This is a genomic window from Leeuwenhoekiella sp. NPDC079379, assembly GCF_044542075.1.
GTDB lineage: Bacteria > Bacteroidota > Bacteroidia > Flavobacteriales > Flavobacteriaceae > Leeuwenhoekiella.
The window spans coordinates 1-230,686 of sequence record NZ_JBITTU010000003.1 but is presented as its reverse complement, the minus strand read 5'-3'; the positions used below and the strand labels follow the sequence as shown (position 1 = coordinate 230,686).

Annotated in this window: 192 protein-coding genes and 2 tRNA genes (1 of these 194 cut by a window edge); 79 read left to right on the top strand and 115 right to left on the bottom strand. The window is 36.3% G+C overall.

The annotated features are described in order from the left end of the window. Positions 1–930: the 5' portion of an anhydro-N-acetylmuramic acid kinase gene (locus tag ACIGAM_RS06925; RefSeq protein ID WP_396510739.1), read on the bottom strand. 147 nt of this gene lie to the left of the window's left edge; the window shows 930 of its 1,077 coding nt (coding positions 1–930); it begins with the start codon at positions 928–930; its stop codon lies beyond the left edge, outside the window. Between the two features lie 198 nt (positions 931–1,128). Between ACIGAM_RS06925 and ACIGAM_RS06920 the strand changes: the two genes are divergently transcribed. Further along, positions 1,129–2,271: an acyl-CoA dehydrogenase gene (locus ACIGAM_RS06920; RefSeq protein WP_396510738.1), complete on the top strand. Its 1,143-nt coding sequence runs from the start codon at positions 1,129–1,131 to the stop codon at positions 2,269–2,271. A gap of 66 nt (positions 2,272–2,337) precedes the next feature. Here ACIGAM_RS06920 and ACIGAM_RS06915 read toward each other — a convergent pair whose 3' ends face one another. Next, positions 2,338–2,919 carry a hypothetical protein gene (locus ACIGAM_RS06915; protein WP_396510737.1) on the bottom strand — a complete coding sequence of 194 codons (582 nt, stop codon included), beginning with the start codon at positions 2,917–2,919 and terminating at the stop codon, positions 2,338–2,340. 85 nt (positions 2,920–3,004) lie between these two features. Then, positions 3,005–4,654, bottom strand: a complete 1,650-nt coding sequence (locus ACIGAM_RS06910) for a solute:sodium symporter family transporter (RefSeq protein ID WP_396510736.1) — start codon at positions 4,652–4,654, stop codon at positions 3,005–3,007. Positions 4,655–4,977: 323 nt separating this feature from the next. Here ACIGAM_RS06910 and galK point away from each other — a divergent pair, with 323 nt between their 5' ends. From galK to ACIGAM_RS06895, 3 genes are read left to right on the top strand one after another with little or no spacing between them, the layout of a single operon-like run. After that, positions 4,978–6,144, top strand: coding sequence for a galactokinase (galK, locus tag ACIGAM_RS06905; protein ID WP_396510735.1), 1,167 nt, complete (start codon positions 4,978–4,980; stop codon positions 6,142–6,144). Between the two features lie 20 nt (positions 6,145–6,164). Further along, positions 6,165–7,202: a UDP-glucose--hexose-1-phosphate uridylyltransferase gene (locus tag ACIGAM_RS06900; protein WP_396510734.1), complete on the top strand. Its 1,038-nt coding sequence runs from the start codon at positions 6,165–6,167 to the stop codon at positions 7,200–7,202. Between the two features lie 2 nt (positions 7,203–7,204). Next, entirely contained in the window at positions 7,205–8,221 is a 1,017-nt protein-coding gene (locus tag ACIGAM_RS06895; RefSeq protein ID WP_396510733.1) for a LacI family DNA-binding transcriptional regulator, read from the top strand. A gap of 64 nt (positions 8,222–8,285) precedes the next feature. On the opposite strand, the gene galE is transcribed toward ACIGAM_RS06895, so the two are convergent. The 4 genes from galE to ACIGAM_RS06875 all read right to left on the bottom strand — a co-directional run bounded on the left by galE (position 8,286) and on the right by ACIGAM_RS06875 (position 14,365). Beyond that, a complete protein-coding gene (gene galE / locus ACIGAM_RS06890; protein ID WP_396510732.1) occupies positions 8,286–9,308 on the bottom strand; it encodes a UDP-glucose 4-epimerase GalE in 1,023 nt (340 codons plus the stop codon). Beyond that, the gene (locus ACIGAM_RS06885) at positions 9,305–10,111 is read right to left on the bottom strand and encodes an HAD-IIA family hydrolase (RefSeq protein WP_396510731.1); all 807 of its coding nucleotides are present in this window, start codon (positions 10,109–10,111) and stop codon (positions 9,305–9,307) included. The genes galE and ACIGAM_RS06885 overlap by 4 nt, the downstream gene beginning before the upstream one ends. Before the next feature lie 65 nt (positions 10,112–10,176). Next, on the bottom strand, positions 10,177–13,353 hold the full coding sequence (gene glpK, locus ACIGAM_RS06880; protein ID WP_396510730.1) for a glycerol kinase GlpK: 3,177 nt from the start codon (positions 13,351–13,353) through the stop codon (positions 10,177–10,179). Then, on the bottom strand, positions 13,346–14,365 hold the full coding sequence (locus ACIGAM_RS06875) for an aldose epimerase family protein (protein WP_396510729.1): 1,020 nt from the start codon (positions 14,363–14,365) through the stop codon (positions 13,346–13,348). Before ACIGAM_RS06875 ends, glpK begins: the two co-directional genes overlap by 8 nt. 136 nt (positions 14,366–14,501) lie before the next feature. On the opposite strand from ACIGAM_RS06875, the gene ACIGAM_RS06870 reads away from it, so the two are divergent. The 17 genes from ACIGAM_RS06870 to arsM all read left to right on the top strand — a co-directional run bounded on the left by ACIGAM_RS06870 (position 14,502) and on the right by arsM (position 31,803). Beyond that, positions 14,502–15,050, top strand: a complete 549-nt coding sequence (locus ACIGAM_RS06870; protein WP_396510728.1) for a rhodanese-like domain-containing protein — start codon at positions 14,502–14,504, stop codon at positions 15,048–15,050. A 29-nt stretch (positions 15,051–15,079) separates the two neighbouring features. Further along, entirely contained in the window at positions 15,080–15,760 is a 681-nt protein-coding gene (locus ACIGAM_RS06865) for a TIGR04282 family arsenosugar biosynthesis glycosyltransferase (RefSeq protein ID WP_396510727.1), read from the top strand. A gap of 8 nt (positions 15,761–15,768) precedes the next feature. Further along, positions 15,769–16,581 (top strand): purine-nucleoside phosphorylase, encoded by an 813-nt coding sequence (locus tag ACIGAM_RS06860; RefSeq protein ID WP_396510726.1) that lies wholly within the window; start codon positions 15,769–15,771, stop codon positions 16,579–16,581. 228 nt (positions 16,582–16,809) lie between these two features. Next, positions 16,810–17,406 (top strand): DUF2064 domain-containing protein, encoded by a 597-nt coding sequence (locus ACIGAM_RS06855; RefSeq protein WP_396510725.1) that lies wholly within the window; start codon positions 16,810–16,812, stop codon positions 17,404–17,406. Between the two features lie 174 nt (positions 17,407–17,580). After that, positions 17,581–20,832, top strand: coding sequence for a SusC/RagA family TonB-linked outer membrane protein (locus ACIGAM_RS06850; RefSeq protein WP_396510724.1), 3,252 nt, complete (start codon positions 17,581–17,583; stop codon positions 20,830–20,832). A gap of 10 nt (positions 20,833–20,842) precedes the next feature. After that, positions 20,843–22,291, top strand: coding sequence for a SusD/RagB family nutrient-binding outer membrane lipoprotein (locus ACIGAM_RS06845; protein ID WP_396510723.1), 1,449 nt, complete (start codon positions 20,843–20,845; stop codon positions 22,289–22,291). A gap of 50 nt (positions 22,292–22,341) precedes the next feature. Next, positions 22,342–23,565, top strand: a complete 1,224-nt coding sequence (locus ACIGAM_RS06840) for an ABC transporter substrate-binding protein (RefSeq protein WP_396510722.1) — start codon at positions 22,342–22,344, stop codon at positions 23,563–23,565. Continuing rightward, the gene (locus ACIGAM_RS06835; RefSeq protein ID WP_396510721.1) at positions 23,531–24,406 is read left to right on the top strand and encodes an ABC transporter permease; all 876 of its coding nucleotides are present in this window, start codon (positions 23,531–23,533) and stop codon (positions 24,404–24,406) included. The genes ACIGAM_RS06840 and ACIGAM_RS06835 overlap by 35 nt, the downstream gene beginning before the upstream one ends. Next, positions 24,399–25,172 (top strand): ABC transporter permease, encoded by a 774-nt coding sequence (locus ACIGAM_RS06830; protein ID WP_396510720.1) that lies wholly within the window; start codon positions 24,399–24,401, stop codon positions 25,170–25,172. Before ACIGAM_RS06835 ends, ACIGAM_RS06830 begins: the two co-directional genes overlap by 8 nt. Further along, the gene (locus ACIGAM_RS06825) at positions 25,172–25,921 is read left to right on the top strand and encodes an ABC transporter ATP-binding protein (protein ID WP_396510719.1); all 750 of its coding nucleotides are present in this window, start codon (positions 25,172–25,174) and stop codon (positions 25,919–25,921) included. Before ACIGAM_RS06830 ends, ACIGAM_RS06825 begins: the two co-directional genes overlap by 1 nt. 1 nt (position 25,922) lies before the next feature. Then, positions 25,923–26,849: a nucleoside hydrolase gene (locus tag ACIGAM_RS06820; protein WP_396510718.1), complete on the top strand. Its 927-nt coding sequence runs from the start codon at positions 25,923–25,925 to the stop codon at positions 26,847–26,849. A gap of 16 nt (positions 26,850–26,865) precedes the next feature. After that, positions 26,866–27,870, top strand: coding sequence for a phosphotransferase (locus tag ACIGAM_RS06815; protein ID WP_396510717.1), 1,005 nt, complete (start codon positions 26,866–26,868; stop codon positions 27,868–27,870). Positions 27,871–27,886: 16 nt separating this feature from the next. After that, complete coding sequence (locus tag ACIGAM_RS06810) at positions 27,887–28,852, top strand: radical SAM protein (RefSeq protein WP_396510716.1); 966 nt, start codon at positions 27,887–27,889, stop codon at positions 28,850–28,852. Positions 28,853–28,854: 2 nt separating this feature from the next. After that, positions 28,855–29,319, top strand: a complete 465-nt coding sequence (locus ACIGAM_RS06805; RefSeq protein ID WP_396510715.1) for a rhodanese-like domain-containing protein — start codon at positions 28,855–28,857, stop codon at positions 29,317–29,319. Positions 29,320–29,336: 17 nt separating this feature from the next. Continuing rightward, a complete protein-coding gene (locus ACIGAM_RS06800; RefSeq protein ID WP_396510714.1) occupies positions 29,337–29,675 on the top strand; it encodes an arsenosugar biosynthesis-associated peroxidase-like protein in 339 nt (112 codons plus the stop codon). 66 nt (positions 29,676–29,741) lie between these two features. Continuing rightward, a complete protein-coding gene (gene arsS, locus ACIGAM_RS06795) occupies positions 29,742–30,809 on the top strand; it encodes an arsenosugar biosynthesis radical SAM (seleno)protein ArsS (RefSeq protein WP_396510713.1) in 1,068 nt (355 codons plus the stop codon). A gap of 25 nt (positions 30,810–30,834) precedes the next feature. Next, positions 30,835–31,803: an arsenosugar biosynthesis arsenite methyltransferase ArsM gene (gene arsM / locus ACIGAM_RS06790; protein ID WP_396510712.1), complete on the top strand. Its 969-nt coding sequence runs from the start codon at positions 30,835–30,837 to the stop codon at positions 31,801–31,803. Positions 31,804–31,916: 113 nt separating this feature from the next. Here the strand turns inward: arsM and era are convergent, their stop codons facing one another. The 6 genes from era to ACIGAM_RS06760 all read right to left on the bottom strand — a co-directional run bounded on the left by era (position 31,917) and on the right by ACIGAM_RS06760 (position 37,841). After that, complete coding sequence (gene era / locus ACIGAM_RS06785; protein ID WP_396510711.1) at positions 31,917–32,849, bottom strand: GTPase Era; 933 nt, start codon at positions 32,847–32,849, stop codon at positions 31,917–31,919. Between the two features lie 113 nt (positions 32,850–32,962). Continuing rightward, positions 32,963–33,715 (bottom strand): head GIN domain-containing protein, encoded by a 753-nt coding sequence (locus tag ACIGAM_RS06780; RefSeq protein WP_396510710.1) that lies wholly within the window; start codon positions 33,713–33,715, stop codon positions 32,963–32,965. A 110-nt stretch (positions 33,716–33,825) separates the two neighbouring features. Beyond that, positions 33,826–35,043, bottom strand: coding sequence for a tetratricopeptide repeat protein (locus ACIGAM_RS06775; protein WP_396510709.1), 1,218 nt, complete (start codon positions 35,041–35,043; stop codon positions 33,826–33,828). A gap of 19 nt (positions 35,044–35,062) precedes the next feature. Further along, entirely contained in the window at positions 35,063–36,523 is a 1,461-nt protein-coding gene (locus tag ACIGAM_RS06770) for a M56 family metallopeptidase (protein WP_396510708.1), read from the bottom strand. A gap of 2 nt (positions 36,524–36,525) precedes the next feature. Next, on the bottom strand, positions 36,526–36,885 hold the full coding sequence (locus tag ACIGAM_RS06765; RefSeq protein WP_396510707.1) for a BlaI/MecI/CopY family transcriptional regulator: 360 nt from the start codon (positions 36,883–36,885) through the stop codon (positions 36,526–36,528). A gap of 158 nt (positions 36,886–37,043) precedes the next feature. After that, positions 37,044–37,841, bottom strand: coding sequence for a DUF2797 domain-containing protein (locus ACIGAM_RS06760; RefSeq protein ID WP_396510706.1), 798 nt, complete (start codon positions 37,839–37,841; stop codon positions 37,044–37,046). Positions 37,842–37,939: 98 nt separating this feature from the next. On the opposite strand from ACIGAM_RS06760, the gene ACIGAM_RS06755 reads away from it, so the two are divergent. Both ACIGAM_RS06755 and ACIGAM_RS06750 read left to right on the top strand, forming a co-directional pair. Further along, complete coding sequence (locus ACIGAM_RS06755; RefSeq protein WP_396510705.1) at positions 37,940–39,469, top strand: GH3 auxin-responsive promoter family protein; 1,530 nt, start codon at positions 37,940–37,942, stop codon at positions 39,467–39,469. 128 nt (positions 39,470–39,597) lie between these two features. Beyond that, complete coding sequence (locus tag ACIGAM_RS06750; protein ID WP_396510704.1) at positions 39,598–40,548, top strand: TolB family protein; 951 nt, start codon at positions 39,598–39,600, stop codon at positions 40,546–40,548. Positions 40,549–40,620: 72 nt separating this feature from the next. Here the strand turns inward: ACIGAM_RS06750 and clpX are convergent, their stop codons facing one another. The 8 genes from clpX to ACIGAM_RS06710 form a co-directional block, all read right to left on the bottom strand. After that, positions 40,621–41,853: an ATP-dependent Clp protease ATP-binding subunit ClpX gene (gene clpX / locus ACIGAM_RS06745; protein WP_396510703.1), complete on the bottom strand. Its 1,233-nt coding sequence runs from the start codon at positions 41,851–41,853 to the stop codon at positions 40,621–40,623. Positions 41,854–41,927: 74 nt separating this feature from the next. Then, positions 41,928–42,602 (bottom strand): ATP-dependent Clp endopeptidase proteolytic subunit ClpP, encoded by a 675-nt coding sequence (clpP, locus tag ACIGAM_RS06740; protein ID WP_028377489.1) that lies wholly within the window; start codon positions 42,600–42,602, stop codon positions 41,928–41,930. A gap of 151 nt (positions 42,603–42,753) precedes the next feature. After that, positions 42,754–44,076: a trigger factor gene (gene tig, locus ACIGAM_RS06735; protein WP_396510702.1), complete on the bottom strand. Its 1,323-nt coding sequence runs from the start codon at positions 44,074–44,076 to the stop codon at positions 42,754–42,756. 94 nt (positions 44,077–44,170) lie between these two features. Further along, complete coding sequence (locus tag ACIGAM_RS06730; RefSeq protein ID WP_396510701.1) at positions 44,171–44,512, bottom strand: phage holin family protein; 342 nt, start codon at positions 44,510–44,512, stop codon at positions 44,171–44,173. Between the two features lie 87 nt (positions 44,513–44,599). After that, a complete protein-coding gene (locus ACIGAM_RS06725) occupies positions 44,600–46,171 on the bottom strand; it encodes a G-D-S-L family lipolytic protein (protein WP_396511020.1) in 1,572 nt (523 codons plus the stop codon). Positions 46,172–46,183: 12 nt separating this feature from the next. Further along, positions 46,184–47,419, bottom strand: coding sequence for an OmpP1/FadL family transporter (locus ACIGAM_RS06720; RefSeq protein WP_396510700.1), 1,236 nt, complete (start codon positions 47,417–47,419; stop codon positions 46,184–46,186). 304 nt (positions 47,420–47,723) lie between these two features. Further along, positions 47,724–48,494 (bottom strand): alpha/beta fold hydrolase, encoded by a 771-nt coding sequence (locus tag ACIGAM_RS06715; protein ID WP_396510699.1) that lies wholly within the window; start codon positions 48,492–48,494, stop codon positions 47,724–47,726. Beyond that, positions 48,495–49,208 carry a pyridoxine 5'-phosphate synthase gene (locus tag ACIGAM_RS06710; protein WP_396510698.1) on the bottom strand — a complete coding sequence of 238 codons (714 nt, stop codon included), beginning with the start codon at positions 49,206–49,208 and terminating at the stop codon, positions 48,495–48,497. Between the two features lie 90 nt (positions 49,209–49,298). On the opposite strand from ACIGAM_RS06710, the gene ACIGAM_RS06705 reads away from it, so the two are divergent. The 8 genes from ACIGAM_RS06705 (at position 49,299) to murI (ending at position 57,428) form a co-directional block, all read left to right on the top strand. Then, complete coding sequence (locus ACIGAM_RS06705; protein ID WP_028377482.1) at positions 49,299–49,961, top strand: CBS domain-containing protein; 663 nt, start codon at positions 49,299–49,301, stop codon at positions 49,959–49,961. A gap of 17 nt (positions 49,962–49,978) precedes the next feature. Further along, on the top strand, positions 49,979–50,863 hold the full coding sequence (locus tag ACIGAM_RS06700; protein ID WP_396510697.1) for an NAD kinase: 885 nt from the start codon (positions 49,979–49,981) through the stop codon (positions 50,861–50,863). A gap of 97 nt (positions 50,864–50,960) precedes the next feature. Beyond that, entirely contained in the window at positions 50,961–51,650 is a 690-nt protein-coding gene (locus ACIGAM_RS06695; protein WP_396510696.1) for a DUF6089 family protein, read from the top strand. 9 nt (positions 51,651–51,659) lie between these two features. After that, complete coding sequence (locus tag ACIGAM_RS06690) at positions 51,660–52,400, top strand: isoprenyl transferase (protein ID WP_396510695.1); 741 nt, start codon at positions 51,660–51,662, stop codon at positions 52,398–52,400. A gap of 4 nt (positions 52,401–52,404) precedes the next feature. After that, positions 52,405–54,990, top strand: a complete 2,586-nt coding sequence (bamA, locus tag ACIGAM_RS06685) for an outer membrane protein assembly factor BamA (protein WP_396510694.1) — start codon at positions 52,405–52,407, stop codon at positions 54,988–54,990. A 33-nt stretch (positions 54,991–55,023) separates the two neighbouring features. Next, a complete protein-coding gene (locus ACIGAM_RS06680; RefSeq protein WP_396510693.1) occupies positions 55,024–55,974 on the top strand; it encodes an OmpH family outer membrane protein in 951 nt (316 codons plus the stop codon). Positions 55,975–56,047: 73 nt separating this feature from the next. Continuing rightward, positions 56,048–56,560: an OmpH family outer membrane protein gene (locus tag ACIGAM_RS06675; RefSeq protein ID WP_396510692.1), complete on the top strand. Its 513-nt coding sequence runs from the start codon at positions 56,048–56,050 to the stop codon at positions 56,558–56,560. A 73-nt stretch (positions 56,561–56,633) separates the two neighbouring features. Further along, complete coding sequence (gene murI / locus ACIGAM_RS06670) at positions 56,634–57,428, top strand: glutamate racemase (protein ID WP_396510691.1); 795 nt, start codon at positions 56,634–56,636, stop codon at positions 57,426–57,428. Here the strand turns inward: murI and ACIGAM_RS06665 are convergent. Beyond that, positions 57,425–58,417 carry a type IX secretion system membrane protein PorP/SprF gene (locus ACIGAM_RS06665; RefSeq protein WP_396510690.1) on the bottom strand — a complete coding sequence of 331 codons (993 nt, stop codon included), beginning with the start codon at positions 58,415–58,417 and terminating at the stop codon, positions 57,425–57,427. The two genes, murI and ACIGAM_RS06665, sit on opposite strands and share 4 nt — an antisense overlap. A gap of 142 nt (positions 58,418–58,559) precedes the next feature. On the opposite strand from ACIGAM_RS06665, the gene ACIGAM_RS06660 reads away from it, so the two are divergent. The 3 genes from ACIGAM_RS06660 (at position 58,560) to ACIGAM_RS06650 (ending at position 60,815) form a co-directional block, all read left to right on the top strand. Next, a complete protein-coding gene (locus tag ACIGAM_RS06660) occupies positions 58,560–59,465 on the top strand; it encodes a NifU family protein (RefSeq protein WP_396510689.1) in 906 nt (301 codons plus the stop codon). Positions 59,466–59,557: 92 nt separating this feature from the next. Continuing rightward, complete coding sequence (locus ACIGAM_RS06655) at positions 59,558–59,758, top strand: dodecin family protein (RefSeq protein WP_028377472.1); 201 nt, start codon at positions 59,558–59,560, stop codon at positions 59,756–59,758. A gap of 199 nt (positions 59,759–59,957) precedes the next feature. Beyond that, a complete protein-coding gene (locus tag ACIGAM_RS06650) occupies positions 59,958–60,815 on the top strand; it encodes a mechanosensitive ion channel family protein (RefSeq protein WP_396510687.1) in 858 nt (285 codons plus the stop codon). A 6-nt stretch (positions 60,816–60,821) separates the two neighbouring features. Here ACIGAM_RS06650 and tsaB read toward each other — a convergent pair whose 3' ends face one another. The 36 genes from tsaB to ACIGAM_RS06470 form a co-directional block, all read right to left on the bottom strand. Further along, positions 60,822–61,496, bottom strand: coding sequence for a tRNA (adenosine(37)-N6)-threonylcarbamoyltransferase complex dimerization subunit type 1 TsaB (gene tsaB, locus ACIGAM_RS06645; protein ID WP_396510686.1), 675 nt, complete (start codon positions 61,494–61,496; stop codon positions 60,822–60,824). 4 nt (positions 61,497–61,500) lie between these two features. Continuing rightward, the gene (locus ACIGAM_RS06640; protein ID WP_396510684.1) at positions 61,501–62,760 is read right to left on the bottom strand and encodes an efflux RND transporter periplasmic adaptor subunit; all 1,260 of its coding nucleotides are present in this window, start codon (positions 62,758–62,760) and stop codon (positions 61,501–61,503) included. Between the two features lie 47 nt (positions 62,761–62,807). After that, on the bottom strand, positions 62,808–64,133 hold the full coding sequence (locus tag ACIGAM_RS06635) for a TolC family protein (RefSeq protein ID WP_396510683.1): 1,326 nt from the start codon (positions 64,131–64,133) through the stop codon (positions 62,808–62,810). Positions 64,134–64,200: 67 nt separating this feature from the next. Further along, positions 64,201–65,352, bottom strand: a complete 1,152-nt coding sequence (locus ACIGAM_RS06630; protein WP_396510682.1) for an efflux RND transporter periplasmic adaptor subunit — start codon at positions 65,350–65,352, stop codon at positions 64,201–64,203. A gap of 27 nt (positions 65,353–65,379) precedes the next feature. Beyond that, positions 65,380–66,639: an ABC transporter permease gene (locus ACIGAM_RS06625; protein ID WP_396510681.1), complete on the bottom strand. Its 1,260-nt coding sequence runs from the start codon at positions 66,637–66,639 to the stop codon at positions 65,380–65,382. Between the two features lie 14 nt (positions 66,640–66,653). Beyond that, the gene (locus ACIGAM_RS06620) at positions 66,654–67,898 is read right to left on the bottom strand and encodes an ABC transporter permease (RefSeq protein ID WP_396510680.1); all 1,245 of its coding nucleotides are present in this window, start codon (positions 67,896–67,898) and stop codon (positions 66,654–66,656) included. Beyond that, a complete protein-coding gene (locus ACIGAM_RS06615) occupies positions 67,891–68,592 on the bottom strand; it encodes an ABC transporter ATP-binding protein (RefSeq protein WP_396510679.1) in 702 nt (233 codons plus the stop codon). Before ACIGAM_RS06615 ends, ACIGAM_RS06620 begins: the two co-directional genes overlap by 8 nt. Positions 68,593–68,712: 120 nt before the next feature. Further along, positions 68,713–68,928 carry a hypothetical protein gene (locus ACIGAM_RS06610; RefSeq protein ID WP_396510678.1) on the bottom strand — a complete coding sequence of 72 codons (216 nt, stop codon included), beginning with the start codon at positions 68,926–68,928 and terminating at the stop codon, positions 68,713–68,715. Between the two features lie 9 nt (positions 68,929–68,937). Beyond that, entirely contained in the window at positions 68,938–69,513 is a 576-nt protein-coding gene (locus ACIGAM_RS06605) for a DUF420 domain-containing protein (RefSeq protein WP_396510677.1), read from the bottom strand. A 3-nt stretch (positions 69,514–69,516) separates the two neighbouring features. After that, positions 69,517–70,275 (bottom strand): SCO family protein, encoded by a 759-nt coding sequence (locus tag ACIGAM_RS06600; RefSeq protein ID WP_396510676.1) that lies wholly within the window; start codon positions 70,273–70,275, stop codon positions 69,517–69,519. Between the two features lie 2 nt (positions 70,276–70,277). Next, complete coding sequence (locus ACIGAM_RS06595; protein WP_396510675.1) at positions 70,278–70,910, bottom strand: hypothetical protein; 633 nt, start codon at positions 70,908–70,910, stop codon at positions 70,278–70,280. Between the two features lie 127 nt (positions 70,911–71,037). Then, positions 71,038–71,397 carry a cytochrome C oxidase subunit IV family protein gene (locus ACIGAM_RS06590; RefSeq protein WP_028377459.1) on the bottom strand — a complete coding sequence of 120 codons (360 nt, stop codon included), beginning with the start codon at positions 71,395–71,397 and terminating at the stop codon, positions 71,038–71,040. A 45-nt stretch (positions 71,398–71,442) separates the two neighbouring features. Next, the gene (locus tag ACIGAM_RS06585; RefSeq protein ID WP_396510674.1) at positions 71,443–72,423 is read right to left on the bottom strand and encodes a cytochrome c oxidase subunit 3; all 981 of its coding nucleotides are present in this window, start codon (positions 72,421–72,423) and stop codon (positions 71,443–71,445) included. Positions 72,424–72,554: 131 nt separating this feature from the next. Continuing rightward, on the bottom strand, positions 72,555–73,148 hold the full coding sequence (locus tag ACIGAM_RS06580) for a heme-copper oxidase subunit III (protein ID WP_396510673.1): 594 nt from the start codon (positions 73,146–73,148) through the stop codon (positions 72,555–72,557). Beyond that, entirely contained in the window at positions 73,148–74,041 is an 894-nt protein-coding gene (gene cyoE / locus ACIGAM_RS06575; RefSeq protein ID WP_396510672.1) for a heme o synthase, read from the bottom strand. The genes ACIGAM_RS06580 and cyoE overlap by 1 nt, the downstream gene beginning before the upstream one ends. 450 nt (positions 74,042–74,491) lie before the next feature. Continuing rightward, positions 74,492–74,851: a Dabb family protein gene (locus ACIGAM_RS06570; protein ID WP_396510671.1), complete on the bottom strand. Its 360-nt coding sequence runs from the start codon at positions 74,849–74,851 to the stop codon at positions 74,492–74,494. 46 nt (positions 74,852–74,897) lie between these two features. After that, positions 74,898–77,021 carry a gliding motility protein RemB gene (locus tag ACIGAM_RS06565; RefSeq protein ID WP_396510670.1) on the bottom strand — a complete coding sequence of 708 codons (2,124 nt, stop codon included), beginning with the start codon at positions 77,019–77,021 and terminating at the stop codon, positions 74,898–74,900. A 146-nt stretch (positions 77,022–77,167) separates the two neighbouring features. Next, the gene (locus ACIGAM_RS06560) at positions 77,168–77,944 is read right to left on the bottom strand and encodes an energy transducer TonB (RefSeq protein WP_396510669.1); all 777 of its coding nucleotides are present in this window, start codon (positions 77,942–77,944) and stop codon (positions 77,168–77,170) included. 110 nt (positions 77,945–78,054) lie between these two features. After that, complete coding sequence (locus ACIGAM_RS06555) at positions 78,055–78,783, bottom strand: energy transducer TonB (protein ID WP_396510668.1); 729 nt, start codon at positions 78,781–78,783, stop codon at positions 78,055–78,057. A 55-nt stretch (positions 78,784–78,838) separates the two neighbouring features. Next, entirely contained in the window at positions 78,839–79,222 is a 384-nt protein-coding gene (locus ACIGAM_RS06550; RefSeq protein WP_396510667.1) for a VanZ family protein, read from the bottom strand. After that, positions 79,215–79,595: a glycine cleavage system protein GcvH gene (gcvH, locus tag ACIGAM_RS06545; RefSeq protein WP_396510666.1), complete on the bottom strand. Its 381-nt coding sequence runs from the start codon at positions 79,593–79,595 to the stop codon at positions 79,215–79,217. The genes ACIGAM_RS06550 and gcvH overlap by 8 nt, the downstream gene beginning before the upstream one ends. Before the next feature lie 13 nt (positions 79,596–79,608). Next, the gene (gene sprA / locus ACIGAM_RS06540) at positions 79,609–86,895 is read right to left on the bottom strand and encodes a cell surface protein SprA (protein WP_396510665.1); all 7,287 of its coding nucleotides are present in this window, start codon (positions 86,893–86,895) and stop codon (positions 79,609–79,611) included. Between the two features lie 39 nt (positions 86,896–86,934). Then, positions 86,935–87,516 (bottom strand): Holliday junction branch migration protein RuvA, encoded by a 582-nt coding sequence (gene ruvA / locus ACIGAM_RS06535; RefSeq protein ID WP_396510664.1) that lies wholly within the window; start codon positions 87,514–87,516, stop codon positions 86,935–86,937. A gap of 71 nt (positions 87,517–87,587) precedes the next feature. Next, entirely contained in the window at positions 87,588–89,894 is a 2,307-nt protein-coding gene (locus ACIGAM_RS06530) for an NADP-dependent malic enzyme (RefSeq protein ID WP_396510663.1), read from the bottom strand. Positions 89,895–90,206: 312 nt separating this feature from the next. Then, the gene (locus ACIGAM_RS06525; protein ID WP_396510662.1) at positions 90,207–91,556 is read right to left on the bottom strand and encodes an MFS transporter; all 1,350 of its coding nucleotides are present in this window, start codon (positions 91,554–91,556) and stop codon (positions 90,207–90,209) included. A 177-nt stretch (positions 91,557–91,733) separates the two neighbouring features. Then, a complete protein-coding gene (gene queG, locus ACIGAM_RS06520; protein ID WP_396510661.1) occupies positions 91,734–92,663 on the bottom strand; it encodes a tRNA epoxyqueuosine(34) reductase QueG in 930 nt (309 codons plus the stop codon). Next, the gene (locus ACIGAM_RS06515) at positions 92,660–93,988 is read right to left on the bottom strand and encodes a cytochrome P450 (protein WP_396510660.1); all 1,329 of its coding nucleotides are present in this window, start codon (positions 93,986–93,988) and stop codon (positions 92,660–92,662) included. Before ACIGAM_RS06515 ends, queG begins: the two co-directional genes overlap by 4 nt. Positions 93,989–94,000: 12 nt before the next feature. Then, complete coding sequence (ruvB, locus tag ACIGAM_RS06510) at positions 94,001–95,023, bottom strand: Holliday junction branch migration DNA helicase RuvB (RefSeq protein ID WP_396510659.1); 1,023 nt, start codon at positions 95,021–95,023, stop codon at positions 94,001–94,003. Between the two features lie 120 nt (positions 95,024–95,143). Beyond that, the gene (locus tag ACIGAM_RS06505; protein WP_396510658.1) at positions 95,144–96,973 is read right to left on the bottom strand and encodes a cbb3-type cytochrome c oxidase subunit I; all 1,830 of its coding nucleotides are present in this window, start codon (positions 96,971–96,973) and stop codon (positions 95,144–95,146) included. A 28-nt stretch (positions 96,974–97,001) separates the two neighbouring features. Next, positions 97,002–98,075, bottom strand: coding sequence for a cytochrome c oxidase subunit II (locus tag ACIGAM_RS06500; RefSeq protein ID WP_396510657.1), 1,074 nt, complete (start codon positions 98,073–98,075; stop codon positions 97,002–97,004). A gap of 26 nt (positions 98,076–98,101) precedes the next feature. Continuing rightward, positions 98,102–99,460 (bottom strand): quinol:cytochrome C oxidoreductase, encoded by a 1,359-nt coding sequence (locus ACIGAM_RS06495; RefSeq protein WP_396510656.1) that lies wholly within the window; start codon positions 99,458–99,460, stop codon positions 98,102–98,104. Positions 99,461–99,483: 23 nt separating this feature from the next. Continuing rightward, positions 99,484–100,167 carry a c-type cytochrome gene (locus ACIGAM_RS06490; RefSeq protein ID WP_396510655.1) on the bottom strand — a complete coding sequence of 228 codons (684 nt, stop codon included), beginning with the start codon at positions 100,165–100,167 and terminating at the stop codon, positions 99,484–99,486. Positions 100,168–100,170: 3 nt separating this feature from the next. Continuing rightward, positions 100,171–100,710, bottom strand: coding sequence for a DUF3341 domain-containing protein (locus ACIGAM_RS06485; protein WP_396510654.1), 540 nt, complete (start codon positions 100,708–100,710; stop codon positions 100,171–100,173). Positions 100,711–100,713: 3 nt separating this feature from the next. Then, positions 100,714–102,501: an NrfD/PsrC family molybdoenzyme membrane anchor subunit gene (nrfD, locus tag ACIGAM_RS06480; RefSeq protein WP_396510653.1), complete on the bottom strand. Its 1,788-nt coding sequence runs from the start codon at positions 102,499–102,501 to the stop codon at positions 100,714–100,716. Between the two features lie 31 nt (positions 102,502–102,532). Beyond that, a complete protein-coding gene (locus ACIGAM_RS06475; protein ID WP_396510652.1) occupies positions 102,533–105,625 on the bottom strand; it encodes a TAT-variant-translocated molybdopterin oxidoreductase in 3,093 nt (1,030 codons plus the stop codon). Between the two features lie 57 nt (positions 105,626–105,682). Continuing rightward, the gene (locus ACIGAM_RS06470) at positions 105,683–107,029 is read right to left on the bottom strand and encodes a c-type cytochrome (RefSeq protein ID WP_396510651.1); all 1,347 of its coding nucleotides are present in this window, start codon (positions 107,027–107,029) and stop codon (positions 105,683–105,685) included. Positions 107,030–107,249: 220 nt separating this feature from the next. Between ACIGAM_RS06470 and ACIGAM_RS06465 the strand changes: the two genes are divergently transcribed. Next, complete coding sequence (locus ACIGAM_RS06465) at positions 107,250–107,636, top strand: SPOR domain-containing protein (protein WP_396510650.1); 387 nt, start codon at positions 107,250–107,252, stop codon at positions 107,634–107,636. A gap of 81 nt (positions 107,637–107,717) precedes the next feature. Here the strand turns inward: ACIGAM_RS06465 and infB are convergent, their stop codons facing one another. From infB to rimP, 3 genes are read right to left on the bottom strand one after another with little or no spacing between them, the layout of a single operon-like run. Further along, on the bottom strand, positions 107,718–110,564 hold the full coding sequence (gene infB, locus ACIGAM_RS06460; RefSeq protein WP_396510649.1) for a translation initiation factor IF-2: 2,847 nt from the start codon (positions 110,562–110,564) through the stop codon (positions 107,718–107,720). A gap of 52 nt (positions 110,565–110,616) precedes the next feature. Next, the gene (gene nusA / locus ACIGAM_RS06455; RefSeq protein ID WP_028377431.1) at positions 110,617–111,849 is read right to left on the bottom strand and encodes a transcription termination factor NusA; all 1,233 of its coding nucleotides are present in this window, start codon (positions 111,847–111,849) and stop codon (positions 110,617–110,619) included. 9 nt (positions 111,850–111,858) lie between these two features. Further along, complete coding sequence (gene rimP, locus ACIGAM_RS06450) at positions 111,859–112,323, bottom strand: ribosome assembly cofactor RimP (protein ID WP_396510648.1); 465 nt, start codon at positions 112,321–112,323, stop codon at positions 111,859–111,861. Between the two features lie 286 nt (positions 112,324–112,609). On the opposite strand from rimP, the gene ACIGAM_RS06445 reads away from it, so the two are divergent. Beyond that, entirely contained in the window at positions 112,610–112,945 is a 336-nt protein-coding gene (locus ACIGAM_RS06445) for a hypothetical protein (protein ID WP_396510647.1), read from the top strand. Between the two features lie 56 nt (positions 112,946–113,001). Here the strand turns inward: ACIGAM_RS06445 and ACIGAM_RS06440 are convergent. Further along, positions 113,002–113,074 (bottom strand) — tRNA-Gln (locus ACIGAM_RS06440). Positions 113,075–113,275: 201 nt separating this feature from the next. Here ACIGAM_RS06440 and ACIGAM_RS06435 point away from each other — a divergent pair. Next, positions 113,276–116,557: a DUF2723 domain-containing protein gene (locus ACIGAM_RS06435; RefSeq protein ID WP_396510646.1), complete on the top strand. Its 3,282-nt coding sequence runs from the start codon at positions 113,276–113,278 to the stop codon at positions 116,555–116,557. Further along, positions 116,557–117,210 (top strand): polysaccharide deacetylase family protein, encoded by a 654-nt coding sequence (locus ACIGAM_RS06430; protein ID WP_396510645.1) that lies wholly within the window; start codon positions 116,557–116,559, stop codon positions 117,208–117,210. The genes ACIGAM_RS06435 and ACIGAM_RS06430 overlap by 1 nt, the downstream gene beginning before the upstream one ends. On the opposite strand, the gene ACIGAM_RS06425 is transcribed toward ACIGAM_RS06430, so the two are convergent. The 3 genes from ACIGAM_RS06425 to ACIGAM_RS06415 all read right to left on the bottom strand — a co-directional run bounded on the left by ACIGAM_RS06425 (position 117,207) and on the right by ACIGAM_RS06415 (position 120,327). Next, complete coding sequence (locus ACIGAM_RS06425; RefSeq protein WP_396510644.1) at positions 117,207–117,503, bottom strand: thioredoxin family protein; 297 nt, start codon at positions 117,501–117,503, stop codon at positions 117,207–117,209. The genes ACIGAM_RS06430 and ACIGAM_RS06425 overlap by 4 nt on opposite strands. 90 nt (positions 117,504–117,593) lie before the next feature. Continuing rightward, on the bottom strand, positions 117,594–119,003 hold the full coding sequence (locus ACIGAM_RS06420; RefSeq protein WP_396510643.1) for a hypothetical protein: 1,410 nt from the start codon (positions 119,001–119,003) through the stop codon (positions 117,594–117,596). Between the two features lie 112 nt (positions 119,004–119,115). Then, complete coding sequence (locus ACIGAM_RS06415; RefSeq protein ID WP_396510642.1) at positions 119,116–120,327, bottom strand: metallophosphoesterase; 1,212 nt, start codon at positions 120,325–120,327, stop codon at positions 119,116–119,118. 121 nt (positions 120,328–120,448) lie between these two features. On the opposite strand from ACIGAM_RS06415, the gene ACIGAM_RS06410 reads away from it, so the two are divergent. Continuing rightward, positions 120,449–121,447 carry an isoaspartyl peptidase/L-asparaginase family protein gene (locus tag ACIGAM_RS06410; RefSeq protein ID WP_396510640.1) on the top strand — a complete coding sequence of 333 codons (999 nt, stop codon included), beginning with the start codon at positions 120,449–120,451 and terminating at the stop codon, positions 121,445–121,447. A gap of 391 nt (positions 121,448–121,838) precedes the next feature. Here the strand turns inward: ACIGAM_RS06410 and ACIGAM_RS06405 are convergent, their stop codons facing one another. Further along, on the bottom strand, positions 121,839–122,276 hold the full coding sequence (locus ACIGAM_RS06405; protein WP_396510639.1) for a TIGR02281 family clan AA aspartic protease: 438 nt from the start codon (positions 122,274–122,276) through the stop codon (positions 121,839–121,841). 104 nt (positions 122,277–122,380) lie between these two features. Here ACIGAM_RS06405 and ACIGAM_RS06400 point away from each other — a divergent pair, with 104 nt between their 5' ends. The 9 genes from ACIGAM_RS06400 (at position 122,381) to ACIGAM_RS06360 (ending at position 128,853) form a co-directional block, all read left to right on the top strand. Further along, the gene (locus ACIGAM_RS06400) at positions 122,381–123,151 is read left to right on the top strand and encodes a TatD family hydrolase (protein WP_396510638.1); all 771 of its coding nucleotides are present in this window, start codon (positions 122,381–122,383) and stop codon (positions 123,149–123,151) included. A gap of 46 nt (positions 123,152–123,197) precedes the next feature. Beyond that, a complete protein-coding gene (locus ACIGAM_RS06395; protein ID WP_396510637.1) occupies positions 123,198–124,328 on the top strand; it encodes a 1-acyl-sn-glycerol-3-phosphate acyltransferase in 1,131 nt (376 codons plus the stop codon). Continuing rightward, positions 124,321–125,346: an asparaginase gene (locus tag ACIGAM_RS06390; RefSeq protein ID WP_396510636.1), complete on the top strand. Its 1,026-nt coding sequence runs from the start codon at positions 124,321–124,323 to the stop codon at positions 125,344–125,346. Before ACIGAM_RS06395 ends, ACIGAM_RS06390 begins: the two co-directional genes overlap by 8 nt. A gap of 96 nt (positions 125,347–125,442) precedes the next feature. After that, positions 125,443–125,530: transfer RNA gene (locus tag ACIGAM_RS06385), tRNA-Ser, on the top strand. Positions 125,531–125,603: 73 nt separating this feature from the next. Continuing rightward, positions 125,604–126,401, top strand: coding sequence for a MotA/TolQ/ExbB proton channel family protein (locus tag ACIGAM_RS06380; protein WP_396510635.1), 798 nt, complete (start codon positions 125,604–125,606; stop codon positions 126,399–126,401). A 27-nt stretch (positions 126,402–126,428) separates the two neighbouring features. Next, positions 126,429–126,869: a hypothetical protein gene (locus ACIGAM_RS06375; RefSeq protein WP_396510634.1), complete on the top strand. Its 441-nt coding sequence runs from the start codon at positions 126,429–126,431 to the stop codon at positions 126,867–126,869. Between the two features lie 10 nt (positions 126,870–126,879). Continuing rightward, positions 126,880–127,479 carry an ExbD/TolR family protein gene (locus ACIGAM_RS06370; RefSeq protein ID WP_396510633.1) on the top strand — a complete coding sequence of 200 codons (600 nt, stop codon included), beginning with the start codon at positions 126,880–126,882 and terminating at the stop codon, positions 127,477–127,479. Positions 127,480–127,507: 28 nt separating this feature from the next. After that, positions 127,508–127,987 carry an ExbD/TolR family protein gene (locus ACIGAM_RS06365; RefSeq protein ID WP_396510632.1) on the top strand — a complete coding sequence of 160 codons (480 nt, stop codon included), beginning with the start codon at positions 127,508–127,510 and terminating at the stop codon, positions 127,985–127,987. 140 nt (positions 127,988–128,127) lie between these two features. Beyond that, positions 128,128–128,853: a porin family protein gene (locus tag ACIGAM_RS06360; protein WP_396510631.1), complete on the top strand. Its 726-nt coding sequence runs from the start codon at positions 128,128–128,130 to the stop codon at positions 128,851–128,853. On the opposite strand, the gene ACIGAM_RS06355 is transcribed toward ACIGAM_RS06360, so the two are convergent. The 15 genes from ACIGAM_RS06355 to rplM form a co-directional block, all read right to left on the bottom strand. Beyond that, positions 128,841–129,449, bottom strand: a complete 609-nt coding sequence (locus ACIGAM_RS06355) for a hypothetical protein (RefSeq protein WP_396510630.1) — start codon at positions 129,447–129,449, stop codon at positions 128,841–128,843. The two genes, ACIGAM_RS06360 and ACIGAM_RS06355, sit on opposite strands and share 13 nt — an antisense overlap. Continuing rightward, positions 129,450–130,904, bottom strand: coding sequence for an RNA polymerase factor sigma-54 (gene rpoN, locus ACIGAM_RS06350; protein ID WP_396510629.1), 1,455 nt, complete (start codon positions 130,902–130,904; stop codon positions 129,450–129,452). Positions 130,905–131,014: 110 nt separating this feature from the next. Beyond that, complete coding sequence (locus ACIGAM_RS06345) at positions 131,015–131,650, bottom strand: response regulator (RefSeq protein ID WP_396510628.1); 636 nt, start codon at positions 131,648–131,650, stop codon at positions 131,015–131,017. A gap of 3 nt (positions 131,651–131,653) precedes the next feature. Beyond that, positions 131,654–132,412 (bottom strand): sensor histidine kinase, encoded by a 759-nt coding sequence (locus ACIGAM_RS06340; protein WP_396510627.1) that lies wholly within the window; start codon positions 132,410–132,412, stop codon positions 131,654–131,656. A gap of 4 nt (positions 132,413–132,416) precedes the next feature. Next, complete coding sequence (locus ACIGAM_RS06335) at positions 132,417–133,136, bottom strand: hypothetical protein (RefSeq protein ID WP_396510626.1); 720 nt, start codon at positions 133,134–133,136, stop codon at positions 132,417–132,419. Positions 133,137–133,150: 14 nt separating this feature from the next. Beyond that, the gene (locus ACIGAM_RS06330; protein ID WP_396510625.1) at positions 133,151–133,795 is read right to left on the bottom strand and encodes a hypothetical protein; all 645 of its coding nucleotides are present in this window, start codon (positions 133,793–133,795) and stop codon (positions 133,151–133,153) included. A gap of 166 nt (positions 133,796–133,961) precedes the next feature. Continuing rightward, on the bottom strand, positions 133,962–135,401 hold the full coding sequence (gene asnS / locus ACIGAM_RS06325) for an asparagine--tRNA ligase (RefSeq protein ID WP_396510624.1): 1,440 nt from the start codon (positions 135,399–135,401) through the stop codon (positions 133,962–133,964). 108 nt (positions 135,402–135,509) lie between these two features. Beyond that, the gene (locus ACIGAM_RS06320; protein ID WP_396510623.1) at positions 135,510–137,921 is read right to left on the bottom strand and encodes an RND family transporter; all 2,412 of its coding nucleotides are present in this window, start codon (positions 137,919–137,921) and stop codon (positions 135,510–135,512) included. Positions 137,922–137,986: 65 nt separating this feature from the next. Beyond that, on the bottom strand, positions 137,987–140,134 hold the full coding sequence (locus tag ACIGAM_RS06315) for a DUF5686 family protein (protein ID WP_396510622.1): 2,148 nt from the start codon (positions 140,132–140,134) through the stop codon (positions 137,987–137,989). Positions 140,135–140,252: 118 nt separating this feature from the next. Next, on the bottom strand, positions 140,253–140,816 hold the full coding sequence (frr, locus tag ACIGAM_RS06310) for a ribosome recycling factor (protein ID WP_396510621.1): 564 nt from the start codon (positions 140,814–140,816) through the stop codon (positions 140,253–140,255). Between the two features lie 47 nt (positions 140,817–140,863). Further along, positions 140,864–141,571 carry a UMP kinase gene (pyrH, locus tag ACIGAM_RS06305; RefSeq protein ID WP_396510620.1) on the bottom strand — a complete coding sequence of 236 codons (708 nt, stop codon included), beginning with the start codon at positions 141,569–141,571 and terminating at the stop codon, positions 140,864–140,866. A gap of 119 nt (positions 141,572–141,690) precedes the next feature. After that, positions 141,691–142,656: a translation elongation factor Ts gene (gene tsf, locus ACIGAM_RS06300; RefSeq protein ID WP_396510619.1), complete on the bottom strand. Its 966-nt coding sequence runs from the start codon at positions 142,654–142,656 to the stop codon at positions 141,691–141,693. A gap of 97 nt (positions 142,657–142,753) precedes the next feature. After that, positions 142,754–143,548, bottom strand: a complete 795-nt coding sequence (gene rpsB, locus ACIGAM_RS06295; RefSeq protein ID WP_028377403.1) for a 30S ribosomal protein S2 — start codon at positions 143,546–143,548, stop codon at positions 142,754–142,756. 203 nt (positions 143,549–143,751) lie between these two features. Next, entirely contained in the window at positions 143,752–144,138 is a 387-nt protein-coding gene (gene rpsI, locus ACIGAM_RS06290) for a 30S ribosomal protein S9 (protein ID WP_128756341.1), read from the bottom strand. Continuing rightward, on the bottom strand, positions 144,139–144,594 hold the full coding sequence (rplM, locus tag ACIGAM_RS06285) for a 50S ribosomal protein L13 (RefSeq protein WP_028377401.1): 456 nt from the start codon (positions 144,592–144,594) through the stop codon (positions 144,139–144,141). It lies immediately after the preceding gene. A gap of 661 nt (positions 144,595–145,255) precedes the next feature. Here rplM and ACIGAM_RS06280 point away from each other — a divergent pair. The 4 genes from ACIGAM_RS06280 to ACIGAM_RS06265 all read left to right on the top strand — a co-directional run bounded on the left by ACIGAM_RS06280 (position 145,256) and on the right by ACIGAM_RS06265 (position 153,884). Further along, positions 145,256–148,417, top strand: coding sequence for a SusC/RagA family TonB-linked outer membrane protein (locus ACIGAM_RS06280; protein ID WP_396510618.1), 3,162 nt, complete (start codon positions 145,256–145,258; stop codon positions 148,415–148,417). 9 nt (positions 148,418–148,426) lie between these two features. Continuing rightward, positions 148,427–149,911 carry a RagB/SusD family nutrient uptake outer membrane protein gene (locus ACIGAM_RS06275; protein ID WP_396510617.1) on the top strand — a complete coding sequence of 495 codons (1,485 nt, stop codon included), beginning with the start codon at positions 148,427–148,429 and terminating at the stop codon, positions 149,909–149,911. Between the two features lie 274 nt (positions 149,912–150,185). Further along, the gene (locus ACIGAM_RS06270; protein WP_396510616.1) at positions 150,186–152,819 is read left to right on the top strand and encodes a DUF5916 domain-containing protein; all 2,634 of its coding nucleotides are present in this window, start codon (positions 150,186–150,188) and stop codon (positions 152,817–152,819) included. A 261-nt stretch (positions 152,820–153,080) separates the two neighbouring features. After that, the gene (locus ACIGAM_RS06265) at positions 153,081–153,884 is read left to right on the top strand and encodes a hypothetical protein (protein ID WP_396510615.1); all 804 of its coding nucleotides are present in this window, start codon (positions 153,081–153,083) and stop codon (positions 153,882–153,884) included. 58 nt (positions 153,885–153,942) lie between these two features. Here ACIGAM_RS06265 and polA read toward each other — a convergent pair whose 3' ends face one another. Then, on the bottom strand, positions 153,943–156,795 hold the full coding sequence (gene polA / locus ACIGAM_RS06260) for a DNA polymerase I (protein WP_396510614.1): 2,853 nt from the start codon (positions 156,793–156,795) through the stop codon (positions 153,943–153,945). A 297-nt stretch (positions 156,796–157,092) separates the two neighbouring features. On the opposite strand from polA, the gene ACIGAM_RS06255 reads away from it, so the two are divergent. Further along, positions 157,093–157,398 carry a hypothetical protein gene (locus ACIGAM_RS06255; protein WP_396510613.1) on the top strand — a complete coding sequence of 102 codons (306 nt, stop codon included), beginning with the start codon at positions 157,093–157,095 and terminating at the stop codon, positions 157,396–157,398. Positions 157,399–157,463: 65 nt separating this feature from the next. Here the strand turns inward: ACIGAM_RS06255 and odhB are convergent, their stop codons facing one another. Next, the gene (gene odhB / locus ACIGAM_RS06250; RefSeq protein ID WP_396510612.1) at positions 157,464–158,759 is read right to left on the bottom strand and encodes a 2-oxoglutarate dehydrogenase complex dihydrolipoyllysine-residue succinyltransferase; all 1,296 of its coding nucleotides are present in this window, start codon (positions 158,757–158,759) and stop codon (positions 157,464–157,466) included. Positions 158,760–158,825: 66 nt separating this feature from the next. Beyond that, positions 158,826–161,600 (bottom strand): 2-oxoglutarate dehydrogenase E1 component, encoded by a 2,775-nt coding sequence (locus ACIGAM_RS06245; RefSeq protein ID WP_396510611.1) that lies wholly within the window; start codon positions 161,598–161,600, stop codon positions 158,826–158,828. A gap of 363 nt (positions 161,601–161,963) precedes the next feature. Between ACIGAM_RS06245 and ACIGAM_RS06240 the strand changes: the two genes are divergently transcribed. Beyond that, complete coding sequence (locus ACIGAM_RS06240) at positions 161,964–162,281, top strand: hypothetical protein (RefSeq protein ID WP_396510610.1); 318 nt, start codon at positions 161,964–161,966, stop codon at positions 162,279–162,281. Here the strand turns inward: ACIGAM_RS06240 and ACIGAM_RS06235 are convergent. Both ACIGAM_RS06235 and ACIGAM_RS06230 read right to left on the bottom strand, forming a co-directional pair. Next, positions 162,262–162,603 (bottom strand): hypothetical protein, encoded by a 342-nt coding sequence (locus tag ACIGAM_RS06235; RefSeq protein ID WP_396510609.1) that lies wholly within the window; start codon positions 162,601–162,603, stop codon positions 162,262–162,264. The two genes, ACIGAM_RS06240 and ACIGAM_RS06235, sit on opposite strands and share 20 nt — an antisense overlap. An 8-nt stretch (positions 162,604–162,611) precedes the next feature. Continuing rightward, positions 162,612–163,586 (bottom strand): polyprenyl synthetase family protein, encoded by a 975-nt coding sequence (locus ACIGAM_RS06230; protein ID WP_396510608.1) that lies wholly within the window; start codon positions 163,584–163,586, stop codon positions 162,612–162,614. Between the two features lie 161 nt (positions 163,587–163,747). On the opposite strand from ACIGAM_RS06230, the gene ACIGAM_RS06225 reads away from it, so the two are divergent. The 4 genes from ACIGAM_RS06225 to ACIGAM_RS06210 are packed head-to-tail and all read left to right on the top strand — an operon-like array spanning position 163,748 to position 170,428. Next, positions 163,748–164,353, top strand: a complete 606-nt coding sequence (locus ACIGAM_RS06225) for a TetR/AcrR family transcriptional regulator (RefSeq protein ID WP_396510607.1) — start codon at positions 163,748–163,750, stop codon at positions 164,351–164,353. After that, a complete protein-coding gene (locus tag ACIGAM_RS06220; protein ID WP_396510606.1) occupies positions 164,353–165,732 on the top strand; it encodes a TolC family protein in 1,380 nt (459 codons plus the stop codon). The genes ACIGAM_RS06225 and ACIGAM_RS06220 overlap by 1 nt, the downstream gene beginning before the upstream one ends. A gap of 18 nt (positions 165,733–165,750) precedes the next feature. Beyond that, positions 165,751–166,911 carry an efflux RND transporter periplasmic adaptor subunit gene (locus ACIGAM_RS06215; RefSeq protein WP_396510605.1) on the top strand — a complete coding sequence of 387 codons (1,161 nt, stop codon included), beginning with the start codon at positions 165,751–165,753 and terminating at the stop codon, positions 166,909–166,911. 4 nt (positions 166,912–166,915) lie between these two features. After that, entirely contained in the window at positions 166,916–170,428 is a 3,513-nt protein-coding gene (locus ACIGAM_RS06210; protein WP_396510604.1) for an efflux RND transporter permease subunit, read from the top strand. A 75-nt stretch (positions 170,429–170,503) separates the two neighbouring features. Here the strand turns inward: ACIGAM_RS06210 and ACIGAM_RS06205 are convergent, their stop codons facing one another. Together ACIGAM_RS06205 and ACIGAM_RS06200 are read right to left on the bottom strand one after the other, a co-directional pair. After that, positions 170,504–171,832 carry a RagB/SusD family nutrient uptake outer membrane protein gene (locus tag ACIGAM_RS06205; protein WP_396510603.1) on the bottom strand — a complete coding sequence of 443 codons (1,329 nt, stop codon included), beginning with the start codon at positions 171,830–171,832 and terminating at the stop codon, positions 170,504–170,506. 10 nt (positions 171,833–171,842) lie between these two features. Next, entirely contained in the window at positions 171,843–174,803 is a 2,961-nt protein-coding gene (locus ACIGAM_RS06200; RefSeq protein WP_396510602.1) for a SusC/RagA family TonB-linked outer membrane protein, read from the bottom strand. A gap of 169 nt (positions 174,804–174,972) precedes the next feature. Between ACIGAM_RS06200 and aspS the strand changes: the two genes are divergently transcribed. After that, a complete protein-coding gene (gene aspS, locus ACIGAM_RS06195; RefSeq protein WP_396510601.1) occupies positions 174,973–176,721 on the top strand; it encodes an aspartate--tRNA ligase in 1,749 nt (582 codons plus the stop codon). A gap of 133 nt (positions 176,722–176,854) precedes the next feature. Here aspS and ACIGAM_RS06190 read toward each other — a convergent pair whose 3' ends face one another. Beyond that, positions 176,855–178,024, bottom strand: coding sequence for a multidrug transporter (locus ACIGAM_RS06190; RefSeq protein ID WP_396510600.1), 1,170 nt, complete (start codon positions 178,022–178,024; stop codon positions 176,855–176,857). Between the two features lie 41 nt (positions 178,025–178,065). Further along, a complete protein-coding gene (locus ACIGAM_RS06185; RefSeq protein WP_396510599.1) occupies positions 178,066–180,849 on the bottom strand; it encodes a TonB-dependent receptor domain-containing protein in 2,784 nt (927 codons plus the stop codon). Between the two features lie 186 nt (positions 180,850–181,035). On the opposite strand from ACIGAM_RS06185, the gene dgt reads away from it, so the two are divergent. Next, positions 181,036–182,367, top strand: coding sequence for a dGTP triphosphohydrolase (dgt, locus tag ACIGAM_RS06180; protein WP_396510598.1), 1,332 nt, complete (start codon positions 181,036–181,038; stop codon positions 182,365–182,367). A 1-nt stretch (position 182,368) separates the two neighbouring features. On the opposite strand, the gene ACIGAM_RS06175 is transcribed toward dgt, so the two are convergent. After that, entirely contained in the window at positions 182,369–184,138 is a 1,770-nt protein-coding gene (locus ACIGAM_RS06175; RefSeq protein ID WP_396510597.1) for a 1-deoxy-D-xylulose-5-phosphate synthase, read from the bottom strand. Between the two features lie 173 nt (positions 184,139–184,311). On the opposite strand from ACIGAM_RS06175, the gene ACIGAM_RS06170 reads away from it, so the two are divergent. The 3 genes from ACIGAM_RS06170 to ACIGAM_RS06160 are packed head-to-tail and all read left to right on the top strand — an operon-like array spanning position 184,312 to position 187,357. Next, on the top strand, positions 184,312–184,767 hold the full coding sequence (locus tag ACIGAM_RS06170; protein WP_396510596.1) for a nucleoside deaminase: 456 nt from the start codon (positions 184,312–184,314) through the stop codon (positions 184,765–184,767). A 13-nt stretch (positions 184,768–184,780) separates the two neighbouring features. Further along, positions 184,781–186,691, top strand: a complete 1,911-nt coding sequence (locus tag ACIGAM_RS06165; RefSeq protein ID WP_396510595.1) for a DUF294 nucleotidyltransferase-like domain-containing protein — start codon at positions 184,781–184,783, stop codon at positions 186,689–186,691. A gap of 3 nt (positions 186,692–186,694) precedes the next feature. Next, positions 186,695–187,357: a PolC-type DNA polymerase III gene (locus tag ACIGAM_RS06160; protein WP_396510594.1), complete on the top strand. Its 663-nt coding sequence runs from the start codon at positions 186,695–186,697 to the stop codon at positions 187,355–187,357. Here ACIGAM_RS06160 and ACIGAM_RS06155 read toward each other — a convergent pair. Together ACIGAM_RS06155 and ACIGAM_RS06150 are read right to left on the bottom strand one after the other, a co-directional pair. Further along, a complete protein-coding gene (locus ACIGAM_RS06155) occupies positions 187,349–187,951 on the bottom strand; it encodes a hypothetical protein (protein ID WP_396510593.1) in 603 nt (200 codons plus the stop codon). The two genes, ACIGAM_RS06160 and ACIGAM_RS06155, sit on opposite strands and share 9 nt — an antisense overlap. After that, entirely contained in the window at positions 187,926–188,390 is a 465-nt protein-coding gene (locus tag ACIGAM_RS06150) for an ankyrin repeat domain-containing protein (RefSeq protein WP_396510592.1), read from the bottom strand. The genes ACIGAM_RS06155 and ACIGAM_RS06150 overlap by 26 nt, the downstream gene beginning before the upstream one ends. A gap of 400 nt (positions 188,391–188,790) precedes the next feature. Between ACIGAM_RS06150 and ACIGAM_RS06145 the strand changes: the two genes are divergently transcribed. Continuing rightward, complete coding sequence (locus ACIGAM_RS06145; protein WP_396510591.1) at positions 188,791–189,300, top strand: DUF1440 domain-containing protein; 510 nt, start codon at positions 188,791–188,793, stop codon at positions 189,298–189,300. A 51-nt stretch (positions 189,301–189,351) separates the two neighbouring features. Further along, the gene (locus tag ACIGAM_RS06140; protein ID WP_396510590.1) at positions 189,352–191,523 is read left to right on the top strand and encodes an FUSC family protein; all 2,172 of its coding nucleotides are present in this window, start codon (positions 189,352–189,354) and stop codon (positions 191,521–191,523) included. Positions 191,524–191,548: 25 nt separating this feature from the next. Here ACIGAM_RS06140 and ACIGAM_RS06135 read toward each other — a convergent pair whose 3' ends face one another. Next, positions 191,549–192,685, bottom strand: a complete 1,137-nt coding sequence (locus ACIGAM_RS06135) for a methionine aminotransferase (RefSeq protein ID WP_396510589.1) — start codon at positions 192,683–192,685, stop codon at positions 191,549–191,551. Further along, a complete protein-coding gene (locus tag ACIGAM_RS06130) occupies positions 192,685–193,257 on the bottom strand; it encodes a DUF3109 family protein (protein WP_396510588.1) in 573 nt (190 codons plus the stop codon). Before ACIGAM_RS06130 ends, ACIGAM_RS06135 begins: the two co-directional genes overlap by 1 nt. A 115-nt stretch (positions 193,258–193,372) precedes the next feature. Here ACIGAM_RS06130 and ACIGAM_RS06125 point away from each other — a divergent pair, with 115 nt between their 5' ends. Together ACIGAM_RS06125 and ACIGAM_RS06120 are read left to right on the top strand one after the other, a co-directional pair. After that, positions 193,373–193,945, top strand: coding sequence for a MarC family protein (locus ACIGAM_RS06125; RefSeq protein WP_396510587.1), 573 nt, complete (start codon positions 193,373–193,375; stop codon positions 193,943–193,945). A gap of 10 nt (positions 193,946–193,955) precedes the next feature. Beyond that, positions 193,956–194,159: a hypothetical protein gene (locus ACIGAM_RS06120; protein ID WP_396510586.1), complete on the top strand. Its 204-nt coding sequence runs from the start codon at positions 193,956–193,958 to the stop codon at positions 194,157–194,159. On the opposite strand, the gene ACIGAM_RS06115 is transcribed toward ACIGAM_RS06120, so the two are convergent. The 4 genes from ACIGAM_RS06115 to ACIGAM_RS06100 form a co-directional block, all read right to left on the bottom strand. Next, the gene (locus ACIGAM_RS06115) at positions 194,154–194,447 is read right to left on the bottom strand and encodes a hypothetical protein (RefSeq protein WP_396510585.1); all 294 of its coding nucleotides are present in this window, start codon (positions 194,445–194,447) and stop codon (positions 194,154–194,156) included. The two genes, ACIGAM_RS06120 and ACIGAM_RS06115, sit on opposite strands and share 6 nt — an antisense overlap. Beyond that, positions 194,447–196,036, bottom strand: coding sequence for a S41 family peptidase (locus tag ACIGAM_RS06110; protein ID WP_396510584.1), 1,590 nt, complete (start codon positions 196,034–196,036; stop codon positions 194,447–194,449). The genes ACIGAM_RS06115 and ACIGAM_RS06110 overlap by 1 nt, the downstream gene beginning before the upstream one ends. Beyond that, entirely contained in the window at positions 196,036–196,476 is a 441-nt protein-coding gene (locus ACIGAM_RS06105; protein ID WP_396510583.1) for a deoxycytidylate deaminase, read from the bottom strand. Before ACIGAM_RS06105 ends, ACIGAM_RS06110 begins: the two co-directional genes overlap by 1 nt. 86 nt (positions 196,477–196,562) lie before the next feature. Then, the gene (locus ACIGAM_RS06100; RefSeq protein WP_396510582.1) at positions 196,563–197,147 is read right to left on the bottom strand and encodes a HupE/UreJ family protein; all 585 of its coding nucleotides are present in this window, start codon (positions 197,145–197,147) and stop codon (positions 196,563–196,565) included. A 140-nt stretch (positions 197,148–197,287) separates the two neighbouring features. Between ACIGAM_RS06100 and ACIGAM_RS06095 the strand changes: the two genes are divergently transcribed. Then, the gene (locus ACIGAM_RS06095) at positions 197,288–197,743 is read left to right on the top strand and encodes a hypothetical protein (protein WP_396510581.1); all 456 of its coding nucleotides are present in this window, start codon (positions 197,288–197,290) and stop codon (positions 197,741–197,743) included. Continuing rightward, a complete protein-coding gene (locus tag ACIGAM_RS06090) occupies positions 197,730–198,746 on the top strand; it encodes a YihY/virulence factor BrkB family protein (protein ID WP_396510580.1) in 1,017 nt (338 codons plus the stop codon). Before ACIGAM_RS06095 ends, ACIGAM_RS06090 begins: the two co-directional genes overlap by 14 nt. Here ACIGAM_RS06090 and ACIGAM_RS06085 read toward each other — a convergent pair. Beyond that, on the bottom strand, positions 198,743–199,804 hold the full coding sequence (locus tag ACIGAM_RS06085) for an endonuclease/exonuclease/phosphatase family protein (RefSeq protein ID WP_396510579.1): 1,062 nt from the start codon (positions 199,802–199,804) through the stop codon (positions 198,743–198,745). The genes ACIGAM_RS06090 and ACIGAM_RS06085 overlap by 4 nt on opposite strands. Positions 199,805–199,890: 86 nt before the next feature. Between ACIGAM_RS06085 and ACIGAM_RS06080 the strand changes: the two genes are divergently transcribed. The 4 genes from ACIGAM_RS06080 to ACIGAM_RS06065 all read left to right on the top strand — a co-directional run bounded on the left by ACIGAM_RS06080 (position 199,891) and on the right by ACIGAM_RS06065 (position 205,258). Next, the gene (locus ACIGAM_RS06080) at positions 199,891–202,731 is read left to right on the top strand and encodes a carboxypeptidase-like regulatory domain-containing protein (protein WP_396510578.1); all 2,841 of its coding nucleotides are present in this window, start codon (positions 199,891–199,893) and stop codon (positions 202,729–202,731) included. Positions 202,732–202,770: 39 nt separating this feature from the next. Then, positions 202,771–204,177, top strand: coding sequence for a DUF5689 domain-containing protein (locus ACIGAM_RS06075; RefSeq protein WP_396510576.1), 1,407 nt, complete (start codon positions 202,771–202,773; stop codon positions 204,175–204,177). 103 nt (positions 204,178–204,280) lie between these two features. Then, entirely contained in the window at positions 204,281–204,949 is a 669-nt protein-coding gene (locus ACIGAM_RS06070; RefSeq protein WP_396510575.1) for a peptide deformylase, read from the top strand. 15 nt (positions 204,950–204,964) lie between these two features. Continuing rightward, positions 204,965–205,258 (top strand): DUF1456 family protein, encoded by a 294-nt coding sequence (locus tag ACIGAM_RS06065; protein WP_396510574.1) that lies wholly within the window; start codon positions 204,965–204,967, stop codon positions 205,256–205,258. On the opposite strand, the gene ACIGAM_RS06060 is transcribed toward ACIGAM_RS06065, so the two are convergent. Next, positions 205,255–206,205 (bottom strand): endonuclease, encoded by a 951-nt coding sequence (locus ACIGAM_RS06060; protein ID WP_396510573.1) that lies wholly within the window; start codon positions 206,203–206,205, stop codon positions 205,255–205,257. The genes ACIGAM_RS06065 and ACIGAM_RS06060 overlap by 4 nt on opposite strands. Positions 206,206–206,280: 75 nt before the next feature. Between ACIGAM_RS06060 and hflX the strand changes: the two genes are divergently transcribed. After that, the gene (gene hflX / locus ACIGAM_RS06055; RefSeq protein ID WP_396510572.1) at positions 206,281–207,513 is read left to right on the top strand and encodes a GTPase HflX; all 1,233 of its coding nucleotides are present in this window, start codon (positions 206,281–206,283) and stop codon (positions 207,511–207,513) included. 84 nt (positions 207,514–207,597) lie between these two features. Here hflX and ACIGAM_RS06050 read toward each other — a convergent pair whose 3' ends face one another. The 11 genes from ACIGAM_RS06050 to ACIGAM_RS06000 all read right to left on the bottom strand — a co-directional run bounded on the left by ACIGAM_RS06050 (position 207,598) and on the right by ACIGAM_RS06000 (position 216,763). Continuing rightward, positions 207,598–208,545: a DUF3078 domain-containing protein gene (locus ACIGAM_RS06050; protein ID WP_396510571.1), complete on the bottom strand. Its 948-nt coding sequence runs from the start codon at positions 208,543–208,545 to the stop codon at positions 207,598–207,600. Between the two features lie 96 nt (positions 208,546–208,641). Beyond that, a complete protein-coding gene (locus tag ACIGAM_RS06045; protein WP_396510570.1) occupies positions 208,642–209,145 on the bottom strand; it encodes a DUF2480 family protein in 504 nt (167 codons plus the stop codon). A gap of 15 nt (positions 209,146–209,160) precedes the next feature. Next, complete coding sequence (locus ACIGAM_RS06040; RefSeq protein ID WP_028377354.1) at positions 209,161–209,490, bottom strand: DUF59 domain-containing protein; 330 nt, start codon at positions 209,488–209,490, stop codon at positions 209,161–209,163. 6 nt (positions 209,491–209,496) lie between these two features. Beyond that, the gene (locus tag ACIGAM_RS06035; RefSeq protein ID WP_396510569.1) at positions 209,497–209,928 is read right to left on the bottom strand and encodes a SufE family protein; all 432 of its coding nucleotides are present in this window, start codon (positions 209,926–209,928) and stop codon (positions 209,497–209,499) included. Positions 209,929–209,933: 5 nt separating this feature from the next. Beyond that, entirely contained in the window at positions 209,934–210,335 is a 402-nt protein-coding gene (locus ACIGAM_RS06030; protein ID WP_396510568.1) for an META domain-containing protein, read from the bottom strand. 63 nt (positions 210,336–210,398) lie between these two features. Continuing rightward, positions 210,399–211,637 (bottom strand): aminotransferase class V-fold PLP-dependent enzyme, encoded by a 1,239-nt coding sequence (locus tag ACIGAM_RS06025; protein WP_396511019.1) that lies wholly within the window; start codon positions 211,635–211,637, stop codon positions 210,399–210,401. 123 nt (positions 211,638–211,760) lie between these two features. Then, positions 211,761–213,074 (bottom strand): Fe-S cluster assembly protein SufD, encoded by a 1,314-nt coding sequence (gene sufD / locus ACIGAM_RS06020; RefSeq protein ID WP_396510567.1) that lies wholly within the window; start codon positions 213,072–213,074, stop codon positions 211,761–211,763. A gap of 55 nt (positions 213,075–213,129) precedes the next feature. Next, entirely contained in the window at positions 213,130–213,885 is a 756-nt protein-coding gene (gene sufC, locus ACIGAM_RS06015; protein ID WP_396510566.1) for a Fe-S cluster assembly ATPase SufC, read from the bottom strand. Positions 213,886–214,022: 137 nt separating this feature from the next. After that, positions 214,023–214,904 (bottom strand): N-acyl homoserine lactonase family protein, encoded by an 882-nt coding sequence (locus tag ACIGAM_RS06010; RefSeq protein ID WP_396510565.1) that lies wholly within the window; start codon positions 214,902–214,904, stop codon positions 214,023–214,025. A 35-nt stretch (positions 214,905–214,939) separates the two neighbouring features. Beyond that, on the bottom strand, positions 214,940–216,385 hold the full coding sequence (gene sufB, locus ACIGAM_RS06005; protein ID WP_396510564.1) for a Fe-S cluster assembly protein SufB: 1,446 nt from the start codon (positions 216,383–216,385) through the stop codon (positions 214,940–214,942). A 48-nt stretch (positions 216,386–216,433) separates the two neighbouring features. Continuing rightward, complete coding sequence (locus tag ACIGAM_RS06000; RefSeq protein WP_396511018.1) at positions 216,434–216,763, bottom strand: HesB/IscA family protein; 330 nt, start codon at positions 216,761–216,763, stop codon at positions 216,434–216,436. A 332-nt stretch (positions 216,764–217,095) separates the two neighbouring features. On the opposite strand from ACIGAM_RS06000, the gene thiL reads away from it, so the two are divergent. Next, positions 217,096–218,154, top strand: coding sequence for a thiamine-phosphate kinase (gene thiL, locus ACIGAM_RS05995; protein ID WP_396510563.1), 1,059 nt, complete (start codon positions 217,096–217,098; stop codon positions 218,152–218,154). Between the two features lies 1 nt (position 218,155). Here the strand turns inward: thiL and ACIGAM_RS05990 are convergent, their stop codons facing one another. Further along, positions 218,156–218,398 carry a DUF1660 family phage protein gene (locus tag ACIGAM_RS05990; RefSeq protein WP_396510562.1) on the bottom strand — a complete coding sequence of 81 codons (243 nt, stop codon included), beginning with the start codon at positions 218,396–218,398 and terminating at the stop codon, positions 218,156–218,158. Positions 218,399–218,512: 114 nt separating this feature from the next. Continuing rightward, the gene (locus tag ACIGAM_RS05985) at positions 218,513–219,289 is read right to left on the bottom strand and encodes an alpha/beta fold hydrolase (protein ID WP_396510561.1); all 777 of its coding nucleotides are present in this window, start codon (positions 219,287–219,289) and stop codon (positions 218,513–218,515) included. A gap of 36 nt (positions 219,290–219,325) precedes the next feature. Here ACIGAM_RS05985 and brnQ point away from each other — a divergent pair, with 36 nt between their 5' ends. Genes brnQ through ACIGAM_RS05970 form a run of 3 tightly spaced genes read left to right on the top strand, consistent with a single transcriptional unit; the run spans position 219,326 to position 221,440 of the window. Next, complete coding sequence (brnQ, locus tag ACIGAM_RS05980; protein ID WP_396510560.1) at positions 219,326–220,618, top strand: branched-chain amino acid transport system II carrier protein; 1,293 nt, start codon at positions 219,326–219,328, stop codon at positions 220,616–220,618. After that, on the top strand, positions 220,618–220,779 hold the full coding sequence (locus ACIGAM_RS05975) for a hypothetical protein (protein ID WP_396510559.1): 162 nt from the start codon (positions 220,618–220,620) through the stop codon (positions 220,777–220,779). The genes brnQ and ACIGAM_RS05975 overlap by 1 nt, the downstream gene beginning before the upstream one ends. 52 nt (positions 220,780–220,831) lie before the next feature. Further along, positions 220,832–221,440: a DUF2652 domain-containing protein gene (locus ACIGAM_RS05970; RefSeq protein ID WP_396510558.1), complete on the top strand. Its 609-nt coding sequence runs from the start codon at positions 220,832–220,834 to the stop codon at positions 221,438–221,440. Here ACIGAM_RS05970 and ACIGAM_RS05965 read toward each other — a convergent pair. Continuing rightward, a complete protein-coding gene (locus ACIGAM_RS05965) occupies positions 221,433–221,933 on the bottom strand; it encodes a GreA/GreB family elongation factor (RefSeq protein ID WP_396510557.1) in 501 nt (166 codons plus the stop codon). The genes ACIGAM_RS05970 and ACIGAM_RS05965 overlap by 8 nt on opposite strands. A 432-nt stretch (positions 221,934–222,365) precedes the next feature. On the opposite strand from ACIGAM_RS05965, the gene ACIGAM_RS05960 reads away from it, so the two are divergent. Then, a partial coding sequence (locus tag ACIGAM_RS05960) for an Ig-like domain-containing protein (RefSeq protein ID WP_396510556.1) occupies positions 222,366–230,686 on the top strand: 8,321 nt, incomplete at its 3' end.

Genomic DNA, 230,686 nt, shown 5'->3' with positions numbered 1-230,686 from the left:
TTTGATTTTTAAACCCGATAATTCTTCGAGGCGCTTCATTAAATAGACATTATAAGCACCTCCACCAGTGACTAAAACTCCGTTTGAAGATGTTATTGACTTACAATTTCTGAGAACTTCGGCAAGTTGAACAGCCATGTGCTCTGTATAAGTTGCTATACGATCTTCAACACTTAGTCCTGATCGCTCCAAAATAGGAAAAACAACAGCTTTTACCCATTCTAAACCTAACGATTTTGGATAGGAATTTTTATAGAATGCCAGCGCATTCAATTCACTTAAAAGTGCTTGATGTATTGTTCCTGATGCGGCAATCTCACCATCCTTATCGTAGTCGTAACCAATCTTAGTTGTGAAACTATTTAGAACAATATTTGTTGCACAAATATCATATGCGATACGCGTATTATTTTCTGAAAAAGAAATATTAGCAAAGCCACCTATATTTAAACAAGCTCCGTACGCATTAAACAATAAGGAGTCTCCTATAGGAACTAACGGAGCTCCCTGACCGCCTAAAGCAACATCCTCAACTCTAAAATCGCAAATCACTAATTTCTCGCAAAGTTTAGCAAGCTCTGGCAAATTACCTATCTGATACGTATAGCCTTGATCTGGCTGATGTAAAATCGTATGACCATGCGAAGCAATAGCATCAAGATTTTTTAAAGGATGCCGTTTTCTAAAATCATTTATAAGCGTTGCGAGATATCTTGTATATACTACATCGAGCTCTTGCAATTCATTTTGAGATAGACTAACTGCCTCACGTAATCGCAACACCCAGAAAGGCTCGTAGGCGATTGTCTCACAATCTAGTAACTCATATTCCCAGTTATCCTTTTTTGTAAATCGTATGTACGCAAAGTCTACCCCGTCGAGAGAGGTACCACTCATAACTCCTAAAACTGTATAACTTGTGCTATTCAAGGCTCTTTAACTATAAGTATTCTTAATATATTAGATATTTTCTATTAAAATCGTAAATTTCACCATATTTAATTTTATTTATTGAATTTTCTACAATAAAATTGACTTATTTTGCAAAGTACTATGCAAGCATAGTAAATAAACTATTTTGCAGACTAAGGTATAAAGGAAATATTAGTTATTAATCAAAAATTGGTTATGGATTTTAGCTTGAGTGAAGAACACATAATGATACGAGATGCAGCTCGTGAATTTGCACAAAACGAATTGTTACCGGGCGTAATAGAGCGCGACGAAAAACAACATTTTCCAAAGGAGCTTATAAAAAAAATGGGCGAAATGGGATTTTTAGGTATGATGGCTCCTACAGAATTTGGCGGTGGCGGTATGGATACTATCTCCTATGTATTAGTTATGGAAGAGCTTTCTAAAATAGATGCCTCAGCATCTGTTATTGTCTCTGTCAACAATAGCCTCGTTAATTATGGGCTTTCTCAATATGGTTCTCAGGCTCAAAAAGAAAAGTACCTATCTCAACTTACCACCGGTGAAAAATTAGGCGCATTCTGTTTAAGTGAACCCGAAGCGGGTAGTGATGCTACTTCTCAGAAAACTACCGCAATCGATAAAGGAGATCATTATATTTTAAATGGTACTAAAAACTGGATTACAAATGGAAGCTCTGCAGATTACTATCTAGTAATAGCTCAAACCGATAAAGAAAAGAAACACAGAGGCATAAACGCTTTTATTGTTGAAAAAGGTTGGGAAGGTTTTGAAATAGGTCCTAAAGAGCAAAAACTAGGAATTAGAGGAAGTGACACGCACTCTCTAATTTTTAATGACGTAAAGGTGCCTAAAGAAAATAGAATAGGTGAAGATGGCTTTGGCTTTAAGTTTGCCATGAAAACACTTAGCGGCGGGCGTATAGGTATTGCCGCACAAGCTTTAGGTATTGCAGCCGGAGCCTTTGAGATGGCACGCGATTATTCTAAAGTACGTAAAGCCTTTGGTACCGAAATATGCAATCACCAGGCTATAGCATTTAAACTTGCAGATATGGATGTCTCTATTGAAGCTGCACGTCATCTGGTTATGAAAGCTGCGTGGGATAAAGATCAAGGCAACAATTATGATGTCTCTAGTGCACGAGCGAAGTTATATGCTTCTCAAGTTGCTATGGATGTTTCTGTAGAAGCTGTACAGGTTCACGGTGGTAATGGTTTTGTAAAAGAATACCACGTAGAACGTCTTATGCGTGACGCTAAAATCACACAGATTTACGAAGGAACTTCAGAGATTCAGAAAATTGTAATCTCTCGTGGATTACTTGATTCTTAATAGAATTACGCTCATTAAAAATTAGAAAAGACCCTTAACCGGGTCTTTTCTAATTCTTAAACATTTTTAAAACGTATAGCCCAAGCGCAGAAGTAAATTACCTACAATAAGATTTTCATTTTCAGAAAAACCCTCTTGCTTCCAAAACTCAACTCCATAACCCAAACCTAATCCCACTTCATAAGTAAAATGTTGCCAGAGCGTTCTCTTGATTCCCCATTGTGCGGTAATCGTAAGCGATTCTATAACAGTATTATTTGCTGAACTACTTATTAAAAACCAATCAGAATTATAGGCAGTTTTTAAACCGAAAAAATTAGCAGTATTCTTTTCTGTTACTTTTCCTTTAGCAGCTCGCTTTCTCATATTGTAATACCATCTAGGCTCAATATTTATGGTAGGAGCTAACACCCACTGAAAACCATCTTCTACAAAAGTACCTCCTGCAAAACCACCATTTAAACCTAATTCTGAGCGCAATGCAATAGTTTTTGAAAGTCTCGATTCATTATGCGCCCATAATCCTAAAAGACCGGTTTGAACGCCCCAAATAGATTTTTCTACGGTAACATTCTGGGTAGTTTGTGCGTTTATGGAAAAAGCCAACAAAGCTATTACCGCCTGAAGGACGAGTACTTTTCTAAACATGATAGTTCTGATTTTTTATTTATGAATAACTTAAACCTATAAAAAAAGCCCCAAAATGGGGCTTTTTTTATAGGTTTTTACTGATTTACTTTGCAAAGTATATATAAATACCTACTACAATTAAGCAAATAGCAATACCTACCTGTTTTACATATTTGTAGGGTTCTATAGAAACCTGCTTTGTGTATTCTAATATAAATGGTTCTTTACGTGGATATAGTTTCCCGATGATAAGCATAATAACAATATTTGCTACAAATAGTATAGCCATTATATGAAGATAATGTGGGTATGCTCCTACCTCAACCATACGTAAAGCTTCTGCATCTGATATACCACTAGCTTTAGCTGCTTCAACGGCATCATTTATAAGTTTAGGTTTTAAAACAAACTGACTGATTATATACATTAACGACCCGCTAATAATCCCAATTTTAGCCGCTATTGCAGGTACTCTCTTTGTTAAATATCCTACCACAATTATTGTGAATATAGGAATACTGTAAATACCGTTTATCTCCTGCAGATAGCTAAACAAACTTCCTGCATTTGCTATAAATGGTGCAATAAACATCGCCGCTAACGCAAGACATACTCCAAATATCTTTCCATATTTTACAACTGTCGCCTCTGGGGCATCCTGGTTGACGTGCTGCTTATAAATATCTATACCAAATAGAGTAACCGAACTGTTAAGCACACTATTGAATGAACTTAAAATTGCTCCAAAAAGTACTGCTGCAAAAAATCCTACTAATGGTTTTGGCAAAACTGCGCGCACTAATTCGGGATAAGCTAAATCACTACTAGAAAGGCCTCCTTCAAAATAATAATATGCTATCATACCTGGCAATACTAAGATGATAGGCCCTAATATTTTTAAAAATGCAGCTAACAGAAGTCCCTTTTGACCTTCTGCCAGGTTTTTTGCACCCAGACCCCGCTGAATAATCTGCTGGTTAGTTCCCCAGTAAAATAACTGCACAAGCATCATACCTGTAAAAATGGTAGAAAAAGGTACCTCCTGTCCCGGTTCACCGGTAGAATCAAATCGAGCAGGATCAGAATCTACTAATACTGTCAGACCATTCATAACGCTTCCGTCACCTATTGCCATCAAACCAAAGACCGGAATTAAAACTCCCCCAATAATTAAACCTACAGCATTAATACTATCAGAAACAGCTACTGCTTTTAAGCCTCCAAATACAGCATATATAGAACCTATGATTCCAATTCCCCAAATACATATAACTAAAGCCGTGGTATCAGAAACGCCTAAACGTTCTGGCACATTAAACATTCCACTTAAAGCCACAGATCCTGAGTATAAAATAACCGGAAGTAGCACTACAACGTAACCAGAAAGAAACAATACAGAAGTAATGGTCTTTGTAGACACGTCAAAACGTTGCGCTAAAAATTGTGGCACTGTAGTTAAACCTCCTTTTAAATACCTCGGAAGTAGAAAAATAGCAGTAACCACTATTGATATTGCAGCAAGCGTTTCCCACGCCATTACAGACAATCCATCTTTATAAGCACTACCGTTAAGACCTACGATTTGCTCTGTAGAAAGGTTTGTCAATAATAAGGATCCCGCGATAACACCGGCTGTTAAACTTCTGCCCCCTAAAAAATATCCGTCAGATGTACTCTCATCTTGCTTTCTTACAGCTAGCCAGGATACCAGAGCCACTAAAATTGTAAATGCTAAAAAAGAAATTATAGTCATGGTTAGAATTTGAAAAATCGTTTTCGCACATTTTTAGACAGTTATAAGAAAACGATGTAATTATTTTATCGAGGCGTAAAGTAACGCATTTTGAGCAATGCTACATGTATTTTTAGTGACAAATTGACCCAAAATATATAAAATCTACGTATTTTAAGTGTGGTTTTAAACACTTAAATAGGCCTCGTGAAATTATAAAGAACCAGTTTAAGTTGACTAAATAATAGTTTGTAAAAATTTGAAATAACTTTAAGCGTACAATATACGCTTAAAGTTATGTATCTTTGATTCCTAACTCTGTTTAACTTTAATAAAATAATATTTTGCAAAAACAATATTCCCTGGCGCATTCTCCAGAATTCCTTGCCCAGATAGTTCAATTTAAAGCAGATATTGTGATTAACTCTCCAGGCAGGGTAAATCTAATAGGCGAGCATACAGACTATAATAATGGTTTTGTAATGCCAACTGCAATAGACAAGACGATACAATTTCATTTAAAGAAAAATGGCTCAGAATCTTCTTGCTCTATTAGTAGTCTAAATTATGACACTACATACAATTTTGATTTAAATACTACTAATCTTAAGGATGCCGAGTGGACACATTACATAATAGGTGTAGTTGAAGAAATCAAAAATCTTGGAAAAACACTGGCAGGTTTTGATTGTTTAATGCTAAGCAACTTACCTATGGGAGCGGGCATAAGCTCTTCTGCAGCACTTGAGTGTGGTCTTGCTATGGGTATAAATGAACTTTTTAACCTAAAGCTTACCAAATTAGAAATCGTAAAACTTTCTCAATTAGCTGAACATAATTATGTAGGCACAAAATGTGGTATTATGGATCAGTTTGCATCTGTAATGAGTGAAGAAAATCATGTTATAAAGCTTGACTGTGAAAGCCTAGAATATGAGATGTTGCCTTTTGCAATTGAGCCTTATAAACTTCTCTTGTTAAATACAAATGTTTCTCACAGCTTGGCTACCAGTGAATATAATACCCGAAGAGAAGAGTGTGAAAAAGGAGTTGCTCTGCTTCAAAAATGGTTGCCCCAGATCAATTCGTTACGCAACGTTTCTTTAGAACAGCTTAAAAAATATAAGTCTGAATTTGACCCTACTATTTATGGACGTTGTGAGTATGTAGTTGAAGAAAATTTACGTGTAACTCAAGCTGCAACTGCATTAGAAAATAATGATTTAAATACTTTTGGAAAGCTCATGTATGCTTCGCACGAGGGGCTTAAAAATAAGTATGAGGTAAGTTGTAAAGAACTTGATTTTTTAACTGAATTTTCTAAAGACAATGAGTCAATACTAGGTTGCCGAATGATGGGTGGTGGCTTTGGTGGATGCACTATTAACCTTATTCATCAAGACGCCATTGACACATATATAGAGTCTGCAAAAAAAGCTTATTTCAAAAAATTCAATCTTAATTTAACCGCTTTCACAGCTATGCCATCAAATGGTGGAGAGCGTGTTTAAAACATAAAAGTATAAATCCAATGGTAGATTTTAATGATAATTCGCACAGAAGATATAATATACTTACGGGAGAGTGGGTACTGGTTTCTCCACATAGAACAAAACGTCCCTGGCAAGGAAAAGAAGAAGAAATAACCAGCGAGGTTCGACCCAGTTATGACCCCCAATGTTACTTATGCCCCGGTAATGAGCGTGCTGGAGGTCATAAAAATGAAAAGTATACAGAACCCTGGTCCTTTGTCAATGATTTTGGAGCATTAAAAAAAGATGTCCCTGCGGCGAAGTTTAAATCTGGTCTTTTAAAAGCTGAGTCTGAAAGCGGTATTTGTAAAGTGGTATGTTTCTCACCAGATCATTCACTTACCTTACCTGTTATGAAGGTAGAGGCTATTGATGATGTGATTGCATTATGGCAACGCGAGTTTAAACAACTTAGCGAGAAAACAGATATAAATCATGTTCAGATTTTTGAAAACAAGGGCGCTATAATGGGCTGTAGTAATCCACACCCGCACGGTCAAATCTGGGCACAACGCACAATACCGCAAGAGGTTGTCAAGAAAAACAAACAACAACGTGAGTACTGGCAAAATAATAACTCCAGTCTTTTAGGTGATTATATAAAAGAGGAGCTTGAGTTAAAAGAGCGCATAATTTTTGAAACCGAATATTTTATAGCGCTAGTTCCTTATTGGGCAGTTTGGCCCTACGAAGTTATGATTGCCCCCAAGAAGCAACATCGCAATATTTTGAGTCTTAATACAGAGGAGCGTCTAGATTACGCCAAGATAATTAAAGCGGTTACCATAAAATACGACAACCTTTTTAAGATATCATTTCCATACAGTTCAGGTATACATCAAGCACCTACAGATGGTCAGGATTGGGAATCCTGGCATTTTCATATGTCATTTTATCCACCTTTATTACGCTCAGCAACGGTTAAGAAATTTATGGTAGGTTATGAGATGTTTGCAACTCCTCAGAGAGATATAACTGCTGAGATGGCTGCAGAAACTTTACGTAAATTAGCAGACACGCATTATACTAACATATAACAATGGCAACAAAGACAACTTTAAAAGCAATCGCTGAACATTTAAATCTTTCTATTTCTACAGTATCAAAAGCACTGGCAGATAGTAAAGAAATTAGCGAGGCCACAAAAATTGTTGTCAAAAACGCTGCACGCGAGTTAAAGTACAGACCTAATGCGATGGCTAGGGGATTAAAGAATAGCCATACGATGACATTAGGCGTGGTTATTCCTAATATTCTGCATACATTTTTTGCAAAAGTACTTATGGGTATGGAGGAAGAAGCGCGAAAAAACGGTTATAATCTAGTTACGTGTATATCTAACGAATCGCTTGAAAAAGAAAAACAAAGCCTTAATATGCTTTGTGATGTTTCGGTAGATGCTATCATTATAAGTTTAACTTCAGAAACCCAGCAGACTGAAGAAATAGAACATCTTAACGACATTCTTTATTATGATATTCCGTTAGTGATGTTTGACCGTGTAAGTGCTCTCGTAGAATGCGATAGTGTAGTAATTAATGACTATAAAGGAGCTTTTGACGCTACTTCTTATTTATTAGAAATAGGCTGTAAAAATGTTGCTTTTTTATCAAGTCTTAGTAAAACCTCTGTAGGCAAAAAACGCCTTGCAGGTTATGAAGATGCAATTAAAATAAGCGGAAACAACACACCTAAAATAATCAATACCACACTTATTGATCTTGAAAAAAATCTCAGCTCTTTTATTAGCGCTAACGATATAGATGCCATTTTAACTACAGATGAGTCTAGTGCAATTTATACGATGAATACTTTGCGCACAAATGGATTAATGGTGCCTAATGATGTAAGTGTAATAGGCTTTACAGACGGTAATTTAGCGCGAAACTATTTCCCATCTGTAACCACAGTTAAGCAACAAGCTGAAATTATGGGTTCAAAAGCAATACAAATTGCAATAGAAAACATAAATAGAAAAGTAGCTAAAGCACCCTCACAAGAGATTATAGAAACCGAACTTGTAGTTAGAAATAGTACCCGAAGAATTACTGCTTAAAATTAAAATACAGTTACATTGAAAAAAAGAAAGCCTTACTGTTTTACAAGTAAGGCTTTTTTAGTTAGTTAATTCCTCTAACTTTTTTCTCCCAGTTCCAGGCAGATTTTAAAGCTTCGGCCAATGTGAGCTGCGATTTCCAACCCAAAACTTCGTTAGCTTTTACCGTATCTGCGTAAGCAGCTACAACATCGCCTTCTCTTCGGTCAACAATTTTATAAGACAAATCAACGCCAGAGACCTCTTCAAAAGTATGTATTACTTCAAGTACAGAACTACCGGTACCCGTACCCAGATTAAAAGTCTCATAATTCGTTTCGTTTTTATCTTCAACTAGTCGTGTTAACGCCATTACGTGTGCTTTTGCAAGATCTACTACGTGAATATAATCTCTAACACAAGTACCGTCGCTTGTAGGATAATCATCTCCAAAAACCGAAAGCTCCTGACGCAATCCCGCCGCTGTTTGCGTAATAAAGGGAACTAAGTTTTGTGGTACTCCTAAAGGCAACTCCCCTATTTCACAACTTTCATGCGCTCCTATAGGATTGAAATAGCGCAACGCAATTGCATTAAAATTATCGTAAATTTTAGCTGTATCTCTTATAATCTCTTCACCTATCTGCTTAGTATTTCCGTAAGGAGATTCTGCAGGTTTTACAGGAGCTTTCTCTGTAATAGGTAACTCATCTGCCTGCCCGTAAACGGTACATGAAGAACTAAATATAAAATTAGCTGCATCTTTCTTAGTAAGTTCTTGCAGTAAATATATTAAAGAACTAAGATTGTTTTCATAATACAGAAGCGGTTTGTTCACACTCTCTCCTACAGCTTTAGAAGCTGCGAAGTGAATCGCTCCAGAAATATCTGAATACTTTTTAAAGAATGCTGAAACGGCATCACGATCACGAAGATCTATTTTCTCAAAGTCTGGTTTTGTACCTGTAATCTTTTGTATTCCGTCAAGAACAGATTCTGATGCATTTGATAAGTCATCAATAATTACAACATCATAACCCGCATTCTGTAATTCTACAACAGTGTGCGAACCTATAAAACCAAGACCTCCTGTTACTAATATTTTCAAAATTCTGAAATGTTATTTTCAACGCTTAGCTTTTCTAAAGCCTCGTCGATATTAAAATCTTTTAATGAGTCTATAATCATATCTGGAGCGTAAGCATAATTATTTATATGCTTTGCTTTTGATACACCAGATAAAGTTAGAATCGTTTTATATCCCATTTGTATAGAGCCTAGAATATCTGTATCCATAGTATCTCCTATCACAATAGTTTGATCTGTGGTAAGGCCTAATTTCTTTCTAGCCGCACGCATCATCACAGGACTAGGCTTGCCCACAGAAAATGCTTTACGTCCCGTAGCTTCTTCTATCATTTTTACAATAGCCTTAATCCCCAAATTAGACCAACCTATTTTCATAGGTGAGGGATCTAAATTTGTTGCAATAAGTTTTGCACCCCCAAGAATCATATCTACGGCTTTATTTGCCATTTCTAATGTAAAGTTGCGCCCCTCACCAATTACCACATAATCGGGATCTTGTGTCACAAGTGAGTAACCGTTTTGATGTAAACTAGACAACAAACCACCTTCACCTAAGACATATGCAGTACCATTAGGTTTTGTAAAACCTAAAAACCAGGCCGTTGCCATAGCACTCGTATACACATTTTCTTCACTTATTTTAATCCCCATTGGGATTAATTTATTGACCACGTCTATTGGACTACGTTGACTATTATTAGTCATAAACAAAAACGGAATACCCCGATCCTGTAATGTTTTTATAAATGTATCTGCTCCCGGAATTAAGTCATTACCGCTGTAAATGACCCCATCCATATCAATTAAAAATCCTTTATCCATTAGTTGTAGATTTAAACGTAAAAATAACCTTTACTTGCAAAGTTAACAGTCATATACGCTAAAAATTAGTCTTTAAATTCTGTGTCGTAAAAGTGTGTTGCATCATATATTAACTCATTAAGTTTTGTGTTTTCGAGAACCACACGTGACTCGGTCCAATCTAAATAATTCACAAAATCTTCTACTGCAATCTGGCGATATTGAGAAACTGTATCAATATTAAAATAAAGCCTTCCTGTACGTCTTACGAAGAAATCTGCAAGACTATTAGTCATCTCATAATAGACACTATACCACAATTCTGCACGTAACAGACGATCGTTAGCATCCTGATTTCTAAAATAATTAATTTTATTTTTAATAAGTTCAGCTTGCTTTCCGTAGGTAGTGGTTAAATACCAGGCTTTATATTCAGCATCATTAACACCTAAAATTTCAAGTGCATTTGCTAGTTTATTCAGGTAGTTTGCCACCTCCTTAGAATTACGCATCGCATATGATGTAAGTGCTATATGCTCTGTTCTCGATTCTTCAAACTTTTCTGCGTAGTTCTCTTTAAGCTGTTTTAAAACGGTATCACTAACCCGTTTTGCCATTTTACGGTATCCGGTTAATTTTCCGCCGGCAATAGAAATCAAGCCACTTTTACTTACAAACGTCTCGTCTTTTCTTGATAGTTCTGAAGGATCTTTTTCATCTTCATGAATTAGTGGTCGTAATCCAGCCCAACTTGATTCTATGTCAGATTCTTCTAAATGTATTGCAGGAAATGTTTGATTAACTGCATTTAACAAATAACTAATGTCTGCTTTTGTAGCCACTACCCGATCTAGACTGCCTGAATAATTAGTATCTGTAGTTCCTACGTAAGTTGTTTTGCCTCGTGGGATTGCAAATATCATTCTACCATCTGGCACATCAAAATAAAGCGACTGGTGTACTGGCAGTTTTTCTTTTGCAAAAACAAGATGTACCCCTTTAGTGAGATGAAGGTGCTTATTATTCATTGACTCATCCTTTACCCTTAGCTTATCAACCCAGGGTCCTGCGGCAGAAACGAATGTTCTACCATCAATTTCATACAAATTTGAGGTGTTGTGATCTTTACATTTTACGCTGGTAATTTTGCCCTTGTGATTATACACAAAGTCTGTCATCTCTGTATAATTTAGACAAATGGCACCAAAATCTGCTGCTTTTTTAATGAGCTCTATTGTTAGACGGGCATCATCTGTTCTATACTCAGCATAATAACCACCTCCTAGCAACGTAGATTCGTCAAGCAAAGGCTCGCGTGAAATTGTCTCTTCTTTAGTGAGCATACGTCGCTTATCGTTTCCTTCTACATTTGCCAGTAAATCATAAACTTTTAACCCCAATGAAGTCAAAATCTTACCATACTGCCCACCTTCAATAAGTGGTAAGAGCATCTTTTCAGGGATTACAAGATGTGGCGCTAGTTTATGCACAATAGCGCGCTCTGTTCCCGATTCTTTTACGAGACCTATTTCCATCTGTTTCAGGTAGCGTAAACCACCATGCACCAGCTTAGTACTCTTATTACTGGTTCCTGAAGCGAAATCATTTTTTTCAATAAGACAAACACTCATTCCTCGTGTTGCTGCGTCTAGTGCGATACCTGCACCGGTAACACCGCCACCTATAATAACAACATCAAACTTCTTAGACTTCGCTTTTTTGATATAGCGCTTACGGTCCAAAATACTAAAACGCAAAGGAGCTTTCTCTTTCTCAATAGTTTCGGCGTAGCCAGAACGTGTGCGTGCTACAGCCAGATCCCATCCTTCTTTTTTATGGTTACGCGTACGTACATCCATATTTGGCTCGAAAATAGTATCTACATTACGAACCGAAGCAATGTCTTTTTTAGTCCAGATTCCGGCTTTAATTCCCGCCAGAAAAGCAGCTCCCATTGCGGTAACTTCTAACATTTGCGGCCGATCGACACTGGTATCTAAAATATCTGCCTGAAACTGCATCAAATAATTATTTACACAGGCACCACCGTCAACTCTTAATACTTTAAGCTGTTTGCCACTATCTTCAATCATAGCATTTAGAAGATCGCTTACCTGATAAGCCATCGCCTCAATTGTAGCTTTTATAAGCTCCTTCTTACCGGTATTAAATGTTAATCCTTGTATACTCCCTTTAGCATCACTATCCCAATAAGGCGCTCCCATCCCATTAAACGCAGGTACAAAAAATAAGTCTTTTAGTGGCGGGATACTTTCACAGATCGCTTCAGTTTCTAAGGCATTATCTATTAACCCAACACCATCACGCAACCATTGTACTGATGCTCCGCCTACGAAAACACTTCCTTCAAAAGCATATTTGTGCGGCTCGTTTTCTAGTGTACAACACAATGTTGTTATTAAGCCATTTTTTGAAAAAGAAGGTTTTTTACCGGTATTAAGTAACATAAAACAACCGGTACCATAGGTGCTTTTTGCCATACCAGACTTATACCCACCTTGCCCAAAAAGTGCTGCCTGTTGATCACCTGCTACTCCGTAAATAGGAAAAGAATGTTCCTTAAATTTTAACGTGCCAAAGTCTGAAGAGGAAGCCTGAACCTGTGGAAGCATACTGCGCGGTATATCTAAGGCCTCTAACAGCTCTTCATCCCAGTCGAGGTTTTTAATATTGAAAAGCATTGTTCGACTAGCATTAGTATGATCTGTAAGATGTTTTCCCGTAAATTTATAAATCAACCAACTATCAACAGTACCAAAAAGTAAATCACCAGCCTCGGCTCGTGCCCGCGCGCCTTCGACATTATCTAAAATCCATTTTATCTTGGTTGCTGAAAAATAACTATCTATAACCAGACCTGTATTTTTTAATATATATCGTGCAAGATCTTGCTCGCGCAGCATTTCGCAAATAGATTCGGTACGCTTATCGAGCCAGACGATGGCATTATATACGGGTTCTCCCGTATGTTTGTCCCAGACAACCGTTGTCTCTCTTTGATTAGTTATTCCTATTGCTTTTATTGCATCTAATGGTACATTTGCTTTAGAAAGAACCTCTTCAAAAGCAGCTTTCTGATCATTATATAGATCAAAAGGATCATGTTCCACCCAGCCCGATTGCGGATAATGCTGTTTAAGTTCCTTTTGAGAAATTGCAACTACACCACCCTCACGATCAAATAAAATTACCCGTGTGCTTGTAGTACCCTGGTCAAATGCTATTATATAAGAATCACTCATAGTAAAATTTATAAGTTATTTGATGCTCGTAAACGTCATTAGGTTTTAATACTGTAGTAGGAAAATTATCGTGGTTAGGCGTATCTGGAAAATGCTGAGGTTCTAAACACAACGCCACCGAAGGTCCTTTAAGAGAAACCCCCTTGCCTGTAAAATTTGCCATACCGTTTGCGCTGTAAAATTGCAAGCCGGGTTGAGTACAATCTAAATGCAATTGTAGCTTTTTGTCTGAACTCATTAAGATCGCTGCGGGTTGCTTACCTCGATTTTGATTTAAAATATAATTGTGATCATACCCCCCTTCAATCGCGGCAATCGCATCTTTTAAATAAGTCTCCTTTTGCAAATCAAATGCCGTGTTTACAACAGATCTTAATTCTCCTGATGGAACATTAACTTCTGTTTTTGGCAAATACTGTGACGCATTGATTTTTAGATGGTGGTTTTCTATCGAATCTGTATTTTCTGCTTCAAGATTAAAATACTCGTGCCGTGTTAAATTTACGACAGTCTCTTTATCCGTTTTTGCTTCAAAACGCATTACCAGTTCATTATCTTCCTGAAGCTTAACAAAAAACTCTGTTTTTAGATTTCCGGGAAACCCCTCCTCACCATCAATACTCGTATAACTAAAAACCACCTCATCGCCTAAATTCTCAACCTCCCAAAGCTTTTTTCCAAAAGATTCATAACCACCATGTAATTGGTTTGTGCCTTCATTAGCTGAAAGCTGTACTTTTTTACTATCTAAAGTAACCGTTGCCTGCGCTATACGATTTGCATTACGACCCACAAGTTGCCCTATAAATGCAGTGTCTTCCTCATATGACTTTAAGTCTTCAAAACCCAAAACAACATCTTTCAAAGAGCCATTATTTGTGGGAACAATTAGTTTTTGAAGTATAGCCCCATACGAGAGAAAGTGCGCTTCCATACCAGCTGTATTTTTTAACTGTATACTTAAGACCGTATGGCCATTTTGTGTTTTATCAAAAGGTTTTATTGTAATCAATGGAGAAAATTTTTTATAAGGATAAATATATAAAAATGAATTGCCACAATATGTCTTACGCAAAAGTTTAAATTGGTTCTTCACTCACTTATAAATAAGCTTTTGTAGTATACTTGCACCACCTTCAAACCATTCCATGTTTTTCTACGTAAGTTTTAAAAAAATAGTGTCTTACACATTACCTAAATTGAGAATGCCACAGTTGAAAATCAGCCTATTTCTGCTCTTATTTCCTATTTTGTCTTTCGGCCAAAATAAATCTATAGATAAGTTGTTGCAAACCTACAATTCACGCAGTGTGCCTTATATTTCAGTGCAAGAATTAAAAATGAAATCAGATACTTATATAATCATAGATACTCGTAAAAAGGAAGAATTTGAGGTAAGTCACATACCCAACTCAATCTGGGTGGGTGAAAAGCCTGAAAGAAATCTGCTTAAGTCCTATCTCAATTTAAAAAAGACAATAGTTGTTTATTGTACAGTAGGCATACGCAGTGAAGATTATGGTGAGAAATTAAATAAAGAGTTTCAAGGTCAAATCTACAATCTTTACGGTGGTATTTTTGCCTGGAAAGATGCTGGCTACGCGTTAAGAGATTCAAAAAACAAATCGACTATAAGGGTTCATACTTTTTCAAAAAATTGGGAAGATTATTTGAAAACAGGCATTGCTGTTCATTAATTTTGAAGACAATCAACTAACATATATGAATGGGACTACTTAGCAAAAAAGATACTGACGAAAATAAACAACTCGACGCAGAATTTCATTTTCCCACCTCAGACTGCGCCTTATTAATCTTTACCCGCAATCCAGAACTTGGCAAGGTAAAAACTCGCCTGGCTGCCGGTGTAGGTGATGAAGCTGCTCTAGAAATTTATACGTTTTTATTAAAACATACCGTTACTATAACTCAAAATTTAACCGCAGATAAACATGTTTTTTATTCTGAAAAAATACGTTCTGGCGATTTTTGGGATGATGATAAATTCACTAAAAAACTGCAACATGGTGAAGACTTAGGCGAGCGAATGAATAAGGCTTTCGACGAAGCTTTTAGAGCAGGGTATAAAAAAGCGATTATTATAGGCAGCGACATGCATGATCTTTCTCAACAAGATCTAGAAGAAGCATTTACTGTGCTTGATGATCACGACTTTGTAGTAGGCCCTGCAGAAGACGGCGGCTACTATTTACTAGGGATGACCTTCTTAAAACCTGAACTTTTTCACAATAAAGTTTGGGGTACCGAAACTGTTCTTCAAAACACGCTTGCAGATTTAAAAGGAGAATCTTTTAAATTGCTGCCTACTCGTAATGATGTAGATTATTACGAAGATATTGAAGGTATTGAAGCATTTTTCCCATTTTTACCACGACACTTGAAATAATATTTAAAATGAAAAAATTTATAGAAGAGTCTGCGCAATTTTTAAAAAGTCGCGGATTTGAAGCTCCAGAAATCGGTATAATTTTAGGTACAGGTTTAGGGCAATTTGTAGACAAAGTAGAAATAATTAGCTCAGTAAGTTATAATCACATACCTAATTTCCCTACAGCTACTGTAGAATTTCATACAGGCAAACTCATTTACGGTACACTAGGCGGTAAAAAAGTTATTGTTATGCAAGGCCGTTTTCATATCTACGAGGGTTATACACTAAGAGATGTGAGTTATCCTGTACGCGTGATGAAAGAACTGGGTATTCAAAAATTATTAATTAGCAATGCGGCAGGAGCCATAAACCTCAACTATAAAAAAGGAGAGATCATGCTAATTGAAGACCACATTAATCTGCAAGGAGGATCTCCTCTAGCTTTTAAAGGTGTAGAACAATTAGGATCTCGCTTTACCGATATGAGCGCTCCTTATGACACCTCAATGCGTAATATTTTAAAAGAAATTGCATCAGAAAAAGACATTACTTTACACGAAGGAGTTTATGTTGCAGTCGTTGGTCCACAATTAGAAACACGCGCAGAATATAGATACTTAAAAATTATTGGGGCAGATACAGTAGGTATGAGTACTGTTCCTGAAGTAATTGTCGCAAACCATTTAGATTTACCGGTCGCAGCTCTTAGTGTTGTCACAGACGAGTGTGACCCTGAAAATTTACAACCTGTAGCTATCGCAGATATTATGGCTGCAGCAGGAAAAGCAGAACCAGATATGGTTGTTCTTTTTAAAGAACTTATAGAAAGATTATAAAAGATGAATTTTAAAAAAACCAGATGGTTTATAATCTCGTAAATTTAGCGCAAGATTAGCAAGCCATCTGGTAGTTCATAATTTACTTAAATTCTATTAGTATAAAATAAAGACCTACTTTAGTTTAATAATTATTAATCCTATGAGGCCATAAAATCAAATACAGCCATATTAATTTTTGCCCGCTCTGCAAAAACAGATGCTAAAAACAAATCTATTAATAATGGTTTGGCTGTATTTAATGCGCTTAATAAACATACGATTCAAGTTGCTAAACAATCTGCAATACCCTACTTCGTATCTACAGAAGAAAATCAAATAGGTGATTCTTTTGGCTACAAATTTATTAATGAAATAAGTAAAATTTTTGCCAGGGGGTATGATAATATCATTACTATAGGTAATGATAGTCCGCATTTAAATGCGACACATATTAAAGAAGCACATCAGAAATTAAAGCAAACCCCACTCGTTTTAGGACCTTCAACAGATGGTGGTTTTTACTTGATGGGACTTAGAAAATCACATTTTAATGTAGATTCTTTTTTACGTCTTCCGTGGCAGACAGCTTCATTATCTGCAAGCATAATCAGACTTCTAACTACTAAAAAAATAGAAGTTGCTCTTCTTGAATCTCTAAATGATCTTGACTCAGAGAAAGATATTAAGGTATTACTTGATGACTCAAAATACCTTTCAAAAGAGCTTTTATTAGTACTTAGATCTGCACTAGTTACTTCAAAAAATATCCAAATAAAGCAACCGCTTTTTTTAGATCCGTTCCGCTATAGAACATACTTCAATAAAGCATATTTAGTACACTAACATGTCTACATTCCCTAGCTAAATCTTTAACTGCACTTATGTAGGTCACGGTTTAAGTTATGGAATTTATAGGCTAATTCTGTTTTAGAGCCAATGCTCAAACAGAAGATGTATTTTATTTTAAAGGCCAATATATGCTTGGCTCCCAATTTATTTAGTCATTAAAAACGAAAAATGAAAAACCTTTACTTAGGGTTATTACTCTTTTTTTGTGTTGCTGTCAATGCACAAACAAATGTGAGTGGTACCATTTATAATGCTTCAAACACCTCAACAATACCATTTGTCAATATTGTTGTTGTAAACACATCTGTAGGAACAACCTCAGATGAGAACGGAAATTTCACTATTACACTACCAGAGGGAAGCAGTCAATTACGCTTTATATCAATAGGTTTTACCACTGAAACAGTTACTATAAATTCTACTCAAAATAACTTAAGAGTTAATTTGCAGGAGTCTACTACAGATCTTGATGAGATTGTCATTACAGCCTTAGGAATCGAGAAAGAACGGCAAGCTCTAGTTTCTGCAGTTTCAACAGTAAGTGCAGATCAGCTAACAACCGTCTCTCAGACAAACCTGGTTAACAGTCTTGCAGGGCAAGTTGCGGGTGTACAAATAACAAATGGCTCTAGTGGTGTGGGTTCTTCTTCCCGTATAATTATACGTGGTGAAAATTCGTTAAGCGGAAGCAATCAACCTCTTTTTGTAGTTGATGGTGTTCCTATTAGTAACGAGCAAATCACTAGTGATTTAGTAAACAATGGCGCATTGCAAGAAGTTGATTTTGGTAATGGAAGTTCTGAACTAAGTTCAGATGATATTGCATCTATCTCTATTTTAAAAGGAGCAGGTTCTGCTGCACTTTATGGGGCGCGTGCTGCAAATGGCGTTGTTCTTATCACAACAAAACGAGGCGACAGAGCTAAAGGTTTTGGCGTAAGCATAAACAGTAATTTTACAATCGAAACCTTACTCACCCTTCCCGATTATCAAAATCAATATGGCGTAGGTTCTAACGGGCAATATGCTTTTGTAAACGGTGTAGGTGCGGGAATAAGTGACGGTGGTATAAGTAGCTATGGGCCAAGATTAGACGCAGGACTCTTAATACCACAGTTTGACAGCCCCTCAGTAGATATAAACGGTAATCCCGTACGCGGTGGCGATGTACTGGCTCGTACTTTTGCAGACGGAAGTTTTACAGACATCACTCCTACTCCGTGGGTTTCAAGACCAGATAATGTTAGAGATTTTTTTAGGACAGGAATGACCTATCAAAATAACATTGCAATAAGCAATACTGGTGACTCTGGCAGCGCTCGTTTATCGTACAGCAATTTGCGTAATGAAGGGATTCTGCCTAATACAGACTTAAAACGTGATGGCCTTGCTGTAAGTCTCGATCAAAAACTAACAGACAAACTTACTGTAAACACATTTGTAAATTACATAAACACACGTAGCGGAAACCGCCCCAATCTGGGTTATGGGTATGAGAATGTACTCTACGGATTTAACTGGACGGGACGCCAGACAGATATAGGCGCTTTAAAAAATTATTGGCAAGCGGGTCAGGTAGGACGTCAACATTTTGACATTAACTACTTGTGGTTAACAAACCCTTATCTAACGCTTAACGAGAATACAAACAGCTTTATCAAAAACAGATTGCTAGGTAATGTTTCTGCTACCTACGCTTTTTCAGATAAACTCAATTTAAAAGTACGTACGGGTATTGATAACTATAACGAAAACAGAGAGTTTAGAAGAGCTGTAAGTACTAATGCAAATCCTTTTGGATCTTATAGAGAAGATAATATTCGGTTTACAGAGATCAATACAGACTTTCTTCTTTCGTACAAAGATCAAATTACAGACAGCTGGAATTATAATGTTTCTGCAGGTGCAAACCGTTTTGATCAAAAAATTCATTACGCGTACGCGGAAGCTTCACAACTTGCATTGCCTTCTATTTATACTTTGGCTAACTCACGCGCCCCTCTTAAGGGAAACAGTGAAAATTTCAACAAGCGTATAAACAGTATTTATGGTTTTGCTAATGTTTCTTACGAAAATCAATTATATATAGATCTTACATACCGTAACGATTGGAGTAGCACTCTACCGGAGGAAAATAATTCTTTTGGATATTATTCTGCCGGTTTTAGCTATGTAGCTTCAAACAGTTTTGAATTGCCAGAAGCTATTTCTTTTTTAAAATTTAGATTTAGTGCAGCATCTGTAGGAAATGACACAGACCCATTTCAAAACGCACAAACGTTTCAGTTTAATGGCAACTACGGTTCAAACTTTAAGGTTACTAACGAGAACGTTCTTAAGAATACAAACTTAAAACCAGAACGTCTAGACGCATACGAAGCCGGTATGGAAGCCTGGTTTTTAAAAGGAAGAATTCAGTTTGACGCTTCGGTTTATCAAAACATTAGTAAAGATCAGATTATCTCAAGACCAGTTTCTAATTCTAGTGGTTTTGCCAGTTTTAATGAAAATGGCGGAAAAATAAGAACCCGAGGTCTGGAAATGATGCTTAGTGCATCTCCTATAAAAACCACAGATTTTCAATGGAATACTTCTGTAAATTTTAGCACTTTCAGAAGTGTTGTTACAGAACTTCCGCAGGGAGTAGATCAATTTGTAACTGCTACAGCAAGTGTTTTTAATGGTGGCGGAGGATCTAATACGGTTTTTTATATCGCTAAAGAAAATGGTCGCGTGGGAGATATGTACGGTACTGGTTTTGTACAGGTTGACGGTAAAAACTTATATGGTGCAAACGGACTTCCTATACAAGACGGAAATCTGCGCCTTTTAGGAAACTATAATCCCGATTTTACTCTGGGATTCAGTAATAATTTTAAATACAAAAATTTTGATTTTACTGTTTTATTCGACTGGCGTCAGGGTGGTACTATTGTATCCCGTACAAAGGCATTGGGTAGTACTTCAGGAGTTTTAAAAGAAACACTTTTAGGTCGAGAAGGAGGCTCAGCTACTACACAGTTTGTAGATGGCAATGGGGTTATAGGCGACGGTGTGGTAAATGTAGGCACAACAGAGAATCCTCAATATGTACCTAATACAACTGCTGTAGCTGCAAGTACATTTAATAATGCATTTTATGATCGTGGTAATGAGGCTAGTGCTTTATACGATGCTTCCTATTTAAAATTAAGACAGGTAAGTATTTATTATACTTTTTCTAAAACTACAGCAGAATCTATAGGCGTTGAGAATTTAAAAATAGGAGTAGTAGGTAGCAACTTATTACTATTTACCGAAAACCCACATTTTGACCCTGAATTGAATGCCTTTCAAGAACGCAATATCGTTTATGGCGTAGATGATTTCTCTTATCCTTCTACACGAAGCTTTGGTGTAAGCCTAAAAACAAATTTTTAAGAAACTCAAAATGAAAAATATAAAACTACTTATTGTCACCTTGTTCTCCCTTTATTTAACGGGCTGTACAAATGATTTTGACACTATAAATGATAACCCGAATTCACCTCAGGAAGTAAGTCCTGAATTTTTATTGACTAATGTAATCGCAACAGAAATTAATGAAAACACCTACAATCAAGGCTTACGACTTAACAATTACTTAGTACAGTTTAATGCAGATGTTGAGTTTGAACGCATAGACCGCTACGAACTAGGCGGTAATAGCGGATACTGGAATTTAATTTTCGGCTTACTTACAGACCTTGAGTCTATGAAAAGTTTACCTGGTTATAATGATGCTTATGATGGCGTAGCAGAAATTTTAAGCGGTTATTTGTATTCTCAGCTTACAGACCTTTGGGGCGATGTACCGTATACTCAAGCCTTACAGTTTGAATCACTAAACTTCACTCCTATTTACGATACTCAGGAAAGTATTTATACAGATCCACAAAACGGAATTTTAGTACGCTTAGAAGCTGCAGTTTTACAACTTCAAAACACAAGCGAAAGTATTAAAGGCGACATTATGTTTGGCAATGACCTCAACAAATGGATTCGTTTTGGAAACTCACTACAAGTACGCTATCAAATGCGTATAAGCAAAAGACTTACAGATTTTTCTAAACTTCAACAGCTTGCAAATAGCGGTATGCTTATGCAATCAAATACAGATAATGCAGTATTACCGTATCTAGGAACCGCACCTAATCAATTTCCGCTATTTAGCGCCTCTACAGGTATTTATCAAGGCTTAAAAATGAGTAAAACGGTTGAAGACGTGCTTAAGAGCTGGGATGATCCTAGAATTTCGGTTTTCTTTAATCCTACTCCAGAAAGTGTGACTGCGGGAACTCCACAATTTAAAGGATTACCTAACGGGTTGAGCACTCAAACTATTAGTGAACGTGGTATTGTACTTAATGACTTATCATTAATGTCAGATAGATTTAGAGCAGCTCCAGACGGAGTAGATGCTCAAATTATGTTGTATTCTGAAGTGCAATTTGCCTTAGCAGAAGCTGCAGAACGCGGTTACATAACAGGTACTTCTCAAACATTTTATCAAAATGCAATACGGGCTCATTTTGAATATTATAATGTCACCGTACCGGCAGATTATTTTTCGCGTAGCGCAATTGCTTTAAATGGTACAACAGATCAAAACCTAACTAAAATCTTAACTCAAAAATGGTTAAGCCTCTTTATGGTGGGTCACGAAGCGTGGTTTAATATACGCCGCACGGGAATCCCCGCATTAACTCCGGGCCCAGATAATTTTAATGATGATAATTATCCCGTACGATATTTGTATCCTGAATCTGAACAAGCAGCTAATAAAGAAAATTATGAAGCGGCAGCCGCTCGTATAGGTGGTGACAATATCAACAGTAAAAACTGGTGGGAAAAAGATTAAAGGCCGTGTTGTTGTAAACTGATGCACTATCTTAAAACTAATAATTTAAAATGTTTAGACTCATAAAATACAAGCTCATACTACTCCTTATTTTAATTGCTATAAGTTGTGGTTCTGAAAATAAAAAAAATGAACTCAATCTTAAATCCGCAGATTGGGAAACCATCACCGATTCTACAGCCGGAAAGACGGTTAATTTTATGATGTGGCAGGGCAGCCCTGTTATTAACGATTACATAAATAACTATGTTATTCCTACTGTTAAAGAACGTTATGGTATTACACTGCAAATAAGTGGTGGGCAGGGTCCTGAGATTGTACAACTTGTTATGGGTGAAAAACAAGCCGATATTAAAGATAGTCAGGTAGATATGGTCTGGATTAATGGAGAAACGTTTTTTCAGTTACGCAAGTTAGATGGGCTTTGGGGACCTTTTGTAGAAAAACTTCCGAATTCTAAATTTATAGATTTTGAAGATCCTTTTATAAGTACAGATTTTCAACAGCCTATAAATTATATGGAATGTCCCTGGAGCATCAGTCAGTTTGCGATGGTTACAGATACGGTACAGGTACCCAATCCTCCCAGAAACCTGCGTGATCTTGAAGTTTTTCTAAAAGAGAACAAGGAGAGTTTTACCATCTCAAATGATTTTACGGGGATGACTCTTTTGAAAGCTTTTATGGCAGAATTGGGAGGTGGCCCTTCTAGCCTTGATGGGCCCTTTGATCAAGAAAAATACGATACACTTTCAACACAACTTTGGGAATATATAAACCGTAATAAAAAGTACTTCTGGAAGAAAGGAGAAACCTTTCCGAAAGAACAAACTAAAATGAAACAGCTTTTTGCCAATGGTGAAATAAAAATCGCGTATGGTTATGGTGAAGGTGGTATTGAAGAAAATGTACGCACCGGTTTATTTCCTAAAAGTGTCAAAGGATACGCTTGGGATAATGGTACCATAAAAAACGCAAACTATCTGGGTATTTTACAAAATGCACCTCAAAAGGCAGCAGCTATGCAGGTGATAAACTTTCTAATTTCGCCAGAAGCTCAACTTAAAAAAGCAGACCCTGCAGGAATGAATTCAAATATGGTTCTTGAATTAGATCGATTACCCGAAGAATGGCTAGAAGTACATGCAAAAAATGGAAAGCGTAAATACGGCCCATCAATGCAAGAATTAGAAGATCACGCCATAGCAGAGCCTGCACCCGAATATATGATTAAACTTTATGAAGATTTTAGAACAGCCGTTATTGAAAAATAAAACCCGAGGTATAGGTCTTTTATTATTTATTGCCATTGGGGTCATCCCATTTGCGGCGGCATTTATATATGCGCTTCTCTATAGTTTTGGAATAGTAGGTGTAATGAGTACCGGTTTTACAACACGCTTCTGGAGTACTGTTTTTAAAACCGGAACTTTCTTTGAATCTTTAGGATATAGTACAGCTATTGCTGCAATAGCAGTTTTTTTATCTGTAGTTATTGCTTTATGGTTAACGCTAAAATTTAAGAACGCACTTAAAAACAAGTTTGTGTTGATGATGGTTTATATGCCACTTGCTATTCCGGGACTTGCAACTGCATTTTTTATAATACAATTGTTAGCTAAGGGAGGTTTTTTTGCTCGTATAAGTTTTGCTGCAGGGTGGATCGAGCAATCGAGTGATTTTCCTGATTTAGTAAATGACAACCTAGCATTTGGGATAATTCTGGCATTTTTAACGATGATTATTCCCTTTTTCACTTTGCTTTTTCTCAACGTATACAAAAATGAACGTGTTGAAGAACTATCGGTACTTGCTTTTTCAATGGGAGCCAGTATGCGCCAGGTACGCAACAGAGTTGTTCTCCCTATACTTTTAAAGAAAACGCGTATACTTATTACACTTTATTTTGTGTTTTTGTTAGGTTCTTACGAAGTGCCCTTAATTTTAGGACAAGAGTCGCCACAGATGCTTTCAGTTTTGGTTATACGAGAACTTAAACAATATGATCTCGATAAAATTCCCGAGGGCTACGTAGTTGCTGTGATGTATACTGTGATTGTTGCAATTGCAGCCGTTTTCTTGTTTCTACCCCGCAAAAAAGAACAGTATGTATAACACCTGGCGCGCTTTTGTATTACCCATACTCGTACTACTGGTACTATTTCCGTTTGTATATCTCATCCTACTAAGTCTTTCGGGTGATTGGTATTTTCCAGAAGTATTACCGCAATATTTCGGGTTGCGTAATTGGGAGACAATTATTAGTTCAGAAACTGGTTTACTGCAAAGTTTTCTGGTATCTACTGTGATTTCACTTGCAGTTGCTATAGTTTCTACCCTATCTGGTTTTTTTATAAGTAAAATTGTCTACTATCATCCTAAGAAACGCATTCTCAATCTCCTGGCTTACTTTCCTTACATTCTAGCTCCCGTAGTTTTTGCTGCTTGTCTAAGTTATTTCTTTTTAAAACTAGGCTTATTTGGCAATGTCACTGGTGTGATTGTCGCCCAATTCCTAATAAGCTTCCCGTACGCTATGATCTTTTTCAGTAGTTTCTGGAATGATCGTATTAAAAGTTTTGAAAACCTTGTGGCTACATTAGGCGGTAATACATTTAATGCATACACTAAAGTATTATTTCCGCTAGCAAAAGGACTTTTACTAGTCTGTTTTTTTCAGACTTTTTTAATATCGTGGTTTGAGTACGGCCTTACATCAATTATAGGAGTTGGTAAAGTGCAAACGCTTACTATTAAGGTATTTATGTTTATTAAAGAGGCTAATTATTTTTATGGGGCATTAAGTTGCTGCCTATTAATTTTTCCTCCTGTTTTACTCTTGTACATCAACAAGAAATATGTATTCAAAAAAGTTGCCTAATGTTTTTAGAAGTAAAAAATCTCAATAAAAAATTTAATAAAGAACATGTGGTTGAGGCCTTGTCTTTTGAACTTTCACGTCAAAAAACATTGAGTATTTTAGGGAAGTCTGGCTGCGGAAAAACTACTATGCTTAAAATGGTAAGTGGTTTGGTGAAACCAGATTCAGGCTCTGTTTTTCTTGACGGAAACGAGATTACAGATCTTAAGGCCGAAAAGCGGAATATGGTCTATCTCTATCAGGAAGATTTATTATTTCCTCATTTAACGATTTTTGAAAATATTGCCTTTGGTCTTCGGTTAAAGAAACACTTAGAAGCAGATATTCAAATGAAAGTGAAGCAAATGGCACAAAGTCTAGAGCTGCAAGACCAACTAAAAAAAATGCCCCATCAACTTTCTGGTGGTCAGCGACAACGGGTATCATTTGGTAGGGCAATTATTATTAACCCAAGTGTACTACTTCTTGATGAACCCTTTGGGAGTTTAGATAGTGGTACCCGCACACGTATGCAAGCCTTATTTAAAAACCTCACTGAAGAATACAACATAACCTCTTTATTTATAACTCACGACCTTAAAGAGGCGATTTTGATGGGTGATAAAATTGGCTTTATGCAAAATGGAAATCTAAATGTATATCCTTCAAAAAAGGCTTTTTTAAACGACCCTACCACAGGAGTACATAATGAAATAAACTTTTGGAACAGCTTGCAATTAGATGCTGTTTCTGAATTAAAAAATAATTAAGATGAGTAAGAAAAAAGTTTGGATAGACACCGATCTTTCGGTAGGAATGAAACGCTATCACCGTGAAGGATATAGTGATGTAGATGATGGATATGCTGTTTTACAACTTTTTAAAGCTGAAAATATTGAAGTAACAGGCATAAGTGCTGTTTTTGGCAATACAAAGATTGAAGATGCATACCGCCTTTCTCAAAAAATGGCTGCAGAATATGCACCTTATAAAATTGCTGTATTTAAGGGTGCTGCAGAACAAATTAATCTTGCAGAGGTAAAAACTAATGAAGCGGTAGCGGCTCTTGCTGAAGCACTAAAAAAAGAACCGCTGCATATTTTAGCAATCGGTCCGGCGACAAACATAGGTATTCTTGTATTGCTATATCCTGAATTGAAATCACAAATAAAAGAAGTAGTCCTTGTTGCCGGAAGGCGTGCTGCAGATGCATACTTTAAAATAGGGAAACCTACTTCGCATCACGCACCAGATCTCAATTTTGATTTAGACAATGATGCCTTCAGAATATTGTTTGAAAATAATATTAAGGTTGTTTTGTGCCCTTTTGAAATTTCAAATAAGGTATGGCTTACCGCTAAGGATCTTGAGACCTTAAAAACCGAAGATACAGGAAACATATGGCTTTCTGAACAATCGCAGCCGTGGTTACAACAATGGATTGCAGGAGGTGAAACAGGCTTTAATCCGTTTGATGTTTTAGCCAGCCATTATCTTCTAGCACCAGAAGATCTAGTTATGGAAGAGTTGAATGCGCACCTCGAGATACATACAAATGATATGCTTCTAGAAACGCCAGAACACAATTTTAAACAGTATTTAATCTGCAACACCCAACCTGGTTTTAAAGTTACTTATTGTTATGATGTAGTTTCAGACTATCATCAAAAACTGATGAATAGCTTGACGAAGCATTAATTGAAAATCTAATATTTTGAAAAACATAGCACGTTTAACCACAGAAAAAAGCGCTTTAGAAACTTATTTAAAAGGGCAGGGATGGTTGCTTTTAAACGAATCTTTAAATGCAGTTGAAATTCCCGGAGCAGGTAATATGAATCTCACGCTACGTATAAAAACGCGTGAACGCAGCTTTATCATTAAACAAAGTAGAGATTATGTAGAAAAGTACCCTCAGGTTCCTGCCCCAGAAAAACGGGCACTTCGAGAAGCAGAATTCTATGAACTTATTGCTTTAGAAGATAGTCTGAGTAGTATGATGCCAGTTCTAAATGGTGTAGATCGCATAAATAATGTGCTCAATCTAGAAGACTTGGGTGATAGTCGTGACTACAGTTTTTTATATGAAGAAGGCGTCTCACTTAGTCTTGAAGATCTTAAAGAAATTATTGCATTTATTTCACAATTGCACACCACCGTAAACACCGCTACAACTCAGGCAACACTTGCTAATGTAGAGATGAGAAAACTCAACCACGAGCATATTTACAACTATCCATATTTAGATGATAATGGCTTAAACCTCGATAGCGTTTTAATGGGACTTGCAGAAATCGCAGCACCGTATAAAAACGATGCTGTTTTAAAAGCAGAATTACAAAAATTAGGAAATCGCTATTTAGCAAATGGGACTACCCTGCTCCACGGAGATTATTTCCCGGGAAGCTGGTTAAAAACTAAAGCGGGTATAAAAATTATAGATCCTGAGTTTTGCTTCTTTGGTGATCCAGAATTTGAAATGGGCGTAACACTTGCCCATTTAAAGATGGCAGCACAACCTGAAGCTCTTATAGATAGCGCCATTGACTTATACACAGAAAAAGGCTCTTTAGATAGACAGCTATGTTTTAAATATATGGCTGCAGAAATTTTAAGACGCATATTAGGGTTAGCTCAATTACCACTTACACTAACCCTTGCTAAACGAAAGGAATTATTAGAAGAATCAAGATCTATTTTAGTACGCAGTAATCATTAAAAAATAGGACATGCAGATGCAAACAACTTTTGAAGACTACTACAACATTTACTGGGTGTTTACTCAATTGTGTAATGATAAGTGTGACCACTGCTATAATAATAGCGGCCCACAAGGCAAACGCATATCTGAAGAAGATTGTATGGCTATTATAGGCAATTTGCCTAATAATCTTCAACACCTCATCTTAAGTGGTGGCGAACCACTTGCAGATAAAAAACTACTCTATGCAATCCTCGACCGCCTCAAGACTAAATATGAAAATCAACTTCATATTACACTTCAATTTAACGGAGACTTACTAACGCCAGAAATTCTTGATTTATTAATTGAAAAAGGAGTTCAACAATTTTCTATCGCTAGTATAGATCGCTATCATAAAAAACAAGGAACTCGTAAGGAGGAGCTATCAACCTTATTTGAAAGTCGCGGAATTAACTTAATGGGTCGTGAAGAAAATCTGGATAAAGAAGGACGTGACCGTCTAAAAGAGAGCAATCTTATTTATGGCTTTTTTGGTGCTACTGAAGATATGTGGCTGGGTGGTAACTGGGCACGCGGCCGTGCACTTAAAAAAGACATTTGGCATAAAGATGGAGCCCATAATTTTTGCAATATTCATTCTGGCGGACGTGGTTTTTTGGGTCGCAATGGCGAAAACATCATACAGGAATTAAGCATTCAGCTTTGGGCAATTAATCCTTGTTGTCCCGGTACAGTTAGTGCTATGGGAGATGCACGCACAGAAAAAGTTACTGAGGTATTACAACGTATGTCTAAGCACGAGGTAATGCGCAAAATTAATATGGGTGATGCCTACGGGATGGGTGAAAGTCTGGGAATAGATGCTCAAGAGGGTTTAAAGCGAGCTATCGAGCTGGGTAATGTTTGCCTGTGGTGTGATGAGTTTTTTACTAAGCATTATGATATGAAAACTCAGCAACCTATCGTAAAACCTATAAACACCTTAGATAAATACTAGTTATGGCTTTATTTTTAAGTAAACTATTCAGAACATCTAAACTTCAGAAGTTGCTTAATGATAAGTTATCAAAAGATGTTACACTTATATCTGCACAAGAGTTACATATTAAACAATCTAATTATATTCTTTTAGATACACGCGCACGTACGGAGTTTGAAATATCCCATATTAAAAATGCGCATTGGGTAAGTGAAGAACCAAGTATTGAATTAATTAAAAAATTGATTCCCTTTTTTGAAACTCCTATTGTTGTGTATTGCAGTCTCGGGATACGAAGTAACAGTGTTGCGCAAACCTTGTTAGCCCATGGCTATACAAAAGTATATAATCTTTATGGAGGCATATTTGACTGGAAAGACAATGGTTTTAAGATCGTTAACCCAGTAGGAGAACCTACAGAAGAAGTTCATACTTTTTCAAAACAGTGGAGCGCATACCTAAAAACAGGAATTAAAATACACTAATACTAAATTTATAAATTATGGCAGCTAACACGTATTATGATCCCGCAGATCTTAGGAAATTTGGAAAAATCACCGAATGGAGTGAAGAATTAGGTACTAAATTCTTTGATTACTACGGGAAAGTTTTTGAAGAAGGTGCACTCACCGCCCGTGAGAAAGCATTAATTGCTCTTGCCGTTGCACACACAGAGCAATGCCCCTATTGTATAGATGCCTATACAAAAGACACCTTACAACGCGGGGTGACCAAAGAACAAATGATGGAAGCCATTCATGTTGGAGCGGCAATAAAAAGTGGTGCAACTCTGGTACACGGCACTATGATGATGAATAAAGTGAATAAGCTGGAAATGTAATGGTTAAATAAAAAATCTATTTACTTACGCTATCTTAGTCTTGCTAAAAAAGAAAAATTAAACCTTATGCCTGATACTAAAATTAAAAAATCGTTACATAAACGTCATGATGATTTGGCTCAAGCTAATAAGCAGCTTGAGATTTTATCAGGTGGTATTTTTGCAAATGGGGAGCTCCCTACTTTTCAAGAAAAAATAAAGGAAACTAATCAGTTTCCGCTTCGACCTAAAAAACTCGAGATCCTACAAATTAATGTAGGTTATATGTGCAATCAGGTGTGTGAGCACTGCCATGTAGATGCCGGTCCAGATCGTAAAGAAATAATGACCTGGAAAACCATGGAGCAGTGTCTTGAAGTGATAAAAAATACAGGAGCACACACCCTCGATCTAACCGGTGGCGCACCAGAGATGAATCCTAATTTTAGAAGATTTGTCGAAGAAGCCAGTAAAGCAGGAATCAAAGATTTTATTGTGCGTAGTAACTTAACGATTATTCGAGCCAATAAAAAATATTACGACTTACCTGATTTTTTTAAAAAACACAACGTACACGTGGTGAGTTCTATGCCTCACTGGACGCGTGGCAAGACTGATAAGCAACGTGGCGAAGGTGTTTTTGATCTTTCAATAAAAGCTTTGCAAGAATTAAACGCTGTGGGCTACGGAATGCCAGATAGCGAATTACGGTTAGATCTTGTATACAACCCTAATGGGGCTTACCTTCCTTCAGACCAAGCCGGAATGGAGAAAGATTTTAAAAAAGCCCTGTACGAAGATTTCAATATTCAGTTTCACAATTTGTTTGCGATTACTAATTTACCTATCGCGCGTTTCTTAGATTATTTGATAGCTTCAGAAAACTATGAAGATTATATGTATCAATTAGTTGAAGCGTATAATCCTGCAGCTGTAAACAATGTGATGTGCACCAATACGATTTCCATAAGCTGGGACGGTTGGCTATACGATTGCGACTTCAACCAAATGCTAGATTTGAAGGTAAACAGCAAAGTGAAGCACATCTCAGATTATAATGAAGATTTACTAAACGATCGCAATATCATTATTTCGCAACATTGTTATGGTTGTACTGCCGGTGCCGGAAGTAGTTGCCAGGGAACAGTTGCCTAATTGATTATTAATACAAATAAAAAATATGAGCTATTTAGAAACTACCAAAAATGTGTATCGTGATGCTGCACTTACGCCTGATGTAGGCTTGTGCTGTACCACAAACCCAATCTGGGAATTACCGGGTTTAAAAATCCCAAAGATTATGCAGGAGATGAATTACGGCTGTGGAAGCACGGTAAATGCTCGTGATCTCACTAACAATCCGCGCATTTTATATGTAGGTGCCGGCGGCGGAATGGAGCTGCTGCAGTTCGCCTATTTCTCGCGTCAAAAAAGCGGCGTCATCGGTGTAGATGTTGTAGATGAAATGCTAGAAGCTTCCCGCAAAAATTTTATCGAGGCAGAAGCAGTAAATCCCTGGTTTAAAAGTGAGTTTGTAGATCTTAAAAAAGGAGATGCCTTAAGCCTTCCAGTTGAAGATAACAGCATTGATGTAGCGGCTCAAAACTGCCTGTTCAATATTTTTAAAGCTGAAGATTTAAAGAAAGCTATTGCTGAAATGTACCGTGTTCTAAAACCACAAGGTAGATTGGTGATGAGTGATCCTACCTGTGAGCAAGAAATGAATGAAACGTTGCGCGAGGACGAGCGTTTAAGAGCACTTTGCCTTAGCGGAAGTTTACCTATTAAAGAATATGTAAAAGCTTTAACCGATGCCGGTTTTGGTACCATTGAAATTCGTGCTCGTAAGCCCTACCGTATTCTAGATCCCAAAAATTATTCTACAGACGAACTTATTTATATCGAGTCTATAGAGGTGGCTGCCATTAAAGACCCAATGCCCACAGATGGCCCTTGTATTTTCACCGGCAAAGCGGCAATTTTTTACGGTTCTGAAAATCATTTTGATGACAAAAAAGGACACGTGCTAGTTAAAAATCAGCCATTGGCGGTTTGTGATAAGACTGCTGGTGCACTGGCTTCTTTAGGTCGTGATGATATTTTTATTAGTGAAAGCACGTTTCATTATGATGGTGGTGGATGCTGCTAACTGCCGGCTAGCAGCCGGAGTCAAATAAAAAAAGCCTCGCATTGCGGGGCTTTTTAATTTAGCACGTCACTCAGTTGAGCTGCATTTTAATTTAATTGCGTGTGGCGCTGCCACTACTTCCCGTTATACCCGAAGCGTCTAAGTTCACGCTCGCTGCTTCTCCAGTTTTTGTTGACTTTTACATACAATTCCATATGTACTTTTTTTCCGAAGAAAACCTCCAGGTCTTTACGCGCTTCAATCCCTACACGCTTTAAGGCTGCACCTTTATGGCCTATAATAATACCTTTCTGGCTATCACGCTCTACCATAATAATGCTACGCATTCTAATGATGTTGTCTTCTTCAAAAAACTCTTCGGTATCTATTTCTACAGAATAAGGAATTTCCTTTTTGTAATGCATCAAGATTTTCTCTCGTATAATCTCATTTACGAAGAAGCGCTCTGGCTTGTCGGTTAAAGCATCTTTAGGATAGAAGGGCGGTGATACCGGCAAAGCTTCTAATATGCGATTAAAAACTTCAGCTACTCCAAAATTTTCTAATGCCGAAATCGCAAAAATCTCTGCATTAGGCACCTGCTCTTTCCAGTGGGTTCTGCTTTGCTCAAGCAATTCTTCATTTCCCTGATCAATCTTATTAATCAATAATAAAACAGGGATCTCTGTATTTCTTATTTTATTGAAAAAAGCTTCGTCTTTCAACTCTTTTTCACCCAACTCGACCATGTAAATTAATACATCTGCGTCTTCAAATGCCGACTTTACGAAAGCCATCATCGAAGCCTGCAGCTCATAAGCAGGCTTAATAATACCTGGTGTATCACTTAAAATCGCTTGAAAATCTTCCCCATTTACAATACCTAAAATACGGTGACGGGTAGTTTGTGCCTTTGAAGTAATAATAGAAAGACGCTCACCTACCAGGGCATTCATTAACGTAGACTTACCCACATTAGGATTACCTATTATATTTACAAAACCAGCCTTATGTGGTTTTGGCTCTTGTGATTCTTGTGCTAACGGGTTGTTATTTTGAGATTCCAAACGTATGGTATTTTGAAGTTTTAAGCTGCAAAGATACGTTTAAAAATTAGCGTTTGAGATTTACGCGTTTTTAGAAATTAGAACTACTTCTCTAAATGATTAGAGTGCTTGTGCTATTGAAAAATCAGGCGGCCGGTATAGGTTTCTTCAACCTCAACTATAGGTGGGCGATTCACTGAAATAAGATTGCCGGTACTCAATACTTTTCCGCGTAGCGATTGTATAGGATTTACGATAACTTTATTTGTGCCGCGGTGGTATATATTGAGGTTCTGTATTCTAAATTCTGGACCTTCAAAACGAATATCGCCTTCTAAAAATTCGATATTTGCAGTTTCGGCTGCGCCGGAAATATAAAAATTACTGAGTCCGTCTGCGGTGATATTTAATTCTCCTACATTAAGTTGTAATCTAAAATCCCCGTCTTTGTGATAAAAATCTTCTTCCTCCCCATCATTACTTATTAAGGTTAAAGAAGGATAAGCAAGTACACCATCACTCTGAACCTCATATCCTGAAGCATTGCGAACCTCTGTAATATTTGGAGATGTTACATATACCTGACTGATGTTAAAATCCCGAACTAGATTACAGCCATTATTATCTAAAACCGTTAAAACACCGTCTGTAACGCTTACTTCAATATCATTTAATAAATTTTCTCCTGTAGCTACCTCCACTTTTTGAACCGGCCCCTCTTTAAGAATAAGCTGTAAACGCTCTTCAACGATAATTGAAGTAAAGTCGTTAACTGTGAATTCCTTTTTAATGCGGTCTCCTTCTGCCTGAATGCAATTAAGACCTTTTTCAGAGTTACAAGAAAGCGTAAAAAGGCAAATGAGAGATAGGTATAGAACGTTTTTCAAAGCAAAAAATCATTTATAATAAGACGGCAAATTAAGCTTTAAAAAAATAGTAGTTTACGGTATTTAATCAAAATTCAATAAACACTAAGACATTTCTAATTACTATACAATTACTCCTCCTCACTGTCTTTTGCCATAAAAATCTCCCTGTTTAAGATGATAACACGTTCTTTAGCTAGTTTTAAAGTAGGATCGTATTTAGCATACTTTGTATTATCGTATTTCTTGACAAAATCTTCGTAGATTTTTAAAACTGCTCGTTTGTCTTCGTAATAATTATCGGCTACAATCGCTCTCGTATATTCTGCATTTTTATTATCTGGATTTTCTTTTAAAGAACGATCAACATACTTCATCGCATTTGGCCAGTCCTTTTTCATCTCGTACGTACGTGATAATGTATAATATTCTTCATCAAGTGGCTGATCTTTATATAAAATCGCAAAGAGCCCGTGCGTTTCTGCAGACTTTAAATCTTTTGTATAGTTATAGAGCTTCGCCAAAGTTGCGTGAAGATGTGCATCTTCAGGTGAAAACTTCAAGGCTTCGAGATAGTTTTTAATTGCCAGCTCATACATTCGGTCTTTATAATACGCATTACCTAATTTTTCACGAATGAACTGTGTATTTTGTCCCAGAGAAAGTAACTTTTCAAACCAGGTAATCGTCTCTTCATTCCAGCCTTTGTAGTAATAGCTTTGTGCGAGTGTGCCGATGATTTCTACATTAGTCGGGTAACTTTCTAGAGCTTTAAAAGCTAGTTTTTCTACCATTCTAAAATCTTTTTGCTTCAGATAAAAGGTAGCCAGTTCTGAAAGTGCTTTTTGATGGGTGCTGTCAAGTGCAACTGCTTTTTGGTAATCTTTCAGGTAAGGGAAAAGGGTCGTAGTCCTTTCTTCCGTAGAATCTGAAGCGTTAAACCTTATATCTCTGGGCTTGTTCTCGTTTGCACGCCCACGCTGATAATAAAATTCAGGATTGGTTTTATATACTGAAATCAATTTGGTAAATACACTATCTGCTTCTTTAAATTTACCTTTAGTAATGAGTAATTTACCATACTCATTCATTGCAATCACCTCACCGGTACCGGTTGCCGCTTTTGCATAATTTATCAATGCATCGTCTAAAGTACCTTTTGCCTGATGGGCGCGTGCCAGTTTTAAATAAATCGATTCTATTTTAGGCTGAATTACCTCATAGTGATCAATTGCTTCGCTATAATTCCCTACTGCATACAAACTATCTGCAACGGCCAAAGCCGAAACGTTTTGCGCTTCGGCCTGGCTGGCAATAATTAAAAAAATAAATAGATAAAATCTGCTCATTGATACTTATAAAGTTGAATTACTGCACCTGAAATACAATGGGTAGTGAATACAATACATTTACAGACTCACCACGTTGCTTGCCCGGAGTCATATGAGGTAAAAGATTTACTACACGTTTTGCTTCCTCCTCAAGTTTAATATGTGGGGCTCTGGACTGAACATCAATAACATTCCCCCGAGTGTCAATTTTAAACCGCACATAAATTCGAGTTACACCGGTAAGACCTAATTCTTTACCTAAAGCTGTATTAAAGTTTTTATTAACCATAGCAGATACATTTTGCGACATACATTTTTTACGCTGCTCATTACTTAAACCCTCACAACCGGGAAACGTAGGGACCTCATCAATAACTGCAAAAGGAATGTCGTTGATAACCTCTTGATTTTGAATTTCTAACACTTCAACACCTTCACCTACAGGAATTTCGTTTAGCGCTATTGCTTCCGTATAGTCTTCAACAACTTCAATTACTTCAATCTTTTCTTTGTATTGTGCTTCTAGTTCTTGTAAAGAATTCAATTCGTCCTGAGTGATATTTTCTTTAGTGGCAAGTGTGGCCTTTAAATCTGCAACCTGCTCTTCTAAAGTGATCAATTGCTTATTCTGGGAATCTGCGTTGTCATCTGTACAACCTACATAGGTTAAAATACCGGCGATAAGAGGAAGCACTAACAGATACTTCCATTTTGCATTGTTTCTTGATTTTTTTTGTAACATAACGATTCGTTTTTTGATTAATGAATGATTGAAAAATGTATTGATGAATGAAATATGTTGCGTACCAAAAGCGGTATTGAGCAACTGATTGTAATAAGATTTCTTTTCGGTTTTCTTAGTGGCGTGGGCATCGGCGATGAACTCGTGCAACTCGGCTACTTTATGTTGATAGATATATACCAGTGGATTAAACCAGAACACTACCCGCAAAATTTCAAATAAGAAGAGGTCTACCCCGTGTTTGTGCTTTAAATGCACTTCTTCATGTGCAAGAATGTGGGCTTTAGCTTCCGCAGCAATTTTATCGCCTAGAAATATAGTTCCCAGAAAGGTAAATGCCGCATCGCTATTAGGAATGGTGATCACATTACCATCAGATTCTCTTTTAAAGCGGAAATACCTCTTGATCTCCTGATATTTTCTGAACAAGATTCCTGCACTAAAAAGTGACCCGGCTGCGTAAATAAGGATACTTATAAACGCCCAATCTATTCCCGTTTCTACTGCATATGACTGATTATTTTGAATGGGTTGCCCACCAATAAACACTTCGGGGAGCATTTGCAGGTTTTCGCGTAGCGGAATTTGATTCTGAAATAACTCAAATTGCATGAATGGCAAAGCAAAAGCAACTAACGCTGTACTTATCAAATAGGCACGATTGACATTAAAAAACGTCTCTTTGCGTAACCAAAGTTGATACACTGCAATAAATAATGCCTGAAATATGATAACCTCAAGTATATATCGAATCATAACTAGTCGTCTTTATTAATTTCCTTTAAAATAGCTTCGAGTTCGCCAGCACTCATTTCTTTTTTCTTGACAAAGAAAGAAACCATGCTTTTAAAGCTTCCGTTAAAGTAATCGTTTACCATTTTTGACATCGAAGCACTACTGTAATCAGACTTGGCTACCAGCGGAAAGTAAATGTGCCCTCTACCCTTCTTTTTAAATCCTACAAACTCTTTAGTTTCCAGAATACGTACAATGGTAGAAACTGTATTATATGCCGGCTTAGGCTCTGGCATTTCCTCAATTATTGCTGCAACGTTACTTTCTTTAAGATCCCAAAGGATCTGCATTACTTCTTCTTCTGCTTTAGTCAATTGTTTCATAATAAGTATCTAATTAGGGATTAGTAGTTGTTGAACACTTCAAATATAACTAATTATTTAGTTAAACTAACAAATTAGTTATATAAATTTAAAAAAAGTTGTTCAGGTTGATAAAATGTAAACCATCAACACGCTAATAATTAATATGTTGGTGATATTTATGCTGAAACAGAAATGCTCACTACGTAACCTTCTGAATTGCGCACATTAAAAACAGTACCATCTTCAAATAGTAAGTATTGCCCTTTTATACCTTTGAGTTTCCCTTGATATTCTGAAGTTTTATCGAGGTTGAGACTTTTAAGTTTTGTAGGATACTGCAATACCGGAAATTCTATATGCGTTTCTTGATTGCTTTCTATATAATACTCTAGCGCTTCTGTAGGTATATATTGTTTTAAAATATTACGCTTAGCGACAAGATCTTCATCTTCAATCTCGTTCTTAAGCATCTTGCGCCAGTTTGTTTTATCTGCGATGTACTCTTTTAAAGCAACTTCAGTAATGCCGGCAAGATAACGATTAGGCACTTCTACAATTTCAATAGCTTCGTGTGCCCCTTGATCAATCCATCGGGTAGGCACCTGCGATTTACGAGTTACCCCTACTTTAATATTGCTTGAGTTTGCGAGGTAAACTATATGGGGTTGTAATTGCACTTTCTTCTCATAGTTAAGATCGCGATCTTCTACATCTAAGTGTGCTTTGCTCAATTCTGGACGCATAATCCAGTCTGCAGCTTGAGGTACTTTATAAAAATCATCGTAGCAATATCCCTGGCGGTATATTTTCTTGTTTTTCCCACAAGCTAGACACTGATACTTTAAAAATTCTATACGTATTTGTTTGTCTAATAGCTGATTTACGTGAATAAAATCATCTTCAAAAACTAAATAATATTGAATAGGATTATCAAGTTCGGTTTGCATTTTTGTGAGGACTCCTTGATATTGCATAAAAATAATCTTACTTGATTTGTTTGAGTTAAAAAAAACTTAATTTTAGTCGCGCTTTTCGCTAATTACAAAGAATGAGTGCTCAAATATACTAACAAATGCCCATACCTTTAGTCAATTCTATCGCCAGCTGGTTTCTCAAAAAACGCATCCACCAGATGGAATTGTTTCTCAAATATCCTCATGATGTTCAGCTTGAACTTTTACATAAATTAGTTCAAAAAGCTAAGAATACCGAAATAGGAAAACAATATGACTTTAAAGACATTCGCTCTTATGCAGATTTTGCAGCGCAGGTGCCTGTGCGTAATTATGAAGGTGTACAAGAGCTTATAGAACGAGGTCGCAAAGGAGAAAATAATATTTTCTGGCCCTCGCCTGTTAAGCTGTTTGCTCAAAGTAGTGGTACTACAAACGCAAAAAGTAAGTACATACCAGTAAGCCCCGAGTCTCTTGAAGATTGCCATTATGCTGCAAGTAAAGACCTTTTATGTGTGTATCTCAACAACAACCCCGATTCAAAATTATTTACAGGGAAAAGTTTACGATTAGGAGGTAGCAAACGCCTATATGAGAGCAACGGCACATCTTATGGCGACCTTTCTGCAATACTTATAGACAACATGCCCTTCTGGGCAGAATTTAGCAGTACGCCCGGCAACGAGGTTTCTTTAATGAGTGACTGGGAGGTAAAGATGCAAGCTATCGTACAGGAAACTATTGAAGAAAAAGTAACCAGCCTTGCCGGTGTACCCTCCTGGATGCTTGTTTTATTAAATAATATTCTTGAAACTACAGGAAAAAATCAGCTGATGGAAATCTGGCCTGATCTCGAAGTTTATTTTCACGGCGGGGTAAGTTTTGACCCCTACAGACAACAATATCATAAGCTCTTTCCCAATCCTAATTTCAAATATTACGAGATTTACAATGCTTCGGAAGGATTTTTTGCGCTTCAGGATCAAAACGATTCTAATGATTTACTGCTTATGCTTGACTACGGTATTTTCTACGAGTTTATACCTATGAATCAATATGGTCTGGCAGGTGAAAAAATCATACCGCTTTCTGAAGTTGAAGTGGGTAAAAACTATGCGATTATTATTACCACAAATTCGGGATTATGGCGTTATAAGGTGGGCGATACAATACGCTTTACTTCGGTTAACCCTTATAGAATTAGGGTAAGTGGGCGCACTAAACATCATATTAATGCGTTTGGAGAAGAGTTAATTATTGAAAATGCAGAAATGGCTTTAAAGAAAGCTACTGCATTAACCCAGTCTGAAATTGTAGATTATACAGCAGCTCCTATTTTTATGATTGATAAGGAAAAAGGAGCTCACGAGTGGTTTATAGAATTTAAAGTTGAACCAAAAGATAAGGAGCAATTTAACCGCATTTTTGACGTCGCTCTTCAGGAAATTAATAGTGATTATGAGGCAAAACGTAAAAACAATATGACTCTTAACCCGCCTACAATACACTACGCTCGTACTAACCTTTTTTACGATTGGCTTAAATCTAAGAACAAACTGGGAGGTCAACATAAAATACCACGTTTAAGCAACACCAGAGAATTTGTTGATGAACTGCTAGTACTTAATACTTCATCCTATCATCATTAATTAGCTAATCCTTTTAACGAATTTTAAAAACACTTAAACCAAAATATTATTTTACGCCCTAAACTTCTCCTAACTTGAACCTAACAAATCATAACTCACAATGCGCTTACTTTAAGAAGTTAGCAACTTTGACGCTAGCAGTAGCATTACACTCTATACTACTGCAGGGTCAAAGTAATTCTAAAAAAGGTGATCTCGCTTATACAGTTTTACCTAACTCATCTCCAGAATTAAACTATAACAACGAGGTTGACATTACTTTTAACACCGAAGAGCTCACGTTAAACACCGCTGCCTTTGAGTATGCTAGTTGTATTTTTCAGAATGAACTCATCGTGGTATCAAAACGTAAAATAGGCTCTTCTGGAAATAGGACAAATACTATTTTAGATCAAAGCGATTATAAATTAATAGGGTTTACAAAGAATAACAATAACTGGTCACAACCGCATATTATACAAGATGCGTTTATGGGAAGAGAAAATCACGGAGGAATCACTTTCTCAAAAGATGAAACCCGCGTCTTTTTCACAAAAACTTCACCCGGAAAACCACATATCTATCAGATTTACTCTGCAGAACGAAAAAGTAAATTTGCTAAAACCTGGCAAAATGAAAAAGTGCTTGCTCTTGCAGATAGCAAGTATTCGATTGAAAATCCCTGGTTAAGTGAAGACGGTAAAAAACTGTATTTCGCAAGCAATATGCCGGGTGGTCACGGTGGTTATGATATTTACGCTGTGACAGTTTATAAAAATGGGACAGTGGGCAAACCTGAAAATCTAGGAGCTTTTATTAATAGTCAAAATGACGAAAACTACCCTACCTTAAATGTTAACAACACGAAGCTTTATTTTGCCTCAAACCGAAAAGATAGTAGCTATGGTGGTTATGATTTATTTCAATCTTATGTAAGCTCAGGAGATTATAGCAGAGCAAAAAACCTTGGCTCTAGTATAAATAGCTCTTCTGATGAATTTAGATTTATCACCACCTCAGAAACTACAGGATATTTTAGCTCTAATAAAAATGCATTAAGCAAAAATCCTAATATTTACAGTTTTTCAGTAAAACCCTAATTTTAATACAGAGTAAGTAAAAAAGGGCTGTTACTTAAGTAACAGCCCTTTTTATGTATTGAAAATCTATAATTATGAAACTGCTTTCAGTTTTTTAATTGTAGATTTTTCTAATTTAAACTCTGCATATTCTTTATCTACTTTAAAAGAAGATATATCTGAACTTGGCAGATCAAACATGGCATCGGTAAATATAGCTTCACATAGTGAGCGTAATCCCCGAGCACCTAATTTATACTCAATTGCCTTCTCAACAATATAGTTAAGAGCATCTGTTGTAATTTCAAATTCAATATCATCCATATGAAATAACTTTTCATATTGTTTGATAATTGCGTTCTTAGGCTCCGTTAGAATTGCTCTTAATGTGGCAGCATCAAGAGGATCCATATGTGTTAATACAGGTAGCCTTCCTATAATTTCAGGAATTAAACCAAAGTCTTTAAGATCTTTAGGTATGATGTATTTAAGTAAGTTATCACGCTCTATAACATCATCACTTTTACTTGCACTAAAACCTACAGCCTGCATATTAAGACGCTTGCTAATCACACGGTCTATACCATCAAAAGCACCACCGGCAATAAATAAGATATGCTCTGTGTTTACCTCTATAAATTTCTGATCTGGATGCTTACGGCCACCTTTTGGTGGCACATTTACCACAGTACCTTCTAAAAGCTTAAGTAATGCTTGTTGCACACCCTCACCGCTCACATCTCGAGTTATTGAAGGATTATCACCCTTACGAGCAATTTTATCAATCTCATCTATAAATACAATACCGCGTTCTGCTTTCTCTAAGTTATAATCTGCTGCCTGTAATAGTCGTGTTAAAATACTTTCTACGTCCTCACCTACATAACCTGCTTCAGTTAATACTGTTGCATCAACAATAGCCAAAGGTACATTGAGCATTCTTGCAATGGTCTTAGCCATTAACGTCTTACCGGTACCGGTCTGCCCTACCATAACGATATTACTCTTTTGTATTTCAATATCGTCGTCAGATTCTGGTTGTAATAAACGTTTATAGTGGTTGTAAACAGCAACAGCCATAACTTTTTTAGTAAAGTCCTGACCTATGATATACTCATCAAGAAATTCTTTAATCTCCTTAGGTTTCTTTAACGTTAGATCGCTGTTTAATCCTTTCTTATTAGTGTCTTTCGCTTCTTCCAGAACGATTCCGTGAGCTTGTTCTATACATCTGTCGCAAATATGCGCATCAAGACCTGCAATAAGTAAGCTTGTTTCCGGCTTTTTCCTGCCGCAAAAGGAACATTCTAATTCTTCTTTCGCCATAATTCTTCAATTCGATTTTTAAATAAGTATTTAAAAACCAGTATTATTTCACTTCAACTAGTACTAAATTGATATTATTCTCTTGCAAGAATCTCATCAATCATACCGTACTCCAGCGCTTTATCTGCTTTCATCCAGTAGTCACGATCACTATCTTCATAAACCTTCTCGTAAGACTGTCCTGAGTGCTTAGCAATGATATTATATAACTCTTTTTTAAGTGTTAATATCTCCTTAGCCGTGATTTCAATATCGCTAGCCTGACCTTGCGCCCCGCCCATAGGCTGGTGAATCATAACTCGTGAATGGGTTAATCCACTACGCTTGCCTTTTGCCCCTGCACATAATAAAACGGCTCCCATAGAGGCTGCCATTCCTGTACAAATTGTAGCTACATCTGGTTTTATAAATTGCATAGTATCATAAATACCAAGACCTGCATAAACACTACCTCCTGGTGAGTTTATATAGATTTGTATATCTTTTGAAGCATCTGTACTTTCTAAGAATAATAACTGTGCCTGTACAATATTTGCCACTTGATCGTTAATTCCTGTACCTAAAAATATAATACGATCCATCATTAAACGTGAAAACACATCCATTGCAACCGCATTCATCTGGCGCTCTTCAATTATATTTGGGGTTAACCCTACAGGATACATGCTGCTCATGATTTTATCATAATACATGCTGTTTATACCCTGATCCTTAACTGCGTATTTCTTAAATTCTTCTGAGTAATTCATAGTTATTTTTTCAAAGTTCTAGGTTCACTAAAATCCTAAAATTAAATTTCATTAAAAAAGGTGTGAGTAACACCTTTATACACTTAGTAAAAAAAAGCGTCTTAACCTTACAGTTAAAACGCCTAAATATACTATTTATATCAGAGAATTACTAGTTGTAAACTTCTTTCACAAACGTATCAAAGGTCACTTCTTTCTCTTCTAACTTCACATTTTCTCTAAAGAAATCAAGTAATTTTTTATTCATAAGCTGCTCAGAAAGACGCTTAACTTCATCTTGATTACTTAAAATACGTGCTGCGATACCCTCTAACTCTTCATCTGCCGGATCATTCTGACCAAACTGAGCCATCTGGGCTTTGATCATTTCTTTAGCATACGCTTTGATCTCTTCGAAGGTAATTTGCAATTTGTTTTCTGAAATAACTTTGCCTTCTATAAGCTGGTAACGCAATCCTTTTTCAGATCGTGCATATTCTTCTTCAGCTTGCTCAGCAGTGAGTTCTTTCTCTCCACTGCGCTGAATCCATTTTTTTAGAAATTCTGCCGGGAGATCAAATTTTGTATTTTCAATTAAAGCTTCGGTAACATCATTAAGCAACTGCTGATCGCTCTGTTGTTTAAATTGACCTTCTCCTTCTTCTTTAATTTTATCTTTTAATTCGGTAACGCTGCTAATTACACCAGGACCGTATAATTTATCAAAAAGCTCCTGATCTAAGTCTGCAGCTTCTCTGTGATTGATTTCTTCAATCTTAAAAGAAACTTCAAGGTTTTTCTCTGTAGCCTCTTCTTCAGATAAACCTAAGAATGTTCTGTAATCACCCGCTTCTTTAAATAGACCCTTAGTAGAAACGGTAACGACATCATCTACTTTTGCTCCTACAAAAGCTGAAGTATTAGCTTTACCTTTTAGTTTTTCTACTTCAAAAGTGGTTTTTTTATCAAAACCTTCTTCTTCGTTTACAAAACTACCTGAAACCTCATCTGTAACAGCTACTTCCTGCTTACTGGTAAGTTTTCCGAATTGCTTCTGAATCGTTTTTATCTGATTATCAACCATTGCTTCATCAACAACAATTGTATAATTTTTAATAGCCTTTTTTGGCTTAAGATCAACTTCAAACTTAGGAGCTAAGCCCAACTCAAATTCAAATGAATAATCATCAGAATCCCAATTTAAATCTCCTTGATCTTTAGGTAATGGATTGCCCAAAACATCTAGCTTCTCCTCTGTAAGATATTTCTGTAAGCTGTCTTGTAAAAGCTTATTTACTTCATCAACTAAAATCGCCTTACCATATTGCTTTTGAACAAGCCCCATAGGTACGTGACCTTTTCTAAAACCAGGAATGTTTGCAGACTTACGATAATCTTTAAGTACTTTTTGTACTTTCTCGTTATAGTCTTCTTTAGCAATATCTATCTTCAATACTGCATTTAACTCATCAATATTCTCTCGTGTAATATTCATCTTCTAGTGGAATTTTCCTATAAAATTTGGAGTGCAAAAGTACATCTTTTTTGCATCCTTACAAAGTTTTAAGGCTTTGGCGTTCAGTTGACTTCTATTCTTCTTTAATTAACGCAAAAAGTAACGATTGAAAGAGCGACAAAAGAAGGCTGAAAATTAGCGCCCACCAAAATCCATCTACTGCAAAACCGCTCACAAAATAATCTGCAAGTAATATAATAACCGCATTGATAACCAGTAGAAAAATACCTAATGTCAACACCGTTATGGGCAATGTTAAAACCACGAGAATAGGTTTTACTGTAAGTCGTAAAAGCGCAATTACCACAGCCACAATAAGCGCAGTCATAAATGAAGTTACACTGGCTCCAGGAAGTAAATAACCTAAAAGAATTACTGCAAGAGCGGTTAGAATTAATTTTACAAGCGTTTTCATAATATCTTAATATTAAGTCCTAAAATAAAAAATCGCCGCTCATTAGAGCAGCGATTTCTTCAAAATTGCATTTTAAATAATTTCAGCTTAGTTACTTTGACTTACTGAAATTGTATTATAATCACCCACATTTACTGTAGGAATCGTTGAACCATAAGTTGTATTAATTGCCAGAATCGCCTGGTTAGCCAGATATGCATATCCTCTAGGTGTAGGATGTACACCATCTAGAGAGAAAGCACCACCTGTTGCAAATGTTGAAGTAAGTGTCCCTCCATCAAATGTAATACCTCCCGCTGCTAACTGACCTAAAATTGCCTTTGCATCAACAAAAGCCAAACCGTTTGCCTGAGCTAGACCAGCAATTGTAGTGTTATAAGATGCCTGAGCTGTTGCAATCGCTGTAAGCTCAGAAGAGTCTAGAGCATCTTTATCATCTATACCATTAACCGCTGCTAAAACTAAACCGGCTTCTTGCTGAGTAGGTGTGCCACCTTGCTGTAATTTGCCTAATACTTGCAAAACTGCAGGCGATAAAGCTACAGAACCGTAGCCCTGAGTACTTAAAGCTGCCTGATCTATAGTTAGTAACAGCAACTCTTCTTGTGTCATTTGGCGAAAGCCCAAAGGATTTGTTTGAGTAACAGGAACGTCAATTACGAAACGATTAGGACCAGCTGTAAATGGAATAGCATATTGCGCACCCAATGCCTGAGCCTGAGCTGCTGGAACACCCTGTTGAATAGCTCCTTGAATAAAAATACCTGCTACAGCCTGAAAGAAACCAGTTAAGCTTGCGGCTTGACTTGCATCAAGCACAAGTGCATTATTAGGTACTGTAGTAAAAAATGGTATTGTTGTAACATCAGGAATATTAAACACTACTCCTCCTGTTGCAGTTGCCATTAATGCGTCAAGTTCTTGAGAGTACACACCTGCAAATACGCGCGGGTCTGTAATATCATTTGCACCATACGTTGTAGGATCTAGGTCATTTGCACCTGTACCATCGTGCACAACTCCTATTCCACCACTAGTAGCATAACTAAGTATGTCGTTATTACCTATCCATAGCGAGAAGAAAGTAGGACTTTGAGCAGCAGCGTCAGCGATAATTGTTGCATTCGCACTTGAAGCAAACCGCACAAAATAAGGATTTGAAGCGTTCGTAGCAACACCGGCTATATTACCATAACCAGGTGATACTAAATGAAAACTCTTCGCTCCAGGAACACCCATATTATTAAACGGTCCTGTAAGTACGTTTGAGATATCTGTAGTTGGTGATCCGCTTAGGCGAACAGGACCAGGATTACCGCTGGCACCTACCGATAATACAAAACGATTTTCAGTAATTTGATTACCTCCCGCTAATAACCCGCCAAGATTGTCATTTACCAAGGGCTGCTTAAATTCACCACCTCCGGCTAATGCAAACTGACCTGCAAGAATATTAGGAAAACTATTTTGTTGTCCTGTAAGATATAATGCTCCATCAGCATACCCTGAAGTTAAAGAGTTACCTACAGAAACAAAATTTGAAAAGTCTGCAGAACCACTTGTGTAAACCCCACCATCTTCGATAGGATTGTCTAACTCTGCCTCACACGCTGTTAATAACACGGCAGACAGCGCCATATATTTTATATAATTTCTCATCATTTCTATTTTTTACATTTTATATGTTAAACCAATCCCAGGAACAAATGCACTTGATTTATAAGTACCTCCAAAAGAAGAACCATCACTTACATAATCATAGGATTCATCAATTTCTTTAAAACGCAGGTATAAGAAAGATGCATCTATTGCAAAGCTATTAGAAACCTGATAAGAAAGCCCGGCAGTAAAGCCGTTACCATCATTACGAGGAGTTTCTGGAGCAAAATAACCAGAACGTACTGGTGACTCATCAAAATAATAACCAGCTCTTAACGAGAATTTTTCGCTTGCTTCATACGCTACTCCAAATTTGTACAATGATGAATTTTTATAATTCCGTGGATTTATAGATTCACGACCATTACCAAAAACAATATCAAGATCTTCATAAACATCCCAATAGGTACGAGTATAATCTACGTTAAACGCCCATTTTTCGCGCTCGTAAGTTGCACCAACTGTTAACTCTGCAGGAAGTGGCAGCGAAGCTGTGAAACTTGTATCACCATTAGCAGGCACTAAAGGAGAATCTGGGAAGTTTGCAAATGTTGCAGTTCCTTCAGTAGATTCTAATATGATTTCAGAACGGTAATTTGCACCTAGCGTAAAGTTATCAGACACATTAAACATTGCTCCTACAGACCAGCCCCAGTTAGTAACACTAGAATCGTCAACGGTAATATTAGAGCGGTTTCCTTCTAAATCTGTTAACGTTCTATCTGCATTTCTATTGAAGTTAACGCTACCGGTAACAAAGATAGGACCACCGCCTACACTAAATTTATCACTAATTTTAAACGAAACTAAAGGCTGAATGTATATTGCAGCAAGATCAATATTATTAACTAAGTGTGATCCCGCCCAATCTGTAGGCCATTCTACCCCACTACCATAAGGTGTATAAATTGCAAGACCTAAACTGAGTCTTTCATTTAACGCATACGAACCATATAAGTAAAAAGGAGTCCCTGCCGGGCTATCTGTACTTGAAAATTGACCCGTGCTTGTGTTTTGCCAAGCTACATCAGAAAAAACGCCAAAACCACCGGCTGAAACATTTATCTTATTTTCTAAATATACTAAACCTGCTGGATTGAAAAATGCAATCTCAGCACTGTTTACATAAGCCACACCCGTGTGACCCATCGCAAGAGCTCTTTGCCCTTGAAGTCCTACTCTATAGCCTCCCGCAAACGTTATAGCGCAAGAGAACAAAAATAAAGACGTAAATAAAATTTTCTTCATGCTTTAAAGGGGTTTTAAAATTAAAATCTAAATTTTGAATGCTTAAAATTAGGAATCTTATAAATTTTAAGCAGGTTTATCACGATATTTATTATGTATGCATAATAAATATGAGAAAGCAATTTTATGAAAAATTCGGGAGTTGTAATAACTATTCTTAATAATTTATTAATCTTAACCGTATAAAATTTTTATTCTCAGTTAGAAATCACAAGACATAAATGAGAATATAACTAAAATTAATCCTAACTATTTTAATCTAAAATAAATCGCCGCTAAAGAAATCTTTAGATCTATTAAATTTTTAGCTCAAAAACTTTAAAACTGAATCATAAAAATCCTCAGGATTTTCTGCGTGCAACCAGTGCCCGGCATCTTTCACACCTATAATTTCAGCTTTTGGGAAATGTGCAAGAATTAGATTCTCATCACTTTCGGTGATATAATTTGATTTCATTCCTTTTAAAAAAAGTGTATCTCCTTCGTACATAGTTTGCGTAGGAAGTGCTTCACCTATTGCCTCTATTTCATTTACCAAAACCGGAAGATTTACACGTAAAGCAAGTGTTTTATCTTTTTGCCAGTATAAATTTTTCAATAAAAACTGGCGCGTACCCCAGTCCGAAATATAGGCCTCTAAAAATGTATCTGCATCACCACGTGAAGATCTAGCTTCAGAACTTGCTGACAATGCCTGTAAACCTTCGAGAATTTGTTGATGATGTTGTGGGTATTCTTTGGGACCTATATCGGCAATTATTAATTTATCTACAAGCTCTGGATAACGTATTGCAAATAACATAGCAGTTTTACCGCCCATAGAATGCCCAAGAAGAATAATTTTTGTCAATCCTTTCTCATCACAATATGCTTTTAAATCTTCCGCAAGCGCGTCATAATTAAAAACAGTACTGTGAAAGCTTCTGCCGTGATTACGCTGGTCTACTAAGTGCACCTGGCAACCAGTTTCTGCAAATTGACCAGCAAGTGTTTTCCAATTATCTCCCATACCCAAAAAGCCGTGTAGAATAACAAAAGCTTTTCCTTCTCCAGAAATATTACTGTGTAAAATCATCTATGACAATGCTTTTAAATAGGATTTAATAGTTTGTTCTAAACCATTATAAAGCGCTTCAGAAATTAGTGCATGCCCTATAGAAACCTCTAGTAAATCTGGTATACTATCTGCAAAAAACTGAATGTTATCTAGTGATAAATCGTGTCCCGCATTAAAACCTAAATTTAAATCCTGAGCAAGTAAAGCAGCCTCAACATAAGGCTTAACCGCGCTTAACTGTCCGTTTTTAAATTGAGTCGCAAAATCTTCAGTATATAATTCTATACGGTCTGTACCTGTAAGCTTTGCTCCTTCAATCATTTCTGGAATAGGATCTACAAATATCGACGTTCGTATTCCGTTACGCCTAAATTCGTCTATAACTTCCTTCAGAAAAATCTTATTTTTTACAGTATCCCAACCGGCATTTGAGGTAATTGCATCTACAGAATCTGGCACAAGTGTTACCTGATCTGGACGCACCTCTAACACGAGGTTAATAAACTTTTCTACCGGGTTTCCTTCAATATTAAGTTCTGTCGTAACCACATTTTTTAAATCACGAGCATCCTGATACCGTATGTGTCGCTCGTCTGGCCGCGGGTGAATCGTAATACCCTGTGCGCCGAAGCCTTCTATATCTTTGACGGTTTTAATAAGGTTAGGAACATCACCGCCTCTTGCGTTACGCAAAGTGGCTATCTTATTAACATTTACACTTAATTTTGTCATTTCAATAATTGTAACTTTGCTTGCAAAAATACGAAGTAGCACAGCCTAACACCTTACTTTTTTTTAATTAAATTGCATTTAGCCTAAGCTATGAAAATAACAGACTTCATAATAAAAGATATAGACCCTATAGATGAGCGCCTTCTTATGGGAGATGCGCAAGAACTCTTTAGCCAAACTACCTATTCACACGTACCTATTACTAGAGAAGGAGTTTACGTAGGATGCCTCAATGAAAATGATGTACATTGCCACGAGGCTGATGGGGTTATAGCAGACAATGCACATATGTATGAAATCTTTTTTGTGCGCACAGATACAAACTGGCTTAATGTTTTAGAAGCTTTTGCTCAAAATAACACGAATTTAATGCCTGTTCTTGATGAAACTACGAGAGCTTATCTGGGATATTATGAGCTGGCAGATGTGATGACCTATTTTAATAATACTCCGTTTCTTAATGAACCCGGGAGCATTCTTGTTATTGAACACGGTATTCACGATTATAGTTTTAGCGAAATAAGCCAAATTGTTGAAAGCAATGATGGTAAAGTATTAGGAGCTTTTATTTCAAAAATAAAAAACGAGGTTGCTCAAATATCAATCAAGATAGGAGGCAATACAAGTTTTAATACCATCCTTCAAGCATTTAGACGCTACGGGTATGTTGTGATTTCAGAACATCAGGAAGATGCCTTTATAAAAGATTTGAGAGAGCGCTCTCAATATCTTGAAAAATACCTAAACATATAAGTTTAAACTTGCCCAATATGAAAGTAGGTATCTACGGTCAATTTTACCACGAGAATTCAGGTCATTATGTACAACAGTTACTCGATCTGCTTGATCAAAAAGGAGTCGAAGTTATTATTGAAGAGAACTTTTTACGTCTTATTCACGAGAATGACGACATTAATAAAACATATTCACACTTTAGCACTTTTGAAGAATTAGACACAAGTTATGATCTATTTTTTAGCATAGGTGGCGATGGTACTATCTTGCAAACTGTGACTTATGTGCGTGATTTAAATATACCTATAGTAGGTATCAACACCGGTAGATTAGGATTTCTAGCTACTGTTCAAAAAGAAAGGCTTGTGAGCTCTGTAGAAGAAATACTAAAAAACAATTACAGTATTTCTGAACGCTCTCTTATAGCGATAAAAACCGCCAGCCCTAACGAAAACTTTGAAGAGCTAAACTTTGCCCTAAATGAAGTAACCGTAAGCCGAAAGAACTCAACATCTATGATTTCTGTAGACACTTATCTAAACGGAGAGAAATTAACAAATTACTGGGCAGACGGTTTAATTATTTCTACACCTACAGGTTCTACAGGTTATTCTTTAAGTTGCGGTGGGCCGGTAATTACCCCTATGACTTCTAGTTTTATCATTACCCCAATAGCGCCACACAACTTAAATGCCAGACCAATTGTTGTACCTGATGAGACCGAAATAAAATTAATCGTAAGTGGTAGAGAACACGAGCATCTTGTATCATTAGACTCGAGAATAGCCACATTACCCATTGAAACTGAAATCACACTTACAAAAGCACCATTCAAAATTAAACTGGTGCTATTAGAAGAAGACACCTTCTTAACCACCCTTAGAAAGAAGCTACTCTGGGGTGAAGACAAACGCAACTAGACAATAAAATCGCTCTTATTTTGTTTACAAAAAAGACTACAGAATCATTTTGAGTCTGCGTAAACAATATTGCTATATTTGCAAACTTTTAAAACCTATGCGGTATTTATCAATTTTACTAATTGCTTTGCTCTGTCACGTAGCTGTTGAAGCCCAGACCTATGAAATAGGTCTGTATGGCGGGGGTACTAATTTTATAGGTGATGTAGGAAAATCAAATTACATAGCTCCTAACGCTCCTTTCATAGGTGGTATTGCAAAATGGAATCGTAGTCCGCGTCACGCCTTTAGAGCCAGCGTGGTAGTTGCAAATTTAGAAGCTGCAGATAGCGATAGTGATGATGCAAGAAGGCAGCAGCGCGATTACGAATTCAATTCTACATTTATTGAGGCATCTTTAGGAATAGAATACACATTCTGGGAGTTTGATATGCATAAAAGTTTCAGTAAACCCGCTACACCTTATTTATACAGTGGTTTTACTTACTTTTACCACGACAATTTTGCATTAGATCAAGATCAAAATGCCTTAGTTAACATAGGTTCTGAAGGAAATATTGCAATCCCGATGGTTATTGGGTTTAAAGCCTTAATATCAACATCTATAGTAGTGGCTGCAGAAGTTGGAGCGCGTTATACATTTACAGATAATTTAGATGGAAGCTATCCCGGCGATGGTGATAACATTAATTATTTTGGCAACATAAATAATAAAGATTGGTATATGTTTACAGGATTTACAGTAACCTATACCTTTGGAAGGCAGCCGTGTTATTGCGGCTTTTAAGTATATATAATGGATTTTTTAGACGAAATAAATCACGATAAATTACCCCAACACATCGCTGTGATTATGGATGGTAACGGTCGTTGGGCTAAAAACCAGGGCTTATTACGAGTTAAAGGACACCAAAAAGGCACAAAAGCGGTTAAAGAGACCATTGAAGCTTGTGCAGAATTAGGTGTTCCCTGCGTAACACTCTATGCATTTTCAACAGAAAATTGGAATCGTCCAAAACTTGAAGTTGACACTTTGATGAAACTTTTAGTCTCTTCCTTAAAAAAAGAAATTAAAACACTTCAGGACAATAATATATCTCTTCACGCGATAGGAAATCTATCAAGTTTACCTGACAAAGCGCAACGAGAGTTGACCGAGGTTATAGAAAAAACTAAAAATAATTCTAGACTACGATTAACGCTTGCACTCAGCTATGGCTCTAGGGAAGAACTCGTAAAAACAGTGCAGGAAATAAGTCTTAAAGTTAAAAATAACCTAATTTCGCCACATTTAATAAATGAGGCAGTCATTAAGGAACATTTGTACACTCATGATTTGCCTGATGTTGATTTACTTATACGCACCAGCGGTGAACAACGCATAAGTAATTTTTTATTATGGCAGATAGCCTATGCCGAGCTCTATTTTACACCAGTGCTCTGGCCAGATTTCACAAGAAAACATCTGTACGAAGCAATTTATAATTATCAGAAAAGAGAACGACGATTTGGAAAGACGAGTGAGCAAATTAATTAAGCAGATGGCTAAACAGACAGGGTTAATTTTGGCCTTTTTATTAAGTTGTATAAGTTTTACAACAGCAACAGCACAAAACGATTTACCGGTTTCTAATGGTAAGCAATACGAGATAGGCGTTATCTCGGTTGTAGGTGCAAAACAGTATAACGAGCAAACAGTTATTGCCTTTACACGACTCAAAAGCGGAGACCTTGTATATCTTCCCGGAGATCGTATTAGTAATGTCATTAAAAAACTATGGGATTTAGATCTTTTTAGTGATATAAACCTTTATGCTACTATTAATGGTGATAAAGTAGATCTCAAATTTGAGATTGAAGAAGTTCCAGAACTTAATAAGGTTACAATAACCGGTATTAAAGAGAAGAAAACAAAAGACATTATAAAAGATAATGATCTTAATAAAGGAACAAAGGTTACTGAAAATTTAATAACTAAAACCAAGTATTATATTGAAAATAAATATAAAAAAGAGGGATATTTAAATTCTAAAGTAACCATATTAACAAGACCTACTAAAGATACTACAGAGTCTCAGCGCGTAGATATGTTAGTAAATGTAGAGCTTAGTGATCGTGTTAAAATCGAAGACATTGAATTTATAGGAAACGAGGAGCTTTCTGATGCTAAACTGCGCAAGCAGATGAAAAACACTAAGCAGAAAAACCTTATACGTTTCTGGAAACGTTCAAAATATATTTCTGAAAACTACGACGAGGATAAAGTTGCAATTGTTGATAAGTATAAAGAAAACGGCTTTAGAGATGCACGTATTGTTACAGATACTTTAATACATAGTGGTGATGATTTAATCACTTTAAAAATAAGTCTTGAAGAAGGTGACAAGTATTACATAGGAGACATTGATTTCTTAGGAAATACTGTGTATTCAGATCGTGAACTTGCCCGCCAATTAGGTCTTGAAAAAGGAGATGTTTACAATGGCGTTTTACTTAAGGAGCGTATCGCTAAAGATGGTGACCCTAATGCAGATGACCTTTCTAATCTATATAAGAATAGCGGTTATTTATTTTCTTCTATAAACCCGGTAGAAGTAAATGTAGAAAACGATACTATAGATTTTGAAATACGTATTACAGAAGGTAAGCTAGCCTACTTTGACCGTATTACAATTACAGGTAATGATAAGACTAAAGATCGTGTTATCTACCGTAATTTACGTACAAGACCGGGTCAACGTTACAGCCAGGCAGCTGTTTTACAAACAACTCGAGAATTAGGTCAGACCGGTTTCTTTGATCCTGAGCAATTAAATCCTCAGTTTTTAAATGCAAACCCATATGACGGTACTATTGACATTAACTACGCTTTGGTTGAGCAAGGCGCCAGCCAGATAGAACTACAAGGTGGTTATGGTGGTGGTGGTTTTGTAGGTACTTTAGGTCTTTCTTTTAATAACTTTTCTATTCAGAATTTATTTAATAAAGATGCCTACCAGCCTTTACCTATGGGTGATGGTCAGAAATTTAGTTTAAGAGCTCAAGCCAGTACTTTCTATCAAACATATAGCGCTTCACTTGTTGAACCGTGGCTAGGCGGTAAAAAACCTGTACAATTACAATTAAGTTTTTCACACAGTATACAGTATCGTTATAACTTTAATGGCGGTAATAATGCAAGACCAGACAAAGACAGTAGATTCTTAATTACCGGTGGTTCTATAGGTCTTGCTAAGCGTCTTGAGGTTCCTGACAACTACTTTACCCTTTCTCACGCTATAAGTTTTCAGCATTTTGATTTAAGAAACTATAATGTAGGTCTATTTACTTTTGGTAATGGTTCATCAGAAAATTTAGCATATACAATAGGTATTTCAAGAAATGAAGGTGACGTTAACCCTATTTTCCCACGTACCGGATCTAAATTTAACTTAACCGCAAAATTAACTCCTCCCTATTCTCTTTGGAATGGTACAGATTACAAAGAATTAGCCGACACGCGTGCATCATTAGATCCTGTTGCAGATCAAACTGAAATATCACAAATAGATCAAGAGCGTTTTAACTGGTTAGAATATTATAAAATTAAATTTGAAGGACAGTGGTTTACCTCTTTAGTAGGTAAGTTAGTGTTGAGCTCTAAAGTTGAATTTGGTTTCTTAGGAGCCTATAATAACGACAGAGGCATCCCTCCTTTTGACCGCTTTTTCTTAGGTGGTGATGGTCTAGGTGGTTTTGCTTTAGATGGTAGAGAAGTAATTAGATTACGAGGATATCCTAATCAATCTGTACTTCCTCAAGATCGTGTAGATAATTCTAGTTTAGATGCTAGTGACGGTGCAACAGTTTTTAATAAATTTGAATTTGAACTACGTTACCCAATAACTCTAAAACCTTCGGCATCTATTTATGCTTTAGTTTTTGGAGAAGCAGGGTCATCTTTTGATAATTTTAAAGATTATAATCCGTTCTTAATGAATAGATCTGCCGGTGCCGGTGTACGTATTTATATGCCAGCATTTGGTCTACTAGGAATTGATTTTGGTTATGGTTTTGATCCTATACCAGGAACAGTAGGTGGTCCTAACGGATGGGAAACTCACTTTATAATTGGTCAGCAATTTTAATTTGGCACGATATTTTCTAATACATTCTTAACTATGAGAAACAACGTTATTTTACTAAGCTTAACCGTATTATTCACGGGATTCTTGGCAGAAGCACAACGTAGTATTCGCATAGGTTATGTTGATATGAATTACATTCTTGAGAATGTTCCCGAATATCAAGAAGCGCAAAATCAATTAGATTCTAGAGTCGCAGGATGGAAAGATGAGATTGAAAAACGCAATAAGGAAATTGATTTAATGAAGACGGCTTTAGAAAATGAGCGTGTCCTATTAACACAAGAACTTATAAAAGAGCGCGAAGAAGAAATTCGTTTTCTTCAGAATGAAATTTTAGAATATCAGCAAAAGAGATTTGGGCCTCAGGGAGACTTAATGAAGCAACGTAGTGTTTTAATTGAGCCTATACAGGATCAGGTTTTTAATGCAGTGCAGGAGATATCGGCAAACAAACAATATGATTTTGTTTTTGATAAATCTGCAGATTTAGTAATGTTGTATGCAGATAAGCGCAACGATATTAGCGATCAGGTTTTATTAAGCATTAAACGCTCTTCAAGACGTAGCCAAATAAACTCTAAAGCAGATAAAGAACAACTAGAACGCGATGAATCTTTAGATTTAGAAGAAGTGAGAGAGCGAGAAGCACGAGAAGCAGAAGATGCTGCAAAGTTATCTGAACGTGAACGCATAATTGAAGAACGTAGAGCATTACGAGATTCTGTGCAGGCAGCAAAGCAAAAAGAATTTGATAATCGTCGCCAGCAATTGTTAGATGAGCGTCAACGTAAAAAAGATTCTATTAGAGATGCCAGAAACGGTACGAGAAATACTGGCAACCCTCCAGGTTTGCCTCCTAATGGAGTTAAAAGTACAGACGGCCTAACACCTGAGCAACGCCGCCAACAAATTTTAGAAGAAAGACAACGCAGAAAAGATTCGATATTAGAATCTAGAAGAAAGATAAAAGATTCAATTAATTAAAAATAATACCTTGCCATTAGGTTATTAATGGCCACTTAAAACTTAAATAATTAAACACTTAATATCACTTAAAATGAAACACGTTAAAACCCTAGTTGTAGCCATAGCTTTAATCTTAGGAACAACAGGATTTATGCAGGCTCAAGATCTTAAAGTTGCTCACATTGCTACTCAAGATTTATTAACTTCAATGCCACAGTATAAGCAAGCTCAAGCAGACTTAGAAAAATTACAAAGTTCGTATGATGCTGAAATGACAAATATGGCAAACGAACTTAAGAAAACAATGGAGCGTTACGGAAATGAGGCTACAACACAAACTGACGAAACTAATTTACAGCGCCAGTCTGAAGTAGAGCAAACTCGTAACAAGATAATGGAGTATCGTCAGAACGCTCTTAGAGATCTTCAAAAGAAAGAGTCTGAAGCATTACAGCCTATCGTTGAGAAAGCTCGTTTAGCTATTCAAAAAGTAGCACGTGCTAAAGGTTATAAATATGTTTTAGACAGCACAACCGGTACAGGTCTTATCTTAGCAGACGGTTATGATCTTATGGCAGATGTTAAAAAAGACTTAGGTATCTAAATACCTTTAAAATAATTACATTAAACTGCCCTATCGATTAATTTCGGTAGGGCAGTTTTTTTATTTTTGAAGTATGATAAACAAGGAGGCAATAGGCATATTTGATAGCGGTGTAGGTGGGACATCTATTTGGAAAGAAATTATTAGGATGCTTCCTAATGAGGATACCATATATCTAGCAGATATTGCCAATGCACCCTATGGCGAGAAATCCCCAGAACAAATCATTGATTTATCTATAAAAAACACTCAAAAGCTTATTTCTCTGAATTGCAAAATGATTGTTGTTGCCTGTAATACTGCTACTACAAATGCAATAGATCTTCTTCGAGAAAATTACAGCATCCCTTTTATAGGTATTGAGCCTGCTATAAAACCTGCAGCACTGTCCTCTAAAAGTAAATCAATAGGCATATTAGCTACAAAAGGTACGCTTAGCAGCTCCCTGTTTCATCGCACATCAGAGTTGTATGCAAGTGAACTAAATGTTATAGAAGTTATAGGAAAAGGTCTTGTAGAGCTAATTGAAGCAGATAAGATAGAATCTTTAGAAATGTACACCCTGCTAAAAGGATATCTTGAACCTATGATAAGTCAAAACATAGATTATCTGGTTTTAGGATGCAGTCACTACCCCTACTTAATACCTGTTTTACGTAAAATTTTACCTCAAGACGTAACCATTATAGATTCTGGGCAAGCTGTCGCCTTACAGACAAAAAATATTCTTATAAAAAACAATTTTTTAAATACGCGTGAAGTTTTAGGAAATCACACTTTATATAGCAATGCAGATACTAAAGTATTGCGAAAGCTTACAGTTACTGAAAAAGGAATAACAAAAGAAGTTGCTTATTTAAACTTTTAATTTATCGCAGGACAATTACACTCATATTGTTCGCGACGCTTTCCGAAGTCGTAACCCAGAGTAATCTGATGAAATCCGTTTGAAATTACGATGTCATTTTGCTGATAGGAATAGGTATAAGCTACTAAAAAATTTCCGTAGGTAACACCTAAAAATGGGGTTAAATATTGTGATTTTTGATTAGATACAGATCCATCTCCGTTAATGTATTGTGCCCCATCAAGATTTCTCCTATAAGACAAACCACCCCAAAGTTTTCCCCAGTCAAATTTGTGATATACTTTACCATTTATATCAAGGGTAACTTCTTTAGTCTCATCTGTAGCCTGTAACATTAAAGAAGGCTCATAACTCCAAGGACTATTAAATTTTCCAAAGACATATCCAGCAGATGCCAGATAGCGACGCTGGTTTCTAGACTCTAACTCTGGTGTAAAAATGGCTCTGTTTCTAGGGAGAATATTCTTAACTGTGGCGTGTGCGTAAAAATCAAGAAAATAATAAGACATCCCTAAATCTACATTAAAATAATTATCAGTTTGGCTACCACCAGTAATAACAGGATCAAAATCTGTTTGATCAAAAGAGCTCTCATCTAACGTATTTTGTAGCAATCCTACACTCAACCCAAAAGATAATTGATTGAGATCTATATAGTTCCTAGACAATAATAAATGATAGGCAAAAGTTGTATATACTCCACGCTGGGAATAATTTCCGTTCTCATCAGAGAATAAAATAGCTCCTAGTCCTACTTTATCTCCTACTCTACCATTAACGGCAGCTGTATATAAATTGGGAGCATCTTCTATATCAAACCATTGCTGGCGTGCAGTTAATCGTACTTGGTTAGAATTTGCAGCACCTGCCATTGAAGGATGTAATAAATACAAATTATCTGTCAAATAATCCCAATACACCGGGATACCTTCTTGCGCCTGACTAAATTGACCAATAATCAAAAACAATAATACTATATATCTCTTCAAAATAACAATATGGATTTTAGGTCATTAACACACAGGGCGCAAGATGTAAATCTAATTAATTTATTAGGTAGAAAACGTTTAAGACTTCTAAAAATAAATTATAAGAGTTCTAAATTAGCTAAATTTGCATCAAAATTATAATATGAGCACTTTTAGCATCTCTATAGAATCTACATCAAATCCTGCGATAAAAAAATTTCAGGCAAATTCATTTCTAGTTAATCACAACAGCTACGAATTTAAGAATATTGATGAGGCCAAAAATTCACCTTTGGCTCAGCAACTGTTTTACCTTCCATTTGTAAAAACGGTTTATATTTCGCAAAATTTCATCGCTATTGAAAAGTTTAGCATTGTTGACTGGATAGACGTTCAAAACGAACTATCTCAGCAAATCGAAGATTTTCTTAATGAAAACGGAATTGTTATAATTGAAGATGCTGCTTCTGCAAAAAAAATACCAGTTACAGTATACGCAGAAAGTACACCTAATCCTGCGGCATTAAAATTTGTGACTAATAAGAAGCTGGTTACAGAGACTCTTGAGTTCAAAAATATCGATGAAGCTAAGAACGCGCCCTTGGCAGTCGCGCTCTTTAGTTTTCCTTTTGTAAAGGAAGTGTTCATGGATTCTAACTATGTTAGTATACATAAATACGAAGTTGCCGACTGGGATAATGTTTTTCAGGAAGTAAGAGAGTTTATTAAAAACTATATTGAGGATGGAAAAGAGATCTTGTCAGAAAACTTTAAAAAGACGCCTCAAATTGTTGAACAGGAAAAAGAAGCCCAGTTTGAACATCTAGACGATATTTCTAAGGAGATCGCAAATATCATCGAAGAATATGTAAAACCTGCAGTAGCAAGCGATGGTGGAAACATACTATTTAAAAATTACGATCCAGAAACTAAAAATGTAAAAGTTGTTTTACAGGGAGCCTGCAGTGGCTGCCCGTCATCAACATTTACTTTAAAGAATGGTATTGAGAATATGTTGAAAGAAATGCTAAAGGGTAAAATTAATAGTGTTGAGGCCATAAACGGCTAAAGAATTAGCAGATTACCAAAAAAATATCCAGAAAATTGGACACATTATTGTAAATTCAACAGGAATCACAATAATTAACAAAACCAAAAATTATGGCAATTCTAAAAGTAATAGAGTTATTAGCAAGTTCTAATAAAAGCTGGGAACAAGCGACCGCAAATGCTGTTAAAGAAGCATCAAAAACTATTAAAAATATACGTTCGGTATATGTAAATGAACAAAGCGCAGTTGTTACCGGTGATACAGTTTCAGAATTTAGAGTAAACGTGAAGATTACATTTGAAGTAAAATAAAATTTACTTAAGATTTATAAAAGTCCTGTTATCATAATATGATAACAGGACTTTTTTATTTTCTATTATAAAATATGATAACTAGAGATATTTTGAAACTACAACGAGTTAGTGCTTTAACAATTAACGTTATTTAAACACTAGTATTTTTTTTATATCTACTCTAAACAAGACCTTTGCGTCAAACTAAAAAACACCTATGGAATTGGACACGCAGTATTACGAAGATTATATTAAAAAATTTGGAGATAAAATTATAGACTTCCTTCCGAGCCTTATTGCAGCTGTAATAATGCTTGTAGTAGGATTTTATATCATAAAATTTATAAACCGCCTTGTAAAGAAATTTTTTGCAAAAAAGGATTACGATTTAACATTAGAAAAATTTATTGCAGATCTTATAAACTGGACTCTTAAAATACTTTTATTTGTTTTAGTTGTTACACAATTAGGTGTAGAATCTGCATCACTTGTTGCTGTAATAGGTGCTGCCGGCTTAGCAATAGGCTTAGCCCTACAAGGATCTTTAGCTAATTTTGCAGGTGGAGTACTTATATTACTTTTAAGGCCATTTAAAGTAGGTGATTGGATATCTGCCCAAGGTGTTGATGGTACAGTAAAAGAAATATCTATTTTTAATACACGACTTATAACTTTCGGAAACCAAGAAGCCGTTATACCTAATGGTAAACTTTCTAACGACAATATCATTAACTTTTCTTCACAGGGAATTCGCCGTAATGCTCAAACCTGGGGGATTTCTTATGATAGTGATATTAAATTAGCTAAGGATATTCTGTTAAGCTTAGTAAATGAGCAAGATACAGTTCTACACGATCCACATCCTGAGCCAATGATTGTAGTTACTGAGTTAGCAGACAGCTCTGTAAATTTATCACTACGCTTCTGGGCAACTAATGAAGATTACTGGGCATTACATTGGTTTATATTAGAAGAAGGTAAAAGAAGATTAGAAGAACAAGGTATTGTTATACCATTCCCACAACGTGATGTACACGTATTTAATGAGAGTGGTGCCTCTTTTAGTGCAAAATAATAAAACCTATTTTTTAGGATTATTTATCTGAAAATCTTTAAGATAAAAAGGTTCAAAATAAGCGACATCTTCAATGTCGCTTATTTTGTTTTTAGCATCAGCTAAAAGTGCCATTTCCCGAGCAGATGGCAACGCCTCTGTATTAAAACAAGCATTGGGATGTTTAATAATGTCTTCCAGTTTTTTTGCGCCATCACCTATAAAAACTGTTTTTCCTGCATTAAGGTAATCAGCAAACGAATGCTCATCTATAATTTGTGCTTCTATACCACGCAATTCGTAAAAATCTGCATCATATATTGCGCTGTAAACCTCCATCCTACGCGCGTCTAAAAGAGGTATAACATATTTGACATCACTAGCACTTGACTGCATTGCAAGAGCTTTGAGCGTATTTGTAGAAATTAGAGGAATGCTAAGTGCAAAAGATAATCCTTTGGCGCTGCTCACTCCTATGCGAAGTCCTGTATAAGAACCAGGACCTTTACTTACCGCAATAGCTTCTAATGCATTTTTAGCTACGCCAGCCTCATCTAAAACTTCTTGAATGTAAATATGTAACCGCTCAGCATGGGAGTAATTTAGCCCCATGTCTTCTTTAAGTGCTATAACCTCACCGTTATTTGCTAATGCAACAGAGCAATTTGTCGTTGTAGTTTCTATACAAAGTATACGTGCCATAAATCTAGTCTTCTTTCGAAGCACCAAATTTAGCATCTTTTTTTACCTCAACGAGGTCTCCTTCCTTAAGTAATTTTGTAACCGTATTGTAAGGACCCACAATAACCTCATCACCCGGCTCTAATCCAGAAGTAACAACTATGTTAGAATCATCCTGAATGCCAGTTTTTATACGTTTAACGCTCGCTTTATCTCCGTTTTTCACAAACACTGCCTCGTATTGATTATCACCAAAAGTAGAAGAAGTTGTGTCGTTTTTAATTACAATAGCACTTATAGGTACTGCAATAGCATCTTTAATACTGTTTGTTATAATATCTACAGTAGCCGTCATACCTGGTCTAAATGGTGAGTATGCTTCCGTCTTACCCTCAATAAGATCTTTATAAGAAGATTCTAGAATACGTACTTTTACTTTAAAATTTGTTACTTGATCTGCTGTAAGATTACTTTCGGCAGAGTTTGCAATTTCAGTTACCTGCCCTTTAAAAGGTTTCTTCAAGTACGCATCAACCTCAACTCTGGTAGAGTCACCTATATTAATTTTAACAATATCATTTTCATTTACATCAACTTCAACCTCCATATTACCAAGATCTGCTACACGCATAATCTCTGTACCTGCCATTTGTTGTGTACCTACAACACGCTCTCCTAATTCTACATCAAGACTAGATATCGTACCACTTATAGGCGCATAAATTGTAGTTCTAGATAAGTTATCACGAGATTGATTAACGTTTGCTGCAGCACTTTGCACACTATAGTAAGAAGACTTTACATTAGCCTGAGCAACCTCATAATCAGAAATAGACTGATCCCATGCAGATTTTGAAATTACACCTTTATCAAACAATGATTTATTACGATCATAATTTGCTTTAGCATTTTTAAGTGTCGCTTCTGCCTGTGATAAACCAGCTTTGATATTTTGTAAAGAAGCTTGTGCCTGGGTTAATGCAGATTGAATTAAATCTGGATTAATACGTACAAGCAAATCACCTTTCATAACCTGTTGACCCTCTACAACTGGAAGTTCGATAATTTCTCCAGAAACTTCAGATGAAATTTTAACTTCTACTTCTGGCTGAATTTTTCCGGTGGCTGCTACAGTCTCAATCACATTCATGCGATCTATCTTTTGAGTTTCTACAGCCTTAAACTCACCGGTTTTACCAAACCATCCCGCTTTTTTACCTCCTAAAAGAGCTAGAATAAGTACTACAGCAACACCAAATATAATTAGGATCGTCTTTTTTTTCATCTTGCGTATTTATATAAATCTATTATTGAACCAGAACTTAAAATCAATTAAAATTTTAGTTGATCTGCAGGCACACCAAAGTACAATTCAAGTACTTTTATTTTAAATATGTAATCGTATTTAGCACGATTTAAATCTATTTGAGCATTGTCATAACGAAGTTTTGACTGGCTAAAATCAAATGCATTTATTAAACCTACATCATAACGATCTTTACCGTAAGAATAAGCAAGCTCTTGAGATTCTGCAGCTTTTTGTGCAGCTTCATAAGACTTCAAAGCTCCTTGAGCATCTAAATATGCCTGATATACATTAGACTCTAAATCAAGTTTTGTTTGCTCCAGATTTATCGCTGCTCGGTCTGCAGTTATCTTACTTCTTCTAACATTATTACGCGCCTGAAACCCGTTGAGAATAGGTACATTTAATTGAAGACCATAAGAGATACCGTCATTAATGTATAACTGTTCTTGAAAAGAATTAAATATATCTTGCTCAGAATATCGCGTACTATACCCAAAGAATGCTGATATTGTAGGAAGCTGAGCCCCTTTTGCTATTTGAACATCTTTCTCTGCAATCTCTAGATTAGTTTGCGCAATTCTAACTTCATTTCGCTCTTCTTTAGCAGCCTCTATTATTTTCTCTGGAGCTAATAAAAGCATTTCCTCTCCATAAATGGCATAATCACCCTCTGCGATGTCAAATGATTTATAATCACGTATTAAAAGCGTTTGAGCTAGACTTATAAGTGAAATTTGTACTGCATTTTCTGCTGCTACAATACTTTGAATTTCTGTAGCGTTTTGTGCCTGCACTTCTAATAAATCACCACGTGGTGAAACACCACCATCTACAAGATCTTGTGTTTGTTGAAGTTGTTGCTGGGTAACCTCGTTTTGGGATTTAAATACTTTTAAATTTTCTTTGTTTAAAATCACCTGTAAATAACCATTTGCAACAACGAGTGCGATGTCATCTTGTAATTTTTCAAGTCCGTATTGAGCAGATAATGCGGTTAATTTAGCCCGTTGTACTTGCTTAAAGTTACGCAAACCATCAAATAAAGTGTAACTGGTATTTATACCGCCACTCGCAGATAAAAACTGAGTTGTTGTTGCTAAGTTACTAGTAGGGTCAAAGTTTAAACCCGTATTTTTAGAAACACTCGCATTAGCATTTAAAGATGGTAAAAAGTTACCTATAGCATCTGACTTATCTATAGCGGCTGATTCTTTATCAAGCTCTGCCTGACGTATTTGTATATTTTCTTCTAATGCACGCTGTATGCATTCCTGCAGCGTCCATTTTTGTTGCGCCATCCCGGAAAACGCAGAAAAAACTATAAAAACAAAGAGTAATATATTTTTCATAATTGTAATTCTGTTTAATAAGTAGTCTTAATCATTGAAGTGTTACACCTAAGTTGTTTTTTTTAATCTAAAAACTTGCAGCAGGCTTAATAGCATTCCACACTTTAATCTTATCTGTCATTTGAATTCCAGATTTAATTTCGACATAGATACCATCGCTAACGCCCAGAGTTACCTCGCGACGTTCAAATTTCTGATCACCTACCTCAACTTCAACATAAGGCGCCTGTGTTTTAGAATCGTATTGTACAAGCGCTTCTTTTATGGCAAGTACTTCATCTGCCCGTTCTAAAATAATAGATGCGTTAGCACTTAATCCTGCACGTATAAATGTGGTATCTGTTTTAGTAAGTGTTCCTTTTATTTCAAATTGAATTGCTCCATTTTCTGCAACACCCTTTGGCGCGATATAATCTAGAGTAGCATCAAATTTTTTGTTCTCGATAGCACCTACCGTAATTTCTAACGGAAGGTTTTCAGTAATTTTACCTACTTCACTTTCATCAACTTTACCTTCAAAAATCATATTATTGACATCTGCGATTGATGCTATGGTAGTTCCGTCATTAAAATTATTTGCTTCAATAACCTGATTGCCCGCTTTAACAGGAACTTCTAAAACCATCCCCGTGATTGTTGCTTTAACAGATGTTGTCGCGTCACTACCTAATCCTGCAGTTGTACCGGTTCTAATAATGTCATAGTTCTGTCGTGCAGAATTTAAATTTACCTGCTGCTGTCTCCATTCCTGCACCGCCTGGTTGTATTCACGCTGACTAATATCAAAATCATTTGCCGAAATAACCCCACGATCAAAAAGAGATTTTTGTCTGCTATAGATGTTTTTCTGGTTTTCATAAGCCAGTTTTGAAGTCTCTAATTGGTTGCGCGCTCCCTGAATTGTATTCTTAGCCCCCACAAGTGACGATGCATTAGGCACCACATCTATCTTGGCTATAAGATCACCTTCTTTAACAATCTGACCGGCGACCACATAAATCTCACCTATGATTCCCGAAATGTTAGGCTTTATCAAAATCTCTTCTTTAGGCACGATACTTCCCGTGGCTACCGTTTTTTTAACAATGGTTTGTTTAGACGGCGACTCTGTCTCATAAACAACTGGATCCTCCTGATTCTTTTGGTAGAAATAGTATAAAGATCCTACAAAGACAATGGCTATCACCGAGAGGATTATAATAGTAACTGATTTTTTCATATGATTAACGTTCGTTTTTGATGATTTTTATTCGTTACGCAAAGCGTCAATAGGTTTTACTTTTATGGCATTTTGAGCCGGTATAAAGCCAGCCAATAACCCTGAAAATACAAGGATAAATAAGGCGATTATAACTGTCCCAAGATCTACACTGGGATTAGAAAACATTTCTACAGGGCCATTAGCATCTAGTACCTTGTTTACCAAATAAATCACGCCGGCTCCCAGAGAAATGCCTACCATACCAGAGATTATAGTAAGAAAAACAGATTCCATTAATATTTGACCCCGTATAGACCACGGGCTGGCTCCTAATGCTCTGCGTATTCCTATTTCTTTGGTTCGCTCTTTAACTACAATTAGCATAATGTTACTGATGCCTATAATTCCTGAGAGTAGTACCAAAATCCCTACGAAGTAGGCAACTATTTTTAAAGCAATAAAAAGACCATCTACTTTCTGATATTGCTCGTATAAATCAAAATTACCTATAGCTCTATCATCTTCAGGATGTATACTGTGTCTGTTTTTAATAATCTCAAATATTTCAGATTTCAACGCCGTGATAGAATAACCATCTTTAGCAGTTACAGCCATCCAACCTACGGTATCTCCCATATTAAATGCTTGAGAAAACGCGGTAAAAGGCACATAGATCTGCTTCTCATCTTCTTCTGCATCCCCGTTGCTAGATACCATTGAATAGGTTCCTACAACCATAAAGTTTACACCGTTTACCTTTATGTAGGTTCCTATAAAATCTTCATCTTTATCGTATAGCGCGTTACGTACTCCCTCTCCTATGACTGCTACCTTACGATTTGCTTTTATATCGCTGTAATTGACAAAGCGACCGGCAGTAATATTCATAGGCTGCTGCTCAATATATTCTGGGTAATCACCATATACATTAAAAGCACCGGTATTAATACCACGTGTAACATTGTTTGCTCCGCCAAAACCTCCCAATTGGTTACGAGGCGAGACAAAGCGTAACTGCGGTATGTTTTCTTTCATTGCAGTAACATCTCCCAGATTGTAATTAAATCTTCGGCCTTTAGGCAATCCTTTATAAGATTTTGAGATGGTTTGGGTCCACATAAACATACTGTTAGTTGCTATGCCCCCAAAATCTTTCTTTACTCCATTTTCAAGACCTTTACCGGCAGCCAGTAGAATTACCAGAATAAATATTCCCCAAAGAACTCCAAAAGCTGTCAAAGCAGTCCTAAACCAGTTACGGCTTAGTGCTTCAATAATTTCATCCCAACGATCTCTATTAAACATTTTTCAAACTGAATTTATTCTTCCCTAAGTGCTGCAATAGGTTTAATTCGTGAAGCGCGCCAAGCCGGTATAAATCCTGCCAGAGCACCTGCAATAACCAGTATAAATACCGTTGTAATTGCCACATTAAAATTAACCGAAGGATTCCGTATATAATCCATTTCTAAATTGGGTCCTACAATCTCTAGCAAACCCATACTTACAATAAGTCCGCTAAAACCGGCAATTGTTGTAACAAATATCGACTCATGTAAAATCATGCTTACGATAGAAAGTGGCTGAGCTCCCAGAGCTTTGCGAATGCCAATTTCTTTAGTACGTTCTTTTACGATGATAAGCATAATGTTACTTACTCCTACAATACCAGCTATTAGGGTACAGATACCCACAAACCAAAAGAACGTCTTTATCATCCAGATTAGATCATAAAAACGTTTAGCATTCTCGAGCGTATTATTCACATTTACCGCACTCGTATCATCTGGAGAAATTAAATGTCGTTCTTTTAGAAAAACCTCGATTTCTTCAGAAAACCGAAGGGATTGTGCTAAAGCATCTTGAAAAGTACCTTTAGGAGTTAAAGTAAACCCTAAATTATTTACTTTATCTGCACCGCCAAAAACACGTTGTGCTGTAGATAGAGGTAAGAAAACACGGGTCTCTTCACGTTCTCCTCCGGGGTCTGTATAAACACCTACTACTTTAAAATTGATGCCGTTTATTTGAACCTGCTCCCCTATAGGGCTTTTATCTTTAAAAAGATCTTGCTTTACCTTATTGCCAATTGCAATTACCTTGGCCTTAGAATCCTGGTCTGAATAATTAATGTATCGACCTTCAGTTAAACTTGCATTTTCCAGAAACTGATAATCAGGATATACACCTTCAACACGATAACTTCCTGATTCATTTTTAAAGCTTAAAATACCACTCCATATTCTATATACTGAAGATTTAAATTGAAGATCATCTTCATATTTAGTTATCAGGTAATCGTAATCCTCATTAGTCATCTCCACAAATCTTCCGGGATTTAGACCTTTATAACCTACGGAAGTAACACCCGTATATACAGAAATACGATTAGAGGCATCCTGCTCAAACTCTTTGCTAATTCCGTTTTGCATCCCCTGACCAAAACCAAGAAGTATTACTAAAATAAATATACCCGAAGCTACAGAAAGGCCTGTTAAAAATGTACGTAGCCTATTTTTTGAGATGGTCTCTAATATTTCTTGCCAGCGCTCTAAACTAAACATGAGATGAAGCTCTTACTTGATTAACCAGCGTATCATCTATAATTAACCCGTCTTTAAGGTTTACGATACGCTTAGTCATGTGGGCAATATCGTCTTCGTGAGTAACAATGAGAATTGTTTTGCCTTCATCATTAATGCCTTGTATAAGCTCCATCACCTCGTAACTTGTCTTTGTATCTAAGGCTCCGGTAGGCTCATCTGCAAGTAAAACTTTAGGATCACTTGCTAATGCCCGTGCAATTGCAACACGCTGCTTCTGACCTCCTGAAAGCTCATTAGGCATATGATGCGCCCAGTTTGCAAGACCTACTTTTTCAAGATAGCTCATGGCTTTTTCGGTGCGCTCTTTTCGCTTCATACCTTGATAATAAAGCGGCATACCCACATTATCTAAAGCACTTTTGTAATTGATAAGATTGAATGACTGAAAAATAAAACCCAAAAATCGATTGCGATATTGGGCTGCTATTTTTTCATTAAGATTTTTAATAGGGACATTGTCGAGCGTGTAAGAACCGTTATCTGCTTCATCAAGCATTCCCAGAATATTCAGCAATGTAGATTTGCCAGAACCTGATGACCCCATTATTGAAACGAGCTCTCCCTCTTTTACCGAAAAATTGATTCCTTTAAGTACATGCAATGAATTAGCTCCCATAGTGTAGGACTTATGCAAATCTTTAATAGCAATCATATAGTGATGGTTTAAAATAAAAATAGAATAGAGAAGTCTCAATCTATACTTTCATAATAGACCACAAAGTAGGGGGTTTGTTACAAAAAAACTTAAAAATTATTTGAAATCAACTGATAACTAGCGATCTGCTTTTTTTCTACTCCTGTAAATTAGATAGATGAGTCCCCCCATTAAGATATAAGGTATTGCGGCAAGATATACAATCCCGTTATTAACTCCTTCTGCCATACTATTGTCTGTCTCGCTTTCTAAAACAGCTCTACACATCGCACATTGAGCATTTATAGAAAATGTAACTAAAATGAAAATTAACGAAAGAAGAACTTTATTCATAACAAGGTTTTAAGCAGGGTAATACGGGAAAATCATAAAATAAACCACCACACCGGTTACTGCCACATATAACCATATAGGAAATGTAACACGCGCAATTTTGCGGTGTAATTGAAATTTACCCAGAGCTGCGCGAACGTAAGTCACCAGAACAAAGGGAATCACTCCTATTGAAAGCAAAATATGTGAAATTAAAATAAAGTAATATATATATTTAAACGAACCTATTGAAGCATTCTCTGCATCAGATAAAACACCATCAAGATTAGTATCGCCAAACATTGTCGAATCTGAAGTCGCGTGATAAACAACGTACAATACTAAAAAAACTACAGATAGACCTATACAGGTTTTCATAATTTTCTCGTGAGCAGCACGGTTTCCTTTTTTGATTTGCACCACTGCAAAAATTAGCAGAACGGCTGTTAAGCCATTTATTGCAGCATAAATAGGAGGTAAAAAACCTAAACGAGCTACTCCCGGAATACGCACTGTAAAAAGTAACGCTACCGCTACAGGTATTGCAATAGATAAAATTATAATCCATCTATTATATAATTTTTCTTTTTTCTCTATAGCTTCCATCTACTATTTCTTATTCTTATTCTTATTAAGTAATTTATGTATGTCTTCAATCAAAATATCTATTTGTGATGTCTCTTCGTCATCAGTCTCTGGTGTTCCCTGCGGAATAAAACCTCTGTAATAAATTAAAGGGTTTCCGAAATCATCTTTGCGAGATCGTATAAAACCGTTTTGATCTACTAGAGCAAAAAGACCTGAATGTTGAAAATTACCATCAATCTCCGGATTTTCCTGAGCTAATAAGTTGAAGCCTACATTTGCAAGTTCGTAGATTTTCTCACGTTCTCCCGTCATTAAATTCCAATCGGGATCAGTAACTCCATATTGATCTGCATATTCTTTAAGTATTTGTGGCTGATCATACTCTGGATCAATGCTAAAACTAGCAATTCCAAAATTTGCATCATCTTTAAACTCGTCCTGTATAAGTACGAGATTTTTATTCATAGGGATGCAAATAGTTGGACATCTTGTAAAGAAAAATTCTACTAAAAAAACTTTTCCTTTATAAGTATCTTCTGTTATTGTATCGCCATTTTGATTTACAAACTCAAAATGCGGGACTTTACGATCTTTGCCGTTTATATTTATATAAGATAGTTCTGCATTTGAATTATCTTCTGTATCGACCTCTGCAACATTGAGCCTATCATTTTTTACTACTTCTCCTTTCATAACTCGGTCTATAATTTTAGGAATAACAACTATACCAAATATTAGAACGATCACTGCGATACCTATGTAGGTCTTTTTTTTATTCATATTTAATTCTTTCTGTCTGCATTATTTTTCTTCAAAGCGAGGCGGTATTCTGCAAGTATGATTTTAACATCATCCTTCATCTTATTTGCCAGCTCTGCTATATCTGAACTATCGTAACCATAAAGCACCCCATAATCTTCATCATCATCACGGCCTCGCAAGCTTCTATCTTTGTCTATTATAAAAATATAAGGAGAACCACCATCCTGAGATAATGTATAGGAGGAGTTTAAGCTTTCAAATGTATTATTAATGTTCTCTTGTGTGGTTTTAATAAAATACCAATTAGACAGATCTGTAAGCAAACTCATCTCATCTAAAACACTTTTAAGTTCTGCATCATCTATACCTTCAGGAACCAAATAAACAAACTGAAAATCATTAAATTCTCTAAATGACTTAAATATTTTCTGGTTAAGATTAAAAAGATCTCCACCATCACGCTCTATAGTAGTTCCTAGAAAACCAAGAACCGTTATTTTATCCTGTAATTTTACTTCGTTAGTAAAGTTTAATTCAGGTATATCTTTTTCTATAATGGGAAGTTTTGCAAAGTTATGTATCCCGGATGCGAAAAAAAGATAGGCTACAATAGGCAATATAAATAAAACACCTAATACCAAAAATTTCTTCATAACACAGCTGCTTTAGTTAGCATTTATTAATGACTGTAAAGTTAAGCTACAGAACGTTCTCCTTAAAAATAAGGCATAAAAAAAGACGGTATATACCGTCTTTTTTTATGCCTTATTTTTGAAATTCTTAGAAATCCCAACTTTGATATTCGCTATTATACACGCCGTAGATATAATCACCTTCGGTAAGTAAAATAAAAACTAGATAACAAACAAGAAAAATACCCGTCCAAACTACAGCTCTTCTCAAACCTTTAGCTTCATGCTCCATGTGCATAAACGCCCAAGTGATTAAATAGGCTTTATATAGTGTTAATATTATAAATATCCAGTTCAATAAACGCATTCTTAGAAACATTGTTTCTATTAAGAATTCTGGTCGTATAATACCTAAAATTACTTCTGCAATTGTTACAACAGATAAAATCCCAAAAACTGACCAAATTCTTTTGGTAGCTGATTCATTATGTCCTGTATCGTGTGCCATTATATATATTTTATTTATTCCGCGGAAGCGAAACGCTTTTTATGATTAAACCAGATAGAAAAAGGTAAATACAAATACCCATACTAAATCAACAAAGTGCCAGTAAAGACCCACTTTCTCAACCATCTCATAACTACCTCTACGCTCGTAAGTGCCTAAAATAACATTTATGAAGATAATGATGTTTATAATAACCCCAGAGAGTACATGAAAACCGTGAAACCCTGTAATAAAGAAAAAGAAGTCTGCAAAAAGCGGAGGCCCGTATTCATTATGATACAAATTAGCACCTTGAACAACTCCTATCGCATCACGCTCTAAACGCTCTAAAGATTCTTCTCTAGATAAGATAGTCTTTTCGTTAGATTCGGTAAGAATTTCAGTACGTATTAGCAAATCTGGATTGGCTTTAAAACCTTCAACAATCTCTGCTAAGTCATATTCTGCCATAGTTCCTTCAGACTCATACCACAATGCATCACTTTTAGTTAGCATAGCACGATCTGTAGGTATGTCTGCCGCAAATGACTCTAATGCCACCTGCTCCCCTTCAGCGTTAACAAATTGTAAAATACGACCTGCTTTTGTTTCTACAGCACCGTACTCACCAGAAATAAAGTTTGCCCACTCCCAGGCTTGAGAGCCTACGAAGATCACACCTCCAATTATGGTAAAAAACATATACCATATTACACTATTCTTCTTCATGTGATGACCAGCATCAACGGCAAGAACCATAGTAACTGATGAGAAAATAAGAATAAACGTCATTAACGCCACGTAATACATAGGTGCATCAACACCATGTAAAAATGGAAAGTGAGTAAACACTTCGTCGGCTATAGGCCATTCGTCCATGTATTTAAATCTCGAAAATCCGTAAGCGGCAAGGAATGCGGAGAAAGTAAGTGCATCAGAAAGGATGAAAAACCACATCATCATTTTTCCGTAACTAGCTTTAAGAGGGTTAGTATCACCTCCCCAAGTTTTGCCTTCTGTGCCTGTTCTAACAGCAGTAGCGTCCATATTTTAATATCAATTTATAAGCGTTGCAAAAATAGGTATTTTAAAAATGCTTTTCAAAGCAATAATCGGTATTTATAACCATTCAAAAAAACGATTTTTTAAAGAATTCTTAGCATTTTAAAAGAACTCTTTTATTTTATAAGATCGTCTGCAAACAAAAAGAACAGAAACAAGTAAACCCAAAGTACATCTACAAAGTGCCAGAAAGTGGCACCCAGCTCAAAGCCAAGTGATTGCTCCTTAGAATATTTGCCTCGTAATTGCTGAATAACTACTACTAATAAAACTGCTATACCGGCCACTACGTGAACTATGTGTGTAATTACAAATGCATATATAAATGAAGTTGTAACTGTACTTTCACTACCGGTAAAAAAATATCCGCTTGCGATTATCTCATCAAAACCTTTAAACTGAAGCACCACAAAGGCAATACCAAGACCTAGTGTCGCTAACAAAGACAAAGTACCCAGTTGTTTTTTATTTTGAAATATCGCCCATTTTGCAACAAACATAGATAGGCTACTTAGTATAATAATACCCGTACTTAAATAAAATGCTTGTGGTAATTCAAAATTAGAAAGCCAGTCTCTGCGCTCACTACTTACGATGTAAGCACTAGTAAGACCTGCAAACATCATTGAAAGGCTAATGATACCAAACCACAGCATCATTTTTTTTGACCTCTTTAATTTAACCGCTTCTGATTGTGATGTATATTCCATTATCTCAAAAATTTATCAGCAACATATATAATCTGTATCAACGTTATATAGCTTACACTAGAAAGCATCAAACGCTTTGCAGTAACATTATTTTTAAACCTGTATAGCCGTATTGCATAATACAACAAGCCTAAACCGCAAATTCCTACTAGAACCGCAGAAACCGGCGTTAAATACAATCTCCCTGTAACTCCAAAAACAGGAATCAAAGAAACTAGAACTGTCCATATTGTGTATAAAATCACCTGTACTGCTGTGCCGCGATCACGCTCACCTGTTGGAAGCATAAAAAATCCTCCTTTTTTATAATCGTCATATAGAAACCAACCTATAGCCCAGAAATGAGGAAATTGCCAAAAAAACTGAACCATAAACAAGGTACCTGCCTCTATGCCAAAATTACCTGTAGCAGCAACCCAGCCCATCATAAATGGAATTGCACCGGGAAAAGCACCTACAAAAACAGACAAAGGAGTTTTAGTCTTTAAAGGCGTATAGACACATACATATAGAAAAATTGACACTCCGCCAAAAACCGCTGTAATAGGATTTATAATATATAAAGTAAGTAATCCTAAAATGGTAAATGTAGTTGCTATAATTAAAGCAGTACGTACAGTCATTCTTCCCGCAGGAATAGGTCTGTTTTTTGTACGATCCATCAAGGCATCGAGATCACGCTCTATAATTTGATTATAAGCATTTGAAGCACCTACCATTAAATACCCTCCAATTGCAAGAAGAACTATAGTTAACCAATCTAAGGTAAAGGCCCCTAACAGATAACCAGCCATACTAGAGAAAACCACACTAATAGCCAGACGCATCTTAGTGATTTCTTTAAAATCTATCCAGATAGATACAGGTGCAGTATGGGTTTTTGCGAGGCTCAAATGCGTGTTATTCAAGGGCTTTAAAAAGTCGTGCAAAGATACTGCACGCCCGCCTTCTATACAACCTATTCAAAGGTTAATACGCACTATAGATTTATGGGTATTTAAGTAATAGACAAATACTGAAATCAAATATCAAATAACATCTATTAGCACAAATCGTTCTACCACTAACTATCAGCAACTTAAAAACACAGAATGATTATTCTAAAGTAGAACTTAAGCTAAATCTGCTTTTGAGTTCAGTTTATATGTTAATTGGAGTTGGTAGAAATATCAGTATTTCTTCAGATCACGGATATTTTTTATGATAGCAGATGCAATTGCCCAATTCTCACAGGGAATAAAAGAACCATTAATTAAGTCAAAATTATTTTCATTAATGACACTTCAATTACAGGATTACGTATTCGCAACACCTTTTATGACACTTTGACGACTAAAATTGAACTACTCCAATTCTACAGAATCATAAACCTGTACACGCTCCCAAAGACTAGAAGATTCTTCAATAAACTTGAGATGCACGGGTTCATTCTGGTAGTTATTTTGAACCTCTTTAGACGGAAACGTTAGAATTATTGAATAGGTCCAGCTGTTATCAACCACATCACGGGGAGTTTTAGCAGGAACTCCTATAAATTTTGTCTTTGCGTATTCACTTGTAGCTAAGAATTTTTTTAATGATATTTCAAATGCTTTTCGATCTTCTACATTTTCAGGGTTTTTAAGCCAGAAATAAACCACGTGAGCAAAGTTAGAATCAAACTCCGCCCCTTTTAAAACTTCTTCTTTACATGAATTTGACATAAGTAATAGTAATGTTAATCCTAAAATAAAATGTGCTTTCATATTTCTAATAATCAAAGTACCAATTAAATAAATCTGTTCGAATTCCAAAATTAACCCAAAGTGTTTTTTCTGTAAAATTTACAGGGTCAGTCTGATCTATTTTGTGATCTCTAAACAGAACATTTGTGTAAATTTTTAAATTTGTAGATGGGTTAATTAAATAACCTAACTCAACATTTGCAAGAAGCGTTTGTGCTTTATTACCCTGACCTATCTCAATACCCAACTCACTAGGAACATTCTCATCATTACCATAAATACTACCACCATAATAGGTGGCATTAATATCACCCACTTCAAAGCCTCGCTCGCCGTAAATGAGTTTTGCAGTACCATACCATCTATCATTCTCATAGCGTGCGATACCTATAAGTTCTCTAAAGTTTGCACCCCATAAGTGCGCCATAGATTGATTGTTATGCCCATAATTGAGCACAATTTCATTATTTGAATATACATAAGGACGCACCTGATTAAACTCAAACTGAAGCTGAAGATTATCTATTTTAAAAGCATCATAATATTTAAAGCCTATCTGAACACCTTGTTTATTCTTAAAACTTTTTGTGTTATTAAAAACCGCTGATGTTGAAAATTCATCAATAACAACCTGCGCATAAGCGTTAAAGTTATCACTAAATTTATATTTTGCACTCAATCCTATTAAAGCATTTCCCCCTCTAGAACCAGTTGAAAACTCAATTGCCCTATAAAAAATAACCGGATTTAAATAGTTAAGATCAAAACCCCTGTCGTTATCATTGGTCCAAATTACGTTTTCAAATAACCCAATATTCAAACGTTTTGTAGCATTAAAACTTAAATAGTGATTTGCCATAAATTTGGTCTTAAATGATCCATCAGCAACAACTTCTGGTCGCACATCACGTAAAGACATCCAGGTGTTTGAATATTTAAATTTCCAAAATGTAGTATTTAGCTTAAAAAATGGATATGGACTCGCATTATCACTCTGTAAAAGCGAACGGTAACCATCACCTATAAAATTTTTACCGTGACCAAATTGAAAATTAAAATACTTATTTGGCGAATAAGACAAATAAGCTTCTGCTACCGGATAATCAAAATCATCTGTCCCAAAGTCTGCAGCTACACCTCTACCAGGAACAATCGCGGGATTACCCCCATCTGGCCTTAACGATCTTGCAAAGCGATTATAATAGCCAGCAAAGCTACCTTGACTCTCATAAAACACCGTATAAAAGTTGAGTTTACTTCCCAAACCTCCCTGAAAAACTAAAGCGCGTGTATTATTATACGTATAGCTTTGATTCTCTGAATCTGCAGTTTCAAAACCTAATTGCAAATCTGCTGCAGGATCTAAAGTAAACCAGTAACCTTCCCCCTGAAGGGTCACCATATGTTCATTCCATAATTTCCTACCGAACCATGAACTTTTTTCTTTATATAAATTTTCTTGCTTTTCCTTAAAATCATAATACGTATTTACACTAGCATATGTAAATGGCTTACTTGCCGTATGGCTATTTGTACCCACACGATTCATCTCTTGATCAAACCTGCTATAGGTTTGATGAGAAAAGGGAATATAAAGCTGTGAATCATACTCTCGGTTTTCAAAAGAATATGTTTTGATAGTATCGTATTCTGAGGTGCCTTGATCTTCAAAAGAAAGTTGCCTAACCGGTCTTGATTTAATTAAAGAAGCTTTATCAAATGGTTTTGCATTCTGATTTTTACTAAATGGAATAGGTATAGGCATACTAAACTGCATATAGGTAGGCCTGCCATTATAAGTTGCAGGTTTAACCTCTGGCAACGTTAGAAAAACACGCTCAAGTTCTTCCTTTAACTCTGTATAAACAGCCGTTACATTCAAAAGTTCAAACTTACCTTCTTTTGTCACTTCAAAGAGTACTATAAGTTCTCCAGCATAATTTTCATCTAAAACACGTTCGGGCATATTAAATTCTGAACTTACTTTAGCGATTAACGTTTCATTAAAACAGCTCTTTAAGTCTACTACCGAAAATGAATCACATTCCTTAAAAACAGGGTATTTCTCAAAGTCTCCTTTAACTAACTGTGAATAAGAAAAATTAATACTGAAAAATAAAAAGCAAAATGCTAAAAATTTAGATAGCATAGGTTGAAAAAATTTAGGATAGCGAAAGATAGTATTTTTTAGAAATCTTTAAGATAATACGTAATCTGCAAAACGCAATAATTCATAAACAAAAAAAGCCTGCACATTTTAGCACAGGCTTTCAAATAAATAAGTATTTTTCTCAATTAATTCTGCACTTTAAATTTTATGGGTTGATAATAAATAACCCGTACCTTTTTTCCCTGTTGTGTTCCCGGTTTCATTTTGGGTAATTTTTTCATAACGCGTTTAGCTTCGACTTCTAGAGCTTCATGCGGGGCGCGAGTTTGCAGATTTACAATATTACCAAATTCGTCAATAGTAAATTGTACATCTACTTTATTCATTCCGGTAAGGCCATATTGCTCTCCCAATGAAGTGTCAAAGTTCTTGCCTATAAAAGAATTTAATTTTTCCTGCAGACAAGCTTTACGCGCTGCATTAGAATCAAGCCCTTCACAACCGGGATAAATGGGAACCACTTCTACCCCCATCACATTAAATGTTTCTATTTCATTTTCAATCTCTGGTCGTAAATCATTAGGGTTTATAGACTCCTTTGAGGGATCTACAGTTTTAAGATCAGCTATCAAAAGCACTTCTGTGGTATTATCATCAACTACTTCTGGCGGTAAAAGTTTAGATACTTCAGGTAATTTCGGCAAAGGCTTCTGCTGAGATTCTTTTATAAAAGACTCATTCCAGTCTTCTATTGAAACTGTAGCTAGCTCCTTAAGAGGTTCTTTTGAGTAGCTTACAGCAGGTGACCTAATTTCAAGAACTAAAATAGCCAGAATTAAGGTAACGATAAGCCCAATCTGAAAATAGACAACACTGTTTTTTCGTAGATTTACATCGTGCTTGCTTGTTGCGTGATTTCCACTTTGCCGAGTGTAAACTTCGCGTTTTTGTGATTCTTTCATGATAAAAGTTTTAAAGATTACTATATCTTAAAACTTTAACAATAAGCTTGCCACAAAAAAAATCCCGTCTCGCTTACGCGGACGGGATTTTTGATTCTATAAGATTCAGATTAATCCTGAACCTGGAACACTATAGGGAGTGAATAAAGTACCCCTACAGCCTTACCTCGTTGTTTACCTGGAGTCATTTGCGGCAATAATTTAATTACACGCTCTGCCTCAGATTCTAATCTTGGGTGAGGACCTCGAGAACCTATATCAACTATATTTCCTTTTTGATCAATTTTAAAACGTACATAAATACGATTAACACCAGACAATCCTAATTCACTACCAAGTTCAGTATTGAATTTTCTGTTTACAAACTGGCTAATCTTTTCAGACATACATTTTTTCTTTGCATCGTTACCTTTCTCATCTTCGCAACCAGGGTAAACTGGCACGTTCTCGATAACAGCAAATGGTACATCTTCGATTACTTCTTCTTCTGCAAAAGAAACCTCTTCAACTTTTACAATCTTCTCTTCCTGATTTGTTTCAGTAGATTCGATTACAGTCTCTTCAATTTCCTTATCATCCTCAACAACCTCGATAATTTCCGGTGCTGGTGGTGGTGGCGGAGGTGGTGGTGGAGGTGGAGGTGTGTTCAATTCAGTAATCGGCACATCTTCTTCTAGAACATCGTCCATGTTTAATTGACCGATGTCTATGGCCTCTTTCTCATACGATTTCCACTCAATGGCCACATAACTCAGCCCGAGTATCAAAATAAGACCTAACTGAAAGAAGAGTACACTTCTTTTACTTAGATCTGCTTTGGGATTTTTCTTAGGTTCCATGAATCTTTAGTTATTAAGGATTGCTAATTTAAATAAAAATAGCTTCAACTCGAAATTAAAATTTTGATTTTAATTGTAAAAACTGCGATTTCATTGCAAATATCAGAATCACTCCTGTTAAAATACCAATTGAATTCGCTATTAAATCTTTAAAATCTGCTGATCTCGAGACTGTTGCTACTCCCTGAACTATCTCAATAAGCATACCATAAACAAGGGATAAACCCACGCATTTAATTAATGATTGCTTAAAATTTTTAGTTTTTGCTCCTAAAAAGAAGTATAAAAACCAAATAATCGTAAAAATAAAATACCCCAAAAGATGAATGAGTTTGTCACTATCTTTTGGTGTATTAGAAACATGCGGCATAGGCATTAAACAAATTACTGCTATAAATAGCGTGTAAATATATGCAACAGGTTTAAGAAATTTACGCACCTATTAATTCTTGATAAGCACCTGCTTCTAAGAGAGAATCTAACTCACTAGAATCTGTAAATTTTATTTTTATCATCCACCCTTTTCCGTAAGGATCTTCATTTACTGCTTCAGGCTCAGATTCTAATGCAGTATTAAATTCAACAATCTCACCGGTTAATGGCAAGAATAAATCTGAAACTGTTTTAACAGCTTCTACAGTACCAAAAACTTCTTCGCGATCAAGTGTCTCCCCTTCGGTCTCTACTTCAACATAAACGACATCACCCAGCTCTCCCTGAGCAAAATCTGTAATGCCTACGGTTGCAATATCACCTTCGATGCGTACCCACTCGTGATCTTTTGTATATTTTAAATCTGATGGTAAACTCATAACTTATATTTAATTAATTTCCGAAATTATATCTCAATGTTAAACCTGAACGTATTGTTGTTTGCGGATATGCAGTTGATATTGCATAAGTCGCAAATGAGTGATCGTAATAAAAAATCGCAGTTAGATTTTTACTCAATGCATAATCTGCTGTAAAGGTAAGACCATAAATGTCCTGTCCTGCGGTAATCTGACTATTTTCTACATCTAAATAGCGCACTACGGTCTCATTTTGTCTAAGTGATAAATCTGCCTTAAAATTTAAATCACTTTTTAAAATTGTACGCTTACCTCCCACTCGTGTGGCAAATCTAATATCTTTTAAGCGATATCCTAAACCTATTATATATTCGTTTCCGTGAATTTCTGTAAGTAAATTATTATCAAAACTTAATGATAGCGTGCGGTCTTTGCGCAATTCTGCTAGGATTTTTACTGAATTTTTCATCTCAAAATCAAGCCGTATAAGTGGCGAAAACAATTCAGTAAGGTTGATATTGGAATATAAGACCGGGTTTAGAAAATCTCCTGCCTGGTTCACCTGTGCGTCTGAAGCATCATTGTTTAATCCTCTGTCGTAGTTTAAGTTTGTTCTAAACTGATTTATAGTATAACCTGCCTGATAACCGTGATTCACTGAAAATCGCTTAAATCGTTTTTTAAACCAGTCTATCTTCATCAAACCGGTATATTTTAGATTCCAGTTTGGTAATGGAAAGCTTCTAAATGCACCCAAGGAAACATTCTCTGCAGTTCCCGGGGTGTATGCAGATAAAAACGCAGGTAACAATACTGCTTGGCTAGTTCTACTAAAACCTACCGGGTAACCGCTTGCATCTCTGGGATATTGATCATTACCATAGAACTCTTCAGCAAGTCGCTCTGCAATCACTAATCTATTAGTTCTAAACTGGTTAAAGTTAGCTGATGATTCTAGTGAACTTGAGTTGAATGCAGTTCCTATCATTAAAGTAGAAATACTATAGTTACCCAGCGTATTCCCGGTAAGACTTGTGTAATCAAGACTTGTTGGGTCTACTCTATAATTTTCATTATAAGTTTCTTGATAGATACGATTCATATTCACATCTATAGTAAGATCTTCTAAAAAACTAGTTTGTGCCTGTATATCTAACTTTCGACTTTCAACTTCACTATATTGCTCATTATATTCCTGATAAAGTGTTAACCAACCTTGTCTGGCTGCATAGTCGCGTATCTCTGCCTGACTACCAAATACAAATCCTGTAGATGGTCTTACGGTTCCTAAAAAACCGACTCCAGGAAGATAACCCGGTAAGAACGTACCATTGTTTTGCTCATAATTAACTTGAATACGCTTTATACCTGTAGCCAAATTAACAAGCGAGTTTTTAGCTTTATCACCAGCACTTAATCCGTCATCTTCAGGCTTACCAGGAGCAGCCTTGGGATTTCCTAAAGTAGGCACAGCCTGACTTCTTGCAGATCGAGTAGTTGCGCCTGTTTGCTTTTTAACTAACCCCAGAGCGTCATACAATGATTTCATATCTAATGAAGTCTGCAATGAATGCGTATTTGCATTTTGAACCGAATTTCCTAAATCTGGTATTCCTTCTAATGACTGAAGCTGGTATGAACCTCTTGTCCATTGAAAATCTGTACTATAAGAATACGTAGACTTCACAAAGTCTAAATACGGAAGCTTATCTAATGGCAAGTCATAATTAATCTGCATAGTCTGATTGTGCCTGTCTGGTGTTCCCACATCAAAAAAGCTTGTATACACCCCACCTGCATTAGGATCTAACGTGTTGTCCGGATTCAAATAATTACGAACAATTCGATTTTGATACTGCTCCAGATTTACTCTAAAGGATTTTGTAATAGGATAATTAATTGCAAAATTTCGGTCAAACTGGTAATTACGCTGTAAATATTCTGGAATAGGAAGCGAGCCTTCCGTAGCTAAAAGATCTCTAAAACGCTGCTGGCTGTATTGGCGTGTAATATTTGAAGTAACATTTACACTCGCCGGTAAATAGTTAATATTAAAATCTTTAAGAAGTTTCCAATACTTACTTACAAATAAAGAATCGTTCTTCTTAAATGGCTCGTATGCTTTTGGCTTAAAAGCAAAACCATAGGTTGCTCCTGCTCTTACATTTTTACTAACAGCCTCTTCAATCTCAAAATCTTTATGGTCTTCCTGATTGTGACTGTAGGCTAATGTAAAATTCTCTATATCCCAAGGCATTGGTTTTTTATCTCCCGTACGCTCTTTTCTAACGCCTATAAAATTTATGCTTTGTCGCTTTGTACGCTCAATGGCGATTTCTTTAATTCGGTCGCGTTCTGCTTCACTAGCGGCAGAAGCAATGCGTTGATCTAATTTAATATCTGTAAATAGCGGATCATATTGCGGTGTAATTGTTTCACCTCCGCTCGCATAATTAAAAGGAAGTTTAATGCCCCAATTTTTAGGAAGTAGCTGACCCAGGTTAACATTAGTAACCACATCATATGACTTCACATCTTCACGGCTACGTTGATTAGGACCTGCATCTATATTACCAAAACCTACTGTAGATTGTCTCGCGGTACCAGACACGGTAGCAAAATCTGCAAGGTTAGCATCTAGATTCACTACACCAGCCCAACCGCCTTGATTTTGTAATCCTGACAAACGCAATTCATTAAACCAGGCTTCTGCACATACCGTATTTTGGCCTTCGTCATTTCCGTTTTTAACACCTAGCATTAAAAGTCTCACATCTCCAAAACTAGGATTACCTTTTATACCTACTCTAACTCTTCCGGTTTCATAAGGCGTTCCTGCAGGATCAGCAATAAGATTTGCCTCATCATCAAAATAGGTGATTTCATCAACAAGCGTATTAAATTCACCCCCAAAAAACAGGGCTTTAACGCGTTGTAAAACATCTAATGATAGCTTTAAACGGTTAGCTTCAGGCCAAATTAATTCAGGGCTGGTTGTACCAAAAGCTGTAACGCTCAACGGCAACTCAATCTGGTAGAAATTTTGAGTCAAATCTGTTCCCATACGCACTATGGCAACTACTTCATTGTCCTGAACCGCAGTTTCATTTAATAAAGACTCTAAGTGTATAAACATTTCCAGATTTTCATACTGACGCATATCTAATCTAAAATTCTTATATACCGCACGGCTATCCTGAGTTTCTAAATCACAGACTTCAAGAGATAACGATTGCTCATTCTGGCGAATGTTGTTATTATTATTTATAAGCTCTTCTCTAAAAACTCCCGGTGGCAATACATATGGAATAGGATTACGGTCGTTATTTTCTTCAATATTTACTGAAGTCACCTCAAACCGAGTATTTTCTGTTGCAGGGTCTGACTCATCAGGATCTAATGTGTATAAATACCTGCGGTAATCACCACGTACTAAATCTAGCGAACCTAAACGTAAAACTGTGGGCTGCTGCCAACCACTCATAAACATTCGCATAAAACGAATAGATCTGAAGTCATTTATTCCTCCCTGCTTATTAGTTGAAGCACTTATAGGCACCTTAAACTGATACCATGTTACCGGTAACGTATTCCCATTTTGCAGGGTCACCTCAATATCACGTTGATCTACTATAAACTCGTTCTCAACATTAAGAGTAGCACGTGTAATATCTAGTTGATACTCATAATAACTATCAACCGTGTTCATTGTAAAATCACGGTTGATATCTTCGGTATCGGGTATGGTTGTAGAACCTCTATTAGTTTGAGTAACATCTACAGGTGAGTTTCCTTCCTGACCGTTATACTGTTTATAGCGATCTAAAACCGAACCCTGAGCAGCAACAAAATATTGATAATTATCTCCGGCAGGATCTTCTAAACCAGCAAAGGCTGGAAAATTTGAAGCTTCCTGATCATCATTCAAACCGTCATAACCTACATCTTGATTTGTACGCTGAGCACCTTCAGTATCAAAAGCATAAATCAAAGCTTGATTAGTAGGTACTTTCCCCCATACGGTAGGTGTTGTATTAGTCACACCACCATCCTGAGGCAATCCGTTCTCATACTGCTTACGCCCATCTTTTAATATATCTTCTGAAATATTTCCGAGATTTAACGTAAGTCTTCCTCCGGTATTTGTTGCGTTTTCAGCATAAATAAACGGATCCATTAGCCAGAATTCAATAAACTCTACGTTTGCCTGTTCAAAGTCTGTTGAAGCAAACTGTCTCATTATGCCTCCAAAATTTTGTTCGGGGTTTTCAAGAATTCCATCTTGTGCATCCAGACTATAGTTATAAGGCCCGCGCTCTTCTGGATAATAAGCCATATCTAACGTAAACAGCGCTTGTGTTGTACCCGCTACAATGTCTTGTTCAGGAAAAATCTCATCTCTAAAAACTCTACGCGTTGCATAAGTAGAAACATCTGCATCTGTAATACCATCTGGGCGCTGGTTTGTATAAAAAATAGGATCTATACTGTACCACGCAAATTTTGCTCTGCGATAACCGGTTCTTAAATCACCATTAGCAAACTCACCCCCAAAATCAACCGGTGCCGATGCCAGACTCCATTGTAACGGAGAGCTAATATCTAGTGAGGTTTGTGCTCCCTCAAAATCATCTATATAGGAGGCAGCCTGCCCTCCAAATTCTGTAGCTTTAGGCTGACCAGGCATTAAATAAGCTACTTCTCCTCTAAAAGAAACATTAGAAGGAACATCTGTATCTATATTAGGAAGTTTATTAACTAGACGTGTTAGAAAAGGAACTTCAGTCGAAAAATTAGCGTTAAAACCTAAAATGGTATTATTTATAGGCTCAAAGCTATAGGTCGCTTTCTGAGTAAGTGGGCGCTCATTAAGATTGATTAACGTACCACCCACCATAAAGTTCTCGTTAAACTGATGCTCTACATTAAGGCCCGTGAAGCGTTTAGTCTGCTGCCCAAATAATGTGTTATTTTCTGTAGAGACCTGTATAGGAATTCCTGAACCTTTAAGCGCCTGATCAAGAATTATTACTCTGCCGCGTTGATAATCTACTGAGTAGTCTAAACCTTCCTGTAAAACTCTACCGCCGGCTGTTACTGTCACAGAACCCTGCGGAACATTGAAACCTCCTATTGGAATACCTTCTTCCTGAGTTGATTTAAAAGTACCCTGTAATTGAAAAAGGTTTTTATCTGCGTTATCCTGTGCTATTGTTTTAGTAGAATTATAAAGCGAGTTATACACGTATTTACGCTGGTTAGCATTATAACTATCTGCGTTATCATAATTCTCTGTGCCGGCGTTGCGCAGCTTATTAAATAAATATTCTCCAAAAGGCTCTACCGAGGTAAAAATGATGCTACCATTACTTTGATTAACAGTTAAACCATTTACAAAATCAAAAAAACCGTCACCCCCATTTTGAGGATCACCAAAGTTGGTTAGATTATCTAAATTAAATACATTAAGTAAAGGTGTATTTTGCACATCTTCAGGAAGCGCAGGACCACCATCTGCTGCAGTAATATAATTTATAGGTGATGGTGATGTGTAAACAATATTCATTCTAAAGCCATCTGGTTGCAACTGCCCCACTCCAAGGCCGTAGATGTTTTTCATCATCAAATCCCAAATGGGCTCATTAACATCTGTAATATTACTTTTAAGCAGTTTTACGATCAAGGCTTGAGATGTTCCTCCCTGCCCCGGGGTAATTAAACTATCTAAAATCCCATCATTATTTATATCTGCACCACGTATTTGCCCATTAACATTGGCGTCAGCTCCATCGGCAATTTGATCTCCGTCAACATCCTGCCCGTTCTCATTAACCCCATCTCCATCTACATCTACATCAACAAGATCTGGAATACCATCGCCGTCTGTATCAGGATATGCACCACTTGTAGCGTCAACACCATCATTAGCAAATTCTCCAACTTGATATACCTGCCCGTTTACTGTATATTGAAAAGCAATTGCTAAAACCTCATCATTACTCAAACGTTGATTAAGCGATATATAGCCCAGCTGCGTATTTAATGTATATTCTGATGGTGTAAGTTGGCGTGCATTTTCTAAAGATGCATAGTCAGAACCATCTGAAACCTGAACCCCGCCAAAACCCTGACCTACAGTTGAAGCATCTCTAATCGCAGGCGTTAAAACAGTCTGCCCATTGCCAGAAAGACCAAAAGGGTTAAAATCGTTACTTGAGTTTCTAGGAAAACTCCCTGCCGGCAGATTAATAAAACCCGTAGGTATATTGGGCAATCCTATCTGTGTGGGAGTAGATTCTCCTATATCTTGTATCGCAACAATATTACGGGTATTTTCAAAACGCTGTGTACGGTTTGTAACCCAAACTTCAACCCGTGTAATTTGAACATTAGAATTTATAAACGGGTAGTTAGCCAGTGCTCTATTATAGTTATCTCTAAAGTATTGAGCTAAGAAATAATGCCTGTTTTCATCATATTCTAAAGCTTGTATTTCAAAATTCTGTATGGTGCCATCGCCCTGTGCCAACACCTGTTGGGTTTGACTTTGTTGTTCTGAAAAAACTCCGGTAATTGTTGTTTTTCCAAATTGAAGCTGCGTTTTAACCCCAAAAAGGCTCTGAGAACCTTGTATTAATGCACTATTAAGGGGCATACTTACATTACCTACTTCAATCTTTTGTATAATATCGTCTTCGTTAGGCGTGTACTCTAACTTTATCTGATTTTGAAAACTGAAACTTGCTTCGGTATCATAAACTGCATTTACCTGAAGCCGCGTTCCTACTTTCCCTAGCAGGCTTAAACTGATACGCTGATCAAAATCAAAACTAAAATTTGTTCGGTTTCTAGGCGAAAAACTTGGATTATCCTGCTTTGTAAACAGCCCACCAATGTCCATCTCAACACTACCGGTAGGTATAAACTCGATACTGTTTCCTCCAAAAATAGATTCAAACAAACCTGAGTTTACATAAAAATTAGGAAGTAAACTTTTTTGATCCTCTATACCTTCTTCAGTTTTACCATCTACAGCGGCAATTTTCTGCTGAAAATAGTTGCGCATTTGTTCTTTCTGAACGAGATCTTTAAACTCTTTTGGAGTCAAAATACGCGGATAATTAATGTTGTATTCGCCTACACTCTCTGTATAAATATATTTATCTGTAAGCGGGTCGTAGGTGTATTTTGAAATTATAGAATTAGGATTCTTAAGGCTAAGCTTACCAAGAGAAAAACCTGTTTTTGTAGAATCTTTAACTTCTTCTTCCTGGGCAAACAAAGACATCGAGCACAAAAAAGTGCCTGAAACTAATAGCATTTTTAAAGAAAACCAGCGTAGTTTTGTAACCAAAGTCTATTAGAGTTTTTTAAGGGCCAATTTTATAATAGTTTCAACAGTAGCATCAGGATTTTCACGTACGATTACATCGCAAACTTTTTCAGCTTGTTTACGTACAAAGCCAAGAGTCTCTAAAGCTGATAACGCTTCATCCTTATTGGTATTGCCTGTTCCCGCTGAAATTTCATCAACATCGTAAACTTTGAGAATTTTATCTTTTAAATCAAGAATTACACGCTGAGCTGTTTTAGCTCCTATTCCTTTTACACCCTGTATTGTTCTTACATCTCCCGTTGCAATTGCTTGCTTTACCTGCGTAGGATCTAATGATGACAACATCGTACGCGCAATACTTGTACCCACGCCGCTCACTGAGATTAATAATTTAAATATCTCCCTTTCTGATTTTTGAGAAAAACCATAGAGTGTATGAGCATCTTCTTTTATATGAAGATATGTGTAGAGCATAATACTCTCTCCTTCTGGCAAAAGTGAAAAGGTATGTAGTGAAATATTTACAAAATACCCAACACCCTGACAATCTATAACGACATCGGTATGGTTTTTTTCGACCAACTTGCCTTTCAAAAAAGTAATCATCCAGCTAAAAAAGTTAAGGCTTCAAATGTACTAAAATTAATTAGCACAATTGAAGCCTGTTAGATGAGGTATTAGACTTTAGAATCGCCTAAAAGTTCCTCTTGTAATTTTTTACCCTTTTGTTGAGCATCTATAACTGCAACCGCTGCCATATTAACAATCTCGTCTACACTAGCTCCTAACTGAAGTACGTGAACAGGCTTGTTCATTCCCATCATTATAGGCCCTATGTTATCTGCATTATTAAGTTCTTTAATCATTTTGTACATGATATTTGCAGAGTCTATGTTTGAGAAAACCAATGTATTAACTTTTCTACCTGCTAATTTAGAAAATGGAAATTTACTTTTTAGCAACTCTGCATTCAACGCAAAATCTGCCTGCACCTCACCATCAACAGCTAAATCTGGATAATATTTATGCAAATAAGCCACCGCTTCTCTAACTTTATCTGCCTGTGGATTTTTTGAAGAACCAAAGTTAGAGTACGAGATCATTGCAATAACCGGCTCCATACCAAATAACCTTACCGTACGCGCGGTCATCAAAGCGATTTTAGCTAGTTCTTTTGCAGTAGGCTCAATATTTATAGAAGTATCTGCTAAAAACAAAGGACCTCTGCTCGTGTTCATAAGGTTTGCCGCAGCAACTTTCTGAACGTTGGCTGCTGCTCCTATCACTTCTAAAACCGGCTTAACTGCAGAAGGATAGCTACTACTATAACCAGTAATCATTGCATCTGCATCACCTTCATTAACCATCATCGCTGCATAATAGTTACGCTGTCTTAATAGTTTTTGAGCATCAAAAAGGGTTACACCTTTACGTTTGCGACCCTGCCAATATAAATTAGCATATTTATTTAAGTTTACTTTTTCTTCTGGAGTTTTAGGATCTATAATCTCAATGTCTGCTTCAAAATCAAGCTCTTCCATAAGCTCAATAATGGTCTCTCTATTTCCTAGCAATACGGGAGTGCCTATACCCTCATCATAAATTATTTGAGCAGCTTTCATCACATCGAGTTGATCTGCTTCAGCAAAAACCACACGCTTAGGATCTGTTTTTGCACGGTTAAGTATAAGACGCACTATCTTATTATCAGACCCCATTCGATCTAATAATTCATCTTCATATTTTTGCCAATCTGTGATAGGCTCACGAGCCACACCACTTTCCATAGCAGCCTTAGCCACTGCAGGAGGAACTTTAGTAATTAATCGCGGATCAAAAGGTTTTGGGATAATATAATCTGTACCAAAGTTTAAACGGGTTTCCCCGTAGGCGATATTTACCTGCTCAGGAACTGACTCCTTTGCTAACTCAGCAAGTGCTTGCACTGCTGCCATCTTCATCTCTTCGTTAATCTTAGTAGCACGAACATCTAATGCACCTCTGAAAATAAACGGAAAACCAAGAACATTATTTACCTGATTAGGATGGTCTGAGCGACCAGTTGCCATTATAATATCTTTGCGCGTACTTGTTGCCAACTCATAATCTATCTCAGGATTAGGGTTTGCCATTGCAAATACAATAGGGTTAGGTGCCATAGACAAAAGCATATCTGGCGTAACAATGTCGGCTATAGAAAGGCCTATAAAAACATCTGCATCAACCATCGCCTCATCTAAGGTGTCTATTTTACGATCTGAAGCAAATTCTGCCTTTTCTTCTGATAAGGTATCCCGGTCACTACGTATAACACCCTTGCTATCTAACATAACAATATTCTTAGGTGATGCCCCAAATGCTTTGTATAAACGAGTACATGAAACAGCTGCTGCCCCTGCACCGCTAATTACGATGCGCACATCTTCTAGTTTCTTTCCGGTAAGCTCTACCGCATTTAGCAAAGCAGCGGCAGATATAATAGCTGTACCATGCTGGTCATCATGCATAACCGGTATATCTAACTCTGCTTTTAAACGGCGCTCAATCTCAAATGCTTCAGGAGCTTTAATATCTTCAAGATTAATCCCTCCAAATGTTGGAGCGATATTTTTAACCGTTGCAATAAATTCTTCTACATCTTTTGTACCTACTTCAATGTCAAAAACATCAATGCCGGCAAATATTTTAAAGAGTAATCCTTTACCTTCCATAACCGGCTTAGATGCCTCAGGCCCTATATCTCCTAGACCCAAAACTGCGGTTCCGTTAGAAATTACCGCTACTAAATTTCCTTTTGCGGTGTATTTATATGCATTTTCAATATCTTTTTGAATCTCCAAGCAGGGCTCTGCAACACCAGGAGAATAGGCTAACGACAGATCGCGTTGTGATGAATATTTCTTGGTTGGTACTACCGCAATTTTTCCCGGAGTAGGTTTTGCGTGATAAACTAAAGCTTCTCTTCGCTTACTTTCTTTACTCATAATTTAATGGTTTGCTCGTACTACAAAAGTAAACCTATTATTGAATCACCCTAAGAAATGACCTCTTTTCCTTTAGCTAATTTTAGCCAAAACATCTACATCTTTGCGAATAGCACCTAGATATTGAAGTTTTAAAGTCACCTACGTTGCACCGTAGATCAACCGGATTAATAAAAGAGTAAGGAGGCATTTAAATTAGTATTTAAAAAATTGACCGTTGATAGAAAACAGCTATAAAGCATAAAACAGTAGGTTTAACTACTGCTTTACAAACCCGTGATTCAAAAAATAATTTTATTATTTAGTAATACACTATTCTGCTGTTTCTTCATATACTTTATCTGCATGTTTCGGTTTTAGTCGTAATGCCAGAATTGCTGCGATCATAAAGAATACACCTCCAAAAAGTATTGCATTTACGGCATTACCACCTAATAGATATTTATAAATAGGACCAAAAGAGACTGTTTGAATACCCATCGGGATTACAATCATCATATTTAAAATACCCATATAAATACCTCTTTTTTTCTGAGGAACAATTTTAGAAACCATTGTATATGGGATACCCATCATTGCTGCCCATCCTATTCCAAATAAAATCATCGGGAATAACACTAAAATAGGATCAGTTATATAGGGTATCGTAAGTAATGCAATTGCAGAACCAAAAAGACTTAAAGAATACACCTTACGTCCTCCAAATTTTAAAGTCAAAGGCACTAATGCTAATGCAACTACAATAGTGGTAATATTATAAGTCGTACTCATCTTAGCTGCCTGTGCGGCCGCTTGTGATGTATTAAAGCCCATTGTTGTTTTAAATAAAGGCACCGTAAACTGCCAGTAAATAAATAATGCATACCACTGAAATAAATAAACTCCTGCAACCCGCCACATAAATCGAGGCATCTCCTTAATGGTACTTGCAATCTCAATAAAAGGTATTTTTAGACGTTGTGAAAACGGTAGTGCTCTATGCTGGTTAATTTCGTCAAGTTCCTCTTCTGTAGGGGGGATTTCAGGAGTTTTTAGAACAGACCACAAAATTGTCCCTACTGAAAGTACAGCCCCTATAAAGAACGAATAGTACAACCATTTTGGGATAGAACCTTCAGCGTCAGCTACATCGCCTCCACCAAACCAATCTTGAAATAGGAAGATTGAAGCGTTTGCAAGTACTATACCTGCACCCACAAAAAGACTTTGCATCTGATATCCTAAACTCAATTGCTTAGCAGGTAATTTATCACCAACAAAAGCACGGTAAGGCTCCATTGCCATATTATTACCCACATCAAGAATCCAGAGTAAACCTACAGCAAACCAAAGCGCAGGGCTATACGGAAAAGCAAATAAACACAAACTTCCTATTAAGGCTCCTACAAGAAAGAAGGGTTTTCTTCTCCCTCCCCATTTTGGCAACCAGGTCTTATCAGAAATCGCACCAATTATTGGCTGAATCACAAGTCCCGTAATGGGTCCTGCAATATTTAAGATAGGTAACATATCTTCTGAAGCTCCTAAAAATAGAAATATAGGGTTTATGGCAGTCTGCTGAAGTCCAAAACTGAACTGAATACCTAGGAAACCAACATTCATATTGAAAATCTGCCAGAATGAAAGTTTAGGTTTATTAATCGCACTCAATATCTTATTCATAAGAGAATACTAATAGATTATAATTAAATGTAGCAATTGAAACTTGTTTTAAAATAGCAATACAGGAAACGCAAACGCTTTCGAAAATAAGATCGCTAAAAACAGTCGTCAATATACAAGAATACACTATTATATTAACAGGAAATTATAATTTATTACCTTAAGATACTATGTTACCTAATGTGGCTTTATAAACTTTATATTCCGCATTAAACCAGCATATTTAGTACGTTTTACCGGAGATTTTTTGAAGATATCAGAAAACAATTCTTGCGTAAGTTCTTCCCATTCATTTTTAGAATAGTCTAAAATAGCTTGGTTAGGATTAAATAGGGGCTGATTATGTGGTTTAGAAAACCGATTCCACGGGCAAACATCCTGGCAAATATCACATCCAAACATCCATTCATCCATTTTATCCTGAGCATAAGATGGTATTTCGTTTTTGAGTTCTATAGTAAAATAACTAATACATTTACTGCCGTCAACTACGTGAGCATCTACTATTGCTTGAGTAGGACACGCATCTATACACGCCGTACAGGAACCACAGTGATCTGTTACCGTAGTATCGTATTCAAGATCGAGATCTATAATTAATTCTGCAATAAAATAAAAAGAACCCACTTGCTTAGTGAGCAAATTGCTGTGTTTACCTATCCAGCCTAGTCCGCTTTTTGCAGCCCATGCTTTATCTAACACAGGCGCAGAATCTACAAATGCCCTCCCATCTACTTCTCCTATCTTCTCTTTTATATAATTTAAAAGCTCTTTGAGTTTATCTTTAATTACAAAATGATAATCTGTACCATAAGCGTATTTAGAAATTTTATAAGAGTCTTCACGCTGTTGTTCTTCAGGATAATAATTTAAAAGCAATGAGACCACACTTTTTGCGCCGGGGACCAAAATTGTAGGGTCAAGTCTTTTGTCAAAATGATTTTCCATATAGGTCATTTCTCCGTGCATATTATTTTTTAGCCAACGTTCTAGTCTGGGAGCTTCTTGTTCTAAAAATTCTGCTTTTGAAATGCCACACGACATAAAGCCAAGACGTTGCGCCTCAGCTTTAATGAGTTGGCTATATTTTGACCTGTTATCTATCAATTTTTACGCTTTGTAAACTGAAGTATTGCGTTGTTTGGTTTGAGTGTTATTAAGGGATTAATTTCAATAGGAGTATTCTTAAACTCAATTTTAAAACGCTTCACTAGTTCGGCGACTGCCAAAATCATCTCATACATAGCAAAGTTATTGCCTATACACATACGTGGTCCTGCTCCAAAAGGGTAGTAATACGGTGAATATTTTATGCTCGTGTCATCATTAAAACGATCAGGATTAAAAACATCAGGATCTTTCCAGAAATTTGCATCTCTGTGTATTTCATAAATAGAAAAAAGTACGCTTGTATTAGGAGCAATCTCATAACCTGCAAAAGAATCTGCTTCTATGCTTACCCGATCTATAAAATATGCAGGAGGATACAAGCGCATAGACTCATTTACGACCTGCTCTATATACTGTAAATTTTTGATTTTTAGTAAGAGGGTATTTTCATTATCTAGTTCGTTTACTTCAGTATAAATCTTTTCTTGAACTTCAGGATTTCTGGCAAGTAATTCTGTGGTAAAAGTTAATGCATTAGACGTAGTTTCATGACCAGCTGTAAATAATATTAAAATTTCATCTATAAGCTGCTCTTCTGCCATCGCAGATCCATCATCATATCGCGCATCAAGAAGCATATCTAATAAATCATCCTGTCGCTCATTACTCTTCTGACGGTCTTTGACTAAATCTCTGAGAATTTGCCGTGCTTCCTGAGTGAGTTTGAGTGTGTTGCTTAACTGTCCCGATAATTTAAACCACCATATTAAATACGGTTGTCTAAGCTCTCTAACCATCATTTCCTGAGCAGTTTCGGTAATATACTGTAGTCTATTTATTGACGTCTGATCAACCGCACTACTAAATAGCGCCTTTACAACAGTCTGAAATGCGAGATCGTTAAAAATGGGAAAAATATCGAAAGGCTTGTCTACTTCAATTTTATCAATTTCAGAAATTACTGCTTGCTCAATTTTTTCAATTAAAGTTGCTAATTGCTTTTTATGAAAGGCAGGCTGAATAAGCTTACGCTGCTTTGCCCAATGTGCACCATTTGAAGTTAATAATCCTTGACCTAGATATTTGGCAAGATCTTTAGTTTGGATAGGAGACTTCTTATAATTTTTTTGATTTTTTTGAAGTGCATATTGTGCAAATAAAGGATCTTTAGAAAACACCACACTCTCAGAAATACCCAATTTTAAACGAAATGTATTTCCTTTAAGTTTAAAATTCTCTTTATGAAATGGCAGTGGATTTTTTAGAATAGCCCTTGCAGACTTAATAAACATAATGCGCGAAACCTGCGGTATCTTTTGCATACTATCATTCAATTAGAACAAGCCACCCTGTACAGGTCCTTTTACTCTGTCAAGGTGTTTATAGGCTGCCTCAGTAACTTCTCTCCCTCTTGGCGTACGCATTATAAAACCTTGTTGAATTAAAAAAGGTTCGTACACTTCCTCAATAGTTTCGGCACTTTCAGATACAGCTGTTGCCAGGGTAGTTATACCTACGGGGCCTCCCTTAAACTTATCAATTATAGTCGCAAGTATTTTATTATCCATCTCATCAAGACCGTGAGCATCTACATTGAGCGCTTTTAATCCAAAACGTGCAATCGCTATATCAATCTTACCATTCCCCTTAATCTGAGCAAAATCACGAACTCTACGCAATAAGGCATTTGCAATACGTGGCGTCCCCCTACTTCTACCAGCAATCTCAATAGCCGCTTCCATCCCTATAGGCACCTGTAATATTTCGGCGCTACGCTGTACAATAGTTGTAAGCAATTCTGTATCGTAATATTGTAGACGTGATGATATACCAAAACGCGCACGCATTGGAGCTGTAAGAAGTCCAGAACGTGTGGTGGCACCTATAAGCGTAAAAGGATTAAGATTAATCTGAACCGTACGGGCATTTGGTCCACTTTCGATCATAATATCTATCTTATAATCTTCCATTGCTGAGTACAAATATTCTTCAACAATAGGGCTTAAACGATGTATCTCATCTATGAAAAGAACATCACGCTCTTCAAGGTTTGTCAAAAGACCGGCAAGATCTCCAGGCTTGTCAAGTACAGGACCAGATGTTACTTTTATACTAACACCGAGCTCATTTGCTAAGATATTAGCCAGAGTTGTTTTTCCCAAACCAGGAGGGCCGTGAAATAATGTATGATCTAATGCCTCTCCTCTCCCATTAGCTGCCTGTACAAATATTTGAAGATTCTCTATAACTTGTTCCTGCCCCGTAAAATCATCAAAACTCAAAGGTCTCAAGGCACGCTCTATGTCATGCTCTTCTCTACTGAAGCCATCACTACTGGCATCTAAATTTTCATTCATAACGTAAATATACTAATTCCACATTGAGCCAAAATACATTCAAAGTACAACCTTAAATTAATCAATAACAATAAAAAAACCCGCTATATAGCGGGCTTTTAAATATATTCTAATTGAATCTTAATGATTCATTTCTTCTTCGTTCGGTTGAAGTGGCACCGTCTGTGGAACATAATCCTGACCAGCGATCACATAATCACTCTCATCCTCATTAAGTTTGCTATAGTCATATGGCCAGCGGTATACGCTTGGTATAGCTCCAACCCAGTTCCCATGAATATGTTCATGACCTGTAGTCCATTCTAACGTATTTGATTTCCAAGGGTTTAATTCACCTTTTTTACCGTAGAAGATAGAAGCTATAAAATTGTATAAGAATACTAACTGAGCAGCTGCTGTAACAATTGCTGCAATAGTAATTAAAACATTTACATCTGCTAAATCATCAAAGTATGGGAATGCAGTATTAGAATAATATCTACGTGGTAAACCAGCCATACCTATGAAATGCATTGGGAAAAAGACAGCGTAAGAACCTATGGCAGTTACCCAAAAATGGACGTAACCAAGGTTTTTGTTCATCATCTTACCTTCAAACATTTTAGGGAACCAGTGATATACACCTGCAAATAAACCATATAATGCAGATATACCCATCACAAGGTGGAAGTGAGCTACTACAAAATACGTATCGTGAACGTTAATATCTAGCGTACTATCTCCTAATATAATACCTGTTAAACCACCTGTAATAAAAGTAGAAACAAGACCTATAGAAAACAACATCGCAGGATTAAACTGTAAGTTACCTTTCCATAAAGTGGTAATATAGTTAAATGCTTTTACCGCTGAAGGTATTGCAATTAACAACGTTGTAAAGGTAAATACAGAACCTAAGAATGGATTCATACCTGAAATAAACATATGGTGACCCCAAACTATTGTAGATAAAAACGCGATTGCTAAAATCGAGGCAATCATCGCTCTGTAACCAAAAATAGGCTTACGTGCATTAGTTGCAATAACTTCTGAAGATATCCCTAATGCAGGTAATAATACAATATATACTTCAGGGTGACCTAAGAACCAGAATAAGTGTTCAAAAAGCACCGGAGAACCACCACTATTGTGTAGTACCTCACCACCAATATATATATCTGACAAGAAGAAAGAAGTTCCAAAACTTCTATCCATTATAAGTAATAAAGCAGCAGACAATAATACTGGGAATGAAACGATACCAATAATTGCAGTCACAAAAAATGCCCAGATTGTAAGTGGAAGTCTCGTCATAGACATTCCCTTTGTACGCAAGTTAATAACAGTTACAACATAGTTAAGAGATCCTAATAGCGATGATGCGATGAAAATAGCCATAGAAACTAACCATAATGTCATACCTGTACCCGCAGCAGAAATTGAATTAGGTAATGCACTTAAAGGAGGATAAATAGTCCATCCAGCAGCGGCAGGTCCTGATTCAACAAATAGAGAACAACACATAATTACTGCAGACAAGAAAAATAGCCAGTAAGAGACCATATTCAAGAATCCTGAAGCCATATCACGTGCCCCGATTTGTAGCGGAATAAGGAGGTTACTAAAAGTACCACTCAGACCAGCTGTTAGTACAAAGAATACCATTATCGTACCGTGTATCGTCACTAGCGATAGGTAGATACTAGGATCCATAACACCTTCTGGTGCCCATTTACCTAGAAATATTTCAAAAACTGTAAAACTTTTATCTGGCCATGCTAATTGTAATCTAAATAAGATAGACATAGCAATACCAATAATTCCCATTATCAGACCAGTAATTAAATACTGTTTAGAGATCATTTTATGATCTGTACTAAAAATGTATTTACTTATAAAAGTCTGGTGGTGATCATGATGTGAATCGTGATCATCGTGAGCATGGTCCAGTGCATTTGAATGTGCTGACATAATCTAATTTCTTTTTAGTAATTTTTTTTTATTCTTGACCTGCGATACTAGTCTTAAACGTTTCTTGTTGTTCAATCCAAGCGTCGTAATCCTCTTGACTCTCTACTATTATTTTCATTTGCATATTGTAGTGACTCTTACCACAAATTTTATTACATAGCAAATAATAATCAAACTCATCATAATTGTCTAGAGCCGGTTCACCAGCTGCCGCAAGTACCTTATTCTTATCATTACGTATTTTTTGAATTGTACGCATTTTATCTTTCATGTAATCTGTAGTACGTATCTCTTCAGTAGTTACTGTAGGTGTAAATGAAAACTGTGTAATCATACCTGGTACAACATTCATCTGCGCTCTAAAGTGAGGCATATAAGCTGAGTGTAATACATCTTGAGAACGTAACTTAAAGATTACTTGTCTACCTACCGGTAAGTGTAGTTCTTGAGTCACAATATCATCTTGGCCGTCTGCATCACTAGGATCTATACCTAATTGATTAATTCCCTCTATAAATCGAACGTTAGCATTACCTAAGGTATTATCATCTCCTGAATATCTAGCTTTCCAGTTAAAACGCTGTGCATATAATTCTATAACTAACGCATCTTCATCCTCCTCAAAGTTCATTATATCTGACCAGGTAAATAAACCATAGATAATTAATCCTGCAAGAACAATTACAGGTATAATTGTCCAAATAAACTCGAGCTTATCGTTATCTGCATAAAATAATGCCCTTTTTCCTTTTTCACCCTTATACTTATAAGAGAAAAAGTGAAGCAAGAATTGCGTTATAATCTGAACAAACATGATCAATGCAATAGAGATAAACATAAGATTATCATACTTGCTACCATGCTCAGATGAAGCTTCTGGCAAATAAAATTTAGAATAATGCCAAAAACAATAGAACATTAAGAAATAAAGAAAAACAGTAAACATCACCATCAATTTTGCATTGACGCTGTTGTCTTTATCATTTGCCACCTCGCCAGACTCATCTTTCGACTTGCCTTTAGAAAGTGCATATATCTTACTCATTTGCCATAATGTTACAGCAAAAAGTATAATTACAATAAGTACTAAAAAAACGGTCATTGTTGTGTTTTTTCTGTTCGTTGATATTAATAATGAAAATGCTCGCTTTCTACTAAGAACGGATTATTCTTAGGTCTTAATGACACTCTAGATAAGCCCAGGCCTACCATTAGAATAAACAATCCTAGGAAAAATAATATAGCTGCGAATTCTGTAATTCCGAAAGACCAATATGGCCCCACTGTAGATGGCATCACAAGTAAGAATATATCTATGTAATGACCTACAAGTATAATAGTACCAGCTATAACTACGAACCAAGAAACTCGTTTGAAATCACTGTTCATTAAAATAATAATAGGAAATACAAAGTTTAATATCAACATTCCGAAGAAAATAGGATTGTACTCCTGAATTCTTAAGATGAAATATGTTACTTCTTCCGGTATATTTGCGTACCAAATCAACATAAATTGACCAAACCATAAATATGTCCAGAATATGCTGAAACCGAACATAAACTTAGCTAGATCGTGAAGGTGACTATCATTTACAAACTCTAATTTCCCAATAGCTTTAAGTGAAACTGTTACCATAGCTATTACCGTTACCGCAGATACCATCATACCTGCTAAAATATACCAAGCGTACAATGTGCTATACCAGTGTGGAGTCATAGACATAAACCAATCCCAAGCCATAGTCGATTCTGTACATAGGAAAAATGCTAAAAAGAATATTGAAAATTTAAACAAATTCTTGTATGGCCTATCATCTTCTGCTGTATCCATTGCTAGACTATTTTTTCTAGCAAAAAATCTATATAAGTTCCAACCGGCTACATAAATTATTGAGCGTATTAACCAGAAAGGAAAATTTAAATATCCTGCTTTATCTTGCAAAATTTGATCTTCAGCAACTAATTCATGGTTTTGCCAAGGATAAAAGTGCTCTCCCGCAAAAACTACAATAAGAAGAACTATGATTGAACCAGGAAGTAAGTAATGCGTAATACCCTCCATTACTCTAAATAGAACTGGTGACCATCCTGCCTGAGCTGCAGTTTGAATAGCATAAAACACTAAAGCTCCCAAAGCGATCATCATAAAAAAGAATGCAGCTATGAATGCAGCAGACCAAGGTTTACTTTGCATTTGATGCAAAACGTGTTCCATATGCTCTTCGTCTTCATGAGCATTATGACCCATATCCTTATCTTTAGCCATAGCAGCTTCAGAATAGCCATGCTCTTGACGAGCTTCATCTATAAAACTGGCTTCTTCGTGATTTTCAGTAGTCTCGTGGTGGGCATCGTGAGAAGCTAAAACTGCGCTCGCTTCTTCTACCGTAGACGGGACAGAGAGAAAGCCATAGACCAAGCCAACTAACCCAAGTACCATACTAATTATGGCGAAAAGTCTTAATTTACTAGAAAATGTATACATAATTTTGAAATATCCTGGCTTTATTATTCTTCGATTTGAGCTTCTTCAGAAGGAGTTGTAGTCATTACATTACCATCATCAGTTGCTTCTTCTTCAGTTAAAACAGCTTCATCATCAACACTTGCATCAGAATCAAAGGCTCTTTTAGGTTTACCATCTAATTCATATTTTAGATCTATAACATAGTGATTTATTAGCCATAATTCACGCTCTGTAGTTTGACTGGCATAAGATCCCATTGTATTAATACCATAATAAGTGACATGGTAAATACTACCTTCTGTTATAGCTCTACCTTGATCATTATATGCTGGTATACCTAATATCTTTTCACGCTTAGCTAAAGTACCTTGACCATCACCTTTATCACCGTGACAAATTGCACAGTAAATAGTATATAGCTCCTTACCTTCATTTAAATTATCTTCAGTATATGGAACAGGATTTGCAAGTGTGCCCTTAGCAGCTTCATAACCCTCTGTACTGTTCTCGTATTCATAAGGCATCCATCCGCGAGAAACAGAACCTTCAGCAGGTATCATTGCTTCCATCCCATTAGGAAATACCTCATAATTACCGTAAGCTTCATAACTCACTTCCTGATACATGTTAGGCATATATTGATAGTTACGATAATCCTTATTCTGACAAGAAGCCAAAATAACAACTAACATTAAAGAGCCTAATATTTGAATATTATTTCTCATTTGTTAAGCGTGTTCTTCATTGTGAATTAAACTTATTTCTGAAGCTCCTGTATCATATAGAAACTTAGAAAGCTCATCTAGATCGTGATTTGCAGCATCTACTTCAATCAAAAAGTGATCATCTGTAGTTCTAACATCTGGATTTGAAGCCTTCTGGAACGGCCAAATTTTACTTCTTAAGTAAAATGTAATTACCATTAAGTGAGCCGCAAAAAAGACGGTTAACTCAAACATAATAGGCACAAAAGCAGGCATATTTTGTAAGTATGAAAAACTAGGTTTACCACCTATATTTCTAGGCCAATCTTCAATCATGATAAAGTTCATCATCAAGGTAGCCACACTTAACCCCACAAGACCATACATAAAAGAAGTAATAGCTAGACGCGTAGGAGCAAGCCCCATTGCTTTGTCTAAACCGTGTACCGGAAAAGGAGTATACACCTCAATTATTCTATACTTTTTAGCACGTAACTCCTTCACAGCTTTCATGAGAATATCATCATCATTGTAAAGCGCATGTAAAACGTTTGCTGATGCCATATTTTATTGTTTAAGTTTTTGTGCCTGACCTGCCCAATCATCACGTTCAGCTCTTCCTGGAAAAGCATCTATGATCTCGTCTAACAAGTCATATTCTGTTTTTGTCATTTTACTTACCTGATCGTAGGTATAAATACCCAGCTGATGCAATTTCTGTTCAAGTACAGGACCTACACCACTTATCAGTTTCAAATCATTTGTAGTTTGAGTTGCCGGGTCATAAATACCTATTCTTGACAACATCAAATCAACCTGTGTTTTCTTAGCTTCAGTATCTAACATCACGTCTGCATTAACTGTTGCTTGATGATATGTTTTATCATTATTTGAAGCAGAAGCTAAAGTTGTACGCTCAGCATAATTAGATGTACGGCTATCTGCAGCAGTACCTGCAAGATCTTCTCCAGACTCTCTAATTCGCTTGTAACGAGCACCAGATGATTTAAGAATACTCTTAACTTCAGCCTGAGCAATTACAGGAAATGTACGAGCGTATAATAAGAATAATACAAAGAAGAAACCAATAGTCCCAACAAATACTCCAATATCTACAAAAGTAGGAGAGAACATTGACCAGGAAGACGTTAATCTGTCTTTACTTAAACAAAGAACAATAATATCAAAACGCTCAAACCACATACCTATGTTAATAACAAGAGCAACAAAAAAGGTCCAAACTATATTTCTTCTCCAAGCCTTGACCCATAGCGTAAGTGGCACAATAAGGTTACATATAATTAATGCCCAGAAGGCCCACCAGTAAGGTCCAGTAGCAGCACCAAAAGACAAATAGGTATAATTCTCATAAGGTACACCAGAATACCAACCAATAAAATACTCGGTTAAGTAGGCAACAGTTACAATACCACCAGTTAGTAGTATTACCTTATTCATAAATTCAATATGAACAATTGTTATGTAATTTTCAAGATTTACAACTTTACGCATTACAAGAAGTAATGTTTGTACCATAGCAAATCCTGAAAATATTGCACCAGCAACAAAGTAAGGAGGGAAAATCGTACTGTGCCATCCCGGAACAACTGAAGTAGCAAAGTCAAATGATACAATAGTATGTACAGAAAGTACTAACGGTGTTGCTAAACCCGCAAGCACTAAAGATACTTCCTCAAAACGTTGCCAGTCTTTTGCACGACCGCTCCATCCAAAACTTAATATACCGTAAATCTTTTGTTGAAAAGGACTTTTGGTACGATCTCTAATCATTGCAAAATCTGGAAGTAAACCTGTCCACCAGAAAACAAGCGAAACAGATAAATATGTTGATATTGCAAATACGTCCCAAAGTAGAGGTGAATTAAAGTTTACCCACAACGAACCAAACTGGTTAGGAATAGGTAATACCCAATACGCCAACCAAGGGCGACCCATGTGAATTATAGGAAATAAACCAGCTTGAACAACAGCAAAAATTGTCATCGCTTCTGCAGACCTGTTAATTGCCATACGCCATTTTTGACGGAACAATAAAAGTACTGCGGAGATCAAGGTACCGGCGTGACCAATACCTACCCACCAAACAAAGTTGGTAATATCCCAGGCCCAGCCAATTGTTTTGTTAAGACCCCAAACCCCAATTCCTGTAGTTACTGTATAAACAATACAGCCTAAACCCCACAAAAATGCGATAAGCGCTATAGAAAAAACAATCCACCAAGATTTATTGGCCTTTCCTAATATAGGAGCTCCTACATCTACACTGATATCGTGGTAAGATTTCTCTCCAAGAATCAAAGGCTCTCTTATGGGTGCTTCGTAGTGTGACGACATATTAATATATTGATATTTATTTTAAAAAATTTTAAGCTTCAGCAGTATTTTTAACTTTTACCTGATAGAATACATTAGGTTTAACTCCTATATCTTCAAGTAAGTAATACTTGCGTTTATCATTTTTCAATTCTACGATTTCTGAATCTGGAATATTTACATCCCCAAACTTAATAGCACCATTATCACAAGCATTGCTACAAGCTGTTGCAAACTCACCATCTTTAATTACTCTACCTTCACGTTTAGCATCTAAAATGGTCTTCTGAGTCATTTGAATACAGAAAGAACATTTCTCCATAACCCCTCTAGAACGCACAGTAACATCTGGATTAAGAACCATACGACCTAAATCATTGTTCATATTGTAATCAAACTCATCGTTTTCACTATATAAGAACCAGTTAAAACGACGTACTTTATACGGACAGTTGTTTGCACAATAACGTGTACCTACACAACGGTTATATGTCATTTGGTTTTGACCCTGTCTACCGTGACCTATTGCAGCAACAGGACACACAGTTTCACAAGGAGCGTGGTTACAGTGCTGACACATCACAGGTTGAAAAGCTACCTCAGGATTATCATAAGACTGAACTTCTACTACAGAATACGAGTCAAAAGCCGGAAGCTCTTCAAGCGTTTTAGTTTCTTCAGCAAAGGTATCTTCAGAAGAATAGTAACGGTCAATACGCAACCAATGCATATCTCTAAAGTTTCTAACTTCTTGCTTCCCTACCACAGGAACATTATTCTCAGCGTGACACGCAATAACACAAGCACCACAACCGGTACATGCATTTAAATCTATAGAAAGATTAAAATGTGGCCCTACAGTATCATCAAAAGATTCCCAAATGTCTGCATTCTTATCTCTAACCTCAATCTCAGAGTGGTTATAATCAACCTCTCCTACAGGGTTCCAAGCATGAACATCTTTAGAATTAAAAATCTCTAATGTAGTCTCACGGATAATATCATCTGCACGACCAGCCATTGTATTCTGCATCTGAACGCAGGCAAACTCATGCCATCCACTAGTTTTAGTAATTTCAACTTTTTGAGTTGCACTAAAATCTTTATATAACGGGTAGGCGTTAACACCTACTTTCATTTCATCCTGTACAGCAGCAGTTTTACCATAACCCAAAGCAAGTCCTACAGACCCTGGAGCCTGACCTGGCTGAATATATACTGGTACATTTTCAAGTTTAACACCATCTAATGTTATGGTTACATAGCTACCGTTAAGCTCTCCCTTTGAAGTAATCTCATTCTCAACACCTAACTTATCTGCGTCAACTTTTGACATAGTAAGAAAGTTATCCCAAGAAGTTCTTGTAATAGGATCAGGAAATTCTTGCAACCAGGGGTTATTAGCTTGCTGACCATCACCCATACCCGTACTAGAATACAGCGTTAAATCAAAACCATTTCCAGAAGTTTCACCGTCCTGAGCTAATGCAGATAATGCACTCGCTAGTGTTAAAGATCCATTTTCAGAAACTGAATTTATTTCTTCAGTAACAGCGGTTGCTTCTGTATTTATAGTGCCAGACACGATACCATCGTGCAAAGCTTGATTAAAGCTAGTTGAAGAATTACTCCAATTTGCTTTTAAATAATCATAATACGTTTGTGTACTACCGGTCCAGGTCAATAAAGAATCCTGGAATTGTCTAGTACTAAATAATGGTCTTATAGTAGGCTGCGTCAAACAAATTTGACCCTTTTTAATCTCTACATCACCCCAAGATTCTAAATAATGTGGAGTTGGCGCAAGATAATTACACAACAAAGCGGTTTCATCTTCTTTCATATTGAAAGAAACACGAACATCAACCTTCTCTAAACCAACTTTAAACTCATCTACATTAGGCATACTGTAAGCCGGGTTAACACCCATTACTAATAAAGCACCTACCGAACCTGAGTTCATGTCAGCTACTAATTGCTTAACAGCCTTGGCATCACCCTGACGAGTCATTTTAGGATATTGTGTATCTATAACAACACTACCAAGAGATTCATTTATAGATAATGCAACTAGCTGAGCATTTGCATCCTGAATACCCGTAACAAAAACACCTTTGCTACCAGCATTACTTAATTGTGTTGCAGCAGCTTTAACAGCTTTATCAAGTTCTGGAGAAAGACCTGTGTTAGACCCACCGCCAGAAATTAAATCTTGCAATGCAGTTATTGCTTTTTTCTGCTCACTTGGTGTCATTAACACACGCTTATCTGCATTAGCTCCAGACAAGGTCATATTTGCCTCAAACTGAATGTGACGAGACATTTTTCCGTTTTGAGGAACTCTACTTTTTGAGTAGCTCGGTCCAAAACCACCACCTTGCCAATCTCCTAAGAAATCTGCTCCAAAAGAAACAATAACTTCTGCCTTAGAAAAATCGTAATCAGGTAATGCACGCATTCCATATTTACTTTCAAAAGCATCTAATGCTGCACTCTCACTTATAGTGTCATAAGTCACATGCTTAACATTAGGATATGCTGCAGAAAATTCTGCAATTAATTTTGACGTTGATGGACTCGCAAAAGTTTGTGTCAACAACACAATACTTTTTCCACCTAGAGATTTAAGTTTAGAACCTAAATTTTCATCAAGCTCATCCCACGAAACATCCTCTCCATTTATCTTTGGCCCTTGCAATCTTTTTGTATCGTACATAGACAATACAGAAGCGTGCACACGAGCATTATTACCCCCTAAAGCAGAGGCCATTTTATTATTCTCAATTTTAATAGGTCTTCCCTCACGAGTTTTAACCAATACACTAGCGAAGTCAAAACCATCTGCCATTGTAGACGCATAATACTCTGCTTTACCTACAGTAATACGCTCTGGAGCTACTACGTAAGGTATTGATTTCACAACAGGACCTTCACAGGCAGCTAATGTAGCAGCAGCTGTAGAAAAACCTACATATTTTAAGAAATCACGACGCGTAGTAGAAGAAGCATCTAACGAATTCTTGTCGCCCAGAAACTCATCTGTAGGAATCTCCTGCGCAAACTCATTCTGTTTAAGCGCCTCAACAATAGAGCTATTTTCATTTAGCTCTTCAACACTTTTCCAGTATTTCTTGTTTGATGACATAAAATCTATTGTTATTTATTTTGGAACGCGAGATAAAACAACACGTATTCTATTTTATTAATAATGGCACTTACCACATTCAAGACCTCCCATTTGCGCAGCCGTTAATTGCTCAACACCATATTTCTTAGAAAGCTCCTCATGAATTTTCTCATAATATGGGTTACCATCTATCTTAACGTTTGTCTCTCTATGGCAGTTTATACACCACCCCATAGTTAAAGGAGCAAATTGATACATAATCTCCATCTCCTCAACAGGACCGTGACACGTTTGACACTGCACCCCAGCAACACTAACGTGCTGCGAGTGGTTGAAATATGCAAAATCTGGTAGGTTATGAATACGTACCCATTCTACAGCCTGAGTCTCCCCAGTGTATGATTGCGTAGCAGGATCCCAACCCGCTGCTTTATATAATTTCTGAATTTCTTTATCGTAAAACTCTTTTGAATAGTCCTCAGTAACTGATGAGAATTCTGAAGTATTATCAGCAACCTCGCCTATACTCTTATGACAATTCATACATACATTCAAAGAAGGTATCCCAGAATGCTTACTTGTTCTTGCTGAAGAGTGACAGTATTTACATTCTATTTGGTTCTCACCAGCATGAATTCTATGTGAATAATGTATTGGCTGAATTGGCTCGTAACCTTGATCAACTCCTACCTGCATCATCCACCCGTAGGCAAAGTAAGCACCTCCTAAAAGCAATACTATAACAGAAACCAATACTAAAAATTGATTTTCAACAAATGCTTTATAAATAGGCTTACGGGTTTCCTTAACCGGAAGCTCTACACCTTGTGCAACTGCAAATTTTCTCAAAGTGCTGTTTACAAGAAAAAGAACCGCAACCAGCATCACCAGGATTACAGCAAGAATTCCCAATATTATAGTGGTCGATACTCCACCTCCACCACCTTGAGCAGAATCACCTGCAACTGCAGCAGGAGCTGTAGCCTCAGGCTTAGGAGTATTCGTATACGCAAGAATATCATCAATGTCTGCATTAGTTAACTGCGGAAACAAGTTCATTGCAGTTTGATTGTACTCATTGTACACTTCTAATGCCTCCGGATCTCCCGCATCAATTAATGCACGGTTATTTTTAATCCACTGATACAACCATTCTCTGTCTCGTCTTTCTGTAACTTCAAATAAAGCCGGACCAGTAGCACGATTGTACAATTTGTGACAAGCTGCGCAATTTGCGTTAAATAAAGCTTTTCCGGCAGCCGCATCACCACCCTGCACAGCTGGCGAGGTTTCTGATTGAGCAGCACCATCAGCAGGCTGTTCCGCTTCTTGAGCATATACAAAAGAAGAAAAGGAAAGCAATAAAGCTAAAGTGATTAAAGAAAATCGAAAAGCTGAATTAAGGTTTTTACCCTGTTTCATAGTGTGATAGAATTGTCATCTTAGCGCGGCATCGATCTTAGGATTTCCAAGGGTCTCAAGGCTAAAAAGAATGCCGACAAATTTGATGGCAAAAGTAAGACTTAGAAGTGGATTTTTGAAGTGTTAGCAAAGCGTTAAAAGGTAATTTATACGAGTTCTAAATAATAAAATATGTCCATTTTGAGTTATAACAATTACTTTTGCCTAAACATTTTTTCTTATGAAAAGAACCCTTTTAAAACCGCTTACATTCATTTTTTTTGGCGGATTATTCATTACAAATACATACGCTCAAAGTGGCAAATCTAATATTATTCAAGATAGTAGAATACCTGAATTACTGTCACTTAAATCAAAAATGACTAATAACGATGAGTTAGTTGACCGATATAAAATTCAGCTTTATTACGGCACTGTAACAGGCGCAAATAGCGTTCACAGTAAATATAAGTCTCGCTATGATGAATGGGAGCCCAAAATTGTTTACGAAAGTCCCAATTACAAGGTTTGGGTTGGTAATTTTAGAAATCGATTAGAAGCTGATCGTGCATTATTACAGGTACAAAAATTATTTCCTAACGCTTTTGTTATGAAACCGGAGCGTTAATAAACTAACGCTTATGTAAAATTTAAAAAGCCCCTGAAGAATATTTCTTCAGGGGCTTTTTAATTTATTTGTTAAACCGAATTACTTAAGTTTCTTCTTAACAGCTACCTGGTGATACGATTCAATAATATCTCCTTCTCGTATATCATTGTAGTTCTTAACCTGCATACCACAATCATATCCTTTAGCAACTTCACGTACATCGTCTTTGAAACGCTTTAGTGATGCTAATTCACCGGTATAGACCACTACACCATCACGAATTAATCGAATACCATTATTACGGAAGATCTTACCGGAAGTTACCATACAACCTGCGATAGTACCTATTTTAGAAATCTTAAATGTCTCTCTAATTTCAGCATTACCTGTAATCTCTTCTTTCATTACTGGAGAAAGCATACCTTCCATCGCATCTTTCAGATCGTTGATAGCATCGTATATTATAGAATATGTACGGATATCAATTTCTTCTTTATCTGCAACTTGACGTGCATTACCAGCTGGCCTAACATTAAATCCAATTATAATTGCATCTGATGCAGAAGCTAACAGTACATCACTTTCGGTAATAGCACCAACTCCTTTGTGGATAATATTTACGACAATCTCTTCAGTAGATAGCTTTGCAAAACTATCAGTCAACGCTTCTACAGAACCATCAACATCTCCTTTAAGAATAATATTTAATTCTTTAAAGTCTCCTAAAGCAATACGTCTTCCTATTTCATCAAGTGTAATATGTTTCTGAGTTCGCACAGATTGCTCTCTTTGCAATTGAGTACGCTTAGAAGCTATATCTTTCGCTTCACGCTCATCTTCCATCACATTAAACTTGTCACCCGCTTGTGGCGCACCATCTAAACCTAATATAGATACAGGAGTTGACGGCCCAGCCTCTTTAACTTCTTTACCTCGCTCATCCTGCATAGCTTTTATCTTACCGCTATGAGTTCCTGCAAGTACATAATCTCCAATTCTTAATGTCCCACCTTCTACTAGAATGGTAGAAACGTAACCACGTCCTTTATCTAAGAAAGCTTCAACCACAGTACCATTTGCACGTTTATCTGGGTTTGCTTTAAGCTCAAGAATCTCAGCTTCTAATAAAACTTTCTCCAAAAGCTCTGCTACTCCTAAGCCGGTTTTTGCAGATATATCGTGTGACTGTATTTTACCACCCCAATCTTCTACAAGTAAATTCATTTGAGCTAATTGCTCTTTAATCTTCTCTGGATTTGAAGTAGGCTTATCAATTTTATTTATCGCAAACACTATAGGAACACCAGCAGCTTGAGCGTGAGATATAGCTTCTTTTGTTTGAGGCATCACATCATCATCTGCTGCCACTACAATAATTGCAATATCAGTAACCTGAGCACCACGCGCACGCATAGCCGTAAAAGCTTCGTGACCCGGTGTATCTAAGAAAGCGATTTTTTGACCATCTTTTAAAGTAACACCATATGCACCTATATGTTGCGTGATACCACCACTTTCACCTGCAATTACATTCTCTTCTCGAATATAATCCAGAAGTGAAGTTTTACCGTGATCTACGTGACCCATAACAGTTACTATTGGAGCTCTAGATTTTAGATCTTCAGGAGCATCTACCTGTACAGCAACAGATTCTTTAATATCTGCATTGACAAAATCAACCTCATAACCAAATTCATCTGCTACAATAGATAATGTCTCAGCATCTAGACGCTGATTCATAGTTACCATCATCCCTAAAGACATACAAGCAGATATAACTTTAGTAACCTGAACATCCATCATGGTAGCAACTTCACTAACAGTAACAAATTCTGTTACTTTTAGAACCTTGTTTTCCGCTTCTTGTTGAGCTTGCTCGTCTTCGTTCTTTTGACGGTGTTGATCTCTCTTGTCTCTACGGTATTTTGCGCCTTTACCTTTACTGGATTTACCCTGAAGTTTTTCTAGGGTTTCACGTACTTGTTTTTGCACTTCTTCTTCAGTAGGCTCTTCCTTAACAACTGGAGTAGCACCTCTTCTGTTTCCGCCACCAGATGTGTTTCGGGTATTCTTTCCGCGTGTATTAGGGTTAGAACCCCCTGTATTTGTCCCAGCAGCACCCGGAGCTTTACTTATACGTTTACGCTTTCGCTTTTTATCGTCATTAGCAACGGGCTTCTTCTTCTTTTCTGGCTTTTTAAACTGAGATAAATCAATTTTTTGACCGGTAAAGTTAGGACCGTCTAATTTCTTATAATCTGTCTTTAAAACGTCATCCCCAAGCTTAGGCTCTTCTTTCTTAGGTTCTGCCTTTTGATCCTGAGGTTTAGCATCCACTTTAACAGAAGCCTCTTTCTTAACTTCAACAGGAGCAACCTTAGGAGCTTCTTCAGCTTTGAGCTCTGTTTTAGCAACTTCTTCAGCCTTTGGCTTAGGTGTTTCATCAACAGGCTTAATCTCTTCCTTAATTTCAGACGGAGCCTCTTCCTTAGCAACAACCTCTTTATTAGGTTCTGAAACTTCCTCTTTTACAGGAGCAGGCTCTTCAGCCTTAACCGCCTCAGCAGGAGTTTCTTTAGGTTTAACAGGCTTATCAAGGTCTATTTTACCAACTTGCTTTGGCCCTTGAAGATTTGTTTTAGCACGAATAACCTCAGACTGAATTTCGCGAGTCTGGCGTTTTTCTTCGATTTCTTCTTCACGAGCTATACGCAACGCCTCCTTCTCTTTTTGCTTCTCTTGAGCTACCTCTTTTGACGCTACTTTTTTATTGGCATCTGTCTGAAATTGATCAGAAAGAACCTCGTAGATTTCGGCAGAGATTTTTGTGGTAGGACGTGCTTCAATTTCGTGACCTTTTTCCTTTAGGAAATCTACTGCACGATCAAGTGAAATATTAAGTTCACGTAATACCTTATTTAACCTCATGTTTCTTACTTCTGCCATAAAATGCTATAATTCGCTATAAAATTAACCTAAAAAACCTGTACACTCCTAGTTATTGTTCAAACTCTTCACGAAGAATACGCATTACATCCAACACGGTTTCTTCTTCAAGGTCTGTTCTGCGTACAAGATCTTCTACGTCTTGTTCTAAAATACTTTTTGCGGTATCTAAACCTATTTTTGAAAACTCAGCTATTACCCAAGCTTCAACTTCATCAGAAAATTCAGAAAGCTCAACATCCTCTTCCACTCCTTCTCTGTACACATCAATCTCATAACCCGTTAGCTGACCAGCTAAACGTATATTATGACCACCTCTACCTATTGCTTTAGAAACCTCCTCAGGCTTAAGCATAACCTCTGCCGTTTTATTCTCTTCATTAATTTTAATTGAAGTGATTTTAGCAGGGCTCAATGCTCGCGTAATAAAAAGCTGTAGGTTAGACGTGTAATTAATTACATCTATATTCTCATTACCTAACTCACGAACTATACCATGTATTCGTGATCCTTTCATCCCAACACAAGCACCTACAGGATCTATACGATCATCATAAGAGTCTACAGCCACTTTTGCTTTCTCACCAGGAATACGCACTACTTTTTTAACAGTTATTAAACCATCAAAAACCTCTGGAATTTCTGATTCAAATAATTTCTCCAAAAATAATGGAGATGTACGAGACATTATAATAGAAGGCTTATTGCCTTTTAATTCTACACTCTCTATAATACCTCTTACACTTTCACCCTTACGGAAAAAATCTGATGGTATTTGCTTTTCTTTAGGCATTATAATCTCATTACCTTCATCATCAAGTAATATGATTGCACGATGTCTAATGTGGTGCACTTCTGCATTATAAAGCTCTCCCTCAAGATCTTTAAATTGCTTGTAAATATTTGTATTGTCGTGCTCGTGAATCTTACTGATTAAGTTTTGACGTAAAGCCAAAATAGACCTACGACCCAAGTCAATTAATTTAACTTCTTGTGATACATCTTCACCTACCTCAAAATCCGGTTCAATTTTACGGGCTTCAGTTAAACTAATTTCAGAATTCTCATCCTCAACCTCACCATCTGCAACAACAACACGGTTACGCCAAATCTCTAAATCCCCTTTATCAGGATTAATAATTATATCAAAATTATCATCGCTTCCAAAACGCTTTTTTAACGTACTTCTAAAAACCTCTTCGAGTATTGCCATAAGCATTACTCTATCTATAAGTTTATCATCTTTAAACTCTGAAAACGATTCGATTAACGCAATATTTTCCATGCTATGTACTTAAAATTTTATCTTAACTTTTGCTTGCTCAATGGCGTCAAAAGAGATTATTTCTTCTTTATCTACCGTAACTTTACCCTTACCTACTTCTTTAGGAACGCGTTCTTTCCAGGATAATGTGATAGTATTTTCTTCAACCTTAGTAAGTAATCCGGTGATTTTTGAACCGTCTTGAAGTTTAACATCTAGATCTCTACCCACATTCTTTTTATACTGCCTTTTATTAATTAGCGGCTCTGTAGCTCCAGAAGACATTACCTCAAGAGAAAAATCTTCTTCCTCTCTATCAAGATTGTGCTCTACCTTACGGCTAACATTAATACAATCTTGAACTGTAACACCCTCATCACCGTCAATTACAACAGTAATCTCATTATTTCCTTTAAAACTAAGGTCTACTAAAAATAGTGACCCATACTCTTCAAACGCCTCTACTAAAAGAGCTTTTACTTTTTCCTTCAACATGATCCTATAAAAAGAGGGGACTTTAAGTGTCCCCTCGATTAATTTTTTCTTAATTAACGCTGCAAATATAGTAATAATTTTGAAGTTTAAAAAACCCAATGCTATCGCATTAGTCAGGTATTAACTAAAAATCAATTTAATAGCCAAAACTTACTATAAAGAACATCTAGACATTAAATCTATCTTGTTACATTTTAAAATAGTTAATACTATTCTAAATAACATTTCATTAAAACTTTAGATTGAAAAACAGAACTAAATTCAACTAAAATCTAAAATAATCTTTATGAAAGCAACCACGCAAGAGATCTTAGTTAATCTATTTCAGATTATAGATCACAGATGCTCAGACAACCTTAGCTCAGCACAATCAGAAAGCATTCAAAAAGCTATTCTGAAAAAATTTTTCAAGGCATCTGAAGTCGTTATTGAACATAAAGACAATTTAACCACAATACGCTTGAAATCTATTTTGTCTGATTCTCCAGAAACACAAGCTTCAATAGAGATTGAATCAACACAACTAAAATCGTTTTTATGCGATTGTATTAAAAAAGATACACAGGGAATCACCTTTTACTCAAACATGCTATACTACCTAGCCACTAAGGAGCAAGCATAAACAAATTGAAACTTTATGAATAAAAAAATCCGAATCAAAAGATTCGGATTTTTTTGTTGGCCTACTAGGGCTCGAACCTAGACTCTTCTGGACCAAAACCAGACGTGTTGCCAGTTACACCATAGGCCATTGACCTTCTCTTTTAAAAAAGAAAACACTCACCTGACTTGCGAATGCGGCTGCAAATTTAAAACAAACTTTTAGATCAGCAAATATTTTTTTTAGAAAACTTTCAAAACAAAAAATATTTTTATTCCTGACGTCGTTTTAAGTAAAACAGAATTCATTACCGTATTAATTCTTAAATTCGCTGCTTGCTAAATTTGCCTTATGACAAACTTCAATTTCCCGAAGTACAATAAAATAGTTGGTTGGTGTGCATTTGCCATTGCATTAATCACTTACAGTTTAACTGTAGAACCCACAGCCAGTTTCTGGGATGCAGGTGAGTATATATCAACTTCCTCTAAATTAGAAATTGGTCACCCACCAGGAGCTCCGCTATATCAAATGTTAGGTGCATTTTTCTCAATCTTTGCTCCAGATGCAACTTATGTTGCTCTCTGTGTGAATTTTATGTCCTGTTTAGCATCTGCATTTACCATCTTATTTATGTGCTGGTCCCTGTCTTTACTATTACGTAAACTTTTAAAACGTAATAAAGAGATTCTTACCAGCACAGATCAAATGGCAATTTTAGCGGCCTCTTTTATAGGATCAACTGCATTTGCTTTTACAGATAGTTTTTGGTTTAACGCTGTAGAAGCAGAAGTATACGCGATGGCTATGTTTATGCTATCAGTTTTATTTTATGTTGCTCTGTTATGGGAGCGCGATATGTTTAAACCAAGAGGCAACAGATGGCTTATGCTTATCTGTTTTATTGTAGGACTTTCCTTTGGTGTTCATTTTATGGCACTATTAACAATTCCTGCGATTGGCTTTTTATATTTCTTTAAAAACTATAAAACCATTACGATCAAGAATTTTATAGTAGCTAATGTAATTGTGGTTGCTGTCTTGATGTTTATTTTCAAATTCCTATTACCTTATACGTTAAGCTTTTTTGGCTACGCGGAAGTATTTTTTGTAAATAGCTTCGGACTTCCATTTAATAGCGGAACTATTATAGCAGGCATTGCATTTATCGCTATTTTCTATTTCTTATTGAAGTTTACCCGTAAGAAGTCATATTATCAATTAAACACGCTTATTCTATCTATTTTATTTATTTTCATTGGGTTTTCGAGTTGGCTGATGCTTCCTATACGTGCAAACGCAGGAACTACCATAAATGAAAATAACCCAAACAACGCACGAGAACTTCTGGCATACTACAACAGAGAACAGTATCCCGAAACGCATTTATTCTACGGTCCTCAATTCACCGAAATTTTTGGAGGTTTAGATGCTCAAAACCCATACGTTGACGGTAAACCTAACTATGAAAAAGATGAAAAAAGCGGAAAGTATATCATAGTTAATGAATGGAAAAATGCAGTTCAAAACTCTGAAGACCGTCATAAAGTTTTTCTACCACGTATGTGGAGTACAGACCATATGGCAAACTATATGCAGTTCACAGGACCACTGCAGTTTCAGGTGAAGGCCGAATATGCAGATAATCAAGAATTACAACAAGCAGTCGCACAATTTAAGTCTGATTATGCTCAAGGTCGTATTGACAATGAAGGCTTTCAGTCTTTCTTAATGCGCATACGACAATATATAGATGTAGATCCTCCGTTTTTTTCAGATAATCTTGCGTATATGTTTGATTTTCAATTTGGATATATGTACTGGCGTTATTTTATGTGGAATTTCACAGGACGCCAGGATGATATTCAAGGAAATTATGACGATATACACGGTAACTGGCTAAGCGGTATTCCATTTGTTGATGAAGCTCGCCTGGGTCCTCAAGACAATTTGCCTAGTGATGTTTTAGATAATAAAGGTAGAAATATGTATTTCTTCTTACCGCTAATTTTAGGATTGCTTGGTTTAGTTTTTCAGGCAAGTAAAGACAAAAAAAGTTTTTGGGTACTTCTAGTTCTGTTCTTATTTACGGGAATTGCGCTTAAAATTTATCTAAATGAGCGCGCTTTTGAACCTAGAGAACGAGATTATGCACTGGTAGGGTCATTTTATGTATTTGCTATGTGGATAGGTTTTGGGGTATATGCACTCTATGATATGCTTAAAGATAAACTTAGCGCAAAATTTGTTCTACCTATTGTTACTGTAGTATGTCTATTAGCAGCTCCTGTAATTTTAGCAGCTCAAAACTGGGATGACCACGACCGCTCTAACCGAAAAACTGCGTTAGCAATGGCAAAAATGTATTTAGACAGTTGCGATGAAAATGCCATTTTATTCACAATAGGAGATAATGACACATTTGCTTTGTGGTATGCTCAGGAGATTGAAGGTTATAGAAGAGATGTGCGTATTGTAAATACGAGTCTTTTTCAAACCTCTTGGTATATCGATGATATGAAGCGTAAAGCTTATGAAAGCGACCCTATACCTTCTCAACTTACACACGACAAATATGTTGCCGGAAACAGAGATGCAATCTGGTATAATGAATTAAAACCGAATGACACTTTAGATATTAAAACCTGGATGAACTGGATTGCCAGTGATGACCCCAGAACGATGGAAGAACTACAAAGCGGGACAATGGTTCACACATACCCGACTAAACTTGTGAGCATACCTGTTGACAAAAACACTGTTTTAAAAAATGGCATTGTAGCACAAAAAGATGCAGATTTAATTGTTTCGAATATTGTTGTTAATATAAAAGAAGACGTTCTTTATAAGAATCGCCTTCTCATGCTAGACGTCGTGGCAAACAATAATTGGGAACGTCCTATTTATTTTACAGGCGGCAGCTTTGGGGATGATGATTATCTATGGATGAAAGATTTTCTTCAGCTTGATGGTGTTTGTTATAAACTCGTACCTATACGCACACCAATAGACCCACAATCTCCTTATGATATGGGCCGTATAGATTCAGATAAATTCTATGATATTGCTATGAACTGGTATTGGGGAAATAGCGGCGATCCTGATGTTTATCACGATACCGAAACCCGTCGTAATGGTATAACCTATCGAGGAAATCTTGCCCGTTTAACCGAAACCTTAATTAATGAGCAAGAATTTAGCAAAGCCAAAAATATCCTAGACTTGGCTATGGAAAAAATGCCAGTAGATACGTTTGAGTATTATACACTACTAGAACCTTATATTAGTGGTTATTATCAAGTAGGAGAGCAGGAAGAGGCACGTGAATTGTGGAATTCGGTTGCGAAGAAGTATCAGGAAAAACTGAATTATTGGAGTACTGTAAATCTCAACAAACAGTATAAATATGCACAGGATATCATTACAGATATTGAACGCTACAGAAGTCTGGTTGATCTTTTAATACGTAATCAAGATCAAGACATTTTGCCTGAGAAAGCAAAAGAGTTCAACTCGTATCTACGCAAGTTTAGTCAGTTTTATGGTGAAGACGAGACAGCGCCTGAGACCGCTCAACCCACAGAAAACTTAAGAGATACTTCTATTGCAATCCCAAAAGATACAATGCGATAATGTTTGTAGAATTTAACTTACCGGTAAAGACGCCTAAATTAGTTAAGCGTCTTTACAGTAAGTATATATGGGATAAAATAATTACCAATAACACTGAAAGAATTATTTACCTCACTTTTGATGATGGCCCCATACCAGAAGTTACTCCATGGGTAATAGACACTCTCAAAGAGTATAACGCTAAGGCCACTTTTTTCTGTATAGGTGAAAATGTTTTTAAGAATCCTACCACTTTTAAATACTTAAAAAATAGTGGAAATAGTATTGGCAACCACACTTATAATCATCTCAACGGCTGGAACACAGAAACAACCACCTATATTTCTAATTTCTTAAAAGCGGAGGCTTTAATGCAATCTAAGCTTTCATCAATTCAAAAAATCTTTAGACCTCCCTATGGAAAAATAAAGAAAAGTCAAGCAAAAGAAATATTGACAAGAGGCTATGATGTTATTATGTATGATGTCTTAGCACGCGATTGGGACCATTCAATCAACGAACAGAAGTGTTTAGAAAATGTTTTGAGAAATACCGAAAATGGTAGTATAATCGTTTTTCACGATAGCCTTAAAGCAGAAAGAAATATGAGATATGCACTTCCCAAAGTACTAAAGCATTTTTCTGAATTGGGATATAAGTTTAAAGGTCTTTAGATAAACTTTTGAACAATTGAAATTAAAGAGTTAGCATCAAGCTCCCCGCTTTGACGCCATTTCATCTCCCCCTTCTTATAGATAACTAAAGTAGGAAGTCCTTTAATACGCAGGGCTTCAGCGAGCTCTGGGTTTTTATCTACATCTATTTTTACAACTTTAACTTTATCACCTAGTGCTGCAGCAACATCACGCAAAATTGCGTGCATTGTTGTTGATTGCTCATTCCATTCTGTATAAAAATCAAGTAATACCGGAATTTGCAAATCAATGAGTGCTCCAAATTTTGACATAGTTCACGCTCTTTTAGAGTGTTAAATATAAGGTTAAATGACTTAACGACTCTATTTTAAGAAAATATTATAAAAATAGAAACTCGTTTATTAATTAGCCAATAAATTATAACTCGTGACTAAAAATTGATTGGTACCTGACCCCGTGTTTCTTTCGACAAAAATTTCAATAAAATCTAAAGGATTTACTGTTACAGTACCTAAAATAGAAAGTCCCTGGCGACCATTTGTATCGATTATATCATAAACCACTTCAGTACCCGGCACAAGAACTCCATTTTTATGAATTGAAAAAGTAACACGCATTCCCGCAATTGCTGTAAAAGAGATAGATCCAAAAACATTAAGCGCCCTTGTTTTTTTACCTTGATAAACAAGTTTGTTTGAACCATCAATAGATGTTCTAAACAGCCTAGTTGCCAATGTATTTACAGGCAGCTTAACTCTATTTCCATTATTTAATACTACCACGCCAGATGAATCAAAATATATATTTCCCGTAGCTTCATTATCTGATTCTGCTGGTATACCAGGACAATTTATCGTCCAATCATTAGTGAAACTATACCCTACATAAGATCCTGTTGTGTATTTATTAATGTAAGTAGTGGATGTACCTGTAAATACAGTCCCTAAGATTACACCACTTCCTGATAAAACGGGATTAGCACTTACATCTACAGCTACAGCAGACCCGTTAACCGTACTAAAACCGCTAACCTTTTCTATTAAGCCAAAATTACCCGTAAATTTTTCATATGTGCCTAAATTTGTACCCAACCAAGCTTGATTGTTTAATAATAGATTACCAATGTTAGAATAGGACACACCATTTTTATTACCTACGAATTGCACGATATTTGAAAACAATAATCCAATGCCTGAGACAGAACCTACACTTGTAGTCATACCATTAATAATGGTATTTTGTATTAATAAAGATTCTGAAGATGCTATCCCAGGACCGGTGATTTCAAAAGCTTTAGCGCCTATGAGTGTTACGTTACGAATACTACCACCAGTAGCTCCCTTAAATATAACCCCGCCAGGAAAATTTAAAACATCTTCACCCGCATCTAAGCCAGATATATAAGCTCCATTTAAATTTATTGAAGCAGTTAAATTTATTACGCCATTTATCTCATAATAAACATTCTCGTCTAGCGTGATTGAACCCGCAGAAACTGCCGGAAAATCCGCTTGACTTTTTACCAGAACATAGTTATCTCTTTTACTAGTATCCTGAACCTTTGACCAAGTAAAAGACTTATAATAATAAAAAGATGATTCATCTGTATCGTAAACTAAAAGACCGTTTGCGGGATTACTAATCGCAAGTCTATTTAGCGTTGTCATTCTAGGAGTTAAAAAACCTTTTGTATCTGAGTTGATTTCAAGCAAGGCTGAAGGGCTGGGAGTCGTTGTACCTATACCTACTTGAGCATAAGTAGTAAAACTTAAGAAAAGCAACGAGACCTGAAATATATTTTTAATAGACATGATATTCATATGTTAGATCTGGTCTAATATATGTATTTCACATAAATAAATACAACTTTTATCTATATTTATAGATAATTAAGTTTTAAAAAGGTAAGAAATAGATTACTTATTACTTTCTTTTTAATTCAATAACAGTAACTTCTGGCCAAATTCCTACTCTACCTGGATAACCTAAATATCCAAATCCACGATTAACATTAAGAATCCTACTGTCTTCCTTATAAATACCTGCCCAGTTTTCGTAACGATATTGAACGGGACTCCATCTTAAAAAACCAGGTATTTCTATTCCAAATTGCATCCCGTGTGTGTGACCACTCAATGTTAACTGATAGTTTTTAGGATCTTTTTTGATTCGCTCTGCCCAGTACGACGGGTCATGACTCATTAAAACTTTAAAATCGTCTTTAGACAAATCTTTAGAAGCTTTGTCAATGTCTCCGGCCTGCTTAAAACCTGCACCCCAATTTTCAACCCCCACTAAGGCAATACGCTCACCCCCTCTTTCTAAAAACTTATGCTCATTTAAAAGCAGCTGCCAGCCCATATTAGCTTGGATATTTTTTAAATTTTTTAAATTTTCTTGCTTAGCTGCCTGGGACTCCCAATCTGCATAATCGCCGTAATCGTGATTACCTAAAACCGAATATACCCCATCTTTAGCTTCTAAAGTGGAAAACAATTGAGTCCAATTTGTCATTTCATTTGCAAAATTATTAACTAGATCTCCCGTAAATAAGATAAGGTCACTTTCTTGTTTATTGATTAGATCAATTCCGTAGGCAATTTTAGTTTCATCATCAAAACTTCCGCTGTGTATATCACTAATTTGAGTTATACGATACCCGTCAAAAGCTTTAGGAAGATCGTCAAATTCTAAAGTATAAGAAAGTACCCGATACCTATATTTACCTTTATACATTCCGTAGATCAATGAAGCAAAGGGTATTGCGGCAATGCCTAAAGCTATTGTACTTACAAATTTACGCCGCGAAGGCAATTCAAAAGATTCTGTCTTCCCAAATAAAGATGTTAATACTCCCACAATAATTCGAACAACATCTTCACCAAACATAATAATGAGAAGAATGAGTTTCGGCACAAAAAATACTAGGAACCACCCGAAGATATACATCTCGTGCGTTTCAATTCCTTTAGACCTGTCCATCGTAGATAGGGTATATATTAAAACTCCTAAAACAATTAAAGACACAATTATATAGATCGAATTGAGCAATAAACTCTTAGAAAAAGTTCTAAAAGCCTGAAAAGCATATATATCAATAAGAATATAAAAGACAATAAATAAAAACCAACGCATATTTGAAATTTTGACGCAGCAATATTAATAAAGTAAAGTGTTCAAAATTCTTATTAAATCTTATATTTTTAAGAAATCAAATATAAAAACTTCAATTACTACTCAGTACTAAACAACTCTCATGAAACGTCGCAACTTTATAACCACTACAAGTTTAAATACACTAGCTGTTGGACTCGGCATAAGCAGTTTAGCTCAAGCTAATACAGAAACTAAAAAAAATAAACGATTATCTACTTCTAATATGAATGAAACTGCCGTAGCAATTTGCACTTGGGAATTTACTAAAGCAAACGCAACTGCCGGAGCACTTCTAGATCAAGGATACTCTGCATTAGATGCAGTAATTGCAGGTGTCGCTGTTGAAGAAGAAAATATTAAAAATACAACCGTAGGAAAAGGTGGTTCGCCAGACCGCGAAGGAAATGTGACTTTAGATGCTTGCGTGATGGATCATACTGGCAACTGCGGATCTGTTATGTGTGTTGAAAACATAACCAATGTTGCTGCTCTTGCGCGTAAAGTGATGGAAGATACGCCCCACGTAATTATGGTAGGAAAAGGAGCTGAAGAATTAGCCATCACAAGTGGTTTTAACTCTGAAAAACTTTTAACCGAAGAATCTGAAAGAGCCTGGAAAGAATGGCTTAAAACATCAGACTACAAGCCAATAATCAATATTGAAAACCACGATACTATAGGAATGCTTGGCCTAGATAAAGAAGGAAATATTTCTGGCGCCTGTACTACATCTGGTTTGGCATATAAAATGAAGGGTCGTGTAGGTGATAGCCCAGTAATAGGTAGTGGGTTATTTATAGACAACACCATTGGCGGTGCTGCCGCAACAGGAATGGGAGAAGAAGTTATTAAAACAGTAGGTAGTTTTTTAATTGTTGAGCTTATGCGAAATGGAATGACACCACAGGAAGCTTGTGAAGAAGCAGTACATCGTATTGTGACATCAAACCCTAACCACACGAACTTTCAGGTTGCCTATATTGCTATTAATAAAAAAGGAGAAACAGGTTGCTATTGCATTCACCCAGGGTTCAAAATGATGCATTATAGTAATCGAGAAAACAAACCGGTTATTGCAGGTAGTTTTTTAAAATCTTAGAAATTTGAATAGATTTTTTAATTGTTTTTTTTTTCAGAAAAAAACTTTAGTTTTGTTTCACGCCTTTAGAGGCAGAAAATATTTAAGACTGTTGTAATTGACTTGTAATAATCAATTATGATTTGGGGTGAAAGCCAGCTCTTGTAGCTGGCTTTCTTTATTTTTATAATCTACCTAATAAAAAACTCTAAGTATATAAATATTAAAGGTGGTAAGCCAGGTTTACAAATTGCCGCAATCCTCTCTAATCTTCAAACCGAAGCGTAATTCTAATATCACTTATGGCTAGTTTTCTTTATTTTATAATCACCCGAATTAAAAAATCTCTAAGTATATAAATATTAAGGGTGGTAAGCCAGGTTTACGTGAAGATGAGTCCTCTAATTCACGCTTATCTTAAATACATACAGCTATATTGATAGTCAATCACTGCTTTACCTATTTTGAGAACATCTGCACCTATGATACCACTCACAGGATCTGCGTCGTGATTAATTAATGCTTGATTCACATGAGAAAGATCAAATAACACTATCGATAAATTCTTAGTTGACCAAGTATCTATTTCGATTAAATTATCTTGGGCAATTTGCGTTAACATATCTATAGCTCCCGCACCTGCAGCTTTTACCTCACTGTCTTTGGCATATAATTTAAAACGTTCTAGATCTTCAAAACCTATACATGTATTAGACGCACCTGTATCTAAAATAAAGTCTCCTTTGATACCATTTATAGTAGCCTCAAATTTTAGGTGCCCAGTACCTACAGGCTTAAGTGGTATCCTTGTGTACTTTTTTTTCTTTAAAAACTGCCAAAGTGAAATCATAATCTATGCTAGATGCTCAAACTTAGATTAAATAAAACTTTTTGAATTTTAATTTTATAATAAAGTTTACCAACCCTGAAAGCTAAGTTTTAAATTTACCCCATATGTTTATAGACACCCATACCCATCTGTACAGCGAATCATTTGACGAGGATCGCGATGCTATGATTGCAAGAGCCCAACAGAAATTGATAACTCATTTTATGCTGCCGGCTATAGATTCTACCTATACTTCAAAAATGTGGGATTTAAAAAAGAAATATCCAGACGCTATGCTTGTCATGGCAGGGTTGCACCCTACGCACGTTAAGCCAGAAAGTCTCGATAATGAATTAGATCATGTTGCACAGCAGCTCGCATCGAGAACACATTGCGCGATTGGCGAAATAGGAATAGATCTATATTGGGATCAGTCAACAAAACAAATCCAGCAAGAAGCTTTTGCTAAACAAATACAATGGGCAAAAGAATATGACTTGCCTATCGTAATACATTGCCGAGATGCTTTTGATGAAGTATTTGAGATTTTAAAAAATGAAAATAATGATCGCTTGAGAGGTGTTTTTCATTGTTTTACAGGAACTGAAGAAGATGCCTTACAAGCTATAAACTTTAATCTTAAATTAGGAATAGGTGGTGTAGCCACATTTAAAAATGGGAAAATAGATCAGTTTTTAAAGAAGATTGATTTAAAGCATATTGTATTAGAGACAGACGCTCCTTATCTCGCTCCTACACCCTACCGCGGTAAACGTAATGAAAGTAGTTACCTTATTGAGGTTGCACAGAAACTTTCAGATATTTACAATGTTTCTGTCACAGAAATAGGTGAGATTACAACAAAAAATGCCAAAAATATTTTTAACCTTGACTGATCAATAAAATATTTTGTTCTTTTACGATCAAACTAAAAAATAATTTGTGTCAAAATTTGACTCCATAAGACCTTATGATGATGCTGAAGTACATGAAGCGCTTCAGACCCATTATCGTCATCCCATGTTTCAGGCTTTACTGCAATTCACATTTCCTGACAAATCTCTGCGGGAAATAAAAGAGATCATAAACGAATGTCATTCAATCTTTGACTTTCAGAGTAAGATTATCTATAAATCTGTTCAAAAAATAATGGAAAAGAGCACCGACGGGTTCTCTACTTCAGGATTTGAGAATTTAGATAAGGGCAAAGCATATTTCTATTTATCTAATCATCGCGATATTATTCTAGACACTTCATTTATTAATGTTGCACTCTATGATAATGATTTAGTAATGACTGCATCTGCAATTGGTGACAATCTGGTTCAAAAACCATTTTTAATGGCACTTGCCAGACTCAATCGAAGTTTTCTAGTTCAACGTAGTTTGACGCCTAGAGAAATGCTGCTAAGTTCTAAAAACCTATCTGAGTATGTGGCTCATGTTTTAAATAAACGCAATCAATCTATATGGATGGCCCAACGCGAAGGACGTACTAAGGATGGAAGCGATAAAACACAGCAGGGAGTTCTTAAAATGATAGGGATGGCCCGAGGCGACAAACCAGTGATACCGTTTTTAAAAGATTTAAATATTCGACCCGTAGCTATCTCATATGAGTTTGACCCTACAGATGTCTTAAAAGTACCTGAGCTTATTGCTAAAAGTGAAGATACAGCGTATATAAAAAGTAATAATGAAGACTTCAACAGCATCCTAAGAGGCGCTCTTGGTAATAAAAAAAGAGTACATATCGCAACAGGAAAATTAGATAACTATGTATTTGATGAGATTGATTCACGTGATTTATCTGATAATGATAAATTACAAGAACTGGCTAAGTATATAGACAAAGAGATCTATAGAATTTACAAGTTATGGCCTTCTAATTATATCGCCTACGATCTATATCATAATACTAACACATATAATTATACATATACAGAAAAAGACAAACGTGCATTTGAACGTAGATTAGAGCGCAGGATAGATTCTAATAGCGAGATTGCAAGAGAAAGTTTTCTTTTAATGTATGCAAACCCAGTGATAAATAAACTTAAAAGTATTGAGTAAACTATCTAAAATTTTACTGATTTATACTGGTGGAACAATAGGTATGATCAAAGATTTTGAAACGGGAGCTTTAAAATCGTTTGACTTTAATGATCTTTTAGATAAAGTTCCTGAATTGCGACTAATTGAATGTACCATTGAAACAATTAGTTTTGAGAAGCCCATTGATAGCTCTAATATGAACCCTAAGCTTTGGGGTGACTTATGCTCAATAATAGAAAAACATTACGATAGTTTTGATGGTTTTGTAATATTACATGGTAGTGACACAATGAGCTACACAGCATCTGCATTAAGCTTTATGCTTGAAAACCTCTCAAAACCCGTAATTCTAACAGGATCCCAACTACCTATAGGTGACTTGAGGACAGATGCTAAAGAAAATTTAATAACGGCTATACAAATAGCTGCACTTAAAAAAAGGGGAAGATCTTATATCACTGAAGTTGGTCTATACTTTGAATACAAGTTATATCGTGGCAACCGAAGTTCAAAAATAAGTGCTGAGCATTTTGAAGCATTTAAATCACCCAACTATCCTCCTCTTGTAACATCTGGTGTTCATTTGACTATTGAAGATGAAAAATTGCTTCCATACACCAGAAAAAAGCTGAAAATTCATAAAGATTTAAATACAGATATACTTGTAGTGCATCTTTACCCCGGTATAAACGAAAATCTATTGACAGATACATTTGAAAAATTAACGTATAGTGGGGTCATTTTAATGACTTTTGGAGCCGGAAACGGCACAACAGAAGGTTGGTTTATCGATTTATTGAAAAAAATTATCAATAGAGGAATACCACTTGTAAACATTACTCAATGCAAATGGGGAAGCGTACAAATGGGTAATTATGAGACCAGTACAGAACTTAAAGAACTTGGTGTCATTTCAGGAAAAGACCTTACAATTGAAGCTGCAATCACTAAAATGATGTATCTCAATAGTCAAAATTTGGCTCCAAAGGTCTTTAAGACTATATTTGAAACTTCACTAAGAGGAGAAATGAGTTAATAAGAAATTATTATTATTTTCGATGTTCCTTTTGGGATTTGACATATTTTTTGTTATTTGGCAGCCTGTCACAAAGGCTTCGGCTCAACAAATTAAAGAGAGGTGGCCGAGCGGTCGAAGGCGCACGCCTGGAAAGCGTGTATACGCCAAAAGCGTATCGAGGGTTCGAATCCCTTCCTCTCTGCTATTTTTTAATATTTGAATAATTAATTTTATATCTTTATCCTTTACTAACTAAATTTTTAAGATCAAAAGCAATGAAAAGAGTATTTTCTATTCTAGTAATCACAGCTGTAATCGCTTTAGGCAATCTTACAGTTCAAGCAAATACTGCCTCTTTAATGTCTGTTAACGCAACAGTATTAACTGCAGTTCAAGATGAAGCTCCAGAAGAAACTGCAGCCGCAGACACTGATGAAGAGTCTACATCATTCACTCAAGAGTTAAAGAAACGTTTTATAGAAGGGGGCGCATCATTTATGGGAATCGTACTTCTATGTCTAATTTTAGGTCTTGCTATTGCGATTGAACGTATTATTTACTTGAACCTTGCAAGCACAAACACAGCAAAATTAGCTCAAGACGTAGAAGATGCATTGAACAGCGGTGGTATTGAAGCTGCAAAAGACGTTTGTAGAAATACAAGAGGTCCTGTTGCATCTATTTATTATCAAGGTCTTGATCGCGTTGATGAGGGCGTTGACGCTGCAGAAAAGGCTGTTGTAGCTTACGGTGGTGTACAAATGGGTCTTTTAGAGAAGAATGTATCTTGGGTTTCACTATTTATTGCACTTGCACCAATGCTTGGTTTTATGGGTACAGTAATAGGTATGATTGACGCCTTTGACAAGATTGAAGCTGCTGGTGATATGAACCCATCTCTTGTGGCTGGTGGTATTAAAGTTGCACTTTTAACAACCGTATTTGGTCTTATTGTTGCGATTATTCTTCAAGTTTTTTATAATTATATCATTGCTAAAATTGACAGCATTGTAAACGATATGGAAGATGCTTCAATCACATTGATTGATATGCTTGTGCGTTACAAGAAGTAATAATCCTTTTAAATACATAACTTAATTATGTTACATAAAATTTTAAAAATTGTTGCACTGATCCTATCTATTCTTGGAGCTATATGGCTAGTTAGAATTTTAATTACTGGAGATACAGCTATTATAGATTCACCAGAATTACAGAATTCACTTGTTACTCCCTTTATATATATTGCTTATGCTGCATTTGCAGTAGCACTTGTATTTGTAGTTATTTTTGTCGTGAAAAATATTTTTACTGGAGGCTCATCTCTTAAAGGAACTTTAATAGGGCTTGGTGCATTCTTAGCAGTTGTAGTAATATCATTCCTATTAGCTTCTGGTGAAGAAACACCTTTACGAGATGGTGGTAGTTTATCTGCTAGCGCTTCTAGATGGGTTGAAGCAGGTATATATGCTTTTTACATTTTAGCAGTAGTCGCTATAGGTGCAATGGTATTCTCAGGTGTTAAGAAATTAGCTAAATAAAAAATAAATTATGGCAAAGAGATCAGCTCCAGAAGTGAATGCAGGTTCGATGGCAGATATTGCCTTCTTACTTCTTATTTTCTTTCTGGTTACAACTACAATTGAGACAGACAGCGGTATTAGCCGTAAATTACCTCCAAAATTAGAGGAAAATCAGCCACCTCCACCAGTCATTAAAGAGCGTAACTTGTTTACTGTGGTTGTGAACAGTAACAATGAGCTTTTGGTTGAGGATAAGCTGATGGAACTTAAAGATTTGAGAGCGGCAGCAGTTGAATTTTTAGATAATGGAGCTGAAGATTGTTCTTATTGTCAAGGCGCTAAGTTGGAAAATTCTTCTGTTAATCCTACTAAAGCTATTATATCATTAGTTAATAATAGAGGTACATCTTACAAAAGGTATATAGCTGTTCAAAATGAACTCGTAGGTGCTTATAATCAGTTGAGAGATCGGGAAGCTATGAGTAGATACGGTGAATCTTTTGTTTCGTTAGAATCACGTTATAATGACGCAAGAACTTCTCCAGGAGATAAAGATAAGCTTAAACCAAAAATTGAACTTATTAGAGATTTATATCCTGAAAAGCTCTCAGAGGCAGAACCAAAATAAAACTACTAAAACTTAATAAATATATATTATGTCTAAGTTTAATAAGAAAAAGGGAGGTGAATTACCAGCTATTTCTACGGCATCTTTGCCAGATATAGTTTTTATGTTACTGTTCTTCTTTATGGTTGCCACTGTTATGCGCGATCAAACATTAATGATTAAAAACAATTTGCCAACTGCAAATCAAGTTGAAAAACTTGATAAGAAAGATCTTGTAATGTATATCTATGCTGGTGAACCTATAGAACGCTATCAAGCTACATATGGTACTTCGGCAAAAATTCAATTAAACGATAAAATCGCAAATGTTAATCAGATTCAAGATTTTATTTATCAAGAAAGAGCAAGCAAACGTGAAGAACTAGTAGACTATTTAACTACAGCTCTCAAAGTTGATGGCGATAGTAAAATGGGTCTTATTTCTGATATTAAACAAGAACTTAGGACTGCTAATGCTCTTAAAATTAACTATGTAACCAAGACTGGCGACGCTGTTAAAAATAATTAAGGTGCATTAGATATTTTATTACTTTTAAAAGTTAAAAAACGCCCTGATCTTCAGGGCGTTTTTTAGTTAAGTTTAGTTTCAATATAAATATTTCTTATCTAATTTTGATAATTGCCTAATCTAATATTAAGTAGCTTTTCATGCTTAGACCTTCTGAATCTATTTCTATAATTTTATTCGTATTGGCTTCAATACTATTTACAAAAAGCAATGCACAAGACAGCCTTACTGGCATCATAGATAGTTTACAACTTGATCAAAAATATAGGGAAGATCAATTTTATATTGGAGTTACCTTTAACCTACTAACCAATAAACCACAAGAACTATCTCAAAATGGATTTAGTGGTGGACTACATCTCGGTTATATACGAGATATGCCAATTAATAAACAGCGCAATCTTGCGATAGGTATTGGTGCTGGATTTTCGATGAACACCTACAATCAGAATTTATTTGTTGGAGAGGATCAATCTAATACTACAATTTTCAATGTAATAGATTCAGGCTATGACTACGATAAAAACTGGCTTAGCACTTATCTCATAGAAGCTCCAATTCAGCTACGCTGGCGTACTTCTACAGCGGCAGATTATAAATTTTGGAGAGTATACACGGGATTGCAACTGGGCTACGTTTATGCGTACAAATTTAACTTTGAAGAAACCGGAAACCAAGTTGTACAAACTGATGTTCCTGAATTTGACAGATACAGATTAGGACTTACATTCACATTTGGTTATGACACATTTAATTTCCACTTTTATTATAACTTAAATCCGTTTTTTAAAGATGGAACTCTTATAAACGGACAACCTTTAGAGCTAAATAGCTTTAAATTAGGTCTGATGTTTTATATATTATAAAAATAAAACACTACAAGCTGAGGAAGACCTCCGGCGATTAAACCTACTACTAATTCGTGCATATTGTGGGCTTTCATCTGTAACCTTGATGCCGCTGTTAAACCTATTGCAATTACTAATAGGGAAATAATCTGAAGGTAGTTTGTAGTATAAACCATACTCAAAGCTATAATAAATCCCAGCACGCCACTAACACCTACCATATGCAGACTTGCTTTATATTTAAAAAAACTCAAAAGCAAACAAACAGCTGAAGCTATTAAAATCCCTATAAAAAACATATATAATTCTGGGAACTCATACCCATTTATTATAACGCTAATAATAAGAAACGTTACACCCATCTGGCATAAAAGCGGTACGCGTCGTTCCTTAACATCGCTCAATTCTTTAGAAGAAACAAGATTTATACTTTCTAAAAGAAAGTAAAATAAAATAGGCACTACAAGTGTTAATATACTAATCGCAAATATCTTAGCATACATAAAAGATTCTGGAACAAACTTAGGCGTAATCGTAAAATAAATACACACCCCTAGAAGTGGCATAAATAGCGGATGCATAATATAAGAAAAACTGCGAAGTATAAATTTCATTTAGATTTCCTTGCGTAATCGGGCTACTGGTACATCTAATTGTTCACGATACTTTGCGACCGTTCGCCTTGCAATAGGATAGCCCTTATCTTTTAAAATCTTAGCTAATTTATCGTCGGTTAGAGGACGGCGCTTATCTTCTTCCTGAATCGTAATCTCTAAGATTTTCTTTATTTCGCGAGTAGAAACCTCTTCCCCCTGATCATTAGTCATACTCTCGCTGAAGAATTCTTTGATTAGTTTTGTACCATATGGTGTATCTACATACTTACTATTTGCAACACGAGAAACCGTAGAAACATCCATACCTATCTCATCTGCGATATCTTTTAATATCATAGGACGCAAATTACGCTCATCGCCAGTTAGGAAGAACTCCTCCTGGTAATTCATAATAGAACTCATCGTAACAAAAAGAGTTTGTTGACGCTGCTTAATAGCCTCTATAAACCATTTTGCAGCATCTAACTTTTGCTTAATAAACATCACCGCATCTTTTTGCGATTTGCTCTTTGCTGATGCTTCTTTATAACCTTTAAGCATATTAGTATATTCCCTAGAAACATGCATTTCTGGTGCATTACGACCGTTTAAAGTAAGCTCGAGTTCACCATCCCGTATACGTATCTCAAAATCTGGGATAACATGTTCAACAACTTTAGTATTGCCGGCATAAGAGCCTCCCGGTTTTGGGTTTAAATGTTCTATCTCATCAATAGCAGCTCTAAGTTGATCTTCAGATATATCAAATTTTGAAAGTAGTTTCTGATAATGTTTTTTGCTAAAGTGATCAAAAGCTGTAGACAAAATTGAGATTGCCAAGGCAACAGACTCTGTTTCATCTTTTCGTTTTAACTGAATTAACAAACATTCTTCAACACTACGAGCTCCTACTCCAGATGGATCTAAATTTTGAACTATTTTCAAAATTTTTTCTAAGGTAATCTCGTCTGTATAAATATTTTGAGTAAATGCTAAATCATCTAATAGATCAATTAAATCGCGACGCAAATAACCACTATCATCTATACTACCTATAAGAAATTCAGCAATTTCCATTTGCTCCTGATCTAATCTATAGGTATGCAACTGCCCCATTAGATGTTGCGTAAATGAAGTACCTGAAGCATAGGGCACCTGACGCTCTTCATCATCGCTGCTATAATTATTTGTATTTAACCGGTAACTAGGCACCTCATCGTCAGACAAATAATCATCAACATTGATATCTGTTTCAATCTTTTCAGATTCATAATCTTCATCTGCACTGTTGTCAAATTCTTCATACTCATCTTTAGCTTCTTCCTTTCCACTATCAAGCGCAGGATTTTCTTCGAGTTCTTGCTTTACCCTTTGTTCAAAGGCCTGAGTAGGCAGCTGAATAAGCTTCATTAGCTGTATTTGCTGAGGCGAAAGCTTTTGAGAAAGTTTAAAATTAAGTTGTTGTTTAAGCATATAGATTGACAAAACTGTTCTTACAAAAATAGAAAATTGCTCCTTGTAAAGAGTAAGAATATTTTGTTAAGACTTAACTCAAAAAACCTACACTAAAAAAAAGAAAGCAGTTACGGAGTGAAGATATTATTTTTAATGGCGTGTATAACCAGACCTGTGCGGTTTTTTAAACCTAGTTTATGAAAAACAGATTCTCTATAACCCTCTATCGTTTTTGGACTTAAGAACATTTTTTCTGCAATTTCTTTATAGGTCATCTCAGTGCAGGCATGTTTTATAAACTCTATTTCTCGTTCTTTCAAGACAATCTCTTCTTCTAGTGAATGCTCAGATTTATGTACGAGGCGTTCAACGGTATTGGTGTAGTAAAACCCAAAATTAATCAACTCATTTAATGCTTGTTCTAAAATACTTTTACGAGTGTCTTTAAGCAAATAACCTTTTGCACCAGATCGTATCATTTGCATAACAACATTCTCTTCTTCTTCAATAGAAAGGGCGAGTACTTTAATATCAGGGTAATGTTTTGTGAGGTACTTTGTCGCTTCAATACCACCCATAACAGGCATTTTTACATCCATCAGAACGATATCTGGCTGTAATGCTTCAGAAGATTCTAGATAATTAATTAACTCCCTTCCATTTACAGAAATATTTACAACATCAAAATTTTCAAACTGACGTACTAAGCCTGCTATGGCTTCAGATAAAAGAGTGTGATCGTCTACTAATGCAACTTTATACATAATCTAGTCTAAAGGATAAATTAATTTTAATTGAGTTCCGGCTCCGGGTATAGAACTAATTCTAACCTGAGCTCCTATAAGTTCTGCTCGTTTATCTATATTACTCAACCCTATGCCCTTGTCTGTAAGTTTATCAGAATCAAAACCAACACCATCATCGTGTGCAATAATTTCTAATGCATCTGCCTTAAAATGTACTGTTACATTTAAGTTTGCAGCCTTAGAATGTTTCATGGTATTTGTTATAAATTCTTGTACAATTCTAAAGAGTACAATTTCTGCTTGCGAATCTATAATAACAGAATCTCCCAGCAGCTCATAAGAAGCAGATAAAAACTTAAGACGGTTAAATCTAGCAACTTCCATCTCCAAAGATTTTATTAAAGACTGGCCATTTATAGCTTCAGGATTAATAGATTTTGACAAAGCTCTAAGCTCATTTAAGCCCGTTCCTATCGTTTCAGCTACTTCAAGCATTTCTTCCCCTCCTTCAATGTTTTGTGCCTTTATTTTAGCTAAGGTGAGTAATTGGCCTATATTATCGTGAAGCTCCCAACTAATATTACGCAGTGTTTCTTCTCTAATTTCAATCTGAGTCTCTGCTATTGCTTTTTCAAAACGCTTTTCAGCTTCTATTTGCTCTCGAAGCAGACTGTTTTTACGTTTCATAAACACTGAAAATAATACAAAAACAATTACCGCAAGTAGAAATAGAATCAATAAAACGACAAGAATGACGAGCTGTAACGTTGTTTGATCCATAAGTTTAAAGATTTACTAGTTGTGGGCGCTTAGCACGATAAAAACCATAGGCAAAAATGATATACATAACACAGTACGCCCAAAAACTAGCATTTCTAACTATACCAAAAAAAGTATTAAGGCTATTAGAAGCATCAGTTATTTGAGCCCACCCTACGTACGTCATGATAACAACGGGGAGTTGTATAACACTACTCAATAAAAGTGCTACACTTATATAAATCAATATAGAATCTTGAATTTTACTAAAATCTGTATTATTAATTGTCTCAACCAGAAAAAATAGGATTATAATAATTAAAAAGAAGTCACCTGCTACAGCCGCTAGTACAGGTTTTTCTGAAAAGAAATCACTGCTCAATATAAATGACAGATAAATCAAAATCCAAAACACATACAGAAATATTGTTGCTTTTCTAAATGAAGATTTTTGCAGAAACTTATAATACAACCCATAGTAAACGGTAAAACATATAAGATACCTAATATTATAAAATACAAAATTCATATCTACCAGCTCGGTGATATAAACTAGTGCACTTATCATTTCATTTACAAAATTATACCCTAAGAAAAGTATAAACCATATAACCGGGGTTCCAGAAAATTTTTTCCAGTATAGAAGACCCATTAAAAATGAAAACAGCTCTAAGGCATCCATCGTTATTAACGAAGGATTATTTAAAATATGACCTAATCGTTCAGTAGAAACGTGAATATCCAACAGTTCTTTATTTACTATTGAAAATCTCCTCCCCCTACTGGTGGTGGTGGCGCCTCATGCCCAATATTCTCAGATAGAGACTGTATTGCTTTAACCCCCATTTCTGCATCAAGAGCAGATCCGTCAAGTACAGAACCTACAGTTACTGCCTCATATTTTCCTTTAGCACCTTTTTTTATTGCAAAACTAACCGTGTCTTTTGTGCCATCTGCTAAAACAAACTCTGCTGCCGGGTTAAAAAATACAGTGCCTCTATTAGATTTATCTTTATTCTTAACCTTCTTACCGTATTTACCTAAATACACACGCAGTTGTAATATTTCAATATTAGCAGAATCAGCTTGCTGTTCTATATATGCCATATACTTTTTCATCTCTTTGAATGAAAAACTAACATAACGAGTTGTCTGTTTGTAATTGACATCTTCTTTAGGTATGGTATCTCCTTCTTCGGTGATGTTTTCTGCACGCTCAATTAATGGAACTCGGCTGTTGCCATAATTTTGATATAAAGAATCTGCTGCTGCAATCGGAATAATGTTAGCTGGCGCTTCCAAAATAGGGGATTCCTGATTACTACAATCACAGGGTTTATTCTCACAAGAAGTAACTAAGAAAGCAGCTGTTAACACAACTGCCAAGGAAGTAATTTTTTTCATTGGTTAATAGGTTTTTGTTAGATAGCTGTAAAATAGACATCTTTTAATAATTAAGGAAAATAACCTTTGAAAAAGGGTGTTTTTCCTTGTTAAGATTTCAATCGTTTTTGGACATGAAAAAACCCGATTTCTTCAAATCGGGTTATTATAAATACTTGCTTTCTTTTTAAAATTCAGCATTTTGAGGAAAACGTGGGTAAGGTATCACGTCTCTTATATTTGTCATTCCCGATGCAAAAAGAACCAAACGCTCAAAACCAAGACCAAAACCACTATGTACACAAGTACCGAATCTGCGTGTATCTAAATACCACCACAACTCTTCTTCCGAAATATCTAAAGCAGCCATTTTCTCTTGCAACACATCAAGACGTTCTTCTCGTTGCGAACCTCCTACGATCTCACCAATACCCGGGAAAAGTATATCCATTGCGCGTACGGTTTTGCCATCTTCATTTAAACGCATATAAAACGCTTTTATATTTGCAGGATAATCAAACAAAATCACCGGACACTTAAAATGCTTTTCTACCAGAAAACGCTCGTGCTCACTTTGCAAATCTGCTCCCCATTCTTCTATAGGGTACTTAAACTGCTTCTTTTTGTTAGGCTTAGAATTCTTTAAAATATCTATTGCCTCTGTATAACTAACGCGCTTAAAATTATTTTCTGTAACAAACTTTAGCTTATCTCTAAGCGTCATTGGTGCACGGTCTGCTTCGGGCTTCGCTTTATCTTCTTGTATAAGCCTACCCTCTAAAAACTCAAGATCATCCTGGCAATTTTCTAATACATATTCAATAACGTATTTAATAAAATCTTCAGCCAGATCCATATTCATATCTAGATCATTAAAAGCTACTTCAGGTTCAATCATCCAGAATTCTGCAAGGTGACGACTTGTGTTTGAGTTTTCTGCTCTAAATGTTGGCCCAAAAGTATAAATCTGCCCCAGACCTAAAGCATATGTCTCTCCTTCTAATTGCCCAGAAACGGTCAAATTTGTTTCTTTTCCGAAGAAATCTTTTTTGTAATCTATATTACCATCTTTATCTTTTGCAGGGTTCTTTAAATCCTGGGCGGTCACTTTAAACATCTCACCTGCACCTTCTGCATCACTTCCCGTAATAATTGGGGTATTTACATAGTAGAAACCTTCTTTCTGAAAGTATTCGTGAACTGCAAAACTTAATTTTGAGCGCAAACGCATCACTGCGCCAAAAGTATTTGTACGCACACGTAAGTGGGCCTGCTCTCTTAGTTTTTCTAAGGTGTGGCGCTTAGGTTGTAAAATAGTTAGTTTTACTTCTTCAGGGTCTGCATCACCCAAAATTTTTACTTCTTTTACATCTACTTCTACAGTCTGGCCACCACCCTGGCTTTCAATTAAATTACCAGTAACCATTATCGCAGCACCTACTGTTATACGCTTTAATAACGCAGGATCAGTATTTTCAAAATCAACAACACATTGTAAATTATTTATGGTAGAACCATCATTTAATGCAATAAAACGATTGGCTCTAAAGCTACGCACCCAACCTCTTACAATAATCTCGTGCCCTTTAGGCTCTTCTTTTAAAATATGTACAATGGTTTTTTTCATAATCTAATCTATAGGATAAGCCATTAAGGGCTTAGTATTCATTTTTTATAAGTAGCAAATATATATTTTACAGCTATTCTCCGCAAAGCGGAAACGCACATATAAAACTTATTGTTTATCTAAATTTTCTAATTCCTCCTCGTCATCAGCTTCATCCAGAATCTGAATAGCTGGCTTCTTAAAATCTTCCTTGTTCGCAATATTTCGCTCAAGCGAAAGCAATAAAGAAGGCAACAATAATAAGTTTGAAAGCATTGCAAAAATAAGTGTGACAGAAACCAGACCACCTAAAGCTACGGTACCTCCAAAACTACTTATCATAAATACTGAAAACCCAAAGAATAATACAATTGAAGTATAAAACATACTCACACCTGCTTCTCTAACAGATGCATAAACCGAACGTTTAATACGCCAGCCACTGCTTTTTAATTCCTGACGGTATTTTGCAAGAAAGTGAATAGTATCATCTACCGAAATACCAAAAGCAATACTAAACACCAGTATCGTTGATGGTTTTATAGGTACTCCCAAATATCCCATAAGACCCGCAGTAATTAACAGCGGTAACAAATTAGGAATTAGGGAAACTAGAATCATTTTGACAGACCGAAACATAAACGCCATGAAAATGGCAATTAATAAAATTGCAAGCGATAAGCTAATGATTAAATTATTTATTAAATAAGTTGTTCCTTTTTGAAACACCAGCGCTTTACCCGTAAGCGTGACATTAAATTTATCTTCAGGAAATAAAATATTTATTTTATTGTAAAGGTTGTCTTCTACTATTTCCATTCGGTCTGTGCCTATATCTTGCATAAATGTTGTCATACGCGCATATTGACCTGTAGAATCTATATAACTGTCAAGCAAGCCAGCATCTGTAGAAAAACGCTGTGCATAGGGTAAAATAAAATTACGCTCGTTTGAAGTAGGCAACTGGTAATATTGCGGATCGCCATTGTAAAATGCTTGTTTACCATATTTAACAAGATTTACGATTGATAGTGGCTTAGACAATTCTGGTGTTTCAGAAATTGTAGTTGCCAACTCATCCATTCTCTTCAAAGTAGGCAACTTCATTACTCCTTTAGGACGCTTGGTATCAATTAAAACTTCTAGCGGCATTATGCCATCAAACTCAGATTCAAAAAATTTAATGTCTCTGTAAAAACCGGTATTTTTCGGCATATCTTCAATAAGACTTCCTGAAACTTTAATATTATAAATACCTATCATACTTAAAATAAGCAGTAAAATTGTGGTGATGTAGATTGTTATTCTACGGTCCCGCACCATCTTCTCAACCCAGTTCACAAAACCTTCAATCCAAGATTTACCTAAATGCTTTAAATGACGCTCCTTAGGAGGTGTCATGTAGCTATAAATAATAGGAATGATCAATAGGCTCAATAAAAATATAGCGATGATATTAATTGAGGCCACAATACCAAACTCTTTTAGTAGAGCGCTTTGAGTTAAAATAAAAGTAGCAAAACCAGATGCTGTGGTAATGTTTGTCATTAAGGTCGCATTTCCCACTTTAGTAATAACACGTTGTAATGCTTTTATTTTATTACCGTGATTTTTATATTCCTGTTGATATTTATTTATTAAAAATATACAGTTCGGAATCCCTATTACGATTATTAAAGGCGGAATTAATGCGGTAAGAACAGTTATCTCATACCCTAGTAATCCCAAAAGACCAAATGCCCACATCACGCCAATTACAACAGTAATCATAGAGATAAAAGTTGCCCTATACGACCTAAAAAAGAAAAAGAAAATTAAGGACGTAACCACTAATGCACCACCTACAAACCAACCTATCTCCCCTATTATAGTCTTACTGTTAAGGGTTCTTATATAAGGCATTCCGCTTGTATGAACCGTAATACCTGTTTCTGCCTCAAAATTTTCAATAAGTGGAATTAAGTCATCTACTACAAAGTCTTTTCGGGCTGCTGTATTAACAATATCTTTTTTAAGATATACTGCAGAACGTACGGTCCCGGTTTTCTTATTGTAAACAAGACCCTCATAGAATGGAAGATCCTTAAATAATTTTCTCTTTAAAGTTTGTGCCTCAGCATCTGTTTTAACCTCTCCTTCTATAAATGGCTTTAAATCAAATCGCTTTGGGTCATCCTCTTTTTGTAACAGCTTTAAATCTTTTAAAGAGACCGATAGCGCCACGGCATCTAAATTATTTATGCTATCTGAAAGTGCGTTCCATTTGTTGAGAATTTCTGGCGTAAAAAGCGCATCATCTTTAATACCAAATACAACCAGATTTCCTTCTTCTCCAAACAGATTTAAAAATGTGTTGTATTCAAGATTTACTTCGTGATCGTCTGGTAGTAGATTCGCTTCGGTATAGGTAAAGCGCATGTATTTCCATTGCGTTCCTAAAAAAACCGTGAAGCCGGCAATAAGAAAAAGAATAAAGAGTCTGTTACGTAGAATAAGGCGAGCTACGCCATTCCAAAACCCGTAACCCAATAGCTTGGTCATCGTCTTAGTTTAAGAGCGGCAAAGGTACTTATTTGATACTGAATTCCCTTTAGGAAAACCTGATTTTACAGCTGTAGGTTAAAGGTGAATTTAAATGCAATATTATCTGCAAAATCTGGTAAGCTATACGCACCGTATCTGTAAGTTAGACTGGTACCAAAACCAAATAGAATTTTATTAATCTCAAAACCACTCTCTGTAAATCCTTTGTTTAATTTGCTAAAAGTTACATCCTGATGACGCTCAATATTAGAGATATCTCCTATTGCATAACGAGTTATAAAAACCATTTCTGGCTGAAATTTTTCACCGAAATTAAAAGGGCGTAAATGATGCTTGATCTGAAGTGATGCAATACGGTCTGAGAAAAATTCGCCAAAATACATCGTTTCAAAACTATTTACACCTGCAACAGAAAAGCGTTGCATAACCGTCTCTTTAGTAGGCGCATTAGGGTACGCGTGAAATAAATGTGTAAGCGGCACTTCACCAAAAGCCATTTTACCTTCAATTAAAAATTCGGTAGTAGATTTATTTAAGCGTTCTACCTGATAGAAAAATTTAGCTCCTACCCGTGTAAAATCAAAATCTCCATTTAATAAACCGGAAACACCTTTAGACACCTGCGCAGTTATTTTAGGATAACCATCGTAAATCTCAACAGTTCCTTTTTCTGAGCGCATAAATTTACTTGAAGGACTCCAGCGCAAACCAAAGGTAGCTTCAGTAATATCATATTCACTATAAGTTTTATCGTCCAGAACAAAAGTATAATCTTGAGTTTGCAACACATTTGTTTTAGCAAACTGAAACTCTGATAATATTTTTGGTGTGATCTGATATTCTTGATTAAGACGAAAGGTTTTAAAATCAAAGAATTGGGTAATATTTACTAAGCGTGGTTCAAAGAGTGAATAAACCCTACGGTCTGTTAAATAATTAAAGCTACCTGTCTCCTGCAAATCGTCACTATAACTCAAACTTAGCCAGGCTCCGTGAGATTCATTCAACAGAATACCACCTCCAAAACCATATTTAAAAACTTTATCTTTAAAACCATAGGCTGTATAGCCTTCAAGTCTGAAATTTTCAGAAAATCGTGTATTAGTTACACCACCTAAACCCAATCGTAAGCCTTCATAATTATTAAACTTTAAAGGATAAGTAAGATCAAAATCAAAGAAATCTACTGTATAGTACCCAATCCCAAAGTTATTGATCATTGCAAGGCGTTTCTCGATATTCTCGGTCTTTACAATCTCATCTAAATAATTAAAACTATTTAAGTCTCTCTGCGATAGCGCTTGCGTTCGGTATCTACTCCAGAAGGATTCAGGCTTCTCCTCTGCATCTTCCATAACCTCAATAGCCAGGTTTGAATGTTTAAGAGCAGCACCTTGCGTAAGATTAAAATTGGCATTGTAAGAAGTAGAAAGTAGATACCTCCCTTGAATAGCTTCCTTAACAGGATTTTTTTCAATCGTACCTACCGAAACTTTTCCTCTAAAAAGAGCTAGCCTTTTTGAACTTTCTCCTTTTTCAACATAGAGTTTACTTGATTTAGGTAAATAAACATCGTAGTCAGAAACATATTGATACTCCTGCTCAATGCGTGCGACAAGCTCATCTTTAATACTAATATGCACTTTCTGAAGCGCCATAGTTGATGTATCTAAATAAAGAATACCTTCTAATCCGGGAATCGTTTCTGGTCGCTTAGGCTGAAAAGAAATAGCATAACCAGGGTTCTCCAGAATCGTTGTATCTCTTATAAACTGATAATCATAATTTTTGAGTCCGCGTTTTGAGAGCGGCCCTGCATAACGATAATTAAAAATTAGAAAATCTTCATCATAAAAAGACCTCGATTGTAACGTGATGCCCAGTACTTCATAACGCGGCTCTTTGAAACCCGCCATATTAATCCCCAGCACTTCTTCCTTAAAACCATCAGCCTCATCATAATTGTTAAGGGCAACTTTCTCTGAAAAAAATGAATGTGAATTTGTCTGGCGTTCTAAAGAATCTGTAATAATTGTTTTCTCATAAGTCGTATAGCTAAAATGCTTTAAAACTTGCTGAGGATTGTTTGCCGCGCTTCGGTTAATTGCCGACTGCATCAACGAATCAATATCTATATTTTTTGTTTGTGAAAAGCCATAAAAGAGACCAATACAGAAAAAAACAAAAAAGAATATTATAGGTTTAACCATTTTAGAAAAGAGACTTAGACACTAAAAATACTATAAAAAAAGCGACCCTTAGGTCGCTCTTAGCATGAGTTTAACTAGCTGATTAAAACGCCCGTTAACTATAAATACCATTACTTTATTATACGGTAAGGATTTCTTTTTCTTTAACAACGAGAATTTCGTCTATTTTTTTAATGTAACTATCAGTAAGATCCTGTACATCTACTTCTGCATTACGACATAAATCTTCAGCAAGACCATCTTTTTCTAGCTTTTTGATCTCGTTGTTTGCATTTTTACGATCATTACGCACACCTACTTTAGCATCTTCTGCTTCTGCCTTTGCCTGTTTAACCAGGTCTTTACGACGCTCTTCTGTAAGTGGCGGTACATTTATAATTACACTTTCCCCATTATTCATAGGATTAAACCCCAGGTTAGCATTCATAATTGCCTTTTCAATCTCGTGAATCATTGCCTTTTCCCAGGGTTGAATAGAAATTGTTCTACCATCTGGCGTATTCACATTGGCCACCTGAGAGAGTGGTGTTTGACTTCCATAATAATCAACCATTACACTTCCTAGCATTGCAGGACTTGCTTTACCGGCACGTATGTTTGCAAATTCTTTTTTAAGGTGCGTAATAGCGCTTTGCATTGCTTCTTCTGTACCGTCTAAAATAAATTGAATGTCTTCGTTCATAGCTTTATTAATTCTCCGATTTTCTAGAATCGATCAAAAATACTAAATTATAAATTTACTGTTGTACCTATAGCTTCACCATTAACAACCTTTAAGAGATTGCCTTGCTTATTCATATCAAATACAATAATAGGCAATTCGTTCTCTTGACTCAATGTGAAAGCAGTAGTGTCCATCACCTTCAAGCCTTTTTGAAGTACATCTTCAAAACTTATAAAGTCAAATTTTACGGCTTTATCATCTTTTTCAGGATCGCTAGTATAAATTCCGTCTACACGAGTACCTTTTAAAATTACATCTGCGTGAATTTCTATAGCTCTTAAAACAGCTGCAGAATCAGTCGTAAAATACGGGTTACCCGTACCTCCGCCAAAAATAACGACACGCCCCTTTTCTAAATGACGGATAGCTCTCCTACGGATAAACGGCTCTGCTACTTCGTTAATTTGAATCGCACTCTGCAAACGCGTCTGTATGCCTGCTTCTTCTAGTGCGCTTTGCAATGCAAGACCATTAATAACAGTTGCAAGCATACCCATATGATCTCCCTGAACGCGATCCATACCACGGCTTGCTCCAGCAAGACCTCTAAAAATGTTACCGCCACCTATTACAATAGCTACTTCTACACCTTTATCGAGAACTTTTTTAATCTCATCTGCATACTCTGCCAATCTATCTGGATCAATGCCATACTGGCGATTTCCCATTAATGCTTCACCTGATAACTTTAAAAGAATACGTTTATACTGCATGGTTGTAGAAAATTTTGGGCAAATATACGGTTAATGAGTACGTGAAAAAAAATGAATTTAAAACATAAAAAAAGGCTGCCAATTGGCAGCCTTTTTAAAAATTATGATATTTTAAAAGATTAAGCTAAGCTTACACGTTTAAAACCTACAACTTCAGCATCACCTTTACTAGCTACATATTTAGCTACGTTAATGCTTTCGTCCATAATAAATACTTGATCAAGTAGAGCTTTCTCATTATCCATAGTCGTGTTATCGGCTATGTAACGGTCAATTTTACCTGGCAGAATACGATCCCAGATTTGCTCTGGTTTTCCTTCTGCTTTTAATTCTTCTTTGATATCTGCTTCTGCCTTGGCCATAACTTCTGGAGTTAACTGAGACATTGAGATATATTGAGGAACGTTTTTAAGTGTTTTACCTAAACGACCTAATTCTTCATTTTCTTTTTCAATAGCAGCAATACGCGCTTCAGTTTCTGATGTTACGAAATCTGCATCAAAATCTTTGTAAGATAATGTAGTCGCTCCCATAGAAGCTACCTGCATAGAAACACTTTTAGCAACTTCTTCTGCGCTATCTGTAGCTTGAGAAAGACCAGTTAGTGCACCAATCTTGTTTCCGTGTACATAAGCACCTACAAATGGAGCCTCTAACACTTCAAAACCACCTATTTCTAATTTCTCACCAATAACACCCGTTTGCTCAATTAATTTTTCAGCAACAGTCATACCTTGAAAATCAGCAGCTAAAAATTCATCTTTGCTGTTATAATTTAAGGCAACATCACCTAATTCATTAGCCATCTCAACATACGTATCGTTTTTGGCAACGAAATCTGTCTCACAATTCAATGAGAAAACAACACCTCTGTTGTTTGCGTCATTAATTTTTGCTACAACAACTCCTTCACTTGAGTCACGATCTGCACGTTTTTCAGCAATTTTTTGTCCTTTTTTACGAAGAACAGTAATCGCTTTGTCAAAATCACCTTCTGCCTCTACTAATGCATTTTTACAATCCATCATACCGGCACCGGTAGCTTTTCTCAATTTATTTACGTCTGCGGCTGTAATTTTTGCCATTTTATTTAGAATTTATGAGTTAAAACAAAAAGTCGTTTAGTTTAGTGCAAAATTGCAATATACTAAACGACTTCAGCTATTATCAAATTGTTAAATACTATTCTTCTTCGTCGCTAGCTGCAGCTTTAGCTTTAGCCTTTTCTGGCTTAGCATCTGCTTTTTTAGCTTTAGGCTTGTCTTCTTTATCTTTCTCTTTACCAGCTTTACGCTCAGAAAGACCTTCAACAATTGCATCAGCAACGTTAGCTATGATTTTCTCGATAGATTTAGAAGCATCATCATTAGATGGGATAGCGAAATCAACCTGACGTGGATCAGAGTTAGTATCAACCATCGCAAAGATTGGAATGTTTAATTTTTGAGCTTCTTTAATCGCAATGTGTTCACGCTTAATGTCAACTACAAATAAAGCACCTGGTAGACGTGTCATATCTTCGATAGAACCTAAGTTCTTCTCTAATTTGTCACGCATACGGTTCATTTGTAATTGCTCTTTTTTAGACAAGCTATCAAAACGACCGTCTTGTTTCATACGATCTACAGTTTGCATTTTCTTAACCGCCTTACGTATAGTTACGAAGTTAGTTAACATACCACCTGGCCATCTTTCTGTAATGAAAGGCATTTTAGCGCGACCTGCGTGATCAGCAACAATTTCTTTTGCTTGTTTTTTGGTAGCTACAAAAAGTATTTTTCTACCTGAAGCTGCGATTTTAGCTAAAGCTTCTGAAGCTTCGCTAAGTTTAGCAGCAGTTTTGTATAGATTAATGATGTGAATACCATTACGCTCCATATAGATATATGGTGCCATGTTAGGATCCCATCTTCTGGTAAGGTGACCAAAGTGTACACCTGCATCCAGTAAATCCTTTACATTTTCTGTTTTTGCCATTTTTAAATTTAGTTTACGTTCCCGTTTTAGTAGCAATAAGTAAGTGGTTCCTGCCTATGACACGTCGCCTTACCTATTTAGATGCTAAACCAATTTTTCCGCTTTCGCGAAAACAAGGACTATTTAATTAAAAATTAATTTCTTTTTGATTTCAATTGAAAAAATATTCAAAATCGAATACCTGCATTGAAATACAATAGTTGTTAACGTTTTGAGAATTGGAATTTCTTACGCGCTTTCTTCTGACCGAATTTCTTACGCTCTACCATTCTTGGATCTCTTGTCAACAAACCTTCAGGCTTAAGGATAAGTCTGTTCTCTGCATCTAATTCGCACATAGCTCTAGAAAGAGCAAGACGTACAGCTTCAGCTTGACCAGTAATACCACCTCCGTAAACATTTACTTTTACGTCAAAGTTATTTTCATTTTCAGTCATTACTAATGGCTGATTAACTTTGTACTGTAAAGTACCTGTAGTGAAGTAGGTCTTTAAATCACGCTTATTAATGGTGATGTTACCAGAACCTGGAGCTAAATAAACACGAGCAACAGCCGTTTTTCTACGACCAATTTTGTGAATTACTTCCATTTACTTAAGTTCGTTAATGTTGATTACTTTAGGCTTCTGTGCTTCCTGCCCGTGATCTGCACCGGCATAAACCTTTAAATTGCGATAAATCGCGCTACCTAATTTGTTTTTAGGTAACATACCTTTAACTGCATTTTCGACAAGACGCGCAGGGTCTTTACCGTACAATTCTTTAGCAGTTAAGCTTCTTTGACCACCAGGATAGCCCGTATGACGGATGTAAGATTTAGAATCCCACTTCTTTCCTGTTAAGTTGATTTGAGAGGCATTGATAACAATTACATTGTCTCCGCAATCAACGTGTGGTGTGTAGTTAGGCTTGTACTTTCCGCGCAAAAATTTTGCAACGATAGTAGACATGCGACCCAACGTTTGCCCTTCAGCATCAATAACAACCCACTCTTTGTTAACGGTGTTCTTGTTGGCAGATACTGTTTTGTAACTTAATGTGTCCACACTGTTTTATTTAATTATTAAACATTCCATTTCCTGCTATCTCGCTCACACGGGAAAACAGGGGTGCAAATGTACAATTATAAATGAACATGACAAATTCAGTCTGGCTATAATTTTACCGCTTTTAATAACTGGTTATCAATAGTGTAATAGAATTTCAAATAAGAAACTGCAAAATTTTTAATACAAAAGCTAAAATCAAATGTCTTTTAACTTCTAAACGTTAAAATACTTAATGCTATTAATTTAAGAGAACTTAGACTTAAATAATAAGTTATTACACTTTCTAGAAGCATCTCAGAAAATTATCTTTTTAAAGTTGTAAGTATCTATACGTTTTATACTCGAACTAATCAATCGTTATTTTATTACATCCTTCACAACCACAACATCTCGCTTGTTTATAGGTGGGTTATTATTTCTTAAAATTGGGAAAAACGTTTTCTGTAAATTTCACAGTTGAATCTGGTATAATATGCTTTGTTAAAATATTGCGCAAATATTAGTTATTTTATTAATAAAATAACTATATACGCCTATTTTAACTTTATTATAGTTAAAATTTTAAGCAAAAAATAATAATCATTTCGATTTAGATATTTTTCAAAAAGCAATTAACATTTAATATAAATTTCACCTTTATAACCAAAACTTAAATTAAATGGTGAAAAGACTATTATTTAGTTTGCTATTATGCCTAATAGCTATGAGCGCTTATGCTCAAGAAAAAACCGTAACCGGAACCGTAATAGGTCCTGACGGTATTCCTTTACCGGGAGTTAATGTAATTATTAAAGGAGCCACAAATCGAGGAACACAAACAGATTTTGATGGTATGTTCTCCCTTACTGCAAAATCTGAAGAAACACTAGTTTTCTCATTTGTAGGATTTGTTAATCAAGAGAAAAAGATAGGTTCTCTATCTAAGATTGATGTCGTTCTGGCTGAAAATACAGAATCTCTTGATGAGGTGATTGTAGTTGCATACGGTACTACTACACGTGGCGAAGTAACTGGTTCTGTAAGTACTGTTTCTGGTGATGCTATTGAAAACAGACCACTTACAAATGTTATTTCTGCATTAGAAGGAACAGCCTCTGGAGTTCAAATCGCTTCAGGTAGTGGCCAACCAGGATCCGCTCCTAGTATACGTATTCGTGGTTTTGGTTCTGTGAACTCAAGTCAAGAGCCTCTATATGTTGTAGATGGAGTAATATACTCAGGAAGTTTTGCTAGCTTAAACTCTAATGATATAGAAAGCTTCACAGTTCTTAAAGATGCTGCTTCAACAGCCATTTACGGTTCACAGGGGGCAAACGGGGTTGTAGTTATAACTACTAAAAAAGGAAAAAAAGGAAAGGATCAAATTAGTCTTGAAGTGAGCCAAGGTATGGCATCACGCTCAATTCCTGAGTATGACCGCGTAGGCCCTTCCCAATATTACGAGTTGATGTGGGAAGCTTACAGAAACAGTTTAACATTTAGAAATTCTAATCCTTTATCTACTAATGATGCTAATATAAAAGCTTCTGAAGATATTTCCAGTTTGTTAGGGTATAACCCTTACAATGTAAGCAACGATCAAATCGTTTTAAATAATGGCTTAATAAACCCTAATGCCTCACTAAAGTATCCAGGCGATTTAAATTGGCAAGAAGCCTTAGAAAGAACAGGAATTATTCAAAATATCAATTTCTCGTATCAAGGAGGTACCGAAAAAACAGATTATTTTGCATCACTAAGTTACTTAGATCAATCTGCTAACGTGATAAATTCAGATTTTGAGCGTATTACCGGTAGAATAAATTTAAACTCAAAAATTAAAGATTGGTTTAAAACAGGTTTTAATATTACTGGCGCAACTTCTACATCAAATCAAGCCGTAGATGGTGCTGCAAATAGCGCTTCATTTGTAAATCCTTTTAGATTCTCAAGATTTATAGCTCCTATCTATCCCGTGTTTTTGCATGATGCTACAACCGGAGACTTTATTTTAGATGATGCCGGAAATAGAATTTACGACACAGGAGACTATACTGAAGTAAGACCAGCAGGAGCTTCTCCCGGAAGACATGCCATACAAGAGAACTTATTAAACATTGATAAAGATGACCGTTTTGCAATAAATGCTAGAACCTATGCCGAATTCTACTTTCTTAAAGATTTTACATTCACGTTCAACGCAGGTATAGATAAGAATTTTTATGAGAATGAAAATTATGATAATAAAATTGTGGGCGATGGAGCACCAGATGGTCGTGCGGGAAGAACAACTCAAACAACAACCGTTATTACTTATAACCAACTTTTAAATTGGAATAAATCTATAGGAAACCACAATCTTACAGCCTTACTAGGTCACGAAAGTCTTGATTACAGTCTAAATTTTTTAACAGGTTTCAGACAAAATCAAGTGGTAGACGGTAATACTGAATTAATAAACTTTGCCACTACTGTAGATTTAGAATCTTACAGTAGAGAATACGGAAAAGAAGGATATTTCTCAAGATTAAATTACAACTACGACAATCGTTACTTTGCTGCTGGGTCATACAGAAGAGATGGTTCTTCTCGTTTTGCAAATGACGTACGTTGGGGTAATTTCTACTCATACAGTGGGGCCTGGAGAATAGATCAAGAAAACTTTCTTAAAGATCAAAGTTGGCTAAACTTTTTAAAACTTAGAGCTTCTTACGGTCAGGTAGGAAACGACTCTAACCTGTCAAATGCTTCTTTAAGTTTTTATGCTAGTCAATCATTATTAGGTTTAGGTAATAATAACGCAGGGGAGCCTGGCATATTAATTAGTGCACCTGGTAATGAATTTTTAGAATGGGAAACTCAAAAACAAACTGACCTCGGTCTTGATTTTGGCTTCGTAAATAATCGCATTAGTGGATCTTTTGCATATTATAAAAAGATTACAGACGGACTTATATTTGATGTACCCCTTCCTGTATCTTCTGGCTTAGATAACTATCCTGCAAACATTGGTAATATGTTCAACAGAGGTTTAGAACTAGATTTGAATCTTGGCTTAGTAAGAAGTGAAAACTTTAGCTGGAATTTAAATATTAACGCTTCTACAATTCACAATGAGTTTACTGAACTTCCACAGGAAGAGATTATAAACGGAACTAAGAGATATGTAGTGGGCGGTTCTATATTCGATTATTGGCTACGTGAATATTCTGGAGTAGACCCTGCAGATGGTTCAGCCCTATACGTTTTTGATCCAGAATTAGGTACTCCTGAAGATGCAGACGTAAGAACTGTTAATGGCAACTTAGTAACAACTAATCAAAATAAAGCGTTATACAATTCTACTGCAACAGCACTACCTGATTTATTTGGAAGCTTTACAAGTACTTGGAATTATAAAGGCATAGAACTTAGAACTTTATTTACTTATAGTATCGGTGGTGAAACCTATGATTCTAACCTTGCAGGTCTTTTACATTCTGGAAACTATGGTGCTGCTTTAAGCACTCGTATACTTGACAGATGGCAACAACCAGGTGATATAACAGATATTCCAAGATTAGATACAGATCAGCGTGCCGCCTTTGAAGCAGCTTCAGATAGATATTTAGTGAGCTCTACCTTTTTAGGTCTGCGTCAAATTTCATTATCATATAATTTACCTGCACAGCTTATTGATCGTATTGGTTTAACTAATGCTAAAATATATTTAAACGGAGAGAATATTCATTTTTGGACTTCTGTAGATGGTCTTGATGTAGGTCAAAACTTTAATGGAACCACTCAAAATCGCTTTTCTCCTTCAAGAACTATAAGTTTAGGATTCAACTTATCTCTATAATATACTACTATGAAAAAATTATATAAATATACACTTGCACTTTTTGCCCTACTAAGTATTAGTAGTTGTAGTGAAGACTTCTTGGATAGATTTCCTACCGAAGATGTGCCTGCAGAGGCTGCCACCACTACAACAGACAATTTATTTCTCGTTGTTAACGGCATACACCGCTCTTTGTATCAGCGGTACAATTCGCAAGGAGAAGGAGGCATAGGCTCCATGATGATACAGACAGATGTATTAGGAGAAGATGCCGTAATGACTTCTGCTGGTAACGGCTGGTTTAACAACACCTATAAATGGGTAGATCATACAAATGCTTCTGATGCAGATGACTTATTTCCATATCGCGTGCTTTATCGCATAATACGAAATGCCAACGTAATTATAAACGGAGCTGAAAATGCTACTGGCCCAACAGCAGATAGAAATGCAGCACTTGGTCAAGCTTTAGTATATAGAGCATATTGCCATTTTCAATTAGTTCAACTCTACGGTAAAAGATACCAAGCAGGAGCTCCTAACAGTCAACCTGGAGTACCTATACGCCTAACTACAAACAACGATCCTTTAGCTAGAGCAACTGTAGAAGAGGTTTATACTCAGGTTAATTTAGATTTAGATCAAGCAACAACTCTTCTTGACGGTTATGAGCGGCCTAACAAATCTCATTTTGATAAGAATGTTGCTGTAGGATTAAAAGCACGAGTAGCCCTTGTACAACAAAATTATACACTTGCAGCTTCTTTAGCTAATCAAGCAAGACAAGGTTATACTCTTATGACAAATGACGAGTATTTTAACACCTTTAACACTTACACAAACAGAGAGTGGATGTGGGGAAGCTTTGTACAAGAAGATCAAACAATATTCTTTGCAAATTTTGGAGCTTATGTATCTAGAAACTTCAGTTCTACAAACATTAGAACAAACCCTAAAGCAATTAATTCAAAACTTTATAATCTAATTTCTGAAACAGACGTACGCGCAAAACTTTTTGATCCAACAGGAGCTCATAACAACCTTCCTGCAGGAGTTACTCTTGCCTCAAATTTTGCAAGAAAACCATACACAAGTCAGAAGTTTATTGCTGCAGGTACAGGCGATAGTAGAATGGATGTACCTTATATGAGAGCTGCAGAAATGTATTTAATTGAAGCTGAAGCATTGTCGTACTCAAATGAGAACGCAGCAAAACAAGTACTTCTATCATTAGCTTCTAATCGTGATCCAAGTTACACACTTTCAGCAAATACAGGGGCAGCTCTCAAAAATGAAATTTATACTCAACGCCGAATAGAGCTATGGGGTGAAGGTTTTAGATTTTATGATCTAAAAAGATTGAACCAAGCTTTAGACAGGACGGGTGCAAATCATGATCCTGCTTTAGTAGGTCAATTATTTGAAGTTCCTGCTGGGGATAATAGATGGCAATGGCAAATACCACTAGATGAGATTAACTCAAATCCACTGGTAGAGCAAAACCCTTCTTAGCTTATCAAAGCCCGTTTAAGAAATCTTAAACGGGCTTTTTTAATTCAACTTCATTTAGACTGCCGTTAGTAACTATAAACAGCTTTCACAAAATTATCAAGACAACTAATTTAGTTAAGTTTCAAATCTTAAATTCTAAACTCTCAAAAATCCGGCAGTTATTTATTTCGGTTTTATAAATATTCAGCCCTAATTAAGCCCAAAATTCAATAAAAATTAAAATATTTGCTTTGTTTATTGATAATCTCCTATTTACAGGCTCAATTTTAATTTTATGCGCAGTTTAATATATCTGGTGTTTCTTTTCTTATTATTAGTTCCAGATATTAATTATGGTCAGAATCAAGAAACTAAGAAAATTAACAATCGTTCGTATACGACAATAAAGATTGAAAATGAAAATGCACCTAATATCGACGGGATATTAGACGATTCTGCCTGGGAACTTGTGCCATTTACTACAGATTATACGCAACTACAACCTGATATTGGGGCAGCTCCTACAGAGCAAACCAAAATGAAAATCATCTATGATGACGGGTACATTTATGTTGCATTTAGATGTCTTGATCAAGATCCTGATGGTATTGAAAAGCGCCTTTCAAGACGAGATGGTTTTGCAGGAGATTGGGTAGAAGTAAGCTTTGACAGTTATAATGACGATCGCACAGCATTCTCTTTCACACTTACCGCTGCAGGTGTTAAAGCAGATGAATTTATATCGAATAATGGCCGCTTTGACGATACCTGGAACCCTATCTGGTATACTAAGACAAACATTGATGAATTAGGCTGGACAGCAGAATTAAAAATCCCCTTAAGTCAATTGCGCTTTAATAGTGATAAAGATCAAGTTTGGGGATTACAATCAAAGCGCTTTTATTTTAGAAACAGAGAACGTTCACTCTGGCAGGGAATTGTTCCTAATGCACCCGGATATGTTAGTGAATTTGGTGAATTAAGAGGACTCAAAAACCTGACTCCACAAAAACAATTAGAAATACAACCTTACGTTGTAACTCAACTAGACACCTATGAATCTCAAGCAGGGAACCCATATAGGGATGGGAGCGACTCTAAAATCAACGCAGGCCTCGATGCTAAAATAGGAATCACCAATGATCTTACTCTTGATCTCACATTAAATCCAGATTTTGGTCAAGTAGAAGCAGACCCTGCAGCAATTGCCTTAGATGGCTTTCAAATATTTTTTAGAGAACAGCGCCCCTTCTTTGTCGCTAACAGTAATATTTTTGACTACGACCTTGACGATCAATCTTCAGACAACTTATTTTATTCACGTCGTATTGGCCGCAGCCCGCAGCGTGCCGTACGTGATCCTGAAGTAGTTTATACAGACACTCCTCAAAATTCAACTATTCTGGGTGCAGCAAAATTTAGTGGAAAAACGAAAAACGGTTGGACACTTGGCCTTTTAGAAAGTTTGACTGCAAAAGAATATGCACAAACGTTCAGGAATGATTCTACACAACGCGATGTACTGGTAGAGCCGCTAACAAACTACATTATTGGGCGCGCTCAAAAAGACTTTAATAATCGCAACTCGTATATAGGCGTAATAGCTACAGCGACCAATCGCAAATTAGAACCCGGTCTTTATAACCTGCATAGCGATGCCTTTTCTGGAGGTATTGACTTCAAACATAACTGGAATGATCGCAAATATTATTTACAAGGCAATACGATTATAAGCAATGTACAGGGCAGCAATGAAGCTATTACAGGCACGCAGCGCTCCTTAACACATCTATTTAATAGGCAGGACGCAACACACCTCACTGTAGATACTACAAAAACAGCACTTACAGGAACCGGAGGAAATTTAGAAATAGGCAAAGCTTCCGGCGGAAACTTCACAGGTAGTTTAGGAGCTTCCTGGAAATCCCCAGAATTAGAGCTCAATGACGTGGGGTTTCTTAGACAAGCAGATCTCATTACACAATTTAGCACGCTTAAATACACACTATTAAATCCTACTAAAAAATTTAGAACTATAAATATTGAATTTGAACAACAAAGTCTTTTTGATTTTGAAGGAAATTACAACCGTATAGAATATAGTCTCGAGTCCTTTTTTAGATTTAATAATACCTGGGAGACTAATTTTGGTTTAATACACAAGCCTCGAATCATTAGTACAACAGAATTGAGAGGAGGACCACGTTTTCGATTTAACGAAGAAAATATTCAATTTTTATTCATCAACTCAGACTCCAGAAAAAAATTTACCTATGGTGCAGGGTATGTGATCTCACAAGCATCACAAAATAACTTTTCAGTTTTTAGAGTTGAAGCCGGCTTTGAGTATCAGCCTTTAGATGCGCTAAGTGTATCTTTTTATCCTGAATATGAGATTAGCCCTAACAAAACGCAGTATGTAAGCACTACAAACTATAACGGTCAAAACAGATATATCTTAGGGAATATAGATCAGAAGACCTTGAGCGCCACCCTACGCCTTAATTACAGCTTAAATCCTAATTTAAGCATACAATATTATGCCCAACCCTTTGCCTCTAAAGGAACCTATATAGACTTTAATCGTGTTGATAATTCAACTGCAAAAGACCTTAATGAGCGCATACGTCTATTTACACCAAATCAAATTTCTAAAATCGATACAGAATACACAGTTGATGAAAATTTAGATGGCATTATCGACTACCGTTTTAGAGATCCTGATTTTTCTGTGGTTCAATTAAGAACAAATCTTGTAGTACGCTGGGAATACATACCGGGTTCGGAATTGTTTTTTGTCTGGTCACAGGGAGCAGACGGCAATAATGACCCCTCAAATACGGTCTTTAATGCATTAGACCAGCAAATTGTAAACAAGCAATTAAACAATACCTTTCTAATTAAAGCTACCTATCGCTTTTTATTATAAAGTGATTAAACCAAGCCTCTAACGAAGAACCTTCTTAAATGATTTCAGAGGTATTTTTAGCTTTCTATTTTCTTTATTAAGCTTTTCAATAAATACCTTCTTCTTTTCAAATCGAAGAAATTTAAATCATTTGTTAGCAATTCATTTATAGGTTAAAAACAAACCGTATCACCTGTAGTTGGCTGAAAATTAGATAAACTCTTTAAAAATACTGGTACTAAATAACTTTTTTACCTATTTTTAAAACCCCAACTCATTGAAATGAAAAATTCCCTAATTTTACTAATACTCCTCACATTTTCTCACGCATTAATCGCTCAGGTAGGCATAGGAACTGTAGATCCTGAAGCCAGATTAGATATAGTTTCTACAAACTCAGGAATACTCATTCCGCGTGTTGCTTTAACTAGCATTACAGACGAGATCACAGTGTTTAATCCAGCAGGAGGCACAATTGCAGAGAGTACACTCGTTTATAATGACAGTACCGGCGGTCTGACACCAGCAGGCTATTATTATTGGCAGAACAGTCAATGGAATCAAATAGCATCAACTAGCCAAAAGCGGGTTCACTTCGGAAAAATACTTGTAAGTGCCTCTGGAGTAATAAATGTTGCGGGGGTAGGGTTTTCTCCAAAATCTGTTGAATTTGTAGCAATTAATAGAATACAAGGATATAACGGCACATATAGGGCAGACGGTAATAATACTAATGATATACGCATGGCTGGTGGGATGACCGTAGGTTATGCCCAAAATAATGGCACCAGTATAGATCAACAAGTAATATCAAATGGTTTTAGCGGGTCTAGTATTAATAACATTGGCACATTTGCATCATCGTCACATTGTATTGCAGCCTTTTTTGTGAATAATAATGGAGAACCCATACACGATAATGGTAGCCCAACCGGTGGGACAGATACGCAAGACGGTTTAGTAAGAGCATCTCTACAGTCATTTAACAGCGATGGTTTTACTCTAAATTTTGATCGTTTTTTAGTTGGTGATTCTACCAATAATCGCACAAACCAAATTGCAATCATTTACAAAGCTTACAGATAAATTATTCTACAATCACTAAAAACACAAAGGGCTTCCAAGATGGAAGCCCTTTTTTATATTAATGCGCTTCAAGCCAATTCTCACCAACTCCAAGCTCCACATAAAGCGGAACATCCATCTTAAAGGCATTTTCCATTTCAGACTTAATCATTGTTTTTACCTGTTCTAATTCTGTTTTATACACATCAAAAACAAGTTCATCATGTACCTGAAGCAGCATTTTTGTCTTTAGTTTTTCAGCTTTCAACTTTTTATGAATATTAATCATCGCAATTTTGATGATATCTGCAGCACTACCTTGTATAGGTGCGTTTACCGCGTTGCGCTCTGCTGCACCACGCACAACAGCATTACTACTATTGATGTCTTTTAAATAACGACGACGTCCTAAAACCGTAGAGACATAACCGTTATCACGCGCAAAATCTACTTGCTCACTCATATAATTACGCAGCTTTGGGTAGGTTTTATAATAAGTATCTATAAGATCTTTACTCTCTGCCCTACTCAAATCTGTCTGATTGCTTAACCCAAATGCCGAAACTCCATAAATAATACCAAAATTTACGGTTTTTGCGTTGCTACGTTGCTCTCTGGTAACCTCTTCCAACGCTACATTAAAAACTTTTGCAGCCGTTGAAGCGTGAATGTCTTCACCATTTTTAAACGCCTGCATCATGGTTTCTTCCTGACTTAAAGCCGCTATGATTCGTAATTCTATCTGCGAATAATCTGCCGCCAGCAAAACATAGTCTTCGCTACGCGGAACAAAAGCCTTACGTACCTGACGACCACGTTCTGTACGAATAGGAATGTTTTGTAAGTTAGGGTTATTAGAGCTCAAACGCCCCGTTGCCGCTACAGTTTGCATATAATCTGTATGTACACGGCCGGTGTTCTCATCTACTTGCGTAGGCAATGCATCTACATACGTACTTTTTAATTTTGCCAGTCCTCGATAGTCTAATACATTCTGAATAATCTCGTGGTCTGGCGCTAAGTAAGAAAGTACATCTTCAGCTGTAGAATACTGCCCAGTACGCGTTTTCTTAGGCTTATCTACCAGTTTAAGTTTATCAAAAAGAATCTCTCCTAATTGCTTCGGCGAACCAATATTAAATTCCTCGCCGGCGTCTTTGTATATTTTTTCTTCTAATGAAAGAATGTCTGAATTAAGCTCTTCTGCAAGGCTGTTAAGAAATTCTTTATCAAGATTAATACCTTCAAGCTCCATATCTGCAAGAACCTGCACTAACGGAATTTCAATCTCGTCAAACAATTTTTGCGTATTTGCTGCTCCCATTTCAGTCTCAAAATGCTCTTTAAGCTGAAGCGTAACATCTGCATCTTCAACAGCGTATTCGGTTTGTTGTTCAACCGGAACATCTGCCATCGACTTTTGATTTTTACCTTTTTTACCTATCAACTCCTCAATAGAAACCGGTGAATAATTAAGGTACGTTTCTGCAAGAACATCCATATTGTGGCGCATATCGGGATTGATGAGATAATGCGCGATCATCGTATCAAAAAGTTTTCCTTTTACTTCAACTCCATATTTTGCTAAAACTTTGATATCGTACTTTAAGTTTTGACCAATTTTCTGAATGGTTTCTGCTTCAAAAAATGGTTTTAACTCTTCTATTAATTGCTGAGCTTCTTCTTGTTCTCGAGGAAATGGGATGTAAAACCCCTTGCTTTTTTCCCAGCTAAATGCAATACCCACCAGATCTGCTTTTAACGGATCTAAGGATGTCGTTTCAGTATCAAAACATACCGACTCGTGCTTCATAAGATTTTTCAGGAATAGTTTCGTAGCCATTCCGGGAGCAACGCTCTGGTAAAAATGCTCTGTATCTTTAATTGTTTTACGTGTATTACGCTCTTCAATCTCATTACCTTCAGAAGGACCCCCAAATAAATTGTATTGCCCCGCCCCTGCATTTGCTGCCTGCTCTGAAGAATTTACAAGCCTTTTGGCTGTTTCCGTACTACTTACTGCAGCACCCGTATCACTATCGGCTTCGCCTGAAAATATCTTAATAAACTGGTCTTTAAGTCTCCTAAATTCTAACTCATCAAAAATCTCCTGAACTTTATCTGCATCGGGTTGTGAAAGTTCGTATGATTCTGCGTGAAACTGCACATCACAATCGGTCATAATCGTAGCAAGCTTTCGGGATAGGCGACCTAATTCTGCACTTTCAATAACCTTCTCCTTCATCTTCCCCTTTAGCTTATCAGTATTTGCGAGAAGTCCCTCAAGACCACCATATTCTTTAATGAATTTTTTAGCAGTTTTATCACCTACGCCAGGTAAACCAGGTATATTGTCTGATGCATCTCCCATCATTCCCAGATAATCAATTACCTGTTCTGGTCGCTCAACTTCAAAGCGTTTTTGCACTTCTGGTATTCCCCATATCTCAATCCCATTTCCCATACGGGCAGGCTTGTACATAAAGATATTTTCAGATACCAATTGTGCATAATCCTTATCTGGAGTTACCATAAAAACCTGATAGCCCTCTTTTTCTGCCTGTTTAGCCAGCGTACCTATTAAGTCATCTGCTTCTACACCTTCAATTTGAACAAAAGGCACGTGCATGGCTTTTAAAATCTCCTGTATAATAGGCACTGCAATACGTATTGCTTCTGGTGTTTCATCACGATTAGCCTTATATTCTTCATACATTTCTACACGCTCAGAGCTTCCTCCTTTATCAAAAGCAACTGCTAAATGATCTGGCTTTTCTCGTTTAATAACATCAAAAAGTGAATTTACAAAACCCATTACCGCAGAGGTATCCTGCCCTTTTGAGTTTACTCTGGGATTTTTTATAAGTGCGTAATAACCACGAAAAATTAGTGCGTAAGCATCTAAAAGAAATAAGCGTTTTTGAGTTGACATATTGGGAATCTGTTTTGATCTGGAATTGAAATATCAAAAATAGGAATTAGTCTTTTGATATGCGTTTTTATACCTAATCCATTTTTAAATTTGCAAAATATAATAAACACTTCATCAATTGAAGTGTACCTACTACAGAGCTACTTTAGGATTACAATAGGAATTTTTAACTTAAAACAGAATACTGAATTCGTCTCAAATAAGTTCTGTTGAAGAATAGATTATTCGATTTATATAATAGTCTTCAATCCCGACCTCAGCTTAGGTTTAGGACTACATTCAAACTTAAAATTGACTATGAGCATTCCGAAGGATTATAAAGAATTTGAAATCACGCTAACTCGTGACAATCCTCCTCCAGACTGGCCGGAAACCTTACAATCTTTGTGGTATAAAGCCAATGATAATTGGGAAGCTTCGCACACAATAGCTCAAGATATTAAGCATTCTATGGGAAGTCTTATTCATGCACACTTGCACCGTGATGAAGGTGATAATTACAATGCAAAATACTGGTATACTAAGGCTGGGAGAGCTTTCCCAAATATATCCCTAAAAGAAGAATTGAGATTGCTAATCGCTGAAATTATAAGCAGCAGCTAAGTTGTAGGCATAAAAAAACCTGTTAGCAAAAACTAACAGGTTTTATAAAATACATTTTTATCGTATTAAAGCTCTAACGCTTTTAGCACATTATTATTCATCAATAATTCTTCAGGATTTTCTAACGCTTCTTTTACAGCTACTAGAAATCCTACAGATTCTTTACCGTCAATTATACGGTGATCGTAAGAAAGTGCAACATACATAATAGGCGCAATTGCAATACCTCCATCACGTACGATAGGACGTTCTACAATATTGTGCATACCCAAAATTGCAGATTGTGGTGGGTTAATGATAGGAGTAGAAAGCATACTGCCAAAAACACCACCATTAGTAATTGTAAATGTCCCTCCAGTCATCTCATCTACTGTGATCTGACCATCACGTGCTCTAAGAGCAAGTCGCTTCACTTCAGACTCAACTCCTCTAAAACTTAGATTTTCAGCATTTCTAATTACAGGTACCATAAGCCCTTTAGGACCAGAAACTGCAATAGAAATGTCTTTAAAATCATAAGTAATCATCTCCTTACCGTCTATCATAGAATTTACAGCAGGGTACATTTCTAATGCACGTACACAAGCTAATGTGAAGAAAGACATAAAGCCTAACCCTACACTATGTTTTGATTTAAAGTCTTCTTTATACTTGTCACGTAAAGCAAAAATAGCAGACATATCTACCTCGTTAAAGGTGGTAAGCATTGCTGTTTCATTTTTTACGCTCACTAAACGTTCTGCTACTTTGCGACGTAACATAGACATTTTTGAACGGCTTTCTCCACGACTTCCGTTACCGGGAGTTCCCATTGATGGTTGTGCGTTTACCGCATCATCTTTAGTAATACGACCATCGCGGCCACTACCCTGAACATCTTTAGCATCTATACCTTTCTCATCTAAAGTTTTCTTAGCTGCAGGAGATGGTGTTCCTGTCGCGTATGACTTTTTATCCTGAGACTGGTTAGGAGTACTTGACTTTGAAGGTGTTTCTGTTTTTGCTTCTGCCTTCTCGTTAGTATCTGCCGTATTCTTATCTTTTTTATCTAATTCTTTTTCAGCATCTCCACCACTACCTTCATCACCTGAAGCTTTGTTAGAATCTGAGCCCCCTGGTTTTGGAGCATCGGTATCAATAAGGCAAACTACCTGCCCTACTGCTACAGCATCACCTTCTTCAGCCTTTAATGTTATAATACCGCTTGCTTCTGCCGGAAGTTCTAAGGTAGCTTTATCGCTATCTACTTCGGCTATCGCCTGGTCTTTTTCTACATAGTCGCCATCTTCAACAAGCCACTGTGCTATTTCAACTTCTGTAATCGATTCTCCCGGAGAAGGGACTTTCATTTCTAAAGCCATATTTCTATTTTATTAACTTTTTTCTTTTGTAATGTTTCTATTTCAGTAGAACCAAAAACAAATTTTTTATTGGTTATTTGAATCTTTATCAAAAACATCATCAATCACTCGTTGATGTCTTCTCTTAAATCGCACCGAACTACCTGCAGCCGGAGCGCCGTAGAATTTACGACTGCAAATTCTGAATTTTTGTGCTTCGGGAAGATGCATTAATAAGTGCCCATAAGCACCCATATTACGCGGCTCTTCCTGAGCCCAAACTACATCATCTGCATTTTTATATTTTTCTATAGCGGCACGAATTTCATTCTTCGGAAGTGGAAATAATTGCTCTACTCGTACCAAGGCAACATCATCTCTTCCTAATTCTTCGCGTTTATCAAGAAGATCATAATAGAATTTACCGGTAACAAAAACTAATGTCTTTACAATATCAGCCTTAACAGAATCATCATCGATAGTCATTTTAAAACTTCCGTTAGCTAATTCTTCTTTTGTGGAAACAACCTTAGGATGTCTTAATAAACTTTTAGGTGTAAAAACAATAAGCGGTTTTCTAAAATTAGTTTTTAACTGGCGACGTAATAAATGGTAAAAGTTTGCCGGTGTAGTACAGTCTGCAACATACATATTGTCTACAGCACATAACTGCAAGTAACGCTCCATACGAGCAGAAGAATGTTCTGCCCCCTGACCCTCATAGCCGTGTGGTAATAACATTACCAGACCGTTTTGTAATTTCCACTTATCTTCTGCAGCAGATATGTACTGATCTAACATAATCTGCGCACCATTACTAAAATCACCAAACTGCGCTTCCCAAATAGGGAGTGTTTTTGGGCTTGCCATAGCATACCCATAATCAAAACCAACAACACCGTATTCAGACAGAAGTGAGTTGAATATATACATATGACCCTGATCTCCTTTAAGGTTATTCAAGAGCACAATTTCTTCTTCGCTATCTTCTACTTTAGTAACTGCATGTCTGTGAGAAAAAGTACCTCTTTCTACATCCTGACCAGTCATACGCACATCAAAACCTTCTTTTAGCAACGACCCGTATGCAAGTAATTCTGCAAGACCCCAATCTATCTTATTATCATCAAAGTACATCGTACGACGCCCTTCAATAATCTTAAGAATCTTACGCATGAACTTTTTATCATCTGGTAGCTTAGTTATTACCTCTGCAATTTCACCCAGTGCCTCAAGGTCATAAGTAGTATCTATAGGATTCATCATTTCTACCTCGGTAGCTTGCTCAAACCCTTCCCACTCATCCTGCATAATCGCAGTAATTCGTGTAGTATCTTCTTCTCTAGACTTTTCTAGCTTTTCTTCTAGCTTCTCTTTGTATTCTTCTTCAAGAAGCTTTACATAATTATCATCAATTACACCTTCTGCTCTTAACTTCTCTGCGTAGATATCTCGAGCATTATCGTGTTTAGCGATTGCTTTATATAATTTAGGCTGTGTAAAACGCGGCTCATCACCTTCGTTATGACCGTACTTTCTATATCCTAAAAGATCTATAAATACATCACGACCAAACTCCATCCTAAAGTCTAATGCAAATAATGAAGCGTGAACTACAGCCTCTGCGTCATCTGCATTAACGTGCAACACAGGCGATAGCGTAGTTTTTGCAACATCTGTACAATATGTAGAAGAACGTGCATCAAGATAATTTGTAGTAAAACCTATCTGGTTATTAATTACAATATGAATAGTCCCCTTAGTAGTATACCCATCTAACTGAGCCATTTGTATTATTTCATAAACAATACCCTGACCTGCAATTGCAGCATCACCGTGAACCACTATAGGCAGTACCTGGTTAGGTTGCTCAAAATGATGCAAATCTTGTTTTGCTCTGGCAATACCTTCTACTACAGCACCTACTGTTTCTAAGTGAGACGGGTTAGGCGCTATATTTATATTTATTTCTTTACCACTATCTGTTTTGCGGCTAGATGTCCAACCTAAATGGTATTTTACATCACCATCAAAAACTTCCTGATCATAATCTTTACCGTCAAATTCGCTAAATATGTCTTTAGCATTTTTACCAAAAATATTTGTTAGCGTATTTAAACGGCCTCTGTGTGCCATACCCATTACAAATTCTTTTACACCACGATCTGCCGCAGCTTCGATAATAGCATCAACTGCCGGAATAAAACTTTCACCTCCTTCAAGAGAAAATCGTTTTTGCCCAACATATTTAGTATGAAGAAAGGTTTCAAAAGAAACGGCCTCATTGAGTTTCTTTAAAATTTTCTTCTTTACGTCTCCCGAAAATTTTGGATGATTATCGTTGATATTTAGCTTATCCTGAATCCATTGTATTTCTTCAGGCTTACGTATAAACATATATTCAACACCAATAGACTCACAGTATATTTTTTCAAGATGGCTTACAATCTCACGTAAGGTTGTACTACCAATACCTAAAATTTCACCAGCAGAAAACGTGATATCTAAATCGTTTTCACTAAGACCAAAGTTTTTTAACTCTAGCGTGGGTGTATACTGGCGGCGTTCACGTACAGGATTTGTTTTTGTAAACAAATGTCCACGTGTACGATACCCGTCTATTAACTTTACAACCTGAAATTCTTTTTGAAGATTATCAGGAACAGAAGTCACTGTAGCTGTTGATTTTACCTCAGATATGGGACTGTCTGGCTGAAGACCACTTTCTTCCATACCGAAATCGAAACCTTGAAAAAATGCTCTCCAACTAGGCTCCACACTATCAGGGTGCTGTAGGTATTTATCGTAAAGTTCTGCGAAATATGCAGTGTTTGCTGCATTGAGAAATGAAAATCTATCCATTTTATAATTTAAATCTGTCGATTTTTTAAGCAATAATTTATCAAAAGTACAATTTTTCGATGGCACAAGACCTTTGGTTGACTAATTTTATGCTTATCATTAACATTTTAAAATCGGGAGTTGCAGGGTAGCTTAACTCGTGCGCAATCACTTAAAATTAAGTTTATGAAATCTATACTAAAAGTTTATGGTTTTGTGATGTTACTTTCTACAGTTAACAGCACATTACAAGCACAATCACAAAGTTCTGATTTTTGAGATAAGGTAAATGTAGGAGGCGGTTTTGGGCTAAATTTTGGAAAAGAATATTTTGCCGCAAGTATCGCTCCAAGTGCCATTTATAACTTCAATCCATATTTTGCGATGGGTCCTGGTTTGAGCTACTCATATGTTAAAGATCGATCTTTAAAATCTTCAATTATAGGAGGTAGTATAATCGCTCTAGCAAACCCGCTGCCTATTATACAGCTATCTGCAGAATTTGAAGAACTCTACGTTTCTCAAAGGGCAAATTTAGATGGTGGTACTTTTAGCAATGACTTCTGGAACGCTGCTCTATTTTTAGGATTAGGATACCGTAATGGCCCTGTTACCTTAGGTGCGCGATACAATGTACTTTATAATGACCGGGATGCAGTTTATACAAGCGCGATTCAACCTTTTATTCGAGTTTACTTTTAAAAGAAACTTTTACAAATTCCCGCTCAATAATTAATTGTGTTACTGCTATTGCAAGCTCATGAACCTGCTGCACCGGTAAATCTTTTATTTTAAATTCAGAAACATCTATAGCATACAGCACATTTAAATACGACTCAAAGTCTGAAACAATTAGCTCATAAATCGTAGCAGTAAGATTTCTTATGAGTGCTTCAGCATTCAAGTTTTGCTCAAAACCAGCTTCTAAACCAACTCGTGTAAAATCTTTATTTAATTGATTTATCAAAGCAGTATAAAGTTGCTTTGTAATTGCTAACTCTAAGATCTCTTGAGCTGTTTTCATATAACATCTTATACTTTTCTAAGCATTAAAGCTTGAGCAAATTCGCGTAGTAGCTTCTTATTATCTTCTTTAACTTCAAGATCATTTAGCACCTTAAGCGCTTTATTTGTATATAACTCTATCTCTTTTTTTATAGCTTCGGCTGCGCCGGAATCTACAAAGAGCTGCTTAACGGTTTCTATTTTACCACTAGGGTCCTGCGGACTAATACTATACAAATGACTTAACTGAATGCTGTGTGCCGGGTCGAGTCGTTCTAAGGCCGTTAAGTATAAAAATGTCTTTTTATTCTCTATAATGTCTCCACCTACTTGCTTTCCAAAAGTTTCGGGATCTCCAAAAGCATCTAAATAATCATCTTGAAGCTGAAAAGCTATACCTAAGTCCCTACCAAATTGGTAAATGAGGTCACAATTAGTTTTAGAAGCCGCAGCTACAATCGCTCCCATTTTTAAAGCTGCACCCACTAAAACAGCAGTTTTATATTCGATCATTTTTAGATACTCAGGTAACGTAACATCGTCGCGAGTTTCAAAATCAACATCGTATTGCTGGCCTTCACAAACCTCAATAGCAGTTTTACTAAAAAGTTTTGCAAGGCTTCTAAATGTATCCCCCTCGTAATTTTCAAAAAGTTGATATGCATTTATAAGCATCGCATCTCCAGAGAGAATACCGGTATTTATATCCCACTTTTCGTGAACGGTCTCTTTACCCCTGCGCAAAGGAGCATCGTCCATAATATCATCGTGAACTAACGAGAAGTTGTGAAATACCTCAACAGCCAGTGCTGCATCAAGCGCCTTGTTATAATCTGACTCAAAAATATCTGTAGCCATTAACGTTAGAACAGGGCGTAAACGCTTACCGCCCAGCTGTAGAATATAAAGAATAGGATCGTAAAGATTTTTAGGCTCTTTACTTTGAATTTTTGCATTTAAATAGTCAACAAATACATCTGTGTATTGATCAATACGCAACATAGCTCAAATTTTTTGCTAAAATAACACTCTAGATTCTAACTCCACTCTCAAACCTCAATAAGCTCACCTATATTCTCAATGTTATTATAATGTTAAGTTGTTGAAAAACTTTGGAAACTTAATTCGTTTTTAAAGTTTCCGAAGTATCTTTGCGCCGCAATATGAAACAAGAAATTTTAGATACCGCAACACAACTCTATATAAAGCAAGGCTTTAAGAGTGTTACTATGGATGATATAGCGACGCATATGGGCATCTCAAAAAAGACCATTTATGCCAGCTATTCACATAAAACAGAATTAGTATATGCAGTAAGTCATCAAATGATGACAACGGTACAAGCCGCTGTAACTAAGCTAATAAACAAGCATAAAAACCCTATAGAAGAGCTTTATGAAATTAAAAAATATGTAATTCAACATTTACAAGGTGAGAAGTCATCATCTATTCAACAACTATTGAAATATTACCCTAAAATTTTTAATGAACTCCAACTACAGCAATTTGATTTTATGAAAGGTTGTATGGAAGAGAATATTACTAAAGGAATAAATATGGGCTTGTTTCGTAACAATTTAGATGTCGAGTTTGTTTCCAGAATGTATCACATAGGAATGACTAACATCAAAGACGACAGTATTTTTCCGCAAGAAAAATTCCCCCACGCTGCATTATATGAGATGTATCTCGAATATCATTTACGTGGGATTGTCACTCCCGAAGGCCGAAAAATTCTCAATCAAATAATTCACTCAAATCAAGACTAATGCGAAAATCCCTAATCCTCTTAGCATGTGTATTTGGCTTCCTAAATTATAGCCAGGCACAAGACAGTACAGAGGTAAAATCGTATGCGCTAAGCTTACAAGATGCCATTATATATGGCCTTAATAATAGCTATAGTGCAAAAAATGCACAGACAGACGTTGAGATTGCCCTTAAACAAAAATGGGAAATCATAGCACAAGGACTTCCCCAGATAACGGGTGAAGTAACATATCAAAATCAGTTGATACAACCTACGTCATTTATTCCTGCTCAATTTTTTGACCCGAATGCTGCCGCAGGTACCTTTATCCCCGTTCAGTTTAGCCCCAAACAAAATGCGGCCGCTACCGCAACCTGGAATCAACTAATTTTTGACGGTTCCTATATTGTAGGTGTTCAGTCTTCAAAAACCTTGCTTCAGATTTCTGAAAATGCAAAGGTTAAAACAGACTTAGAGGTAAAACAAGCTGTTATAGAGGCTTATGGTAATGTTTTACTTGCTGAAGAAAGTGTTATAATACTTCAGAAAAACCTAAAAACCTTAGATAAAAATTTATCTGACACCCGGAAGATTTTTGAAAATGGACTTACGGAAGAGGAAGATGTAGAGCAATTACAAATTACCTATTTAGGTCTAGAAACTCAATTAAACAATACCATACGTCAACTTGCTATCGCTTATGATATGCTTAAGCTGACGTTAGGCATCACAATAGACAGTAAACTACAGGTTACAGACAGTCTTGAAGATTTAGCTATGCAATACTATGATCTAAACTTACTTACCCAGTCTATAAATCCAGAAAATAATATTGATTACCGCATTGCGGCAGATCAAACAAATCTTGCACAGACTGAAGTTAAACTAGAAAAAAGTAAAGCTTTACCTAGACTGAGTGCCTATGTAAATTATGGTGCTTCTGGAGCAAGTAACGATTTTAGCTTTCTCAGTAACGAGCAGCGTTATTTTGAACAATCTATTTTAGGAGTGTCTCTAACAGTACCTATTTTTAGTAGTGGTATGCGAGCAGCAAAAACAGCTCAAAAAGAACTAGCCTACAAGAAAAGCCTTGAAGATTTAGAGCAGACTCGTAATCAAGTAAAACTACAAATGGCTACCGCACGTAATGATTATCAATTTGCCCTAGATAATTTTAGCACGCAAGAAAAAAACCTGGCACTGGCAGAGCGTATCGAAAATAAAAATTCGATTAAATTCTTTGAAGGTATCGCCAGCAGTTTTGAGCTTAGTGAAGCACAAACACAGCTTTATCAAGCACAGCAAGATTACTTACAAGCAATGTATGAAGTAATTGCAAATAAAGCGGCCCTAGAAAAAACATTAGATACCAGCGTTTATCAACCTCAACAAAATTAACCACAGACAATTCTTTTTATGAAAAATATATTATCCCTACTCGTATTTACCACATTACTAATTTCTTGTGGAGAAAAACAGGTTGATGTAGATAAGCTCATCGCATCTGGAGATCTTGAAGCAATTAAAGAAGCTCACACGCAGCTCAAAGATGAAAATACTGAGCTACAAATGAAGCTTGAAAAATTAAATACCGTTATTGAGAATGCTGAAAAGAAAAGCAACGGTCCTTTAGTTTCAACTCAGAAAGTGACAGATACTTTGTTTAATCATTTTCTAGAAATACAAGGAAATGTTGAAACTAAACAAAACGTCATGATAAGTGCAGAATACAGCGGAGTATTGTCTCGCGTATTTGTAAAAGAAGGCGACAAGGTTACTAAAGGGCAGGTATTAGCACGTATAGATGACGGCGGTTTAGGGTCTCAATTAGCTCAACTACAAACACAAGCACAGCTCAACAAAACCACTTTTGAACGTCAAAAACGCTTATGGGACCAGAATATAGGTTCTGAAATACAGTATTTACAAGCAAAAGCAACTTACGAGGCTTCTCAAAGTCAAGTGAATCAATTAAAAGGTCAATTAGGTAAAACCACTATTAACGCACCATTTTCAGGTACAATTGATCAGGTAATGACAGAGCAAGGTTCTGCAGTTATGCCGGGTACTCAATTATACCGAATTGTAAATCTAAGCGATATGTATATCACTGCCGAAGTACCAGAAAGTTACTTAGGTACTGTAAACATTGGAAAAAACGTAGAAGTAGATTTTCCGGTACTTAATAAGAATATCGAATCTAAAATACGCCAGACCAGTAATTTCATTAATCCTGCTAACCGCTCATTTACTATTGAAGTAGCAGTACCTAATGAAGAAAAAAGTATAAAGCCAAACCTTACTGCAAAACTTAAGATTAATGATTACACCAGTGAAAGCGCAATTTTAATTCCGCTTAGCGTAATTTCTGAAAACGCAGAAGGTGAGCAATATGTCTATGTAGCAACTACAGGCGATGAGAATAACAGAATTGCAAAACGAGTTATTATAGAGACCGGAAAAGCACAAGCAGATAAAATAGAAATTCTAACAGGATTGAAGGCAGGTGATGAAATCATCGTTCAGGGTGCACGTAGCGTGCAGGATAATCAAGAGATTAGAATCCTAAATAATTAAGGAGATGAGCGAAAAGAAAATTAGTAAGAAAAAAAATCAGGTAGATAAAGAATTTGGCATGTCAAGCTGGGCGATAGATAACCCCACAGTGATTTATGTCATAATGGCTTTACTTCTGGTTATGGGTGGTACCGCATATTATGTTATGCCACGGGAGGCTTTTCCTGAAATTAATGAAACTAAAATTTACATATCTGCTCCTTACCCAGGGAACACTGCTGAAGATGTAGAAAAATTAATTACAGACCCTCTTGAAGACCGTCTAAAAAATGTTTCGGGAGTAACAGAGATTACCTCTACCTCTCAAGAAAACTACGCGCTTATCACTATAGAGTTTGAAGATGATATTTCGGTAGAAAGTGCTAAACAAGAAGTAAAAGATGAGGTAGATTCTGAAAAAGCAAATGAAGACTGGCCAGTTTCAAACGGCGTTAAAGTTGAACCCAATGTATTTGACTTAAGCCTATCTGAAGAGCAACCTATTCTTAATGTGAATATTCAAGGTAATTATCAGGTAGAGCAACTTAAAAAGTTTGGAGAATACCTTCAGGATGAGATAGAAGACCTACCAGAAATTAAAGAAGTTTCTATACGTGGTGCTCAAGATAAAGAAGTTGAAGTTGCCGTAGATGTCACTAAAATGAATGCTGCGCAGGTAAGTTTTGACGACATCCTAAACACCATACGTAATGGTAATATGACAATGGCTGCTGGTAACTTAATTAATAGCGGGCAACGTCGTACCATTAGAATACTTGGAGAAATCCAAAAACCTTCAGAGCTTGAGAATTTTATTGTTAAGTCTCAAAACGGCGCTGTTTATTTACGAGATATTGCAAGTATAACTTTTAAGGAAGAAGACAAAACTACGTATGCCCGCGAATGGGGAGAAAATGTAGTGATGCTTGACGTTAAAAAACGATCTGGCAAAAACATGGTAGAGGCGGTTGAGAAAATTAATACCATTCTGGCCGAAGCACAGGTAAATGAATTTCCTCCAGATGTAAAAATAACTACTGCCAATGACCAGTCTGAAAAAACTATTAATCAGGTAAATGACCTGGTTAACAACATCATATTTGGTATTATTCTGGTTGTAGGTGTACTTACCTTTTTCCTTGGGTTTAGAAATGCCCTATTCGTAGGTTTTGCAATCCCAATGTCTATGTTTATGTCATTTATGATCCTAAATGCTTTAGGATATACAATGAATACGATGATCCTTTTTGCCCTTATTATGGGTCTTGGGATGCTCGTTGACAATGGTATTGTAGTGGTAGAAAATGTCTACCGTCTGATGGATGAAGAAGGGATGTCCCGTATTGAAGCTGCTAAGAAAGGTATAGGTGAGATTGCGTTTCCTATTATTATTTCTACGCTTACCACTGTAGCTGCCTTTGTACCTTTAGGAACCTGGCCAGGAGTAATGGGGCAGTTTATGATCTACTTCCCTATTACACTATCTGTCGTATTAGGCTCTTCATTATTTGTAGCCATATTTATCAACTCGATGTTGGTTAGTAAATTTATGGATGTTGACCAGAAAATTCTAACCAAAAAACAGCTTATTAGACTTACACTAGTTTTAGTGCCGGTAGGTATTTTAATTTTGATTTTTGGCGGGGCGATACGCGGTATGGGTTCTGTAATGATTGTAACTGCAATTATCTTCTGGTTGTATAAATACAGTATTAAAGGAGCTGCAGAATATTTTCAGAACCATACATTAGTTTGGTTAGAAACTAAATACAAGTCATTTTTAACCTGGGCATTAAAAGGAAGAAAACCATCTCTTTTAGTAATTTCTACTTTCGCACTACTTATTCTTGTATTTATAGGATTTGGAGCTTCGGTAGGATCGCAACGTACGAGTATTGAATTTTTTCCAGACAATAAACCAAACCAAATTATTGTCTACATAGAATATCCTGAAGGAACAGATATCTCTAAGACAAATACTATCGCTAAGGATATTGAAAAGCGTGTGTATGCTATTCTAAATGACGAGCGCTACCTAAATGGGGATTTCAATTTTCTGGTAGAAAGTGCCGTCTCACAGGTAGGTGAAGGTGCCGGAAACCCGCAGACAGATGGTGGTAGCGCGGCAGAAATGCCACACCGAGCTAAGATAACAGCGACTATGCGAGAATATAAATTTCGTAATGGTGCAGATTCTGAAGAATTACGTACCCGTGTTCAGTCTGAATTGACAGATGCTTACCCGGGTGTAGCTATTTCGGTTGAAAAAGATGCTTCAGGCCCTGCGGCAGGATATCCTATAAATATAGAACTTGAAGGTACAGATTACAATGAGCTAATCGCTACCGCAGAAAATATGCGCAGTTTCATCAACTCTAGAAACATACCAGGGATTGAAGAATTAAAGATTGATGTAAACCGTGCCAAACCGGCAATGCAGGTTATTGTAGATCGTGAGAAAGCTGGTGCTCTGGGTGTTGCCAGTGGCCAGGTAGGAAACCAGCTGCGTAGAGCTCTTTTTGGTGAGAAAGCGGGTATTTATAAGGAAGATGGGGAAGATTATGATATTAATGTGCGTTTTGAAGAAGACGATCGCTACAATACTTCGGCATTATTTGATCAAAATATTACCTTTAGAGATGCTGCGACAGGGGTAATTAAAGAAATTCCGGTTTCTGCGGTTGCTACTAAGAAAAACACCTCATCCTTTAGTGCTATTAAACACAGAGATACTAAACGTGTTGTAACTGTTTACTCGGGCTTAGCTCCTGGTTTTGTTGATGCAACTGCCGTGGTTACTAAAATACAGGCAGAAATGCAGTCTTTTACAGCCTTACCAGACAGTATTCATATTGATTACACCGGTCAAATTGAAGAACAAAATAAGCAAATGCAGTTTTTAATGGGAGCGTTTTTTGGCGGTCTTGCATTGATATTCTTTATCCTTATTTTTCAGTTCTCTTCTATTTCTAAGCCTACTATAATTATGATAGCAATTTTCTTGAGCTTCATAGGCGTTTTTGGAGGTATTTTAATTACCGGAGCTTCTTTCGTTATTATGATGACGATGATGGGTATTATTTCGTTAGCGGGTATTGTAGTAAACAATGGTGTTGTTCTATTAGATTACACACAACTTCTAGTAGATCGTAGAATTGTACAGCTTGATCTTGATGACGACGCGTTACTTCCTAAAAATGAAGTTATAGATATAGTTGTAGAAAGTGGTCGTGCCCGTCTAAGACCGGTACTTCTAACAGCTATTACAACAGTATTAGGTTTAATACCGCTTGCGATAGGTATCAACATAGATTTCTTTGGCTTATTTAGTTCGTTTGACGCAGGTTTTTACATTGGTGGGGACAACGTAATATTCTGGGGTCCACTAGCCTGGTCTGTAATTTACGGTCTGATTATAGCTACCTTCTTAACGCTAATCATTGTGCCATTGCTGTATTTAATGGTACATAAATTTAAACTGCGTATTCACGGAAAGAAAAATACAGATGTTGAAACTAAAACTCAGGAAATTGAGTAATTACATTCATTAAAAGATAAAAAAAATGGCTGCCTGAAAAGGCAGCCATTTTTAGTTTAAACTAATTGTGGGTATTTACTCGTTTTCTGCAGCAGGAATTGGTAAAACATTATAAATCTGATCTCCTGTTCTGTCAATAGATAATAAACTGGAAAGATTATAACGCCTCAAATCAAACATTCTATGGTTTTCTGAGAATAAAGAATAACGTCTTTGTTTTAACAATTCACTAGTTAGTGCAGCAGCGGTAGTAGCTCCAGCATAATCATCAAGACCACCAGCCTCATCTCTTATTATGTTAAGAGCATCTTCAGCATCTTCAAGTTCATTTGCTAAAATACTAGCTTCTGCGTATATAAGAATAAGCTCTTCATTACTAACAATATCAATTGGCGACAATTGCGAATCATAAAGTATACTTTCATGAGTACCATTAAGACCATCTTGATTTGTTGGGTCTGGTCGAAGTACCGTTTTTGCAATTACTCGTAAGTCTCCTGCTTCAGCATCTGCAATAAAACTGTTATGAACAATAACCTGATCTCCATTATTTGGAGTTTCAACAGTTGACGGCACTCTAAAAACACCATTTAATAAATCATTACCGCTAGCCCCAAAAACATGTTTAGGCCCCATATCTAATGCTCCATTTAAATCTAAAAAAGATTCATCTAAAGCAGTAAGGGCTGCAACACCATCACCATCATATACAGCTGTAATTGCTGCCAGTGCTCTGTTAAACTTTCTAAAGCTAGCTACATCATCAAAACCAGCAAAACCACTACTCAAAGTAAACAAAAAATTTGTCCCTGCATTTGCCAGATCTTGATTTGCCTCATCAATCAATGTGCGAACAGCTGCAAGAGCAGGATCAAAGTCTAAAATAGGACCTAAATTTTCTGGGTCTGTCACATCAAGCCTTGCTTTTCCGTATGATTTAAGAAGTTGTATATACTCATAAGCCTGTGCTGTTTTAGCAAAACCTAAATAACCATTACGTTCTTGATCTGTCACTGTTTCGGTGTTTTGCACCGCACTAATTAAAAGCTGAGCATTTTTGATACATCTATAGTTACCATTCCACTGTGTGGTACTGTAAAAAGTATTGTTATCTAAACCTATTCCATCTTTTCCTAACAAATCACCTGTATTTCTTGGATCGGCATTAAAAAGATAAAACTCACGAGCCATAACACCAGTTGTTAAGATCTCTGTACCGTGACCTAAACGCAAAGTAGATTCTACTCCTATTAGTAGTTCATTGAGTTGCCCTATTGAAGCTCCCTGCTCAACTCCATTAACACTTGGGCCGTTGGGGTCTGCTAGTTCATCAAAAGTACAAGAGGTAAAGCCTATGAGAAGGCATACCGCAAGAACATTTATATAATTAAAATATAATTTCATATTCATTTTTTTAAAAATTTACATTTAGATGAAAGTAGTATTGTCTTGAACTTGGAAAAGGAGTTACTTCTATACCACTTGATAAACCTGAACCACCATTTACTGACACCTCAGGATCATAGCTTGAATAGTCTGTAAATGTCAACAAGTTTCGACCCGAAAATCCAACCTTCACATTATCTACCATTTCTCCAAATATTCTAGTGATAGCTTTATTAGGAATCGAGTAATATAGAGCCGCTTCTCTCAAACGAATGTAGCTTGCATCTTCAACAAATCGAATTGCATTTGCTGGCGAATCATTTCTTGCCTGCCCTGCTGCGGTCTCAAGATCTATAGTTGTTTGTCCTAAATCTGTTAAATAACGTGATAAATTAAGGTTTTCATTGCCTTGTTTCATTTGAAAAAGAAATGATAAATCAAAATTCTTAAACAAAGTTAAGGAGTTGCTCCAGGCCATTTGAAAGTCTGGCTCAACGTTACCTACCTGTGTTGGTGTAGAAGTTAAAGGCCCTGATGCACCATCTGGATCTATATTTCCTACCAGTTGCGTGACCGGCTTTCCTTCTTCAATATAAATTGTACCAAGACCTAATCCAAAACCGGCTCCAGGCTGTGCAAAAGCAGGTACTTCAAGTCGTGTTATTTCAGATCTATTTAAATAAAATTGCAATCTAGAATTCCAGCTAAAATTTTCAGCACGTATAATATCTGCAGACAAAGCAAGCTCAATACCGTAATTTCTCATGTCTGCAAGATTTGTAGTTTCAGTAGTAAAACCAGAAGAAGCAGGTAATTGGCGCGTTAAGATAAGATCGTCAACTGTTTTATTATAATACGTTGCTTCTAAGTTGAGCAGGTTATTTGCAATACCTAAATCGAAACCTATTTCAAATTCCTTTGCTGTTTCTGGCTCAATATCTGGATCGCCTTTGCCCCCTACTAAGGTTTGCCCACCTAGACCGTCTATTAAAGTTCCCTGGTAACTCGTGAATGTAGAACCAAACGATGCTGGGTTACCTGTCTCACCATATGCAGCACGTAATTTAAGCTGATTGATCAACTCTACGTTCCAAAAGTCAAAATTAACAAGATTTAAAGCAAGAGATGCTTTAGGAAAACCATATAATTTATTGGGGTCTCCGTTTCTACTTGATTTGTCTAAACGATATCCTAGCGTAGCAATAATTTGATCTTTATAGTTACCTTCTACCTGACCAAAGAAACCAAAATCCTGTTCTTCAGAAATAAACTGATTAATTGCCTGAGCTGCTGAATTTTGTACGTTTTGTTGCCCGGCCAATAAACCGGCCCCTCTACTTAAAACGGTATTCGCATCTTGATATAAATACGTCATACCACCTTGTGTGGTAAGGTCTAGAGATTCATCGAGTACACTGGTATCCCAGATGCCAACTGCCTGAACGTTAACCTGTGTAAAATTGTTTTTTCCTACACCTACAAATCCCGGATTAAGCGTTCCTATCTGAGCTTGATGTGTTTCTGGTACATAAACAAAAGTCTCATTTGCCAAATAATCTAATCCACCGCTTATATTAAGTCGAACTCTGTTTAAATCATCTGTATATATCTTTGTATTTAAAGAAAGACCTTGTATTACTCTATTATTTTTATCCTCATTAACAGCTTGATCTCTTACAAAAATAGGATTTCCTGAATAGTTAGGATTATTAGGATAATTGCCAGTTTCATCTGGGAAGAAATTATTCCAAGGTCTTGAAAAAGCTAAAGTATAACCATAACTAAGACCACCATCATTTTCATTTCCTGTAAAACTCCTACTAGACGAGCTTCTAATATAGTTTGTCGTAGATGCAAAATCAAATGTATTTGAGATTTTATGGTCAATATTAGCTCTTAGAGATAAACGTTCAAAACCGGTATTTTCAATAATACCTTCTTCATCCCGGTATCCTCCGCCTACATAAAATTTTGTCTTCTCATCACCACCTGTAACACTTAAGCGGGTTTCTGAAATTAGACCTGTATTGCCATAAATAATATCTTCAAGATCATATAACGAACCTCTTTCTGCAATAGTTGCTTCATATTTTTGACGCTCATCTGCTCCAAAAGTATCTTCTACAGATTGAGCAGTCCAAGGGCGTATACCTAAGGGATTTGCTATGGTATTGAAACCTATATCCTGAGCAAAGTTTATTTTTGTTTTTCCCTGCTTACCTCTTTTAGTCGTGATTATAATTACACCTGCATTACCACGTTGACCGTAGATAGCAGCTGCAGAAGAACCTTTTAATATTTCGATATTTGCAATATCATTAGGATCGAGATCAGCAAGCCTGTTACCAGAGTTCTCTTCATTACCTTGATTTGCCCCTGAAGCAAATCGTAAACCCGAAGGAATCTCACGGTTATTTATATAAACACCATCTACAATAACGAGTGGCTGGTTATTTCCATTAATAGACGATATACCTCTCAATCGTAAAGCAAAACCTCCACCAGGAGCACCTGATGTCGCGGTTATATTTACACCAGTAACCTTACCATAAAGAGCACCATCTACAGTAGATTGTCCGGTCGTACCTACCAGCTCTTCTGCAGACACCGTAGAAACAGCATTTGCCAGATTCGATCTTTTTATAGAAGAACCTAATCCTGTTACTACAACCTCATCTAATGCTTGTGCAGATTCTTCAAGAACCATATCTACAACTCCTTTTGAAGTTACTACCTTATCAACTTCTTTAAAACCTAAACTTGAAAAGGTTAACGTTGCAGGTAATTGAGCAATAGTAATACTGTAGTTACCATCAAAATCTGTTGTTGTACCGTTAGAAGTACCCTTTTCTATAACATTTGCAAAAGGGATAGTACCTCCACTACTGCTTTTCAAAGTTCCAGTTATTGTCTCTTGGGCAAATCCCCCCACGGATATGCTCAAGAAAAATAAAACCCTTAAATACCACAAAAAGTTAAATTGCTTCATAAATAGTTTATTTAATTAAAACTTAAAAATATTAAAGTATTATCAAATATTGTGATTTTACTTAACATATAATTACAAATATTTAAATTTAGATGATTATTTCAAATTTCAATAAGTTTAGTATGCTTAGAACAATTACTTCTTAAATTTGCAGTCCAAATAAATTACAATGTATAGAACGCATAACAATGGAGCTTTGCGCGCCGAACATATAAATGAAACCGTAACACTTTGCGGTTGGGTACAAAAATCACGAGATAAAGGTTTTATGATCTGGGTTGATTTGCGAGATCGTTATGGGATTACCCAGCTTATTTTTGATGAAGAGCGCACGCCTAAAGATGTTATGGATCTTGCAAAAACATTGGGTCGTGAGTTTGTTATTCAAGTGACCGGTTCTGTTATTGAGCGCGAATCTAAAAACCCAAAAATGCTCACGGGTGATGTAGAACTTCTGGTAGAAAAACTTGAAGTTCTAAACGAGGCAAAAACACCTCCTTTTACTATTGAAGACAGCACAGACGGCGGGGAAGACCTACGTATGAAATACCGCTATCTCGACATTCGTCGTAATCCGGTGAAAGAGAAATTAATATTTAGACATAAAGTAAGTATTGCCGTACGCAATTATCTTTCAGAAAAAGGTTTTATTGAGGTAGAAACACCGTATTTAATCAAATCTACGCCAGAAGGTGCCCGCGATTTTGTGGTGCCCAGCCGTATGAACGAAGGTCAGTTTTACGCTCTTCCGCAATCGCCACAAACTTTTAAGCAATTGCTTATGGTAGGTGGTATGGATAAGTATTTTCAAATTGTAAAGTGCTTTAGAGACGAAGATTTACGTGCAGACCGCCAACCCGAATTTACGCAGATTGACTGCGAAATGGCATTTGTTGAGCAGGAGGATATTCTAAATATTTTTGAAGGATTAACTAAACACTTGCTGAAAGAAGTGGTAGGTTTTGAGATCGAAAACTTCCCGAGAATGACTTATGACGAGGCAATGTCTAAATACGGTAACGATAAACCGGACATTCGATTTGGGATGGAGTTTGGAGAACTCAATGCTGTAACTCAACACAAAGAATTTAAAGTCTTTAATGACGCTGAACTTGTTGTGGGTATTGCTGTTCCCGGTGGCGGAATTTATACGCGTAAAGAGATAGATAAATTAATAGACTGGGTGAAGCGACCACAGGTAGGTGCATTAGGAATGGTTTATGTTAAATGTAATGATGACGGAAGCTTTAAATCTTCCGTAGATAAATTTTACGATCAGGAAGATCTTGCAAAATGGGCGGAAGCTACCGGAGCGAAACCTGGCGATCTAATTTGTGTGCTTTCTGGCGAAAGCCTAAAAACCCGCACGCAATTGAGCGCCTTACGTATGGAACTTGCTACACAACTAGGTTTACGTAAATCTGACGAATTTGCACCGCTTTGGGTAGTAGATTTCCCATTATTAGAATGGGATGAAGATACGCAGCGTTATCACGCGATGCACCACCCATTTACATCGCCTAAACCGGGCCAAATGGAATTACTGGATACGAACCCCGGCGACGTTAAAGCAAACGCTTATGACCTTGTTTTAAACGGAAACGAAATAGGTGGAGGTTCGATACGTATTCACGATAAAGAAACCCAGTCTAAGATGTTTGACTACCTTGGGTTTACTAAAGAAGAGGCACAGGCACAGTTTGGCTTCCTGATGGATGCCTTTCAATACGGCGCTCCACCACACGGTGGTCTGGCTTTTGGTCTTGACCGTCTTGTGGCCATTTTAGGTGGTCAGGAGACCATACGTGATTTTATTGCATTTCCTAAGAACAATGCGGGCCGCGATGTAATGATAGATGCTCCTGCAAAAATTGACGATGCTCAATTAAAAGAATTGAATTTGAAGGTTACTTTATAAACCTCAACAGCTTTAAACAAAAGAGGGATGCTCAAACGAGCATCCCTCTTTTGTTTTGTATACTACCTAAAAGTTGAACATAAAAAAACCCGGACGCTTGTCCAGGTTTTTTATTGGCTAATTAAAATAAATATTATTTGGTCCAACCACTGCTCCAAGTAGCATAATCGGTACCCGTACCATCACCATCACCAGAAATAAAATCAGCAATCGTGAATTCAAAAGCTGTGTCATTTTTCATTTTAGTAGTAACATTTGTGAATAAAACATCATTTATTTGAAGTTTATCATCAAGAACACCCTGTCCTGTAGGGCTGTTTCCCATATCACCATCTAAATCAAAACCTTCTTCAAAGCCTGTGATTGAAACATTAGTGAAAATTCCTTGAGTACCTGCACGCAAACGTACAGCTTCAGTATCTGGAGTATTTCCTTGACCTACTATCGTTAAGTTTCTTACATTAGGAGCAGAAAAATAAACAGGGCTAGAGTTATTCCCTATATCTGTATTGTAACCATCAGCCTCAATACCTTTATCGTGTGCAGCGCCGTGCTGAATATAGACATTGTTTAATGTACCTGAAAAACCTTCAGTCCAGTCAACAGAATCATCTTCTGCATCAATTACAGATATGAAACTAACGTTAACAGTCCCTCCAAAAAACTCAACACCATCATCTTTTCCTTTATAAGCCTGAATGTGGTCTACTACCGTACCATTTCCAACTCCATAAAATGAGAATCCGTTATTTTCAGACTGACCGTCAGCTGCTCCTCCAGAATATTCAACACGCACATACTTAATTACGCCAGAGTAATCTGAAGCATCACCACCTCCGTAAGGCAACGCTCCAATTTCTGAAGTTGAAGTTGCTGAACCACTGGTAGAATTGATAGGAGCTTTACCTAAAATAATTAAACCACCCCAATCTCCTGCCGCTGGTGAGGCTGCCGCTGAAGTAAAAATAATAGGATTTGTAGCTGTACCCTGAGCATCAATTTCTGCACCTTGAGATATAGCCACATATGCATTTGCACCATTAGCTGCTTTAATTACAGTACCTGCTGGAATAGTTAACTTTGTATTAGGAGCCATTACTAAAGCATCAGTCAAACTATATTCTTGACCAGCCTGAAGTGTAAGATCACTTGTATAAGTTCCTTTCAACTCAGTTCCTACAACAGGACTACCATTACCGTTTCCGTCTACATTGATAACGATATCTGCAGTATCATCTGCTTCACAACCTGCGAAAAGAATCGCCGCTGCAAGCAAGCTTGAAAATAAATAATTAGTTCTCATTTTGTTTAAGTGTTAAGTTTAATTTTTTTGGTTATTATTTTTTAGAATGAATATTTTACAGAAAGGCTCATATCTATACCTCTTTTATAATTTGAGATAATAATATCTCCAGCAGACTCTGCTCTAAAATATTGAATATTAGGATCTAGTAAGTTTTTAGCACTAAGATTAATCTCCCAGTCACGACCCAATTCATTACGCAATACAAAATCAAGATTATGCACTCCTTTCTCAACGATATTGCCCAATTGCCCAGCTCCTAGTGCCTCTATACGATCGTCAAAATAAGAGTAGATAATATTGGCTACGGGTTTGTAATTTTTAAAACGTGTAGGGCTGTAACTTAAATCAGCATTAATCAAAAATGGCGATGCACCCTGTAGTTCATCTGTACGATCAAGAGTAGATGAGAACAGACCGTCTGAGCTTTTAAGTTTTTGTTCTGTTTTCATCACAGTCGCATTTAGACCCGCAGAAAGAGTAGATTGATCATCCTCATCCATTAATAAGTTCTTGCGCAGCTCAAGCTCTAACCCATATACATTTGCCTTATCACCTGTTCTAAAATAACGCTGAGTACCTGTAGCATCATTTGCGATTACCTTGTTTATAGGATCATTAATTTCTTTACCAAAAGCAGATACAGAGAGCAACTCACCCTTACCATAAAACCACTCGTATTTTAAATCAAGATTGTATATGTTTGAAACAGCAGGATCATTTAACAGGTCAGGATTACCTCCTACACGCTGGGTAACATCTTCATATACAAACGGCGCAACCTCTTTAAATTCTGGAAAAGAAATTGTTTTTGAAAATGAAAAACGTAGGTTAGAATCGTCATTCAATCCGTACTTCACATTTAAACTTGGCAAGTAAAAATTGTCATAGCCACTGGCTTCACCAACCCCACTATTACCTAAGTTAATTACGTCATAAGCGATAGATTGCCTAAATGATTCGATACGAATACCAGGAACAAATAACCAGTCACCTGTTGTTATCTCAGCATTCACGTAACCTGCATGTATATCTAGCTTACCATTATAGGTATTCTCTAAATTGCCCGGTAAGTTTCTATTAGTAAGTCCGATTTCAGGAGCAAGAGGCCTAAATACATAGGTATCATAAACCGTTGATAAATTGTCAAGATTAAATACCCCATCAAGATTGTCAATATCGGTCACTTCGGTACGTGGTTGTTTTAGATCATAACCATATCTAGTGTTATCAAAATCACGTGTTTTAGTTCTACCATTATATCCGAAATTGAATTTTACAGTCTCTGATGCTGTGTACTCAAGATTTAAGCGGCTGTTTAATTCTTCATCCTCTATATTCTGAAAATAGCGCTGGTTATCAAAATTTGTATTATTGTAAAACGAAGGATTTGTAGTTGGATCATTATCTAAAGCGTTTTGATAATTTTCAAGTGTAAATCGCTTACGATCTGGCTGTCTTGCAAATACACGGTTGTATCCTACACCCCAGCTAAGTTCAAATTTGTCATTAATTTGATGATCTCCAGAAAGCTGATTTACAAAAATCATATCCTGGCTAAAAAGAATATTCCGTACAAAAAAGCCTTCATCTGTATTAATGATTGCATCTCTATTTGTACCAGTACCGTCAATACCATAATCCCCTACCTCATCTGACGAACTATTTAGGAATAACGAGTTATATGAAATGCGGTGTTTGCTATTAATGCGGTAAATTAAGTTTGCCATCGCTGTTGTTGTTGTAGAGTATTCAAATTCTTCAACATCATCAAAACGCTGTTTGTATTCACTTGTAAAATCTGCCTGTGAACCTCTTCTATACTCAAAGTCGTTTGAAAAAGATGCAGTAGCAAAAACACTTAAGCGAGTATCGTTTTTAAAATTAAAAGAGGTACCACCAGATATACTTCCATTTAAATTAATAGGCTGACCACCATCTACAGGATCTACAGGTTGAGAAAGAACTACTGCGAAAGGGTTGTTATCATATCGGTTATAAAAACCAAAATAACCAGTACCCTCGCTACGTACAAAATCTTTACCTAATGCGCGGGAGTTAACTCCCGTTCCTAGCGAAATATCTAAGAAGCCCTGACCTTTATAGTCTTTAGCAATTACATCTACATTTGAAGCCGCAAAGTCTCCGTAAAATTTAGTAGAGTACGCTTTACTAACGGCGACATTTTGAATAATGTCTGAAGGAAAAAGATCAAGATTAATATTCTTACGTTCAATATTATTTGAAGGTAATGATAAACCGTTATAAGTTGTGTTTAAGTATCGATCTCCCAAACCACGCACATAAACATTACCCGAACCCCCAGATTGTTTAGAAACTCCAGAAATCTTAGCTATTGCTGCTGCTGCGTCACTAACTCCTTTACGAGCTAACTCATCTGCTCCAATACTTTGTTGTATTGAGGTGGCATTTTTTTGTTCTAAAAGCAGTGCTACCTCAGATTCTCTTGAAACAGTTGTAGTAATTACCACCTCATCTAAAGCTGCAGCGGTAGCACCAAGACCCGTATTTATTGTAGTTACTTTACCCGCCTCTACAGTTACATTAGGTATTTCTACCGTCTCATAACCTACAAAGCTAAATACTACGGTATAAGAACCTGCTTCTACATTAGCAATCTCGTATAAACCATCAAAGTCTGTAGTTGTTCCTTTAGTTGTTCCTTTAATTTGAACTGTAGCAAATGGTAAAGGCTCATTATTAACTTCTTTATCACTCAACACTCCTACTATACTTCCGCTACCTTGTGCAAAAGCACCTGCGGTAATTATAAGTCCTAGTAAAAACAGATAGAATTGTCTCATTGTTCGATTTTATTTATCGCTGCAAAGATGTTGCTAAAGAACCGCTAGAGGGTTAATGCATTGTTATCAATTCGTAAGCTAGGGGTTACATCATGGTTACCTTAATGTTAAGAGATCTGCGAAAACGCTATAAATCAAATAACCAAAAATTTTACAAAAAATGTATCTTGCTCAAAATTGAAAATTATGATGAACTGGGAGCAATTACTGTCTCTAAAACGTCAGGGCGACACTGCAAAACGCTTAAGAATAGAACAAGACGACACCCGCCTGGGTTTTGAAGTTGATTACGACCGCATCATATTTTCTGCACCTTTTAGAAGCTTACAGGATAAAACGCAAGTCATTCCGCTTTCTAAAACAGATTTTGTACACACTCGACTTACTCACAGTATGGAAGTTTCTGTGGTAGGACGTTCCCTGGGTAGAATGGTAGGTAAACGTATTATCGAAAAATACCCACACTTAGAGCAAATTCACGGATATCAGTTTAATGACTTTGGGGCTATCGTAGCTGCAGCTGCCCTTGCACACGATATTGGGAATCCGCCTTTTGGGCATTCTGGAGAAAAAGCAATTGGCGAATTTTTTAAAAGCGGATACGGTGCTCGTTATAAAGACAGCCTTACAGCAAAAGAATACCAGGACCTCATCAAGTTTGAAGGTAATGCAAACGGCTTTAAAGTACTTTCACAAAGTAAGCCGGGTGCTCCCGGAGGTTTACGTCTCTCGTATGCGACATTAGGAGCATTTACAAAATACCCAAAAGAATCGCTACCTCATAAACCTACAGATCATATTTCAGATAAAAAATATGGCTTCTTTCAATCTGAAAAAGAACTCTTTGATGACGTTGCGGTTGAACTAGGCTTAATGAATCGTAGTGCTGAGCATCTAAGCTGGTCACGTCACCCGCTTGCGTTTTTAGTAGAAGCCGCAGATGATATTTGTTATACCATCATTGACTTTGAAGACGGTATTAATCTAGGTTTAATTCCTGAAGAATATGCTTTAGAATATATGGTAAAACTGGTGGGTAACACCATAGACCGTAATAAATACAACGCACTACAAGACACCGCAGATCGTGTAAGTTATTTGAGAGCCTTAGCTATAGGAACGCTCATTAACGAGAGTGTTGAAACATTTATGAAATACGAAGAAGAAATTCTGGCAGGCACATTTAGTCATTCTCTAATAGATAAAAGTGCCTATCAGGCACAGATTACAGACATTATAAATCTTAGTATTAATCGTATTTATAACAGTCGTGAGGTAATAGAAAAAGAAATTGCCGGCTACGAAATCCTCTCAACCCTTCTTGAAGCGCGCTGCAGAGCCTTAGATAATAATGACACCCACTACAACAGGCTTATTCAGAAATTACTGGCTCCTGTAGATCAATCTGAAAAAAGTCTATACGCTAATCTGATTCAGATTTGTGCTGAAGTTTCAACAATGACAGACGGTAAGGCGTTGCGCAATTACAAAAAAATAAAAGGGCTTGATGTGAAATAAGTTATTCTGAAAGAAGACTTTTAATTTTCTGTCTAATGCTTTCAATATCTAAACCTATAGAAGTATAAAGTTGCGCCGTTGAACCATGCTCTATAAACGCATCAGGTATTCCTAAAATTTCAAGTTTTCCTGTAAATTTAAAATGCGCCGCTTCTTCTACAACAGCACTCCCAAAACCTCCCGCTTTGGCGCTATCTTCAAGTGTAACGACAGTCGTGTAAGTTTCAAAAATACGTCTGAGTGCACTTAAATCTAAAGGTTTTACAAACCCAAAGAAGTAAACCGAAACAGCACCCTTAAATTCTTCAGCAAGCGCTACTGCTATATCTGTAAAATTGCCGGTTGCTAAGATTGCTAGTTTAGAACCTTGAATAAGATGTTCTGCCTTTCCTATTTCAATTTTTGTAAACGGAAGTTGCCATTCTAAAGTGTTTCCCCGACCACGTGGATACCGAATCGCGATTGGAAGTTGTAAGCCCAATTGTGCTGTATATAGTATGTTACGCAACCCGGCTTCATTCCGAGGAGCGTAAATAATTAAATCTGGAATGCAGCGCAAATAGGCTAAATCAAAAACGCCGTGATGTGTTGCCCCATCTTCGCCCACCAGACCCGCACGATCTATGCAAAAAACTACCGGAAGACCTTGTAATGCAACATCATGAATAACCTGATCATAAGCACGCTGTAAAAAGGTAGAGTAAATCGCACAAAAAGGAATCAATCCTTCTGCCGCAATACCTGCGGCCAGAGTTACAGCATGCTGTTCTGCTATACCTACGTCAAATGCCCGTTCCGGAAAACGCCGCATCATATACTTTAACGAACTTCCTGTAGGCATTGCGGGAGTTATACCTACAATTTTCTCATTTTTTTCCGCAAGCTCAACTAACGTAAGCCCGAAGACATCTTGATATTTTGGGGGTTGAGCATCCTTGCTTTTAGGAGTTAACTCTCCCGTAATTGCGTTGAATTTTCCGGGAGCGTGGTAAACTACCTGATCGTCTTCTGCTTGTTTCAGTCCTTTTCCTTTTGTGGTAATGACGTGTAGAAACTTTGGCCCTTTTATTTTTTTTAGCGTTTTAAAAATCTCTAATAGTTTCTCAATATCATGACCATCTACAGGTCCAAAATAATTAAAATTTAATGCTTCAAAAATATTATCCTGCCCCTGACTTCCGGTTTTTACGCTCGTAAGGTAGTTTTTTAATGCGCCTACACTGGGGTCTATACCTATTGCATTGTCATTAAGGATTACAAGTATATTTGCATCGCTGTCTCCCGCATGGTTAAGCGCTTCAAACGCCATCCCACTCGCTACAGATGCATCACCTATAACTGCAATATGGTGTCTGGTTGTATTATTTTGAATTTTTGCAGCTAGTGCCATTCCTAAAGCTGCAGATATTGATGTGCTTGAATGTCCCGCTCCAAACGTATCATACACACTTTCGTCTCGTTTAGGAAAACCACTAATACCTTTATATTGTCTGTTAGTTTCAAAAAGTGATCTTCTACCGGTTAAAATTTTATGCCCATAAGCCTGGTGCCCCACATCCCAAATTAATTTATCATCAGGAGTATTAAAGGCATAATGCAATGCCAGAGTAAGTTCTACTACTCCCAAACTTGCTCCTAAATGACCTTCTTTTGTTGCAACGATATTTATAATAAAACGCCGCAACTCTGCTGCAACTTCAGCCAAATCTTTAACCGGTAATTTGCGTAAATCTGCCGGATCGTCAAGGGTTTCTAAAACACGATAGTTCATAAAACAAAGGTAGCCGATGTTCGATAAATAATTAGTTTCCTCTATTAAAATGATGTGAGCGCACTTCTCAAAAAGTTAGAAAATTTCTAAACCATTAAAAGCAGTAAGCCTCTCGATTTTTAGCCTTACTTAATGATTAAATCTTTTTATCTTACTTCTTCAAATACTTTGCAATGGCATTAATAGAACCTTTTGATGATTACTACTTTATGAAAAAAGCAATGCAGGAAGCAGAAACCGCTTTTGAACTTGGTGAGATTCCTGTAGGCGCGGTAATCACAGTTAACAATACAATAATTGCCAGAGCACACAATCTCACAGAACGATTAAACGATGTTACAGCACATGCAGAAATGCAAGCCATTACCTCTGCAGCAAATTATCTGGGCGGTAAATACCTCAAAGAATGCACACTTTATGTGACGCTTGAGCCTTGCCAAATGTGTGCAGGAGCATTATACTGGAGTCAGCTATCACGTATTGTATATGCAGCTTCTGATGAAATGAGAGGTTTTAAAAAAATGGGCACCCAGATACATCCTAAAACTACGGTAAGCAGTGGGGTGATGCAAAATGAGGCCGCAGCACTTCTAAAGCGCTTTTTTATCGAAAAACGAAATCTTAATTAGTTTACTTTAAAGAATGACTACTAAAAATACCATAGCAGAGCGGGTAGCAGATTTTTTAAAACGGTATCCACCATTTCAGTTTCTGGAGGCCGAAAGCTTACTCACTATAGCCGGACAGGTAAATGTGCTGTATTTTGAAAAGAACAAGTCTGTTTTTAAAGAGCACGAGAAAAACCACGGGATGTTTTATGTGGTTAAAGATGGTGCCGTACGCCTATATAGAACGCAAGATAATGAGCCCAAAATCGTTGATATTTGCGACGAGGGTGACCTTTTTGGCCTAAGGCCATTAATCACTAAAGAAGATTATGAGCTTTCTGCATCTGCAAATGAAGAGTCAATTCTGTATGGTATTCCTATAGACTTATTTTTACCCATAGCATTAGAGCATAAAGATGTAAGCAATTTTTTAATCGCTTCGTTTGCTTCAAATGTGAGCGACCCCTATTCTTTAGAAGAAAGCGGAAAGCTTTTTACTGAGTATTCTGTTGAGCGCAATAGTGAGATTTTTGATCTTCAGAAAGCCCGCTATTCAAAAAATATTTTAACCTGTCCACCTGAAACAACCATTAAAATTGCTGCTTTAAAAATGGAACATCGCGGTGTAGGTTCTATTGTTGTAACAGACGATGATAAACCTCTAGGTATAATCACAAATAGAGATCTTAGAGATAAGATTGCTACCGGTAAGTTTCCCATCACAGATGAGGTCACTTCCATTATGAGTGCTCCTGTACGCTGTTTTCAGAAAGACTTAAGTGTATCGCAAGCACAACTCATTATGCTTAGAAATGACATAAATCATTTATGTATTACCGAAGACGGTACGCCAGATACTAAACTTTTAGGATTACTATCTGAGCACGATGTAGTAGTCTCTTTTGCTAATAATCCTGTCGTATTACTTAAAGAAGTAAAACTTGCAAAACGTACTAAAAGATTGCGTGAAGTACGCCTGAGGGTTGCGCAACTACTTAAAAAATATCTGGATCAGAATCTTCCCTTATCGCAGATTCTAAATATCTTAAATGAAATTAATTATGCTATAGCGGTACGTGCAATTGAGCTTGCACTAAAGAAAATGGAAACTCCACCGCCTTGTAAATTCGCTTGGTTAGCTCTAGGGAGTCAGGGTCGCAAAGAGCAGCTTTTATATACAGATCAAGATAACGCAATAGTGTTTGACGATGTTCCTAAAGAAGATTACGAGAATACACAAGCCTATTTTATTCAATTAGCACGACACATTACCAGAGCTTTGCACAAAGTGGGTTACGCCTATTGCCCTGCAGATATGATGGCAAGTAATCCCAGATGGTGCCAGTCATTATCAGAATGGCAAAAACAATTTAGTGTATGGATTTTAGAACCCTCACCCGAAAGTCAATTGCTTTCTGCTATATTCTTTGACTACAGTTATGTTTATGGCGACACACTACTGGTTACAAAACTTTCAGACAGCATATTACAAACTCTAGATCGCAATACAACTTTTTATAGGGTTATGGCAAAAGATGCTATAAGAAGCCCGTCACCTCTCGGTTTTTTTAGACAATTCCTGGTTGAAGAAAGTGGGGATCATAAAGATTTCTTTGATATTAAAGCACGAGCGCTAATGCCTTTAATAGATGCAGCACGCGTTTTAAGTTTACAGCATAAACTGCGGAATATTAACAACACTGCAGGAAGGTTTGAACGTCTTGCTGAGGTTGAAGATAACAATAAGGAGATTTACGAAAATTGCTCCTATGCCTTTAAAGCACTGTTAAAATTTAGAACCAGACAAGGTATTTTACACGATGACTCAGGAAGGTTTATAGAACTTGCAACCTTAAGTAAAGCCGAAAAACTAAAGCTGAAACGTTGCTTTAAATCTATACATGACATTCAAGAATTACTCACCATACGCTACCAACTTAAATAGATTATGCGTATTCCTTTTTTTGACAAAAAACCCGATCCGCCAGAATTCTACAAAACCTACGCGAGAGCGTTTTCAGAAGCTAGCCCTTCTACAATTAAAGATACCCGTTTTGTAGTTTTTGATACCGAAACAACCGGAATAAATGCACGTAAAGACAGAATGCTTAGTCTTGGAGCTTTAGAAATAAAAAGTAATCAGATTCAACTGGCTAAAAGTCTTGAGGTGTATGTATCACAAGAAATCTTTAATGAAGAAGCTGTTGCCATTCACGGTATTTTACGTCAACATAGAAATCAAATTAAAATTTCTGAAGAAGAGACTGTAAAATTATTTCTTGAATTTATAGGCAACGCAGTTTTAGTAGGCCATCACGTTGGTTTTGACATTGCAATAATTAACTATGCTTTAAAGCGATTAGGAGCTCCTAAACTTAAAAACAAATTTACTGATACCGGTGTGCTTTTTAAGCGCAGCGTACATCTTGTAAATATCACAAACCCTGATAAAGTTTATAGTTTAGATGAACTCTGCGAAGAACTCAATATTTCTAAAAATGACCGTCATATGGCTATGGGAGATGCCTTTATTACAGCTTTAGCTTTTCTAAAAATACAGAACAGACTTAGAGGATCTAAAAAAATAACACTAAAAGATATTTTAATTTAAGTTTTTGTGCTTTATATGAATAGAGCTTAGACCTTTTAAATTTTCAAAATTTGGGACATATACTTCTTGCATTAATCTTTCTACTTTATTAATGTAGGGTAGTTTTTTCTGACTAATTAACTCATGTAAATGACTTTCAAATGCAGAATATAATAGGGTAAGTAGTCGGTTTTTAATGAGTGTACTTTGATATTGTTTCACAAACTTTTTACAGGTAGACAAAAATAGCTGTGGGTGTTTAACAAGCGTATCTACAACAGTGTAAAAATATTTTATAACCTCGATATCATGATGTTCCTGAACAATTTGATTTTTTAAATTAGAATTTTCTCCTTGAAACAACCAGAGGTTTTTTGTAATAAAATCTGTTTTACTGCTGCTATTGCAATAATAAACATCTAGTCCTAATGCGGTACTTATAACAAAAACATTCTGACCTAAAGAATCTATAAGAAATCTACTAAATGACTTTTCTGCCACAGGCGCAAGCACCATTGTGCGTTTAAAACCTGTGTTTCTAAAACGCACACAATGCAAATCATTTAATATATCACCATTGTCTAGCATATCATAACAATGCTTCAATTTGATCAAGACCCTGCATTTTTGCATGATCTTTAGCAGTTAAACCTTTCGTATCTTTAATTGATGTATCTGCACCATTTTGAATAAGCATTTCTACTAATTCTTTCTGATTAAATGTTGCAGCATAAATTAAAGCAGTACCTCCGTTTGAATTTTGAGCATTTACGTCTGCTCCGTTATCTATAAGAATCTTTGCGATTTTAGGATAACCTTTGAAACAAATACCCATAAGTGCTGTGTTACCAGAGGCATCCTTAGCATTTAAATCTGCATTGTGCGCTACGAGTACTTCCGTAACTTTTTCAAAACCGTAATATGTAGCAAGTACTAAAGCCGTTGAACCTCGCTGATCTGTAGCCGCAATTAGTTCAGGATTGTTTTCTAAAAGTTCCTGCACTTTTTGATCGTTTCCTAATCTAATAGTATCAAATAATAATTCTGAATTCATCTTGTTAAAATAATGTAATTTATTCTGAAAAAGTAACTCTTAAGTCATTTTATTCTCTTATCCACTTTGACTTCAAAAAAATATTTATTCAAAATGCTATAACATAACACACATCGATAAGTTTTCCGCAAGAAAAAAACTGCACAAATAAGATAATTGATGAAGTTTTAAATTATTGAGAATAATCAAATTTTAGTTCAAATATATCTACTGAATCCTTTATAAACTGTTAGAGAATATGTAAATATTTATACTTAGAATCACAAAAAACATTGACTGTTGCTTCTAAATGTATAATCTGTTATTCAAAAACTTAAGAGTATTCTAAATGTTGTCAAAGCGATGTTAAACCTTGCTTCACATCGAAAGGAACTTTTAACTTTAGATCAAATTTATAATTATGAGTAACTCACTTGAAGCCTGGTTAGAAAAAGATTCGTTTACTTCTAATGTAAGTCGTGGCCTTATCTCTGGATTGTTAGGAGGTATTGCAGGGACTGTAGTTAAGAGTGCCATAGAAAAAGTACTACCAGTTAGGAAACCAAATACGCGTTCTGCGCAGTTGAAAATGGTTGATGATCTGTCTGTAAAAATTACAGGAGATCGTATTAGTACCTCAAATCAAGAGCTCGCAGAGCAACTGGTAAATATTCCTTTTGGAGCAAGTTTAGGCGCAACCTATGGTTATGCAAAACGCGATAAAATGGAGACTAATATTTTTGAAGGTGTCGCATACGGTGCCACAACGTGGATAGGAACACACGAAACTTCGTTGCCGCTTCTGGGTTTAAAAGAAAGCCCAAAAGATATACCTTTAAATATACAAATCAACGAGCTAATCGCACATGTGGCATTTGGGATCACAACAGAAGTTGTGCGCGGTCTAATCGCCCGAAAACTGCGCGATTAAAAAAATTGCGATACGCATATAATAAGCTAAAAAATCATTCTAAATTGCTGTATGTCTAAATTCCTGCAGCTTTACAATTCTTCGATAGCCTTTGCAAAAAGTACCGACTTTGCAAAGGCTATTTTAGTGACTACCGGTGTAGTTGTACCTATTTTAGTAGGTTATTATTTAGATTATCTGAGTGTAGGAATTGCATTAGGTACCGGTGTGCTCTTTAGTTCACCAAGTTCGATAAGTGGTAGCTTAAAGAATAAACGTATAGGAATCCTGCTCTCTTCGTTAATCGCAACGCTGGTTAGTTTTATTGGCGCCTACATACCAGATATTTATTGGATACAATTGCCCTATTTAGGCATAATGACATTTGCTCTTGCATTTATTGCAGTGTATGGTTTTAGAGCCTCTCTTGTAGGTTTTTCAGGGTTATTTGCACTTGTTTTAAGTTTTGCCAATTTATCATCATCAGGAATGCCTCCTTATGAGCGCTCCCTCCTAATAGGGCTGGGTGGTATTCTATATCTACTATTAACCCTGTTATATGATCTACTAGCGCCTAAAAAACAAACCGAAGAATTATTAGAAACCGCAATTGAGCTGAGCTCGAGATATATTGAAGCTCGTGGTCAATTTTTACGCCAAAGCATAGATCGCGATACCGGCTTAAAAAAACTATTTACAGTACAAAGCGATTTTAATGATCATCTTGAAAAACTTAGGGAAATCTTACTAGATAGCAGGCATGCCTCAGGAACTTCAAGTTATTATCGCAAGCAATTTCTGGTTTTAGGTGAGCTCGTAGATCTTTCAGAATTGTCATTAACAAGCCCTATACCGCCTGCGAGAATGCACGAAGTTCTCAAGAAGTACCCTATTCAATTGCACGCATTTGTAAACTTAAATAAAGCACAAACAGAAACGTTACGAAAGATTGCTCATACTAATCTTAAAAAATATAGAGTAGATTTAAATACACTCAGAGCTGCTTTAAAAGAAACTAAAAATAAGGTAGATAATTATAAAGCTCCAAATGCCTCAACCGAAGATTACATAATTCTGCAAAACTTATATGAACTTCAGGAAAATCAAACCCAGCGTATTGTAAACATTGCACAAGTCTTAGATCGTAATAAAACAATAAAAAGCACAAATACGGCTAATTTAAATGACCTCGAAGGTTTTGTTACTAAACAAGATTATAGTTTTCAAATTCTACTGGATAACCTAAATAAAGACTCACCTATTTTTAAACACGCCCTGCGTATAGCTTTTATTGCAGTGCTGGGATTTGGTTTAGGTAATTTTTTTGAAGTTCAAAATCCGTACTGGATTTTGCTTACCATAATTGTAATTATGCGCCCCAGCTACGGTCTTACAAAGGAGCGATCAAAAAACAGGATTATAGGCACACTTCTTGGTGCTGCTTTAGCTACAGGTATTGTTTACCTATTTAGAGACAATACTCTTTTTAGAATTTTAGCTGTGCTTAGTTTTATAATGGCCCATGCTTCGCTTCAAAAAAATTACCGTACCGGGGCTTTTTTCATTACGTTAAGTATCATTTTTGCCTATGCCCTACTGCGACCAGATATTCTGGCAATTATACAATACCGAGTATTTGATACTGGTGTAGGAGCAGCACTTGCCGCACTAGCTAGTGCTTTCTTATGGCCTACCCGAGAGGCAAAAAGTCTTAAATATAATTTAGCTGAAAGCCTAAAGGCAAGTCGTAATTATCTGCAAGTAATATCATCACATTACGAGACAAAAAAACAAATAGAAACGCATTATAAATTAGCCCGAAAAAAAGCATTTTTAGCAACTGCCACGGTAAACGCAGCTATACAACGTTTACTACAAGAACCCGGCGGAAAAGGAAAACTCACAGGGAAACTTTATGAATTAGTTGTTTTAAATCATGCATTTCTAGGCGCACTTGCATCTATAGGAGCTTATTTGCGCAATCACAACACCACCCATATAGATGACATTTTTATCAAATACAAAAATCCTATTTTTGAAAATATAGATAGCGCAATTGCACTTCTAGGAGACAATACACCTATAAATGAAATACCCAATATTTTTAAAGAATTAGAAGCACCTGTACCCGTAACATATATAAATGAAGAACTTAACGAGGCTCATATTCTTACAGAACAGCTTAAATGGCTAAAAAAATTAAGTGAAGACTTCAATAAGCAGCTTAAAACGCTACATACGTAAGTGGTAGCGCTTTGATATAAAAAAATTACAAACTTCTTAAAATCGCAGTTGCATTCAAAAGTGTATCGTCTGACTTTGCAAAACAAAAACGAAGTAGTTTACCGTCTTGCTCATTCACATTAAATACAGAAACAGGAATACTGGCAATACCTTTCTCTTTTATTAGCCTTTCGGCGAAAAGTTTTGCGTTTTCCTGTGAGATTGCACTATAATCAAGCATTTGAAAATACGTACCCATCGCAGGTTTAAATTTAAATCGAGAATCTTTAATTCCATCTAGAAACAAATCTCTCTTACGCTCGTAGAAACCTGAAAGATTCAAATAATTGTCAGGATTTTTGAGGTACTCTGCAATTGCTTTTTGCATAGGATGACTTACACAGAAAACTGTATTTTGATGAACTTTCTGAAATTCACGCATCAAATTCTCAGGAGCAAGGCAATAGCCTATCTTCCACCCGGTGGTATGAAAGGTTTTACCAAAAGAAGCAGTAATCAATGAACGCGCTGCAAGACCTGGATAGGATGCGACGCTCTTGTGTTTTTTCTCGTCAAAAACAATATGCTCATAAACCTCATCGCTTAGAACTAAAATTGAAGTACCCTCAAGGATTTCTTGCAGACGTTTGAGATCACTTTCAGAATATACCATTCCGCTTGGGTTATGCGGATTGTTGATAATAATCATTCGTGTTTTTAAAGTAATACAAGCCGCTACCTCATCCCAATCTACTTTATCATAAGGAGCTTTTAATTGCACTGTTACCGGCTTGCCTCCTTGTAATTGTATTGTAGGTTCATACGTATCGTATGCAGGTTTGAGTACAATTACTTCGTCACCGGGATGCACAAATGCCGTAATGGCCACGAACAAAGCTTCAGAAGCACCTACAGTAATAGTCACTTCAGTTTGCGGATTATATGAGGTTCCCCTTAACGTTTCAATCATTTCAGAAACCCTTTCGCGTAAGCCTAAATCTCCTGCAAGAGGTGCGTATTGATTAAAACCATCCTGCATGGCTTTTGTTACCAACTCGATAAGAACAGGATCGGTCTCAAAATCAGGAAAACCCTGTGAAAGATTGAGTGCTCCATAATCTGCCGCCATTTTGCTCATAAAAGCAAAAATAGAAAGGGTCGAATTTGGTAATTTGCTTTGCATTATTCTTTTCTAAAATGTGCCGCAACAGCTTCTAACTCTTCGTACCACTCAGAGCCAAATTTACGTATGAGCGCATCTTTAGTAAATTTATAAACAGGAACTTGAAGTTCTTTTCCTAAGCTGCACGCATCATCACAAATGGGCCATTTGTGATAATTTACAGCCGTAAACTTAGAATACTCCTGCAAACGAACAGGGTATAAATGGCATGAAATAGGTTTTCTAAAATCTACCTCGCCGGCATTATAGGCATCTTCAATCCCACAAGAAGCGACACCTTCTTTAGTAAAAGTAACATAAGCACATTCTGCACCATTTACTAGCGGTGTTTCTAGCTCATCAAGATCTGTGGTAATGTGTGTACCTTGATTTTCTATCGCGGCAATACCCTCTGGACGTAAAAAAGGTTTTACTTTAGGGTAGATGTTTTTTAATATTTCTACCTCTTGTGGTTCTAACGGAGCTCCCGCCTCACCCGCGATACAACACTCTCCTTTACACGATGAAAGATTGCAAACAAAATCCTTTTGAATGACCTCTTCTGAAACTATGGTTTTTCCTATCTGAAACATAGCGACAAAGATACATATTTGCTTAGGTTAACAATGGGGTAAATCTCTAGATAAGAACGCCTGAAAATCATACAAATAACAGTACTTTTGCCGACCTTTTAAAAAAGTTTAGATTATGGCGTTTGATTTTAAAGAGATTGCGACAGCAAGCATGATTCTTTTTGCAATTATAGATATTATAGGAAGCATTCCTATTATTGTAGGGTTACGCGAGAAAGTAGGGCATATTCAAAGTGAAAAAGCTTCTATTGTTGCTGCTATTCTTATGGTTGTTTTTTTATTTTTAGGAAAAGAAATTTTAAAACTTATAGGCATTGACGTAAACTCATTTGCCGTTGCGGGTGCATTTATTATCTTTTTTATTGCTCTTGAGATGATTCTAGGTATTCAGCTTTATAAAGATGATGCGCCTGAAACCGCGAGTATAGTTCCCTTAGCCTTCCCACTTGTTGCCGGTGCAGGTACTATGACTTCGCTACTATCACTACGCGCAGAGTATGCTGTTGAAAATATTATCGTAGCGATTATTATTAATTGCCTTTTTGTGTATTTGGTCTTAAAGTCTTCTGGGAAAATAGGAAAATTACTAGGAAAACAAGGAATTAGTCTTATTCGAAAAATCTTTGGCGTAATTTTGTTAGCGATGGCTGTAAAGCTATTTACAACAAACATTCAAGGACTTTTTTAAACCCCTTTTTATGAAAATTGCTCTTTATATTATTTTAGGTCTTGCAAGTGCGCTGCTCATTTTTAACTTCACCAAAATAGATTATGCAGCTCCCTTAGATGGTAATAGTTCTGTAGCGGTAATCTCTGTACTTGCTTGTCTTTGTGCGATATTATTACTTGCGATACTACTTATCTCCAAAAGAATTGAGGAAAAGAAGAAACGTAGATCATAAAAGCTCTACGAGCGTAGGATTAATAAACTCATATACAATACCTCCTACAAATGTAATTATTGAAAGTACAAGAAAAACCTTGTGCAATTTTTGATAAATTAAAGTACGTTTTAGCTGCGTACGAAGCGTGCTGTCTTCAATTTTCTCTATTTGCTTTTTAACCTCAGATTCGGTTAAATAAAATGGACTTACAGATATACCATTTGAGATAAGAATACCCGCACTGTTATCTAGCAATCTAAAAATTGCCGCAATACAAAACACAAATATAGACGCGATAATTACCATTATTCTTCTCTGCTTAATTCTTTGATTTTCTTGATAGCAGCATCCTCTTCATTAATTAATTTCTCAAAGATAGTATTTCCGAAAAGTTGCTGCGCAAATACAGCTTTAATATAGCGTTTTAAATCTTCTTTATAATCTCTTACCCGTATTTTTAAATCTCGCTTACCAGTATAATTTACAAACTCTAAAATATCAGAATCAGAGATAACCACCTCTTCTTTAAATTGTTTGTAAGTAAGTTTGTTATAATAGGGCCTGTTTTTTTCTAATAGTTCAAAAACAAAGCGATTCATAAAGCCGGTACGCAGTGCATAATTTATAGCTTCTTTCTCGTAATTAGTATCTTTTGGTATAAAAATATCGGGTATAATACCACCACCTCCATAAACAACCTTCCCTTTAGGAGTTACATACCGTAAACTATCTGCTACGCTAATGCTGTCTAAACTTTGCATCTCGCCGTTTTTGTATCGCGAAAGGTAATCTTCGTAATAGGCTTTATTACCTTCACCATAAGGACGCTGTATACTTCTGCCGGTAGGTGTGTAATATCTAGCAATAGTTAATCGCACGGCACTCCCATCGCCAAGCTCCATCTCACGCTGTACGAGACCTTTACCAAAAGAACGCCTACCTACAATATCACCTCGATCATTATCCTGTAATGCTCCTGCGACAATCTCACTTGCTGATGCTGAATTTTCATTAATTAAAACATACACCTGCCCTTCTTGAAATACACCATCATCAGAAGCAAATGCCTTTTCAATTTTTCCGGTTTTATTTTTTGTAAATAAGATAAGTTTGTTATCTGCTAAAAATTGATCTGCCACCTGCTCTGCTGCAGAAATGTAACCTCCCGGGTTATCTCGTAAGTCTAATATAATTTGACTGGCACCCTTTCTCTTGAGCGTATTTAAAGCACTTTTAAATTCTGAAGGTGTACTTTCTGCAAAACGATTTATTTTAACATAACCTAAGGTATCTGTAAGCATATAATAGGCATCAACACTTTTTAGGGCTACAGTCGCTCGTTTTACCTTGAAGTCTATTAACTCTTTTACACCCGGTCGTTTCACTTTAAGATTAACCTGTGTGTTTATTTTCCCTTTTAATTGAGCTGTTATAGAATCATCTATTAAATTAATGCCGGTAAGTGGTTTATTATCTGCTGCGATAATACGATCTCCTCCTTTTATCCCGGCTCTTTCACTGGGACCTCCCGGAAGTGTGTAACTAACCGTAATAGAATCGTTGTAATTATAAAAACTAACACCAATACCTACAAAATCACCTTTCATGCTTTCATTAACACGCTCCAATTCACTAGGAGGTATGTATACAGAATGCGGATCAAGATTTTCTAAGATACTATTTACAGTAACATCAACAATGCTGTCTGTGTTAATAGAATCTACATACTCGTAATCTATATAATCTATGAGGCGGTTTAATTTTTCTTTCTTGGCATTACCTCCCAGAAGACTTGTAGTATTACTACTGTAATTAAGCTTACTACCTATAAATATGCCTATCGCAACTGCCACCGCAAAAAATATAGGAAGATATTTCTTTTTGTAGCCTCCCATTATTCTTCAATATTTTCTATACATTCTACCTCTACACCTGCCCGCACTAAAAAATCAAGTCCGCTGGGATCTTTATATCCGCTGTGGTAGACCACACGTGTTATGCCAGCTTGATGTATTAACTTACTACATTCTGTACACGGAGAGAGTGTGATATATAAGGTCGCGCCTGCACACGCCTGCGTAGAAGATGCAACTTTTAAAATTGCGTTTGCCTCTGCGTGAAGTACATACCATTTTGTATACCCCTCATCGTCTTCGCATATGTTTTCAAAACCGGTAGGTGTCCCGTTATAACCGTCAGATATTATCATCTTATCCTTAACGATAAGTGCACCTACTTGTTTCCTTTTACAGTAAGAAAGTTTTGCCCATTCACGAGCCATACGCAAATATGCGATATCATAAGTAAGTTGTTTATCTGAGGAAATTGAAGACATATGTAAGCTTACTAAGCATTTAAAAGGCAGTTAATGGTGAGCGAAGATAAAAAACTTACACCGCTTATAATCTGTAAAAAAACACTTTACCACGGATAATTCGCAATCAGCATCGGGATTACCATACCCATTACTACCGCAGAAATAAACATCATCCAATCTCTGCGTGAAAATCTAAAAATAGTTTGACAAATAAACCCGATAATAAGAACGATTAATACAATAATAATCTGAGCGCTTTCTATACCCAAAGCAAATTCTGCCAGCGGCAATAACCTATTTGATAAATGTGCAGTTAATGATTTGAAAAACGAAGAAAAACCCAGACCGTGTATAAGACCAAAAAATAATGCTGTGATTAATAAAACTCCCAATTTATCTTTTTTAGCACCTTTACCTGCTGTGAATACATTGTACAAAGCAGTTATAAAAATGGTTACTGGTATTAAAAACTCAATAAAACCACGATCTACTTTAACAACACCATAAACAGCTAATAATAATGAGATCGTATGGCCTAAAGTAAATAAGGTAACGAGTAGCAAAACACGACGCCAGTCACTAAAGACGTAAGGTACGGTAAGAACAATTAGAAATAATACGTGGTCATAAGCTTTATAGTCGAGTACATGTTCAAGACCTATTTTAAAATAAAACCAAAAATCTGACATAAGGGAAGAGGATAATTTTGTATTTACTCAAAACTACAACTATTTCTGAAAGTTGATTAGTAAAACGTTAAACTAAGCCTAAACAGAAATAACAAAAATTCTAGCTTTCGTAATTTGAATTTTTAAAAAAGGATCCGAATATGCAAAGAATCAGCTTGTTTTCTGTATTTATATTAAGCGCTATGCTTTTAATTAGCTGTGGCGCTACACCAGGATTAACAAACCTAACTCAGGATGTTGATGCCAATTTACCGGTATACACCTATTTAGATAGTGATGGCAATACATACCGCATTTCTCCAAACAAGTTGATTTATGACCCCGCTTCAGCAGAAAATACAACAGATGGCATTAAAGATCAGGGCTATCATCTTGAATTAAATATCTCGCTAAATGATTATTCAAAAATAGCAGCTACCTGCAAAAAGCAATTTGAAATTTCGCAGGAAGCTTTACCCGCTGCAAATACAGATTTTGTGATCCCACAGCTTACACGTAAAAACACAGAATTTGATGAAACTATAGAGTTGAGTAAAACTGCGTTACAGGATCTTAATTACATAATCAAACCTTTTTTAAAAGATGAATCATTCTAAAAATCCTATCGTAAAAAAAGGGTTATTTCTTTTTGCTTTTTTAAAGAAAACCTATGTAGCGTGGGATCGTACAGATCCTTTTGCTCGAAGTGCTATTATTGCTTACTATACACTTTTTTCTCTACCATCATTACTAATGATTATTACCTCTATCGCAAGTTATTTTGTGGGAGCAGAAGCAGTACAGGGACGTATACACACAGAGATTGCTCGTTTTATATCTAAAGATGTTGCTATTGCAATTGAAGATATGATAGGTAATGTCACCTTAGAAAATGACAATTGGATCACCCTAATCATTAGCATCGCAGCACTTATTTATGGTGCTACTGGAGTATTTTTCCAGATGAAAATCACGATGAATATGATCTGGAATGTTACTGAGAAAAAACAGAATTTTAAACGTATGCTTATTAACCGGGCGATTGCTTTTGGAATGGTGCTGGTTCTTGGCTTTATGCTTCTGGTCGCTTTTGTGGTAACTCTTGGTCTTAACCTGTTCACAGACTATCTTGGTCAATATGCACCAGAAATCACTGTTGTATTTGCAGAGATTTTGAGACTTCTAATCTCATTTATATTTATAACTGGGTTATTTGCAGCAATGTTCAAGATTCTGCCCGATGTGATAATGACTTATAAAACCACATTGTTAGGAGCAGGAATTACCGCAATATTGTTTTTAATAGGAGAAAGTTTATTAGGATATTATTTTACAAGTAGCAATCCTGCTTCAGTTTATGGTGGGGCAGCTTCTATTGTATTGATACTACTGTGGGTAAATTATACGTGTTTAATTTTATTTTTCGGAGCACAAATCACGGTTCAATACGCCTTAATTAAACGCCACAAAATAGTACCTAATAAACATGCTAAACTTGCACACGATGATGAAGTAGCTGCTCTAGACGAAAAAAAAAAGCGATTAGATCAAGATAAGAAAGATGCTATAAGGCTCATTAATAATCCTGAAGAACCACAAGAGAAAAAAACCAATTCTTAGTTAGCATATTCTCGTATTAAGCTTACATATACCGGAAAGTGATCACTATAACCACCGGTGTAACTTCCGTTTGCAAAACTTCTAAAAGGATAGCCTTTGTAAGGACCTGAAGGAGTTTGTAAAAAACGCTTATTAAATATACCCGCTTTGTAAAACTGAAAGGTTTTATAATCTTTAGAAAGTAATGCGGCTGAAATTATAATTTGATCAAAAAGATTCCACCCATCCCTGTATGCCAATGTCCCCAATCCTTTTTTAGCAAAAGATTCCATCGGGTTATAAAGTTCATTAATTGCTAATTTTCTAAACTTCCCTTTAGCTCCTAAAATAGATTTTACACTATTATTTTTAGGATCGTCATTAAGGTCACCCATAGTAATAATTTTTGCATAGGGTTCTTTAGCGTGTATAGAATCTATAATCTTTTTATTTAAAAAAGCTGCTGCTTCTCGTCTGGGTTGTGACCGGGCTTCTCCTCCGCTTCGAGACGGCCAATGATTTACAATAATGTGAACTTTTTCACCAGCGAGTAAACCAGTTACCAGTAATTGATCTCGGGTATAAATACGTTTATTATTATTCTCAGGATCATAAAGCAAGAGTTCGTGCGCACTGCTGCTTATAAGCTGAAAATATTTTTTTTGATACAAGAGTCCTGTATCTATACCCCTACGATCTGGCGAATCATAATGTACGATGCCATAATCCCAAGGTAGAAGCGACGACTGGCTTACTAAATCTTCTAAAACTTTTCGGTTTTCTATTTCTGAAACTCCTAATAGTACAGGAGGCATTTTAGAATTGTCTGGCCCTATTTGTATAATAACTTCAGCCATTTTAGCTAATTTATCACGATAAATAGCTAATGTCCAGCGATCTTTACCCTCAGGAGTACGATCATCATCAAATGTAATAGGGTCGTTTTCGGTATCAAATAAATTTTCAAGATTATAAAATGCAAGGGTTACCAGTTGAAAATCACGTTCTGTTTGAGCATAAATTGAGGCCGAATAAAGATAGACCACCACTATTATTGCTTTTAATCGAATTTTTAGCATAACACGTCTATTATCAATGGTTTAAGATATAATTAATTAATATATTAGAACTATAGGTACAATATAAAAACGTGCTTTCATAAAAATTGCAAAAACTCATAATTTTCTATTTGCTAGCTATTTACGGACAAAACCTGTCTTCACAAGAATATACCATATACGGAAACGTTAGAGACGCAACTACAGCTGCGGGTATCCCAGAAGTTCTCGTGAGTTTGAAAAATTCTAACTTCAGTACAAAGACAAATGGCGAAGGGGCATTTACATTAGAAGGAGTAACTCTTAGTGGCGACCAGAAGTTAGTTCTAACTAAAGCCGGATATACAACACTAATACTACCCATAACGCTCGAGGGCGGTAAAGAACTCAATCTCTATTATATTCCTCTAGAAATAGATCTTAAAGAACTTAATGAAGAATTAGATCGTATAAGTCTTACAGAAACAGAACTTAATAGCGATGACCAGCAACAAGATAACATAATCTCAGGGCTTTTAGGCGCTACAAATGATGCATTTAGTAACGCTGCTGCTTATGATTTTAGCGCTACTTTTTTTCGACCGCGCGGTCTTGATAGCAAGTACAGTAAAGTACTTATTAATGGGATAGAGCTAAATAAGATAAACACAGGTAGACCACAATGGGGTAATTGGGGTGGTCTTAATGATGTGATGCGCAACAGAGAATTTAGTTTAGGTATTCAACCCAGCGCCTATAGTTTTGGCGCTCCTGCGGGAGTGCTACATTTTAATATGCACGCATCCCAGTATAGAAGAGGTGGGCGTATCTCTTATGCCTATGCAAACCGAACCTATACCGGCAGAGTTATGGCAAGCTACAGCAGCGGATTAAATACAAAAGGTTGGGCATTTACCATTTTAGGCTCCAGAAGATTTGGTGCTGAAGGAGCTATCGAAGGAACATCGTATGATGCCAACTCTCTTTTTTTAAGTATAGAAAAGAAATTAACTGAAAACCACCGAATAAATCTGGTTGCCTTTTATACGCCTAATCGCAGAGGCAGAAGCACTGCCATTACGCAAGAAGTTTTAGATTTAAAAGGCAATACCTACAACCCTAACTGGGGATTTCAAAATGGAAAAATCAGAAATTCCCGCTTGCGCGAGATTGAAGAACCTATCTTTATTTTAAGTCATGATTGGTCTCTAAGCGATAAAACTACATTAAGCACAAATCTCGCTTATCAACGGGGAACAACTAAAAATTCACGAATTGACTATACGGGAAGTACGCTCATCAAGAACTCAGACGGCCAAGAAAGTTTTATAGGCGGTGCCCGCAACCCTGCACCCAATTACTATCAAAATTTACCCAGCTACTTTCTTAGATTTCCCAATCCCACGGCTGCAAATTATCAAAATGCCTATCTCGCTCAAGAAGCATTTACAAACGATGGCCAGCTAGACTGGTCTCAATTGTATGCTGCAAATACGATTGCTACAAATGCTGGCCTAAATAGCATCTATGCTGTTCAAAATGATGTAAATAGTGACACCTTCTTTCAGGCATCAAGTATTTTAAACAGTGATTTCTCTGAACATTATAAACTTACGGCAGGAGCTAACCTATCTAGTCTCAACAGTTCAAATTATGCACAACTTGAAGATTTATTAGGTGGAAACACCTGGCTTGATATTGATAATTTTGCCGAAGATGATGCATCTACCGGAGGGGATCTCGCCCAAACCGACTTAAATAATAGAAATCGAATTGTACGTGAAGGAGATCGCTACAAATACAATTTTGATATTTCTGCATTTAAAGCATCTGGATTTGCGCAACTACAGGCCACTTTTAAGCACATTGATTTTTATACTGCATTACAGGCAGGCACGGTAAACTATCAACGTAATGGGTTGTATGAAAATGGCTATTATTCCGGCGAGGCATCTTTAGGCAAAAGTCCGGAGGTTAACTTTACAACCTATGGCTTAAAAGGTGGATTCACCTATAAATTTTCAGGAAAGCATTTTGCGCTTTTCAATGCAGGTTTACAAACACTTGAACTTCCATCTAACACGGTTTTTACAAATTCACGACAAAACAATGCTGTAATAGAAGATGCTTCCGCAGAAAAACTTCTCAACCTTGATGCAAGTTATGTCTATCGCAGTGCATTACTAAAAGCAAAACTCACCGGTTATTATCTTGATTTTGCTAACGGAAGTGAACTTTCATTTTTCTATACACAGTCATTACAAAGCCCACTAATTGAGCAAGGCAATGCGCTAGTTCAGGAAGTAACTACTAATATTTCGAGAAGAAATATAGGTCTTGAACTGGGTATTGAATATAAAATTTTACCCACTCTAACCTTTAAAACAGCTGCTGCCCTATCTCAAAATACATTTACAAACAACCCAGATGTTTATTACACAACAACTCTCGCAAATAACAAAATTACATTTGGCGACGGCAAAGTAAAACTTAAAAACTACCACGTATCTGGTGGCCCAGAGCAAGCCATACAACTTGGTTTTGACTACAGAGATCCCGATTTCTGGTGGCTTGGCGCAAGCATTAACAGATTTTCAAATGCATATATAGATGTGAGTAACCTACGCAGGTCTGGAGCATTTACGACAGATGGTGATGGCCTCCCGTTTAATAACTTCGACCCTGCAATTGCAAGAGATTTACTCGTTCAGGAAAAGATAGGCTCCTATTATTTGCTAAACATTGTAGGTGGTAAATCATGGCTAATAAATGGGCGTTCTATTGGCTTTTTTGCCACTATAAATAATGCGCTTAATACTAAATATAAGACTGGTGGCTTTGAAGATTCACGTATTGCTGACTACAGGGGTTTACGTGAAGAAAAAGAACGAGAGCAACCCCTCTTTGGAAATCGCTATTTTCTAGGTTATGGCGCAACTATTTATGCAAATCTCTATGTTCGCTTTTAAAAATTAGCGCTTCCGCGGAAGCGAAAAAACATAAACCTTATGAGACATCTTAGCTACTTTAAAGTCTTCGTTCTATTTATATTAGTATCCTGCGTAGATTCAGAATTTGATACCCCCGAAGAATCTGCGATAGAACCTGAACTTACGGGTACAGAAGTACCTTTAGCATCAGTTAAAAATATACTTGCGCAGAATGCAGAAGGTATTGTCACCTTTAGAGATACAGACACTTATTTTGTAGGCTATGTCATAAGTAGTGATGTTGCCGGTAATTTTTTTAGAGAAATAATCGTACAGGACAAACCCGAAAATCCCACAAGTGGAATCACCATTCAGCTTAATCAAAATGCTCTATATACCTACTATGAGTTAGGCCGAAAGATCTATGTAAATCTCAACGGACTTTCAGCAACCACAGAAAATGGTATTGTACAGTTAGGAATCAGAGACGGCAATTCTATAACTGAAATTCCTATCTCACTCATTGCAAATCACATTACCAGAAGCACCGAAGTAGCAACACTCGTCCCCTTACCTATTGCCATCGCAGACTTCTCTGACGACACCGAAAATTTATTGATAAGCCTACCTAATTCGCAATTTAATCGTAATGAAGTTTTAGGTGCTACGCGTAAGACCTTTGCTGGCGAAGCTACAGATGAGTTTGATGGTATTCGCATTTTAGAAACCTGTGACGCACGTGGAAGAACTTTAGTAAGCACTAGTACTTTTGCGGGTTTTAAAGCTGTTGAACTTCCTGTAGGAGGAGGTAGTATACAGGGAGTTTTAAGCAGGGATTTTTATGATGACTTTTATATTTTACGATTGAATACACCCGAAGACATTTCTTTTGATGAAGGAAATAGATGTGATCCTGATGAACTTAAATGTGGTCTGGCAAATGCTGAAGGAATTCAAATTTTATTTGAAGATAATTTTAGTGAGCAAACACGCAATAGACCTATTGCAGGTAACGGCTGGACAAATTTTAATGAATATGGCAATCAGGTTTGGGAGGCTTATACAGCGACAGGTACAAATGCCTCTCAAGGAGTTTCTGCTCGTATAGACTCCTATCAATCTGGTGATGCTCTTACTGTGTGTTGGTTAATTACTCCTGCAATAGATTTAGAAACAAAGTCTAATGTAAAAATCCGCTTTGAAACAAGTAGTAGCTTTGCAGATGGTAGCGAGCTCGATGTGCTTTTTAGTTCAGACTGGGACGGTGACAAAGCAACTATTACGCAAGCAAACTGGTTAGTTTTAGGCGAAGCATTTATTATACGCGATCAGGACTTTTTTGGAGACTGGTACAGTTCGGGTATTGTAAATCTATCCTGCACAGAGGGCGCTACTGGTTATGTATCCTTTAAATATACAGGAAATACAAAAGATGCTTTTGACGGTACGTATCAACTTGATAATATAACCATAACATCAGATTAATTTTTTATTACTCTGTTATGATCTAATCACAAAACTTTAAACACTATATAAAACTAAAAAGCATTTCAAAATATCCTATTTTAGAGGTTTAAAAATGTTCGAAATGATACGATTCCTATTTACAGCAGTTATAGTTATTTGTAGCTTAAGCTGCACAAGTGTAAAAAAAGATATTGAGGCTACTTCTACAACTTCTCAGTTTACAGAAAGTGACAGATCTTTAATTATGGCAGCAGAAGGTACTAAACCTATGCGCGTATTTAAAATCACAAAAGAGAGCGATTCAATCTTATTGAGAACACCCAGCAAAAATGTAATTGTTGATCCTAATGATCCTGAGCTTAAGAACTTAATAGACCGCATGTATGCCACAGTGAGAGATAGTTTATCGCTAGGAGCAGGTATTGCGGCACCACAAGTAGGTATTTTAAAGAATATAGCCTGGGTTCAGCGTTTTGATAAAGAGGGTTTTCCTTTTGAAGTGATTATTAACCCGGTAATAAAACAGTATTCTAAGAAAAAACAGGACTGCCCAGAAGGTTGCCTGTCTATTCCCGGAAGACGCGATACGCTTTCAAGTAGAGCATATGCCATTTTAGTAGAATATGACAAACCAGATGCCAGTCATATTGTAGAAATGGTAGAAGATTTTACGGCTGTTATTTTTCAGCACGAGATAGATCACTTAAACGGTATTATCTATCTAGACCATTTAAAACAGGAAATCAAAGATGCTCAAGGCCTAAAAACCTTAGATAATCTGAAGAATTAAACTATTTTTGCGGCTATGGCTTTATCAAATAACGACGTTTTTAAAAAATTGAGGGTAGCATTAAAATTACGCGATGATGATATCGTAAAAATTTGTGCCCTAGTAGATTTTGCAGTTACTAAAAGTGAATTAGGTGCAATTTTTAGAAGCGAAGACCACCCCAAGTATGTAGAATGTGGAGATCAATTTCTTCGCAATTTCTTAAACGGATTAGTTATTCATATGCGAGGCCCCATGCCAGATAAAAGACCAAAAAAGGATGCCTCTAAAACTGAAGAAAAAAAGAAGCGAAGTACTAATAAAGACTAATTTTTTTCAGTTTTAAAAATTATATACACCGGGAAGTGATCACTGGGTCCTCCCAGATAGTTATCTCCCGCATACGTACGCAAGGGATTTCCTCTATACTTCCCCGCTGCTTCAGCTAAGTGAGCAGGATTAAAAATCGCAGATTTTACATATTCTAATGGGTTCTCATACGCCTTCATCCAGTTTGGCGATAAGATTATTTGATCAAATAAATACCAGTCACCACGGTGGGTTAAAGATCCTGCATAACGCGTTAGCAGAAATATCATCGGGTTGTAAAAGTCTGTAGAAACGAGATAATCACGTACCGCCTCACTTTGTGGATCATCATTAAAATCACCCATAATTATAATTCGTGCTTCCGGATCTTTTGATTGTATTTCCTGTAAAATTTCACGGTTGCGTTTTGCAGCCAGAATTCGTTTTGGGTTAGATTCTTCAAGACCTTCTCGTCTAGACGGCCAGTGGTTAACAAGAATATACACTGAAACACCCTCTAATTTGCCGTGTACATATAAAATATCACGTGTAAAATCACGTAAACCTTCCGCAGTTTTTAAATGAAGTGAGTAGCTTCTAGATTCTAAAACCTCAAAATGATCTTTGTTATACAACAAAGCTGTATCTATACCCCGCTCATCTGGTGAGTTGTGATGAACAAACGCGTAATTGAGATTTTTTAAAGCTTCAGTAGTTATGAGATCGTTCAGTACTTTTTTATTTTCTACTTCAGCAACACCTAATAAAATGGGAGAACTGCCGGTTTCTTCTTTTCCTATTTCAGCAATAATAGTGCCTTGATTATTTAATTTTTTAGCATAACGTATCGCATCCCATTTCAAATCTCCCTTGGGAGTAAAGTCGTCATCAAAGATGTTGGGATCATTCTGCGTGTCAAAAAGATTTTCAAGATTGTAAAAAGCAATCGACAGTTTATTTAGAGGCATGTTTATGATTTTGGTGGGTTCAATTTAAGAAAAGCTTAGCGTCTAAATCGTTATCTTTACACCTTACTTAATCTTATGATAGAAGAGAATACAATAGAATACGAGAAAACCGTCTTAATCGGTGTAATCACGCAGTTTCAGGACGAAGAAAAATCGACTGAGTATCTTGATGAGCTCGAGTTTTTATCATACACCGCAGGTGGTGAAGTGCTGAAACGCTTTACTCAAAAAATGGAATCTCCCAATCCTAAAACGTTTTTAGGAACCGGTAAGATGGAAGAAGTACGTGCTTATGTTGAACAATATGAAGTAGGTACTGCAATTTTTGATGATGAGTTGAGCCCGGCACAGCAAAAGAATATTGAAAAAATACTCAAATGTAAGGTCGTAGATCGTACTAACCTGATTCTAGATATTTTTGCCCAGCGTGCACAGACCAGTTATGCGCGTACACAGGTAGAGCTTGCTCAATATGAATATTTATTACCACGCCTTGCAGGTATGTGGACTCACCTTGAGCGGCAGCGTGGAGGTATAGGAATGCGCGGACCCGGTGAAACGGAGATCGAAACAGATAGACGTATTGTACGTGATCGCATCTCCTTACTTAAAAAGAAATTAGAAAAAATAGACCGTCAACAAGCTGTACAACGTGGCAATCGTGGTGCTTTAGTACGCGTAGCGTTAGTAGGGTACACTAACGTAGGTAAGTCTACTTTAATGAATGTAATTAGCAAAAGTGAAGTTTTTGCTGAAAATAAATTGTTTGCAACATTAGATACAACAGTACGCAAGGTGGTTATACGTAACCTGCCCTTTCTGCTGAGTGATACAGTAGGATTTATAAGAAAGCTGCCTACGCAGCTCGTAGAGTCTTTTAAAAGCACATTAGATGAGGTGCGCGAAGCAGATTTATTATTACATATTGTAGATATTTCTCATCCGCAATTTGAAGATCATATTGCATCAGTAAATCAAATTATGGATGAAATAGGCGGAAGAGATAAGCCTATGCTTATGGTGTTTAATAAAATTGATGCCTATACGCATAAAACAATTGACGATGATGATCTGGTAACCGAACGTACTGAAGAACATTTTACCCTTGAAGAATGGGAACGTACCTGGATGTCTAGAGCAGATGGTGATGCTATTTTCATTTCGGCATTAAATAAGGATAATATGGATGCCTTTAAGAAAAAGGTATATGAGCGTGTACGTGAGATACACATTACACGTTTTCCTTATAATAGTTTCTTATATCCTGAGTACGATTTGTATACAGGTAATGATGACGAGGAAGAATAAGCCTAGGTCTTACGTAAATTCTAAATGCAAAAAAAAATCCGATACAATTGTATCGGATTTTCTTATTTTAAATGCTTTTGCTAATTAAAACGAATAGGTAAGCCCTAAAATATAGTACGATTGTAACTGGCTGTCTATACTATCAAAAGTAGGTACAGTTCCCGGAGGAGTTAATGCCGCAGCTTCTTCAATAGCATTCGCTAAGTTCTCTTGCTTGTTACCGCGCAAGCCTACTTCAAAACCAACACCTATATTGTTAAATAATTTGTAGTTGAAGGCATTGATCCACGTAAAGTTTGAATAGTCGCTGCTCTTATAGCTTTGGAAAGCTGAAAGATTAGATTTAAAAGCAATTTTACCAATCTGGCGTGTATAGTCTGCAACAATTTTTGCACCTAGAGAAGACTCATATACCGTCTCACCACTGCTAAATACAAAGTTGTAGTTTAATGGGTGAACTACTACTGTCAAGTTAGTTATTGGAGTCCAGGTCATACCCACACCCAAGTCTAAATAACCAGGGTCATTAAAGTTATCAAGTATTGTAGTACGGTATTCACCAAGTGTTGAAACAGCTAGTTTTTCACTTAATTTATAGCCGTAAAGTGACGTAATATTGAATACATCTGTAGCATTGCGGAAGCTATCATCATCATTAGGATCATCGCGATCATCAAATTTTACCCAGCCTAAATTTAGATTTAATGCATTACGCCAGAAGTATTTTTCTTCTTTTCTATTTGCAAATGCGTTAATAGTAACTGCTGCGTTAGCCGAAGACACATTAGGTGTCCCTTGCGAGTACCAGCTACTAAACCTGCTAAAGTTTGCTCCTATGGTACCAAATGCACCAAACTTCCAACCTGGCATGTTATCTATTTGAGCTTGTAATGTACCTACTTCTTTCTGCAGTTTTGCAATTTCAGCTTTTTTAGGAGCTATCTCTTGCTTTAGTTCTTCCTCTGTCTTTTCCTGTGCCTCCATAAAGCTGAAACTACAGATAGCCAGTAACATAAAAATAATTTTTTTCATCCTTCTTAAATTGTTGGTTTTGTAGCGCAAATATACTGCACACAGAAAACATGCGCAGTCTTCAATTTTAAGAATATTAACAAATTAAGTGGTAAGCTATTTAGATTTGTAGAGAGGCACTGAGGAACAAGCCTCACCAAACATCAGATTCTTTACTGTAGCTTGTAATTTTTGAGTGAGCAAAATATAAGCGTTTTGAGGCACAGGCTTGTTTGAGCATCCCTTTATAATAACATACTGGTCATCATAATCAGACACATCAAGTTTTTGAATCTCTTCTGTATATAAAATCGTTTCTAAGTCTGTTAAAGTACCCACCACTACTTTCTTAGCTACCGGCTGTAAATATGTTGAGACGAGCATAAATGCCCAAGCCGGTACGATTGCATCAGTGCTACAAGATAAAGCTACAAAGGTGTCTTTATATACAGACCAATCATAGTTTTTTAAGCTTTTCCGAAAGTCTTTTTCTCGTAAAATAAAACCTTCAGTTAGCCATTGGGAGATATCAATAACCTCACGTTTACCCGGAAGATATAAATCCTCCAGATTAAACGTGATAAGTTTACTGTTTGCTACTCTATTTATGATTTCCTCCATTAAGTTTCAAAACTTTTAAAGCAATCCTAATTCTAGCTTTGCTTCATCACTCATAAGATCTTGTGTCCACGGCGGGTCGAAAGTAATTTCAACCTCACAGTCTTTAACCATATCTATAGTTTTTACTTTCTCTTCTACCTCTACAGGAAGCGTTTCTGCTACCGGACAGTTAGGAGTTGTTAAGGTCATGAGAATTTTAGTCTCATAATCTTCATTTACAAAAACGTCGTAGATTAATCCCAATTCATAAATATCAACTGGGATTTCAGGATCATATATAGTTTTTAAAACACGAACGACTTTTTCGCCAAGTTCTTTTGTATCTATTTCTTTTGTATCGCTCATAGTATCTTACTTAGAATTTGCCTTAGCCTGATAAGCTATTGCGTATAATTTAATTTGTTTTATCATACTCACTAACCCATTTGCACGAGTAGGTGAAAGATGCTCTTTTAAACCTATTTTATCAATAAAGGAAGTGTCTGCATCTAAAATTTCCTGTGGTGGTTGATTAGAAAATGAACGTATTAAAATTGCTATTATACCCTTTGTAATAATAGCGTCACTATCTGCAGTAAATTCTATCTTATCATCACTAAGATCTGCGTGAACCCACACTTTACTCTGACAACCTTTTATTATATATTCTTCAGTTTTATATTTTTCATCAATAAGAGGTAGTGATTTTCCCAACTCTATCATATATTCATAGCGCTGCATCCAATCATCAAACATCTCAAATTCTTCAACAATTTCGTTTTGTATTTCTTGTATACTACTCATACTCATTAATCCTCTTTTGCTGTCAAAATCAATTTATTTTCAGCATTATAAACACTTAAAATGCCTTTTTTTAATTTATAGGTATTTGCCTTTATTAAAGATTGGAAAAAATTATACTCTAAAGAAGTTCCTTCAGGGCACATCATTTTTGTGGCCATTGCAGGCGAAAACTTTATATTTTCAGTACTTACAACGTATGTAGAACTATAACTGTTACAAACACCCGTACCATTAATCTGGCCTTTTTCGGGGTTAAATTTTATCGTTATTTGTTTATCTGCTACAGAATCTTTACCTATTGTTTCAACGAGATACTCTCCTTTTGGACCCTGCATTTTCTTATCTGAAGATTTGCACGAGCTGAAACAAATTATAATTACAAGTAAGATGGTTGTGGTTGCTTTCATATTTTAAAATTTGTATGAAATTACTAGTAATCATCGATATAGACTTCTAATACTAGGTTAAATTTAACTCAACATATTCTTAGCCTTAATAACCGCACTTACTAAACTATCTATTTCTTTAAACGTATTGTAGAACGAAAATGAAGCTCGTACCGTACCGGGTATTTTATAAAAGTCCATTATAGGTTGAGCGCAGTGATGTCCTGTACGTACTGCAATACCTAACTTATCTAAAATAGTACCCATATCATATGGGTGTATCCCTTTTATATTAAAAGATATCACAGCCGTTTTATGCTTTGATTCCCCATAAATGCGCAAACCCTCTATCTCTTTGAGCTTGAGAGTAGCATATTCTAACAGTTCGTGCTCATAGTTTGCTATTGCATCAAAACCGATTGCATTCATATAGTCAAGAGCAGCTCCAAAAGCAATTCCCCCGCAAATATTAGGTGTGCCCGCTTCAAATTTATGGGGCAAACCAGCATAGGTTGTTTTCTCAAAAGTAACCTGATCTATCATCTCGCCACCTCCTTGATACGGAGGTAGTATTTTAAGTAATTCTTCTTTTCCGTAGAGCATACCTACTCCTGTAGGACCGCAAATTTTATGAGCCGAAACCACATAAAAATCTACATCAAGACTCTGTACATCTGCTTTTATATGAGGTGCTGCCTGCGCACCGTCTACTAAAACAGCCGCACCTACCGCGTGTGCTTTATTTATAATATCTTCAATAGGATTTATTGTTCCTAAAGCATTACTCACATGATTAACAAAAACAAGTTTTAGGTTCTCTGAAACTAATTCTTCAAAAGCCCTCATATCTAACTCCCCACTGTCTAACATAGGAATAACCTTAAGCACCGCGCCGGTTTTCTCACATAACATTTGCCAGGGCACAATATTAGAATGATGTTCTAAAGCAGATACCATAACTTCATCACCAGTCTTTAATAGTGATGCATATCCCGATGCCACAATATTAATACCGTGCGTCGTACCAGCAGTGAATAAGGTTTGATACGAATTAGGAATATTAAAATGTTTCTGAATTTTTATACGTGCCTGCTCATAAGCATCAGTAGCCTCTTGAGAAAGAGCATGTACACCTCTGTGTATATTGGCATTGTAATTTGAATAATAGTCTACAATAACATCAATCACCTGTTGTGGTGTTTGAGAGGTCGCAGCATTGTCTAAATAAACGAGTGGATACCCGTTAACCTTTCTTTGAAGAATAGGAAAATCTGCGCGTAGTTTAGAAACATCAAAAGTGGTAGTTGCAGTAGCTGAAGCCATAAGCATTTCTTGTTTTATTTCTGTTAGCATATATAGCTATCAGAAACGTTTTCAATTAAATTTTAAAGCCAATTCAAGTTTAACTTTTTGTGCATATATTCTTATAACACAAAATGTATTCTACTACACGTCAAATCCTAAATTCACCTCTAATTTGTTGGCTATTAGTTTTGTGATTCGAGCTTTTAACTGAGGTATCTTTACACTCTCGAGAACATTATTTGCAAAAGCATACATTAATAAAGCACGGCCTTCTTTAACACCAATACCTCGGGAACGCATATAGAACAAAGCATCTTCATCTAACTGACCTATTGTACAACCGTGAGAACAGCGCACATCATCTGCAAATATTTCTAATTGCGGCTTAGAGTTTATAGAAGCTTTATCACTTACCAGAATATTATTGTTAGACTGGTATGCATTAATCTTTTGCGCAATACTGTCTACAAGTACTTTACCATTAAAAACTCCCGTAGAACTATCATCAAAAATGCCTTTGTAATCTTGATGACTCTCGCAGTTAGGCTGCTTGTGATGCACTAATGTATTATGATCTACGTGTTGTTTGTCTTCAATTATTGTAACCCCTTTTAAAATGGAATTATTATGCTCCCCATTTTGGTAAAAATTAAGATTGTTACGTGTCAATTTTCCACCGAAAGAGAACGTATGTACAGACACTTCACTAGAATCTTGTTGATCTATATGTGTATTATCTATTAGAGAAGCATTTTCTTTATCATTCTGAATCTTATAGTAATCTACCATTGCACGCTTACCTGCATAAATCTCTGTAACACTATTTGTGAAAACAGCATTTGCATTTAAACTTTGGTGGCGCTCAATAATTTGTACTTCTGCGTTCTCTTCAGCGACAATTAAGTTACGTGGCTGTAACATTAGGCTTGATTCATTGCCTGTAGCAAAATGCAAAATCTGAATAGGCTTGCTTACTGCTTTTCCTTTGGGAACATATATGTAGGCCCCTTCTTTAGCAAAAGCTGTATTTAAAGAAGTTAGGCTATCCTGAGGTGCTATTTTATTAAAATAGACATCTATTACAGCCTTATACTTAGGTTTTGTAAGCGCTGCACTCATTAAACAAACATCAACCCCATCATGGGTAGTCTCTGAAAGGTACGAACTGTAAACACCATCAATAAACACAATCTTATAGGTGTCTATATCGTGAATGAAATACTTTTTAACGTCTTTAAACTCTATAGTGTCTTCCTGCTTAGGAACTAAGCTGAAGTCCTGTTTTACAAGGCTATTAAGTGACGTATATTTCCAATCTTCCTGTTTTTTAGTAGGGAAACCTTTTTCTTCAAAAATCTTTATAGCTTCATCTTTAATATCGTGAATGCTATTATCTAAATCAAGATGTTCCTGAGATGTTAAATAAGAAGAAAGTAATTTATCTTTAAGATTCATAAGTGTTCAATTCAATATTCATTGTTTAATAATTATCTGTAATTCTAGACAATTATTATCCTGCAGCTAATTCTGCCTTCACCCAGTCGTAACCTTTTTCCTCTAGCTCAAGAGCTAATTCTTTACCTCCAGATTTAACGATTTTACCGTCAACTAATACGTGTACAAAATCAGGTACGATATAGTCTAATAAACGCTGGTAATGCGTAATAACAATTACTGCGTTGTCTTTACTTCTCAATTTATTAACACCATTAGAAACGATGCGTAGTGCATCAATATCAAGACCAGAATCAGTCTCATCTAATATTGCTAACTTTGGCTCTAACATCGCCATTTGAAAAATCTCATTTCTCTTTTTCTCTCCACCAGAAAAACCTTCATTTAACGATCTGGATAAAAATTTACGGTCAATTTCTAAAAGTTCAGACTTTTCACGTATCATTTTTAGCATATCACTAGCTGGCATATCTTCAAGGCCTTTAGCTTTACGCGTCTGATTAATCGCGGTTTTGATAAAGTTAGTCACCGAAACACCCGGTATCTCTACCGGATACTGAAAGGAAAGAAAAACTCCTTTGTGTGCTCTTTCTTCGGCATCTAAATCTAATAGAGATTCAGCATCAAAAATTACATCTCCGGCGCTTACCTCATACTCTTCTTTACCAGCAATTACAGATGACAACGTACTCTTACCAGAACCGTTAGGCCCCATGATCGCGTGTACTTCACCCGCATTGACTTTTAGGTTAATTCCTTTAAGGATATCTTTTCCTTCTATACCTGCACTTAGATTCTTAATTTCTAACATAATCTCGATTCTACTGATTGCACTATAAGCAATCTTTCTTTAATTTCTTATTTAACGTTTAAATCCTGACCGCTAAAGGGTAAGAATTACGATTTATTTCTTTAAAATGAAATTCACTTATGAATTTCAAAACCTAACTATTTAATAGCATCAGGCGATTTAATAGTTTCTTTAAAATCATCCATATCGTGCTGAATAATTACCTTAGCATTTTTCTCTTTAACAAAAGCTTCGAATGCCTTAATACTTTCTTCAGATCGTGGGATATCATAATTAAACTGTGGCACTACACCATCTACTCTATTCTGCTCAAAATGATAGGTGTCTCCTGTTAAAACAAGAGGCCCAGTTTCTGGCAAGTCTACGAATAACGCATTATGGCCTGCTGTATGACCCGGTAAATATTTTATAATAACGCTTCCATCTCCAAAAACATCAAAGTCTGTATTTGCAATAACCTCTTTATTTTTCAAAGCCGAAAATGATTCAGGAGCATAAAAAGTATTACCTTTTATATCATCACTACTTAAAAAATCATCTTCACTTTGCTGAATAAACCATTTAGCATTTGGAAAGTGGTTTGCAGCGCCCGTGTGATCAAAATGAATATGAGAAAATGCAATCATACTTACATCTTCAGCCTTAAGATTTATCGTTTTTAACTGATTAAGAATACTGTCTTTTCTAGTTATCGTAAATGCTCCTCCTTCTGGAGTGTATGGCTCCTGACCTACCAGCATTTCTGGCAAGCCCGTGTCCCATAAAAGAACACCGTTAGGATGTTTAATAACATAAAATGCATCTGCTAATTCCTTACTCTCCCCTTTGTAGGTATCTCCTTGGGCAAAAAGATTTAAGTTGTTAGCCATTATAGTTCCACCATCAAAAGCGTACACCTCAACGTCTGGTTTTGCAGTTTCTTCTACAACAACCTCTTCTTTATTTTCTTCTTTTTTTGTGTCTTTACAACTTGCAAAAGCTAAAGCAATAAGCGAATAAAAAGCAATTTTTTTAATCATCGTATTTATTATTTCTTCTTCTATTTAGTAAATAATTAACCTACAGACCCTTCTAAAGATATTTCTAAAAGCTTTTGAGCTTCAACGGCAAACTCCATAGGAAGTTTATTTAAAACCTCTTTACTAAAGCCATTTACGATAAGTGCTATTGCTTTTTCAGTATCTATACCACGCTGATTACAATAAAATATCTGGTCTTCACCTATTTTACTGGTAGTTGCCTCATGCTCTATTTTTGCTGATTTATTCTTGGCCTCAATATACGGAAAAGTATGTGCTCCACATTTATTACCCATTAACAGCGAATCACACTGAGAAAAGTTACGCGCGTTGTCGGCTCTACTATTAATTTGAACCAGACCCCTATAACTATTTTGAGAATTTCCTGCAGAGATACCTTTAGAAATAATCGTACTCTTAGTGTTTTTTCCTAAGTGAATCATCTTTGTGCCGGTATCTGCCTGCTGAAAGTTATTAGTTACCGCAATAGAATAAAATTCTCCGATAGAGTTATCTCCTTTTAGAACACAACTAGGATATTTCCAAGTTACTGCACTACCGGTTTCAACCTGCGTCCAGGAGATTTTTGCGTTTTTCTCACAAAGACCACGCTTTGTTACAAAATTGTAAACACCACCTTTACCTTCTGCATTACCAGGGTACCAGTTTTGAACTGTAGAATATTTAATCTCTGCATCATCAAGAGCAATAAGCTCTACAACTGCCGCATGCAATTGATTTTCATCACGGGAAGGAGCCGTACACCCCTCTAAGTAACTTACATAGCTACCCTCATCTGCCACTACAAGCGTACGTTCAAATTGACCGGTGTTTGCTTGATTTATTCTAAAATAAGTAGAAAGTTCCATTGGACAGCGCACCCCTTTAGGAATATAACAAAAAGAACCATCACTAAATACAGCGCTATTAAGAGCTGCGTAAAAATTATCTTTTTGAGGAACTACAGTTCCCAAATATTTTTTAACCAGTTCTGGATGTTCTTTTATCGCTTCAGAAATAGGACAAAAGATTATACCTTTTTCAGCTAAAGTTTTTTTGAAGGTTGTTGCTACCGAAACAGAATCCATAACGATATCTACAGCAACCCCAGCTAATTTTTTTTGCTCATCAATAGAAATACCTAATCTTTTAAATGTATCCAACAATTCTGGATCTACCTCGTCAAGACTATCAAATTTAGGTTTCTTTGAAGGTGCAGAATAATATGAAATACTTTGAAAATTCGGTTTTTCATAATGCACATTTGCCCACTCAGGCTCATCCATCGTTAACCAATGTCTAAAAGCCTCCAGTCGCCAGTTGGTCATCCATTCTGGCTCTCCTTTTTTCAAAGAAATAGCACGTACAATATCTTCATTAAGTCCTATAGGAAATGTTTCAGACTCAATATCTGTATAAAACCCGTATTTATATTCTTTAGTGGCTAATTCCTTTTCTAAATCGTCTTCTGTGTATGCCATATACTTTTTGTAACCTGTTCAAGAAATTGAACAGCTTTTTAAATTTTTTTAAAGTGAAAAACTTTCACCGCAACCACATGTGCGTTGCGCGTTAGGATTATTAAATACAAATCCTTTACCATTAAGACCGCCGCTGTATTCTAAAACAGTGCCTATTAGATATAGAAAACTTTTTTTATCTACAATAAGCTTGATATTATTGTCTTCAAAGAGTTTGTCTTCTTCTGCTATACTTTTATCAAATTTTAATTCATATGATAAACCAGAACATCCACCACTCTTCACACCCACTCTAACGTAGTCAACAACAGCATCATAACCCTCCTCATTCATCAAGGTGGCTATTTTCTTTTTAGCATCTTCGCTTACTTTAATCATATCATTCTCAATTAGTGCAAATATACCATTTAAGTAGGGTTTTACCATACTTCCTTACATTAAACTATACTATGATTGTATAGCTTCTATATATAGCAAAATATTATACAATCACATTAATCTATTCCTAAGATAAATTAGAAAATTTTAGTACTGGTATCTTCATAGAAAAACACTTTATCATTAACTAGATTTATTATAGAAAAAGCATTCTAAAAATTAGAAATACGGCCTTCTAATTTTAACTGAAATTATACGCACTTGAATATTTAGCAGACGAGATTTCTCATTTAACTTATTCAAACTAACTTTGCCCGCAAATAACAGCTATTATGTTTGACAATAAAGATCAATCCCGAACCTCTCTTAGTGAACTTGGTGAATTCGGCTTAATTAATCACTTGACTAAAGATTTTACCATAAGACAGTCTAGCACTGTAAAAGGTATAGGCGATGATGCAGCGGTTGTAGATACGAACGGAAAACAACTTGTAATCTCAACAGACCTACTTGTAGAAGGTGTTCATTTTGATATGAGTTTTATGCCTTTAAAGCATTTGGGATATAAAGCTGTTATGGTAAACCTATCTGACATTTATGCGATGAATGCAGAACCTACACAAATTACAGTATCTATTGCCGTATCTAATCGGTTTCCGCTTGAGGCTTTAGAAGAATTATATGCTGGTATTGAGTTAGCCTGCGCAATTTATAATGTTGATTTAGTTGGTGGTGACACAACTTCAAGTACAAAAGGATTATTAATAAGCATAACCGCCCTTGGCCTAGCAGATGCAGATCAAATAGTAGGAAGAGATGGAGCTAAGGATGGCGATTTATTAGTGGTATCTGGTGATCTTGGCGCATCGTACATGGGATTACAGGTTTTAGAACGAGAAAAACAAGTACATAAAGTAAACCCTAATTCTCAACCAGATTTAGAACCTTACTCTTACTTAATAGAACGACAACTTAAGCCCGAAGCGCGCAAAGATATTATTGAGTTGCTTAAAAAATTAGAGATAAAACCCACTGCTATGATTGACATTAGCGACGGTCTTTCTTCAGAAATTATACACCTATGTAAAAACTCTAATACAGGGGTGCGACTTTACGAAAATAAAATACCTCTAGATCCGCAAATGATAAATGTTTGCGAAGAGTTTAAAATAGACAGCACAACAGTAGCATTAAGTGGCGGCGAAGATTATGAACTTTTATTTACAATGCCGCAGGCAGACTATGAGAAAATTAAAGGCAACCCCAACTTTACAATCATAGGTCACATTACTCCAGAAGGTGACGGTATGAATTTAATCACAAGAGCAGATACTTCTATACCACTCGTAGCACGAGGCTGGAATGCTCTTAGTAACAACAGTGAAGACTAGGCTATGCCGACTGACGCTGATGTTTAAAAACATAAAACTTCTCCATCACTTCGTTTATCTGTCTTAGTTTTGGAGTAAGTGCTTGTTTTTCGCCATTTTCATTTACTGTGAATTGTTTTTTACACTTTGTGCATTGAAATTCTTTTTGTTCATTTTTATAGAATCTTAAGATTTCATACTTATGACCTAAGACTTTACATAATAAACTTTTAAACCAGTATTTAGTTGATTGCGGAGAATTCATATTTAGGACTTAAACATTTGAATATCGTGAAATTAACAAAAAATAACGTTAAAAACATATCTTTAGACGTTTAAAAACACTATACCTGGTTGTTACCAAGTAAACTATTAAATATTAGTCTTTTATAAATATATTAAAATGTTCAGCTAAATCATTTGGGTTTTCAAGGTGCAGCATATGCCCACCCTCTAATACAACAACTTCAACATCTTTATTCTCAAATTTGAGCGTTAAATGATTAGAATCAAGCAATGTATCTTGAGCTCCTAAAATAATTTTTTTCTTAAAAGACGCTCGCTTAAATAGATCACTATAGTCAGCCCGTAAAGCCATCGCTTCCTGACCTATAATATAACTTTCTTGAGAAGTGCCTAATGCTGTAATTTTTGTCTGCTGAATTTCTTCTTCTAGGTTAGCTCTGAACTTTTGTGTAAATAAATTTACTACAGACATTGATATGAGGGCCTCATAGTTTGTTTTAGCCACTCTAATTCCATGTTGTCGCAATTCTTTGCGTTTTGCAGTATCTGCTTCGGGCGTAGAATTCAGAAGTAAAACACCCATAACTTCCTGCTGAAATTTTTCAGCATAAGCCAGTGCCACATAACCTCCCATCGAGTGCCCTATGAATTTAGCTTTAGCTATACCACAAGCTATTAAAACTGAATGTACTGCTTCGGCCATATCTACCATTGTGTTACCAGCAGCAAGCAAACCACTTTCTCCATGACCCGCTAAATCGATAGTAATTACCCGATGCTTTTTTGAAAGTTTCCCTATAAAAGGATTCCAGATCTCTTTATTTTCTAAAAACCCGTGAAGCAAGCAGAGGACTTCACCATTTCCAACATCGGTATAATTAAGTGGTTTAGACATTATAGATAGCGCCATTTTATTTTATCTTTCGCCCCGAAAGATACGTCGCATATGAGATTTACCAAAGAAACTGCAATTACTTCATTTGCTTTGTTCTCCCTTTTTTTTGGAGCCGGAAATTTAATCATCCCCCCCTTTTTAGGATATACTGCTGGAAGTGAGTGGCTTTTAACCAGTTTAGGCTTTGCACTTTCGGCAGTGATAATTCCTATTTTAGGTATTTTTGCCCACGCACGTTTACAGGGAACACTACTCGATTTTGGAAATAAAGTACACCATACGTTTAGTCTGGTATTTTGCATTATCGTTTATCTTATCGCCATTACCTTACCCGGGCCACGTACTGCTTCTGTTACCTATGAAATGGGACTACAGCCGTATTTTGTAATTAACTCACTAACATCTAGCAGCATTTATTTTGCGCTGGTTTTAATTTTTGTCCTCAACAGATCAAAGATTATTGATCTTTTAGGTAAATACCTAACTCCGCTCTTATTAATCATATTAGCAACTATTATTGGTGTTGCCGTATTCGCAGAACTGCCAGCCCCTCAAAAAGTCACAGAAGAGGGTTCGGTTTTTAAAGGAATTATTGAAGGCTATCAAACTTTTGACGCTATTGGCGCTATTGTAATAGGAGCTATTCTAGTCGTGTCATTAAATTTAAAGGATCACGATTCTGCGGATATTAAGAAAAAGCTACTTTTTAGGGCAGGTATTTTTGCAGGAATGGGGTTGTTTTTAATTTATTTTGGTCTTATTTATGTAGGTGCTTTATACAGTACAATACTCGAGACTTCTTCCCGCACAGATTTGCTTGCATTACTCAGTTATGAAACACTAGGAAAAGGAGGCAGGATCATGCTTTCTGTACTAATTAGTCTGGCCTGCTTTACGACTGCAATAGGTATTGTTACAGGAACATCAGACTTTGTAAAAGGTATTTTTAAAGGCTCGCAGAAAGCCTATATAATCACCGCGATATCTGCCTGCATATTAGGGGTTATTATAGGACAGACAGGCGTGGCTTACATCATTAGCATTGCAGTGCCCGCATTAAATTTTATTTATCCTTTAGTTATTGTTTTAATTATCCTAAATGTTCTTCCGGCAAGAATGGCATCACGCTTTATTTTTAGAACTGTAGCTATTGCAACCTTCTTATTAAGTATTCCAGATTTTTTAATAAGTCTCGATTTACTATCTATTGAAAAAGCTAAAGAGTTATTCCCATTTACAAATTACGGAATCACCTGGGTTATACCTACTTTAATTATTTTTGTAGTGGCAAAATTAGTAGAACCTTTTATTTTTAAAAAGGCAGAAACAAATACTGAAACTTAATGGCAAAGCGAGGAACTCCCAAAAACGGTAAAAACAAAGCCTTACATACAAAGTTGCTTAAACGCAAAAAAGATAAATTGCGTGATGACAAACAGCTTAGAGCAGATAAACTGAAAGCAATATTAAAAGCTACACAAGACAAAGACACCACAAGCGCTTAAATATTTCCTAAAATTGTATAGGTATGCTTTTAAATAATAGATATTTACGGCTATGAAAGCAGAACCTACATTAATTTGTATCCCAGATATTAGCGGATTTACGCAATTTATGCGTGAGGCCAATTTTGAGCTTACTTCTCAAATAATACCTGCACTACTAAACGAGATTATTTATTCAAATACAATAGATTTAAAAGTTTCTGAAATTGAAGGTGATGCGGTTTTATTTTTTAGAAGTGGAAAGCTGCCTAGCCTTGATGAACTTATAGATCAATGCAAACGGTTTTACCTTGATTTTTATCACCGCATGAATCTGCTTTATAAAAAACATAAGAAAGCTGAAGATGCGGAGAGTATTCCGCAAATTTTAGGATTGAAAATCATACTTCATTACGGTGAAGAAATAGCGATGGTTCCCATAGGAAACAGAATCAAATTAATGGGTGAAGACGTGATAACGGCGCATAGATTATTAAAAAACGCTGTCAAAACTGATGAATACTTACTCATTTCAGACCAACTCCTCTCAAACTACAACAAAGATGAGTTTGTTAAAAAATTTAATTGGAGTGCGTTACATAGCGAATCTATTGAAGTTGAACACTTAGGTACTATAAATTATCATTTTATAGATTTACTACCATTAAAACAAGCTAATTAGTGTAACGAATGTCTTTAATTTTCAAAAGTCTCGTCTCATTACCTAATTTTAATTCTGCTATCTCACCTACTTTTTTTCCCATTAAAGCTTTAGCTATAGGTGCTGTAAACGAAATTTTTAATTTTTTTACATCTGCCTCATCTACCCCTACAATTGTTATGGTATTAAGCTTTGAGTTAGGTTCTATTTGGTAACTCACTGTGGCTCCAAAACGCACTTCGCCACTTTCTGTATTTTCTAAAACACGAGCAGATAGCAACCGCTCATTGAGCAATTGTAATTTACCTACGATAACAGCTTTTGAACGCCTTAATTCGCGTTCATCGATTTCAGATAGATTGAGAATTTGATTTTCTAAATGTACTTTTTCGGTTTTTAAGGCCATCAACCCCTTTTTTGTAACATAGTTAATTTCCCCTACTGGAAGCGATGCTCGTGGTGGAATTATTGGAGCCTCTTCTTGATCATCTTCTTTTACAAATCCTCTACTCATAACATACATTTTTATCTTAAGAAGATACAAGCTCTTTATATAGAAATATCCTATAAAAATCCTAAAAAAGCATTTCTGGCATGTTGCGACAACGATTGCAAAAAATATTTTCGAAAATTTAACATAATAATAATGCTTAAAGAATCTTTCCAAATCCTAGAAAATACATCATTAATATTATTAGAAACAATAAAGTATTTAAAATAGTATAGGTTCTATTAATAATCTTCAATGGTTGTTGATTTTTCCTACTAAATAATATTAAATCCTACAAGAGTAAAAAAACCCCTTATCGCTTTATTCCGTATATTTAACGATATTTAAGTGTTGTTTATCAACAAAACACCTTAGATATTAACACGCATTGTTAGTTTTGACGATACTCTTACATTAATTCGTAAGAAAAGAATTCCCAACATAATCTTCTACTCTATGAATAAAATTACTTTTCAATTTCTTTTATACATAATTCTTAGTTTAGTTTTGTCCTCATTTAATCAAAAATTGAATGCTCAGGATAGTTTTGAAACTAATTTTGATGGTTGGGTAAATGTTGGTGGTGATCAGCAAGATTGGTCGAGATTAAGTGGTCCGCCACCTTCTAGAACAAGTCAATTACCTACAGGGCCAACCACTGGTTCTTCTGGATTATTTTACCTATATCTAGAAACATCTGCACCCGTAGCACCTGGAGATAGAGCATGGCTACAAAAACAATTTGATTTTACAAATCAAATTAACTCAGCACTATTATTTGATTACCATATGTATGGTGCTAGCATGGGTACACTAAACATACAGATTAGCACAAACGCAGGAGGATCATTTACAACTGTAGCTACAATTACTGGAGATCAAGGAGATCAATGGTTTAATAGATTAATTGATTTAAGTGCATATGATGGTCAAAATATACTTGTTCGCTTTGAAGCTATAAGAGGTTCTAATTATGCTTCAGATATAGCAATTGATTACGTTATAAAATCTTCGCAAAATCCCCTATTAGATTCAGATAATGACGGCATACCTAATATAACAGATGTTGATAATGATAATGATGGCATTTTAGATAGTGTCGAAGGCAAATGTACACCTTCACCATCACAAAGCTGGGCTCGATCTGGTACCACTGCAAGTTATAATTATGGTAATGGTGTTATTGCTAACGTAACTACAAATAGCACAACAGCCTTCACTGCAGGAAATTTTAATAATCAAAATTTTTGGTCTGAAGCCCTTGGAAATCAAGCTTCTCTTGAAGGTGTTTATTTATCAGGTAATACCATAACAGTAAATTTTGTAAACGCTGCAGGAACTCCAATTGAGGTTTTGAATCCTGTTATACATTTTGATCGTATAGGTGGTGCCCAAGGCACCACCCAAAATTCTGCAAGTATAAATCTTAGAAACGGCCGGTGGAAACGCTTAGCAGGAACAGATGATTTTCTAGTTACCTCCAATACAGTGAGAGATGGTGGCGCAAACTATCCAACATCTGGTGCTACATCATATACTGCAGAAAGCGGTCAAAATGACGCTAACAGTACTGCCGCAGGATCCTTGCAAGTACAAGGAACTCTAAGTAGTTTTACATTAGATATTGTTGCCGTTGGACCAGGTAATGGGGACGGTATAGAATTAATTTTAGCAGCTTGTAAAAGTCAGGACTCAGACAACGACAATATACCAGACTTCCTCGATTCAGATTCAGATAATGATGGCTGTTCTGACGCAAATGAAGCTTACAATTCTGCAACTGCTGATGGAGATGGCAATGGATATTACGGAACAGGAAACCCTCCTGCGACTAACCCAAGCGGAACAGTACAAGGAGCTACTTATCCAGGCACGAATACACGAGTAACTACAGCCGGTGCAGCCCCTGTAGTAAGTGTACAACCTACCAATAAGCTTATAGATGAAGGACAAAATACGCAGTATTCAATTACAGCTACAGGGGCTTCTTTATCGTACCAATGGCAATTAAGTACAGATGCAGGAAATACATTTACAAATCTTTCTAATGGCGGCATATACTCTGGTGTAAATACCGCTACTTTAAATCTTTCAAATGTAAATTTCTCATTCAATAATAACCGTTATCGAGTTATACTTACTAGTGCAAATTATATATGTACCCCTGTTACATCTACGCCCGCAAGCTTAACAGTAAATAGAAGGCCTGTTGCTGTTGATGATACTAATACGGTAATTGAAGACACGCCACGTAACGTTGCGAATGATAGCCCTAATGATTTATTGCAAAATGATACTGATGCAGATGGGAATACAATAACTATAACCGCATTTACATTTAATGGCATATCAAATTTACCCGGAGCAAACGCTACAGTTACAGGAGTAGGTACATTACAAATAAATGCAAATGGAAGTTATCTATTTACTCCTGCCCCAAATTTTGTAGGTACTATACCTGCAATCACTTATACAATAAGTGATGGCAGAATAACAGATACTGCAAATCTCACGTTAACGATGGTTTCTGTTAATGATGCACCAATTGCAGTAACTGATAATTATACTACAGATGAAGATACTTCAGTTATATTAACACCCCTAACTGGAGATTCTGATGTGGACAATGATCCATTAACAATTACATCAATAAATGGCACGAATTTAACTCCGGGAACAGTGCAAACTATTAACGTCCCTAATGGTGTAGTAACAATTGCTGCTAACGGAATTATCACATTTACTCCTGCTTTAAATTTTAATGGAAGTGTGACTTTTCCATACAGAATAAGTGATGGTAACGGCGGTTCTGCAACCGCAAATCAGGTAATTAGCATAACTCCTGTAAATGACAACCCAGTAGCTGTAAACGACAGTTACACTACAAGTGAAGATACGCCTGTAATATTAACTCCACTAACTGGAGATTCTGATGTTGATAACGATTTACTAAGCATTACTTCTATAAATGGTACAAATTTAACTCCGGGAACGGCACAAACTATTGCGGTAACAAATGGTTCTGTATCTATAGCATCTAATGGAATAATTACCTTTACTCCAGCACCTGACTTTAATGGTGCAGTTACGTTTCCTTACGTAATAAGTGACGGTAATGGTGGTTCTGCAACTGCAAATGAAATTATTACAGTTAATGCAGTTAATGACAATCCTGTTGCTGTCGACGACAACTACAACACTAATGAAGATACTGCTATAACGCTAACACCATTAAACGGAGATTCTGATGCTGATAATGATATTTTAACAATTACACAGATTAATGGGACAATTCTAACTCCTGGAACCGCTCAAACTATAGCGGTCACTAACGGTACAGTTACTATCGCGGCTAATGAGACAATTACCTTTACTCCAGCTCCAGATTTTAACGGCAATGTCACGTTTCCATATACAATAAGTGATGGTAATGGTGGTACTGATACAGCAAATGAAATCATAACAGTAAATCCTGTTAATGATAATCCTATTGCCAATCCTGACATCAATTCTACTAGAGAAAATACAACACTTACAGTTAATGCTATTAATGGCATATTAAGCAATGACACAGATATTGATAACGATGCTCTTGAAGTAACGACTTTTACAATAGCCAACAACGCTACAATCTATAATGCAAATAATGTAGCCCCTATTATTGGAATAGGAACATTACAAATAAATGATAACGGAAGCTATGAGTTTATTCCTGAGCTAGATTATTTTGGTCCTGTACCTGTCGCCACCTATTCTATTACAGACGGAAACTCAGGATCAGCCTCTTCTACACTAACACTGGTAATTAATGCAGATTCAGACGGTGATGGTATCGCAGATATTAATGATTTAGATTCAGACAACGACGGTATTCTAGATACTATTGAAGGACAAGGTACAGACCCAACTGCAGACGCTGATGCTGATGGTTTGCCTAACTATCTAGATGCAGATTTTGCTGCACTTGATGCTAATGGTATAGCCGCAGGTTTTGACTTTGATGGTGATGGTGTACCTAACCATTTAGATCTGGATGCAGATAATGACGCTATTCCAGATATTCTTGAGGCTGGTCTTGCAGATACAGATAACGACGGTCTTGTAGACACCACAACTTTTGGCACAAATGGTTTTGCAGATTTCTTAGAAACTTCAGTAGATAGCGGCACACCTAATTTTACAGTACGAAATACGGATGCCTCCTCAGATATAAAAACGACTCTTTACGACTTTCTTGATAGAGATTCAGACAATGATGGTCTATCAGATACAACAGAAGCCTTTTCAAATAACAATTCTTATAACGACACAAATAACGACGGAATAGTTGATGGCATTGCAGACACAGACAATAATGGGTGGCACGATGCTATTGATGCTGAAGTTACATTTCCTGCTTTTCTAAATTCAGATACAGATGTATTACCTAACTATTTGGATCTTGATTCTGATGGTGATGGTTTACCAGATACTTTTGAAGGAAACTTTCAAATAGTTGACGGTGATAACAATGGTATTGTAGGCACAGGAACTCCTGCAGATAGTGATGAAGATGGTCTTGCAGATACAAATGATCGTGATTTTGGCGGCAATGTTTTAGATAGTTTCGGTTTTAATCAAGATAGAGATAGTGACGGGATTAAGAATTACCTGGATATAGATATTGACAATGATGGTATTATTGATAATATAGAAGGTCAATCAACTTCAGCCTATGTTGCACCATCAGGAATAGATACAGATAGCGACGGTATAGATAATGCATATGATGTAGATAACGGGGGCGCAGGTATAGGATATACAAACACAGATGGGGGTTCTGCCCCAGATTACGCAGATGTAGATTCTGAAAATGATGGTATTCTTGACTATCTAGAAAACAATACTACTGCAGATGATTTATTTACTCAGCGGGCTGATGGTATTCTTGAGCCAAATCAATTTACCGATTCTGATGGTGATGGGCTCGCTGATATTTACGATACTGTTTCTGGAACAGGAGCTGCCGGTAATGCTACAAATGGCGGTCAAACGCCAAATGACCAGCCAGATTTAGACCCTGCTGGTGGCGATAGAGACTGGAGAGAAGCTTCAGCGCAAGATAATGATGGTGACGGCATTAATGACATCGTTGACTTAGACGATGATAATGATGGTATTTTGGATACTGATGAAGATTTCAACGAAGATGGAGATAATAACCCAAGAACAAATCCTTCAGATAAAGACGGGGATGGTATTCCTAATTATTTTGATTTAGACACAGATAATGATGGTATTCCAGACTATCGCGAAGCAGGTGGTATAGACGATCCTGATGGAAACGGTCAACCGGGAATAGGAGTTTTAGATAATACCGAAGTTAATGACAATGGTATTCCACTGGCTGTAACTACAGATCAAACCTCTACAGACTCAAATCTTGCGATTCCGAATACCGCAGGTACTAATAACCCAGATTTTATTGATTTAGATTCAGACAATGATGGTATTGTAGATGCTATAGAAGCCGGCGGTACAGATGCGGGTGGAGATGGTCGTTATGGTGCCGGTATTGCTAATGATGCAGATGCAGATGGTCTTGCAGATATTTTAGACCCTTACGACGACCGTGAAGGTAATGCTGATACCCCGCTAGATAATGTAGGGATACCTTTACCTGTACCAGATACAGATGGGGATGGACTTCCTGATTATTTAGATTTAGATTCTGATGATGATACAATACCAGATAATGTTGAAGGTCAAAGCACATTAGGATACAGACCGCGTTTAGAGGTCGATACTGATAAAGATGGTCTTGATGACGCGTATGATTCCACAGATAATGTAGGTATACCTATTATACCTGTAAATACAGATGGTACAGATGTTCCTGATTATTTAGATTTAGATTCAGATAATGATTTTCTATTTGATATCGTTGAAGCTGGCAATGCCACTGCAGATACAGATAATGATGGCCAGACTAATACCGCTGTGGGTAATAATGGTTTAGATAATAATTTTGACAATGCAGACACCTATGTTGATGTAAATGGGATTCTTGATGACACTCAGGCAGATAACTTCCCTGATGAAGACGCTGATGTAAATACAGGTGGAGACGTTGATTACAGAGATATTCAAGATACAGATGGTGATGGTGTTGCAGATGCTATAGACCTCGATGATGATAATGATGGTATTTTAGATACTGCAGAAAATGGAGGTGTTGATCCCACTCTCGATTCTGATGGAGATGGAATACCAAATTATAAAGATTCTGACTCCACAGGTTTTGTAGATTCAAATTCAGATTTTGTTGATGATAATTTTGATACAGATTTAGATGGAATAATAGATCAATATGATAGTGATTCTGATGGAGATGGTTGTAATGATGCAAATGAAGCATATAATTCAGGTACTGCAGATGCAGACGGAAACGGATATTACGGCACTGGTAATCCACCTGCTGTAAACACAGATGGTACTGTTATTGGCGCAGCCTACCCGGGTACAAATGCAAATGTTACTACAGCTGGTGCAGCTCCGGTTATTGATGTTCAACCTGCTGATCAATTAATCAACGAAGGTGAAAACGCTACTTTTTCAGTAGATGCTTCGGGCGCAACGCTTAATTTTCAATGGCAACTAAGTACAGATAATGGAGTTACATTTACTGATTTAGCTAATACAGGAATTTACTCAGGAACCACAACTTCTACACTTACCTTAACTGCTGTCCCTTACTCACACGACAACTACCAGTATCAAGTTATCGTAACAGATAATAGTTACATATGTGATTTTACAGCCTCAACCCCTCCTGCCCTTCTTTCAGTAAATGGTCTACCTGTAGCTATAGATAACTCAAATACCACTTTTGAGGATGTAGCTATCAATGTAGTAGATGACACTGCAGATGATTTATTGCAAAATGACACTGATGCAGATGGAGATCTATTAACCATCGTATCTTTTACATTTAATGGAGTTTCTTATACTGCAGGAGACCCTGCTTTTATAGATGGAGTAGGAACACTTACTATAAACGTTAATGGTAGCTACTCATTTATCCCTTCTTTAGATTACAATGGGACGTTACCTGCAATAACCTATACAATTACAGACGGTGGTGCAAATGATACAGCTAGTTTAAACATAACTGTTATACCTACTCCTGATGCTGTAGATGATGCTTTTACTACAAATGAAGATACAGCTGTAGATGGAAACTTATTTGCAGATAATGGAAATGGAACAGATGATTTGGGAGTTACTCCTACCACAGCAGCACTTACTACAGGAACTACAAACGGAACTCTGATTGTAAATGCAAATGGCAACTTTACATATACTCCAAATGCAAACTTTAATGGTGTAGATACTTTCACTTATACCATTACAGATGCTAACGGTCAAACAAGTACCGCTACTGCTACCATAACTATCACACCTACCCCCGATGCAGTAGATGATTTATTCACAACTTTTGAAGATACTCAAGTTTCAGGAAATTTATTTGATGATAATGGAAACGGAACAGATGATTTAGGATCGCTCCCTACCACAGCTATTTTAGAGACGGCGGCGACTAATGGTAATGTTACCGTAAATCCAAATGGCACATATACTTATTTACCAAATGAAAACTTTAATGGCACTGATAGCTTTGAATATACCATAACAGATACAAACGGACAAATAAGTACAGCTACAGCAACAGTAACTGTGATTGCAACTCCAGATGCTGCGAATGATAGTTTTACTACAAATGAAGACACTCAAGTTTCAGGAAATTTATTCGCAAATAATGGAAACGGAACTGATGATTTGGGCTCACTTCCTACAGTTGCATCTATACAAACGGCTGCAACTAACGGAACAGCAGTAGTCAATCCTGACGGTACATTTACCTACACTCCAAATGATGATTTTAATGGTATTGATAGCTTTACCTACACCATAACAGATACTAATGGACAAACCAGTAACGCTACTGCTACTATAACTATTATTGCTACTCCTGACGCGGTAGACGATGCCTTTACAACTAATGAAGACATTGCTGTAACGGGTAACTTATTTGCTGATAATGGAAGTGGAATTGATGATTTAGGAACGGAACCAACTACGGCAGCTATTGAGACGGCTGCAACTAATGGGACTACTATAGTCAATATTGGAGGTACATTTACTTATACTCCAAATGCTGATTTCAATGGTATTGATAGCTTTACCTATACCATCACAGATGCTAACGGTAAAACAAGTACCGCTACTGCTACTATTACCATCACTCCGGTAGTAGATATTGTAGCAGATGCTGATACTACGTTAGAAGATACTGCTGTGACTACAGCTGTACTTGATAATGATACCTTTCAGGGAACATACGGTACAGACTATACCATTACGGCAACTACTGATCCGGCAAACGGAACCATTACCTTAAATGCCGATGGTACCATTACCTACTTACCAAATCCGGACTTTAACGGAGCTGATTCCTATACCTATTCGGTAACTGATGTAAATGGTACTACTGAAACAGTAGGTGTTACCATCACGGTAGCTCCCGTAGCTGATGCCGTAGCTGATACCTTTAACGCTACAGAAGATACCCTGTTGAGTGAAGATGTAAGCACTAACGATACCTACAGCGCAGCTGCTACCTATGCCTATAACAATGATACCGACAATGGTGGTACGGTAGTAATGGCCGCTGACGGTACTTTTGACTATACCCCGGCTCCTGACTTTGCAGGTGATGAGACCTTTACCTATACCGT

Bases quoted from the DNA above. Each gene is read 5' to 3' on its own strand.
- ACIGAM_RS06135 (WP_396510589.1), bottom strand. From the start codon at position 192,685: ATGCAAAGCAAATTACCAAATTCGACCCTTTCTATTTTTGCTTTTATG.
- ACIGAM_RS06465 (WP_396510650.1), top strand. From the start codon at position 107,250: ATGAAAAGAACCCTTTTAAAACCGCTTACATTCATTTTTTTTGGCGGA.
- ACIGAM_RS06680 (WP_396510693.1), top strand. From the start codon at position 55,024: ATGAGAAACAACGTTATTTTACTAAGCTTAACCGTATTATTCACGGGA.
- rimP (WP_396510648.1), bottom strand. From the start codon at position 112,323: ATGTTGAAGGAAAAAGTAAAAGCTCTTTTAGTAGAGGCGTTTGAAGAG.
- ACIGAM_RS06915 (WP_396510737.1), bottom strand. From the start codon at position 2,919: ATGTTTAGAAAAGTACTCGTCCTTCAGGCGGTAATAGCTTTGTTGGCT.
- ACIGAM_RS06840 (WP_396510722.1), top strand. From the start codon at position 22,342: ATGTTTAGACTCATAAAATACAAGCTCATACTACTCCTTATTTTAATT.
- ACIGAM_RS06765 (WP_396510707.1), bottom strand. From the start codon at position 36,885: ATGAAACAATTGACTAAAGCAGAAGAAGAAGTAATGCAGATCCTTTGG.
- ACIGAM_RS06755 (WP_396510705.1), top strand. From the start codon at position 37,940: ATGCCCATACCTTTAGTCAATTCTATCGCCAGCTGGTTTCTCAAAAAA.
- ACIGAM_RS06245 (WP_396510611.1), bottom strand. From the start codon at position 161,600: ATGGATAGATTTTCATTTCTCAATGCAGCAAACACTGCATATTTCGCA.
- ACIGAM_RS06825 (WP_396510719.1), top strand. From the start codon at position 25,172: ATGTTTTTAGAAGTAAAAAATCTCAATAAAAAATTTAATAAAGAACAT.
- ACIGAM_RS06885 (WP_396510731.1), bottom strand. From the start codon at position 10,111: ATGGATAAAGGATTTTTAATTGATATGGATGGGGTCATTTACAGCGGT.
- ACIGAM_RS06235 (WP_396510609.1), bottom strand. From the start codon at position 162,603: ATGAAAACAGCTCAAGAGATCTTAGAGTTAGCAATTACAAAGCAACTT.
- ACIGAM_RS06710 (WP_396510698.1), bottom strand. From the start codon at position 49,208: ATGACAAAATTAAGTGTAAATGTTAATAAGATAGCCACTTTGCGTAAC.
- ACIGAM_RS06605 (WP_396510677.1), bottom strand. From the start codon at position 69,513: ATGGAAGCTATAGAGAAAAAAGAAAAATTATATAATAGATGGATTATA.
- ACIGAM_RS06600 (WP_396510676.1), bottom strand. From the start codon at position 70,275: ATGAATAAAAAAAAGACCTACATAGGTATCGCAGTGATCGTTCTAATA.
- ACIGAM_RS06635 (WP_396510683.1), bottom strand. From the start codon at position 64,133: ATGAAAAATATATTACTCTTTGTTTTTATAGTTTTTTCTGCGTTTTCC.
- ACIGAM_RS06525 (WP_396510662.1), bottom strand. From the start codon at position 91,556: ATGAATAAGATATTGAGTGCGATTAATAAACCTAAACTTTCATTCTGG.
- ACIGAM_RS06065 (WP_396510574.1), top strand. From the start codon at position 204,965: ATGGCTTTATCAAATAACGACGTTTTTAAAAAATTGAGGGTAGCATTA.
- ACIGAM_RS06190 (WP_396510600.1), bottom strand. From the start codon at position 178,024: ATGAGAACTAATTATTTATTTTCAAGCTTGCTTGCAGCGGCGATTCTT.
- ACIGAM_RS06580 (WP_396510673.1), bottom strand. From the start codon at position 73,148: ATGGAATATACATCACAATCAGAAGCGGTTAAATTAAAGAGGTCAAAA.
- ACIGAM_RS06200 (WP_396510602.1), bottom strand. From the start codon at position 174,803: ATGAAGCAATTTAACTTTTTGTGGTATTTAAGGGTTTTATTTTTCTTG.
- ACIGAM_RS06560 (WP_396510669.1), bottom strand. From the start codon at position 77,944: ATGAAAGAATCACAAAAACGCGAAGTTTACACTCGGCAAAGTGGAAAT.
- ruvA (WP_396510664.1), bottom strand. From the start codon at position 87,516: ATGATTACTTTTTTGAAAGGCAAGTTGGTCGAAAAAAACCATACCGAT.
- sufB (WP_396510564.1), bottom strand. From the start codon at position 216,385: ATGGCATACACAGAAGACGATTTAGAAAAGGAATTAGCCACTAAAGAA.
- ACIGAM_RS06715 (WP_396510699.1), bottom strand. From the start codon at position 48,494: ATGATTTTACACAGTAATATTTCTGGAGAAGGAAAAGCTTTTGTTATT.
- ACIGAM_RS06210 (WP_396510604.1), top strand. From the start codon at position 166,916: ATGAGCGAAAAGAAAATTAGTAAGAAAAAAAATCAGGTAGATAAAGAA.
- gcvH (WP_396510666.1), bottom strand. From the start codon at position 79,595: ATGAGTTTACCATCAGATTTAAAATATACAAAAGATCACGAGTGGGTA.
- ACIGAM_RS06820 (WP_396510718.1), top strand. From the start codon at position 25,923: ATGAGTAAGAAAAAAGTTTGGATAGACACCGATCTTTCGGTAGGAATG.
- rpsI (WP_128756341.1), bottom strand. From the start codon at position 144,138: ATGGAAGTAATTCACAAAATTGGTCGTAGAAAAACGGCTGTTGCTCGT.
- ACIGAM_RS06620 (WP_396510680.1), bottom strand. From the start codon at position 67,898: ATGTTTAGTTTAGAGCGCTGGCAAGAAATATTAGAGACCATCTCAAAA.
- ACIGAM_RS06595 (WP_396510675.1), bottom strand. From the start codon at position 70,910: ATGAAGAAATTTTTGGTATTAGGTGTTTTATTTATATTGCCTATTGTA.
- ACIGAM_RS06340 (WP_396510627.1), bottom strand. From the start codon at position 132,412: ATGGATCAAACAACGTTACAGCTCGTCATTCTTGTCGTTTTATTGATT.
- ACIGAM_RS06810 (WP_396510716.1), top strand. From the start codon at position 27,887: ATGCAAACAACTTTTGAAGACTACTACAACATTTACTGGGTGTTTACT.
- ACIGAM_RS06400 (WP_396510638.1), top strand. From the start codon at position 122,381: ATGTTTATAGACACCCATACCCATCTGTACAGCGAATCATTTGACGAG.
- ACIGAM_RS05965 (WP_396510557.1), bottom strand. From the start codon at position 221,933: ATGAGTAGAGGATTTGTAAAAGAAGATGATCAAGAAGAGGCTCCAATA.
- clpP (WP_028377489.1), bottom strand. From the start codon at position 42,602: ATGAATTACTCAGAAGAATTTAAGAAATACGCAGTTAAGGATCAGGGT.
- rpoN (WP_396510629.1), bottom strand. From the start codon at position 130,904: ATGCTTAAACAACAACTTAATTTTAAACTTTCTCAAAAGCTTTCGCCT.
- ACIGAM_RS06555 (WP_396510668.1), bottom strand. From the start codon at position 78,783: ATGGAACCTAAGAAAAATCCCAAAGCAGATCTAAGTAAAAGAAGTGTA.
- ACIGAM_RS06035 (WP_396510569.1), bottom strand. From the start codon at position 209,928: ATGAGTAGTATACAAGAAATACAAAACGAAATTGTTGAAGAATTTGAG.
- ACIGAM_RS06050 (WP_396510571.1), bottom strand. From the start codon at position 208,545: ATGAAAAAAATTATTTTTATGTTACTGGCTATCTGTAGTTTCAGCTTT.
- pyrH (WP_396510620.1), bottom strand. From the start codon at position 141,571: ATGCAGTATAAACGTATTCTTTTAAAGTTATCAGGTGAAGCATTAATG.
- ACIGAM_RS06405 (WP_396510639.1), bottom strand. From the start codon at position 122,276: ATGATTTCACTTTGGCAGTTTTTAAAGAAAAAAAAGTACACAAGGATA.
- ruvB (WP_396510659.1), bottom strand. From the start codon at position 95,023: ATGAATGAAAATTTAGATGCCAGTAGTGATGGCTTCAGTAGAGAAGAG.
- ACIGAM_RS06265 (WP_396510615.1), top strand. From the start codon at position 153,081: ATGAAAAATTCCCTAATTTTACTAATACTCCTCACATTTTCTCACGCA.
- ACIGAM_RS06185 (WP_396510599.1), bottom strand. From the start codon at position 180,849: ATGAGACAATTCTATCTGTTTTTACTAGGACTTATAATTACCGCAGGT.
- ACIGAM_RS06095 (WP_396510581.1), top strand. From the start codon at position 197,288: ATGCAAAGAATCAGCTTGTTTTCTGTATTTATATTAAGCGCTATGCTT.
- ACIGAM_RS06800 (WP_396510714.1), top strand. From the start codon at position 29,337: ATGGCAGCTAACACGTATTATGATCCCGCAGATCTTAGGAAATTTGGA.
- ACIGAM_RS06230 (WP_396510608.1), bottom strand. From the start codon at position 163,586: ATGTTGCGTATTGATCAATACACAGATGTATTTGTTGACTATTTAAAT.
- ACIGAM_RS06690 (WP_396510695.1), top strand. From the start codon at position 51,660: ATGGATTTTTTAGACGAAATAAATCACGATAAATTACCCCAACACATC.
- ACIGAM_RS06730 (WP_396510701.1), bottom strand. From the start codon at position 44,512: ATGAAAACGCTTGTAAAATTAATTCTAACCGCTCTTGCAGTAATTCTT.
- ACIGAM_RS06380 (WP_396510635.1), top strand. From the start codon at position 125,604: ATGAAAAGAGTATTTTCTATTCTAGTAATCACAGCTGTAATCGCTTTA.
- murI (WP_396510691.1), top strand. From the start codon at position 56,634: ATGATAAACAAGGAGGCAATAGGCATATTTGATAGCGGTGTAGGTGGG.
- ACIGAM_RS06900 (WP_396510734.1), top strand. From the start codon at position 6,165: ATGGTAGATTTTAATGATAATTCGCACAGAAGATATAATATACTTACG.
- ACIGAM_RS06585 (WP_396510674.1), bottom strand. From the start codon at position 72,423: ATGGACGCTACTGCTGTTAGAACAGGCACAGAAGGCAAAACTTGGGGA.
- ACIGAM_RS06920 (WP_396510738.1), top strand. From the start codon at position 1,129: ATGGATTTTAGCTTGAGTGAAGAACACATAATGATACGAGATGCAGCT.
- rpsB (WP_028377403.1), bottom strand. From the start codon at position 143,548: ATGGCAAAAACAGAAAATGTAAAGGATTTACTGGATGCAGGTGTACAC.
- ACIGAM_RS06720 (WP_396510700.1), bottom strand. From the start codon at position 47,419: ATGAAGAAAATTTTATTTACGTCTTTATTTTTGTTCTCTTGCGCTATA.
- ACIGAM_RS06140 (WP_396510590.1), top strand. From the start codon at position 189,352: ATGTCTAAATTCCTGCAGCTTTACAATTCTTCGATAGCCTTTGCAAAA.
- ACIGAM_RS06470 (WP_396510651.1), bottom strand. From the start codon at position 107,029: ATGAAACAGGGTAAAAACCTTAATTCAGCTTTTCGATTTTCTTTAATC.
- tig (WP_396510702.1), bottom strand. From the start codon at position 44,076: ATGAATATTACACGAGAGAATATTGATGAGTTAAATGCAGTATTGAAG.
- ACIGAM_RS06655 (WP_028377472.1), top strand. From the start codon at position 59,558: ATGGCAATTCTAAAAGTAATAGAGTTATTAGCAAGTTCTAATAAAAGC.
- ACIGAM_RS06215 (WP_396510605.1), top strand. From the start codon at position 165,751: ATGAAAAATATATTATCCCTACTCGTATTTACCACATTACTAATTTCT.
- ACIGAM_RS06650 (WP_396510687.1), top strand. From the start codon at position 59,958: ATGGAATTGGACACGCAGTATTACGAAGATTATATTAAAAAATTTGGA.
- ACIGAM_RS06485 (WP_396510654.1), bottom strand. From the start codon at position 100,710: ATGGCATCAGCAAACGTTTTACATGCGCTTTACAATGATGATGATATT.
- glpK (WP_396510730.1), bottom strand. From the start codon at position 13,353: ATGAGTGATTCTTATATAATAGCATTTGACCAGGGTACTACAAGCACA.
- sufD (WP_396510567.1), bottom strand. From the start codon at position 213,074: ATGAATCTTAAAGATAAATTACTTTCTTCTTATTTAACATCTCAGGAA.
- ACIGAM_RS06175 (WP_396510597.1), bottom strand. From the start codon at position 184,138: ATGAACTATCGTGTTTTAGAAACCCTTGACGATCCGGCAGATTTACGC.
- ACIGAM_RS06775 (WP_396510709.1), bottom strand. From the start codon at position 35,043: ATGAGCAGATTTTATCTATTTATTTTTTTAATTATTGCCAGCCAGGCC.
- ACIGAM_RS06150 (WP_396510592.1), bottom strand. From the start codon at position 188,390: ATGAATTCAGAATTATTATTTGATACTATTAGATTAGGAAACGATCAA.
- ACIGAM_RS06105 (WP_396510583.1), bottom strand. From the start codon at position 196,476: ATGTCTTCAATTTCCTCAGATAAACAACTTACTTATGATATCGCATAT.
- ACIGAM_RS06125 (WP_396510587.1), top strand. From the start codon at position 193,373: ATGGCGTTTGATTTTAAAGAGATTGCGACAGCAAGCATGATTCTTTTT.
- ACIGAM_RS06805 (WP_396510715.1), top strand. From the start codon at position 28,855: ATGGCTTTATTTTTAAGTAAACTATTCAGAACATCTAAACTTCAGAAG.
- sufC (WP_396510566.1), bottom strand. From the start codon at position 213,885: ATGTTAGAAATTAAGAATCTAAGTGCAGGTATAGAAGGAAAAGATATC.
- ACIGAM_RS06045 (WP_396510570.1), bottom strand. From the start codon at position 209,145: ATGGAGGAAATCATAAATAGAGTAGCAAACAGTAAACTTATCACGTTT.
- tsf (WP_396510619.1), bottom strand. From the start codon at position 142,656: ATGGCAAAAATTACAGCCGCAGACGTAAATAAATTGAGAAAAGCTACC.
- ACIGAM_RS06070 (WP_396510575.1), top strand. From the start codon at position 204,281: ATGATACGATTCCTATTTACAGCAGTTATAGTTATTTGTAGCTTAAGC.
- ACIGAM_RS06085 (WP_396510579.1), bottom strand. From the start codon at position 199,804: ATGCTAAAAATTCGATTAAAAGCAATAATAGTGGTGGTCTATCTTTAT.
- ACIGAM_RS06640 (WP_396510684.1), bottom strand. From the start codon at position 62,760: ATGAAAAAAAAGACGATCCTAATTATATTTGGTGTTGCTGTAGTACTT.
- ACIGAM_RS06275 (WP_396510617.1), top strand. From the start codon at position 148,427: ATGAAAAAATTATATAAATATACACTTGCACTTTTTGCCCTACTAAGT.
- ACIGAM_RS06100 (WP_396510582.1), bottom strand. From the start codon at position 197,147: ATGTCAGATTTTTGGTTTTATTTTAAAATAGGTCTTGAACATGTACTC.
- clpX (WP_396510703.1), bottom strand. From the start codon at position 41,853: ATGGCGAAAGAAGAATTAGAATGTTCCTTTTGCGGCAGGAAAAAGCCG.
- aspS (WP_396510601.1), top strand. From the start codon at position 174,973: ATGTATAGAACGCATAACAATGGAGCTTTGCGCGCCGAACATATAAAT.
- tsaB (WP_396510686.1), bottom strand. From the start codon at position 61,496: ATGGCACGTATACTTTGTATAGAAACTACAACGACAAATTGCTCTGTT.
- ACIGAM_RS06435 (WP_396510646.1), top strand. From the start codon at position 113,276: ATGACAAACTTCAATTTCCCGAAGTACAATAAAATAGTTGGTTGGTGT.
- ACIGAM_RS06700 (WP_396510697.1), top strand. From the start codon at position 49,979: ATGAAAGTAGGTATCTACGGTCAATTTTACCACGAGAATTCAGGTCAT.
- ACIGAM_RS06625 (WP_396510681.1), bottom strand. From the start codon at position 66,639: ATGTTTAATAGAGATCGTTGGGATGAAATTATTGAAGCACTAAGCCGT.
- ACIGAM_RS06430 (WP_396510645.1), top strand. From the start codon at position 116,557: ATGTTTGTAGAATTTAACTTACCGGTAAAGACGCCTAAATTAGTTAAG.
- ACIGAM_RS06770 (WP_396510708.1), bottom strand. From the start codon at position 36,523: ATGATTCGATATATACTTGAGGTTATCATATTTCAGGCATTATTTATT.
- nrfD (WP_396510653.1), bottom strand. From the start codon at position 102,501: ATGTCGTCACACTACGAAGCACCCATAAGAGAGCCTTTGATTCTTGGA.
- ACIGAM_RS06330 (WP_396510625.1), bottom strand. From the start codon at position 133,795: ATGAAAAAAATTACTTCCTTGGCAGTTGTGTTAACAGCTGCTTTCTTA.
- infB (WP_396510649.1), bottom strand. From the start codon at position 110,564: ATGGCAGAAGTAAGAAACATGAGGTTAAATAAGGTATTACGTGAACTT.
- ACIGAM_RS06370 (WP_396510633.1), top strand. From the start codon at position 126,880: ATGGCAAAGAGATCAGCTCCAGAAGTGAATGCAGGTTCGATGGCAGAT.
- ACIGAM_RS06425 (WP_396510644.1), bottom strand. From the start codon at position 117,503: ATGTCAAAATTTGGAGCACTCATTGATTTGCAAATTCCGGTATTACTT.
- ACIGAM_RS06570 (WP_396510671.1), bottom strand. From the start codon at position 74,851: ATGTCAAATTCATGTAAAGAAGAAGTTTTAAAAGGGGCGGAGTTTGAT.
- ACIGAM_RS06025 (WP_396511019.1), bottom strand. From the start codon at position 211,637: ATGGCTTCAGCTACTGCAACTACCACTTTTGATGTTTCTAAACTACGC.
- ACIGAM_RS05990 (WP_396510562.1), bottom strand. From the start codon at position 218,398: ATGAATTCTCCGCAATCAACTAAATACTGGTTTAAAAGTTTATTATGT.
- ACIGAM_RS06895 (WP_396510733.1), top strand. From the start codon at position 7,205: ATGGCAACAAAGACAACTTTAAAAGCAATCGCTGAACATTTAAATCTT.
- ACIGAM_RS06870 (WP_396510728.1), top strand. From the start codon at position 14,502: ATGTTTTTCTACGTAAGTTTTAAAAAAATAGTGTCTTACACATTACCT.
- ACIGAM_RS06320 (WP_396510623.1), bottom strand. From the start codon at position 137,921: ATGACCAAGCTATTGGGTTACGGGTTTTGGAATGGCGTAGCTCGCCTT.
- ACIGAM_RS05985 (WP_396510561.1), bottom strand. From the start codon at position 219,289: ATGGCGCTATCTATAATGTCTAAACCACTTAATTATACCGATGTTGGA.
- polA (WP_396510614.1), bottom strand. From the start codon at position 156,795: ATGTCAACTCAAAAACGCTTATTTCTTTTAGATGCTTACGCACTAATT.
- asnS (WP_396510624.1), bottom strand. From the start codon at position 135,401: ATGAAAAAAACCATTGTACATATTTTAAAAGAAGAGCCTAAAGGGCAC.
- ACIGAM_RS06315 (WP_396510622.1), bottom strand. From the start codon at position 140,134: ATGGTTAAACCTATAATATTCTTTTTTGTTTTTTTCTGTATTGGTCTC.
- arsM (WP_396510712.1), top strand. From the start codon at position 30,835: ATGAGCTATTTAGAAACTACCAAAAATGTGTATCGTGATGCTGCACTT.
- ACIGAM_RS06410 (WP_396510640.1), top strand. From the start codon at position 120,449: ATGAAACGTCGCAACTTTATAACCACTACAAGTTTAAATACACTAGCT.
- ACIGAM_RS06205 (WP_396510603.1), bottom strand. From the start codon at position 171,832: ATGAAATTATATTTTAATTATATAAATGTTCTTGCGGTATGCCTTCTC.
- ACIGAM_RS06115 (WP_396510585.1), bottom strand. From the start codon at position 194,447: ATGGTAATTATCGCGTCTATATTTGTGTTTTGTATTGCGGCAATTTTT.
- ACIGAM_RS06760 (WP_396510706.1), bottom strand. From the start codon at position 37,841: ATGCAATATCAAGGAGTCCTCACAAAAATGCAAACCGAACTTGATAAT.
- brnQ (WP_396510560.1), top strand. From the start codon at position 219,326: ATGAGATTTACCAAAGAAACTGCAATTACTTCATTTGCTTTGTTCTCC.
- ACIGAM_RS06090 (WP_396510580.1), top strand. From the start codon at position 197,730: ATGAATCATTCTAAAAATCCTATCGTAAAAAAAGGGTTATTTCTTTTT.
- ACIGAM_RS06695 (WP_396510696.1), top strand. From the start codon at position 50,961: ATGCGGTATTTATCAATTTTACTAATTGCTTTGCTCTGTCACGTAGCT.
- ACIGAM_RS06615 (WP_396510679.1), bottom strand. From the start codon at position 68,592: ATGATTGCTATTAAAGATTTGCATAAGTCCTACACTATGGGAGCTAAT.
- ACIGAM_RS06515 (WP_396510660.1), bottom strand. From the start codon at position 93,988: ATGCAAAAGATACCGCAGGTTTCGCGCATTATGTTTATTAAGTCTGCA.
- nusA (WP_028377431.1), bottom strand. From the start codon at position 111,849: ATGGAAAATATTGCGTTAATCGAATCGTTTTCAGAGTTTAAAGATGAT.
- ACIGAM_RS06495 (WP_396510656.1), bottom strand. From the start codon at position 99,460: ATGTATACATTTTCTAGTAAATTAAGACTTTTCGCCATAATTAGTATG.
- ACIGAM_RS06415 (WP_396510642.1), bottom strand. From the start codon at position 120,327: ATGCGTTGGTTTTTATTTATTGTCTTTTATATTCTTATTGATATATAT.
- ACIGAM_RS06240 (WP_396510610.1), top strand. From the start codon at position 161,964: ATGGGTCCTGGTTTGAGCTACTCATATGTTAAAGATCGATCTTTAAAA.
- ACIGAM_RS06365 (WP_396510632.1), top strand. From the start codon at position 127,508: ATGTCTAAGTTTAATAAGAAAAAGGGAGGTGAATTACCAGCTATTTCT.
- ACIGAM_RS06610 (WP_396510678.1), bottom strand. From the start codon at position 68,928: ATGAATAAAGTTCTTCTTTCGTTAATTTTCATTTTAGTTACATTTTCT.
- ACIGAM_RS06705 (WP_028377482.1), top strand. From the start codon at position 49,299: ATGAAAATAACAGACTTCATAATAAAAGATATAGACCCTATAGATGAG.
- ACIGAM_RS06530 (WP_396510663.1), bottom strand. From the start codon at position 89,894: ATGAGTAAAGAAAGTAAGCGAAGAGAAGCTTTAGTTTATCACGCAAAA.
- ACIGAM_RS06860 (WP_396510726.1), top strand. From the start codon at position 15,769: ATGAAAAAATTTATAGAAGAGTCTGCGCAATTTTTAAAAAGTCGCGGA.
- ACIGAM_RS06270 (WP_396510616.1), top strand. From the start codon at position 150,186: ATGCGCAGTTTAATATATCTGGTGTTTCTTTTCTTATTATTAGTTCCA.
- ACIGAM_RS06280 (WP_396510618.1), top strand. From the start codon at position 145,256: ATGGTGAAAAGACTATTATTTAGTTTGCTATTATGCCTAATAGCTATG.
- ACIGAM_RS06010 (WP_396510565.1), bottom strand. From the start codon at position 214,904: ATGATTAAAAAAATTGCTTTTTATTCGCTTATTGCTTTAGCTTTTGCA.
- ACIGAM_RS06145 (WP_396510591.1), top strand. From the start codon at position 188,791: ATGAGTAACTCACTTGAAGCCTGGTTAGAAAAAGATTCGTTTACTTCT.
- bamA (WP_396510694.1), top strand. From the start codon at position 52,405: ATGGCTAAACAGACAGGGTTAATTTTGGCCTTTTTATTAAGTTGTATA.
- ACIGAM_RS06345 (WP_396510628.1), bottom strand. From the start codon at position 131,650: ATGTATAAAGTTGCATTAGTAGACGATCACACTCTTTTATCTGAAGCC.
- ACIGAM_RS06160 (WP_396510594.1), top strand. From the start codon at position 186,695: ATGCGTATTCCTTTTTTTGACAAAAAACCCGATCCGCCAGAATTCTAC.
- ACIGAM_RS06420 (WP_396510643.1), bottom strand. From the start codon at position 119,003: ATGTCTATTAAAAATATATTTCAGGTCTCGTTGCTTTTCTTAAGTTTT.
- ACIGAM_RS06590 (WP_028377459.1), bottom strand. From the start codon at position 71,397: ATGGCACACGATACAGGACATAATGAATCAGCTACCAAAAGAATTTGG.
- ACIGAM_RS06865 (WP_396510727.1), top strand. From the start codon at position 15,080: ATGGGACTACTTAGCAAAAAAGATACTGACGAAAATAAACAACTCGAC.
- ACIGAM_RS06725 (WP_396511020.1), bottom strand. From the start codon at position 46,171: ATGAGAAATTATATAAAATATATGGCGCTGTCTGCCGTGTTATTAACA.
- ACIGAM_RS06850 (WP_396510724.1), top strand. From the start codon at position 17,581: ATGAAAAACCTTTACTTAGGGTTATTACTCTTTTTTTGTGTTGCTGTC.
- ACIGAM_RS06445 (WP_396510647.1), top strand. From the start codon at position 112,610: ATGAAAGCAACCACGCAAGAGATCTTAGTTAATCTATTTCAGATTATA.
- thiL (WP_396510563.1), top strand. From the start codon at position 217,096: ATGTTTGACAATAAAGATCAATCCCGAACCTCTCTTAGTGAACTTGGT.
- hflX (WP_396510572.1), top strand. From the start codon at position 206,281: ATGATAGAAGAGAATACAATAGAATACGAGAAAACCGTCTTAATCGGT.
- ACIGAM_RS06675 (WP_396510692.1), top strand. From the start codon at position 56,048: ATGAAACACGTTAAAACCCTAGTTGTAGCCATAGCTTTAATCTTAGGA.
- ACIGAM_RS06220 (WP_396510606.1), top strand. From the start codon at position 164,353: ATGCGAAAATCCCTAATCCTCTTAGCATGTGTATTTGGCTTCCTAAAT.
- ACIGAM_RS06845 (WP_396510723.1), top strand. From the start codon at position 20,843: ATGAAAAATATAAAACTACTTATTGTCACCTTGTTCTCCCTTTATTTA.
- ACIGAM_RS06630 (WP_396510682.1), bottom strand. From the start codon at position 65,352: ATGAAAAAATCAGTTACTATTATAATCCTCTCGGTGATAGCCATTGTC.
- ACIGAM_RS06030 (WP_396510568.1), bottom strand. From the start codon at position 210,335: ATGAAAGCAACCACAACCATCTTACTTGTAATTATAATTTGTTTCAGC.
- ACIGAM_RS06255 (WP_396510613.1), top strand. From the start codon at position 157,093: ATGAGCATTCCGAAGGATTATAAAGAATTTGAAATCACGCTAACTCGT.
- ACIGAM_RS05970 (WP_396510558.1), top strand. From the start codon at position 220,832: ATGAAAGCAGAACCTACATTAATTTGTATCCCAGATATTAGCGGATTT.
- odhB (WP_396510612.1), bottom strand. From the start codon at position 158,759: ATGGCTTTAGAAATGAAAGTCCCTTCTCCGGGAGAATCGATTACAGAA.
- dgt (WP_396510598.1), top strand. From the start codon at position 181,036: ATGATGAACTGGGAGCAATTACTGTCTCTAAAACGTCAGGGCGACACT.
- arsS (WP_396510713.1), top strand. From the start codon at position 29,742: ATGCCTGATACTAAAATTAAAAAATCGTTACATAAACGTCATGATGAT.
- ACIGAM_RS06165 (WP_396510595.1), top strand. From the start codon at position 184,781: ATGACTACTAAAAATACCATAGCAGAGCGGGTAGCAGATTTTTTAAAA.
- ACIGAM_RS06040 (WP_028377354.1), bottom strand. From the start codon at position 209,490: ATGAGCGATACAAAAGAAATAGATACAAAAGAACTTGGCGAAAAAGTC.
- ACIGAM_RS06360 (WP_396510631.1), top strand. From the start codon at position 128,128: ATGCTTAGACCTTCTGAATCTATTTCTATAATTTTATTCGTATTGGCT.
- sprA (WP_396510665.1), bottom strand. From the start codon at position 86,895: ATGCTATTAGTTTCAGGCACTTTTTTGTGCTCGATGTCTTTGTTTGCC.
- ACIGAM_RS06000 (WP_396511018.1), bottom strand. From the start codon at position 216,763: ATGATTAAAGTAAGCGAAGATGCTAAAAAGAAAATAGCCACCTTGATG.
- ACIGAM_RS06120 (WP_396510586.1), top strand. From the start codon at position 193,956: ATGAAAATTGCTCTTTATATTATTTTAGGTCTTGCAAGTGCGCTGCTC.
- ACIGAM_RS06505 (WP_396510658.1), bottom strand. From the start codon at position 96,973: ATGTCAGCACATTCAAATGCACTGGACCATGCTCACGATGATCACGAT.
- ACIGAM_RS06565 (WP_396510670.1), bottom strand. From the start codon at position 77,021: ATGCTATCTAAATTTTTAGCATTTTGCTTTTTATTTTTCAGTATTAAT.
- ACIGAM_RS06130 (WP_396510588.1), bottom strand. From the start codon at position 193,257: ATGTTTCAGATAGGAAAAACCATAGTTTCAGAAGAGGTCATTCAAAAG.
- ACIGAM_RS06355 (WP_396510630.1), bottom strand. From the start codon at position 129,449: ATGAAATTTATACTTCGCAGTTTTTCTTATATTATGCATCCGCTATTT.
- ACIGAM_RS06475 (WP_396510652.1), bottom strand. From the start codon at position 105,625: ATGTCATCAAACAAGAAATACTGGAAAAGTGTTGAAGAGCTAAATGAA.
- ACIGAM_RS06170 (WP_396510596.1), top strand. From the start codon at position 184,312: ATGGCATTAATAGAACCTTTTGATGATTACTACTTTATGAAAAAAGCA.
- ACIGAM_RS06910 (WP_396510736.1), bottom strand. From the start codon at position 4,654: ATGACTATAATTTCTTTTTTAGCATTTACAATTTTAGTGGCTCTGGTA.
- ACIGAM_RS06375 (WP_396510634.1), top strand. From the start codon at position 126,429: ATGTTACATAAAATTTTAAAAATTGTTGCACTGATCCTATCTATTCTT.
- ACIGAM_RS06110 (WP_396510584.1), bottom strand. From the start codon at position 196,036: ATGGGAGGCTACAAAAAGAAATATCTTCCTATATTTTTTGCGGTGGCA.
- ACIGAM_RS05975 (WP_396510559.1), top strand. From the start codon at position 220,618: ATGGCAAAGCGAGGAACTCCCAAAAACGGTAAAAACAAAGCCTTACAT.
- ACIGAM_RS06075 (WP_396510576.1), top strand. From the start codon at position 202,771: ATGAGACATCTTAGCTACTTTAAAGTCTTCGTTCTATTTATATTAGTA.
- ACIGAM_RS06225 (WP_396510607.1), top strand. From the start codon at position 163,748: ATGAAACAAGAAATTTTAGATACCGCAACACAACTCTATATAAAGCAA.
- ACIGAM_RS06660 (WP_396510689.1), top strand. From the start codon at position 58,560: ATGAGCACTTTTAGCATCTCTATAGAATCTACATCAAATCCTGCGATA.
- ACIGAM_RS06835 (WP_396510721.1), top strand. From the start codon at position 23,531: ATGAAGATTTTAGAACAGCCGTTATTGAAAAATAAAACCCGAGGTATA.
- ACIGAM_RS06500 (WP_396510657.1), bottom strand. From the start codon at position 98,075: ATGACCGTTTTTTTAGTACTTATTGTAATTATACTTTTTGCTGTAACA.
- frr (WP_396510621.1), bottom strand. From the start codon at position 140,816: ATGAACGAAGACATTCAATTTATTTTAGACGGTACAGAAGAAGCAATG.
- ACIGAM_RS06060 (WP_396510573.1), bottom strand. From the start codon at position 206,205: ATGCCTCTAAATAAACTGTCGATTGCTTTTTACAATCTTGAAAATCTT.
- ACIGAM_RS06830 (WP_396510720.1), top strand. From the start codon at position 24,399: ATGTATAACACCTGGCGCGCTTTTGTATTACCCATACTCGTACTACTG.
- ACIGAM_RS06490 (WP_396510655.1), bottom strand. From the start codon at position 100,167: ATGAGAAATAATATTCAAATATTAGGCTCTTTAATGTTAGTTGTTATT.